The following is a 224,189-nucleotide window of genomic DNA, read 5'->3' on the forward strand; positions in this document are numbered from 1 at the left end:
ACATGGAAGGTCAGTAATTTGGTCCACCTTGAGTACTCGACCACTCGCGGGGGTTAAAACAAAAGAGCAGTCTTGCAATAAAAGAAGACTCATTGGCGCAGAGGCTTGAAAAATTTGATCAATGCTGGCGGATAGCATAGTAACCCTAATGCCAAAATGACCCACAATGTCTTTGACCGCACAGAGCGCAACTACTTCACCCATTGAAAACTTGGCAGCTTTGCCTTTTTTCGCTTCAAAGTAAGACAGATTTTTTCGCCAATGACGCCAAGCCTCTGGAGAGACGCCCGCAACGGAACGGGCTTGCTGGGTGGTGAAGCGAATGGCGGGATGAACAGGCATTTTTGTTGTATACAACATTTTTAACTGACTTGCTACAGCTTTTTCACCAATATTCTTCCCTTCGAACAACCTCAAAGGTCTACGGTACGCAGTTTTAGAAAATTTAGTGCATGTGTGAAGCGTTTTTCAAATGAAGCTGAACTGACTGTAGAAAAATACGACAAAATGGAAGCTCTCGGTTATGCTATATATAGTTCACTCAAACCTTTTAATAAAAAGAATTTTCCATGCCACCACCAAAAACGTATAATGAAAAATCTAAGGAAACCGCGCGAAAATTTGCCATTAATAGTGCTGTTGATTGCCTGACCAAGAATCGCAGGACCGCCACATTGTGTCGGCGATCATACGTGAGGGAGGTTCGTGATTATCTCGCCACCAGCGAAAATGGATATGATGCACTTGAAGCTAAGAAATTACAAAATACTACAATCGACCGATGGGAGGCATTTTATGATTCAGTTAGCCAATCGAAAGAACCAAAAAACCTCAAAGTAGCTTATCTTTGCGGACCTAACCCTGAGAATGATTTACGCGTATTGACAGCAGCGGGTATTCTTCCTGAAAATATCTGGGCCTTCGAAACAGACACCACAACTTACGGCCAAGCGATAGCCGCAGCTCTCGCGTCAGAATTCCCGTTCGTAAAAATTATTCACGGAGGAATAGATGTATTCTTGGAGGCATCTCCGCAGAAATTTGACATCATATACTTAGATTTTTGCGGATCGCTGCCTAGTCGAAATAAGAAGCAAAAGACACTTCTTGCAATTTCAAGAATCTTGGCTCGCCACGCACTTAATTCCCCAGGAATTATTGTCACAAATGTTTCATTACCAACCGAAAATGGTGATAGCCATGGGCGTTCTTTGTTGGCTAAACTGGTCGCTTGCTATTTGTACCCAAAGGAATTTCTCGAGTGTGAAGCGACAGATTCAGGTTTTACCGAAGGAGCAATTGCCGAAGGGTATAGTTTTGACAAATGGTTAGAGATGGTTTCCGAAAATTTAGATAACTACTATGGCCAGTTTGTTACGCGCTTAATGATGGATCACGCAAGCTTTGTTTCACCGTATAGCAGATTTCCTGCGCAAAGCTCAGTGTACAAAAAGTTCTTCTCTAATCTTGGCAAAGCTGACCATCAGTCAGCTCTTAATAGTTCCTTCCACTTTGATGACGACAGCTCTGGCGGGGATGTGATCGTTGACGCGGGACAATACCCTATACTGTGGGCGTTTGCTGCGCTGGATAAGGCCCTAAACGCTGGTGATGAAAATTACCCTCAGATTGTCATGCAAGATGAAGACTTCAGACTTTTCGCAGACTTGTTTTTGTCACAACTTCATAATGAAAATAGAAAAGACGATCTCATCAGGAATATCTCGAATTTAACATTTACCTTGCTTGCTTCTAGTCATGCTATCGAGAATCTGTCACCCAAATTGCAAAATATAGTGGCGAACCATTCCTTCCGAGAATATCACCAATTTTGCGATCTACTTTTGCCGCACCAGATAATAGAGCTACTCTTTCGCCAAGTTGCCGTGCCCTACCATGTGAATGTCGAAAAAACACTTCGTTGGAAGTATCAGGCAAAAGAAACTCCCATGTATATGGATATGATTGTTCTAGACGAATGCCGCTATCTTTATGATTGGATGCCAACCACTGACATGATTGCTAACGGTTTTTCCAACATAGAACGACAACTAACATTTAGGTTCGCACTGGACGGTGTATCTAAGCACCGAAGATGGTATAATCCAGAGTATTTCTTTGGAACAGCAGTTGTAGATCAATTCACTGATTTATTCGAAGCGAAGGTGCTTCAGCCAAGGTGCGTGATAGAATGATACGAGCAAGGGGTAAACAAAGGTGATTTCAGATAGATTTGAAGATTTTTCGCAATCCCTCCGCATATTTATCGAACAAAAATGTCGATATCGCGAACTTTTTTTAGTTGATGCCGATGAGGCAATTGGAAACGTAGAGCTGGCATGCAAGAGCATGCTTGATACGTTTGCCAGCCTATATGATGCAACCCGCGCCCAAGATGGCGTGAATTTTGATTTCTACGGAAATCCTCTTTGCTGTGCCGTACTGGCTTACCGAAACGCAAAACACCATAATAAAGCGAACGGCATACGTAGCGCCCATAGGCATGCACGGCAGAACGGTCGACAGGACTACCTCCTTGTCGACTTTCCTGCTGGAGAAGGAGAGGAAGGCGGCGGATTTATTGATCATTATATTTCATGGTCTGATTTCTGCATATTGCTTGATATGCCCAGCCGCGATAGCAGGCTGCGTGCAGGATCAAGAGAATTGATACGAGATCGTATAAGCGCTGACGTATTCGAAGGTTTCGCAGCACAGGAGGGCGTGGAACACTCTCGGGTTTTTATCAACATGATACCAATTATCATTGGGTCAGGTTCGGAATTTATCGAGGAGCTAAAACCTCATATTCAGGCCCAAACTATCGAAGCTAAGCACTTCGTTTTTCACTTTGAAAAAGTTGAAACGGCAAATTTTGCGCAACCACAATTTACCGAGTTAACCAGTTCCATTTTTGGGTAAAATGGACAATTGGACATCTGACAATTTTAGTCAGATGACCGTTTTTGGTCACTTAGCTTAAAAGGAACATTCTAACTGGTGCAGTACTAAGACATGCTGCGAGTTGTGTGTCAGATGACACCATGCGCTGCGATCCCTGCGGCCATCTTACAGCATAAGTGATGCTGCAAGTTGTGTGTGGTAGTACCACACGACTTGACAAGGGGGTTGCTGCGCTCCCCCGTTGTATCCCCCAAAGCTGATGGCCGCGATTGGCATTGAGCCAGTCACGACCATGCAAACATATCTGTGTTTGATCCCTCGTCAGGGAGAATTCATCTCTCCCCAACACCCCATAGATCAACCCTGCGCGGATTGAATGCCGTCAACGCATCGGCGCTGAACCCGTCCAAAGGGCGTATCGTCGCCCCTTGTGACCCACTCGCAGGATTTGGAGATTTGACCTCTCCACCTCGCAACCAAGCCTTGCGCAATCCTTATGGTCGATTGATCCCCAATCAGGGGAGATTGTCTTCTCCCCCAATACCCCCATGACAACTAGGGCGGCTGCCCCCGCGCTGATCAAAGGGTGGGTTCTCGCCATGCTCGGTTCGCTGTGCTGCACCTGCGCGTGGCTCTGGTCCTGCCTGCGGCACCTTTGATCCTTGCACCCCCGCTCCTCGGCGGAAGCCAGACGGTTGCATGCGCAACCCGTCAGAACAAAGAAGAGGAGTAAGACAATGCCGCAACTACACGCTCAACCGTATGATATTTCCGCCAATGGGTTCTATTTTGAGAGCCTTGAAGAGTATTCGACAAAGGCGATCAGCAACCGCAACGACTACGGCGGTCCCGTTGAGGAATACGAAATCCAGTTCATTGATGGGGATCATATCGACTGTGATCTGGCCAAAGCATGGGGGATCAACCAAGCCAACATCGGGCAGTATTTTGAGGCCTGCGAAAGCTGGGACGATCACGAGAAAACTGTATTTGTCATCGCCGTTGGCGAGGCAGGATACAGCTTTGATCCTGATAGCGTTTCACCATCAGATTTTGACGTTGAAATCTATCATGTGGACAGCATGAAAGAGCTGGCGGAGCAATTTGCCGACGAAGGGTTGTTCGGCGAAATCCCTGATCATCTGGCCAACTACATCGACATGGACGCCATCGCCTATGATTTGGCTATGGACTACACAGAGGTAGAAATTGCAGGGGAACGGCTGATCTATCGGGCGGCGTAAGCGCCGTTCGATAGACGGATCAAAACTCAGATTTCTTGGTTTCTTCGGTTCTGACAAGTTGCTTGTCGCATGACGTGCACAGATAGGTCACTTCATGTTCTTGACGAAGAACTGGAACGTGCTGGGTCTGCGTTTTTGTTGATGTCGCCAACCGCCCATTGATTACACCTGTACTGGTCGAAGTAACATCACGCCGTTCTTGTCCCATGCGTTCAGAAAGCAATCGTCTGGAAATTTCCCGTTTCCACTTTCTTGATCGGCAATGTGGACATGAGACGCCAAAGAAAAAATAGGCCAGAACACCAAACGCTAGACATGCTGATACTGCGATGGCGATATACAAATCAGTTTGGTGCATGGCGTGGTCCTTTTCTGGTCTGGCTATCCCAGAACTTGAAAAGGGTTCCCTTTTGATAGGGATGCCATAATTCACCCGCGAAGTCATCCGTCCGTTGTTTTCCACAGGAAATTTCAGGCTCTCTGACCGCCCAAATCGTTGTCCTGAGTGCCTTTGAAAAGGGAACCCTTTTGGCAACGGAGAAACGGCCATGAAACCCAATTGTGAGAATGGTTTTGCCTGCTACGATCAAGGCATGAATGATGATAAAAAGCCAACGGGACGAAAGGTTGGATACGTCCGCGTATCCGACAAGGACCAAAGCGAAAATTTGCAAATCGATGCCCTCAGAGCAGTGGGCTGTGATGTGATTTATGGCGACCACGGCGTCTCAGGTGCGATTACAAAACGGCGTGGGCTGGATGACGTACTGAATTGTCTTAAAGACGGAGATACGCTGGTGGTTTGGAAGTTGGATCGGCTGGGGCGTTCAACCATACACCTTCTGCAACTTCTCAGCGATTTGAGAGATCGCGGCGTGGATTTTCAGGCCATCACCCAAGGCATCGACACGACCACCGCTGTTGGGCGCATGCTGTATGGCCAATTGGCGGTTTTCGCAGAATATGAACGGTCATTGATATCAGAACGCACGAAGGCTGGTATGGCAGCAGCAAAGGCGCGTGGCGTTCATGTTGGACGACCTAGGAAAAACTCAAGGGTGCTGGACAAGGCATTGAGTGACCTTGAAGCGTTTCGCGTTCTCACAGGAAATCCTAGCCTAGTTAAGGAACATTAAAAATGAGTCGCCAATCATGGTCTGGATCAAAGACATCGGGATTGTCTTCATCCGCACACCAAGCTCCAAAATAGTCTTCAACGTGACCTTCGGTCATTACATGCATGATATTTGGAGGCAGAGGATACTTCCGCCGCAAATAGCCCAGCCTGTTGTGGTCCTCTCGGTCAAAGAAGTTGCGATCCTCGATAGTAACCTCTGACAACTGCGCTGCATACTGAGGAAGAAAAACGTAGTCTTCTTCCCTCGCTTTTTTGAGAATCGAACGCTCCAGTAATTCTGAGTTCATCTGTGCAAGTTCTGCAAGCAGCGTAGCTGTCGGTATGATGTCATCATGCTCAACAAGATCACCATCTCCAGATGAAGGTGATCTGTAGGAAATCAGCTCTCTATTTGCCTTCAAATCCAGTGTTAATCGTTTGAGGTTTTGAGATTTTCCTTGATCGTATTTTGCCAACTCATCGAAGGCTATGTTTATTGCCTTCGAATGTGAAATCGCAACAAGCTTGCCATCGTCCCACTCCACCTCTGGCAGCGTGTAGACGACGGCTCGAACAAGAGCCAGAAACGTATAGTACTCCAGATAAGGCGCAACGACACGTAAGTTTTGCTGTTTTGCGTGGAGCAATGCCTCTAACTGCAAGGTCGCGCTGAGGATCATTTTGGCAGATAGGTAAATCCGGCAAATCCATTCCGAGTTTCGCTCGGAACTCCAGTCTTTTGTAATTTTGGAGTACCGCTGGGAAAGGCCGTTTATGTTTGTTTTGATTTTACCTTCTTCGAACTCATCGAAGAGTTCTCGAAAGTCATAGTACCAGGTGCGATCCGCAAAGGTATGTGTGTGAGACAGAATTTTGGTTGTAATTATTGAATTCATGGGAAACTTACCTGAGTGTACAAGTGGGATTTTTGCATATTTTCAAATGCTTTAGGGTAGTTTGGAACTTGGAAACCTCTTAGGCGACCGTCAGTTTTCCTAATTCAAAGTTGGTTCGACGTACTCGGTTTCTGTTGTGTCTAGGCCGCTTTCATCCAACATCTCAAGATATTCGTCGTAATCCCTTGGAGCGGAGTTGTTGGGGCATTTCTGTCCTGTCCTGTATCGATGACACCATTCGACCCAAACACGCTCAAGAAGATATTCGCCATAGGTTTTCTCTGGCTCTCGATTGGTGTCAATCTTGCGCACCCATTTGGTGACGTCGTAGCCTTCAGAGTGCAACCAATCCAAGTAATCCCATGCCCCTTTGGGCATAACCACGGTCTCTCTTATGTTGAATTGATTGGGTATCTTACGACCGATTAATTTGTCACCATCTCGTTCGGGGCCTAGGGGGTCTTTCATTTGAAAATTATGTCATAAATACTGACATAATTCAATAATTATCGATCCCGATCTGGGTCTCTATCGGGGTCGGATGCAATCGAATAAAACTTGCGGTCAGTATCGGTGAAAGTCTTCTTTACTTTTTCCAACTCATCCCAATCCTGAACTGTTTCGGGAATCTTTTCCCATCCGTTGTTAAATTCAGCGACTTTCACACCATCCTTCCGTAGCCTAATGTGATCAATATCGCTGTCATCTAACGCCATTTCTGTTTCATCGTTTTTGAGTGTGAGTTCAAAGGAGTACCCATCCTTCGAAGGCCCATTGCTATCTATCTTGCGCGACCACTCCATTGGCACCTCATCTGGATCGAGTATGACGGTAAGCTCCTCGGTCGGCGTCTTTTTACCAGAGCTAATGCTCTTCTTCCCACCTCCAAGAGCCAAATCAGGTGCAGCGGGTTTGTTTTTTGATGGTGTGTGTTGTTGCCAATCTAAGTTCTTTTTGTCGTCCTCTTGACTCTGATTTGCGTCCTTCTTCGAAGCCTGAGTGTTTTTAGCGTTAAACGTGAACGGCCCTTTGGCATCTTTGGAATAATCAATCATTTTTGACATCCTGATCTGTTGCTTCAATCTCGTCGGATTGGTGTAGGTTCACGCCCAGATGCTTCAACACATCATCGTCAAACCAGTTCTCTTTGTAGGCTTTCATCGGGTGCATATTTTCGACGAACACAAGCTGGGAATCTGGATGCAGGCGCATCAGTTCATCAGGAAACGCAAGCTTGCGCTGAGTGGCGCTTGTATTGGACGTAAAGGTTGTTGTTTCAGTTCTTGAACGCTTGCCATTGGCATCTGTAGCCATTGCAAACGCATCCGCCACAGATGATCCAAAATTCCAGACAGTTTTCTCACCACAGAGGGCAGAGAAATATTCAGCGGTCTTTTGATCAGAGGACCCGAAATAGTTCACCATGCCAGCGTTGGCGATGAAGGATTGCCAGCCCTTATCATAGACGCGTTCAAGCTGGCTAAGGTCTTGGACAATGGCCCAAAGCTGCATTCCAAATCCAGCCATCAGCCCGTAAGCCTGTTCAACCATCGTCAAACGCCCAAGAGCTGCGAACTCATCCAAGACAAACAAAACGGGTTTCTTCGGCTTGATCTGGATGTTGCGGGCATTGACGGTAATGGCCTGCTGGATCAAAAGGCGCAGCCAACGGCTGAAGGTGTTGAGGCGGTCCGCAGGAAGAACCAGATAGATCGTGATTGGCTTTGTTTTGAGGTCTTCGAACTTGAAACTAGATGAAATCAAGCTGCTCCGCAGGCGTTCACTATCCAGAAAGTGGGTATGGGCTTGCGCCGAGGCAAAAACGTTGGCCAGCAATTTCTCTTCTTTTTGCAGACAACGCGCCCCCGTGCTCTGCACAATGTGATGCCTTGAAGTCAGCATGTGTTCGAAGAATTTCCTGAGCGTTTTGCCGTCCATCAGCAACAACTCACGAACGCGCCCTAAGTGCCGCCGACCATCTTCGGCAGGGTCGGTTGCAACATACAGAATGATGCCGTGCAGGAGTGCTTTGGCTTCTTCATCCCAGAACGCATCACTGCTTGTATTAGGCAAGATCAACGCATCGGCGAGGATCATCGCGTTTTCAGTTATGTCGGGATCGCCGTCTTGCAGCCAATCCAAGGGGTTGAACGCGGATGCATCATCTGTTGAACGCACATCCCCTTGCGAGCTAACAACAAAAACATCATCCGTTTCAGCGTCTTCTTTCACCAAATCCAAATCAACGATCCCCCAAGGATCAACGATATGAACCTCATGGCCCATTTTCATGCGCTGCTTGGCGGTGATCATGGCGTTTTCGCCTTTGGGATCGATCACCAGCATTGACCCCTCATAGGTCAGCAGATTGGGAATGATCTGCGTGGTGCCTTTGCCCGAACGTGTCGGCGCAATGGTCAGAAGATGACGATCCCCCTTATAGGAAATCCACTCAAAATTCTCTTTTCCAAGGCACTGACCAAAACGGATACCGTCGTCATTAAGCACTTTGTGCTTTGCAAGATCATCCATGGTTGCCCAGCGACTTGATCCAAATGTGTCGGGCGGGTTGAACCATGATTGCGTCGCGCGTTTAAGCCAATGGCCGAGGGCAACAAAGAAACCAATAATGGCAACGACACTGGTGGCGCTCCAACCAAGTGAGCCATTCAGCATTAGGGCCGCAGCCAATAAAACGGCCCCCGCGCACCACAACAAAATGTGTCGTACACCCTTTGCACTAGGTGAGAAAAACCACCCCAAAACAAACCCACACGCGGAAGCCAGCAAAATCATAATTATCTTGGACAGAGTGAGGGCGAGGGACAGGTTTTGACTGCCCAGCACTGAGATTCCAACCATCGGGAAGATGACAAACAGGCACAAAAACAGCCCACCCAGTGCCACCGCAGGCAGTGCGTATGGGGTCTTTTTCCAATCCATGAAAGATATTCCTTATTGCTATAGCGACAGGTCAGGGCCGCGTGTGCGGGAGCGTTCCCGATGGGGAGAATGTGAGTGCTTAGTCTTGAGCGTTTGCCTGATCTTCTGGGCCATCAAGTTGCGTTCTTTGATGTGTTTGCGTCGGAGTTTTTGAAACTCTCGCTGCAAGGTGCGACGTTCCTTGATTTGTTCGACGACCATGAAATCGCGCTGATCCTGATCCCGTTTTGCAGCCTTGCGGGCATCCATCTCGTTTTGCTGGCGAATGGATTTGCCCTTGCCTGTGAGGCGGTCAAACAGGCCGCGCAGGCCCTTATTCAGGCGGTCAGAACGAACCTTGGTTTCTTCCGCCCAACGCGCTTTTTGCCCAGTTTTGAGCTTCTGGCGCTCGTCGCGGTGTGCCGTGTTCATATCGCGCAGATTGTCGCGCAGTGGATCAAGATCGTTGTTCTGGCGGTCTTTGATCTGCCCGATATAGCCACGCATTTGATCCGATACTTTGGATCGAAGTTCGGATTGTGTTTCATCGACAGAGGGTAGCTTTTCGGGCGAACCAAGCTTGGCATTCACATCTTTGGTTTTAAGGCCCGTCCATTTGGCAATCGAATGAACGTTGCCATCAACATCCAAAGCCACGAAACCACGACGATCACCACGGGCGAGAAAATAGCCGCGATCTTCAAGCGCATTCTTAAAGCCGATCTGGCTGTCGCAGCGTTCCCATGCTTGCTGAAACGTCTGTTTGACTTCACGCGGATCAAGCCCTTGGCGCTTGGCCTGTTGCCATTCTTCCAGTGTGAAGTTCAGTGGTGATTTGTTGCCATAGGTCGCCAATCCATCAGGCAGTACCCAACCATGATCGAGAAACAGATCACGCGACAAATCCCGCAATTTGTTTTTGAAATGCGGAAGGTTGATGGCCTTCATTTCATCCACGTCGATGCGCGACCACACCACATGGGCGTGGCGACGACCTTCTTTTTCATGCACGACAATCGCGCGGGGCTGATCACTCAGTCCCAACTGTTGCTCTGCACGGTCTGCTGCCTCAAGGAAGTCCTGTTCGGTGGCGATATAATCCTGTGGTGGGTTTAAACTGAGAGAAAACATGAATTGCTTACATTGGGTTGCCTTGGAAATTGCGTGCATCTCTTTGAGCGCACCATGAAGTTGATCAGATGAAAAATCACGCAACTCTAAGCATGACACATGATCATTGTCACGATCATTCAGCAGATGATCTGCCAATGCCTTTGCACCACTACGTTGTGAGCCTTTGAGGATCATTACTTCACCCCCAAGGCTTCCATCAATGTCGCCCGCATCCATGCCACTTCGGCCACGGCGCGTTTGAGGTCTTCTTCCAGTTCAGGATCGACGATCAACGTACCCTGATTGAGATGCTTGGCGATCTGGTTGAGGTTGTTGGCTTGACGTGTTTGCCCCAAACGCGCCAGCACTTCAGCCAATAACTGTTGCTCCGCAACAGGTGGTTTCTGTCGCTTCCGATATTTCGGAGCTTCAGCGGCAAAAACCACTGATTTGATATAAGACGCTAGCGGCATGGCCCCAGCTTGGGCTTCAAGCTGAGACCGTTCCTCTGGGGTCAGCCTTAACGAAAACGGTGCGAGGCGGCTCATGGGCGTGGCCCTCGCAACTTAGGACGCTTGGTGGTGTTATGCGCCTCATCAGATGTGCCCCGATCCAAAGATCGTAACTTGTGGGCAACTTCAGGATCGGACTGTAAATAACGTTCCCAATCCTCTAGATTTTCAAGCAAGGCATTTGGGTCAATGGGTTCTACGAATTCTTCCGCAAGTGCACCATAAACCCCCAAAACGATCGCCGTCGCAAACCACTGGTATTCCTTTCGGGCCTTCTCCGTCGCAATTGCCGCTTTTGAGCCTTTTCTGCTCGCATGTGTGTTGTTAAGCTTTGCGAACGCTAGCAAGAAATCAAACGGGTGGAACGATCAATGCCGCATTCTCTGGAAATCGACAGCACTGAAGTCCATCTCAATATGTTCGCAGGCCATGACAATGGCCGCATCCGTCGGTTAGAAAACGGTCGTTACATGGCCGAAGTTCTGTATCCGGTTTTCAAGCCGAAAACTGTTATCGATCTTGGGTGTGGGCTTGGGTTTTTTCTAAAAGCAATGGCCAACGAGGGCTCAACGGTAACTGCAGTCGACAACGATTGGGTCAAAGATCTGCAAACAGAAGTCCCGAAAGACTCCTACGTTTTTCATGATCTAAATGAGCCATTCAAAAGTCGGAAACGCTACGCTTTAGCCACCTCGTTTGAAGTTGCAGAGCACCTTAAACCGGAACGCAGCGAAAGCTTTGTGGACGACTTGTGTGAGCTATCAAATACCGTCGCGTTTTCTGCTGCGATCCCCGGTCAAGGTGGTAGCGGTCACATCAATCTGCGCTGGCAATCAGATTGGGTAGAGATGTTCGCCGACCGTGGCTACCGCTGCTATGATGCAATCCGGCCAGAGATTTCGAACAAAGAACACTCGTACTTCTGGTTCCGACAAAACGCATTTCTGTTCATCAAAGATGGAACACGTGTCCCCGCGAGCGTCGCTGGCCGTGAAATCACCGCGGATGCGGCCAACCAAGTCTGCCGAAATCTTTACAATCGGCAAGTCAAACGGATGAGGGCACGCATACTTAAACTTCAAGAGCGGATCAAAGAGCTAGAAGCATAACCTGCGGCGCCCGCCGCTACGTTTGCTTCAGCCAACCTTTGTAGTGCACCAGCGTCGCACCGGTTGGGGCCTTCAGCAGCACGTCAAAGTGAAATACCCCTTCGATATCAACCTCAGAAGCGATGCTTTGGGGTAGCATGAACCGCGGGATCGGGATGAAACCCAACCGACCTCGTTTTACTGGGAAATGCAATGCGCCGTTTCGGACATTGAGGTCTAGTTCAAACGTCAAGGCGCCGAAACGCTCGGTCATCACATGATCATTAGGGCAAAGGTAGGATTTAAAAACCCGCGTCCCAAATCGCCGCAGCCATCTTTCTCCACGACCATCAGGGATTTTCTTGACCTCGACTTCAATGCTTTGTTGAGTTGGTGGAAACCCGAACAAGAGTGCGGCGACACGCGCGAGAACACCTGTGCCGCGTGTCACACTCGCCATCCCTTTAAAGGCGCGCGGCGTTACGGCGTTGTGCGTGGCTTTGATCGGGTCAGGCAAAATGTCAAATGATGCACCAAGAACCTGCCTGAAGATGGGAACGTCTGCGGCTTGTGTTCGTTCGGTTTCGATATCGAGGCCTTCAAAGCACGCCTCAACTTGCGCTAACGGGATTAACGAAAGCGCCGGGCCCGCGCCCGCATTTAAGGCGGACATATTACGGCACGCCGCGCGGATCGCGATGGTGGGTGTGTAAGGGCCATCACCGTTTTCAGCCCGCATAACCCATTTCTTACGAATGAACCCATCACCTTGTGGCACTGTCACTTCGACAATCATACCGCCGCGATCCGTTCCAAACGGTTCGAGGGCCTTCGCACCAGCCATCATTAACGAGACGAACCAATTCGGGATGCCAAACCCCAGTTTGCTGCGAAGAAATGACAACACACCAAGCCCATACCGCATAACGCCAAGCTCTAGCCCCGCGCGAAAGCTGACGTTTGGACAGTCGAAATGATCGGGGAACAATCGCTGATCAGGCACTTCGATGCGCCAACCTTGGCGTTTGTACTCGCCCATATTGTAGGATTTAGGTTCTGACCACGAACGCACGGATTGTTTCTGCCCGCTTTGCACTTCGCTATAGTTCATCCCTGTTTGATTGAGGATGCTCTCCACGACAGCCCGCCCGCGCGGGGCCTTGTTGCCGGGAAGAATTGCAGTTTCGATCATCAGTGGAGTTTGCCCAGCGCAGAGCGCCTCGACAGCTGACGAAGACACTGCCGGTACCGAAGACATGCCCGATGCGACGGTTACACCAGCGGCCTTTGCGGCCTCATCAAGCGCACCTATACCCTGACAAAACTCGGCATTGTCGCAGAGATCAAAGTAATGCACCCCTGCACCGATAGCAGCCTCGGCAATCCGGTACGGATCATCTCCATATGCATGAAACGGGCCCGCGGCATCAGCGATCACATCGTAGCGTTCAAAACCCGAAAGAGGTCCATCGCGATCAAATTCCTGATGGGTAAACTCGATCATTTCAGTTGCGAATTGGGGGTTCGGCTTTCGCCTGCTGGCGATTGTCACCTCATGCCCATCGCGCGCCAGTAGCTCGCACAGGCGCGAGCCGAACATTCCTGTACCGCCAATCACAAGTACCTTCATGGCAGCAACCTCGCCTTTAGGCCTTCGTCGGGGATGTCGCACATTTCGGCACGGCCAAACATGGTATACCGATTGCGCGCGACGCGGGCATACATCCAGTCGCGTGCAGATTTCGGAAAAATCTTGAGCCAAACCAGAAACCATCCAATCCCACCGGTGCGACGACCCAGCCGAATAACTGCCTCAAGATCACGGGTAACGCTTCCGTCTTCCTCAATGAACAACCACGAATCCGGATCAAGCGGGTCGAGCCCGTGTTCCATCATCAACGCAGTTCCGGTTTCACCTTGAATAGGAGCAATTTTGATCGTCCCGCTCTTGTCCAATCGATGAACCATCTTCGCGCCAAATGCACAAAGCGCACATGTGCCATCCATCACAGCAATCGCATGGGTCGCTTGGTTCATCATGATCCCTTCATGTTGCTTGATATATAAACGAAAAACGCCGCCCTGACAGGGCGGCGCTTCGTCTCGCGTATTGAGATTTCCTTATGCCACCCAAACCCAAGGGCGCGTGAACGAACCGAGTGCAGCAGTGACCTGCTCATCGGTGGCATCACCTGTTTTGGCGATATGCGCAACGAGGCCAAGTTTCTTGTCCTCAACGACAGAAGTAACCTGCGCCGCAACACCCGCCTTGTCCAACGTGGCGTTGTAGATCCGTGTAATAGAAGACTTACGCAGGTCAGGTTTGAAGATTTTCCCCACGGCTGTTTTGGGCAGCTCGTCCATGATTTCGAGGTATTTGGGGTAAGCCGCGCGTTCATGGATATGCTTCTTTGCGTATTCCATCAGCTCGTCCACGGTAACTGTCGCGCCGTCGGTCAATTCAACGAACGCAGCAGGGACTTCGCCGGCATGGGCATCGGGCTGACCGATTGCACCCGCAAAGGCCACTTGCGCATGTCCGGCAAGCGCTTCTTCGATTTCCGCAGGATCAATATTGTGCCCACCACGAATGATCAGATCTTTCGCGCGCCCCGTGATCCAAAGGTAGCCGTCCGCATCAATGCGCCCCAGATCACCCGTACGCAGATAGCGGCGGGTCTGAACGTTTGCACCCGGATAAAACAGATCCGCGTTCTTGGCTTCTTCGGTATATGTGTGCCCCTCGTAAACACCTGGCGAGTTCACACAAATTTCGCCGATCTCGTCCGTGCCGACATCGAGATGCGTGTGCGGATCAATGATGCGCACTTTTGTATACGGGAATGGAATACCGATTGAACCGACCTTCTTTTCACCTTCGGGCGGGTTGATGGACACCAGACACGTAGCCTCTGTCAGGCCATAGCCTTCGCAAATGGTCACACCAGCGGCGGCTTCGAACTTTTTATACAGCTCAAGTGGCAGAGGGGCGGAGCCACAGAATGCCAAGCGAAGCGTAGAGATGTCTGCATTCACTGGGCGTTGCATCAGTGCCGACATCGCTGTCGGAACTGTAATCATGAACGTCACCTTGTGGCGCTCTACCAGCTTCCAGAAATTATCGAACACCCCGTCCCCGCGATAACCTTGCGGTGTCGGGAACACAATATGCGCACCCGAGCCAAGCGACGCACCAAGCGAAACGATGGTCGCAAACACGTGGAACAATGGCAGCGGACAGATCAGAATGTCTTCGGGCTCAAACAGCAGATGATCGCCAAGCCATGAATTGTAGATGATGCCGGAATTGCGGTGCTGCGCGACCTTAGGCATGCCCGTCGTACCACCCGTGTGGAAATAGGCCGCGACGCGGTCTTCTTTTGGGTCCTCAAACGTCAGCGTCGTGGGCTGACTGGCGATTGATTTGTTGAAATCGATAACGCGCGCGCCATGGTTGACCTGCACCTTCGGGCGGATCAGCGGCACGATCAGTTTCTTGATGCCACCGATGTATTTCAACAGATCGACCTCTACGACGGTCTTAACGTTTGGCGCGTGGTCCACGGCTTCAGCGGCCTTTTGCGCGACATCCGTTTTCGGGAATGCCTTTAGCGTCACGAGGACTTTAGCCCCTGTTTCTTTCAGGATCGCACCAATCTGGTCTGCATCTAAAAGCGGGTTAATCGGGTTTACGATACCGGCCACCGTACCGCCTAGATAGGTCAGCACCGTTTCCATCGAATTTGGCAGAAGAAACGCGACAACATCATCTGATCCGACACCAAGTTCACGGAAAAGGTTCGCAGTCTGCGCCACTTTGCCCTGAAGGTCAGACCAGCTCAGCGTTTCAGACGGATCCTTTTCGCCAGAAAACATTTGGAATGTCACTGCGTCGCGATTTGGAAATTTCTCCGCATTGCGGCCTAACTGTGCCCAGACAGAATGTGCGGCGCCGCGATCATCCCAGGTCATCTCATCTTCAATCGCATTGCGATCAGCCATAGATGCAAACGTCATCGCTCGCTCCTCCCGATATAATTGTTCCGCCCCTGCGGGCAGTTTCCCTGTTTAGTAGGATGTGGTGGATTGCCGCGCCGCGCAAGACTAACGCTACGAAAAAGGGCCGCTCCAGAACTGTCTGGAGCGACCCTCATGCAAACAGAGAACTCGTAACTAACCTTAGTCTTCCTGCGGAATCCGCAATACTTGACCCGGATAAATCTTGTCCGGGTGGCTCAGCATTGGTTTGTTCGCTTCGAAAATCTTCATGTAGTCATTGGCGCTACCAAGGGTTTTCTTCGCGATTGCGGACAGGTTGTCGCCTTTTTCCACAGTGTGGAAAACCGCGCCGTCGTCGCTGTCATCTTCGACTTCAGCAACACCTTCAACGTTACCAACAGCAAGAATGATCTTTTCACGGGCTTCCTTGGAAACCGCTTTGCCTTTGATTTTGACTTTGTCGCCTTCAACAGAAATGTCGAGACCTTCGGCGTCCAAACCAAGGTCCGCGACTTCTTTGTTCAGTGCTTCAGCAGTTGGTTCACCAGCAACATCTTTGCCAGATTTTTTCCAAAAATTAAACAGACCCATCTTTGTTCTCCCCTAAGAATGGTGTTCGTATTGGGGTGAACTTGGCGTTCTCGTCAGCATTCCTCAAGGGGAATTAATCCGTTTGTGCGCCATCCGTGAACTGTAGCTTTGCAAGCCGGGCATATAGTCCGCCTTGCGCTACCAAGTCATCATGGGTGCCAATCGCGGCAATTTTACCCTCTTCGAACACGATAATACGGTCTGCTTTCTTAACCGTCGCCAAACGGTGTGCCACGATCAAAGTTGTGCGGTCTTTGGAGAGCGTATCAACCGCGCTTTGCACCGCGCGCTCGGATTCAGCATCCAACGCACTTGTCGCTTCATCAAGCAACAACACCGGTGCGTCGCGCAAAATGGCGCGCGCAATGGCGACACGTTGTTTTTGCCCACCTGAAAGCATCACGCCACGCTCGCCGACGTAACTATCGTATCCTTCTGGCAGAGCTGTCAGGAAATCATGCGCTGCTGCGGCTTTTGCAGCGGCTTCAACCTCGGCGTCAGTCGCATCAGGGCGACCAAAGCGAATGTTCTCGCGCGCGGAGGCCGCGAAAATGACAGGGTCTTGGGGCACAAGCGCCATGTGGCGACGGAAGTCCGCACGATCCAGATCACGCAGATCATCGCCATCAATTGTAATACGCCCCGCGCTTGGGTCATAGAACCGCAACAGCAGTTGAATGATCGTTGTCTTACCAGCACCTGACGGCCCGACGAGAGCAACGGTCTCTCCCGGTTCGACAGTAAATGTCACCCCGTCTAGCGCCTGCACACCTGGGCGTGCTGGATACGTGAATACAACATCTTCAAATTCGATCTCGCCGCGACGGGTTGCAGGCGCAGGAAGCGCTTTGGCAGGATCGCTCACTGCGTCTTGGGTGTTTAGCAATTCGACCAAACGTTCCGTCGCACCAGCTGCGCGCTGAAGTTCCGACCAGATCTCGGTCAACGCACCAACTGCGCCAGCGACCATGATTGTATAGATCATGAACTGTACCAGTTCACCGACAGTAATGTTGCCCGCGCGAACGTCCGCAGCCCCCATCCAAAGGAACCCGACAATCGCGCTAAACGCCAAGAAGATGACGATCGCCGTCAGAATCGCGCGGGTCGTGATACGTTTGCGTGCCACTTGGAAGCTTTGCTCGGTGACGCGGTGAAAATTCTCACGGCTATGGCTTTCGTGTGTAAAGGCCTGCACCGTTTGCGCACTTAGCAGCTGTTCGGAAGCATCCCCGGAACTCTGTGCGATCCAGTCTTGGTTTTCCTTGCTCAAGCGACGCACTTTGCGCCCCAAAATGATGATCGGAAACACGATCAGCGGAATCGGCCAAAGCACCATCAATGACATCTTAACAGAGGTGAACAGCATCAACGCGATGCCACCCAATAAGATCAAAACATTGCGCAGCGCAACGGAGACCGAGCTGCCGATCACTGAAAGGATAACGGTGGTATCCGTTGTAATCCGACTCAGGACTTCTCCGGTCAATATCCGTTCAAAAAACGCAGGGCTCATAGAAATCATACGGTCAAAAACCGACACGCGAATATCAGCAACCACCCGTTCGCCTAATCGGGTAACGAAATAGTAGCGCAGCGCCGTACCGACTGCCAAAAGGGCCGCTAAACCAAGCGCCGCCGCGAAATACCCGTCCAACAGGCTTGGGTCGGCGATATCAAAATTGTCGACGACGCGGCGAACGGCAAGCGGCAACACCAATGACATCATCGCCGTGGTCACCAACGCGACACCCGCCAATGCGATCAACAAACCATACGGCTTCATGAACGGCCACAATGCGCCCAGCGCACCGATCTCCTTTGAACGTTCGCGTTCCATTTCAGCTTTTCTTGGGGCGTCGGCCATAACATATCCTTTGTTAAGGACACGACTTAATGGCGCGCGCAGGAGCACACAACCGCCCAGAACCAAGCATCTGTTCGGATGCGTCGTAATATCTCAATTTATCGGAAAGCCTTCTGGCTCCGAACCGCCTATTTCCACGCAGTTATCGGGCCAGAGCGCAGGAATGTACTTTCTGATGGAGGTTGGAGCGGGTGGGGGGAATCGAACCCCCATCTCCAGTTTGGAAAACTGGGGTCTTAACCATTACACAACACCCGCGACCAAGCACTTCCTATTTCAGGGAAATTGGGGCGTCAAGACATCGTCGGTCATGTTTCGACAATACCTGCGGAGGCCGACAAGAAACAGCAAAAGCGATCTTCAAAACTTTAGCTTCAATTGGCGGTCGATCTTGAGGTGAGATAACGCCGTACCGACGATTTCTTCCGCCTTCAATACAACCGTTGCCGCTGCACGTGCATCCTCACCCGCGTCATGATGGTGAAATTCGAGGCCAAGATGCTTTTTGAGATTCGCAAGCCCGTGCCCCCCTGCCCCCTTCAACTCAGGCCAAGCTTGACGGGCAACCGTCACACTGTTGGTCCAATGTGAAGTGATCATCGGCACACCGTAACGCACACAAGCCGACGTGAGCGCCTTTTCATCAAACGTGCTGTGTTGCACGAGGGAATGGGTGTTCAATAGATCAAATAAGCGAGCAAAGACTGTTGGAAACGTTTCCGCGCCCGCCACAGTTTCGGCTGAAATCCCATGCAGATCAGTATTGAATGGTTCAAACGGTTCTTCTGGGTCAATCAAAACAGAATAGGCCTGCACATCGCCCGTTTCACCAACAAAACAAAGCCCAATCTGACATATCCCACCGATCATTTTACCAGCTGTTTCTACATCTAGCGCGATGAAACGAAACGGGCCGGTCGGTAACGTCGTGAGATGTCCAAACTTGTTCAACATGTTCCTTGCTAGCTACCCGGCACTTTTCCATTCAACCGGGGTGACATAGACGATGTCGTCATCAACGCTGACCATTACATCCCCGTCCTGAATATTCACCTGCATCTGCATGGACCGATTTGCCAATGCGCTCAGTTCTCGGGTGGCGGTTTCGGCAAAGTTCATGACCTGAAGATTATCAAATCGCGTGGTGCTGTTCTTGATTTTCTCCCACCACATTTCTGCGGTCCTGCCACCGTAGCTACAAACGATAACCTTGTCGGATTTTCCGCAAGACTGGCGGACAACCTTTTCGCTAGGCAAACCTAGCGACACCCATAATTCCAACTCACCGCTCAGGCTTTTCTGCCAGATGTCCGGCTCATCGTCCGTTGAAATACCTTTTGTCATCTCCAAATGCTCATCCGCATTCAAAGCAAAGGCGAGGACGCGCACCATTAATCGTTCATCCGTCTCAGACGGATGCTTTGCCACAGTTAGTTTGTGGGTCTCGTAATAGTGGCGGTCCATGTCACAGACGGACAATTCAACTTTGTAGATCGTAGCTTTTTGCGCCATGTCATGCCCCAGACAATCGAAGATAGTGATGCCTAATGCTTATGCCCGTTTTCTGAAAGGATTTTCAAAGCCTGAGTATTATGTATGCCAAGAAAGCGTCCCGAAGCTTCTGCAACCGAGACGAACGGGTAGGACCTAAAACAAGTCGTTGGCCCCCGACGCCGTAGCCAGTAGGGTTCCGGCTATTCGAAATATCCGCTCGTCATTGAGGAAGCACTACAATGAAAACCTTGCAACACGCTTTCACACTCATCGCATCCTTCGCGCTTTGCTCTTCCGCGCAGGCCCAATCAGAGCACGAAACCCTGCTTTGCGAAGCCGCTGAGACTGGCCGCGTTGTCGAGGTTGTTTACGACGGAGACGAAGACAAAGACAAAGACTGCCTACCACGACTGGTTGACGTGCACCAAGTCGGGATCGGCAACAACGGGCAACTCTATATGCATGGTTGGCAGACGCGGGGCTGCACCAATGGGCGGGACTATGAATCCAAGCGGATTTTTCGCTTCGATCGGATCCAGTCGGTGGAAATTGTAGAAGGCGACTTCGGCGAGCGGTCCCGAGAGATCAAAGCCGAAGGCTGGGATGGGTGCATAGGTTCGAACTGTTTCATGGCCGAGAACATCTGCGAATAGATTTGCCGTTTCTCAGCCACTACTGACAGATCGGTAAAGGGCTGTAGTTCGGTGTTGGAAGCGAGGCCCGCCAATCTCGAATGATCGGCTCTAGCTGGCGTTTTGGCCAGAACTGCGGTGCACCGATTTGGCTCAAGCAGGAACTATTCCAATACAGACCTTCCGCAGCCGGTGAACGCCCATTGCTTACCGCTGACGCAACCGCACTGATATCACGCGACTCTGGGTAAATATAAAGTGACGTCCGGTTTCCATCGACCATTGAGATTATCTGCTGTGACACGTCTTCGGACCAAGTCGTGCATCCGTTGCTTCGCCCGCTGGTGTAATCAATCAATCGCCCGAAGCGCACGAAACCATCGTCGTCCGCGTGGGGACTGTTCGGTGCGCTCATCCGACATTGTGAACGTACAAACGCCGCCATATGCCCGCCAATCGCTCGATCCCTTGCGTTGGATGTCTCTCTCATTCCATCAAACACAAGGAACGTCCGGTTGAACGGCACCGTCTGGCCGCCTTGCCGAATATATCCCTTATGGGACGTGCGCGCCTCAGCCGTTAGGTACGACCCGCCCATTGTCAGGTTTGAGCCCAAGGCATTGCTGAAATGGCGTGCGCATTCGCGACCATTTGAGAAATCCGCCCCCGGAATGCTGCGTCCGTTTCCGTATCCGGACGACACAGCCCGGAACGTACCCTGTGCTTCGCAAATAATGTAATATCGTTGCGCAGGCGTTCCACGCGACGACGTGCTCGGCCGCGTCGCATCCATCGCCATATAGCATGGGTTTCGAACGCCAGCTCGCCGCACTTGCTGTCGATAAAGATCGCGTGCGCGCTCAAGAACTACAGGCGCAATCTGCCCTTCACCGGTCCCAACATGCCGTTGCAACCACGCGGGCACCTCCCGCGACAACGGCTGCGCAAAAGCGGGCGATTGTGCCGTACCTGCCAAAACCAGCACAAGCCAAAGGCTTTTAACAAACCGCTTCACCAGTAAACCACCCATGAGTGCCTCCAACCATGTCCACACGACAACACTAACAAAACCAAAATAGAACGGGAGTAATTTTTCCTGCCCTTTGTCAAAAAACGACGAACGACCGTATTGGTAACGCGGAAACTCAGAGCAACGCTATTGATAGCACACATCTACAGACCGGAAGTGTGAAGCAGGCTGGAATCGTGGATAATGCAGTCGGGTCGGCGAATATTATCGACGGGTCTGTTCAGGAAGCTGATCTTGCGGACGGGTCCGTTTCCGCGCGAACAATTCTCGCAGGAGCTGTGGACCAATCCCACCTTGCGGATAGCGTTTAGTTCATGTGGCCCCGGAAGGCTTGTGGCGACAGGTGTAATATGTTCGCCAGTTAACGTACGGGCGCATTCCGTGATGTAAAGTAATTTAAACAAGCCGAGGCTTGCTGACATCAGAGTTCCGGGTTCCGCCGGACTCATCACAAGGTTCAATTGTCCGTTGGCGCGTGCAATTTCCATCTAGCACGGTCCGATCAGTGGTTTGAAATCGGACAGTCGCTCCAGGCCCAACGAAAGGGTTTCAGCACATGAAAAGGCAAAATAGGTGGAAGGAACGGGCCGTGCGCGTAGGCCATTGCCAGTTCCATTTCCACGCCAGGACGATCCGCTTCGGCATACATTGCGTCCCAGATCCGAAAATAGGTTTCCGCACGGACACTGATCTCTTCTTCACCTACCAAGGACGCTGAAAGACCTACGCGACGCAGTACTTTCTCAGGCGTGATACCAAGTATCGCGCTCATTTGTTTTAGGTAGCCACCTATTGGATACCGCGTTGCCATCCTGTTTCTCCGGTCTAATACCCTGTCATTTATGACCTTAGCCGATGCACGACTTCCATACTTCTAGATGATTTTGGCACGATGCAGTACCTGTTTGGCACCTATCGACAATTCCCTTTCTTGCGTGTCTCGTTACATTGGACCCAACAACGGCCAGGAGGCGGCGCAATGCGACTTACCGTAAATGGAACTGAGCACGAGGTGGACGTCACATCAGACATGCCGTTGCTTTGGGTGCTTCGTGACGAGTTGAACATCACTGGCCCCAAGTATGGATGCGGAATTGCCCAATGCGGTGCATGTACTGTGCATGTCGACGGGTTTGCTGTTCGGTCCTGCCAACTTGCAGTAGGTGACCTCGCAGGGGGGCATGTCACGACGATCGAAGGTCTCGCATCACCCGAAGGCCTACACGCCGTTCAAGAGGCGTGGATAGAGCATCAAGTTGCGCAATGCGGGTACTGTCAATCAGGCCAGATCATGCAGGCCGCATCGTTTCTTGAAACCAATCCTGAGCCGACGGATGAAGACATCGATGCTGCCATGTCAGCAAACCTGTGTCGCTGTGGAACATACCCCCGCATTCGCGCAGCGGTACATGCTGCCGCGAAGAAACTGCAGGAGGCCTAGGTCATGGCAAGTGTCGGAAAAATCGCTAGGCGTACGTTCCTGATCGGCTCCGCTGCGATCGCAGGGGGCGTCGCCTTTGGAACCTATATGGTCAAACGCCCGATCCCCAATCCATTGCTGGACGATCTTGCTGATGGCGAAGCTGCCATTACGCCGTTCGTGAAAATCGCGGCGGAAGGTGTCACATTGATCACGCCACGCGCCGACAAGGGACAGGGTGCGTACTCGATCCAAGCGTATCTGATCGCAGAAGAACTCGACATTGACCCAAAGGACACGATCCGCACACCAGGGCTGCCTGGCCCTGCATATTACAATGCGGCTGTCATGACAGAAGGGTCTCCGCTGCCCGCCTATGACGAAAGCGCCACCGCAGAAACTATTCGCTCTGTGCTGCGCGTTATACCAAAGCTCTTTGCGCTTCAGATGACCGGCGGCTCATCTACCGTGCCAGACATGTACGACAAACTACGCCACGCTGGCGCTGTTGCGCGTGAGACGTTGAAAGAAGCCGCTGCCATACGCACCGGTTTCGCGCGCGCGCAATTAACGACTGAAAACGGACATGTGGTTACACCGGATGGTGACAAAATCGCCTATACGGACCTCGCGGTTGAGGCCGCAGAGATTGATCCCATCACAGATGTTGAATTGCGCGACCCAAAAGACTGGCGCTACCTTGGCAAGCCCGGCCTGACACGCATCGACATGGAACCGAAATGTACGGGCGCCGAGAAATACGGCATTGATCTAAACTTCGATGGGATGCTCTTTGCATCAATCTGTGCAAACCCCGGTATCGGGGGCGCACTTGAAAGCTTTGATGCGTCCGCCGCTGAAAGCATGCCGGGTGTTCAAAGCATCATCGAGGTCAAAGCGGGCAACGCAGGCGTCGCTGTTATCGCCAGCAACACATGGTACGCATTTCAGGCTGTTAACGCGATTGAATGTGAATGGGGGGCGCCGGCATATCCGGCGACCAGCGCCGAAATATTTGCGAACCTCGAAGCGGCAGTGAACAAAGAAGATAACTTCGACCATCGGCAACGTGATGAAGGCGACGTGGACGCCGCGCTAGCCGAAGGTGAGGTTTTTGAGGCGCAGTATCGCATTCCATTTTTGGCCCATGCGCCGATGGAACCGATGAATGCGATTGTTAAGGTCACTGACGAAAAGGTCGAAATATGGACTGGGACGCAAATTCCACTCTTCATCAAAAACCGCGTCGCACAGAACCTCGGGATCGAGGCAGAGAACGTCTTTGTCTATGTGCAACCCATGGGGGGGAGTTTTGGCCATAAGCTAGAAATGACCCACGTCGAACAGGCCGCGGAAGTGGCGGCTTCGGTGAAAGGTACGCCTGTAAAATTCACATGGTCACGCGAAGAAGACATGACCCACGATTACCCGCGGCCAGCATCCGTGATGCATGCGCGCGGTAAGATCAAAGATGGCAAGGTTGATACGTTTGACGTTTCGGTCTCCCAATCGGCGATGGCACCAGGTTGGTTCGGCCGGCTAACCGGAATAGGAATTCCAGGACCGGACGCAACAATCACGACAGGATCATGGGATCAGCCCTTTGCAATTCCTAACTACCGCGTCACGGGCTACCGCGCCCCTGATATGGTGCCGGTATCGTCTTGGCGCTCAGTTGGTGCATCCGGCAATGGTTTCTATCATGACACGTTCCTTGATGAGCTGATCCACAAAGCGGGCGCCGACCCTATGGAAGAACGGCTGCGTCTCTGTTTGCACGAGCAATCGCGCAAAGTCCTAGAAGAAGTTGCTGAACTTTCTGGATGGGACGGGCCATCCATGGGCGAAGACAAAGGCCGCGGCGTTGCCTTTTGTCTTTCCTTTGGCGTGCCAACTGCGCAGGTGATCGAAGTGACGAACACGGATCGCGGCATCAGAATAGACAAAGCATTTATCGTCGCGGATGTCGGTCGCGTTTTGGACCCGATGAACGCAGAGGCCCAACTAACCGGCGGCATGATCTATGCCCTCAGCCACGCGATCAATTCCGAACTAACCTACGAGAATTATGGACCGGTCCAGAACAATTACCATGCGTACGAAGGCCTTCGGCTTTATCAGACACCCCAAATTGAGGTTAGGATTCTCGAAAACATGTCAGGCATTCGTGGTGTCGGTGAACCGGGTGTACCACCTGCGGCTCCAGCACTCGGCAACGCGATTTTCGCGGCCACGGGCCAGCGCATTCGTGAGATGCCGTTCAACAAGCATATTGATTTCATCTGAGGAATGTCGCGATGACCACCAGACTTATAGTAGCCTCGCTGACAATCGCGGCGTCAGTTGTTTTCGCCGAAGTTGAAATCTCGCCGCCAGAAAGTGCAACCCAGGCCGAAGGATTGGACGCGTGGTCTCGTATCTTTGATGTCGCAAGCCATCCCCGTTGCGCGAACTGCCACACAGGACCGTCTGATCGACCAATGTGGTCAGGCCCGACGTACGGCACGACACGCCCGCACGGGATGAACATTCAGGCCGGCGACAGCCGTATGGGTGTTGAGTATCTACAATGCTCGACGTGCCATACGACAAAGGACACGGATTGGGACAATGCGAACCTGATGCCACACGCCGCCCCTCGCGTTGCTATGGGCTGGGCTCTAGCCCCTGTTGAGGCCGACTGGTTCGGAAAGACAAGCGATGAAATCTGCGCCCAGCTTCGAGATCCGGACTTGAACGGCGGTCGCGACATGTTGGAAATTGCAGAACATCTGAACCATGATCTGATCCTTCATTGGGCATGGAATCCGGGCGGGGGCCGCGAACCTGCGCCCTACAGCCTGCAGGAACATGTCGATGACATCCTAATCTGGGGCGTAGCTGGAATGCCCTGCCCGGAAAGCTAAGGAGAACGACATGTACGTAGGTATAGCTGGTGGCTTGCTTGTCTTCACGGGAATTTGGCATGCAACTGAATGGATCATGGACGGCCGTCGTCGCGACACTTGGGCGCTTGTTCCCTTTGGACTTCTCTACTTGGTCTTTGGGTATCTGTTGGTCACTCTCTTCGGAGGCACGACTATTCAAGTCCTCGCGCTGATTGCTGCTGCGATTGGCGGCGGTATTGCGTTTATGCGCCGGACTCACATCGAAGTGCGCAAATGGGTCATTTGGAGCATCATTGCGATCGATTTAATGATCGTCGTTGCGCTGGTGTTTGCGCTATTGGGTTAACTTAATCCGCAGTTCCATTCGCAAAAATACCTCCCTACAATCTGTTCCTTTGAAGGCGGGAAATGTACGGCGGTTCTCGCCCCGGGGTATTCTGGAAGGAAACACGATGAGCATTTTCGCGTCCGATCCGCGTGGTCTTCTAACCAAGCTGTTCGGCGAAGCAGTTTCCGCTGCCGACCCTATGCGGATTGTCGCCGCCCATTTGCCGGAGCGCCCAAAGGGGCGATTGCTGATCATCGGCGCGGGCAAGGCCAGTGCGCGAATGGCAGAGGCCGTAGAAGAGCATTATGGTCCATGTGAAGGGCTTGTGGTCACGCGCTACGGATATGAGCGACCGACGCAAGGCATTGAAATTGTTCAGGCGTCACACCCCGTACCAGACGCCGCGGGTGAGGCCGCGACACGTCGCATGTTCGATTTGGTTTCGGGTTTAGGCCCTGACGATCACGTCATCGCCCTGATTTCTGGCGGCGGCTCTGCACTGCTTTGCGCCCCCGCGGAAGGCCTAACGCTTGAAGATAAAATGGCGGTGAATACTGCGCTGCTCGCATCGGGCGCGCCGATCGGGGAAATGAATGTCGTTCGAAAACACCTTAGTCGTGTGAAGGGCGGGCAACTCGCCGCTGCGTGCGACCCCGCACGACTTTTAACCTTGCTGATTTCTGATGTTCCTGGCGATGACCCAAGCGAAATTGCATCTGGGCCCACGGTTGGGAACACCACCACAGCACAAGACGCGCTCGCGATTATAAAGCAGCGTGGCATTGATTTACCTGCTCGTGTTGCTAACGTCCTTGCTGGCCAAAACCATGTTGTTCCCCCTGATGATCCGCGCCTAAAAAGAGCCGAAACAAAAATTATCGCCGCGCCGTCGCTTTCACTTGGGGTGGCTGCTGCCATCGCTGAGAAAGCTGGCCTAGATGTGCGGCTACTCGGAGACGCTATCGAAGGAGAAGCGCGCGACCTTGGCCAAACCCAGGCCCGGCTTGCGATGACGCTGCAATCGGAAATGACGACGAACGACAAGCCGATCCTGCTGTTGTCCGGTGGGGAATGCACCGTCACGCGGCGTGGCGACGGCGTTGGTGGCCCGAATGCTGAGTTCGTGTTGTCGGCGGCATTGGCCCTCAATGGAAAAGCAGGCATCCATGTTCTCGCCTGCGATACCGATGGTGTCGACGGCGCCGCCGAAGTCGCAGGCGCATATGCTGGGCCGGACACCATCGCGAAGGCAGAGCTCGCTGGTGTTTCGCTTCAGGTTTCCCTCAACCGCAACGACGCGCACTCATTCTTTGCCGCGATTGAAGGGCAAATCGTGACGGGCCCAACGCTGACGAACGTGAACGATTTCAGGGCGATTTTGGTGTTCCCTAGAAGCTAGACCACTGACCTATTTCGCATATCTAAAACCGCTTAGCGGTCACCTAATCGTTCATCATGGGAGCGCTAGAATTTCCGCAAGGACCGAAACCGCGAGAACGCTGCTATCGCGCACGGAGGGGATCAGCCCTATAGGGCCGCGTATCTTTTCGATATTTTCGGCGGCCACACCCAGTTGGCTCAACTCGGCGCGCCTCGTTTCACTGGCCTGCAAGCTACCCTGACACCCGACGTAGAATGTCTGCTGATCGAGGAGTTCGCTCAGGATCGGGGCTTCCCATTCGTGGTCGTGAAAGAAGAACAACACGGCTGTTCTATCGTCCAGTGACACATATTCCGGACAGATCGAGCTTCGGATTTCATGCATGTCCCAGCCCTGAACGGGGGGTATGCCAAGTGTTTCCGCGTCGGGCGAGATCAATGCGCCATGATAGCCGAGCGATTGGACCAGCCGCGTGAATGTCGTCGCTTCAGGACCTTTCCCGAACACCACGAACCGCAGGGGCGGCGTAAGGTGCAATGTAAAGTTATCGCCAGCGATGCCTGTTTGGGAAAGCTGGTCCTGTGAGATGCGGCCGCTGTCCATCGCGATGGACAGATCAATTGGCTGCCGGTCTGTCACCACCTTGGCGATTAAGGACAGTTCGCTGGGCTGCGGCTGGGGCAACAGCAAAATCTCAAGCCCACCGCCGCAGGGCAATTGAATATCAACATAGGGCGATCCCCGTCCATATAGAATGCGGCGCGGGGTGCTGTCGGCCCGCGTCTGTTCTGCATGCAGGGCAAGGTCAGACTCGATACAACCCGATGACAGGCTGCCGATCCGGTTGCCATCATCCGCGAAAACCATCGACGCCCCGACCGATCGATAAGACGGCCCCTCGGTTCGAATAACTAAGGCCAACACGCCCAAGACCTCACCCACGGCCAACGCGAGTAGCGGGTCACGTGTGTCAGGTTGAGCAGAGTTGATTGCGGTCATGTGCATTAGCGCTGCTTTCGCTGGGATATGAAAGCGGTGTGAACGCATGTCTTCCAGCGTTCACACCCGTTTTCTTCGGCCTAAGAACAAGCCTGTACAGCGCGCCGTGTTAACACGCCAACGAGATGCGCACGGTACTCTGCTGACCCATGTAGGTCCGAGATAAGATCACCTGCATCGACCGCCAGCCCCTCAAGAGCATCGGCTGAAAAATTGGCGTTTAGGGCGGCTTCCGCCTCGCTCCAGCGGAACACGCCACCATTGGACGCCCCCGTGACGGCCACGCGCACTGTGTCGCCGAACTTGGCGACAAAGACACCGACCAATGCGAAGCGGGAAGCAGGCTGATCGAACTTCTGATAGTTCGCCGCATCGGGGATAGGGAAGTTCACGCCGGTTACGATCTCGCCTTCCTCCAGCGCGGTTTCGAATAGATCAACGAAGTAGTCATCCGCCGAAATCTCACGCGTGTTGGTGACGACTGTCGCACCTGACCCAAGCACGCCCGCCGGGTAGCAAGCCGCCGGATCATTGTTGGCGATCGAGCCGCCAATGGTACCACGGTTACGCACCGCTGGATCGCCGATGTTGCCAGCCAATGCGGCCAGTGCGGGATAGGCAGAAGCCTCATCAGCAACTTGCCCGTGGGTCGTCGCGCCGCCAATGCTAAGCGTGCCAGAGGCGGCGTTGACGCCGACCAACTCACTTAACCCGCTGAGTTTCACCAAGGTTTCCGGTGCCGCCAGCCGTTGTTTCATTGTCGGCAATAGCGTTTGCCCGCCGCCCAGCGCCTGCGCTCCATCCGCTTTCATTGCGGTGGATGCTTCATCGACTGACGTTGGGATTACCAAATCAAAATCATACATAATTTATGTCCTTATTCTGCGGCGAAAGAACGGGTGTTCCCTGTTCTTTCGCCAACGAGAGATCATTTGTTCATAGCCGCCCAAACGCGCGACGGAGAGACAGGCATGTCGATGTGATCGACATCATGCCCCCCACGCACCAGCGCATCGACAACGGCATTCACAATGGTCGGAGGAGAGCCAATCGCACCCGCTTCACCGCAGCCTTTTGACCCGATTGGGTTGTGGGTGCAGCGCGTTGCGTGGCTGTGATCGACCACCAGATTTGGCAGATCGTCGGCCCGTGGCATCGCATAATCCATAAGCGAACCGGACAGAAGCTGGCCGTTCTTGTCATAAACGCTGTTTTCCAACAGCGCCTGCCCGATACCTTGCGCCAATCCGCCTTGCACTTGGCCCGTCACGATCATCGGGTTCACGACAACCCCGAAGTCATCCAGCGCGACCATAGAACAGATGGTCACCTTTCCAGTTTCAGGATCAACCTCGACCTCGCTGGCATAGGCGCCAGACGGATAGGTGAAGTTGGCCGGATCGTAAAAGGCGGTTTCTTCTAGCCCCGGTTCAAGTTCCTCGATCGGGTAGTCGTGCGGGATGTAGGCCTTTAGCGCCACATCGCCGAAGCCAACGTTCTTGTTGGTGCCTTTGATCGAAAAGACGCCGTCGTTGAACTCGATGTTCTCCGGTTTGTCTTCGAGCATATGCGCCGCAATCGCCGTCGCTTTGACGATGATCTTTTCCGTGGCGCGGAACACCGCCGAGCCACAGACCGCAAGGCTACGAGACCCATAGGTACCCATCCCGAAGGGGATTTTCGACGTATCACCATGCACGATATCAACCGACAGTGCATCGACACCCAACATGTCCGCAACGATCTGCGGGAAGGCAGTTTCATGACCTTGGCCGTGGCTGTGCGCCCCCACCATCACGGAGATATTGCCCGTCGGGTTCACCCGAACCGTCGCCGCGTCATAAAGGCCAACGCGCGCGCCAAGGATACCAACAAGGTTGGACGGCGCGATGCCGCAAGCCTCGATATAGGCATTAATGCCCAAGCCCCGAAGTTTGCCGTTCTTGGCGCTTTCTGCGCGGCGCGCTTCGAACCCAGCAAGGTCGGCAGTCTTTTCCAGCCCATCCATCAACGCGTCGTAATCGCCGCTATCGTATTCAAGACCCGCCGCCGAGGCGTAGGGGTATTGATCCTTCTTTATGAAGTTCTTGCGGCGGATTTCGACAGGGTCCATCCCGAGTTCACGGGCGCATTTGTCGATGACCCGTTCGAGAGAATAGGTCGCCTCTGGCCGCCCTGCGCCGCGATAGGCATCGACGGGGGCGGTGTTGGTGAACACGGCCTTCACGTTCACATAGACGTTGGGAACCGTATAGTTCCCCGCCATCAACGTGCCATGCAAGAAGGTCGGCGTAACTGTCGCAAAGTTCGACAGATAGGCACCGACATTGGCCATGGTTTCTGTACGGAAGGCGATGAAGGTGCCGTCCTTTTCGGTGGCCAGTTCGATCTTGGTGACGTGATCGCGCCCATGGGCATCGGCAAGAAAAGATTCCGTGCGCGTTGCTGTCCACTTCACCGGACGACCCAGTTTCTTAGCCGCGGCAAGAACCAACGCCTCTTCGCTGTAGTGATAGATTTTCGAGCCAAACCCGCCGCCCACATCAGGGGCGAGCACGGTCAGTTTGTTTTCGGGAATACCAAGGACAAAGGCCGCGATCAGAAGCCGCGACAGGTGCGGGTTTTGCGAGGTGGTTGTCAGTTTATAATCACCCGTGCCCGGATCGTATTCGCCAATGGACGCGCGTGGCTCCAAGGCATTTGGCACAAGACGGTTGTTGACCAATTCCAACGTAGTCACGTGTGGCGCGGCTTTAATAGCCTCGTCCGTGGCAGCGCGGTTGTCTTCGATCCAACCCCAATCAAAACAGGTGTTGGTTTCGATCTCGTCGTGAACCAGCGAACCAGAACCAGCGACAGCCGACGCCATGTCGATCACCGCATCGAGTTCTTCGATATCCGCCTCAATCGCCTCAACAGCATCCAAAGCCTGTTCCAGCGTTTCGGCCACAACAGCCGCGTAAGCATCGCCCACATGACGCACTTTGCCGTGGGCCAAGACGGGCCGCTTGGGTTCCTTCATCGGCTCGCCGTCGCGGCTCACGATGGCCCAACCGGCGGGGTTGCCGCCGACTTCGACGAAATCCTCGCCCGTGAAGGTCGCCAAAACGCCGGGCATCTCAGCGGCGGCGCTCATGTCGACACTATTGATCTTGCCGTTCGCCACTTGGCTGCGGGCGAAGGCGCAATAGGATGTGTTTTGGGGCGTGAAATCGTCTGTGTATTTCCCGCGACCCGTCAGAAACCGCGTGTCTTCGCGGCGTTTGGTTGGTGCACCAATTCCTCCGTCTGGCATTTGGTATCCTCCCTATTCTGCGGCAATCGAGGGGACGTCTTGTCCGCTCGCTGCCATGATTGCGTTCACGATGCCCTGGTATCCGGTGCATCGGCAGATGTTCCCTTCAAGGTAGTCGCGAATTTCGGCCTCAGATGGCTTTGGGTTCACCTTGAGCAGTTCCGCCGCGCTCATCACCATGCCGGGCGTGCAAAAGCCGCACTGCAATCCGTGGTGATCCTGAAACGCTTGCTGGATCACGTTTAGCGATCCATCCGCGTTTGCCTGCCCTTCGATGGTGTCGACTGTGGCCCCGTCCAGCTCTGCCGCGAAGACAGAACAGGATTTCACCGCCTTGCCGTTCACATGCACTACGCAGGCGCCGCACTGGCTGGTGTCGCAGCCGATGTGCGTGCCCGTCAGATACAAGTTTTCACGCAGCGCTGTCGATAGCAGAGTGCGGTTTTCCACCTCTGTCGACGTCTCGCGCCCGTTAATGTTCATGGTAATCTTTGGCATCTTTTCCTCCCTAGAAAATGGCTAAGATAGCAGCGCTATGATTTGAACATGCGCCCGATCCATCCCTTTTTTGTCTCTTTCTGATCTGCGACTTCGGCGACTTCTTCGAGTTCTGGTTCCAGTCCCTCTTGAAATCTCTCAAAGAATTGGCCCGCCAATTTCTTGGCAAACCCGTCGATGATCCGACTGCCAAGTTGGGCGAGCTTGCCGCCAACCTTCGCATCGACATCGTATTCCAGCAGTGTGCCGCCATCTATATCGCTAAGCCGAACGTCCGCCGAACCAGAGGCGAAACCAGCCGGCCCGCCTTTGCCTTGCCCCGACAATCTCAGGCTCTCGCCCTCAACAACATCAGAGATCGTTACCTCGCCTTTGAACTTTGCTTTAACAGGGCCGACTTTTTGTACGACAACGGCTTCGAACCCGTCTTCGGGCGACCCGGTCAATTCTTCACAACCCGGAATGCAGGCCTTCAGAACTTCAGGTTTCAAGATCGCATCCCAAACGGTCTGACGTTCAGCTGCGATCTCTCGTTGGTCGGATAAATTCATTGCGGTCCTCCCAGTCCATCAATGGCACCTCGAAGTAGGCAGAGCAGCAAATCTGAAGAGGTTTGGGAAGTGGCCGGCCCATTATCCTTGCCGGTAAGTGTCGCACATCTGAGACAGGCGGCGTGCTATTCGCTCAATCCCAGCCGTTTCATGCGTCGATAGAGCGTCGCACGCGACACCGCGAGATCGCGCGCTGCGACGCTAACGTTGTTGTTTGCGCGCACCAACGCACGGACAACCGCAGCGCGTTCCGCCTTTTCAAACCCAACCGGACCGTCGCCGCGCCCGAACAAATCGCTGGCAGGCATTGGCGTGAATTTGCCCTGCACCTCAAGCCCGTAGGTCTTGCGTGCGCCGCGGGTGGCACCAACAACCACGTCGTCGGCATCGACTGCCAATAGCATGGAACTAGACGCGTCTTCGTGGTCGGCAACCACGATGCGGGCCTTTGCATAGCTGGCGCGGAAATTGTCGGCCTCAACTGCGCGCGCGATCTGTCCTACCATTTCTGCAATAAGGCCATTGATCGTCTGGGTTTGGTCCGCCCTTGCTGACGAAACATCAAGGGCAGCAATCAATTGCCCGTCCGAGCCAAAGATCGGAGCATCGATACAGCTCATTGCGGTATTGCGTGCCATGAAGTGTTCGTTGCGATGGATCGTAATCGCGCGTTCTTCGGTGATACAGGTGCCAATTCCATTGGTGCCTTCGGCCGCTTCGCTCCATACCGCGCCAAGCCCAAGACCCCAACCTTCAAAGACTGTTTTGTCCGCGTCTGAAAACCGATGATCCACGACGACACCATCGCAGTCCGTCAAAACAACGCCGCAGCCCGAACTTCCTACCAGCTCGAAAAGGCGGTCTAACTTCGGGGCTGCGATATCCATAACACGGCCCAAAGCTTCGCGGCGCTGAGCGACATCATGACTTGAAAGGCAGTCCTGCGAAGCATCATGGGACGGGTCCAACCCATGCGAGAGCATCGAGCGGCGCCAAGACGCCGCCAGCCGGGACCGCGCGGCGGCCGACTTCGATTGTATCGATGCGATAACAGCATCAACATGAGTTGTAGGCAATGCGGCCAAGGTGTGGATCTCCCACTGCAATCATTCGCAATTTGAGACAAGAGTCAAATTCAGCCAACGAGGACCCGCTATGGATTAACGGGCCAAAGCTTCAAATCTGCGTTCAAACCTCCCTCAACGTCACTTCGAAACGAAGCCAAAGGAATCCCCCAACATCATTGCCGCATATCGCAAGAAGCGTGGTCGTGAACTGGATCGGAAGGAATAGCGTTGAGGGCGCCGTGAACGTGATGGAGTATCCCGATTTTGGCAAACTCCACCACTTAGGCTGGTGGTAAATACTCGGTTCCTGCGATCCCAGCCATGCGAGCGAGTACGTCATCGCCCAGCTGCATCAACCAGTAAAGCAAGTCGATGAAAACCCAGTTCTCAGCCAGTTTCTCACCCTCGCGGCGGTAGATATCAATCACACGGAATTCACATGCCTTATCTGTTCCGGGCATCCCCATGAACCCGCCATGTAGTTTGGCCGTGAAGTTCGGCCAGCCAAAGAACCCGCCGTAGTGTCCCTCAGCCAGACGTGCCACATGGCCCGTGGACGAGCGATCGTAGAACGCCGCACGAAACGGACCCGAATGTTGTTTGGCGTAGCGTTCGATCGTGTAGGCCGCTCCAATCCCTGTCGGGCCCCACCAAATCATGTCGTCGTGCCATGTGCGCGCCAGTTCTTCCTCTAAGGGAAGACCCAACTGCCATGTTCCCAAATCACCAATCATCGCATTGATCGCGGCCAAGGTTGCCTCGCCCTCTGCCACGGGCTGCGCGCCGTGCAAAAGCCCACCATGCGTCATCGGGCCGGGTTGAACCAATTGCGCCGCCGTTTGTGGTGGAAACGGGTTTTGGCCCGCCTGCACCATCAGATGGGGGATATCGACGTGCAGCATTGTCTCAGCGATCTTGCCATTCTCAATCCGGTTAAACTCGCAATAGCGCAGCATGGTGATCTTGTTGCTTGGCCGGATGCCCAGCCAGACCGCATCAAACAGCCCCATCAGATGCCCCATGGACACGACCCAAACCCCTTCGCCCACGGTGTTTTCACCCGCAAAGAAGATATCCTCGCGCCGCTGCAACCGCGTCAAGGATCCTAACAACGGACCCCAAAACACCCGCGCTACATCGCAAGCACCATGTTGCTCATAAAACGGATGCATACCGCGCCAGTGCCAATCGGGGGTCGTATGGGCGGCCAGCACGTCCTCTATCGTTTCTGGGGTCGCACCTTTCATGTCCGCGTAAAGCGCGCGCACAACTGCCTTTTGGTCCTGAAACATCTCTTATCCCTTAACAGCGCCTGCTGTCAGACCTGACACGATCTGACGCTGGAAGAACAGGATCAACACAAACAACGGCGCCGTGGCCGACACAACGGCCGCGACCGCAAACATGACGTTGCCTTTGGTTTGCGTGGTGCCAAGGAAGGACGCAATCTTAGGGATCATGGTCTGGTTTTCCTGATCCAGCAGCATCGCCGCCACAGGAAAATCGTTGTACGCCAACAAAAAGCTGAACAGCCCCGTCGTGATGACACCGGGCCACATCACCGGCAGAATAACATGACGGAACGCCTGAAACCGGTTACACCCGTCCACCATTGCGCTTTCATCAAGATCTTTTGGAATATTGCGGAAAAAGGACGTCATCATCCACAGGCTGAAAGGCTGGTTGATTGCGACAAGCACAACGATTGTGGTCCCTAAACGACCCCAAAGGTTCCATTCATAAAACGGCAGAAGATAGCCGGACACCAGCGTGATCTGCGGCATGGCGCGGAACATCAACGCAGCGATCAATATCCAAAACGCATAATTATACGTGGACCGTGACAGCGCGTAGCCCGCAAGGGTGCTCAACGTTAACGAAATCGTCACCACACAAAAGCAAACGATCGACGTGTTCATCACGGCGCGTCCGAATTCTTCGGTTACCCAGGCGCCGTAATATCCGTCGCCCGTAAAGGACCCTCCGGTCTCGACCCTCGTCGACTCACCCGTCAGGGCAAAAGCCCAGTTCGCCTTTGAAAAGAAATCACCCTCTACCTTGAATGACCCCCAAAGGGTCCACAGGAATGGGAAGGCCGCCATAATCACCCAAAGGACCAAAAACCCTGTCAGGATGATCCGAAGTGACGTCGGCTGTTTGCGGGGGTTGGCTGTGCTCATCGGTCAGGCTCTCTTGAAATCGCGCCACGTGCGCACAAGGACGGGGAAAAGAAGAATTCCGACGCACACCACCGTCAAAAGCGAGGTCGTCGCGGCAGAGTTCAGCAACCGCGTCTCCCCACCAAGATCCGAGAAAATATAGGTCGAAAGAGATTGCGCATGCGCTTCTGCACTGAACGAAATCAACGGCTCAAAGACGCGAAAATTATCCATCAGCTGGATCAGCGCCACAAACGTCACAAGCGGCATGATGTGCGGGATCGTCACAAACCGCACGCGCTGCCAGCGGTTCGCACCATCAATCATCGCCGCTTCGTCAGCGTCTTGACTGACCGATTGCAAACCGGCGTAAAACACCACAAAGGCAAAAGGCGCCGCATGCCAAATTCCGTAAACCATCAGCATGATCCACATCATTGGCGTTGATGCTTTGACACTCAATTCGGGGTTGCCTGCTAACGCCTGGATTGCATGCCCCAAAACACCGCGTGCATCGACCATCCAGAACAATACCAGCGACCCGACCAGCGGGGTGATAATGAATGGTAGCAGCGACACAAAAATCAATGGCCCTCTAATTGCGCGAGAGGCGGCGTTCACCGCAATCGCGATCGAAAATCCAAGAACAATCGTCAGTGGCGTTACAATGAAGGTAAAGGTCAGTGTGAAAACAATGGCGCTGTAGAATGGTAGGTTCATCACCTTACTCCACCAGTCGCCCCATCCAGTTGATGTGCGCCAGGCTTCTCCCATTTCTGAAAATGCCAGATGTCCACGGTTCGTGTAATTCTCAAAGCCCACGAAACGGCCCAGCGGTTGTGCTTCACGTAGGGCAAGGGTCTGTTCTTGGTTGACGGATGTCGTCTCGGTACACCCGAACGGCCCGCAGGTCTCTACGACCTCCATGACCTGCTCATGTTGTGCGTGAAAAGACTGCAAAACAACTGAAACGACAGGAAAAACGATTAAAAGCAGCATGGCCAAAAGCGACGGTGCGACGAATGTTAGGAATGTTCGATGGTTCACGTCTTGCCCTCGGTTATCTCGCACGCAATCGTGCTGGCGTTAGTACGTTTCGCGTGGTGTGAGCGGCGCACAACCTGTACGCCGCTCTTTCTTTTTAGGTCGCTTACTGGGTTACAAACCCAGCTTCGACAGCCGCAGCTGTGTAGGCAGCTTCAACATCGGCCAGTGCCTGCTCAGCAGACTCGTTGCCTTGCATAAAGTCAGCCAGTTCGGCCCCCAATGCAGAGTGTAGCAAGCCTTGGAATGGAACCATCGGGTATGGCTTGGAACCAGCAGACACCGCGGCAAGAACGCCTTCGTTGATCGGCTGTGGTTCAAACCCGTCGATCAGCCAAACGGCCTGACCCATGGTTTCGTCGTTCAGCAATGCAGGGGATACACCGTATGCCATAGCTTGGAACGTCGCGGCCGCATCTTCGTCGCTGATGTTCTTGGCCACGGTCCAACCGTCCCACCACAATGTTGTCGCTGGCACGCCGCTGTCACCAACCATCAATGGGCCAGCCACTTTGGTGTTGGAATAGACTTCTTCGGCAGATCCTTCGTCGTCCATCAATACGCCCGTACGCGAGCCCCACATGTTCATCAACGCCACGTTGCCTGCTTCCCATTCCGCAGATGTCGCGTTGGAATCGTGGGTAAGGAAGTCAGGGTTCATGTATTCAGACAGCGCCTTCATCATCTCCAACGTGGCAACACCTGCTTCGTTGTTGATGGAAACATTTGCTGTGCCCGGCTCGAAGAATTCACCGCCGTGGCCGATGTACATGTTGTTGAATTCCTGCGCGAGGTTCCAACCCGAAGCATAGGCACCGCCCAGTGGGCTATCCATGATGCCCGCTTCGCGGATCGCCGCGGCTGCCGTCAGCATCTCTTCGTATGACGTTGGGATTTCCAGACCGACCTGCTCTAGCACGTCTTCGCGGTACACAAGCGTCTGCGCGTTCGCCATGAACGCAATCGCCATCACATTGCCATCGACGGAAATCTGCATGTGGGTTGGGATATCCGCGCCGTATTCAGCAACCAGATCATCAAGCGAACGCACAACATCTTCGTTAATCAGCGCAACAATGGACGAGTTCGCAACAATCGCAGTTGTATACTCAGCCGGGTCGCCCTGCATACCCGGCAGGTTCAAAGTCTGGTGATCAGCTGTAAGGTTTGCCTCTGCGTCCAGACCTTCACATGTTTGGGCCAAAGCAGCCACAGACTGGATGGCAGGAAATTCGTTACCGATGATGCTTAACCGGCCTTCCGCGGTGCATCCATGGCCCTCCGCAAACGCTGCCGCGCCCATTGTCAGGGCGGCAGCTGTGGCCCCCATCAGTTTGGTAAATTTGGTCATTATAGTCTCCCTAATGGTTCAGATCGTATTTAGCTTTTCGTTGGGCGCACTGATTCTAGCGAATCAAGAAACGCCATGCATACGTTTGCAATCAAATGACCATCTTAACCACAAAGCAAGGGAAAAATAGGGCGAGCCAAAAAAAGCCGGTAATGCTGCAACTGCAAAATATGCTTAATGAAATAAGGGCGCAGAAAGAACTTGCGCAGACAGCAGAATCGGAACTACATCTATTGCATACGTTTGCAAGAAAGGCATCCACATGGCCGAAATTCAGCTCAAGAATATTCATAAACGCTGGGGCAGCTTTGTCGGCGTCGAGAACTTCGATCTTACCATTGCGGACCAAGAGTTCCTCGTCCTTCTTGGCCCGTCAGGTTGCGGCAAGACAACGACTATGCGGATGATCGCAGGGCTGGAAGACCCTACTGAAGGCGACATCCTCGTGGATGGGAAGCGTATCAACGACCTTGAACCCAAAGACCGCGATTGTGCTATGGTGTTCCAGTCGTACGCGCTCTACCCCAACCTCGACGTCTATGAAAACATCCGCTTCCCGCTGCGAATGCGCAAGGTTCCCTCGTCCGAGCATAAGGAGCGCGTCATGCGTGCCTCGGCGATGGTCGAGCTTGACGATTTCCTGCACCGTAAACCCGCAGAACTCTCCGGTGGTCAGCGCCAACGCGTGGCCTTGGCCCGCGCCATCGTGCGTCAGCCCAACGTCTTCCTGATGGACGAACCGCTGTCCAATCTCGACGCCAAGTTGCGGGTCTCTACCCGTGCCCAAATCAAGAACCTGAGCCACGAATTAAAGGTCACCACGATCTATGTGACCCACGACCAGATCGAAGCCATGACACTGGCGGATCGTGTTGTCGTCATGTCAGCAGGTGTCGTTCAACAAGTCGGCTCTCCGACGGAAATATACGACAATCCAGCCAACACCTTCGTGGCCAGCTTCATCGGCTCCCCTGCCATGAACCTGCTTGAAGGCACGATTGAGGGCGGCACCTTCACCGGTAAAGACGTCACAATCACCGGCCTCGACAGCACCCACTCCGGCCCAATCACGCTGGGCTATCGCGCTGAAGATGCCGCTATTGGTGGCGATGCTCCGTCCGTGAACGCACCGGTCTATTCGATGGAGTTGCTGGGCGATGCCACAATGGTCACATTCCGTATCGGTGGCACCATCGCGACCGTGAAGGCCGACAAAGAGTTTCGTGCCGCGATCGGCGAAACTGTCGCCGCGACAATTCCCGCTGCGACCTGCCATCTCTTTGACGCCACAACAGGTGAGCGGTTGTAACCCGCTCGACCCGACAAACCTGTAACTGCCACGCCCGAGGAAACCCGCACATGACGATCCGCCATTTGAAAACCGCCCGCTCAGCCGCCGCCCGCGCCGAAGATGATGCCAAAACCCGTGCAATCGTCGAAGCCGGCCTGAAAGAGATCGAAACCAAAGGCGACGCCGCTGTACGCGAGATGTCGGTGAAGTTCGACAATTACGACCGCGAGAGCTACCGCCTAACGCAAGCCGAAATCGAGGCCCTTATCGCCAAGGTCACCCCGCGCGAAATGGCCGATATCAAGTTCGCCCAAGAACAGGTGCGCGTCTTCGCGCAACACCAACGCGACTCCATGCTGGATATCGAAGTTGAAACCATGCCTGGCGTGATCTTGGGGCATAAAAACATTCCTGTTCAATCTGTCGGCTGCTACGTTCCCGGCGGCAAGTTCCCCATGGTCGCTTCTGCCCACATGTCCGTTGCCACTGCATCGGTCGCCAAAGTTCCACGTATCATCGCCGCGACACCCCCCTTCAAAGGCGAACCCAATCCGGCAGTTATTGCGGCTATGCACCTTGGCGGGGCGCATGAAATCTACGTCATGGGCGGCATCCAAGCGATCGGTGCCATGGCCATCGGCACAGAAACAATTGACCCCGTCCACATGCTCGTCGGTCCCGGAAACGCCTTTGTCGCCGAAGCCAAACGCCAGCTTTTCGGGCGCGTCGGTATTGACCTATTTGCTGGCCCGACTGAAACCATGGTCATCGCGGATGAGACCGCCGCCGATGGCGAACTCTGTGCGACCGACCTGTTGGGCCAAGCTGAACACGGCTACAACTCCCCCGCCGTTTTGCTCACCAACTCCGAAAAACTCGCAAACGACACGCTGGCCGAAATCGACCGCCTCCTTGCAATCATCCCAACCGCCGACACCGCTGGCAAAAGCTGGGAAGACTACGGTGAGGTCATCGTCTGCGACACCTATGACGAAATGCTGCACGTTGCCGACGACATCGCGTCCGAACACGTGCAAGTCATGACAGATCGCGACGACTGGTTCCTCGAAAAGATGACCTGCTACGGCGCCCTGTTCCTTGGCCCGCGCACCAACGTGTCCAACGGAGACAAAGTCATCGGCACCAACCACACACTGCCCACCAAGAAAGCGGGCCGGTACACGGGCGGCCTCTGGGTTGGTAAGTTTTTGAAAACGCACAGCTATCAGAAAATCACCACGGACGAAGCGGCCACATTAGTTGGCGAATATGGCTCACGCCTTTGCATGCTCGAAGGCTTCGTGGGGCACGCTGAACAGTGCAACATCCGTGTACGTCGTTACGGCGGAATCAACGTTCCCTACGGCACTGGCGCGCCTTATCGCGAGGCCGCCGAGTGACAACCCATCCAATCCTCCAACCCTTCCAGAGCGCCCTGACAAACGTCACAAAAGAGTCTCGCACAACCATCACAAAGGTGGTCGCACCTGACGCGCGAATTGACCTTTGCTACCCCTTCGGCGAGATCAAAGGCGCGGACCTTTATGACACCCTCTATGCCCCTCTCCTAAACGCGATACCTGATCTCGAACGTCGCGACATGATCGTTCTGTCTGGCACGACCCCTGAAGGTCAGGACTGGGTCGGTTGCATGGGCAACTACATGGGTACGATGACAAAGGCATGGGCGATCAACGGCCACCACATCCCACCAACCGGCCACCTGACCCACATGCGCTACCACGAGTTCTACCGGATTGAAGACGGGTACGTAACCGAGGCGCAAATCATCTGGGACATTCCCGAATTGATGATGCAGACGAATGCATGGCCAATGGCCCCGCAATTGGGCAAGTTCCTGTGCACCCCTGCCCCGATGACCCAAGACGGGCTTACTGCGACGGGCGATGGCCAAGCCACTATGGACCACGTCATCACGATGCTCACAGACCTGTGCAAACATCCGGCCCAAGGCGGCCCCGAGGTAATGAACCTTGAAACGTACTGGCACCCGCGTTTCAACTGGTATGGACCCGCCGGTATCGGCACCGGACGCGGCATCGCGGGCTTTCGCAACTGGCACCAGATTCCATTTTTGCGCGCCATGCCGGATCGCAAACTCGACGCCATGGGTGATCTTATGTCCCACTGGTTCGCCCAAGGGGATTATGTCTGTGAAACAGGCTGGCCTAATATGCGCCTGACCATCACAGATGACGGCTGGATGGGCATCGCGCCCGCCAACACCGAAGTCCTACTACGCTCGCTCGATTTCTGGCGCATGGAAGATGGCAAAATTCGCGAAAACTGGGTTTTGGTGGACCTGCTGGACCTCTACACGCAATGTGGCATTGATGTCTTGGCTCGCATGTCCGAGTTCAACAAGGCAAAGTCCCTCGGACCGATCTCACTACCAGAAAGCCAGTTCTCATGACGCTTCCTCGCACGCCTTCCTTCCGTCTCATCGGCAAACGCGCGCTCGTCACCGGCGCCACCTCTGGCATCGGCGAAGGCTGCGCCGTAGCACTGGCCGAGGCCGGCGCCCATGTCACACTGGTGGCCCGCACTGCGGCTGCGGTCGAGAAACAGGCAGCGGCGTTCCAGTCGAACGGTTGGGATGCAGCGGCGCTGCCGCTCGATATCTCGGACATCGCCGCGAGCGAGGCCGCAATTGCAACCCACGGTCCATTCGACATTCTCGTCAACTCTGCTGGCCTCGCCCGCCACAGTCCCGCAGTGGACACAACCCAACCCGACTACGACGCCGTCACCGACCTAAACGTCAAGGCTGCGTATTTCCTAACCCGCGCCGTGGCCAAAGGCCTGATCGACGCGGGAAAACCTGGCTCCCTCATCAACATCTCGTCCCAAATGGGCCACGTCGGTGGCATCGACCGCGCTGTTTACTGCGCCACCAAACACGCACTGGAAGGTATGACAAAGAGCATGGCCATCGAATGGGCCCCGCACCAAATCCGCGTCAACACCATCTGCCCCACCTTCATCCGCACACCCCTTGGCGAGCAAACCCTTGCTATCCCGGAGCGCCGTGCTTGGATCGAAGAAAAGATCAAACTTGGGCGTGTCGGCGAAGTGGCCGACATCATGGGCGCGACCACCTTTCTTGCCTCTGACGCCGCCGCGCTGATCACGGGAACGCATCTTATCATCGATGGAGGTTGGACAGCAGACTGATGGGCGCGAAGATCACCTCTCTCCAAGTTGCTAAACTGGCTGGTGTCAGCCAATCCGCTGTGAGTCGCGTTTTTTCGGGCGCTTCGGCCAGCCCCGAAACTGCCAAAAAAGTAAAGAAAGCCGCCAAACAGCTCGGTTACCGCCCCAACGTTCTGGCCCGTGCCATGATAACCGGCAAGTCGCGCATCATCGGGCTGATCGTCGCCTACCTCGACAACCAATTCTACCCAGAAGCTCTTGAACGCCTCTCAAATGCGCTTCAGGCGCAGGGCTATCACATCCTGATATTCACCGTCCCCAACTCCAGCGACGGCATCGAAAGCGTCGTGCAAGACCTGCTCGATTATCAGGTCGACGGCATCATCGCCGCCTCGGTCTCGATGTCCTCGAGCCTCACTGATCTCTGTGTCAAAGCCGGTATTCCTGTGGTCTTGTTCAACCGTGGACAGCCCGGTAGCGGTCTTTCGGCGGTCACTTCGGCCAACATGAAGGGCGCGGCAATGGCGACGCAGGCCCTCATTGACGCAGGCCACCAACGCATCGCCCATATTGCAGGCTGGGAAGGCTCTCTTACGGGGCGCGACCGCCAGCAAGGGTTCGAAGAGGCCATGGCCAATGCCAACCTCACCCCTTTCGCAATCATCGACGGCATGTACAAGCGCGACGTTGCCGCCGCCACCGCGCGCGAGCTGATGACAGGCGAAACCCGCCCCGACGCGATCTTCGTTGGCAACGACCATATGGCCTTCGCCGTTATGGATGAAATCCGCCAAATGGGCTTTTCCATCCCTGACGACGTCGCGATCATCGGCTACGACGATGTGCCGCTCGCCTCTTGGCCCGCCTATGACCTCACAACTGTGCGTCAGCCCGTCAACCGCATGGTTGAGGCCACGATCGAAACACTTCTGTCTTCGATCAACGGCCAGGAAACCTATGCCCAAACTATTGAAATAGAAGGACCTCTGATCCAAAGAGGTTCCTCAATACCACCCAAAGGATCATCGCTATGAAGGGGTTTTCGAGCCGCTGGAAAGACTTTCCCGACTACATCATTGGCATCACCAAAGAGATTTGGGAAGACCGTGGTGTTGGTACGCTGCATAAGTATTACGCCAAAGATATCGTCATCCGGACACCCATGGGTATATCACAGGGGAACGACGGTGTGATGGCCGCCACCATGGCCACGATCAACGAATTCCCCGACCGCGAACTCTTCGGCGATGACGTGATCTTCTCTGACGATCCAGAATATGGACTTCTGTCCTCACATCGTATCATTACGCGCGCGACCCACACCCAAAACGGTCAATTCGGCCCCGCAACTGGCAAGCCGTGGACCGTGCGCGTTATCGCGGATTGTGCCGCCAAAGATGACTGCATTTACGACGAATGGTTGGTGCGCGACTACGGTGGGATCGTGCGCCAACTGGGGATGGACCCACGCACCTACGCGGCCCAACTCATCGAGGCTGAAGGCGGGCCCGACGCGGCGTCCAAACCGTTTACGCCAGACCAAGACATCGACGGCGGCTACAACGCACGCGGCAACGACAACGCATGGGGCCAACGCTACGCCGACACCCTGACACGTATCATGAACCTCGACTTTCACACGATACCAAAGGACTACGACCGCGCTGTGAACTGTGAATATGCTGGCGCACAAACCGTTCTGTCCCATGACAGCGTTACCAAATTCTGGCTCGGCCTGCGCTCCTCTTTCCCCGATGCCAAATTCACCATTCACCACCAGATCGGCATGGACGGCGACATGCTGCCACCCCGCGCCGCGATCCGTTGGTCGCTCGATGGCACCCATTCCGGTTGGGGCACTTTCGGCAAACCGACGGGCGCCAAAGTTCACGTGATGGGCATGTGCCACGCCGAATACGGCCCCTTCGCCAACGCAGACGGCCCACAAGACGCAACCATCCGCCGCGAATGCGCCCTCTACGACGAAATCGCGATCTGGAAACAAATACTGATGCAAGGAGCACACCAATGACCCCGTCTGAAATGGAATCCCGCATCGTTCGCTACGGCGACCTGCAACCCTGCAAAACCGCCTTCATCGATGCCCACACCCCCGGCAGCGACCAGAAGGAAAACTTCACGATTATTGGCGGTGGCGTATCTGAGTCCCCTGACCAACACGTCCACATCTCAATCCCCCACGGCTTTAACATCGGTGCTGCCGGCCAGCCGCCGCGTGTGACCAACTCTCTGCACGACCACCACACAGCCGAGGCCTTCTTCGTGCTGTCGGGCAAATGGCGCTTCTTTTGGGGCCGTTGGGGCGACGCCGGTGAGGTGACGCTGGAAGAGGGCGACATTTTCAACATCCCCACAGGTATCTTTCGTGGGTTTGAAAACATCGGCACGGACTACGGGATGATCATGGCCATTCTTGGTGGCGACGATGCAGGTGGCGGCGTTATGTGGGCGCCACAAGTTATTGAAAACGCCGCCGATCACGGCTTGATCCTTGGCGAGAACGGGAAGCTCTACGACACCAAGCGTCAGCAAAAACTCCCCGAAGGCGTCGCGCCCATGCCGTCTATGTCTGACGAGGAACTCGCCAAACGCCCCGAACCGACCACGGCTGAAGTACTTCCCAATCACGTCGCGCGCTACTGGGATCTCATGGCGCTGGCCGACAAGAAACCAGCCAAAGTCCTCGGCGAAAACGGCATCCTGCGCGACAAGCCGGGCTTCGAGGTCGATTTTATCACGCGCGCCTCAGCGTCCGAGGCCAAAGCAGCGGCCAAATATCCCACCGTCCTAATGCCTATGCGCGGCCATTGGCGCGTAACTTGGGACGGCGGAACTGCAACTTTGGCTCCCGGCGATACCATGTCGGTTCCCGAAAACCTCGCCCACTCCGTCGTACCGTCCATGACCGGCGAGGCCAGCCTTTACCGCATTGTTGCCACCGGCGACCCTGCGGGCCTCACGTGGCAGGGCTGATTTTCTAATCCGGCGTAAATCCTCTAACCTCAACAGGTTAGGGGAATAACGCCGAAATTAACCCTACCCGCCCCATACCAGAACCATACCGAAACCAAACCCGACCCATACGCCCCGAAAGGACCGAAATGCCCAAAATCCTAACGTCCCACGTCGGCTCCCTTCCACGCACCCAAGAAGTCGTGGACTTCATCTTCGCCCGCGAAAATCGCGAAGACTACGACCAAGCCGCATTTGATGCCGCGATGACCAAAGCCGTGTCAGAAACCGTTGCCAAACAAGCGGCTGCGGGTATCGATATCGTCAGCGATGGCGAGACCTCCAAGATTAGCTATGCCACATACGTCAAAGACCGCTACACAGGTTTTGACGGCGATAGCCCCCGCAATGCGCCTGCTGACCTGAAAAAATTCCCCACTTTTCTCAAACGCTTGGCGGATGATGGCGGCACCCCGCAATACGCCCGCCCCATGTGTGTCGGTGAAGTGAAATCCAAAGGTCAGGGCGAGTTGGAAAAGGACATCGCCAACCTGAAGGCAGGCATGGCCGAACACGGCATTGAACGCGGCTTCATGAACGCCGCCAGCCCCGGTGTTATCTCTCTGTTTTTGCAGAATGATTTTTATGCGACACGCGAAGAATATCTCTCGGCCCTCGCCGACGCGATGCGTGAGGAATACCGCACGATTGTAGACAGCGGCCTTGATTTGCAACTGGACTGTCCCGACCTCGCGCTGTCCCGTCACATGCTGTTTAACGACCTCTCTGACGACGAATTCCTCAAGATCGCGGGCTCCCACGTTGAGGCCCTCAATCACGCCTTGGAAGGCATCGATCCATCCCGCGTAAGGGTCCATATTTGTTGGGGGAATTACGAAGGGCCGCACGTTTGCGATATCCCCATGTCCAAGATGTTCGACACGCTGATGTCGGTGGGGGCGAACAAGCTGCTCTTTGAAACGAGCAACCCCCGTCACGGTCACGAATGGGCCGTCTTCCGCGACCGAAAGGCGGACATTCCCGCAGACAAAATTCTGGTTCCCGGCGTCGTCGACACTACAACCAATTTCGTTGAACATCCTGACCTTGTTCAGCAGCGCCTAGAACGTTTCGTTGACATCGTTGGCCATGACCGCGTGATCGCTGGATCGGATTGTGGTTTTGGAACCTTCGCCGGATTTGGGGCCGTCGACCCTGAAATTGCCTATGCGAAGCTTGCCGCGCTGTCCGCAGGAGCCGCACAAGTCAAATGACCCTTGTTCTCTTGCCCGGAATGATGTGTGACGGACGGCTGTTCCAACACATGCCGCCCCACCAATGCACCGCCATTTCGCAACATGAAACTGTTCAGGCACTGGCTGCTGATGTTCTCCAGAATACCCCCGAGTTTTTCGCCTTGGGTGGGTTGTCGATGGGCGGCATCGTCGCAATGGAGGTCATACGGCAGGCACCTGATCGCGTCACGCGCTTGTGCCTGATGGACACCAATTGTGAGGCGGAAACTGACGCTGTAAAAGCGATGCGTCAGCCCCAAATTGACAAAGCTTTGGCTGGGCAGCTGGACAGCGTCATGCGAGACGAAATGAAACCAAACTACCTCGCCGACGGCCTGCGCCATGCAGATGTTTTGGACCTATGCATGGAGATGGCTCTAGACCTTGGGCCCGAGGTTTTTGCGCGCCAATCTGCGGCATTGCGTGACCGTCCAGATCAGAAGAAAACTCTTGAAAACTGGGACAAACCCACGCTGATCCTTACCGGAGCACAAGATCGACTTTGCCCCCTGCATCGCCACGAATTGATGGCCGAACTGATGCCTCAAGCAACGTTAACAATCATTCAAGACGCCGGGCACCTTCCCACACTGGAACGCCCCAATGAAACCCGTGCCGCGCTAGAACGTTGGCTAGAGGAGTAATTCACATGCAAGCCTCACTACATAAGCTGCTGACCTCGGTAGACACCCCAACGGTCTGCAATGCGATCGAAGTGGCGCAAGGCAAGCGTGGCTTTAACGATTTCACACGTGGTACGATGCTGATCAACGAGCCGACCGGAGTGGTCGTCGGATATGCCAGCACCGCTAAAATCGCCGCTGTCGCCCCGCCATCAGAACCACCCGAAACCGTGCGCGCGCGCCGCATGGCCTATTACAAGCAAATGTCCGAGGCCCGACAGCCCGCAGTCTGCGTGATCGAGGACGAGGATTTTCCAAATGCGATCGGTGCGTACTGGGGCGAAGTAAACACGACGATCCATAAAGGATTTGGCGTGGCAGGTACGCTGACCAATGGTGCCATGCGCGACTTGGGCGATATGGCACCCGACTATCCGGTGGTAGCAGGGTCAATTGGCCCAAGCCACGGCTTTGTTCATGTGACCGAGCTGAATACTCCGGTCCAGATTTTCGGGCTAACAGTCAACTCCGGCGATCTGGTGCACGCAGATCGACACGGCGCTATTGTGATCCCACCAGAGGTTATCCCCGATCTGGAATCCGCTATCTACAAGATGCAGGAAACCGAACGATTGGTCCTTGATCCCGCACGCGAGCCCGGCTTCGATTTCGCCGCCTTTGAGGCTGCTTGGGACGCGTTTGAAAAGGCGCGGACTTGAAGGTTGATAGAGACTTGTCAGCGCTACCCGCCCTCTGAGTGCAACGATCAATAAAAACATAGTGGGCCAAAGTGTTCCGACCCATGCAAAGTCAGATCTGTGGGCCTCTTGGGTTGACGGGCACGGCCGTAATGCAGGGAGCTGACGTCGGGCTACCGTTTTATCACGAAGGCATGGGTCTGAACGTACCGCAAATCCTAGCCAGCATGGGACCGGATGGTGGCATCGTCTCAACACTGGATGAAGTGCTGATCTTCCTGCGCGCCTTCACCGAAGGGCAGCTTTTTGACCTCAGGAACATCCCCCTCATGCAGCAGTGGAACAGGCTCTTTTATCCGCTTGAGTATGGATACATCTCGGGCAAGCATTGGGACCTTTTATCGGCCTTTCTTGGGCTGCGCTCACGCCCGTTCCAATTTAGACGTATAGGGACCAATATGGGGACGGAAGGTACTCTCTCAAAACACAGACCACTCAATACGCCTGATTAACTAGGCGCAAATGATTCATTCTGGGTGAATTGTGGAACATCACGAATCTTTGACTCTTATGCGGGCAAAAACTTCAGGAAAGCTGGAGTTCGCATCATACAATTCTGACCCAAACGTCAAGCATTTCTGACATAAAAAGGAAAGTAACCCTTCGTCGAAGCTGCGGCGAATGCCAGAAACGAGCCCAATGTACCGGATGCTGCGTAACGTTCGAATGACCGCTATTGATGGAAAATCCTATCATGGTTGCATGTGGAAAAACTCATGCTGGAACGCGAGGGACTGCTATGTGCTAACTAGAAATGCGGCGCTTCCGGCATTTCCGCACGCGGTCTCGAGCTGAATTTACGGAATGCGCCAGCCAACCAGAAAACTATAATCAACTTTCTTACGCAAATATATGAATCCTGTTGAACAGGGTGCTGAAGCAGGAATTTGTAGGCGCCCATCAAGCGCACTTGAACGCAGCACAACAAGAGCAATCAAGGTTGTTCATACATTTGTTAACATTGCAGTGCCCGATCTCAATCATGAATCGGTTCTAATACCATGAAACAAAGGCGAGACTTCCCCAATGATTGAGCGAGCCATGGTCGCAAAATTCAAACCGATGGCAAATTCATCATCTTGATCAAAAAATGCTTTTGGTAACGGTGTTCGGCCAATACCTTCCTTGGTGGGTTGCCAACCAAGGTGTAGGTCCTGTGCGATGGTGAGCATCTTGGCTCCATCTTCTGGCCGATCGAAAAGATCGGTTGTCGCACGTCCCGCGCGCAGAGCCAGTTCGAAATCGACCTCAGACACGCAAGAGGTTAACGCCCGACCGAGACTGCCAGGCCGCAGGCAACGTGCCTGCAGACCCAATTGCTTCCAGATAAGCTGGGCTAGATAGTTTCCTGTGCCCGTTGATAGGGAATACATCGTGCGCCCGAGGCTGTCTGTCGGGCCATCCTGCACGTTTTGGCCAAGAACCGTTCCGTCAGGAGCGGTCAGCACTTCATTCGTGACAATGAAAACCCGCCCCAGATCACGGTGCAATTCGGAAACACGTTTGAGCAAAGCAGCTTCGTCCACCGGGCGTTCCGGGATCAATACGATATGGGGCGCATCCGCGTCAGCCTCTTTCAACAACACAGAGGCCGCAGCAAGCCAGCCAGTGTCGCGCCCCATAGTTTCAAGGATCGTGACATCATCAAAAGTTTGCATGGCGCGAAAATCGAAATCGAAATCGCGTGTCGCTAGTGCCACAAACCGGGCCGCACTTCCGTATCCGGGCGCAAAGGCGGCACCGGGCAGATCGTTATCAACGGTCTTGGGTGCGCCGACAATGTTCAGATCAACAGAGCGGGAGGCTGCAAACTCCGCTAGTTGGTTCAAGGCATGCATAGTGCCATTGCCGCCGATGCCGAGAATATGGCGTGCGCCCTCGGCCTGCATGACGTCTAGCACGGCCGACAAATGCGCCTCGGTCACCTTCGTCCGGCTGGACCCAAGCAGAGCGCCGGGCGTCCGAGCCAGTCGGGCACGGTCGTCAGCGGCAGATGGTGCGGTCAGATCGGTAAGATTGATTGGCGGGGTTGTGGCGACATGCTCCAAACTGTGTCTGAGGCCGAAGACATTGGAAAAGCAGGGGTGCGCTGCATCCAGCACGCCAGACAACGTAGCGTTAATTACTGCAGTCGGCCCACCGCCCTGAAACACAAATAGTTTTTCCATCTCAACACTCAAATCGGTTTGATCAGGATTTTTGCGGTCTCGGTTCCTCGTTCCACATCGACGATTGAGGCGGCCAATTCGGAAAGCGGTCGAATGGAGGAGATCAGGCCTTCGAGGTCCACATCGCCACGCTCTTGCATGGTCGTCAGCATATCAAGCGTGTCACGAAACTCTGAACGCGTGCAGACTCGGCTCCCGATCAGGGACAGCTCTTTGATAATGCAGCGGGTGATGTGGATTTGGCTGTGCCCTTCACTGGGAAAGCCCAACGTAACAATCCGGCCCTGAACCGAAGCGGCTTGCGTTGCGGTCTCAAACCCACCTGTCGTTCCTGATGTCTCGACGACCAGATCGAACCCCTCGCCATTACTGGCTTTGGCCAATTGGTCGAGTGCGCCTATTTGACTTGGATCAATCGCGGAGATTCCCAAGGCGTCTGCCACAGCGCGACGCTTGGGGTTCGGCTCTGATATTTGCACCGACCGCGCGCCCATATAATGGGCCGTCAGCGCACAATAGAGTCCAATGGGTCCGGCACCGATGATCAAAACACGATCAGATTGGGTGATTAGCCCGCGATTGAGTGAGTGCGTGGCGATGGAAAACGGCTCTGCCAAGGCAGCGGTTTCGTCCGACAATGTGTCAGGGATAGGAAAGACACACTCGGCGGGTACCACGACGTGTTCGGCAAAACCGCCATCTTGATTGACACCGATCACGATCAAACGTTCGCAGACATGCGACGCGGCCCGTTTGCAGGCGGTGCAGGTGCCACAAAATTTCAACGGTTGGATTGCGGCACGAATGCCGTGCTCGATCCCACTCACCCCCTCGCCAAGCGCTGCGACTCGTCCTGAGAATTCATGCCCGGGGATAACTGGCGTACGGGCAATGGGATTGGTTCCGTTGAAGATGTGCACGTCCGAGCCGCAGATACCGGTGAAGGAAACCTTGATCAGAACCTCCCCTGGACCGGGGATCGGAGCGTCCGTTTCCTCTATATCAATGACTTTCCATGATTTGAGAACTGCAGCTTTCATCAAGTCCCCCAATTAATCGGCCAGATCACGGATTAGGGCTTCGTCGCCACTGCGTTCTTTGGTGACGTCGGCCCCGCACCACGCCGCTGGTGCATGGGCAATTGTGTCGGCAACAAGTATTTTGGTGTCAGCGATGTTAAGCGCCGTGAAATAGGCAGCGGCCCTGTTGCGAACGTCTGCGCGAATATCGGCGTGAACCGCCGTCGCATCCCACCAGTCGCGTTTGAACGGTCCGATAGGATAGCGCCGCGCATGATGTAGGAATTGCGCTTCGCTCCAGTCAGGTTTCCACTCATCGGCAAAGTTTTCTTTCAACCAGTCATCCGCTTGTGTCACCAGCTCCTGTGGCAGATGCGCATAGACCGCATTCAGAAAGGCGGCAGCCAGGTGCACTTCGATGCAGTCCGCATCGGGCAATTGCGCTATCTTTTCCATCGACAGCATTGAGGCCCCGTGCTGCACACATCCGGCCAAGCCACCATTGGCACGGCATGCGCCAGTCAGGTCCCCGATCAGCGCGAAATCAACATTCATGTCCCCGAAACTACCGTCTGCCAGCACATTGCCGCCATGGCGGGTTCCCGACTGGATCGACAGTTTGGACAACCCCGCGATATCAGGACCCAGCATCGCAGTGACCCCACTCAGATAGGCATCGACCTCTGCCACGGTTGAGTTTTCGTCGCCGACTTCTCCGATCTCGCCCCCGAGCGAGATAGTCACACCTTCCGGTTCCAACGCGCGGGTATGGCGGGCCAGTTCGGCAGTCAGTTCGATGTTCAGTCGCTGTTGTTCCGCCTCGGTCGGCCAAGACAGGTCCACAAGGGTCGAGCAATCAATGTCAATATTGTAAAAACCAGCACCGATGGCTTCGGTGATGAGGTCTTTGACCGCACCAACTTCGGCTTGCGGGTCTTTGGCGTAGCGCGAAGCCGAAATCTGAAAGTGGTCGCCCTGTAAAAACAGGGGCCCTGTATGGTTTTCGGCGATGGCCGCGCAAAGAATGGCTGTGGCGTATTCCCGTGGCCGCTGACCAGTGAAGCCAATTTCACCGCGCGACAGCTCAAAGATTGCAGCGCCGACATTTTGGGTCTGCATCGCCTGAAACACCCCACGTGCGGACTCAAAGGCAACCGCACGCATATTCATAGCGGGAACGGTCATGGCCGTGACGTCGTTTCGCCCTATCCCCCGATATAGATCCTCGATTGAAGCTGGAAATATGCCAAGCGACGATGCGATCTGCCACGCCAGCCGATGTGCGGCAAGTGCTGCGTCTGGCGTCCCAAACGCCGCAATCTCTGACAGGGCCCCTATATTGACGCGCAAAGCAGCAGGAGACGTCACCTTGATGCCAGCATCACCAAATTCAATCGCGCTCGCCAAAGCCGCAGCACCTTTGGTTGCCTGCCCGCTGACATGTGGTCCGAATGACTTGGGAAAATCGGGAAAAATCATTTGAGGGGCAGCTCCAGCCAATTGAGTTTTCAGCACCTTGATATAAAAAGTATACCAAAAGCAAGGGAAAATCATTTAGCCTGGCAGGCGCTTTGGGTTCTGAACTAGGCCCCGACTGAAAAAGACGCCCTTATCCGCTCTTCGACCGAGATCAAATGGGTCGCCATCGCTTGGTCTGCCGCATCCGGCTGACGAGCTGAAATAGCGTTGTAGATGGTTTGATGGTGTTTCATCGCACGTTCAGCACTGCCCGGCATCGCCAAAGTCACCTTACGATTGTCGATCAGCCACTTGAGGATCGCTTCGACGATGGTGGGCAGCAAAGGATTGCCGCTCATTCGGGCAATAGTTTTGTGGAATTCGGAATCCGTGCGCCAGAATCTTTGCAGGTCCCCGAGCGCGGCTACATTTTCATCAAGCCTTTCTTTTAATTCAGAAATTTGTTCTGGCGTTGCCTCTAACGCGAGCTTTCTAACGAGGGCGCATTCCAATATCCGCCGCAACTCCATCAGGTGGAAAAGGTTATCTTCCTTGCGCAATGCCAGACGCGCTAGGACGTCAATTTCTCCCAGAACAATGTCGAAGTTCGGTTCAACGACCCGCGGTCGTCGCCCGCTCCCAAGTTCAATGAGGCCACGCTTTGACAGTGAGAATAGCGCCTCACGGATCGACGGGCGACCGACACCGAATCGTTCCATCAGATCCCGTTCGGGCGGCAATGCTTCGCCCGGTTTGTGAATACCTTCCGCGATTTCCTCGGATAGGGCCTGTTCGACTTGTTGGTATAATTTTTGTGGTTTCATTCCTCAAAAGTGCAATGTTTTCCGCCTATGATCAAGTCAGCATTACAGTCAGAGTCTCGTGCAGCGCTACAGGTCGGTGGTTCAGTGCGAGGCAAATCGGGGATTTATGTTGACAGATGTCATTTTGGTATAAAAGGTATACGGAAATACAATCGATTCATGGGAGGATCACAATGAACAAGTTTACCACTCTAGTGGTGTCTGCGGGGGTCAGTGTCGTTGCGACGACCGCCACTTTTGCCGACACGCTGAAACTTTCGCTTTCGTACGAGCCGAGCTCTGCACATCACCAATGGGCTGATTGGGCTGCTGAAGAAATTGCAACGCGCACCGATGGCCGTCACACGGTTGATGTTTTTGGGTCCGGTCAGCTGGGTTCCGAACGGGACGTTGAAGAAAGCCTGACCCTTGGCACAGTGGATATTGGTTTTGTCGGCGCGGGCCATATGGCACAGCGTTACGAGCCAATCTCGATCCACTTGGCCGCGTTCCTGTGGCGCGATCTGGATCATTTCCTCGCGTATCCAACCAGCGAAACCTACCGCGAAGTGACCTCAGGCTATGAAGAGGCTTCGGGCAACACAGTTGTCGCAATGACCTATTTCGGCCAGCGCCACGTCTCTGCGAACGAGCCCCTTTTGACGCCGGCCGACTTCGAAGGTCTGAAGATGCGCGTGCCACCGGTTCCGATCTACATGGTGTTCCCCGATGCAGTGGGTGCCAATTCGACACCGGTTAACTTCTCTGAACTCTATCTCGCCCTGCAACAAGGCGTGGTCGTGGCGCAGGAAAACCCTCTACCAACAATCCAAGCCAAGCAGTTTCATGAGGTTCAGTCGGACATCATGCTGACTGGCCATATGACAGACGGTTACTACACTTTGGTTGGCGGACCGACTTGGGCACGTCTGTCGGAAGAGGATCAGGGCATCATTTCCGCAGTCTTGCAAGAGGCCGCTGCTGGTGCATCCGCCGACATTATCCAGTCTGAAAAGGACCTTGTTGATTGGTTCCATGAACAGGGCACTAACGTGCATGAAGTCGACCGCCAGGCGTTTTCTGACATCGTAAAGCCTGTCATTCTGGAAGGTGACTGGCCGTGGGAAGCCCGCCAGATCGAAGAACTTCTTGCCCTTGGGCAATAAGTTGGCCCATTCATAAAACACCAAAGGCCCGCGCAAGTTTATATTGGGCGGGCCTTTTTTAGCTACAACGGGGGTGCAAAATGAAGCGGTTTGCCAAAATCGATGAGCTGGCCATGTGCCTTGTGTTGTGGGCGCTGTTTCTGGTTGTCGGGCTCCAGTTTTTCACACGGTATGTGTTGAACGATTCACTTGGCTGGACGGAAGAAATCGCACGCATGTTGTTGATCGTGCTAACTTATGTGGGCGCTGTGGTCTGTGCGCGCAAACGCAGCCACATCCGGGTTGATTTGATTATTGAAATGCTCCCTGAAAAAATACTCAAGACCGTCGTGCGTGGGATTGATCTGCTGAGCGCCGTGTTCTTTCTGTTCCTCAGCTGGACGGCGATGCAATTCGCGCTCGTCACTCGGCTGCGGATGAGCAGCATCGAAATCCCAAAGAGCATTATCTTCTGGATTTGCGCAGTCTCTCTGCTTTTCATGGCCTTTTACTACTTCGTTCACGCCGTGAAGGGCGATGAAGGCAAATCCGCTATCAGCAAGGGTATTTGAAATGGCCGCAGGTTTACTAATAGTTGCCGTCACTATGATGATCGTTTTGGGTATTCCTGTCGCTGTGTCTATGGCGCTGGGGTCGGTCGTCTTCGTTCTGCTGAACGGCACACCATCGGTCGTTATTATGCACCAGATGGTCAGCGGCATCGACAGCTTCCCGCTGCTGGCTATTCCGTTCTTCATTCTGGCCGGAAACCTGATGAATTCGTCGGCGATCACCGACCGAATTTTTGACTTTGCATCCAAGTTGTTCGCTTGGGCGCGCGGAGGCATTTGCTACGTCAATATCGTGGCCAGCGTAATCTTCGCTGGCATGAGCGGCGCCGCAGTGGCCGACGCAGGCGGCTTGGGTGCAATCGAGATCAAGGCGATGCGCGATCGTGGCTATGGTGACCGTGTGTCTGTGGGTCTGACGGCAGCCAGTTCCATCATCGGACCGTTGATCCCGCCTTCTTTGCCAATGATTATTTTCGGGTTTGTCGGCGATGTTTCGATAGGTCGGTTGTTCGTGGCCGGATTCATTCCCGGCATCGTCATGGCGCTGTGTCTTGCCGCTATGGTGCGCTGGATCGCCCACAAACATGATCTGCCACGCGACGGGGATTTCGCATGGTCCACGGTCGGCACCTCGTTCAACAAAGCTTTCTTGTCGCTCCTGACACCGATTATCATCGTCGGCGGCATTCTGGGCGGCATTTTCACCCCGACCGAGGCCGCGATTGCGGCGGCGGCTTACGCTCTGGTTCTCGGCGTGGTGGTTTACCGCACGCTCAGTTTCAAAGATATCTGGGATGTGTCGCGAGCCTCTGCTGAGATGACCGCGTCGATCCTTTTCATTGTCAGCGCCGCCAGTCTCTTTGCTTGGATCATCAAGACGGAGCGCGTCGCCTATGATTTTTCCGCAGCGCTTTTCGGGTTCACCGATAATGTTATCGTGATCCTCCTCTTGATCAATTTGCTGCTGCTAATCGTCGGGTGTTTTCTGGATGCGATTGCCGCGATCACCATTCTGACGCCGATCCTGTTGCCTGTGGCCGTGGCCGCTGGCGTTGATCCGGCGCAATTCGGCGTGATCATGGTGTTGAACCTCATGATCGGTCTGTTGTCGCCGCCGTTAGGTATCGTTCTTTATGTTCTCAGTTCGGTCAGTGGCGTTTCAATGCGCGACACGATCTTAGGCACATTGCCCTTTATGATACCGCTTCTGGCGACGTTGTTTATTGTCACATTCGTTCCGGCTGTGTCACTTTGGCTGCCCAATCTATTGGGTTTTTAAGGGATTGCGCAAATGACTAAACCTTTGGGAAAGGTTGGCTTCATCGGGCTTGGATTGATGGGACTGCCGATGGCGCAGAACCTACTGGGCGCGGGCGCTGATCTGGTCGTGTTCAACCGCACTGCTGCCAAAGCGGAGCCGCTTATTGCAACTGGTGCCACCGCGTCCGACGACGTGCGCCAGTTGGCCGAACAAACGCGCGGCGGTATTGTGGTTATCTGTGTCAGCGACACCCCGGCGATGACCCAAACCGTAGAGGCCCTGACCTGTCAATATCTTGGTGGAACGCTGGTGATCGACATGGGCACCACTACGGTCGACGCAACGCGTTCGGCTGCGGCGCGTGTTGTTGCCGCCGGAGGCACGTTTGTTGACGCGCCAGTGTCGGGTGGTGCCGTGGGGGCCACCGAAGGCACGCTGAGCATCATGGCGGGGGGCGAAATGACCGACATAAAACGCGCGGCGGCAGTGTTCACCGTGCTCGGAAAATCTACCACCCATATTGGGCCAGTGGCGGCAGGACAGATCGCGAAAGCCGCAAATCAGGCGATCGTAGGGGCAACGCTTGGTATCGTTGGCGAAACCATGGTGTTGGCTAAAGCCGCAGGGGCCGACCCTGCAAAAATGCGTGAAGCATTGCTGGGCGGTTTTGCCAGCAGCCGCATTCTCGACCTGCACGGTCAGCGTATGATCGACCGCAACTTTGTGCCGGGTGGGCGCGCACGAACACAAGCCAAAGACCTCGTGCAGGCCGCTGATCTGGCGCAATCTCTGGGCCTCGATCTGCCGATCCTTTCGCAATGTCGCGACCTATGGCTGGAAATGGTCAACAATGGCATGGCCGATCTTGACCAGTCCGGCTATCTCGCTTTTGTTGAGTCAAAACAGGAGCAATGAGGTGCTGAATTTCGCAGCCAACCTGAGCTTTCTGTTTCCAACGCAAGCCTTTCCTGATCGCTTTGCCGCGGCTTCCGGCGTGGGGTTCAAGGCCTGCGAGTATCTGTTTCCATACGACTATGAACCGGATGAAATCCAAGGCCTGTTGGAAAAATCCGGATTGAAGCAAGCGCTATTCAACTTGCCCCCCGGCGATTGGAACGCGGGCGAGCGCGGCTTGGCCGCCATACCGACGCGCGTCCAAGACTTCGCAGCTTCAGTTGAAACCGCACTGCGTTATGCCGAGGCCACAGGATGTCAAAACTTGCACATTATGGCTGGCAACGCCGATCCGCAAAGCACCGCAATGCAAGACACCTTTCTGTCAAATCTCAGCCACGCCGCAGTGCGGTTGCATGACGCGGGCATCACTGCGTTGATCGAACCGATAAACCCCACAGACATGCCCGGTTATTTCCTGACCGAAGTCGATCAGGCTCTTGGGATCATCGACGCCGTCGCCGCGCCAAACCTGAAACTACAATATGATTGCTATCATCGGGCGATGGTCGGCAAGGATGTGATTGCGGGGTTGGAGCTGGCGGGCGACAGAATTGGCCACATCCAGATCGCGGGCGCACCGGGCCGGAATGAGCCGGGAACGGGCACGCTGGACTACGCTCCGATATTTATGAGGCTACAAGCGATGGGATATGATGGCTGGATTGGCTGTGAATATCGGCCCGCCGGAAAGACAGTCGACGGGCTGAATTGGCAGGCGGGCTGGGTCTGATCATCAGGGTGTTCGTGCGATACCAGCTTTGACACGCCTTAGTGGGATCGAGCTTTCAATGCCAGCGACGGGTGCAAGGCGGGTTAGCTTGGTGGTCAGGAATTGTTCGAATTCGCCCATGTCCCGCGTCACCACGCGCAGTAGGTAGTCGCGGTTTCCGGTCATAAGCCAGCAGTCAACGACCTCGGGCATCCGGCCGATGGCGTCCTCGAATTTGGCGAGCGCGTCGTCTACCTGCCGGTCGAGCTTAACCGACACAAAAACCGAAACGCCAAAGCCGAGACGTACCTCGTCGATCAGCGCAGCATACCCCCTGATGAAACCATGATCTTCCAGCCGCGCCAAACGCCGCGCGACGGGTGACGGACTTAGCCCTACGGCCTCGCTTAAGCCCTGCACTGTCAGGCGACCGTCACGGGCAAGGCAGCGAAGGATTCGTAGATCAAATTCATCCGTGACACCGGTTTCCATTAATATTCCCCATCTTGCACCGAATTCCACTACAAACCCGCAAACATCTGCTGATTTTGCCAAGAAACCCCTCGGATTTCAATCTAAACTACTAGAAGAATTGAATTTTCGCGGAAAAATCGCTATGAGCCAGCTAAAAACCATCGAGCAACTTTTGTTGTGGCATTCCCATTGGATGATCCACCACGCAAACCATATACGGCCCAAAATGGACGGGATTAAGGTCGGCGGGCACCAAGCTAGCTCGGCCTCGATGGTGTCAATCATGACCGCGCTCTATTTTTCGGCGTTGCGGCCCGAGGATCGGGTGGCAGTCAAACCGCATGCCTCGCCGATTTTCCACGCTGCGCATTACCTAATGGGCACCCAGACCCGTGAAAAGATGGAGAATTTTCGCGGATTTGGCGGAGTTCAAAGTTATCCATCCCGCACCAAGGATATCGATGATGTGGATTTCTCAACTGGGTCTGTCGGGCTAGGTGTCGCGATCACATCTTTTGCCTCAATTGTTCAGGATTACATTGCCGCCAAAGACTGGGGCAAAGGTGCGCCGATGGGCCGGATGGTGGCGCTAGTGGGTGACGCCGAACTGGACGAAGGCAACATCTATGAGGCTTTGCAGGAAGGTTGGAAGAACGATCTGCGAAACACCTGGTGGGTAATCGACTACAACCGCCAGTCGCTCGACGGGATCGTGCGCGAGGGCCTGTTTGAACGGATCGAAAAGACTTTCGATGCTTTCGGTTGGGATGTAGTGCGGGTCAAACATGGTGCGCTACAACGCGCCGCGTTCGACGAACCGGCCGGCAGCAGATTGCACGATTGGATCGATGCCTGTCCAAATCAGGAATATTCCGCGCTGACGTTCATGGGGGGTGCCGTCTGGCGCAAGCGCCTGATGGAGGATCTGGGCGATCAAGGTGATGTCACGGCGTTGCTGGATCGACGCAATGATGAGGAACTCGCTGCGCTGATGGAGAACCTCGGCGGCAACTGCGTTGAGACCATGGCAGCAACATTTGACGCCATCGACCACGACCGACCCACTTGCTTTCTAGCCTATACCATCAAAGGCTGGGGCACACCCATCGCGGGTCATAAAGACAATCACGGCGGCTTGATGAACAAGACCCAGTTTGCCGCATGGCAAGACCATATGGGGATTGTGGAAGGGCAAGAATGGGAGCCTTACACCGGTGTCGACGATGTTCCCGCGCTCAAACGCTTTTTGGCCGAAGTGGCGTTTTTTGCTGATGGTGCGCGCCGCTTTTCGGATGCTAAACTGGATGTGCCTGAGATTGATATCAGCACGGATCGCGAAATTTCGACTCAGATGGCTTTTGGCAAGGTTCTCGATGAATTATCCAAAGGGGACAGTGATCTGGCCGCGCGGATCGTCACCACCTCACCGGATGTGACGGGCACCACAAATCTTGGCCCTTGGGTCAATCGCCGCAAGTTGTTTGCCCGCGCAGAAAAGGCAGATGCCTTCATCGAACACCGCATTCCGTCGACCGCGAAATGGACATTCATCCCAGAAGGTCAACACATCGAACTGGGCATCGCCGAAATGAACCTGTTTTTGTTGCTTGGTGCGGCGGGCCTTTCCCACTCGCTGTTTGGAAAGCGGTTGATCCCGATCGGCACGTTGTATGATCCCTTTGTGTGTCGCGGGCTCGATGCCTTGAATTATGCCTGCTATCAGGATGCGCGCTTTATGGTGGTCGGAACGCCTTCGGGCGTGACGCTGGCCCCCGAGGGCGGCGCGCACCAATCCATCGGGACGCCGCTGATTGGAATGAGCCAAGACGGGTTGGCTGCGTTTGAGCCCGCCTTTGCCGACGAGCTGGCGGTGATTATGGAATGGGCGTTTGACTACCTGCAACGGGACGGCGATGGCGACCCGGACGAGCGCACGTGGCTGCGCGATGAAACCGGCGGCAGCGTTTATCTGCGCCTGACAACAAACCCAATTGAACAGCCCGGAAAACGCAACGACGACGACTTTCGTCAGGGGGCCATCGACGGCGGCTACTGGTTGCGCAAACCGGGACCAAACTGTGAGGTGGTGATTGCCTATCAGGGGGCGGTGGCATCAGAGGCGATCAAAGCCGCGGGGATCATCGGTGAAGGACGGCGCGACGTCGGTGTGCTGGCCGTGACCTCGGCGGATCGGTTGAACGCCGGCTGGACTGCGGCGCAACGGGCGCGGGCGCGTGGCGCCGCGCATGCCCAATCGCATGTCGAAACTCTCACCAGTGAACTGCCACCGCACTGCAAGATGATCACCGTTATCGACGGCCACCCAGCGACGTTGGCATGGCTAGGCGGTGTACAAGGTCACCAGACGATCCCGCTTGGCGTAGAACACTTCGGTCAAACCGGCACCATTGGCGATCTGTATGAGCACCACGGCATAAGTGCTGGCGCAATTGCCCGAAAAGTTCAGGAGTTAACAGTTGGTCAGAGGGTCCTAGCGCCCTTGCCAAAATAGGGGTACGGCGTCAATCAGAGTGATGCGCGGCATTCTTCAAAGGCGTTTGCTCCCAAAGAGATCATCTCCGCCGGAGTTGTTCCGCGGCGATTAACCAATACATCAAAAGAACTACAGGATCCGCTACTTACTTTGACGGGAACCCCGGCAATGTTCGTCATTTTTGAATGCTTCCTATGTTTCTTGAGCGGTCAGTAATAAACCAGAGTGTGACTAAGACCGTCTATCGGCGATTCTCAAGAGGCTGTTTCAGACTGAGAAGTCGACCAACACCCAATCAGTGGACGTCAACCTCCATCCGAAAACAGACTCTTTAACTTGGGGTGATAAGGCATCATTAATTTCTTTTGCCAATGGACCTAAATGGCCTCTCAGACACGCATCACAGAGCGTGTCTAGTGCTGGGTTTGTGCTTTGAAAACTCACCCTGTCTCGCAGCAAGTCGGTGCATTCACGATAAAAACCGTGCGCCAGAAGCTCGTCTGCCGTCTGAAGCAATCTGAAAAAGTCCCAGTCATCAGCATCATCAAGAGATGCCATTAGGTTCTCTTGTTCCTGAGAAGTCTCGGAACTTTCTACGGGCAGGTTTTCGAAATCCGCTGGATTGGTTTGGATTACAAAGGCGCGCTCGTAGGCTGACTTCATCAGCACCAACTCCGTCGGCTCCGGGGAAATTGCGGTCAATTCATCAAGTGCTTCGTCTGCAGTATCTCGGTCTAGCGAATTGATGCCTATTCTGGCTTTCGTCGCGAGGGCATGCGTTTTCAACCCGTCGACAGGTCCAGCAGACAAGACTGCTTCTATGCGCGCCAATGCCTCGGAAATCGCTCCGTTCTTGGCTTCAATTTCCGATGTTGCCTGATGCTTGGGCACTTCGCCGGAAAGACAAGGACTACGGCGTAGATTTGGAGATCGAATTTTTCGACGACGAAGGAAAGTCTACAGGGCTCATGTTCTTCGTCCAACTTAAGGCCACTGACGACATTGCCAAAGCGCAGTCGGTTCCAATGAAGGTCGACCGCTAGAGTACTTGGCGTCACTAGATGCGCCTTCCATGGTAGTCCGTTATTGCGAACCCAGTAAGACGTTCCATTGGCTATGGCTTTCGGAAATCTATGCACGCAATCCCCCACCAAAGACAGAGACCATCACTATCAGGTTCGAGCCTACGGACGTATGGAGTGATGACACATCGGACAGAATCCCCACTACCCTACAAACCTATCGTACTTTGCGAACAGGCTCCTGTAGCATACCTTTCGGATTGGAAATTCACTGCAATCAATCTGAACCAAACGCCGCTTTTGCTATGAACGTCGCTGTGAGCGAAATTGTAGGGGTCTCCTCGCGATTTACGACTAATTGTAACCCCGAAACCTGCCTGACGCTGCTCATCTTGTTAAAGGGTGAAACGCTGCGGGTTTCGATAGACTCCATCGCATCGATCTCCATCGCAATTGATCCCACCGATCAAGATGAGACTCTCCAGATCCTCAGCTATGTGATCGCTTGCATGGCCCTTCGTTCGGATTTCAAAGATCACTTGCATGATTTGGCTGGTTACTTTGTGCGTGAGAATATTTCTTGTGAATGCAGGGAGCTTGCCTCTGTTGTTACGTCCGGTGTTGTCGACAATTGTGAAATGGCGGCGATCATCGCAAGCATCAACGGGATTCATGAAAGGCAAGACGACAACTATTCGCGATACATCCACGCCCAGCTTAGTTGCCCCGCGCCACACGAAGAGAAACTATCGGCGCTGCAACGTTTCTACAAGGATGCCATTGATGCACACGCCACTCGTTCAATGCGCGAACAGGCAGTCATACACTACTCTTTTGGAAATTCACTGCGGGTTGCATTCGAATACAAGGCCGCGTTCAAGCAATTTAACTTAGCGCGACGCAAGTATCCCAGATATCTCGAAAAGGGTTACTTTCTTGCGGAATTGGGGGCCACGCTCTATTTTTTGAAGCGGTATCGACTGTCATCAAAGGTCTATGAAGCAGCACATGCGATTAAAGCCAGCGCGCAAACTGCAATCTGTGCGGGGGACGCATACTTGTTCAGTGGCCAACCCGACAAGGCAAAGAAACTCTATGATGAAGCTTCAAAGTCCAACGACCAATTCGAAGCCACCGAGGGGAATGTCAAGGCTCATGCGGCAAGTTGGCTTGTCGAGTTCCTCAAGCAAAACAATCTCGACCAAAATACATTACTATCCAAATCAGAATTCTGGTCCGATGTAATGCAGAACGCCATTGACGGTGAGCATTACGAGCATGCCTTTTGTGCGTCGATTATTCTGAGCTACCTATTGGAGAATGATCCAGCAGCATGGACGAATGCAATCCAAATTTCGTTTCGGTTAATGTTGGAAGGCGGCGAACCTTCCATAATGATATCGACGCTGTCATGTGCTGTGCAACGATGCGGGTACCACGCATATTCTTACTTCAGACGCATTCTTGTCAGCAATGGATGCCCACCAGACGTTGTTCCGATGCTTGATCAGATCGCAAAAACCTTACAAGACGAACGAGCTTCCGTTGAACAGCCCTCGACGATCCTGCGCCTCGTCGAGCCGCCATCATTTGATACAGTATTGCGATACGAACATAGCGAGAGATAGTGTCGACTTAGGCTGCGATGCAGTCATACAGCATGTCAAATGCTGCGCAAAAGATCAACGTCCGCTTCGGGGAAGCTGCGGCGCAGCGGCCGAACGCATGGGCAATGGCCGGTTTGGGCCGTTCGTGTCGTGTGATCTCGGTTGATAACCTATGATGCCGCGATGCGGCTAATGGCAGGAATAAGCCCATCTTGACCGATGCTGCACGATACATGAATGTTCGCTTGTTGTTTCCGGCGTTTTGCAAGGGTGTTTCTAAACATGAGAAGTCTATCAGCAACCTTAGTTGCCATTAATGTTGTGTGCGCATCGCAAGTTTTGGCTCAGGAGGAGGACTGGACTATTCGCTGCGGAGGCGATTTTGACCTGTGCGGTTTCTATGACCGAGAGACTGGCGACCAAAAAGTACCACGTATTTATGAACGTATCATGCCATTTAGCGAGGGGCTTTCTGCTGTAAGATTTGAAGGGAAGTTTGGTTTCATAGATGCTCAAGGAGAGATGGTGATCGAGCCGCAGTTTGATCTCGCAGGGCGGTTTCGGTTTGGATTGGCCGAGGTGCTAGTCGGCGAGTTCGTTGGTATTGTGAACCGGGCAGGAGAGTTCATGATGGAACCTGCGTATGCACGTGCCGTTCCTATAGGGCCTCGAGCGATATTGGTTGAAGCAGGAAGCTGGAGCTCATCCTATTATGCGGGTCACGAACGATTAGACTATGATTTCATAGGAATGAGGCGGGCCGACGGATTGTGGATCAATTTTAGGTATTGGTCAGTTGTACCGGGGTCTCGGCTAAGATTTAAAATCTTCGACCCTAAGGGGGGTGAGCTTATTTGGGCGGGTATTCAATTGCGACACGCTTCCGATATTCGATACGGCCTGTTTTCAATGCAACGCGGGGATTGGTGGACGCTTCCTCAATACACTAGAATTGGGCAACTTTCCGAAGGCTTGGTGGTTGCTCGAACGGATGACGGAAACACACACGTTTTAGATGAAAAAGGCGTACTGCAGTTCGAATCTGCTTTTTCGAACGTCGGGGTCTTTGAGAACGGATTTGCGAGAGTTATTGTCCGCAGTGAGGATGGGAACCTTCAATACGGTGTTTTGAGCGCAACCGGGGATTTGGTCGGCGGTCAGCTTTATGACGAAGTTCGCATACCGAGCGAGCGGAATACATGGCAAATTCTAGTTGAAGGTAAGTGGTTCGAGGTAAATGCCGATGGTAGTTTAACGGAGGCCTTACCGTTACCGGAGCGAGTGCGTCCACAAGTTATAGGTCGTGAAAGGGAAGAGTTGGGACCATTGGATTGCAATAATGGTGTAACTATTTTTGAGGGTATGGATGCTTCGGGCCAAAGTTACGGTATGATGTCCGCTGATGGCACGATCCTGATTGATCCTGAATATGATGCCCTAACCTGCTTCCGGTCTGGAGTGGCTTGGGCTGCAGACTTTGGTGACGGCGCTTGGTGTCCGGTTGGTCCAGATGGTCTGCAGCGAGAAATCCCAGCGTGCCGGACAAGCCATTATCCTATAACCTGGTCACACCATGGCGCGGAGATACTTGATCCAGATCCGTTTACGAGCAGCGTGAAATGGGTTCGCGCATATCTTGCGTTCGAGTGCGGCGGGGCGAATGAAGCGCCAATGTTTGTCGGCGATGGAGTTCAAGGGCATGGAATAATGCCTGCAGTTAGGTGCGATTGAAGACCGCCTTGAGATGAAGTCATTTGTGAAAGTTGTAACCGCAAAGCCGACATTCACGTATTCAAGGCGAAAGCCTACTTAGTCCCGCGTAGTCGTCATCCAGCATACGGAAATGCTGCGCTCATGGGGCAACGTACGCTATGCGGGCTGCAACCGCAGCATCTTGACTGGTCGTGAAAAGTAGATTTGGGCCGTCACCTTTCCAATCTAACAACCTTGCGGTGGACATTACACTCATTCTCATTAACCCATTTAATAAGCCGTTCGACCTCAAGAGGTATCCGATCAGTCGCCGCTGTGATCATCACAAAATCCGTGATACCTTCGTCGTTTTCTTCCCAGATTGGATCGATTTGGCCGTTGGGCATTTGCGGCAATCGGTTGATACCAGCTCGGATCGAGGTGCTTGCTGTTTCGTGGTCACCTAATCCGACAACGTTCCACTGATCACCACGCCCTTGAAAAGCGATGGTGTGTCCGTCTGTGGAGCTGTTCAGTTCAAGGCTAAACCGTTGGCCAAATCTGATGACTTGATCGACTTTTTCAAGCTGGCTTTCTCTCTGAACCACGCCAAGTGACGATGGCACCAATGCAAGGTTAAGGCCTGTTTCATTGGCTTGAAGGAGAGTTCGCAGGGCTGATCAAAGACCTGCAACCAACAGAAGGCTTGTTCGCCGTGACCAAGCGCATGTTCAAAGATGCGTGGGGGCAACGACAGCAACAGGCGGATGCCAATCAAGATGTTCTGCGAACACAACGTCGGACGGTTGAGAAACAAATCGAGGGTTTTTTGGACCGCATTGTCGCGTCTAACAGTGGAACCGTCATCGCAGCCTATGAGAAACGCATCGACACATTGGAAAAACAAAAACTGATTTTGGACGAAAAGCTCTCAAACCGAGCCCCAAAACAAGGCACCTTCGAGCAATTGTTCGAACACGCTTTGGTATTTTTAGCAAACCCTTGGAAACTCTGGGAAAGTGATAACCTCGCCCTGCGCAGAACGCTCCTAAAACTCGCCTTTGTGGACCGCATAGCATACTCGCGACAGACAGGACTTCGAACACCAAAAACCACCTTACCGTTCAAGGTGTTAGGGCAATCCTACATGAATGAATGTAAAATGGCGGACCGAGGAGGATTCGAACCCCCGACCCCCTGATTCGTAGTCAGGTACTCTATCCAGCTGAGCTATCGGTCCACTGCGGGCGATGTAGCCGCCACGCGAGACCATTGCAAGGGGCAAACTACGCAATCTGCGGGGAAAGTGTCAGGTCGGATTTTGGAAGGTTAATAACAAAGCGCGTTCCGGTCTCGTCTGTACGTTCAAGTTCGAGGCGCCCACCATGTCCGCGTACCAGTTCCGCAGCGATAGCAAGGCCAAGGCCAGAACCGCCACGCGTTGTGCCACCCTGGAATGCCTCAAACAGATGTTCACGCGCCTTAGGGGGCAACCCTGGACCGGTGTCGGTCAAGGCAATCGTCCAGACATCATCATCTTCATCGCCAGAAATCGCGATCTCTCCGGCTTTTCCTGTCGCAATGATGGCTTGTCTGGCGTTGCGCACGAGGTTGCCAATCACGCGGTAAAGCTGCTCACCATCGGCACGCACACTCATTCCGGCGGGGATGTTTTCAGCGAATGACACATCATGATCCCCGACGGCCAGCCGTTCACCGGCAACAACATCATCCACAATTTCGGAAAGCGAAACGCGTTCAAGGCGGGGTGCAGGTTCATCGACACGGCCAAACGCCAAAGTGCTTTCGCAAAGATTGACCGCACGGGTAATCGAATTCACAAGCTTAGGCGCAAGACGTCGCACGGACGGGTCCTCCGAGGACTCGATGCGATCGGTGAACAGCACCGCTGAGGTCAGGATATTACGCAGATCATGGCTGATCTTGCTGACGGCCCCGCCAAGCTGGGCAAGGCGTTCTTTCTGTTTCAATGCCCCTGTTAGCTGCGTCTGCATGGATGCAAGCGCGTCCTCCGCTTCGCGAAGTTCTGTAATTCCGGCCGTAGGCATAATGATGCGGCGCGCGTCTTCGGGGGCCTTTGCATAGGCCTGCATGTGATCGACAACGCCGCGCATTGGTTTCACGATGAAACGGCGCACTGCGAGGAACAGCAAGCTGGCAGTGATGATCGAAATGACTGCGGACAAAATCAAGATGTTGATGCCGTACTCGATAAGGGCAGCGCGCAACGGTTTCGTCGGCAGGGTGATTTCAATCAGCAAACCGCCGTCCTGAACGGGATTGCCGATCACACGGATCACGCGTTCTTCAGTATCACCAAGGCGCATCATCGTGTCTTTGATCAGCATCCATGCCGGCGGGTCACGCATATCAAATGTCTTGTGGATCGGCGTGGGAATGGGTGACGAAAGGATCAATTGGCGCACTTCGTCGCGGCGTAAAACCACGTTATACACGCCTGCGTTTTCCAGAAGTTCGGCCTCTAGCTCAGGCGAAATCATATCTTCTGCAAGCAACGTCAGTGATGCAATTTGCGCACGTTCCAAATGGTTAAGGAAGTAGTCTTCGCGAAAACGCGCCACGGACGGCACGAAGATCAACAGTTCAGCAATCAACACGAACACCGTCGTGAGGATTAAGAAGCGCCCTGATAGGGAGTTGAGCATTATACCGTCCGTTCTACGAGTTACGCCGCTTTATGGCAGCCAGCGCTGTACAAAGCCAACGATCGTCTTGACCTTGCTGCTTTCAAATAGCTTCGGGCTAAAATAGGCACCCGCAGCGCGTTTGTTAATCTCAGATACGGTTGGATAGGGTAAAACAGTTGCAGCGATCTGCGACATTTTCATTTTATTCGCGATTGCCATCGCCCACATGCTGATCAATTCGCCCGCCATTGCGCCCGCGATTGAGGCACCGACGGGTTTGCCTTTAACGATCATCACCTTGATAAGGCCCGTTGTTTTGCCTTCTGCGATGGCGCGGTCGTTCTCGTGGTAAGGGAAGCGCACGACTTCCAGACGCGCCCCAAACTTTTCTTTCGCCTGCGCCTCCGTCAGGCCAACCTGCGCGAGTTCTGGATCAGTATAAGTCGCCCAAGGAATGTGATCCGTGCGCTGTTTTGACGGCAGCCCGAACAGCATGGACTTGATCACAACGCCCGCGTGATAGCCCGCAACATGGGTGAACTGCAGCCCACCAGCCGCATCACCAACGGCATAGACCTTTTTGTTGGTGACAGAACGCAGGTTGTCACCCACCTCAACACCACCACGGCCCCATTTAACGTTCGCCTTATCGAGGTCGAGCTTTTCGACATTCACCTTGCGACCAACAGCCATCAGCAAATGCGAGCCTGTGAAATCACCCTTGGGTGTATGGACAGTCACGTTACCTTCAGATCCGCTTATCTTAGTAGCCTGTGCTTCCTCAATAATCTCAACGCCTTCAGCGCGAAGTTTATCGAGCACGACAGCCGCCATCTCAGGGTCATCCTTACCCATCGCTTTTGCGCCTTCAATGACGGTCACTTTTGACCCAAGACGCACATGCGCCTGCGCCATTTCCATACCGATTGGCCCGCCGCCAACGACGATCAGATGCTCGGGGCGTTCGCGCAATTCAAAGATGTTTTCGTTTGTGTAAACATCTACATCTTCCAAGCCCGGGATTGGCGGCACAAAAGGGCCGGAACCCGTGGCGACAATAAAACGGCGTGCCTCAATGATGGTATCGCCAGCCTGCACTTCGGTCGGGCTGATGAATGCGCCAAACTCAAGAATGACGTTCACGCCGAAACCCTCAAACCGCTCTTGGCTATCGACGGGCTCAATCGTCTCAATCACTTTGCGCACATGGTCTTTGGCGGCCGCGTAATCGACTTTGGGTTTCACGGCCGTGACACCAAGGTCGCCGGTATTGGCCATCGCATAGGCCTGCTTGCCCGCCGCAATGAGCGCCTTGGACGGAACGCAGCCGTAATTCAGACAATCCCCTCCCATTTTGTGACCCTCAAGCAGAACCACTGAGGCCCCCATTTGCGACGCACCAGCGGCGATAGACAACCCGCCAGAACCGGCCCCGATAATACAAACGTCAGTCTTGATACGGTTCATGATTACAGACCCTTTTTGCCGCGCACGGCCTTGATGAGAATTGGAAGAACAGCCAGCACACACAGCCCGATGATCGGCAGCAGGATGTGTGGCTCAAAAATAATGCCGAGGTTCGGCGTCTCGCCCTTGGCAAAAACCTCACCCAGCCCAGCGCCAACCGATGTATAGACAATCGATCCCGGAATAATGCCAAAGAACGTCGAAATCACAAATCGACGCAATGGAACCTCAAGGAAAGACGGAATCAGGTTGGCAAGGAAGAACGGAACAGCAGGCACAAGGCGGATCAGGAACAACATAGACCATTGGTTTTCATCGATACCGTCTTTGATCTTTTTGACGATTCCGTCCGACCCTTCGAGTTTCGCACCCAACTGCTTACCGAATCCCCAACGCGCTGCCAAAAAGATCGCGGTCGCGCCGATTGTTGCCCCTGTAACGTTGAAAATAAAACCGGGGAACGTCGAGAACAGGAAACCACCAGAAAGCGTCAAGATTAGTGCACCGGGAAGGCTGAATGCGACGGCCACAGTATAGATCGCGATGAAGACAAGTACGGTTAGAACGTAATTGGCGTCTCGAAACGCGATCAATGCCTCCCGATTCTCTGCCAGCGCGTCAAACGTCAGGTAGTCCCGCAGGAAATAGGCGCCAAGTATGGCAACAACGCCGATCACAATGATCGGCAGGCGCTTTAACAACGCATTAGGTTGGGATGCTTCAGTCATATCGGTCACGTCTCTGATCCTTAGGAATGTCTTGTTGAACACTAGATGGACGAGCGAGGCTAATCTGGGTAGGTCTGTGCGGGTTGCATCACGGCCCATTGATGGCAAAAGCCATTTTCGTGTGGTTTTGTTGCAAAAGTCGTGAAGACTGTAACATTTGGATTGCAGGAATCTGGATTTGTTGCAGAAATTCCGCCCCACGCACGCCAGATCACGTTGACACACGCCCAGACCCCTCCTATTAGCTGAGCTTCGAGATTAAACGGGGTTCGAATCCATTCACGGATTTGCCCATAGACCGGAGAGACGCAATGAAGCGTACATTTCAGCCTTCCAACCGCGTTCGCAAGAACCGCCACGGTTTCCGCGCACGTATGGCCACCAAAGCTGGCCGTAAGATCCTGAACGCACGTCGTGCGAAGGGTCGCGCAGAACTCAGCGCATAATCGCGTACGAAGTCTATGACTTCGGGTGATGAAAAGTTTGAAACCGCCACAGCACAGCCTGCGGCGGTTTTTGCTCGTTTGACTGTCATGAAAAAGCGGTCCGACTTTGTTGCTGCGTCCAAGGCGCGTTATCAAACATCGCCAAGTCTGACCGTTCAGATGCGCAACCGTGGTGACGATGACCCCACGGTACGTGTCGGTTTCACCTGTTCCAAGAAAGTCGGCAACGCCGTCGCCCGCAACCGTGCCAAACGCCGCCTGCGTGAAATTGCACGGCTCGACCTGCCCGCCTTGGCCAAAGCTGGCCATGACTACGTTCTGATCGGCAAAAAAGAAGCCACCGCAACGCGCGACTTTGAAGCCCTGCGTGCGGACTTCGCCAAAGCGCTCGGGAAATTGTCATGACCCCCCTCGCCTTCGTGCTGTCCCTACCGATCCGGTTCTACCGCCTCGTATTTTCGCCATGGGTCGGCCACGGCTGCCGATACCACCCAACCTGCAGCGCCTACATCATGGAAGCCCTGTGCAAACACGGCGGCATCAAAGGAACCATCCTATCCGTCCGCCGCGTCGCACGCTGCCACCCTTGGGGCGGCTCAGGCGTCGACAACGTTCCGGATTAGTTGGACGTCCACAATGCCGACGAAACTGTCGTTGGTCAAATTTGATCCAAACTCTGCCTTCGGATTGGTACATTCCCAATAAGGTCGTTTTTAAACGCCAAGTTCTAATGCAACGGACGTAAAGTTAAGCTTGTAATAACTTTTTAAAATCGGCAGCAGATTCCGGCGGGTAACATTCGATCCCGACCAAAAAATTGGAGTCGAAGTTTTGCCGGAAAAGTTGCTGCGCTTCATCTACGTCGTGTTCTTCCGCAGAGGCACCACCAAAAATACTCCCGTCTTTTGCAAAGGAGACAAATAGGTGGCGCGCTAGCCCCTTTGCCCTCAAATTCCGAAGATAAATGGCACCAAACGCTGTGGGAAAACTAGTCAAAAATACAATTGCATCCAGATATGTATCAAATAGTTCCGGCTCTGGGCTTTTGTCAAAGTAGCAGGCGAAGTCGTCAGCGGAGGGAACAAACTCTCCTGAAAACAAACTCAGAAAACGATCAACCTCTTCGCCAGAGCGTTGGGGAAGTTGCGCCACTAGATCAATTAGCATTTGGGCTCCTCACCAGATTACTACCTCCATTTTAGACCCAACAAAGGCCTCAAAGGCAGGTTTCTCTTTTTGGCATAAGAAACCGCTCTTATACAAATCCGCCTTCCTGATCTTCCATAAACGTCATCGCGATCTATGATGTCTTTCGGTGAACCGACGTCATACAAATGTACATACGGGATGTGTACAGGTTGTGTACGCATTGTGTACGTGGATTTCGCCCACTTGTGGGCCGAACCTTGCGCCTGTAATTCATCCCCATGCTTGATGAACCAGATGACATTCACCCGCTGTTTTACGGCGCACCAAAAACCACTGAGTTCAAGAAACTCCGCAAGCGGCTTGTGCAAAACACACGCGAGGCGATTGAGGCCTACGGCATGGTCGATGCGAATGGTGAGCGTGCGAAATGGCTTGTTTGCATGTCGGGCGGCAAGGACAGCTATACGCTGCTCGCGGTCCTGCACGAATTGCAGTGGCGCGGCCTTTTGCCCGTTGATTTATTGGCCTGTAACCTTGATCAGGGTCAGCCCAATTTCCCTGCGACGGTGCTGCCAAAGTTTCTGAGTGATATGCAAGTTCCGCACCGGATTGAATATCAAGACACCTATTCGATTGTCGTCGATAAAGTGCCTGCTGGTCGCACGATGTGTGCTTTGTGTTCTCGTCTACGGCGCGGGAACCTTTATCGGATTGCCCGTGAAGAAGGCTGTAGCGCGGTTGTGTTGGGGCACCACCGCGATGATATCCTTGAGACCTTCATGATGAACATGTTTCACGGATCCCGCCTCGCGACGATGCCACCAAAACTGCTGAACGAAGAGGGCGACTTGTTCGTCTATCGTCCTCTCGCCCATGTCGCCGAAGCCGATTGCGAGAAATTCGCCAGTGCGATGGGTTACCCGATTATTCCATGTGACCTTTGCGGGTCGCAAGACGGGCTGCAGCGCCAACAGATCAAAGCCATGTTGGATCAGTGGGAAGCCAACACGCCGGGGCGTCGCCAACAGATGTTCGGGGCGCTTACAAACACCCGCCCGTCGCACCTATTGGATCCGTCAATTTTCGACTTTAAGGGATTGCAGCGCCGAATAGGCCCGAACGAGAACAACGTCTAAGCCCCCTACCCCGTGACAAAGCAGCCGATAGTCCACGAAAACAAGGCGAAAGCGCTTGACCTTTGGTGCTCTGACCTGTTGAACCTGCCTGATATTTCAACAGCAGTTTCAGGCGGCTTCCATGGACGACCAGAACAAGAACCTCATCCTCGCAACAGCCCTCAGCTTCCTCGTGATTCTGGTATGGTTTGTCTTATTTCCGCCACCAGAACCGACCGAGCCTGCACCGAACGCGGAAGTTGCTGCGACAGAAACCGGCACGCTTGGCGTTGACGCCGAGGTACCTGTTCAAGTCGGTGAAGCCACTGTTGTTGCGCCACTTGCTCCTGAAGAAGCGATCGCAAACGCGCCTCGCGTAGCGATCGATAGCGAAAGCTTGATCGGCTCTTTGACTTTGACAGGTGGTCGTCTTGATGACCTATCCCTTAAGGCGTACCGCGATACGCTTGAAGAAGGATCAGACCTTGTTCGCCTTCTCGCACCGATTGGCACCGATCATCCTTATTATGCATCCCATGGCTGGGTCGCAGCCGTTGGCGCGACTGCGGATCAGGTTCCGACAGCATCTACTGAATGGCAGATCGAAAGCGGTGAAACGCTTTCCGAAGGTAACGAGGTAACCCTCGTTTGGGACAACGGCGCCGGCTTGATCTTCCGCAAGACATTCTCAGTAGACGAGCACTTCTTGTTTACGGTTACACAGTCCGTCGAAAACACAACGGGTTCTGAAATCGCACTGCGCCCTTACGGGCTGGTCGCGCGCCACGGTGAGCCTGAGCAAATCGGCTTCTTCATTCAGCACGAGGGTGTCGTGCGGATGTCTGACGGGTCGATGGAAGAAATCAACTACGATGATATGCCCGACCTCACGACAGATGAGGGCCGTATCGAGGTTGAGGAAAACGGTTGGATCGGCTTTTCAGACCAGTACTGGATGACAGCGCTGATCCCAACTCCAGGTCGGGATTTCCGCTCAACAGCCAAGCACGCAAATGACATCTACCAGATCGAAACCGTTTACCCGATGGTTACCGTTGCCGCAGGCGCTTCTGCTAGCGCTGAGACCCAGTTCTTTGCCGGTGCGCAGGAATGGGAAGTCATTCGCGGGTACCAGAATGACCTTGGCATTGATCGCTTCCTCGACAGTATCGATTGGGGTTGGTTCTTCTTCCTGACGAAACCTATTTTTGCTGTTCTACATTGGCTCAACGGGCTGATCGGCAACATGGGTTGGTCCATCATTGGCCTGACTCTGATCATCAAGGCGCTGCTACTTCCACTTGCGTACAAATCATACGTTTCAATGGCGAAGATGCGTGAGTTGCAGCCTGAAATGGCAAAGCTGAAAGAAGCAGCAGGCGATGACCGTGAGAAACTCCAGAAGGGCATGATGGCGCTCTATAAGGAGAACAAGGTGAACCCTGCATCCGGTTGTTTGCCTATCTTGATGCAAATTCCGATCTTCTTCTCGCTCTACAAGGTTATCTTTGTCACCATCGAACTGCGCCACGCGCCTTGGATCGGCTGGGTCAACGACCTAAGTGCGCCTGACTCCTCATCCTTGTTCAACTTGTTTGGGATACTCCCGTGGGATGCACCTGCGCCAGAATCCATCTTGTCGCTGATCTTTATCGGAATCATGCCGATCGTGCTGGGTATCTCCATGTGGCTCCAGCAAAAGCTGAACCCAGCCCCCACAGAACCGACGCAAAAGATGATCCTTGCGTGGATGCCTTGGGTTTTCATGTTCATGCTCGGCAGCTTTGCCAGTGGCCTTGTTCTGTACTGGATCGCGAACAACACGATCACCTTTATCCAGCAGTACGCCATTATGCGCAGTCAGGGCTTTAAGCCTGATGTCTTTGGCAACATTTTGGGTCGCAACAAAACGGACACTGAGTAATGGGAACGGTCGCTGAACTTTGGCGGCACCCGATAAAAAGTCACGGCCGCGAAACGCTCGCGGCTGTGGACCTGCAAACGGGCAAGTGCCTGCCTTGGGACCGTCACTGGGCGGTAACCCATGATCTGACCAAATTCGATGGGTCCGGTTGGGTAATGTGCCGAAACTTCATGATTGGTAGCCGGACGCCAAACCTTGCGGGTATTTGGGCGGAACTAGACGAGGCAACGGGCCAAATCACACTGCGCCATCAAGATCTCGGTGCGATTACATTCAATCCAAATGAAGACGCCCCAGCGTTTCTGGACTGGGTCGCGCCACTCTGCCCGACTGGCCGTGCGGTGCCCACAGGAATCGTATCCGTTGAGGGGCGCGGAATGACTGACTCGGATTATCCGTCTGTGTCCATCATGACCCGCTCTAGCCATGCCGCCGTAGAAGACGCGATCGGGCAACCGCTCGAACATGAGCGTTGGCGTGGCAACATCTGGCTCAATGGCACCCAGCCTTTCGAGGAGTTCGATTGGATCGGCAAGACGATCCGCATCGGCACTGCCGAGCTCGAAATCCGCGAGCCAATCGAGCGCTGCATGCACACGGCATCCAACCCTGTGACAGGTGAACGCGACGCGGATACACTTGGCACATTGAACTCAAAATTCGGCCACCAAAACTTCGGCGTCTACGCCGTCGTTACCAAAGATGGCCATGTCGCACTCAGCGACCAAGCAGAGGTGCTATAATGCAGCTTCCATTCCCAGCCGCCGAAGAACCGGATGATGAAACACGCGAAACGGGCCGCAAGATGTTTGCGGGCGAAACCGACTTCGTTAAAGGCGTTGTCGCGATGGATGGCCTGCCCGAAGCAGACCGTCCAGAAGTCTGCTTTGCTGGCCGTTCCAACGTGGGCAAATCCAGCCTGATCAACGCATTGACGGGCCGCAAAGGGTTGGCACGTGCATCAAACACGCCGGGCCGCACGCAAGAGATCAACTATTTCACCGTTGGCGAAACCCACTACCTCGTCGACCTTCCGGGCTATGGCTATGCCAACGCGCCTGTTGCTGTCGTCGAGAAGTGGCAACGCCTGCTTAAGAACTATCTGCGTGGTCGTGTGACCTTGCGCCGTGCGTTCGTTCTGGTTGATGCACGCCACGGAATCAAGTCCGTTGATGAGGAAATCATGGCACTGCTGGCCAGCGCCGCAGTGACGTTCCAATGCGTCATGACCAAGACCGACAAGCTTAAGAAAGGCGAGTTGGACAAGGTGTTGGTTCAGGTACGTGAGAAACTGCAAAAGTTCCCCTCTGCCTACCCTGAACTCATCATCACTTCCTCTGAAAAGGGTGAAGGTATTGAAACGTTGCGCGCCATCATCGCTGGGTTAGACTGACCCCAAGACGACGCCCATAGGACAGCCATGAGAAAGCAAGATATGAACCGCGATTGGATCGCCACAGCCGCCACGCTCAGCGCGGCGCTGCCTTATCTGCAACGCTACAATGATGCGATTGTTGTCATCAAACTGGGTGGCCACGCGATGTCGTCGGATGAGGCGATGGAAAACTTCGCGCGTGACGTCGTGCTGATGCAGCAGGTTGGCGTGAACCCTGTGATCGTCCATGGCGGTGGCCCGATGATCAACGAGATGCTCGAGAAACTCGACATAAAATCGGACTTCGTGAACGGCAAACGTGTAACGGACAGAGCAACTGTTGAAGTTGTTGAGATGGTTTTGTCCGGTCGTGTAAACAAGTGGATCGTGAATGCGATCAACCGTCAGGGTGGGCGTGCAGTCGGGCTGTCCGGCAAGGACGCGAACCTGATGACCTGTGATCAGGATGCGCCGGAGTTGGGTCTGGTCGGCACGCCAGCCGAGATCGACACCAAGGTCCTCAAGACTTTGTTTGAGGCCAACACTATTCCTGTTATCGCCCCACTTGGCGCTGGTCGCGATGGTGAAACGTTAAACGTAAACGGCGACACGGCGGCAGGTGCCTATGCATCCGCGTTGAACGCTGACCGCCTATTGTTACTGACCGATGTGTCTGGTGTGAAAGACGGTGGCGGCAATGTTCTGACCGAACTGACGCCAGAACAGATCGCCGACTTGACCGCATCTGGTGTTATCGCAGGTGGTATGATCCCCAAAACGCAGACCTGTCTTGATGCTATTTCAGATGGCGTTCGTGCGGCGGTCATCCTAGACGGCCGCGCACCCAATGCCTGCCTGCTTGAGCTGTTCACCGAGCACGGTGCGGGGTCCATCATTCGGGCCGCGAAGTGACGCTGGACGAGGTGAACGCAGCAGCATCGGCGCTGCACCTCACCGCGCTTGGCGGTTTTCATGAAGACGGAAAAACAACGATCCTGCTTGGCCCGCTTGAGCCCGGATTTTGGCCGTTCGTGACCGACCATCCAGATTTCAAAGGCGATGATCCGCTCGACAATTGGTCGAGCGCGGTGATTTCCACGTTGGCGGATAACCTGAACGCACAGGCCGTGTTTCCCTTCGGTGGGCCGCCCTTTCACCCATTCATTGCGTGGGCGCTGCGCAGTGGCGAAGTTTGGACAAGCCCTGTCGGTTTGCTCGTCCACAAGGACGCGGGGCTTTTGGTGTCCTATCGCGGGGCGCTAGTGTTTGACTGTGAAATCCCACTACCTGCCCCTGCGACAAGTCCCTGCGACAGCTGCACAGACAAGCCCTGCCTTACTGCCTGCCCCGTCTCAGCCCTTAGTCCTAGCGGTTACGATGTAGTTAGCTGTAAGGCCCACATGGACGTTGATGAGACATGCCGCGTAGCCTGCCGCGTGCGCATGTCCTGCCCAGTCAGCCAATCCTACCACCGCGACCCCGCACAAACCGCATTCCACATGGAGGCCTTCCACCCGTCATGACAAAACGCTTGATCCTGATCCGCCACGCCAAGTCGAGCTGGGACGCCCCATTCGATGACCATGCACGCACACTTAACGACCGCGGGCGCGAAGCCGCAATCACCATTGGCGGTTGGTTGCGCGAAAAAGGCTATCTGCCGGATACGATCTACAGCAGTGATGCGGCGCGCACGCAGGAGACAACGGAACGGCTTGTTGCCGCACTGGGCACGACGCCACCGGTCTCCTTCAAAGACAACATGTATCACGCGCCGCCAGCCACCCTGATGCGTGTGCTTCAAAAGGCTGAAGGCGACACGGTTGCGCTTGTCGCTCATAACCCCGGCATTGCATACTTCGCGGAAGAGATTGTCGCGCAAAAGCCCGATCATCGTCGTTTCCTAGACTACCCAACTTGCGCAACACTGGTTTGTGACTTCCCAATAACGACTTGGGCCGACGCGGTCTCCCGGTCGGCCCAAGTGGTGGATTTCGTCGTCCCGAAAGACCTAGTTTAGTGACCTAGGATCTGGCTAAGGAACAATTGTGTGCGTTCTGATTGTGGGTTGTTGAAGAACTCTTCCGGCTCGTTCTGCTCAACGATTTGGCCGGCATCCATAAAGATAACGCGGTTTGCAACCTGACGGGCAAAGCCCATTTCGTGCGTTACGCAGATCATTGTCATGCCTTCTTCAGCGAGCTCAATCATCGTGTCGAGAACTTCCTTGATCATCTCAGGGTCAAGCGCGGAGGTTGGTTCATCAAACAACATGATACGCGGCTTCATGCAAAGCGAACGGGCAATCGCAACACGCTGCTGCTGACCACCGGACAATTGACCCGGATACTTCAAAGCCTGATCAGGGATTTTCACCTTCTCAAGGAAGTGCATCGCGATTTCTTCGGCTTCTTTCTTTGGTGTTTTACGAACCCAGATAGGCGCCAACGTACAGTTTTCCAAAATCGTCAGATGCGGGAACAGGTTGAAGTGCTGGAAGCACATACCGACTTCTGAGCGGATCTTGTCGATGTTCTTGAGGTCAGAGGACAGCTCGGTGCCATCCACCATGATCGTGCCCGCTTGGTGTTCTTCCAGACGGTTGATGCAACGGATCAGCGTGGATTTACCGGACCCTGACGGGCCACAAACCACGATACGTTCGCCTTGGTTCACGGTCAGGTTGATGTCGCGCAGCACGTGGAATGTGCCGTACCACTTGTTCATATCGGTGATCTGGATTGCGACCTCGTCAGAGACCTTCATCGCTTCGCGATTGATCGCGCGTTCTGTTGTTGTGTCAGACATTGATGGTCTCCTTAACGGTGCTCACGTTGAAGCTTTTTCTCGAGGTGTAGGGAATAACGGCCCATGCTGAAGCAGAAGATGAAGAACAGCACGCCGATAAAGACGAAGAGTTCCCAATAGATGCCGTTCCAGTCCGTATCCGCACGGATGGCGCCAGCAAGGCCAATTGGGTCAAACAGACCGATGAAGACCACCAGAACGGTGTCTTTAAACAGGCCGATAAAGGTGTTCACGATGCCCGGTATTGAGATTTTCATCGCTTGGGGCAGCACGATCAGCTGCATGGACTGCCAGTAAGACAGACCCAGCGAGTCCGCGCCTTCATACTGACCCGTCGGCAGCGCCGCGAGGCCACCGCGGATAACTTCCGCGATATAGGCAGCAGCAAACAGTGTCACCATGATGATAACCCGCAACAACAAGTCAAAGTTTGACCCCGGTGGCAGGAAGTAGTTGAGCAGCAAGGACGCTGTGATCAACCAAACGATCAATGGTACGCCACGAATGACTTCGATGAAGGCCACACAAATCTTATTGACGAAGAACAAGTGTGACTGTCTGCCAAGCGCCAGCAAGATACCCAATGGCAAGGACAGCACAATGCCCGCCACGCCAACGATCAGCGCCAGCATAAAGCCACCGATTTCGCGGCTATCAATGGGAGCAAGGCCAACGCGACCCAATTCAGCGTAGGTATCACGAACAGAAGCTTCGATGCTGAGTTCCTGATTCCGCGCATTGAGGTAGATCGACAACAAGCCGCGTTCTTCGTTTGTGGCATCTTCCGGCAGTTGATTGACGTTGATCATGTTGCGTTCTGGACATGGCTCCAGAAACGCTGGCAACCACCTCAATAACCAATGGGGCTTGCACACGATCTGTTCACGGGCCGTTGCTGTAAGTTCACGCAATTGAGGCAAAGATGCCTCGCGCTCGTTCAACGACGCCAAAGCACTCATAAAGCCATTCGCTTCCGTCGCCTCCGACGAAACGCGGAACACTTCCTGAGACAAACTAGATTCTTCGTTGCGAAGGGCCGTGAGACCCGCCATTTGGCTCACCAGCTTTGCTTGAGGCGCCTCCAGATCATCTGCATTCGTCGCGACGATCTTTGCACGGATGGTTTCCAACGAAGATATGTTTGTGGAAAGCGCTGCCATCGCGGTTTCAACGTCTGCACGCAAAGCCGCCAAATCTGCCGCTGTCGTGGCCGTTGTTATGCTTCCTGCACGTTCAATCAAACCGGCAAGCGGATCGATAAGCTCGGCTTTGTCGACCATCGCGGAAACATCTTCCAGAATGGACGCGTCCTCTTGGGCCGCACTTGCGACCATTATTTCGGAAACTTCCGTCAGGTCAGCCGTATCCTCTTCAAGATCAGACAGAGCGCCAGACAGCAGAGACCCAATGTTGCCAATCAATGTATCAGCTGACGCAGCCGCGCGCTCAGCCTCAGCAATTGCCGCTTCACTGTCGGATGTCGCTGCTGGTGCGCGCCCCCATTCGGTCAGAATGTCCGAAAGGTCTTCGATACTTTCTTGCGCTGCATCCAGTTGTTCAAACGCAGCGGTTTTGGGTTCGATCTGTTGCTCAATCGCAAATTCACCAACGCGGATGCCCGCCATCTCGATGACCGTTGCATTTTTCTCTTCGAGCGCGGCGGCGATGTCCGCCGCTTTGTCTTCTCCCGCAGCTTCTAGTGCAGCGATTTCAGCGGGAAGTTCCGCTGTGCGTGCTTCTATTGCTGCAAGAGTTGTGTCGAAACGTCCAGCGCCGATGGACTTGTGCAAAGCATCACTGAGCGGCGACATTACGGCCCCCCACCAAAACAATGCAGCCGCCAACGCAAGAAGGTTTGCAACGATTGGTCCAGTAACTTTGCTGAGAATCTTGAGTACAATAAAGCCTGCGACAAAACCAAAAGCGGCGAAAATGGGTGTCCAAAATGATCCACCCCAAATCAACCAAACTGCAAGGAATGGGAAAGCGAGCGAAAACCACATCATTTTGCTTGGCACTTTGTCTGCAAAAAGTATCGGAGCGAGTGCAACGAACAGCAGAACGAAGGCCAATATTGGACGCCAGTACGCTTCTGGCGGGTAGAACCCGAACAAAAGTTGCAGCCAGCGATCCTCGATCACGGCCCAACACGCACCGTCATGACTTGTTTTGTAGAACGAAAACAGGACTTCGCGGCATTCCGTCAGCGAGCCCGCGTTCCAGACCCCGCCGAACGCCCAAGGCAAGATCGACGCGAGGACAATATAGATAACGTATATGGAAATCGCGGTAAGGAAGATGTTCAACTTACTGGAAAACAGGTTCTCACGCATCCACTTGATTGCGCCTTTTTCACCTATCGGGGGTGACTTTTCTGGCAGCATTTTGTCGCGAACGTAGCCGACGCCGTGTGTGTTTGTATCGGTCATATCAACGCTCCTGCAGCTGAGTGCGGTTGTTGTAGACGTTCATCACGCCCGAAATCGCAAGGCTAAGCGCCAAGTAGAAAGCCGCCATCAACAGAATGCCTTCCAACTCTCGCCCTGTTTGGTTGATCGTGATGCCACCCAATGTCGCGCGGACGTCCATGTAGCCGACCGCAATCGCCAGCGAGGAGTTCTTTGTCAGGTTCAGGTACTGCGAAATCAGCGGGGGAATGATCACTCGCATCGCCTGCGGCAGAATAACCAGGTTCATCGTGCGATTAGGACGCAGGCCCAGCGCTGCTGCAGCTTCGGACTGACCTTTGGAAATCGCCAGAATACCTGAACGAACGATCTCGGCGATGAATGCACCTGTATAAAGCGACAGAGCGATCCAGAGCGCGATCAGCGAGTTGCGAAGATGAATTCCGTCCGTGAAATTGAAGCCCTTGATATAAGGGATCTGCAATTGCACGCCCATCAGGAACATCAAAACGCCAACTGGAACGACAAAAAGCCCAAGCTGCTGGTACCAGGTTGTGGGACGAATACCTGTGCTTTCCTGTATCGCATCTGCGCGTCGACGAACGAAGCGGATGGCAAAAATACTCGAGATTAGGACCGCAATAATGAGAAGCCAGTTCAGCAATGGGGATCCAAGGAGACCATTTTCAAACACGACGCCAGGCACATATACGCCGCGGTTCGTCACCGCGACGCTGTCACCCAAAAGCATGGAAGCATCGCCACCAACCTTGAAGTCGCGCGGTTGCGGCATGCTTTCGGTCATGATCGCGAAGATTGCGATAATCCAAAGCAACAATGGAACGTTACGGAAGCCCTCGACATAGACGGCCATCAGACGGCTCACGACCCAGTTCTTGGAGAGACGTAGAACACCAACGAATACGCCGATGATTGTAGCCAAGATGCATCCGAGGAACGCAATTAGAAGCGTATTCAAGATGCCGACGATAGCGGCACGCAGGTGTGTAGACTGAGAGGTATACTCGATCAGTCGCTGGTTAATATCATAGCCCGCTGGCTGTGTCAGAAACCCGAAATTGAAATCTTTGCCCAAGGCGGACAGGTTTTGGATGGTATTGTTCACGAGCCAATACAGCCCCAATACGACCAAGATCATCGCTATGACTTGAATGGTGATCGAGCGGTACCGCGTATCATAGATAAGCTGGCTAAGCCGAAAGCTGGCCTTCGGAGGATCCGTAAGCGTCGTCATCCCTATACTCCCTGGTCCTAATCATCTCTACGCCGGTTGATCCGACTGCACGTGAAATAGGAATTTTTTGGTATCGTTTTTGTATGCAAAAAGCATACGCGAAAGGGCGCGATCCGAAGATCGCGCCCTTTGCAGTGTAGTATTTAGCGGAATGGTGGGGAGTAGATCAGACCACCTTCAGTCCACATAGCGTTCAAGCCACGTGCAAGACCGATTGGCGTGTTCTCACCAATGTTCTTTTCGAACAGCTCACCGTAGTTGCCGCCCGCCATGATAGCGTTCTTAGCCCAGTCAGCTTCGAGGCCGAGCATCGCGCCCAGTTCACCTTCAGTACCCAAGAGACGGTTGATCTCTGGGTTGTCGGTGCCAGCGGACAGTTCTGCAATGTTCGCAGATGTCACGCCGAGCTCTTCAGCTGTGATCAGAGCGTTCAAAGACCAACGCGCAACGTCAGCCCATTCGTTGTCGCCGTGGCGAACAAGTGGACCGAGTGGCTCTTTGGAGATGATTTCTGGCAGCAGAACGTGGTCGCCAGGTGCTTCGAATGTCGCACGTGTCGCAGCAAGGCCGGACGCGTCAGTTGTGTAAACGTCACATGCGCCAGCAAGGTACTGCTGCTGAGCTTCTGCGTTTGTTTCGATTGGCACTGGCTCATAGGAGATGTTGTTGGAACGGAAGAAGTCCGCCAAGTTCAGCTCTGTTGTTGTACCAGTCTGGATGCAGACTGTCGCGCCGTCGAGATCCTTAGCGGAAGAAACGCCGAGGTCACGTGGAACCATGAAGCCTTGGCCGTCATAGTAGTTAACGCCAACAAATTCGAACTTCAGGTCGACGTCACGGGAGAATGTCCACGTTGTGTTACGTGCGAGGAAGTCGATTTCGCCAGATGCGAGCGCTGTGAAGCGAGTCTGACCTGTTGTTGGAACGAATTCCACAGCGTTTGGATCGCCGAGAACAGCAGCGGCAACAGCGCGACATACGCCTACGTCGAAACCTTCCCATACGCCGTTGGCGTCTGGGGCTGCGAAACCTACGAGTCCAGTTGTCACACCGCAGTTCAGGGTGCCGCGCGCCTTGACGTCGTCAAGTGTGCCAGCAGCAGCTGCACCAGCAGCAAGACCTGCAACGGTCAGTGCGCCGAGGAGTACTGAATTTTTCATTTATATACCTTCCTGAGTTTCCCTGCGTGAGCCACAGGGTTTTTAGTTCTGTCCAATTGGACAGTGGCGATACGCGTGGGCGAGCCTACGCAATGGGGAGAGAGTGGAGGGATTCCTGCAAAGACGTCAAGGGGCCGACAGATATAAACGAACGAAATCGTCAGAACATTTGGATAGCCAGTACTCGTTTTGAAGTCGATTTGCCTGCGGAGGCCTTAGCTCGCCATTTGGTGGAAACGAGCTGCATGCATAAACGCGTTCTGTTTAATTTCAGCAACTTGTGCATCGTCATCGTCAACGCCCCACTGTTCGGCCTGCCAGTTCTCATCTAGGCGCGACAACTCCCAAGCATCTGACGCCGACAAACGACGTTGCGTAACTGTGAGCGCCAACACCAATGATCCCGACATAGCGACGAGGTCATGCAATGCAGCGAGTTCAAACGATGTTGCAGCAAAAAGAGGCGAAGAGATCGCATTTAGAGCGGTTTCATCCTGTGTGACCGGCATTACCCCCTTCGTCGAAATCAATCGGGCTCCAAAAGCTTCATGCGCCCAATCCAAAAGCGGATCCCACATTTCAATTTGTCGTTCGACGAGTTCCGCGGGGGAATCGGCGCGATAGCAAAGCAAATCACTACCGCCGTACGCGGCGAGCATTGTCGCGACCTCTTCAAACTGAACCGAAACTTTGTCGATCGCGGCGTTCGCTGAACGCGTGAATGGCATAACATTCGGATCAATCTTTTCGTCAACCGCACGCCATTCCGCAGCGATAGCATCACCCATGTCGCGGCTTGGCACGACAAGAGGTGCTTTCGCAGGAGTTTTAACTGCTCGCGTATCAAGCTGAACGGCAAATCCGCCATCCTGCTCGACAACGTTCACATCGGTCCAAAACCGCTTTGCAACCCATTCGCTCATTTCATGACCTCACAACAAACCAGCGAAGGGATCATCGGGCGCATGGGATTCGGCCCAACCAAAGAAACCCCAAGATTTTTCCATGTGCGGCGGAAGCGATGCTTTGATCCACAACTCTTTGCCGGTTTCAGGGTGCTCAATCCGCAAGGACCGCGCGTGCAGATGCAGCTTTCGGCCGATTTCTTCGCCCATACCTGCGCCCCAGCCGTCACCAGGGTTATCCTGCACGTTGGCGGTGCCGTACTTGCCATCGCCAATGATCGGGTGCCCGATTTCAGCCATATGCGCCCGTAACTGGTGCGTGCGCCCTGTAACGGGTGTCATTGCAACCCATGCTGTGCGGTCCGCCAAAGATGTCAGCACGGTGTAATCCGTATGCGCCCGTTTCGCGCCCGGCACCTTATCGACATCGCGTGGATGCACGCACTTCATACGTTCGTTGTCACCCTTAGCGCCGTGGCCGCCCTGCTTCACCAGTCCGTATTTGATCGAACCCAGCTTCGGAATCGGTACGCCAGCGACCAATGCCCAATAGATTTTCTCGGTGTTGCGGTGGCGGAAGGCTTCGGTCAGCGCCTTAGCGGCCATGCGTGTACGCGCAAGGATCAGAACGCCGGATGTGTCTTTGTCCAAACGGTGCACAAGACGTGGCTTTTCATCATAGCCGAACTTCAACGCCTCAGCGAAACCGTCAACGTGGCGTGTCTGCTTGCTACCGCCCTGCGTTGGCAAGCCAGCGGGCTTGTTCAACGCGATAACGTGGTCGTCTTTGTAGATCACGCAGCCTTGGATCAGTTCGATATCCGCCTTTTTCATATCACGCGGGCGGTTCTCGACCTGATCTGCATCAGGCAGCGGTGGAATGCGGATTTTCTGACCGACTTCAACGCGAGTGCTGGACTTTACGCGCCCGCCATCGACTCGGATCTCACCTTTCCGGCACATCTTTTCGATGCCGCCCTGCTGAAGGTGCGGAAAGCGGCGCTTCATCCAGCGATCAAGGCGCTGATCGCCTTCATCAGGGCCGATAGTCAAGTTTTGAACGCGGCTCATGCCAGCACTCCTCGCATGATTAGAATTCCCGCGACGAGTGCCGCGATAGATAGAACAACAGATAAAATAACATAGGTCGCTGCTTGGCCAATTTCGCCACGTTCAAACAAAGTGTACGCCTCAAGTGAGAACGCCGAGAATGTCGTGAAGCCACCCAAGATTCCCGTCATCAGGAACGGGTTCATATGGCTCAGCATTTTTTGTCCGAGATAGACAACCGCCAGTCCCATCAAGAACGACCCGATTATGTTCACAGCCAAAACGCCAATCGGAAAGCCACCTTGCGAACGGAACAGGGCGACTCCCACGCCATAGCGGGCTGCAGCGCCGATGGCACCGCCAAGAGCGACTTGGAACACAGTTGGTATCATGGGCGCGTCATATGCTTTCACTGCAAAGAGTCAACCGTTGCGCTTGTTCCGCAGCTTGGCGAAGTAATCCACACGCTTCTTGAGATCACGTTCAAACCCGCGATCTACAGGCAGGTAATAGACACCGCGTTTCATCCCATCGGGGAAGTAGTTGGCACCGCTAAACCCGTCTTCTGCGTCATGGTCATAGGCGTACCCATCACCATACCCGATATCCTTCATTAAGGACGTTGGCGCGTTTAGGATATGCTTAGGCGGCGGTTCTGATCCTGTCTGCGTTGCAGCGTTCATCGCCGCTTTGTACGCGACATAGACTGCATTAGATTTCGGCGCGAGCGCGAGGTAGGTCAGCGCCTGAGCGAGGGCCAGTTCGCCTTCAGGGCTGCCAAGACGTTCGTAGGTTTGCCACGCCTGCAGGCAAACGTGTTGCGCCTGCGGGTCGGCCAAACCGATGTCCTCAACAGCCATGCGCGTAATCCGACGTGCGAGGAACCTTGGGTCCTCTCCCCCTTTCAACATACGCGCAAACCAATAAAGCGCTGCATCAGGATCGGATCCGCGCACCGACTTATGAAGGGCTGAGATGAGGTTGTAGTGCTCGTCACCGGATTTATCGTAGCGTGCAGCGCGTTTCATCAAACGGGTCGTCAAGGCGTCTGTGTCGAGCTTGGTGTCCACCTTCCACGCTGCGACTTGTTCGATCAGGTTCAACAGCGCGCGCCCGTCTCCGTCTGCCATTTCCAACAGGTTCTCACGTGCGGGGCCATCCAATGGCAATTTACGCTCAAGTTCGGCCTCAGCGCGTTGCGCCATACGCTCAAGGTCTGCGAGGGACAGGCGTTCAAGAACCAACACCTGCGAGCGGGAAAGGACCGCGGCATTCAACTCAAAGCTCGGGTTTTCGGTAGTTGCGCCGACAAGCAAGATAGTACCGTCTTCCATATGCGGCAGGAACCCGTCTTGCTGCGCTCTGTTGAAACGGTGGATTTCGTCGACGAACAACAAGGTGCCCTTGCCGTTCTGGCGGCGCATCTTGGCGGCCTCGAACACTTTGCGAAGCTCAGGAACGCCCGTAAATATCGCGCTGATCTGGATGAAATGCAGATCGGTTTCATCCGCCAGCAGCCGCGCGATTGTCGTTTTGCCTACTCCGGGTGGACCCCAGAAGATCAAGGATGACAATGACCCGGAGGCGAGCATCACCCCAAGCGGCGCCTCTGGCCCAAGGACCTGATCCTGTCCGATGACTTCGCCCAAGTTGCGCGGGCGCAATCGGTCCGCCAATGGGCGGGGCGCTGTGTCGGGCGTTGCCACCCCAGAGTCGAAAAGATCAGCCATAGGTCAAACTAGTGCGCGGATGCTGATGCCACAATGCAAAAGGCCCGCCTGAAACAGACGGGCCTTCGCTAATTCAATTTGGGTCGCTTACGCTTCTGCTGCTTCTTCAGCTGCAACGCGGGCTTTGTCGCCTGCGCCTTTCGCGTCAACGTCACGGTCAACAAATTCGATGATCGCCATTGGCGCCATGTCACCGTAGCGGAAGCCGGCCTTCATTACGCGCACGTAACCACCTTGGCGGTCTTTATAGCGTGGGCCCAAGATGTCGAACAATTTCGCGACATACTTGTCTTGCTTAAGTTGTGCGTTTGCCTGACGACGTGCGTGCAGGTCGCCGCGTTTCGCCAATGTGATCATCTTTTCGATGATCGGACGCAGTTCTTTTGCTTTTGGCAATGTTGTTTTGATTTGCTCATGTTCGATGAGCGAGCCAGCCATGTTAGCCCACAAAGCCTTACGGTGTTCGTGGGTACGGTTTAGGCGGCGGTAACCTCGTGCGTGACGCATGTGTCTTCTCCAATAATGTGCCCTCTACGGGCTGTTTTGCTTTGTCTGGCACTCGATGCGTGTCGAGTACTCTCATTGGGTCATATGACCAGGGTCGTTAGCGGGGGGCCATGTAGCCCCCCAGCCGTATTCTTTAGAAAGAGTCTTCGAATTTCTTCGCAAGATCTTCGATGTTGTCTGGTGGCCAGTCCTCAACGTCCATGCCGAGGTGCAGACCCATGCCTGACAGTACTTCTTTGATTTCGTTCAAAGACTTACGGCCAAAGTTCGGTGTACGCAGCATCTCTGCTTCGGTCTTCTGAATGAGATCGCCGATATAAACTATATTGTCGTTCTTCAGGCAGTTCGCGGAACGAACAGACAGCTCAAGCTCATCAACCTTCTTCAGCAGAAGTGGGTTGAATTCGAGGCCATCATCGTCGTTCGCAGCTTGTGCGGACTCAGGCTCATCGAAGTTCACGAAGATGGACAGTTGGTCCTGCAGGATGCGTGCAGCGAATGCCACAGCGTCGTCCGGCGTGATGGAACCGTCTGTTTCGACCTTCATTGTCAGCTTGTCATAGTCCAGAACCTGACCTTCACGAGTCGGCTGAACGTCATATGAGACTTTCTTGACAGGTGAGTAGATCGCGTCGATGGCCATCATGCCGATTGGCGCATCTTCTGGCTTGTTCTTGTCTGCTGCAACATATCCGTTACCGGTGTTCACAGTCAGTTCCATGTACAAGTCAGCGCCATCGTCGAGGTGACAAATGACGTGGTCTTTGTTCAGGATTTCGATGCCAGCGGATTCGGAAATATCACCCGCGGTAACAACGCCAGGACCCTTGGCTTGCACTTGCAAACGCTTAGGACCTTCAACTTCCATACGGATCGCAACGCCTTTGAGGTTCAGAACAACGTCAGTGACGTCTTCGCGAACACCAGAGATGCTGGAGAATTCGTGCAGCACGTTATCGATCTGAACCGCAGTGATGGCAGCACCCTGAAGGGAGCTCATCAAAATGCGGCGCAATGCGTTACCGAGTGTCAGACCAAAGCCACGCTCAAGCGGTTCGGCAATCACTGTTGCCTGACGCGCAGGATCGTTGCCCGGTTTAACTTCCAATTGAGTTGGCTTAATCAACTCAGCCCAGTTCTTGTGGATCATGTGTCCCTCCATTCTTGTCTGCCCTTCATGTCCAAAAAAGGCAAACGCCCGAGGTTAAAATGACGGATTGGGGCCGCAGACGAACTGCGAACCCCAAGGCGTTAGGATAGTTTAGACGCGGCGACGCTTTGGTGGGCGGCAGCCGTTGTGCGCCATTGGTGTCACGTCACGGATAGATGTGATGTTGAGACCAACAGCCGCCAATGCGCGCAATGCGGATTCACGACCGGAACCAGGGCCCTGCACTTCGACTTCCAGCGTCTTAACGCCGTGTTCTTGTGCTTTCTTAGCCGCATCTTCAGCAGCCATCTGTGCTGCGTAAGGTGTGGACTTACGTGAGCCCTTGAAGCCCATTGTACCAGCAGAGGACCAAGAGATCGCATTGCCCTGTACGTCGGAAATCAGGATTTTTGTGTTGTTGAAAGAAGAATTCACGTGAGCAACGCCAGCGGCGATGTTCTTGGAGACCTTCTTTTTGGTGCGTTTAGGTTCGCGTGCCATTGTTAAAGCCCTCCCTTATTTCTTCTTACCAGCAATGGCCTTTGCAGGGCCTTTGCGAGTACGTGCGTTTGTGGATGTACGCTGACCGCGAACGGGCAGGTTACGGCGGTGACGCAGGCCACGGTATGAACCAAGGTCCATTGCGCGCTTAACGTTCATCTGAACTTCGCGGCGCAGGTCGCCTTCTACGGTGTAGTTTGCGTCGATGTGCTCGCGGATGGCGAGAATTTCGGCGTCGGACAGTTCGTTAACACGACGTGTGAGGTCAATGTTAACCGCTTCGCAAATAGCTTTTGCGGAGGTGTTACCGATTCCGGTGATGTAGGTTAAGGCAATAACAGCCCGCTTTGCAGTCGGGATGTTTACGCCGGCAATACGTGCCACGTGTGCAATTCCTTTTCGTTGCGGGTCCGTCATTCCAGACCCTTTTTTCACAACGTAAGGCCGGAGCGTATTGCTGCCGACCTTAAGTCATATCGAGGTGTTTGGTGCGAGAGCGACTCACACCGATCCCTATTGGGAACGGCGCTGTTTAGGAGGGATTGAGGAGTGGGTCAAGAGGGGCAAGAAACTTGTGCAAAACTTAGAGCCTTTAGCGCCCTGATGTCGATCCAAAAGACTTCAAGATTGCAATGGTCACTCCGATCAAGAAGCCCATCGATAAAGCAAACACCAAATCCTCAACTGTTCGGGCGAACTCGATGCTCGGTGCAAATTCACCCAGCCTATTAACAAGCAGTGTAACGCTTGGAATTAGGATCGTGCTCGCACCCACAAAAATGCCAATTCGTGTTGACCAGCTATTGCGATTCTGCAGCACACTATTCGACAGCTTGTAGGATGAGAAGACGCCCACAAATAGCGTCAAAGCTAAACTAGCCCAATACACCAGCAATCTCAGCCGCGACTTCATCCATCGTGCCTAGACCATCGACGCTGCTCAAATCACCCTTGGCGTGGTAGTAACCGATCAGTGGCGAGGTCTGCTTGTAGTAGGCCATGAGGCGAACTTTCAGGCTTTCTTCGTTATCGTCTGCGCGGGCTTCACCACCTGCCGCAACAGCATCGGCGGCGCGGCCAAGGATACGCTCAACAAGAACCTCGTCATTGACGGCCAGCTCGATCACATGATCCAGTTTCTGACCAAGTTCGGCCATGAGGGCACCCAATGCATCGGCCTGTGCCAACGTGCGCGGGAAACCGTCAAAGATAAAGCCACCGTGGTCACCGCCCGCTTCGAGCTGTTCGCGGATCAAACCGATGACGATCTCATCAGTAACCAATTCTCCTCGGTCCATAACACCGGCAACCATGTTGCCCATTTCAGTGCCGGAAGTCCGTGCTGCACGCAGCATGTCACCAGTGGAAAGCTGCACCATGTTACGCTCATCAACGAGCTTTTGTGCTTGTGTGCCTTTACCGGCACCTGGTGGTCCAAGAAGAATAATATTGATCATTTGCGCTGCGGACTCCGCTTCTTGCCGCCGCGCTTACCGCGCAGCTGGGATTTTTCGATGAGGCCTTCGTACTGGTGTGCCAGCAGATGGCTTTGGATCTGTTGGATTGTGTCCATGCCGACACTCACAATAATCAGCACTGAGGTGCCACCAAAGTAGAACGGGATGGAAAACTGGCTGCGCAGGATTTCAGGCAGCAAGCATACGAGCGCAAGGTAGGCAGACCCCAGAACCAAGATACGTGTCACAACGTAATCGAGATATTCCTGAGTGCGCTTACCAGGGCGAATACCGGGAACGAAACCGTTCTGGTTTTTCAGGTTGTCGGCAACTTCGTCCGTCTTGAACGCAACTTCACGGGTGTAGAAGAACGTGAAGAATACGATCATCGCCGTGAAGAACACGAAGTACAGCGGCTGACCGGGGCCAAAATACGCAAGGATCGTGGACATGATCGGGCCAGACGCCTCGCCGCCGGAGAATGTGGATAGCGTCGTTGGCAACAGCAGCAACGCGGATGCGAAAATCGCTGGAATAACACCGGCTGGGTTAACCTTGATCGGCAGGTGAGAAGACCCACCATCAAACACCTTCATACCGACCTGACGGCGCGGGTACTGAATGTGGATTTTACGCAGTGAACGTTCCATGAAGACCACGAACGCAAGGATCGCGATGACCATCGCAAACACCCCGAGGATCAGACCCCAGTTGTTGGTTTCCTGACCTTGGGCAAGGAAGCCCGCCAGTGCGGCTGGAACTTCAGCGATAATGCCGACGAAGATGATCAACGAAATACCGTTACCGATGCCGCGTGCGGTGATCTGCTCACCCAGCCACATCAGGAACATTGTGCCACCAACAAGCGTAATCACACAGGCGACTTGGAAATAAAGGCCCGGATCAGTGACAAGCCCGCCTGCTTCCAACGATTTCGCCATGCCGAATGCTTGGAACGTTGCGAGCACCACGGTGCCGTAACGAGTGTACTGGTTCAACTTCTTGCGGCCCTGTTCGCCCTCTTTCTTGAGGTTCTTCAGCGGCTCCCACATCGCGCCAAGCAGCTGCACGATAATAGACGCAGAGATGTAAGGCATGATGCCGAGTGCGAAAATGCCCATTCGGGACAATGCACCCCCCGTAAACATCGACAGGATGCCACCGATACCAGCAGCGGCGTCATCCATGAACGCACGCAATTGGTCAGCGTCGATGCCCGGAACCGGAATATACGTCCCGATGCGGTAAACAATAAGGAGACCAAGCGTGAAAAAGATGCGCTGGCGCAATTCTTTGGCTTGGCCAAAGGCGCTCCAGCTTGTGTTCGCGGCCATTTGCTCTGCTGCTGATGCCATTGAGTCGGTGCCTATCTATACAGGTGAACCACGTGGGCTCGATCTAATTATGAAAACGCCGCCAGCGAGGGTGACCAAGCGGCGGCGTCTAAGTCGATTAACGATGTAGTGGGCGTTGCCGCCCCTCACAAGGTGTTATTCTGTCGCTGCCGCAGCTGTGACTGTCAGTTTACCGCCAGCTTTTTCGACTGCAGCAACCGCACCAGCTGATGCGCCAGTAACTTCGATGCTTACTTTCGCAGTGATATCGCCCTTTGCGAGAACGCGAATGCCGTCGAGCTTACGACGAACAAGACCGGACTCAACAAGTGAATCTTCGGTGATTGCTTTACCGTCGAGTTTCTTTTCATCGATGAACTTTTGGATCAGGCCAAGGTTGATAACTGCAAATTTCTTGCGGTTCGGCTTGTTGAAGCCGCGCTTTGGCAGGCGTTGGTACAATGGCATTTGACCACCTTCGTAGCCGCCAATAGCAACACCGGAACGGGATTTTTGACCTTTGATACCGCGGCCACCCATTTTACCGGTGCCGGAACCCGGGCCACGACCAACGCGCTTGCGTGGTTTCGTTGCACCTGGATTGTCGTGAAGTTCGTTTAGCTTAACCATGTCGCTGTCTCCTTGCCGGAAGACCTATCCCAGCGACGGAACAGGCACGCGGCGTTAAAATGAATCAGTGGTCACACATGTGGCCACCACCGGCATATAGACGCGCAGGGTTTTCCGGTCAAGCATTGCCGCCCAGAAACCAACTGGCAAAGGGGTATGTTCTCTGACACAGTGCATCCATTCTTTTCTTAGTTTCCGTTCGTGACGTTCTTGATGCCCTTTAACAAATCCCAAGATCCCGCGATCCCCACCTATTTCGGGTGGATTGACGCATTGCGTGGCCTTGCCGCGATTTGTATCGCCGTTTTCCACTACACACGTTTCTACATGCCGAGTGCTGATGTTCCGGTCATTCCTGTCGCGGTTGAGGACGTTCCTTACACGGCATTCCTTTGGCCGGTCTATCTGTACGGAGAAGAGGCGGTTCGGCTGTTCTGGGTTATTTCTGGGTTCGTGTTCGCCCATGTCTATTGGTCACGGAACACCGATTTCAGGCAGTTTGCCGTGGCGCGATTTGCACGGCTGTATCCGCTGCATTTCGTGACCCTGATAATTGTCGCAGCCCTTCAAATCATCAGCCTAACGGGCACTGGGCATTGGCAAATTGTGGGTAACAACGATCTGAAACACTTCTTTCTTCAGGTTTTCATGTTGGACACCAGTTTGAGCCTATCGGACGGCAATAGCTTCAACGCCCCGATCTGGTCCGTATCTGCCGAAGTTTTCGTCTATATCCTGTTTTTCGCTACGCTACCGCTAACGAAACGCAATCCAGTAATAATGAGCCTACTGTTATCTGCAATTGCCTACGCAGCCCTAACAGTTCGCCCCGATGCGTTTATTATCGGGCAGTGGGTGTTTGTGTGTACGGTCTTCTTTTTTGCGGGCTCCGCATGTTTTGCTGCCTTTCGTGCATTCGGTGGGCGATCATCAAGGGTCGGACTTCTCTTAGCGGGACTTCTTGTCCTCGGATGGCTGGGATTTGAAAACCAGCAGCACAATGTCTTGCTAATTACGATTTGTTGCAGTGTGGTTCTGGCAATGGCTTTGCTAGAAAGCCACTTTACAAAGACCGCCAACGTCATGCGGTTTCTGGGCGACATTAGCTATAGTCTCTACCTGGTTCACATACCGATCCAGATATTTGTGTTGCTTGTCGCGGACATGGTATTTGATGGGGATCGCAGTTTTGCAGCGACCTATTGGGCGCTGCCCGTGTTTTTGGCTGCCAGTATTGGCACGGCGTATCTAACGAACCGATATTTTGAAAAGCCCGCAGCGCGATGGCTTCGACGCCGGTTCGCTAAGCGTTAAACCCCACTGTCCGTCCTCACGTTGAAACCCTGCCCGCGTAAAGTTCCTACGATCGCCTCAATGTGGCCAATGTCACGCGCTTCGATAACCACGTCCAACTCCGCCTGTTTCAGCGATACGGATTGCATCATGCGCTGGTGAATGACTTCGACAACGTTGGCACCCGTTTCCCCGATAATACGCGAAATGTCCGCGAGCTGCCCCGGAGTATCATCGATTTCGAATGTCAGCCGCGTAATGCGGCCATCACGAACCAACCCGCGCAGGATGAGCGTGGACAGCAAGCGGCTGTCGATGTTGCCGCCACAAATCACGAGGCCAATTTTTTTACCCTCATAGGGCGCAATATTCTTCTTTATCACGGCCAGGCCCGCGCCTGGCGCGCCCTCGGCAACCAACTTCTCAGCGGACAGCAGATCAAACACTGCATCTTCGATTTCTGCTTCCCCGGCGACGTCGACGCGATCTACCAACGTCTTAATGATGTCTACGTTGGTTACCGAAGGGGCTTTTACGGCGATGCCTTCGGCGAGTGTGGCGCCGGCGAAGTTAGTACCTGCCCCGTCGAACTGCGCTTTAACGGCGTCAAAAATCTCAGCCTGTGCGCCGATGATCTGAACGTCCGGCTTCACGGACTTCGCAGCAACAGCCATCCCCGCGATCAGCCCACCACCGCCAACAGGAACGACGATGACATCAAGGTCAGGCATGTCCTCTAACATTTCGAGGGCAACAGTTCCCTGCCCAGCCGCCACCACCGGATCATCGAACGGGTGAATGAACGTCAGCCCATCCTTTTCCGCTAGATCGAGCGTGAATTGCACCGAATCGTCAAACCCCCTGCCATGTTGGATGACAGCCGCGCCGAAATCTTCGGTGCGTTTGACTTTGTTGAACGGCGTGCCCTCGGGCATGACAATGGTGCTGGCAATACCAAGACGCGTTGCGTGATAGGCCACCCCTTGCGCGTGGTTACCCGCACTACAGGCGATGACGCCAGCCTGTTTTTGCGCATCGGTCAGGGTCAACAATTTCGCCAACGCGCCACGTGCTTTGAACGCATTGGTGTGCTGCAGGTTCTCTAGCTTGAGATAGAGGTCGATCCCGAGCTGCATCGACAAACGGGTTGCGTGGATAGTCGGCGTGCGAATGGTCGCATCACGGATCGCGCTATAGGTTTGCTGGATCAGCTCAGGGGTCAGGGTCACACGGGCCATTGGGCGCATCCTTTCGCGAAACGGTCCGTGGACTTTCGGTCGTCACCCTGCCCCTGTCAACGCGCGTTAAGCGCGCTTCTGGTCTGGGTGCAAAGATGTCGCCAGAATGTGGTCTGTCTGGTGTAAGACATGACTGGCCTGCCCGACGATTTTGTTGTCCGGTTGGCCAACAATCTTGGTGTCCTTTTCCGGGTATTCCAAACTCGCCAAGAAGTGGCGCATACACGCAAGGCGCGCGCGCTTCTTGTCGTCGGACTTGATCACAGTCCAAGGCGCATCGGCGGTGTCTGTGTAAAAGAACATCGCCTCTTTGGCTTCGGTGTAGTCTTCCCACTTATCGAGGCTGGCTTTGTCGATTGGGCTAAGCTTCCAACGCTTGAGCGGATCAGTTTCACGGGACTTAAACCGCTTGGCCTGCTCTTCCTGAGTAACCGAGAACCAGTACTTATAGAGCTTTACACCGGACCGTGTGAGCATGCGTTCAAACTCTGGTGTTTGGCGCATGAACTCGAGGTACTCGTGTGGCTCACAGAACCCCATGACCCGCTCAACGCCCGCACGGTTGTACCATGAACGGTCATAGAGCACGATTTCACCAGAACTGGGGAGATGCTTGATGTAGCGTTGGAAAAACCACTGGCCGCGTTCTTCGTCAGTCGGTTTGTTCAGCGCCACGACGCGGGCGCTCCGCGGGTTCATATGTTCTGTGAACCGCTTGATCGCGCCACCCTTACCGGCCGCATCACGACCTTCAAAGAGCATGACGAACCGCTGGCCCGTCTCGGCCGCCCAATGCTGCACTTTCAGGAGTTCAGCCTGAAGGTCGGCCTTTTGTTTCTCATACTCGCCGCGCTTCATGCGATCAGAGTATGGGTATTTGCCTTTTTCGAAACCGATGAGCGTCGCGCCGTTCGTTGTATCCGTCATGTGAAGCCTCTTTTTGTTCACATACCGTTAAACACAAAGGCGAAAATCCGTCTCTGACTCAGATCAAACTAGACCTTTAAACAGCAAAACGCCCCACTCGTTAAAGCAGGGCGTTTCAAAAACTGGTACCGAAAGAAGGGTTAGCCCTTCTCTTCGATGATCTCCACCATGTGTGGGATCTTTGCGACCATGCCGCGAACGGAAGGTGTGTCTTCCAGTTCACGTGTTTTGTGCATTTTGTTCAGGCCAAGACCGATCAGCGTTTGCTTTTGGTCTGCAGCACGGCGGATCGGGGAGCCGATCTGTTTTACAACGATAGTTTTAGCCATGATTAGGCCTCCTCAACTTCAGCTGCTGGCGCGTCGTCGCGCTTAGGCAGGATGTCAGCAACTTTTTTGCCGCGACGCTGTGCAACAGAACGAGGGGATGCCTCTTTCTTCAGACCGTCGATTGTGGCGCGGATCATGTTGTATGGGTTCTGGGAACCGATGGATTTCGCAACAACGTCCTGAATGCCGAGCATTTCGAATACAGCACGCATTGGACCACCAGCGATGATACCAGTACCTTGTGGCGCTGTACGCATAACGACTTTACCAGCGCCGTGGCGACCGTTCATGTCGTGGTGCAATGTGCGGCCTTCTTTAAGCTGAACGCGGATCATCTGGCGCTTAGCTTGTTCAGTGGCTTTACGGATCGCTTCAGGAACTTCCTTCGCTTTACCTTTGCCGAAACCGACGCGGCCTTTTTGGTCGCCGACAACTACGAGTGCGGCGAAACCAAAGCGCTTACCACCCTTAACGGTCTTGGACACACGGTTGATCGCGACAAGGCGATCCTGGAATTCTGGTGTTTCTTCGCGACGGTTGCCGCCACGGTTATTCTGTTCACGAGCCATGTGGCCCTCCTTGATTTGGGTGGCGCAGCAGCGCCGTTCATATCAATCCTAGTGAGCGCGATGCCCCTGGATCATCGGAAGGGCCACACGTTGCCGTGCAGCCCTTCTCAAGTCGTTTAGATCTTCAAGCCACCTTCACGCGCAGCTTCGGCCAAGGCCTTCACTTTGCCGTGGAACAAGAAACCGCCACGGTCGAATTGGGCTTCGGTAACACCGGCCTTTTTCGCACGTTCTGCGATTGCTGCGCCAATTTTGGCAGCTGCTTCGAGGTTGTTCTTGCCAACCACACCCAAGGACTTCTCGAGAGAAGACGCAGAAGCGAGTGTCACGCCGTTTGCATCGTCGATCAGCTGAGCGCTGATGTTCTTGCTTGAGCGGTGTACGGACAGACGCGGCTGACCGTTGTTGACCTTGCGGAGTTTGTTCCGAACGCGCAGACGGCGTTTGATGAACAATTGACGTTTTGAATTTGCCATCGTTCTTACCTCTTGCCTTCTTTGCGGAAGATATACTCGTCCACATATTTGATGCCTTTGCCTTTGTAAGGCTCAGGCTTACGCCATTCGCGGATGTTTGCGGCAACCTGACCAACTTGCTGTTGGTCGGAACCTTCCACGATGATGATCGTTGGCTTTGGAGCTGTGACAGTAACGCCAGCAGGTACTTCAAAGTCCACGTCGTGGGAATAACCGAGGTTCAGCTTCAGGACATTGCCCTGCATCTGAGCACGGTAACCAACGCCGTTGATCTCAAGCTCTTTTTTGAAGCCTTCAGTCACACCGGTCACAAGGTTCTGAACCTGTGTACGGGACATGCCCCACTGCTGACGCGCACGCTTGGACTTGCCACGCGGCGTTACAGAAACGGCACCGTCTTCAACGGACAATGTAACGTCGTCTGTTGCTGTGAAGGAACGGGTGCCCTTAGGCCCCTTAACTTCGACTGTTTGGCCGGACACAGAAGCAGTTACGCCATCTGGAAGACCGACTGGTTTTTTACCAATACGAGACATCGTTTTCTCCTTAGAATACGGTGCAGAGCACTTCGCCGCCAACATTGGCCGCACGTGCGTTTGCATCCGACATCACACCCTTAGGGGTGGAGACAATCGACACGCCGAGGCCCTGACGGACCTGTGGGATGTCATTAGCGCCCATGTATACGCGACGGCCAGGTGTAGAAACCCGCTTCACTTCACGAATAACAGGAGTGCCCTCGTAGTACTTCAGGCTGATTTCAAATGCCGGGTGGCCGTTGGCACCAGTCGTGGCTTCAAAGCCGCGAATGTAACCTTCGTCCGCCAGGACTTCGAGCACCCAACCACGCAGCTTGGAAGCGGGTGTTGCCACCACAGACTTACCGCGCATTTGGCCGTTACGGATGCGTGTCAGCATATCACCGATAGGATCGTTCATAATATGTGCTCCTTACCAGCTAGACTTGACCATACCGGGAATTTCGCCATTGGAACCAAGGTCCCGCAGTGCGATCCGGCTGATCTTAAGCTTACGGTAGTACGCGTGCGGACGACCTGTGAGCTGGCAACGGTTGTGCAAACGAACTGGCGCGGAGTTGCGCGGCAGCTTGGCAAGCTTCAGACGAGCAGTGAACCGCTCTTCCATTGTCTTGCTGTCATCGTTTGCGATTGCTTTGAGTTCTGCGCGCTTAGCTGCGTACTTTTTGACGAGCTTTTCACGCTTAACTTCGCGGGCGATCATGGATTTCTTAGCCATATTGTCTATCCCTTAGCTGTTGAACGGCATGTTGAAATGCTTCAACAGCGCTTTTGCTTCTGCATCGTTGGCTGCAGTTGTGCAGATCACGATATCCATACCCCAAGCAACGTCGACTTTATCGAAGTTGATTTCAGGGAAGACGATGTGTTCCTTCATGCCCATAGCGTAGTTGCCACGGCCATCGAACGACTTGCCAGAAATGCCGCGGAAGTCGCGGATACGTGGCATGGCGATCGTGGTAAGACGGTCAAGGAATTCAAACATACGGTCGCCACGAAGTGTAACCTTCGCGCCAAGTGGCATGTCTTCACGAACGCGGAAACCAGCGATGGATTTCTTTGCTTTAGTGATGACGGCCAACTGACCAGCGATCGCAGACAGATCTTCCTGTGCGGACTTAGCTTTCTTGGTGTCGTTCACAGCTTCGGAACCGCAGCCGATGTTCAGAACAATTTTGTCCAAACGTGGGGTCTGCATTGCGTTCTTGTACTTGAACTCTTCCATCATGGCAGCACGGATGCTGTCATTGTACAGAGCTTTCAGACGGGGTGTGTAGTTTGCGTTATCAAGCATTAGATCACATCCCCTGTTGTCTTGGCATAGCGCACTTTCTTGTCGCCATCCATTTTGAAACCAACGCGTGTTGCTTTGCCGTTCTTGTCAGCGAACGCGAGGTTGCTGAGTTCGATTGGCATCGCCTTAGGTGTACGACCACCCTGCGTTGTCTGGGATTGCTTCACGTGGCGAACAGCGATGTTCACACCGTCTACAACTGCTTTGCCAGCCTTAGGGTCAACAGACGAAATCTCGCCAGTTTTGCCTTTGTCTTTGCCAGCAAGCACGATGACCTTGTCACCTTTGCGGAGTTTAGCAGCCATTTTACAGCACCTCCGGAGCAAGCGAGATGATCTTCATGAAGTTCTTCGCGCGAAGCTCACGAACCACTGGCCCGAAGATACGGGTGCCAACAGGCTCGTTGCTTGTGTTTAGGATAACAGCAGCGTTGCTGTCAAAACGAATTGCCGTACCGTCATCACGACGGACTTCCTTACGTGTGCGTACGACGACGGCCTTACGGACGTCACCTTTCTTTACGCGACCACGTGGAATGGCCTCTTTCACCGATACGACGATGATATCGCCGACCGATGCGTAACGACGGTGGGAACCGCCGAGGACCTTAATGCACTGAACACGGCGAGCGCCGCTGTTGTCAGCCACATCAAGATTGGTCTGCATCTGGATCATTTAGACTTCTCCCGACCTATAGGGTTTTCCCCGATTCTGACCGGGCCCCTAGGGTTTCGTTAAGTAGGTTGTGGCTGCTTACGCAGTGATCACTTCCCAGCGTTTGGTTTTAGACTTTGGTGCACATTCTTGAATGCGAACTGTGTCGCCTACGTTGAATGTGTTGGCCTCATCGTGCGCCCGGTATTTTTTGGACTTACGAATTGTCTTCTTGAGAACTGGGTGTGTGAAACGACGTTCCACGGACACAGTTACGGTTTGTTCGTTCTGGTTGCTTGTGACAACACCGGACAGGATACGCTTAGGCATCTATTAAGCCTCCGTCTTGGCAGCATCAGCCGCTTTTTCGTTCAGAATGGTCAGTACACGGGCTGCATCACGCTTAACTGTGCGCATACGTGCTGTGTTTTCCATTGCACCTGTCGCCTGCTGAAAACGCAGGTTGAAGGACTCTTTTTTCAGGTTGGACAGCTCTTCACGAAGCTGGTCCGGGGTTTTATCCCGCAGTTCTTTCGCGTCCATTGGACGACTCCTTTTGCAACATCATCGGCGAGCGGTTCATACAGAGCGCACAAACGTAACCCGAATCTCCGATGGAGTGGGTAGATTGGGGGCGTATAGGGGGTGTTGGGTGGTGTGGCAAGGGGGTTATTCGACGACGATAAATGCCAAACAACGATCTTGCAAAGCTAACAATCAACCCTCTCGGAACCATCTATGACCTCCGCCAGCATCGACATAATCACTAGTGCGTGCACAGCATTCCTGTGAGATGCTGCTATCTGGCCATGTGCGTAAGTATTTCGGTAGAAAGCTCGTACACCTTGTAGCAACAGCATTGTGCCACGCTGGAAGTTCTTGTTGGTTTCCGTTTCCAAATTCGACATTACCTTGATCGTGGGTTGATCTATTCTCAGCGCCTTCCCGATCTCATCATTCTTATCATCTGTCGCGCCAGTCTTTTCTTTGAAAGTATCGCCAAGAATGATCGCGGCCTTAAGTACAAGCGCATGATAATCGGGCTCAGACATCGCCATCTCTCTATCCAATCGAGCTCGGAAATTTGTATGTAGATAATTTCCAATCTCACCAGAGATTTCACGTGGAGCCTGCGCCAAGACATATTGCTCCGCTTTTGCCATTATGTCTGGCAGATCGAATCCTGCCATGTCCAAGCAGTCGTGCATATGACAATAGCCTATATGCCGACTTAGATCCCCTAAACGGCTTTTAGGAAAATCCTCTGGTAATAGCTCTTTCAATGCAGCTAAGTCGCGCCTAAGTACCGTTTGGGCAGCTTCAAGCGTCCCCTTCGGCTCAGGTTCTTCGTATTGAGCGTCACGGAATGCAACAACAGCTTGTTCGGTCATTTGGCGACAAAGCTTTGATACCGCTACGAGCCACTCAGTTGGGTTACCTATATTCATTTCTTACCGTCACTATTAAAGTTTGTTATCGGAACTGTAGTGTAAACGTCAAAATTGGAACTCGCCTTAAAGTGGAAAGCGCCGCTGCTGGCAAGACCCTCAAGTCCGCTGATAGCGCTTCTACTAAACGCACAATCATCCATCAAATTCGTGACGCTCTCGCCGCTTTTGTTCCAAAAGCAACTGCCGCGCACTGGTTGAATACCGCGAAGTGCGATATTCAACCGACATGACAAACATCCGCTCCCTCTTCGCCACCCGCCTGTACCAATCCACGCTTGGCCCCTTTGACGCCGCTGAGCTGCGCGCCTCCTGCTATTCCATTGCCGAGGATGACGATGCGGGCAATGAGTGGTGTGAGGCCAATGATTTCCCCGGCTACACGTCCTATGCCTCGCTCACCGATCTACCGTGGCGGTTTCCGATCTTTCAGGCGGTTGTTGATCAGCTCGACAAACATGTCGCGGCCTTTGCCGAGGATTTGGAATTTGATCTCGATGACCGCAAGCTGGTGCTTGAGGATATCTGGATCAACATTCTGCCCGAGGGCGGCATTCATACGTCCCACATCCACCCGCATTCAGTGATTTCCGGCACGACCTACGTGAAGATGCCCGAGGGCGCCTCTGCGCTAAAGCTAGAAGACCCGCGTGCGCAGATGATGATGGCCTCCCCGTCCCGCAAGAAAGACGCGCGTGAGGAGCTAAAGCAGTTCGTCTACGTCAAGCCCTCCGTTGGCGATGTGCTGCTCTGGGAAAGCTGGCTGCGCCATGAGGTCCCGATGAACATGTCCGAGGACGACCGCATTTCCGTAAGCTTTAATTACAAATGGGAATAGTTTTCCCGCGCCGTTGAAACCAACCGTCAACGATTAACCATCATACCCGCCCCTAACTCAGAAGGGGTGCGGTTTTATGGTTCGGATATGGTTGGTGATTGTGATGGTTTGCTCGGCGCAGGCCGCCAGCGCGGAATTGAACTCCCTCTTCCCACGCACAGCTTCGGCCCCCGAAATCGCTACCCGCGCCAGCCTGTTCGTTGCCAATACTCAAACGGGTTTCTTTGCGCCCTCGCCCGAACCGACACTACCTACGCCGACAATGCAGGGGACAGGGGACGCCCCCGTCGACCATCTCCTAAGCCTGATCGCCCGCGCTGAGGCTGGTTCGGCGGGCTACAACGCTGTTCAACATGGCGCCCGCGTAAAGCCCTCGCAGCTGCCGACCGCGATGACATTGGGTGAGATTTATCAATGGATCGCGGAAACCCCGGGCCAACCCCATGCAATTGGGCGTTACCAGTTTATTCCGTCCACCCTGCGCCGCGTCGCCGCCGAACGCGGGTTTGGGCCGGAAACCCAATTTACCCCCGGCGTTCAGGATGCCTTGGCCGTTGTACTGCTCGAAGACGCAGGGCTGTCACGCTTCCAAGCTGGCGAGCTAGATCGACGCGGGTTTATGAACAACCTCGCGCGCATCTGGGCAGGCCTGCCCCTGCCAAACGGACGGTCCTATTATGAAGGTCATGCAGGGAACTCCGCGACGATGACTTGGGCGGCGTTTGATGGCGGAATGGCGCGAATTTGGGGAGGATGAGGAAATCACGCCTTTCACGTGACTGTTCATTCGAAACTGCATCCGAAACATTGGAGAGTTATTTCACGGCTCCGCAACTCTCACCATCTAGCTCGAATGCTTCAAAGATATAGCTCCCGACGACGCCACCGCTCTTTACGCGAACACCAATAAAGTCTGGGTCCAATTGCGGTCTTTGCTGAAGGACTGCCGGTACGACGTTAGACGAGAATTGATCGCATAGCTCTTTCAGCAATTCGTCAGAGACATCGCGAATTCGCGTTCCACGGATTTCAAACTGCATTTCAATGCCTGTACCATGCGTTGAATGCACGGCAACGACCACATCAGAGAGCCTAACCTGAATTTCTTGTGCGATAACGGGTGTCGCAGCGAACCACAGTAATGCAGCGCGCGCATAACTCTTAAACATTTGCAGGCTTTCAATACGCCGAATTTCAAAACTAGTTAGACTAATACCCAAAAAGTAAAAAGCCCCCGCCGATCTCTCAGCAGGGGCTTTCAAGTTTTGGTCCGGTGTGGGCCCGCAAATTCGCTTAGCGAATGTCGCGGTTTACCAGTCTTCGCGAAGAACTGTGCGTGTTTTCACAGGCAGTTTCATTGCAGCGAGGCGCAGGGCTTCGCGGGCGATGTCTTCGGAGACACCATCGATTTCGAACATGATGCGGCCTGGCTTGACCTTACATGCCCAATAATCAACGGAACCTTTACCTTTACCCATACGAACTTCGACGGGCTTAGATGTGACAGGTACGTCCGGGAAGATGCGGATCCAAACACGACCTTGACGTTTCATGTGACGTGTCATCGCGCGGCGTGCAGCCTCGATCTGACGTGCAGTCACACGTTCCGGTGTAGTCGCCTTAAGCCCAAATGTGCCGAAGTTCAGGTCAGAGCCACCTTTGGCTTCGCCCTTGATGCGGCCTTTGTGCATCTTGCGGAATTTAGTGCGTTTTGGCTGAAGCATTGTTCAATCCTCCTAGCGATCACGGCCACCAGGACGTGCGCCGCGCGGGGGCGGACCATCCTGAAGCTCTTGAAGTTTACGATCGTGCGCAGACGGATCGTGCTCCATGATTTCACCTTTGAAGATCCAAGTCTTGATCCCGATGATACCATAGGCAGTCTGTGCTTCGACGTGTGCGTAATCGATGTCAGCACGAAGGGTGTGGAGTGGCACACGGCCCTCACGATACCATTCAGTACGCGCAATCTCTGCACCGCCAAGACGGCCAGCGAGGTTAACGCGGATACCGAGGGCACCCATACGCATTGCGTTCTGTACCGCACGCTTCATAGCGCGACGGAAAGAAACACGACGCTCGAGCTGCTGAGAAATGCTCTCACCAACCAAGACAGCGTCCAGCTCTGGCTTGCGAACTTCAACGATGTTGAGGTGCAATTCAGATTCTGTCAGCGCGGCAAGCTTTTGGCGAAGCGTTTCGATGTCCGCGCCTTTCTTACCGATGATGACGCCAGGACGTGCAGTGTGAATAGTCACGCGGCACTTCTTGTGCGGACGCTCGATGATGACGCGGCTAACGCCGGCTTGCTTACATTCTGTCTTGATGAAGTCCTTGATCTTAAGGTCTTCGAGCAGAAGGTTACCGTAGTCTTTCGTGTCAGCGTACCAGCGGCTGTCCCAGGTACGGTTGACCTGAAGACGCATGCCGATCGGGTTTACTTTGTTACCCATTATGCTTGCTCCTCAACTTGGCGTACCAGGATTGTGATTTCAGCGAACGGCTTGACGATTTTACCGAAACGGCCACGCGCACGAGGGCGTCCACGCTTCATTGTCAAGTTTTTGCCCACATAGGCCTCAGCAACGATGAGTTCATCAACGTCGAGGTTGTGGTTGTTCTCTGCGTTAGCAATTGCGGACTGAAGGCATTTCTTCACGTCCAGCGCGATGCGCTTCTTGGAGAACGTCAGGTCCGTCAGGGCCTTGTCCACCTTTTTGCCGCGGATCATACCGGCCAACAGGTTAAGTTTCTGCGGGGACGTCTTCAGCATGCGCAGTTTTGCACGTGCTTCATTGTCTGCCACGCGGCGGGGATTTTTATCCTTGCTCATGACTTATTTCCGCTTCGCTTTTTTATCAGCCGCATGGCCATAATAGGTCCGCGTTGGTGAGTACTCACCAAACTTCTGACCGATCATGTCTTCGGTGATCGTGATTGGGATATGCTTACGGCCGTTGTAGACACCGAATGTCAAACCAACAAACTGTGGCAAGATTGTAGAACGACGGGACCAAATCTTGATAACGTCATTGCGGCCGGATTCCTTGGCAACTTCGGCTTTTTTAAGCACGTAGCTGTCAACGAATGGACCTTTCCATACTGAACGAGCCATTCTTAACGACCCTTCTTCTTGGCGTGGCGCGACCGGATAATCAGGCGGCTAGACGCTTTGTTCTTGTTGCGAGTTTTCGCACCCTTCGTTGGCTTACCCCAAGGAGTAACCGGGTGACGACCACCAGATGTGCGACCTTCACCACCACCGTGTGGGTGATCGATCGGGTTCATAACAACACCACGAACAGATGGGCGCTTGCCATAGTGGCGCATACGGCCGGCTTTACCCATGTTCTGGTTGGAGTTGTCAGGGTTGGACACGGCACCAACGGTGGCCATGCATTCCTGACGCACGAGGCGCAATTCACCAGAGCTCAGACGGATCTGAGCGTAACCACCGTCACGACCTACGAACTGTGCGTAAGTACCAGCAGCACGGGCGATCTGGCCGCCTTTGCCTGGCTTCATTTCGATGTTGTGAATGATTGTACCGATTGGCATGCCAGAGAACGGCATTGCGTTGCCCGGCTTGATGTCTGCCTTAGCAGAAGCAATGACCTTATCGCCAACAGCCAGACGCTGTGGTGCGATGATGTAGGCTTGCTCGCCATCTGTGTACTGAACGAGCGCGATGAACGCGGTGCGGTTCGGGTCATATTCGATCCGAGCAACAACAGCTTCCATGTCGAGCTTGTTACGTTTGAAATCTACGATGCGGTAAAGGCGTTTTGCCCCACCACCACGACGACGTGATGTGATCCGTCCGGTGTTGTTCCGTCCGCCCGATTTCGTCAGACCCTCTGTGAGGGCCTTAACTGGGCGACCTTTCCAAAGCTCCGAACGGTCAATCAGCACCAACCCACGTTGGCCAGGCGTCGTCGGTTTATACGACTTGAGTGCCATGTTTGCTACTTCCGTTTGCTTGGCGGACCGCAGATGCGGCCCTGATGTATTAAGGCCCCCGTAGGTGCCCGACTAGGTTTTTGCCCGCTTCACGCGAACAACAACAAAGCCCCAGACGAATCTGGGGCTGTGCCGATGGGGTCTGATAGGGGGGATGGGGGGATGGGTCAAGGGACTTGGTCGATTCCTAAGCTTGTTGCCGAAACCAATCTCGAAGCGATAGATGTAACCGCAGTTCTTCATCTTCCGCCAAAGGTGTACAATGAGCAATTGCAGCCCTCAGTGTGTTCAAGTTGTTAATTATGCGCTCAACAGCTTTGACATCTGTAAAGATGTCCGCAAAGTCGTCCCAATTGGACATGATGATTTGTCCCAGTTCGCCGAAGTTGGTGTAGTCTAACATCTCGCTGGAACGTGGGGTTACTCCTGTAGCTCGTTCTTTCTTTCGATTGCTCTTGGCATTGTCCATGACTGGCTTCGGGACAATGCCCGCAACGTTCCACCAATCGTTGCCGTGTTTTTTCATGACGTCAGAGATCAACTCTCGGATCGAATTTTCTAAACTATAAAAAATCGTGTAATTCTTAGCCATGCGCTCAGCTTCGCTTCTAATTCTCAAAGAGAACTGTGGGTAAAAGCTGGTTTCAATATCTTTGTGGTCTTGATGGCTCGGACCTAGGTCGATTTCTAAGTTTTTCGAAACCTGCCTAATTCCGCTCTCAATGCTAAGATTATTGAGCATGAAATATCGGACGCTATGTTCATCCATCTTATTGCTTCAGGATATTTGCATTAAGAGATTGGAATATAGCATCAAATACTTTGATGTCGTCGGTTTCTGGCAAATGGAGGTTGATAGAGTATGCCAAGGAGAGCGGCTGACCCGCAACTTGGTCAGCTTCCACACGGCCAGTTGGTGTTTCGATTCTGACCGGTGATTCAGGGATTTTTTGGTCGTCTTTAACGTCTTCAGTAACTGCTGCTTCATCAGGCAGTGCTTCGAAGTCAGCGTATTCCTTTAAGTTAAAGAATGTGAGTACTGTGTAGTTATCAGCGGAATTTCCCTTTTCCTTCCCAGAAATTTCGTTAACCATCTCAGCAATCTTAGGTTTGGGCAGGTCATAAGCATATTCATTTCTATCAAAAATTTCTTTGTACCCGTGCCTAATGGCGCTAGCCATCGCTGTACCCATCGTGTCGTTATTTCTAAACTTTCGGTAGATTTCGGTCGGACTACCGTCCTGCTCTATCATTCCAATCCTTTTTAGAAGCGGAATGACAGCCCTTGCACTACCGCCTTTCGCTCCAAGTTTAGTCTCTAGAAAGTCTTGAGTGAAACGTTCGGGTGTCCTAGCTTCGATGATCTTGTCTAAGACTGTTTTCACAGTCCCAGGTGAAGCGATATACGGTAACTTTGTAGACAAACTAGCACTCCTCAAATCAATATATTCAAGAATAACAAGCTCACAAGCGATCTGCAATCTTCGGTTGTACGCAAGCAAAAAGGCCCCGCAGTTTTCACTGCGGGGCCTTCCAAATTCTCAACTGTGAACTCTAACCCTTACAGGCCAGAGGATACGTCGATTGTGTTGCCCCCTTCGAGCGTCACGTAGGCATTCTTTACGTCTTTACGTCTTTACGCGTACCGAGCTGGCCGCTCAACACTTGCGATACCCCGCACCTTTGCTTAAGACGCGTGAAGTTTAGTTCTCAACTCGGATATCGGGGGATACGCCATGCCTATGACGCAAGACGACCTACTCGCAGCACGCACCGCTTGGGGCGAAGAATTGCTCGCCATCGCAAAAGCCTTTGAGGACGGGGGCATTGATGCCGCGCGGGCCGTGGCAAACGGTGTTTTAGATGAAGCCTATGGATATGACCTTGGCCCCGTGTTGTTCAAACCCACGCTCAGCGGTGGGCCGCAGACGTTCCGCACCACCAAGGCGGGCGCGTTGTCCTATTTCGTGGCACATGACGACACCTACCCCAACGACACGGGCTTTGCGATACGACCGTGGCGCGATGTTCAGTATAAGGAAGCGGCCAGTTTCATTGAAGGCAACGTCGGCATGTGGATGGGCTCGGCGTTTTTCACCGATAAGGATGGCAACGTCACGCAGGCGGACAAGACGTTCGGCTACAAAAAGGACGTGGACGGCAATGTGAAGGTCGTGCTGCACCACTCGTCCCTGCCCTACACGGCCTAATACGCCGCACCAAACCGCAACGCAAAAGGCCCCCGCATTGCTGCGAGGGCCTTTCTAATTCCAACGATGTCCTAAACCTTACAGGCCAGTGGATACGTCGATTGTGTTGCCTTCTTCGAGCGTCACATAGGCTTTCTTGACGTCTTTACGCGTACCAAGCTGGCCGCGGAAACGCTTTACTTTACCTTTAGTGATCGTCGTGTTGACCGCTTTGACCTTAACACCAAAGAGAGCTTCAACAGCTTCTTTGATCATTGGCTTGTTGCTGTCGATTGCCACTTCGAAAACGACGGCGTTGTTTTCAGACGCCATTGTTGCTTTCTCGGTGATGATCGGCTTGCGGATCACATCGTAGTGTTCTGCTTTGGTGGTCATGCTAAACGAGCCTCCAGTGCTTCGACGCCAGCCTTGGTCAACACGAGTGTGTCGGACTTCAGGATGTCGTAGACGTTGGCACCCATGGATGGGAGCACGTCAATGGATGTGATGTTGCGCGCGGCAACAGCGAAGTTTTCGTTCACGGCGGCGTCGATCACGAGTGTACGCTTCCAACCCAATGCGCCGACCTGTTTGGCCAGTGCAGAAGTTTTCGCGTCCTTCATATCAACGGAGTCCACGATAACCAGTTCACCTGCTGCTGCTTTAGCAGACAGCGCGTGACGAAGACCGAGTTTACGGAACTTCTTGGTCAGCTCGTGGCCGTGGCTGCGTGGTGTTGGACCTTTGTAGATACCACCACCGCGGAAGATAGGCGCAGAACGTGCACCGTGACGTGCGCCGCCGGTACCTTTCTGACGATAGATCTTCTTGGTAGAGTACTTAACTTCGGACCGTGTTTTCACCTTGTGTGTGCCAGCCTGCGCGTTGTTGCGCTGCCAACGGACCACACGGTGGAGAATGTCCACGCGCGGCTCAAGACCAAAGATTGCGTCGTTAAGATCGACGGAACCAGCGGCTTTGCCATCAAGTTTGATTGCTTCAGCTTTCATCGGAGGAACCCCCATCTGCTTCTGCTGCGTCCACAGCTGCCTGTTCGGCTTCTGCGGCTGCTGCTGCTTCTTCTGCGGCTGCAGCTTCGACTGCTGCGGCTTCTGCCAATTTCTCGGCTTCTTTCGCGGCGGATGCCAATGCTGCTGGGTAGATCACGTTGTCAGACGCTGGCTTCTTAACCGCATCCTTGATTGTGACCCAGTTGCCTTTGGAGCCAGGTACGGCACCTTTAACCATGATCAAACCACGATCCGCGTCTGTCTTAACGACAACGAGGTTCTGAGTTGTGATCTTGGCGGCACCCATGTGACCAGCCATTTTCTTGCCTTTGAAAACCTTACCGGGATCCTGACACTGACCAGTGGAACCGTGCGAGCGGTGAGAGATCGACACACCGTGTGTCGCCCGCAAACCACCAAAGTTCCAACGCTTCATCGCACCGGCAAAACCTTTACCGATAGATGTGCCGGACACGTCAACGAATTGGCCTTCGAAGTAATGCGAAGCGATGATCTCTTCCCCAACAGGGATGAGGTTCTCTTCAGCAACGCGGAATTCTGCAACCTTACGCTTCGGTTCTACCTTTGCAGCTGCAAAGTGACCGCGCATGGCAGCAGATGTCCGCTTGGCTTTGGCTGTACCAGCACCGAGTTGAACAGCTGTGTAGCCATCCTTTTCAGCGGTACGCTGTGCCACAACCTGCAGGCTTTCGAGTTGTAGAACGGTGACAGGGATCTGACGGCCGTCCTCTTGAAAAAGGCGGGTCATGCCAACCTTTTTAGCGATTACACCAGAGCGCAACATATCATTCGCTCCTTATACTTTGATCTCGACGTCAACGCCGGCAGCGAGGTCGAGCTTCATCAGCGCGTCCACAGTCTGTGGTGTTGGGTCGACGATATCCAGCAGACGTTTGTGCGTGCGGATTTCGAATTGATCGCGGGATTTCTTATCGATGTGCGGTCCACGAAGAACTGTGAACTTTTCGATTTTGTTTGGAAGCGGGATTGGACCCCGGACCGATGCACCTGTCCGCTTGGCTGTGTTGACGATTTCCTGTGTGGACGCATCCAGCACACGGTAGTCAAACGCCTTGAGACGGATGCGAATATTCTGGCTAGCTGCCATGTTCATCACCCATACTTTGGGGCTTAGATCGGAGAGGACGACCCACGCTCATCGCAGGCCCTCATCGCGTCTTTTAGTCCAACGGAAAAGGCGCGACCGAGTCGCGCCTGTTGGATGTGGGGCTTTTAGGGGAGAACCGTGATCCGGACAAGCTTTAATTTAATGCTGTTTCCGGTTGCCGACAACTCCCGCATCGTCCTTCAAATCAATGGCAACAGCAACTGGAACGACAAAAGGGCAATCACGGCCCCAGCAAGGATTTCAGCGCCTATCAGTAACAGCGCCGTACTACGGGCGGATGCCGCCTGCGCAAGGGTACTTTCGCGGGCTCCAACTGCGGCGGCAGCAACAATTGCTGTGAGGCCAGCAGTGCCCAGCCCCATAACGATCACGCCGACGATGCCGACCCAGTACAGCCCCAGCGCATAGGTCAGGATCAACAAGAACACGGCTCCGGTACAGGGGCGGATCGCGATGACCGCGACGACTGCAACAACATCGCGCCAAGACCGAACATTCGCGGCTTGTTCAACAGTTGGGGCGTGAGCGTGGCCGCAGGTATTGCATACGCCGTCGTCACCGTGGTCGTGGTCATGCGTTGTCGCGGCGCGGCGCAATCGAACTGCTTTGCGAAGGCCACGAGAGACCAGCCAGATACCAACACCTGCTATCATCGCATAGCTAAGCGGCGCCATTGTGCGATCCGCAAGCGCCGTTAATTGCTCACGCCCCCACCCCAGCAGCGCCAATGCAATAGAGACCAGCACAATCGCAAACAACGCCTGCGCGATGGAGGATAGGGCGGCCAACCCCGCCAAACGCGCGGCGGTTACACGTACGCCAAACCCGTAGCCTCCGATGACAAGTTTACCGTGGCCTGGCCCTGCGGCGTGGACAAACCCATACGCCAGACACATCCCCCATAAACCAGCCAGCGCACCCCATTCGCCTGCCCGCAACGCACGCAGACTTCGCGCCATTGCATTCTGGGCATCCCGTTGTGTTTCTGCGGCCCACCGTCCGACGACGTCGGTGCCACCGTACATCCACAGCCAAATCGCAAGCGCCACGACCAGTGCCAGAAATGCAACCGCTATCCAGCGCATGTTATTGTAATTGTTTCTGCAAAACTGATTCCAACTTCAGGGAAATCTTCCTCTGGTCCGACATCAGACGCAGGGCGACCATACAGTAGCTCATCCACCAGCGAATATGCGGCGTTCAAATCTGGTTCTACCACGGATGCAGTGCAATCGTCGCGGCCTTCAATTTTGACCGGACCGTTTAAAGAATAGGACACATAATAGAACGGATCATACACCTGCACCGTTAGAGGCGCACTCGGGTCGGGCAATGCTGCAATCGGGCGCGTGTGGGTTTCGCGGATGATGCCACTTTCCATTACCACGCCATGTTGCGTCCGGCCCGACAACGTCGCAGCACGCCCGTTCTGGCTCACTTCTAAGTCACCATTGTAATCTTCAGGCCACGCTGCGATCGCCTCCACAAGGATCGCTTGTTCCTCTGCGCTCAACACCAGGTCGCCGTCTGCATCGATGCCAAGGTCTGTGGTCAATAGCAGGGAAAAATATTCGTCGTATTCCCAATCCAGTCGCACAGCGACCGGTGTGTCGGTGTCGTAAACGACTGTTACACCGACGCTGACAAAGATATGCGGGTGCGCCGTTGCCGTGGCGGCGAAGAAAACTAGTGACGTGAACAGCAGTCTAATCATGTCAGAGGGATACGGTATCCATCGGGGCATCGCAATGAACACACGCATCTGGCGCCAGCCGATTGGCAGGCGTTGGCCGATATTCGCTGAAAGTGCAGCGCGCGTCGTCGATCACCGCCTATTGCTCACATGTGGAACAGGTTGCCGACGCTATAGGCTAACCCTGCAGCTGCACCACCGATCAACATTGTGTCACCAGCGGATCCCCTTCAGGTTTAGTTAAACTCATCACCAAAGGGGCCGCATTGAGGTGGATCAAGCATGAGCGGAAACACAAAAAGGCCCTCGCATTTCTGCGAGGGCCTTCTTTGTTTGTGGACCGTTAGCGTTCATCCGCTCTCGCGACCTTTCTTACAGAAAGGCGCTGTCGCGGCTGCGCGCTGGTTTCAAAAATTAAGCGATAATTTTTGAAACGACACCAGCGCCGACTGTGCGGCCGCCTTCGCGGATCGCAAAGCGCAGGCCGTCTTCCATCGCGATGGGTGCGATCAGCTCAACCTCGAACTTCAGGTTGTCGCCTGGCATAACCATTTCAGTGCCTTCTGGCAGCTGAACTGTGCCCGTAACGTCTGTTGTACGGAAGTAGAACTGTGGACGGTAGTTCGCGAAGAATGGTGTGTGACGACCGCCTTCTTCTTTCGTGAGGATATAGGCCTCAGCTTCGAACTTCGTGTGTGGCGTAACAGAACCTGGCTTACACAGGATCTGACCACGCTCAACGCCGTCACGGTCAACACCACGCAAAAGCGCACCGATGTTGTCGCCAGCTTCACCGGAATCCAGCAGCTTGCGGAACATTTCAACACCAGTACATGTTGTTTTTGTGGTGTCGCGGATACCAACGATTTCGATTTCGTCGCCAACGTTGATCACGCCACGCTCAACACGGCCAGTTACAACTGTACCACGACCAGAGATCGAGAACACGTCCTCAACTGGCATCAGGAACGGCTGGTCAACAGCACGTGCAGGTGTCGGGATGTATGTGTCGACAGCTTCCATCAGCTTAACGATGGAGTCTTTACCGATCGCGTCATCACGCTCTTCCATAGCTGCAAGCGCGGAACCTGGGATCACTGGAATGTCGTCGCCTGGGTACTCGTAAGAGGACAGAAGCTCACGGATTTCCATTTCAACCAGTTCGAGCAACTCTTCGTCGTCAACCTGGTCAACTTTGTTCATGTAAACAACCATATACGGAATACCAACCTGACGGCCGAGCAGGATGTGCTCGCGTGTCTGTGGCATTGGGCCGTCTGCTGCGTTCACAACCAGGATCGCGCCGTCCATTTGGGCAGCACCCGTGATCATGTTTTTCACGTAGTCAGCGTGACCTGGGCAGTCAACATGTGCGTAGTGACGTGCTTCAGTCTCGTACTCAACGTGCGCAGTGGAGATCGTGATACCACGTGCTTTTTCTTCCGGCGCGCCGTCAATCTGGTCGTACGCTTGGAAATCACCGAAATACTTCGTGATCGCCGCTGTCAATGTCGTCTTGCCGTGGTCAACGTGGCCAATTGTGCCGATGTTAACGTGCGGTTTATTACGTTCAAACTTTTCCTTAGCCATGATGGCCTCCTTAATAAGAGCGGGTGGGCTGACGCCCACCCTAAGATTTGTGTTGATTTAGGCGAATTTCGCCTGAATTTCTTCAGAGATGTTGCTTGGTACCGGATCGTAATGGTCGAACTGCATCGAGAATTGCGCGCGGCCCGAAGACATGGAACGCAATGTGTTGATATAGCCGAACATGTTCGCCAGTGGCACCATTGCTTCGATTGCAATAGCGTGGCCACGTGTATCTTGACCCTGAACCTGACCCCGACGGGATGTCAGGTCACCGATGATACCACCTGTGTATTCGTCAGGCGTGATCACTTCGACCTTCATGATAGGCTCGAGCAATTTCGCCCCAGCTTTACGCATACCTTCACGCATACACATACGTGCAGCGATTTCGAATGCCATGATGGATGAGTCAACGTCGTGGAACTTACCGTCAAGCAGCTGAACCTTGAAGTCGATCACAGGGAATCCAGCCAAAGGACCGTTGTCCATAACGGACAAGATGCCTTTTTCGACGCCTGGGATGTATTCCTTTGGAACAGCACCACCAACAATCTTGGATTCGAAGGAGTACCCTTCGCCAGCTTCGGTCGGAGAAATGAGCATTTTCACTTCGCCGTACTGACCGGAACCACCAGACTGTTTCTTGTGCGTGTAAGTGTGCTCAACTTCGTGACCAATGGTCTCGCGGTAAGCAACTTGTGGTGCACCGATGTTCGCTTCGACTTTGAACTCACGCTTCATGCGGTCAACAAGGATGTCGAGGTGAAGTTCGCCCATACCCTTCATGATGGTCTGACCTGATTCCAGATCAGTTTCCACGCGGAAGGATGGATCCTCGGCTGAGAGACGCTGGAGCGCGATGCCCATTTTCTCTTGGTCGCCTTTTGTTTTCGGCTCAACGGCGATCTCGATCACAGGATCAGGGAACGTCATTGTTTCGAGAACAACAGGTTCATTTGGAGCACAAAGTGTATCACCAGTTGTGGTGCCCTTGAGACCACCCAACGCGATGATGTCACCAGCGAATGCTTCTTCGATTTCTTCACGGTCGTTGGAGTGCATCATCATCATACGGCCAACGCGCTCTTTGTTACCCTTGGTAGAGTTGAGCAGGTTGTCACCCTTGTTCAGGGTACCAGAGTAGATACGTGTGAAGGTCAGCGAGCCAACAAACGGGTCGTTCATGATTTTGAACGCAAGACCAGAGAACGCCATTGAATCGTCAGCACGACGGGCAATGTCACGAACTTCGTCTTCATCGCCCGGCTTAAAGCCCATGTAGTCAACCACGTCGAGCGGGCTCGGCAGGTAGTCTACAACAGCGTTAAGAAGTGGCTGAACGCCTTTGTTCTTGAACGCAGAGCCGCCAAGGACAGGAACGAAAGACAAAGACAAACATGCCTTACGGATCAGAACGCGCAAAGCAGCTACGTCTGGCTCAGTGCCTTCGAGGTAGGCTTCCATTGCGTCGTCGTCCTGCTCAACAGCAGCTTCAACGAGCTTTTCACGCCATTCAGCGGCCACATCAGCAAGATCAGCGCGAATAGGCGCTTTGATCCATGATGCACCAAGGTCTTCACCCTGCCACAGCCATTCTTCCATCGTCACGAGGTCAACAAGACCTTCAAGCTCTGTTTCCGCACCAATCGGGAACGCAACTGGCAGCGCGCGCGCACCAGTACGGTCTTCGATCTGACGAACACAGTTGAAGAAGTCAGCGCCGATTTTGTCCATCTTGTTGACGAAAACCATGCGTGGAACTTTGTAGCGGTCAGCCTGACGCCAAACAGTTTCAGTCTGTGGTTCAACACCAGCGTTGGCGTCGAGAACACAAACAGCGCCATCGAGAACAGCCAAGGAACGTTCAACTTCGATTGTGAAGTCAACGTGGCCTGGTGTGTCGATGATGTTCATGCGGTGCTTAGGAGAGTCGGCTTCTGTGCCGTTCTCAGTGCGCTCCCAGAATGTCGTCGTCGCAGCGGAAGTAATTGTAATACCCCGTTCCTGCTCTTGCTCCATCCAGTCCATAGTCGCAGCGCCATCGTGCACTTCGCCAATGTTGTGGGATTTACCTGTGTAGTACAGGATGCGCTCGGAACATGTGGTTTTGCCCGCATCAATGTGAGCAATAATACCAAAGTTCCGGTACAGTTCGAGGGGATAATCGCGTGCCATGTTAGGTGCTTCCTCTTACCAGCGGTAGTGGCTGAATGCTTTGTTAGCATCGGCCATCTTGTGTGTGTCTTCGCGTTTCTTAACGGCTGTGCCGCGGCCTTGAACCGCATCCACGAGCTCGCCTGCAAGACGCTCTTCCATTGTCTTTTCGTTGCGCTTTTTCGCAGCAGCGATCAACCAACGAATAGCCAATGCCTCACGGCGCTCAGGGCGAACTTCGACAGGTACCTGGTAGGTAGCACCACCGACACGGCGCGAGCGTACTTCGAGGTTTGGTTTGATGTTTTCAAGTGACTCATGGAAGACCTCGAGTGGGGACTTCTTGAGTTTGTCTTCAATGCGGTCAAAGGCATTGTAGACGATGCGTTCAGCGACGGATTTTTTACCATCGATCATCAAGTTGTTCATAAACTTGGAAAGAACCTTATCACCGAACTTTGCATCGGGAAGGATCTGGCGCTTTTCAGCGGCGTGACGACGTGACATATGCTGTTTCCCTTACTTCGGCTTCTTGGCGCCGTATTTCGAACGACGCTGCTTACGGTCTTTAACGCCTTGGGTATCCAGAACACCGCGCAGGATGTGGTAACGGACACCCGGAAGGTCTTTTACACGACCGCCGCGGATCAGAACCACAGAGTGTTCCTGAAGGTTGTGGCTTTCACCGCCGATGTACGAAATAACTTCGAACCCGTTTGTCAGGCGCACTTTGGCAACCTTACGCATCGCGGAGTTCGGCTTTTTCGGTGTCGTTGTATAAACCCGAGTGCAAACGCCGCGCTTTTGCGGGTTGCCTTCAAGGTGGAGTGATTTTGACACTCGACGTTTTGGCTGCCGGGGTTTCCGGATCAACTGCTGAATTGTTGGCATTAGGTTTTGTCCTACTTCCTACACATGTGTAGCGAACCGTGTGGCCCGCCGATTTAAATTCTCAAGCGCCTCTTGCGTCCAAAAAGCGCAAAAAACCCGCTGGCGTAGCCTTACCGGAGCTACGGAGCGGTTGGGTTACAGAGGATCGGACCAATAGTAGGTCGGATCTTGACCACGACGATTATGATACCGAGCAGCAGACATAGCTGTGCCAAGTCCGCGCTCTATAGGATGACTCGTTTTTAGTGTCAACAGCGCCTATCGGACGCGTAAACCCATGGTCGGTTTGCTTGCTGTCGCGCGTTCTCTGTAAATTGTGAAAAGGCCCGTCGCCACAACGATGGCGGCCCCAACCATTGTCCAGAAATCGGGCCATTCATCAAAGAGCACAAACCCGAGGATCAGCGCCACAATGAGGGATGTATAGCGGAACGGTGCAACGAACCCAATCTCGCCCAAACGCATGCCTGCGACCGCTGAAATGTACCCTGCCATAAGACACAAAGCAGCCCCAAGGAGAAGCAGCGTTTCCCCCAGATTTGGCATGACCCATGTCTCACGTTCGATATAGGACCCAGCGCCTGCCATCAGTGTCACACCAATGGCCGCCGCAAGCGCCACACGGCTAGACGGGATCGCCTTGGACAGTTTTCGCGCAGCTAGGTCTCGAAACGTCACCGCGATGACTGCCGCGACCCCGTAAAGAGCGTAAATGCTAAACCCTTCGGCTTCGGGACGGATAATGATCGCAACGCCAACGAAGCCAATCAAGATCGCAACAATCCGACGCCACCCAACGGGCTCACCCAGAAATACGGCGGCGGCCAAAGTCACGGTTAGCGGCAAGGCTTGCAAAATGGCGGATAGGTTTGCGATTGGAATGCTAAACAGTGCGGTAAGGAAGAAAACCGTCCCAACTGCTTCGGCCAATGTACGCAACGCAGTCAGCAGCCGATCTTTCGGGTCAGGCTTATAGTGCAAATGACCCCAGATCGCCGCTAGGATAAATAGCCCGATCGTGATCAGCACACCGCGCATGAAAATTTGCTGAAAGAACGGCAGGTTCGGCGCGGCAAGCTTCATCAGCGCATCGTTCACCGTGAACGCCGCCATCGAAACCATAATAAGAAGCGCTGCGCGCATGTTGTCGGAAAGGACCATGAAGCGGGTGTGGCACAGCTTGCTTGCCTTCACCAGAGGTCACCGGTTTCAGCGCTTCAATTCCTCTAACGAAAAAGGCCCCGCTGTTTCCAGCGAGGCCCTTCCCAATTTCTAAACGTCGATCTTACTCGTCGCGGCTTTCGATGTCGCTCTCGATGATAGTATCGAATGCATCACCGCCAACCACATCGCTCGCCATTGCTTCAGGTGCGGCAAGCGCAGCTGCGGCTTCGGCTTCTTCACGACGGGCCTGAATGACGACGTTGTCACGCTCGTTTGCGATACGTGTGACGCGCTGTGTTGCGCCACCTGTACCAGCAGGGATCAATCGACCAACGATGACGTTCTCTTTGAGGCCAACCAGTTTGTCCCGCTTGCCCTGTACGGATGCTTCCGTAAGAACGCGCGTTGTTTCCTGGAAGGACGCCGCAGAGATGAAGGAACGTGTCTGCAAGGACGCCTTCGTGATACCAAGCAAGATCGGCTCACCCTGAGCAGGACGACCACCACGGGCAACCGCCTTGGCGTTGGCTTCGTCAAACTCGGCCTTGTCGACATTTTCGCCCTTGAGCAGTGTTGTTTCACCGCTGTCGGAAACTTCCCACTTCTGGAGCATCTGACGAACGATAACTTCGATGTGCTTATCGTTAATCTTAACACCCTGAAGACGGTAAACGTCCTGAACTTCGTCGATCATGTAATCGGCCAAGGCTTCGACACCCATAATGGCGAGAATGTCATGCGGCGCTGGGTTGCCGTCCATGATGTAATCGCCCTTCTGCACGAAGTCGCCTTCTTGCACTGGGATGTGTTTACCTTTTGGAACCATGTACTCGACCTTGGTATCCGGATCGTCCGCGTTCTCGATCGCGATGCGACGCTTGTTCTTGTAGTCTTTGCCGAAGCGAACATAGCCGTCGTTTTCCGCGATGATTGCGTGGTCTTTAGGGCGACGTGCCTCAAAGAGTTCAGCAACACGTGGCAGACCACCGGTAATATCCTTGGTCTTGGCGCCTTCACGCGGGATACGCGCAACGACGTCACCAGCTGCGATCTGCTGACCATCTTCGATGGACAGAACCGCATCAACGGACATTGGGTAAGTAACTGGGTTACCAGCATCGTTACGGACAGGTTCGCCATCTTCACCGATGATCAGGATTTCCGGCTTCAGTTCGTTACCCTTAGGCGCAGAACGCCAGTCGGTTACGATCTTCTGCGTCATGCCTGTCGCGTCATCGGTGTCTTCGCGGATTGCGATACCGTTGACGAGGTCAACAAACTTAACCGTACCGGCCTTTTCAGCGATGATCGGCAATGTGTACGGATCCCATTCGAACATCTTGTCGCCACGGGCAATTTTTGCGCCGTCTTTGACGAAGACTTTGGAACCGTAACCAACCTTGTGGTTCGCACGTTCTTCACCGTTCTCATCCATGATCGCGAGGACCATGTTACGGCCCATGACAACCTGCTCGCCGTTTTCGTTCTCGAGGATTTGCGCATTGCGCAATTCGACAACACCGTCGACGGAGGATTCAAGGAAGGACTGCTGGCCACCCTGCGCAACACCACCAATGTGGAACGTACGCATTGTCAGCTGTGTACCTGGTTCACCGATGGACTGCGCCGCGATAATGCCGACAGCTTCACCGATGTTCACGCGTGTACCGCGTGACAAGTCACGACCGTAACACATTGCGCAAACGCCATCTTCAGCTTCACAGGTCAGCGGGCTGCGGATACGCATTTTCGCAACGCCAGCTGCTTCAATCACATCGGCTGTACGTTCGTCGATCAGATCGCCAGCTTTCACGAGAACCTCTTCGGTTCCCGGCTTGAGAACGTCATCAGCAGAGACACGGCCAAGCACACGTTCGGACAGGGAAGCAATAACTTCACCATCGTTGACCGCAGCTTCTGCAGTGATCGCCATTTCGGTTCCGCAGTCGACTTCACGCACGATGCAATCTTGTGCAACGTCCACTAGACGACGTGTCAGGTAACCAGAGTTCGCAGTTTTCAACGCCGTATCCGACAGACCCTTACGGGCACCGTGGGTAGAGTTGAAGTATTCGAGAACCGTCAGGCCTTCTTTAAAGTTCGAGATGATCGGCGTTTCGATGATTTCGCCGTTCGGCTTCGCCATCAGACCGCGCATACCGCCCAGCTGTTTCATCTGTGTCACGGAACCACGCGCACCAGAGTGGGCCATCATGTAAACGGAGTTTGGTTCATTTTCAGAACCGTCTTCCGCACGACCTGTTTCAGAGATCGTGGACATCATGGCTTCGGTGACTTTGTCGTTCGACTTTGACCAGGCATCGACAACTTTGTTGTACTTTTCACCCTGAGTGATCAGGCCGTCCATGTACTGTTGCTCAAAATCTTTGACCTGATCGCGTGTATCATTGACGAGATCCCACTTGGTGTCAGGGATAACCATGTCGTCCTTACCGAACGAGATGCCAGCCTTGAACGCTTCGCGGAAGCCCATGGTCATGATCTGGTCACAGAAAATGACAGACTCTTTCTGACCACAGTAACGGTAGACCGTATCGATGACCTGCTGAACTTCTTTCTTACGCAGAAGGCGGTTCACCAGCTCAAACGGAGCCTTGTTGTTCAGCGGCAGAAGCGCGCCCAAACGGATACGACCCGGAGTGGTCTCGAACCGTTGCATAACCTCGTTGCCTTCCTCGTCGATCTGAGGAATGCGGGCTTGGATCTTAGCGTGCAGGTGCACTTCACCAGCGGCCAAGGCGTGCTCGACTTCTTCGATGTCGCCGAAGACCATGCCTTCGCCCTTCATGCCTTCGCGTTCGATGGTCGTGTAGTACAGACCCAAAATCATATCCTGCGATGGAACAATGATCGGCGCGCCGTTTGCAGGCGACAGAACGTTGTTGGTGGACATCATCAACACGCGGGCTTCCAGCTGTGCCTCAAGGGACAGTGGAACGTGAACAGCCATTTGGTCACCGTCGAAGTCAGCGTTAAACGCAGAACACACGAGCGGGTGCAGCTGAATCGCTTTACCTTCGATCAAGACAGGTTCGAACGCCTGAATACCAAGACGGTGCAATGTAGGCGCACGGTTAAGCATGACAGGGTGTTCGCGGATCACTTCGTCCAAGATGTCCCAAACTTCAGGACGTTCTTTTTCCACCAGTTTCTTGGCTTGCTTCACTGTGGAAGACAGACCTTTGGCTTCAAGGCGCGAATAGATGAACGGCTTGAACAGCTCCAACGCCATCTTCTTGGGAAGACCACATTGATGCAGTTTCAATTCCGGACCGGTCACAATGACCGAACGGCCAGAGAAGTCGACGCGCTTACCCAAAAGGTTTTGACGGAAACGACCTTGCTTACCTTTCAGCATGTCAGACAGCGATTTCAGCGGACGCTTGTTGGCGCCAGTAATCACACGGCCACGACGGCCGTTGTCGAACAATGCATCGACAGATTCCTGCAACATCCGCTTTTCGTTGCGGACGATGATGTCAGGTGCGCGCAATTCGATCAGACGCTTCAGACGGTTGTTCCGGTTGATCACACGACGATAAAGATCGTTCAGGTCGGACGTCGCAAAACGGCCACCATCCAGCGGCACCAGCGGGCGCAGCTCTGGCGGGATCACCGGCACAACGGTCAGGATCATCCATTCAGGACGGTTGCCAGACTCGATGAAGCTTTCAACGATCTTCAGACGCTTAATGATCTTCTTTGGCTTCAATTCGCCAGTCGCGACTTTCAGCTCTTCGCGCAGCTGCTCAGCCTCGCCTTCAAGATCAATCGCAGCCAGCATTTCGCGGATCGCTTCAGCACCGATGTTCGCTGTGAACGCATCCATGCCGTAGGCGTCCTGCGCGTCGAGGTATTCTTCCTCGGTCATCAGGGCGCCGTATGTCAGGTCTGTAAGACCCGGTTCGATCACAACGTAGTTTTCGAAGTACAGGATGCGTTCCAGATCGCGCAACGTCATGTCCAGCATCAGACCGATGCGGGATGGCAGGGATTTCAGGAACCAGATGTGCGCAACGGGTGCGGCCAGTTCGATGTGGCCCATGCGCTCACGGCGGACCTTTTGCAACGTAACTTCAACACCACATTTTTCGCAGACAACGCCGCGATACTTCATGCGCTTATATTTGCCGCAGAGACATTCGTAGTCTTTGATTGGGCCAAAGATACGTGCGCAGAAAAGGCCATCACGCTCTGGCTTGAACGTGCGGTAGTTGATGGTTTCTGGCTTCTTGATCTCACCGAAGGACCACGAAAGGATCCGTTCTGGAGAGGCCAATGAGACCTTGATTTCGTCGAACGTTTTCGCCGGTGTGAGCGGGTTAAACGGGTTGTTTGTCAGTTCCTGGTTCATATCGATACCTTTTCAGTATGGCGGGAGGGGGGGAGGCACAGACTTTCATCGAAAGTCTGTGTTCAAAGTCTCGGGGAGACTTTGTTATTCCTCATCCTCCGCATCCAGGAGTTCCATGTTGAGGCCGAGGCCCCGTACTTCTTTCACGAGAACGTTGAATGATTCTGGCACGCCAGCCTCAAAATTGTCTTCGCCCTTAACGATGCTCTCATAGACCTTTGTGCGGCCAGCAACGTCATCAGACTTAACTGTCAACATTTCCTGCAAGGTGTAGGCGGCGCCGTAGGCTTCGAGCGCCCAGACTTCCATCTCACCAAAGCGCTGACCACCGAACTGCGCCTTACCACCCAGCGGCTGCTGAGTGACGAGGGAGTACGGACCCGTGGAACGGGCATGGATCTTGTCATCGACAAGGTGGTGCAGCTTAAGCAGGTACTTCACGCCAACAGTGACCTTACGGCTGAACTGTTCGCCTGTGCGACCGTCAAACAAGACTGACTGACCAGACGTGTCGAACCCTGCGCGTGTCAGTGCATCGTTCACGTCAGCTTCTTTCGCGCCGTCAAAAACAGGCGTCGCAATTGGAACACCGCGTGTGACGTTGCCTGCGGCTTCGATCAGCTCATCATCGGTCATGTCAGCCACGCCCTCAGAGTAAACTTCGTCGCCGTAGGCAATCTTCATGGCCTCTTTCACAGGTGTCAGATCGCCGTTGCGACGGTATTCACCGAGCGCTTCGTCGATCTCAAGGCCAAGACCGCGTGCGGCCCAACCCATGTGCGTTTCCAGAATCTGACCAACGTTCATACGTGATGGAACGCCGAGCGGGTTCAGACAGAAGTCAACAGGTGTACCGTCAGCGAGGAACGGCATGTCTTCCATCGGCACAACCTTGGAAATAACACCTTTGTTCCCGTGACGACCCGCCATCTTATCACCAGGCTGAAGCTTACGCTTCACCGCGACGAAGACTTTAACCATCTTCATCACGCCCGGTGGCAGATCATCGCCGCGACGTACTTTTTCGACCTTGTCTTCGAACCGTGCGTCGAGCAATTTCTTCTGCGCTTCGTACTGTTCGTTCAAGGCTTCAACGATCTGTGCGTCACCCTCTTCCTTAAGGGCGATCTGCCACCAGTGGCTGCGTGGCAGATCTTCGAGCATAACTGCGTCGATTGTCGCGCCAGTCTTGATGCCCTTTGGACCTTTAGCAACAGTCTTACCTTCGATCATGGAACGCAGACGGGCGTAGATGTTGCGATCAAGGATCGTCATCTCATCGTCGCGGTCACGTGCAAGGCGTTCGACCTCTTCACGTTCGATCTGAAGCGCACGTTCGTCTTTTTCAACGCCGTGGCGGTTGAACACACGAACTTCAACGACAGTCCCGAAATCGCCCGGCTTAACGCGCAGGGATGTGTCGCGGACGTCAGACGCTTTTTCACCAAAGATGGCGCGCAGAAGCTTTTCTTCCGGCGTCATCGGGCTTTCGCCTTTTGGTGTGATTTTACCAACGAGGATGTCACCCGGCTCAACTTCGGCGCCGATGTAAACGATACCCGCTTCGTCAAGGTTGCGCAGGGCTTCCTCGCCGACGTTTGGAATATCGCGTGTGATTTCCTCTGGCCCAAGCTTCGTATCACGTGCAGCGACTTCGAATTCTTCGATGTGGATCGAAGTGAACACGTCGTCACGAACGATACGTTCGGAGATCAGAATGGAGTCTTCGTAGTTGTAGCCGTTCCAAGGCATAAACGCGACGACCACGTTTTTACCAAGTGCGAGTTCACCGATGTCCGTGGATGGACCGTCAGCAATAACTTCGCCCTTCAGAACCGTATCACCAACCTTTACCAATGGGCGCTGGTTGATACATGTGTTCTGGTTGGAACGCTGGAACTTGCGCATGCGGTAGATGTCAACGCCAGGGTCACCGACCTCAAGGTCGGACGTGGCGCGAACAACGATACGCGTCGCATCGACTTGGTCGATGATACCAGCGCGTTTCGCCATGATCGCAGCGCCGGAATCCCGTGCCACAACTTCTTCGATACCCGTACCAACGAGCGGAGCCTCAGCCTGAAGCAATGGAACCGCCTGACGCATCATGTTCGAACCCATCAGGGCCCGGTTAGCATCGTCGTTTTCTAGGAATGGGATCAAGGACGCAGCAACGGAGACCAACTGCTTTGGTGAAACGTCAATCAGGTTAACATTCTCGCTAGGTGCGAGCGTGTATTCACCGTTCTGACGTGTCGACACGAGGTCGTTCACGAAAGACATGTCTTCGTTCAGGTTCGCGTTGGCCTGCGCAACAGTGTGGCGCATTTCTTCAGTCGCGGACATGTAGTGTACTTCGTCCGTGACCTTGCCGTCTGTGACAACGCGGTACGGTGTTTCGATGAAGCCATACTTGTTGACGCGAGCGAAGGTTGCCAGCGAGTTGATCAGACCAATGTTTGGGCCTTCCGGTGTCTCAATCGGACACATGCGGCCGTAGTGTGTTGGGTGAACGTCACGTACTTCAAAACCGGCACGTTCACGTGTCAGACCACCTGGCCCAAGCGCGGACAAGCGACGCTTGTGCGTAACTTCCGAAAGCGGGTTCGTTTGGTCCATGAACTGCGACAGCTGTGATGAGCCGAAGAATTCACGCACCGCAGCAGCCGCTGGCTTCGCGTTGATAAGGTCTTGCGGCATAACTGTGTCGATCTCAACGGAAGACATACGTTCCTTGATGGCGCGCTCCATGCGGAGCAGACCAACGCGGTACTGGTTTTCCATAAGTTCGCCAACGGAGCGCACACGACGGTTACCAAGGTGGTCAATATCGTCGATATCGCCTTTGCCGTCGCGAAGTTCCACGAGGGCCTTGATGCAGGATACGATGTCTTCCTTACGCAATGTGCGCATGGTGTCTTCGGCATCCAGAGCAAGACGCATGTTCATCTTCACGCGACCAACAGCGGAGAGGTCGTAACGCTCAGAGTCAAAGAACAGGCTGTCGAACAATGTGGACGCTGCATCAACGGTGGGTGGCTCACCCGGGCGCATAACGCGGTAGATGTCCATGAGCGCTGTTTCGCGACCCATATTCTTATCTGCCGCCATTGTGTTGCGCATGTATGGGCCAACATTAACGTTATCGATGTCGAGGACTGGGATTGTCTTCACACCTGCATCGATGAGTTCTTTCAGCGTACCGCCGATCAGCTCGTCTGCTTTGTCGTACTCCAGCGTCAACTCGTCACCAGCTTCGACGTAGATCGCGCCAGTTTCTTCGTTGATGATGTCGTTTGCTGCGAACTTACCAACGATCTGCTCGTATGGGACGAGCAATTCAGTAACTTCACCAGCGTCGATCAACGCTTTAACTGCGCGCGGAGTGACCTTCTTGCCAGCTTCGGCAATCACTTCGCCCGTTTTGGCGTCGACCAGATCGAACAATGGGCGAGTGCCGCGCACGCGCTCTGGGAAGAACTTGGTTTTCCAAGCCTTCGCCTTCTTGTCGAATGTGTAATCAACGTGGTCATAGTACGCATTCATGATCGTTTCTTGATCAAGGCCCAGCGCATAGAGCAATGTTGTTACAGGCAGCTTGCGACGACGGTCGATGCGGCAGAACACGAGGTCTTTTGCGTCGAATTCGAAGTCCAACCAGCTACCGCGGTATGGGATGATGCGGCAAGCGAACAACAATTTGCCCGAGCTGTGCGACTTACCTTTGTCGTGGTCAAAGAACACACCAGGGGAACGGTGCATCTGGGATACGATCACGCGCTCGGTGCCGTTCACAACGAACGTACCGTTTGGTGTCATCAAAGGCATATCGCCCATGAATACGTCTTGTTCTTTGATGTCCTTAACAGACTTCGCGCCTGTATCTTCATCGATATCAAACACGATAAGACGGAGTGTGACCTTAAGCGGAGCGGCATATGTCATGTCGCGCTGCTGGCACTCTTCAACGTCGTACTTTGGCTTCTCAAGCTCGTATTTCACGAACTCCAGAACGGAGGATTCATTGAAATCTTTAATCGGGAACACCGATTGAAAGACGCCCTTGATGCCTTCGCCGTCAAGCGGCGTGTCGCTGTCGCCGGAGCGCAGGAACAGATCATAAGATGACTTTTGAACCTCAATGAGGTTCGGCATGTCGAGGACTTCGCGGATTTTTCCGTAGTATTTACGGAGACGTTTCTGACCGAGGAACGTTTGCGCCATTTGGTTGGACACCTTTCAAATTCTCACCGGCGCACGAACAGTTGGGCGACTGCACGGGCGACCATACGAGACGACAAAATGAGGTCCATTCTCGCCACGCGACCCACTGCGCAGCTCTCGACCCCGTATCCTGCCTTGGAAAACACCCCGATAAATCGGGAGGTTTTCCAAGAAAGGCCTGCTCACAACGTTTTGCCTTCCCCCTGAAAACAAACGATTTTTCGGGGGTGTGATAGGCTCCATGCTACAAGACAGAAAGAGCGGCCCCGAATCAATCGAAGCCGCGTGAAACTGCTAAATAGGATGTGAACACACGAATGACAAGGGGGCGCAACACCACCCTTGATCGGAAAATGCAGGACCTTCCGGAACCCCAACCTTCCGCGAAAGCGCCGCTAGGGTCAAGGAAAACCGCGTATGGGGCGGATATGGGTCCAGTATGGGTCTGATATGGTTACAATCCGGTTACGACCCCGCACGGCGGGTTTGAACGTCCTTAATCCATTGAGAACACGCTGCTTTCACCGAATTAGGAGGTGAAAATGCGTGAAGCGGACCCAGAACAGATGAGCAAGGCTGACCTCAAACATTGGGGGTTCGGCGTCGATGCGATCAAGATGATCGAATACGAATTGATGGGATACCTCCATGAAACCAGAGCCCTGCCCCGCGACTGGGACAACATCTGGGAGGATCAGGACAAACGCGACCCGAAGCGGGTGAAGGTGACGATCTCTTTGGATGATGACGTGGTGAAATTCTTCAAAGGGTTGGGACCGGGCTATCAGCCCCGCATCAATCGTGTGTTGCGGGCGTTCATGCATTTTCGGTTGGCGAAGATCATCGAAGGGCCGGACACGATGGATTACATCTTGCGGCCCAACGAGGTGCTAGAGAAAGCGCGAACGCGGCCTGAGTGGGGCGATACGGACCGCAAGATGGAGGACGCGGCTGTGCCAAAAAAGGCGGGTAAGCCGCGCAAACGGGTACTGAAAGGGACGGAACGTCCGTGGGTGGATGATCCTTTGAGGCCGAAGGGGCGGTGAGAGAACCTTGGCACGGGACGCAGGCGTTCTCATGTTTGAATCTGGTCCAGATCGCAGCCGCGTATCTTCTGACCTATTATCTGCCCCTTGCTCCCAGCGCTTCGTTTCGGGGTTACTGTGGGTAGTTGGACTATTGGCCCCCTCCATGCCCAAACATCAGCTCTGCGCTATCGAAGACGACATAGCATTCGGTCAATTGGACAATCTGAAAAGGAACCAGCAAGCATTCTTGTTTCAAGTGCGTCAGGCCGCTTAGCGCCTGCGTCAGAGCACCACGGTCGCTTAACAACTTTGTTGCACACTATCAGCCGCAAGTCTTTGCGAACCCGTAGAGGTAAAACGCTGCGTAAGAAAAGTCGGTCACTACAGGGAAATGGATCGCACAGCGTGCTCTACAGCGGCTTTCGTTTGTTCCAGATCTTCTGCGGCAATCGCAAGTGACAAATAAAGCTTACCCGGCGACTTGAATATCCTGTGCTGGCGCAGCGTTGCATTGTAGGTCGCATTCCGTGCGGGAACATCATGCTTGGCGGAGCGATAATCACGACACTGGCTGGACGTGAAAAAGATATCGAACAAGGTCTCATCTCCGCAGAGATGGTGGCGAATACCGGCGGCATCGAGAGCGCTGCTTTGCAAGTCCTGTATGGGAGCGAAAAAGGCCGTGAGGCTTTGTGGAATTATGTGTAGACGAAAAACGTCGCCATCAAACTGAAAGGTTAAGACATGAGTGCATTTGACGAAGATCTTTTTCTGAAAGGCTTGGAACAACGCAAAGCCACGCTAGGCGCTGAGTACGTTGAAAAAAACCTTGCCGCCGCCGATGATTTCACCCGCCCCTTTCAGGAAGCAATGACTGCATGGTGTTGGGGCTTTGGCTGGGGCGATGGTGTGATCGACGCCAAGACGCGTTCGATGATGAACCTTTCGATGATCGGCGCATTGGGCAAAATGCACGAGTGGGAAATCCATTGCCGTGGCGCGATTAACAATGGTGTCACCCAAGAGGAAATTCGCGCAATTATTCATATCATCGGCATTTATTGCGGCGTTCCCCAAGCGCTGGAGTGCTTTCGTGTTGCACGAAAAGTGCTCGAAGAGGCCTGACGCTAAGGCATCGGATCAATTCTGCGTCTCCAAATCGAATTCACAGAATAGGTTCACAGCCTCCGTTCGCTGCAGGGTGGGGCAAGGTCCAGTTGGTCCGGACACCCTTTCCAAACAAAAACGGCGGCCCCTAAGGAGCCGCCGTTTCCGTAATCAAAAGATTGAAGTGGCTTAAGCCAGTTCAACTTCTGCGCCAGCTGCTTCCAGCTTCGCTTTAACGTCTTCAGCTTCAGCTTTATCAACGCCTTCTTTGATTTTGCCGCCAGCTTCAACGAGGTCTTTAGCTTCTTTCAGGCCAAGACCTGTGATGCCGCGAACTTCTTTGATCACGTTGATTTTGGATGCGCCAGCGTTCTTGAGAACGACGTCGAATTCAGTCTTCTCAGCAACGTCGCCGCCTGCGTCGCCAGCTGCGCCAGCAACCATTACTGCGCCACCGGCAGCTGGTTCGATGCCATACTCGTCTTTGAGGATGGTTTTCAGTTCTTGTGCTTCGAGAAGGGTAAGACCTACGATCTCTTCAGCAAGTTTTTTCAGATCAGCCATTTGCTTTTCCATTTCTAAGTTTGTGTTCCAACGACAGGGGAATTCCCTACGTCAGCCATTCAAGTTGCTTCAGGCAGCTTTCTCTTCAATTGTTGAGAGAACGCTTGCGATGTTGGAAGCAGGCGCGCCAATTGCGCCGGCGATGTTGGAGGCAGGTGCACCGATGCAGCCCACGATGGAAGCAATAAGCTCCTCACGGGATGGCATTTCGGACACTGCTTTAACACCAGCGACGTCAAGTGCCGTCTCACCCATAGCACCACCAAGGATAACGAGCTTTTCGTTATCTTTAGCGAAACCCTGAGCAACCTTGGCCGCAGCCACAGGATCCTCAGAAAAGGTCAGAACGGTCATGCCTGTCAGGTGATCAGCGATGCTTTCGCATGGCTTACCTTCGAGGGCAATTTTGGCGAGCTTGTTTTTGGCAACGCGTACAGATGCGTCGACTTCACGTGCACGGGCACGCAGGTCTTGCATCTCAGCAACTGTCAGGCCTTCGTAGTGGGCAACCACAACGACGCCAGAGCTTTCGAAAATTTGGCCGAGATCCTCGACCAATTGTTCTTTCTGGGCTCTATCCACAGTTTCACTCCAAATATGGGGCTTGGGAAGTATTCCGGCCCCGGCTCAAGTTTGCCTGACCCTTGCGAGCCAGACGTAGAAGTCCTCGAATAACGGGGGTGAGCCGAGTGCAACTGAGGAGATCCTCAGGTAAATTCGGTCGATCCCGCCTCAGGCAGGAATTATGGCTAGGCCACCCACCGTCTCGGACGAAACAAATTGCGCACGACGAATCGCACGCTGGTTTGCAAGGGATCATCTAGAGAGGTTCGGCGGTTTTGTGAAGGGGGGAGTTCAGCGAAGTGCCGTTTCCCACATAGAACTGTGGGAAGCCAGCGACGTGGCCCTTCTATTGGGCTTCTTTCACCGCGATCTGTGCCATTTCCATGATCGCGTCCCGTGAATCGGCGACAGCGATGAAACGTGCGTTATGGCAGAACTTCGCGCCCTTAACGCCGCAGGCTGCTTCGAGTGCTTCATCGGTTAGGCCAGCCCATGACGCTGGCAGATCAGCGCGTTGATCAAAGGTATCACCAGAAAGCTTGATGCCGCCCAAGGTCCAGTCTTCACCACGTGGAACCACGACGAAAAGGATGTGATCCGCTTCCGCGTCATCGAGCGCTGAACGGAACGGCATGCCCATCGGAAGTTCGAGGATGGGTGACGTGCCTGCATCCGCGATTGCCTTGTCCACGATCTGACGTGACCGGAACTTCGCGGCGAGATTGCGGATTTGGGCCTCGACAAAGCTGCGCGCGATCGGCAATGCGGACATAAAGGCGTCATCGTCTGCCGTGGGCGATGCATCATCAAAGACGGGTTTCAAGCTGCCCAAAAGCGACGGCAAGGTCAGCACCGACAATGGCCCGGCAACAGAAGGTTCCATCGCGCCGTTATCGAGCAGGTCAATCGGCAGGACGAACTTGGTATCAAACTTGTGGTGGATGGCCTCGATATCGTCCGCGGGGACATCCATCGATTCCAGATAAGCACGCCCATAATGCGCCCAGATTAGGCCGAACGAGCTGTACGGCTGATCATCGCTGCGCATGGGACCGGGGCGTTGATGGTGGTCGAAAATCTGTGCCTCGGCATCATAGGCACCGCCAACGTCGTAGATGATTTTTTCACCCGCCGGCGCGATCATCGTTTTGTCCCGTGTACGGACAATCTCCGCATCGGGGAACAGCCGTGTGAGAACCACGGAGGACAACAGCTCGTCAGCGTGAAAGCCACCGGAATGGGTGACAAGGTGGGTGATCGTCATAGGGGGCTCCGAGGAATGAAAGACGAAAGGCGCCCCATCAGGAGCGCCTTTGTATTTGTTTGCTTGGTAGAGAAGCGCGTTCTCTTAGTTACCAGTCGCGTTGTCGACGTTCAGTGTAACGCTTGGGCCCATTGTAGAAGTCAAAGAGATCTTCTTCATGTATGTGCCTTTGGAGCCAGCAGGCTTTGCCTTTTGAACTGCGCCAACGAATGCCAGAACGTTTTCTTCCAGCTTTGCCGCTGTGAAGGACGCTTTGCCAAGACCAGCGTGAACCACACCAGCTTTTTCGACTTTGAACTGAACTTCGCCGCCTTTAGCAGCTTCAACAGCGTCTTTGACGTCCATTGTCACTGTGCCGATTTTCGGGTTCGGCATCAGGTTGCGTGGGCCAAGGACCTTACCAAGACGACCAACGATTGGCATCATGTCAGGTGTCGCGATGCAGCGATCGAATTCGATCTTGCCGGACTGAACTGTTTCCATCAGGTCTTCTGCGCCAACGATGTCCGCACCAGCGGCTTTGGCTTCGTCAGCCTTGTCGCCACGTGCGAAGACTGCGACGCGCATTGTTTTGCCTGTGCCGTTTGGCAGGGCAACTTTGCCGCGAACCATTTGGTCGGCGTGACGTGGGTCTACACCCAGAACAACAGCGATTTCGATTGTCTCGTCGAACTTCGCCTTAGCGTTGTCCTTAACGAGAGCCACGGCCTCAGCCACTGTGACGTCTGCTTTGCCAGCGAATGCTTCGCGAGCGGCGGTTGTGCGTTTTCCGAGCTTTGCCATGTTACTTAACCTCGATGCCCATAGAGCGTGCAGAGCCCATGATGATTTTCATTGCGCCTTCGATGTCGTTTGCGTTGAGGTCCTTCATTTTGGCCTCAGCGATCTCACGAACCTGCTTGGACGTCACAGTGCCGACAACTTCGCGGGAAGGAGTCTTGGCGCCGGACTTAACCTTGGCGGCCTTCTTTAGGAAATAGGACGCTGGTGGCGTCTTGATGTCCATGGAGAAGGATTTGTCTTGGTAATATGTAATCACGGTCGGGCAAGGCGCACCTGGCTCGAGGTCTGCTGTCTTAGCGTTGAACGCCTTACAGAATTCCATGATGTTGATACCGCGTTGACCCAGTGCAGGGCCGACAGGTGGGGATGGGTTGGCTTGACCTGCAGGAACCTGCAGCTTCATTGTGCCAGCGACTTTTTTAGCCATTTGGCTTCTCCTTTTGTCCGGTCACAAGACGCGTTCTTGTAACCTATGTGGATGTGGTCTGGTTTGGCGCACGCGTGCGCTTTGCCTCCCACATGGAATGTCGGGTGTCCGACAAGCCGCTCCTTTAGCTGGGGTTGGCGATTCTTGCAAGAGTGGAGACCGGTTGAAAGACGCTGGCCTGCTGTATGACGCCAATTAGTTAACGCGAAAATCCGTGGCGTCGCCCACACAAGCGCGAATCGAAGGCTAGCGCCCGTGTTTGCAGGATTTTGAATCGTATGGAAACCATATGGAATGCACTCGGAAACCGTATGGATCTGGTAAGATAAATTGTAGGGTTCACACAGCGTGCGGTGGAGGTCTGTTAAGGTTTAGAAGATATTAGCGATTGGAGTTTCGCGAATGTCTGCACTGTGTCCCGATTATTGATTACATGGGCTAAGCACCGCCAACTCATCGGCCGCCGCGCCTTACCGCCAACCAAAACGCCAGCCCCAAGACTGCCATTAAGCTCGTTCCAACAATTTGAAATAGATTGGGACCGGAGTATGCTGATCCGGTCGTAAACGGCTCCATCGCAGGTAAGAAAAACAGCGCGCTTCCGATTGCAATGTAAAGGCCTAGTCGTCCTAGTTTCAAAGGCAGTGTGCCCACAAACACTAACGCAGTCATGTAGCTGTAACACCAGCTAAGAGGACTTAATATTGCGAACAAGATGGCCACAACGGGTATCACAAGTGCTTCATCTTTGTGCCGTGCCGCTAACCAGAACGCAGCGCCCAATGCTGCTAGTTGTGCGAAACCAGACATGACGAGCCATAGCGGTGTTTTGGCAATTGCACCCCAAAATTCAGATCCGTCGACAGAGCGTGGCTGCCGCACTTCTGTCAAATACTCGAGCAGGAATATCCGCGCGAAAACGCTGTCAAAAGAGAAGGTGAAATTATTCACGATAACGGATTTGGAAACGACGCTGACTAATTTAAGGTATTCTACATGAATGTCCCAGCCCACGAGCAAGATGGACAATCCTCCAAGTAAAGCACCCGCAACCACAAAGGTCGCAAGGGCTCCCCACTGTTTGCGGGCAAGCAAAATAACAATAAACAACAGCGGGTAGAGTTTGATCGCCGCGGCAAGGGCGAGAATGCCTCCCGCTGATTTGAAGTGGCCGAAATGTGCGCGTTCAAATGCCCAGACGACTAAGAAACTCACGATGATCTGCGGCTGGTTCTCTTCGATGGCGATACCGACGGGGAACGTAAAGGCAAGTGCCGCGTAGGTCAGCGCGATGAATCCAAACAGAACGGTTCCTTTGAGATCACACATCTTTGCGGCGAGGTAGATTGAGCCAATGATCAATCCCTGATGGACTATTGTCATTACGGCATCGAAGGTTTCAAAGTTTGTGACCTGAGTCAGCCAAGACGCGAGTTTTGCCCAGATTGGCGGGTAGAGGTATGGAAATATACGCGCTGATGGGTCGGTTTCTGACACATAGCCCCACCAATCTGACGGGGTGGTCATGTCAAACATTTCGGCGTTGGCGGGGTATATCTGGTCAAGCCGTTCCATCGACAAGAACTCGCCGGCAAGCCAGAAAGCGTATAGATCTGCGGACTGGGCGCCGAGCGCCCGATGAATCACCGAAAAGGTTAGAAACGCGATAGCTGTCACGCAAATAATATTAAGAAGTGCAGGTCTCGTCATTGCGTGCTCCGTTAAGATTCATGTTGTATAGGCAACAATTCTGGCAACTATAAGGAGAGCCCGTGGAGTTGGGTTAACCATCTATCGCCACCAACCTTGAAGGCCGCAAAGCTGCCCGTGGTGTTGACTAAGCCAATGTCTGCTTTGTCCAGCATTGCGGACTTTGCGTCGGATGCAGACTACGGCCCTCTCAACGAAAAACGCCGCACTGAATAGAGCGGCGCTTTGGTATTCTGACAGGCAGCGTTTAGCTCTGCTTGGTGACCTGTGTGAACTCAAGCTCGACAGGTGTTTCGCGACCAAAGATTGACACGGTAACCTTGAGGCGCTGGTTCTCGTCGTCGACTTCTTCGACCAAGCCGTCGAAGTCTTCGAACGGGCCGTCGTTGACCTTGATCTTCTCGCCGATCTCGAAGTGGATGAGCGTACGTGGCGCTTCTTGGCCTTCTTCAACGCGGCCGAGGATCTGTTGAACTTCGGCGTCGCGCATTGGCATTGGGCGCCCCTGTGGGCCCAAGAAACCAGTGACGCGGTTGATGGAGTTGATCAGGTGGTAACCTTCATCGGACATTTCCATGTGCACGAGAACGTAGCCCGGCATAAAGCGGCGTTCGGCAGTTACTTTCTTGCCGCGGCGTATTTCAATGACTTCTTCGGTCGGAACCAAGACTTCGGTGATCTGGTCTGCCAAGCCCTGCTCTTCGGCAGTTGTGCGAATGGTTTCTGCAATCTTCTTTTCGAAGTTCGACAACACGGAAACCGAATACCAACGCTGTGCCATTTTATCTGTCCTTCTCGATCGAATTGGGCCCGTTGAAGAGTCCCGGAAATAAAAGCGGCGTGCAACTCATCCGTTGCACGCCATCTAAACTTGGAGATTCTTTACCGCGCACGGCGCAACACTTCAAGGGGTTGCGGTGCGTATCGCTTAGAATGCGTTCAACACACCATCAAGGCCGAGGCGGATGATCATATCCACCAGCGTAAAGAACAGCGCCATCACAGCCGCCATGATGAGAACCATGATCGTGGTCAGCGTGACCTCGCGGCGGGACGGCCAGACAACTTTGCCCACTTCGGAGCGGACCTGCTGGAGAAACTGCACTGGGTTGGTTCTGGCCATGATCTGTCCTTTGGTGAAAATGCCATACGTATAACTGGATTGGCAGGTAACTGTGTTAGCGCCGTATTTCAACCCTGCTTTGGATGGTTGGGGCGTTGCAGGAGCGTTACGCCCTCCATCGCTTCGATCTGCGCCATTTGTGCATCGTAGACCGCTTCGGATTCCGCCAATGTAGAAGCTGCGTAAAGCTTGAAGGGCTTGTTGGTCTCGTTAATCGGGAAAAGATCCCGTGCGGTTCCGGCGAGTTTTTCGGTGCGCCCCTCTTGCGCCCAAGCCAAAGTTTGGCGCACCGCAGCGGCAGATAGACCTTGGTGAACGCGGCCATCCTTAATCTTCTCGATTTTGCCACCCATTTTCCAACGCAGCATCTTGCGCATAATCAATCGCAGCGTCGCGTCGTAGTCCTCTTGTCGCCAGACATAGATTTCCCCCACTCCCGGAATCGCGCGAAGGCGGATGACATAGTCTGCCCAGTCAACTTGGCGCCAATCGTTACGGGCGCGAAAGGTGCGCGGGCCGATGTAGGCGCCGCCAAACAGCGTCTGACTATACGCCGAGGCCATGAATGCGGCCGGATTTCGAACAGCAAGGAACAGTTCGACCTTGACTGGGGCCACGGCCTCTACGAACTCTTCAATCTTTTCGGAAGCCGTTGAATACAAAGGAAAGCTGACGCGACCCTCAGGGCCACGTAAAACGCCCACAAAATTTTCTTCCGAAAAAACAAGCCGCGAGGCGCCTTTGGCAAGAAACGCCAACTGATCCTGTGCATTGCGCCGTGGAATTGCACTGCCTGAACCTTTCAGGCCAAACATCGAATGCAAACTGCGACCCTTCAGTCGTAGATACCACGGCCCATAGGCGGCAAAACCCTCGTCGATCAGCAGCTTTCGATTATGTTTCAGCACCTTTTGTAGGTGTGTAGATGCCGTCTTATGCGCACCGATATGCAAGGCGATGGATTTCGGTAAAGATGGCAACTTCGTCTCCCGTTTAGTCACGTAGCAAACGCTTGGCTACGTCGGGTGGCTTGGCAGGGGCTGAGGGGCTCGAACCCACGACCTACGGTTTTGGAGACCGTCGCTCTACCAACTGAGCTAAACCCCTAAGCCGAGCGATGATGTAGCGAGGGCAGCACTGCTTGGCAAGGCAGAAACCGCTCTATTCCTCACGCTTTGATGTCTCGCTTGATTTCAAACCGCTGCGCACGCCGAAAGATTGTTTAATAATTTCGTCGGCCGTTTTGAAACGGAATGCAGAACCGCCCCCGGGGAATACGCTTTTGTATTCGGGTTCGGCAGGCTTGGCGTCGTCCTTTTCACGCTTTGACTTCCCTCTACCCGCCATCTCATGTGCCGGTGTTTGTGGCTTTACCATTCGGCTTGCCTTGCCTGACGCATCTGTGTTGCGGGGCTGCGGCTGAAATGTCCCCCACGGCGACGCAGCGGGTGCTTCATCTGGCAGCCCGATGTTTTGGTTCGCTTGGGCGGCCTGCTTTTCGGCCTGCACCTCGCGACCAGACTTTTGCGACTGGTGTTCGGACGCTTTACTTTTGGCGCTGCGGGATATGAGAAGCTTCGAAACACCTAAGATCGCAAGAACCCCCGCCAATCCCCCCAGAACCGAAACCATTCCAAACGTCTTTTCGGCGGCGTCATGAAGCGCGTCGGCGCGATTGCCCAAGAAAGGTTTAATCACAACCAGTTCCGGCGACCCTGGCAGGTTCATCACGGACAATTCCGCCTCGATCGCGCTTAACCAGTCGCGGCTACGGCTCAGCGTTCCGTTCACGTTCACCGCGATGCGGTCACCGTTGCCTTGGGCCTCAAGCTGGCTTTGCAGGCGTGGTAGCTCGCTCGGTCTGACAGCAAGCACGGCCTTAACTTCGCGGCCTTGATCGTCGGCCAGTAGGATAAACCCACGCTCCAAGCCGATTGGGTCGAATTCCCCTTGCGGCAGAGCGCTGAAGTACAGGCCGCTGACATGCACTTCGTCGTTACTATAAACGTCGGTATCTCTGTTCCATTTTGACAGCGGTGTGGGGTCAGGCACGCTTTCGCTGGCTTGATACTCTGCCTCAATAACATTGAAGCGATAGTTTTCGTATTCTTGGTAGGCGAGATATCCAACCCACGCCGCCAAACCGATATACACGATCCACGGCAAGCGGAATATCCATCGGATGTACCACGGGTACAGAAAGAGTTTTACGATCCCGAAGACAATTCGAAACGGCAGGGTAAGAATACTGGAAGTCATAGATGCGGTCCTGCGGCCTTTCGCAAAGCGTTCAAATCTGCACCGCAAATCGCGGCTTCTGAAGACACTACCGCGTCAATTGGCCAATGCCACCATTGGATTTCGAGAAGGGCCGCGATTGTTGCGTCATCAAAACGGCGGCGCACAGGTTTGGCAGGGTTCCCTGCAAGGATTGTGTAGGGGGGATGCTTGCCCGAAACGACGGCTTTTGCCCCGACAATGCAACCCGTCCCGATGTTCACCCCCGGCAGAATGGTCGCGCCCTGCCCGATCCAGACATCGTGACCAATGATCGTATCTGGCCCCGCGTCAGGCATCGACGGGCGGTTGCGATCCATGTCGAGGAACACCGAGAACGGAAAGCTGCTAAAGCCATCGTATCGGTGGTTGGCTGACGATGTAATGAAGGTCACTCCGTCGGCGATCTGGCAAAATTTCCCGATCGTCAGGGTCTCGGGGCTTTGGGGGAACAAGTAGGGAGCAAGATGGAAGGCCCAGTTTTCTGGTGGGGAGTGGGCGCTGGCGTAGGTGTATTCGCCCACGTTCATATTGGGATGAACTACGGCTGATTTCAGAAAAACCGTGCCTTTGTGAACGGTTCCGTCCGGCAGGATCACAGGGTGCAGAGTGTCAAATGATGGGAAGTCGCGTGGGGGAAGTGGGGGCATAATGGGCCTCCTTTGGTCTCATGTTGGAAGGGAACAGGGATCAAAGGTGGGTAATCATCGAAGCCTCCATTGGTTGAGAGGAAGGTTACGAGGGAAGTTCAAAAAAGAAAAGGCCCTCGCATTTCGGCGAGGGCCTTCTTTGTTTGTGGACCGTTAGCGTTCATCCGCTCTCGCGACCTTTCTTACAGAAAGGCGCTGTCGCGGCTGCGCGCTGGTCTCAAAAATTAAGCGATAATTTTTGAAACCACACCAGCGCCGACTGTGCGGCCGCCTTCGCGGATCGCAAAGCGCAGGCCGTCTTCCATCGCGATGGGTGCGATCAGTTCAACTTCGAACTTCAGGTTGTCGCCTGGCATAACCATTTCAGTGCCTTCTGGCAGCTGAACTGTGCCCGTAACGTCTGTTGTACGGAAGTAGAACTGTGGACGGTAGTTCGCGAAGAATGGTGTGTGACGACCGCCTTCTTCTTTCGTCAGAATGTAGGCCTCGGCTTCGAACTTCGTGTGTGGCGTAACAGACCCTGGCTTACACAGGATCTGACCACGCTCAACGCCGTCACGGTCAACACCACGCAAAAGCGCACCGATGTTGTCGCCAGCTTCACCGGAATCCAGCAGCTTGCGGAACATTTCAACACCAGTACATGTTGTTTTTGTGGTGTCGCGGATACCAACGATTTCGATTTCGTCGCCAACGTTGATCACGCCACGCTCAACACGGCCAGTTACAACTGTACCACGACCAGAGATCGAGAACACGTCCTCAACTGGCATCAGGAACGGCTGGTCAACAGCACGTGCAGGTGTCGGGATGTATGTGTCGACAGCTTCCATCAGCTTAACGATGGAGTCTTTACCGATCGCGTCATCACGCTCTTCCATAGCTGCAAGCGCGGAACCTGGGATCACTGGAATGTCGTCGCCTGGGTACTCGTAAGAGGACAGAAGCTCACGGATTTCCATTTCAACCAGTTCGAGCAACTCTTCGTCGTCAACCTGGTCAACTTTGTTCATGTAAACAACCATATATGGGATGCCAACCTGACGACCGAGCAGGATGTGCTCGCGTGTCTGTGGCATTGGGCCGTCTGCTGCGTTCACAACCAGGATCGCGCCGTCCATTTGGGCAGCACCCGTGATCATGTTTTTCACGTAGTCAGCGTGACCTGGGCAGTCAACATGTGCGTAGTGACGTGCTTCAGTCTCGTACTCAACGTGCGCAGTGGAGATCGTGATACCACGTGCTTTTTCTTCCGGCGCGCCGTCAATCTGGTCGTACGCTTGGAAATCACCGAAATACTTCGTGATCGCCGCTGTCAATGTCGTCTTGCCGTGGTCAACGTGGCCAATTGTGCCGATGTTAACGTGCGGTTTATTACGTTCAAACTTTTCCTTAGCCATGATCGAGGCGCCTTGTCATTCGGGGGCTGTTATTAGCCCTGTTCAACATCGCGGGCGATGTATTGCGGAATGGCGCAAAGATCAAGAGAAATTAAGGCAAGCCGATCGTGCCTTGTGGATTGGTGCTCGCAAGTGAATCCGCTGGTGGTACCTGTTCTGGCGCCACAAGTTCAGGGTTGTCTTCAAGTACGTTACCGATGCGGATCGTGTCATCCGCTTCTAACACTTCAGGCGTGCCGCCGAACCAGTCGGCGTTTTCGCGCATTGTACGCTCAATTGCGCGCGCCGCGTTGAAGGATAGACCCTCCATTTGTTCGTCCGCGGAACGGGTGAAGCCAGACCCAAGGAGCGGAATTGTGCAGCAAGGTTCGAACACGGTGATTTGGATGGCTTCATCGTTGAGCTTTGTCTGGGTTGAATCCTCAAAGAAATTCACGCTGAAAATCAGCACGGATTTCGGGGAATAGATCAGCGGCACACCTGGGTAGGCCAGAACATAGCCTTCAACCGCGATGCCGACGTGGTAGTATTTGTCGCCAAAAAAACGCGCCTCGCCGAGGCGGTCGGCAACAGCGGTGGTCATCGTTGCCTGCCATTCGTCATCCGTAACTGTACGTGAGAACGGGCCTTGGGCCGGTTCATTTACAACGGCGATGTTGTGACCAAGGCGGAACGCGCCAATTGCTTCGGGTGTTTCGGTCAGATCATCGCGGACACCGCCACAGGCGGTCAGCAGCGCCAAGCCCAATAAAGCCACAAGAATTCGCATGTCGTTCCCCCATTTGATCCCCAAACCTAGCGCAGCGGATGCAGGGCTGCAATCTGTCGCTCTTGGTGCAAGTTTAAACGGCAGAACAATGTCTTGTCGACTTAGGTGAATGTATTATCCCGCGGGAAACCGCGCGGCGCCATGCGCCCAGCGCCTGCACGTTTTGCTGTCCATTCGCCGAGCTCGGTTTCCGTACGCGTCCGCCCTGCGGGGTCAAGCCAGCTGAGGCCTTCCTCAAGGGTGAATGTCGTTGCATCGGACAAGCCGCCGTCTTTGTACTTCTGCAAACGCACGCCTTTGCCGCGACCCATTTCGGGGAGTTCGTCCAACGGGAACAGCAGCACTTTGCGGTTCTCGCCGACGCAGGCGATATGATCGCCTTTGACGTCAGAGCAGACCTGCGCACGTACGTCGCCTTTGACGTTGAGCACCTGTTTGCCTGCACGGGTTTGCGCGATGACATCGTCTTCGGGCACGACGAAACCGTCCCCCGCAGAGGATGCGACCAGCAGTTTGTTGCCTGGTTTATGGATAAATAACGCGACGATCTCGGCCTCATTGGGGAGGTCCACCATCAAGCGCAAGGGTTCGCCCATGCCGCGCCCGCCCGGAAGGGTCGATGCCCCGACGGTGTAAAAGCGCCCGTTGCTGCCGAACACCAAGAGACGGTCGGTCGTTTGGGCGTGGAAAATGAACCGCCCTTCGTCCCCGTCTTTGAATTTCAGCTCGCGCGCGAGGTCGATATGGCCCGTCATTGCGCGGATCCAGCCCATTTTGGAGCAGACCACGGTGACAGGTTCTTTGTCGATCATCGCTTCGAGTGGGACGTCTTCGATTACGCCTGCTTCGGCGAAGGTCGTGCGACGTGCGCCGCCTTCATAGGAGGCGCCGAATTGTTTGCGGGTTTCACGCAGCTGTTCAGCGATGGTTTTCCATTGCAGATCATCGCTGTCGAGCAGGTCTTCTAGCCCTGCGCGTTCCAGCATCAATGCATCACGTTCTTTGACGAGTTCGATTTCTTCCAAGCGGCGCAAGGAGCGCAGGCGCATGTTCAGAATCGCTTCGGCTTGGTTCTCGGTCAGGCCCATTTCGCCACCCGCAACGGGGGACACGTAATCATCCTCGTCCATGGCGCGAACGTGAGTTTTGCCCCAGTCTTCGGCCATCAACGCGGTTTTCGGGCTGTCGTCGTAGCGGATAATGTCGATCACGCGATCAAGGTTCAGGAAGGCGATGATAAAGCCTTCGAGGACCTCTAGGCGGTGGTCGATCTTTTCCATGCGGTGTTGTGAGCGACGGATCAACACATCGCGACGGTGATTAAGGAAGGCGCGCAGCACTTCTTTGAGGCTACAGACCTTTGGCGTCAGCCCGTCGATCAACACGTTCATATTCAGGCTAAAGCGTGTCTCAAGATCGGTGTTGCGGTAGAGCATCCCCATGAGGACTTCGACATCTACGTTCTTGGACTTTGGCTCAAGAATAATGCGGATGTCGTCAGCGGATTCATCGCGCACGTCCGCGAGGATTGGCACCTTTTTGGCCTCGATCACTTCGGCGAGTTTCTCAATCAGGCGGGACTTTGGCACCTGATAGGGAATTTCGGTGATGACGACCTGCCATTGGCCACGGCCAAGGTCTTCGACTTCGTATTTACAACGCAGACGGAAGCCGCCTTTGCCGGTGCGGTAGGCCTCGGCGATGTTTTCCTTTGGCTCAACGATCACGCCGCCTGTCGGGAAGTCCGGACCGGGGATGTATTCCAGAAGCGTTTCGTCACGGGCGTTGGGCGCTTTGATCAGATGCAAGCACGCGCCGATCAATTCTTCGAGGTTATGGGGCGGGATGTTGGTCGCCATACCAACGGCAATACCGCTGGACCCATTGGCGAGAAGGTTCGGGAAGGCGGCGGGAAGAACGACGGGTTCTTCCAGCGTGCCGTCGTAGTTTTCACGGTAATCAACGGCGTTCTCGTTCAGGCCCTCAAGCAGGGCCTCAGCCGCGGCAGTCATCCGTGCTTCTGTGTATCGCGCCGCCGCAGGGTTATCGCCGTCGATGTTGCCGAAGTTACCTTGGCCATCCACCAGCGGGTAGCGCACGTTGAAGTCCTGCGCGAGACGCGCCATCGCATCGTAAATCGCGGCGTCACCGTGGGGGTGATAGTTACCCATCACATCACCGGAGATTTTCGCGGACTTACGGAAGCCGCCCTTAGACGCCAATTTCAATTCGCGCATGGCATAAAGGATGCGGCGGTGAACAGGCTTTAGCCCGTCGCGGGCATCTGGCAATGCGCGGTGCATAATCGTCGACAGCGCATAGGTCAGGTAGCGATCCCCAAGCGCGCGGCGCAGGGTTTCTGTCGGGTTCATCTTGGGGTCGAGCGTTTCATCCGTCATAGATCGTGTGTAACGGGGCCGGAATCGCTCGACAACGGGGAAATCGGATGCATCTGCTGAAAATTTCCCCGCAACTTAACCGAGAAACCCCCTCCCTAAATCATCACGGATTTGTTAACGTGTTCTTAGTGATTGAGTAAAAACAGAATCTCTGGGGGGTTCTAACAATGAAAAGCTATGTTTGGCTGACCTTCGCCTTTATGGGGTGGGGCTATTACGAAATGTCAGGTGGCGCGGATTTTGTTCCGGTTGAGCGTGTTACGGCAGAAGTTGAAGCCGAAGCACCCGAAATCGTTGCGCGTGCTGATACGACAACGCTGTTGTCTGTTTCTTCGTCCAACATCATCGCACAGCCGACAACAACAGATGTTGAAGTCGAGAACGCCGTTGCTGATGCATTGGCGCTGGATGCTGTTGAGGTTGTTGAAGCGGTTGCGCCTGTGGTGGAGCCGGTTCTGGATATACGCCGCGTCGGTGGATCGCGCGTGAATATGCGCATGGGTCCGGGGACTGATTTTGACGTGATCACCACGCTTAACAGCGGCACGGAGCTGGAAATTCTATCGGTGAACGCGGATGGCTGGGCGAATGTCAGCACGGTTGATCGTGGCATCGAAGGCTGGATGGCTGAGCGTTTGCTGAGCGACCCAAGCAACTAATGTAGTCTTGCCGCCCCGCGACATGCGGGGCATGAAGTCTGCATGAAAAAATCAATTCTTATCACCGGCTGTTCGTCCGGTATCGGCTATGATGCGGCGCACGGGATGCGTGCTGCGGGGTGGCGCGTGTTTGCATCGTGCCGCCAAGCTGCTGATTGCGAACGTTTGATCGCTGAGGGGTTTGAAAGCCCCCTACTTGATTACAATGACACAAACACCTTGGAGGCCGGCCTTGCCGAAGTGTTGGCGGCCACTGGCGGAACGTTAGATGCCCTATTCAACAACGGCGGCTTTGGCACACCGGGTGCGGCTGAGGATCTGCCGCGAGAGGCTTTGCGGGCGAATTTCGAAACCAATGTGTTTGGCGTCCATGATCTGACAACGCGGGTCATTCCTGTGATGCGCGCGCAAGGGCACGGGCGAATCGTCAACCATTCCTCGGTGCTGGGGCTTGTCGCGATGCGCTGGCGGTCTGCCTATAACGCAACGAAGTTCGCGCTTGAGGGTTTGACCGATACGCTGCGCCTTGAGATGGCCGACACAGACATCAAGATCGTGACGATGAATACTGGCCCCGTGACATCGGACATTCGCAAGAAGTCGATCCCACATTTCGAGAAGTGGATTGATTGGGAAAACTCGCCCCGTCGTGAGCAATACGAGTCCACCTTGCGCAAACGGCTGTATGAGGACTCGGGACCGGACAAGTTTGAATTGCCAGCGTCGGCTGTGACGGCAAAACTGCTGAAGGCTGTTACACACCCAAACCCTAAGCCGCGTTATTACGTCACAACCCCGACCTATCTGATGGGTTTTCTTAAGAGAATCCTGACGTCGCGGGGATTGGACCGCGTGTTACGCAAGGGCTGAGGCTTTTAATTCCAGCTGCGCCTGTTAGCTGTCTTTCGAACTTACAAGGATAAGACATCATGGAAAAAGACCCATTCTTCTATGTCATCATTGTTGCCTGCGTTATTGTGGCTGTCATTCTTGCATGGGGCCTGTCGACGTTTCAGTCCGGCGGAGACGGTAAGAAGTCCAACAAGATCATGCAGCTGCGCATCGTTGCACAGTTTGTTGCCGTGGTTTTGATTGTGGCCTTCGCCTACTTCAAAACCCAAGGGGGCAACTAAATGGTCGTCCTCAACAAGATTTACACACGTACGGGTGATGCTGGTGAAACGGCATTGGGCAACGGAGTCCGCGTTGCGAAGCACTCCCAACGGGTGAATGCCTATGGCACGGTTGATGAAACCAACGCCACGGTTGGCCTTGCGCGTTTGCACGCGACGGGTGCGATGGATGAGCAGCTGGCGATGATCCAGAACGATTTGTTCGATCTTGGCGCGGACCTGTGCCGCCCCGACATGGAAAAAGATGCGGATGCGGAATACCCACCGCTGCGGGTCACGGATGCGCAAGTTACGCGGCTGGAAAACGAGATCGACGCGATGAATGATGTGCTGTCACCGTTGCGGAGTTTCATTCTGCCTGGTGGATCTGCACTGGCCGCACATTTGCACCTGTGCCGCACGGTGTCGCGCCGTGCCGAGCGCCTGTCGGTTGAGCTGGCGAGCGTAGAATCGGTGAACCCAGCGGGAATCAAATACTTGAATCGCCTGTCTGACTGGTTCTTTAACGCGTCTCGCATCGCCAATACCAACGGTGAGGACGACGTTTTGTGGGTGCCAGGTGCCAACCGGTAAGCAGTGATAGCGCGAACATCATTGACATAGTGAAATTTTTGAGCGTTTTTTCACAAACGCGACGTTAGGATACCGTTCCACGTCGATTAAGGTCTGTTTTCCCCGCACTTGCTGCGGTATTCGGAACTGGAAATTTAAGCAGGTGCATTCCGCACCAAACTAGGGAGAAACGCCGATGAAGGTCCTCGTACCCGTCAAACGCGTGATCGATTATAACGTGAAAGTTCGTGTTAAAGCGGACGGAAGCGGTGTTGATCTTGCGAACGTCAAAATGTCCATGAACCCATTTGATGAGATTGCTGTTGAAGAAGCAATCCGTCTGAAGGAAGCTGGCAAGGCTGAAGAAGTTATTGCCGTGTCCATCGGCGTAAAGCAGTCGCAAGAAACGCTGCGTACTGCGCTGGCGATGGGTGCTGACCGCGCGATCTTGGTTGTCGCGACTGATGATGTGCACAACGACATTGAGCCGCTGGCCGTTGCGAAGATCCTGAAGGGTATCATCGACGAAGAGCAGCCGGGTCTGGTTCTTGCGGGTAAGCAAGCGATCGACAACGACATGAACGCGACAGGCCAGATGTTGGCTGCGTTGACAGGTTGGGCACAGGGCACATTCGCATCCGAGCTGGATGTAGACGGTGACACTGCGACAGTCACACGTGAAGTCGACGGCGGCTTGCAGACCATCAAGGTTAAGATGCCAGCCATCGTGACTGTTGACCTGCGTTTGAACGAGCCACGCTATGCGTCGCTTCCAAACATCATGAAGGCGAAGAAGAAGCCGATGGATGAGAAGACACCAGCGGATTACGGCGTCGATACGGCCCCTCGTTTGGCTGTTGTTGGCACGGCTGAGCCTGAAACACGCGCGGCGGGTATCATCGTTGGTTCTGTCGACGAACTTGTCGAGAAACTCAAAGAAGCGGGGGCTGTATAATGGCTGTTCTTCTGATTGCTGAAGTTGTGAATGGTGAGCTGTCTGTAGACGCCACTGCAAAAGCCCTTACTGCGGCGAAAGCACTGGGCGATGTGACTGTTCTTTGTGCGGGTTCCGGTTGCCAAGGTGCTGCTGCTGAGGCTGCAAAGCTTGACGGTGTATCCAAGGTTCTGTGCGCATCTGATGATGCATACGGCCACGATCTCGCTGAACCAATGACAGACCTGATTGTTGGTCTGGCTGGCGACTATTCCCACATTGCGGCCCCGTCCACGGCGGCGTCCAAGAACATTCTGCCACGCGTGGCGGCAATGTTGGATGTGATGGTCATTTCCGAAGTGGTTGCTGTGGTTGACGCAGACACGTTCACGCGCCCGATCTATGCGGGTAACGCGTTGCAGACTGTTAAGTCATCTGACGCAACTAAGGTCATGACGATCCGTACCGCGACGTTTGACGCCGCTGGTGAAGGTGGTTCCGCATCCGTTGAAGAAATCGCATCGGCTGGCAACCCTGGTCTGTCCGAGTGGGTTGAAGACAAGGTGGCAACATCTGATCGCCCTGAACTGACGTCTGCGGGTGTTGTTGTTTCCGGTGGTCGTGGCGTTGGTTCTGAGGATGATTTCAAACTCATCGAAGGTCTGGCTGACAAATTGGGTGCGGCTGTTGGCGCGTCCCGTGCTGCGGTTGATTCCGGTTACGCACCGAACGATTGGCAAGTTGGCCAAACGGGTAAAGTTGTGGCCCCTGACCTTTATGTTGCAGTCGGTATTTCCGGCGCGATCCAGCACCTTGCTGGTATGAAGGACTCCAAGGTCATCGTTGCGATCAACAAAGACGAAGAAGCACCGATCTTTCAGGTTGCCGACTTCGGACTTGTCGCTGACCTGTTTGATGCCGTGCCTGAATTGACTGAAAAGCTCGGCTAAAGCCGGAACTGAATTATTTGAAAGGCCCGCCTAATCGGTGGGCCTTTCTTGTTTGTGCGTACTTAGTTTCCCAACGCGTACAGCAGTGGCGTCCGCAGCGCCTTAGCCGCCGCTTTGTGGGCATCAAGGCCGAGCATGTCTTGTGCGGCCAGCGCTTCGAGGGGGGGGAACTGCATGCCGGTTGTGTCCCCGCGTTTGGCGACCACTTCGATAAGATCACTCACGTAAGGGCGCAGTGCCTCAACCATTGGGCGGGTCACGAACACCGGATGGTTGGAGGGATGAATGCCCGCGCTGGTGTCCTGTGGGGCGCGAGCGGCAAGCCACAACAGGAAGGTCGGACCGGTACATTTCCCGATGAGCGTTATCATGCGACGCACCCAAGTTTTGCAAAGCTGTTCAAGCACAATGGTGAAACGCTGATCGTCAATTGCACGCAGCCGCGTGATCAAATGCCCTGTAAACGCGACCTCGGCGAAATCTTGTTCAGGGAACAGCGCGACGAGCTTTTCCGTGGGCGCAATAAAACGGTCGTTGCGCCTCGGGTGCACTTTGTAAAACGGGTTGCTTAGATTGGTTGCCGCCGGAATTTGGATAACTGTTGCGGCCGCGTCATGGCACAAGGATTGGATCGCCGTGTCATGCAAGAAAACGTCCGGCCCTGCGGATTGGTTCCCGAGGTTGACGCAGATTTCCCCAATTGCGGTTTCGATCAGGTCGGGGAACGGTTTTGGGATATACCTGCCGAATGTTTCTGACCCGCCAAGGAAGGCGATATAACGGCCATCGGTTGGGCGGCGTGGCCCTCGGAATGATAGTTTTGACAGCCCATAGCTGCACGGTGCAGGGCGCATTACGCCCCCTGGAATCGCTTCGGTCTTCATGGGTCCCACCCTTCTTAAATTTCACTCACCACGGCCCACTTTCTGCCCATTGTGTTGCGAAATCCCTAAATCGCGCATTCGTCTAAACTTGTGTTGAATTGCAGCGCTTGAGAGTGCCCATGCAGGGGCCTATGGTGGCGCTAACCAACAAAGGGCGGATGCGCATGAGCATTGAACGGATTGGCATCGTAGGTGCGGGGCAAATGGGCAATGGAATTGCCCATGTCTGCGCCTTGGCTGGGTATGACGTGTTGCTGACGGATATTAGCGAGGACGCCCTGACGGCTGCCCTTAAGGGCGTCGACAAGAACATGGACCGTCAGGTGTCCAAGGGTTTGATTACCGAGACGGAAAAGGATGAAGGCCTGCGCCGCATCAATACGACGCTGACGCTGACGGATCTTGGGCCGACGGATTTGATTATCGAGGCGGCGACCGAGCGTGAGACGATCAAGCAGGCGATTTTCGAAGACCTGCTGCCGCATCTGACACCGGATACGATCCTGACGTCGAACACATCGTCTATTTCCATCACGCGCCTTGCGTCGCGTACGGACCGTCCTGAAAAGTTTATGGGTTTCCACTTCATGAACCCTGTGCCGATCATGCAGTTGGTCGAACTGATCCGTGGGATTGCGACGGATGTGCCGACCTATGATGCGTGTAAGGGTGTTGTTGATCGTCTTGGCAAAACATCTGCGACGGCGGAAGATTTCCCGGCCTTTATCGTTAATCGCATCCTGATGCCGATGATCAATGAGGCGGTTTATGCGTTGTATGAGGGTGTCGGGAACGTTGAATCGATCGATACGTCACTGAAGCTTGGGGCGAACCATCCGATGGGGCCGCTTGAGCTGGCGGACTTCATTGGCTTGGACACCTGCCTTGCGATTATGAACGTGCTGCACGATGGGCTGGCGGATACCAAATACCGTCCCTGCCCGCTTTTGACGAAGTATGTGGAAGCCGGATGGTTGGGCCGTAAGTCGAAACGTGGGTTCTACGACTATCGCGGCGAAACACCGGTTCCAACCCGCTAAGCTTATTCCTTTAGCGAAAGGGTGTGTTCACGCAGCCATGCCATGAATGCGCGTGGGTCTTTGCTGCGTTCTGCAACTTCTTCCGGTGGAATTGGTCTCCCGATGACAGGCTTTTGCGGCTTGTCGAATGCATGGGCAACTTCGTGGATCAACAGACCTTGGCGCAAGGTCGCGCTGATCTGGTTGGCGATTTGGTAGGCGCGCGAATTACTGCCCGGGAAGAAACATGGCACAACGGTCGCGCCTGAACGACGGATCATTTTGGCGGTAAAGACGTTCCATTCTTCTTCGATCGCTGGTCCCCACATGGTTTCAGACGAAGCGACCACGCCAGACGGGAACAGCGCAATCAAACCGCCATTTCCAAGATGCTCCATAGATTTGGCGCGCATCTCGATCATCTTTTCCTGCGCGTCATCTTGGTGGAGGAACGGCACGGGAATCATATAGCTTGATGCAGCTTCATCGATGCCGGTGAGCAATGAGCGCGTTAGAATGCGGTAGTCATTCCGGCGGCGTCCGATCAGGTCGGCAAGGACCATGCCGTCGACCAACCCGTGCGGGTGGTTGGCGACAAACATCACTGGGCCTGTTTCTGGAATGTTATCCAACTGGTCTTGTGGGGTTTGGATCTCAATCCCCATGACCTTCATCGTTGCGGGCCAAAACGCCTGCCCTTTTGGCTGGCCCATTTTTTCAAACGCACGGATGCGGCGTACGACGGTGATCTTACCCGTCATCCATTCCATCGCCTTGATGAACCAGCGTTTGGCATTGCTATCAAAGGTCTCTGAATACGTCAGCGTTGCGCGATCATAGACGCGAGGCGCGTCGGCCTCGTCTTTGGACGTATTTGATCTTGTCGACATGTCGGTCAAACGCTGTTTCCTAGCCTATCGGGAAAAGGGGGTTAGTCCCCTTCTCCGAACTTATCGGCCACCAACGCGTCCAGCGCATCCATGAGCTGATCGGCCTGAGGGCCTTTAGTTTCAACTTCAATAGAGGTTCCGTTGGAAGCTGCCAACATCAAAAGCCCCATGATGCTATCACCATCGGCAGACATTCCGTCCTTGGAAACCTCAGCTTGGGCATCAAATTGCTCGCTCGTTTCGACGAACTTTGCCGATGCCCGTGCGTGCAAGCCTTTGATGTTGATAATATTCAATGTGCGTTTCGCCATATCCGCCCCTACTAGTCCAACTCGACAGTGTGGCTGTCGATATATTTGCGTCCGGCATCCATTGCCGATGAAACTGCATCTACAACGGATTTGCGGCGCGATTTCGCGAGCTTCACGAGCATCGGAAGATTCGCACCATAAAGAATTCGGCGATTCTGCGGGCTACATGCACGCAGAGACAGGTTGGACGGCGATCCGCCAAACAGGTCGGTCACGATAACCACGCCGCTACCTGTATCAACAGAATCTGCGGCGTCACAAATTTCATCTTGTTTGGTTGCGCGGTCATCATCGGGGGCTATTGCGATAGCCTTCATCCCGGGCTGTTCGCCCACGACATGTTGAACCGCCGACAGATACTCTGTCGCCAGGCCGCCATGCGCCACGATCACGATTCCGATCAAATCTGCTATTTTATGATCCGCCTTGCTGGACCGAGCCTGAGTAAACCCGATCAATTTCCCGATGTCGTTTAGACACCTGCCAACCCTGTTCTGCAAGGGCCAACGCGATCTGTTCCGTCACGTAGACAGACCTGTGTTGCCCTCCGGTACACCCAAACCCGATGCTCAGGTGCGATTTTCCCTCATCGCGGAACGCGGGGAGCAGCATGAGAAGCAATTCTTTGACCTTGGTGGTAAAATCTTCAAACCGTGGGTCCGTTTGGATGTAGGTGCCAACGGCGCTGTCCAACCCTGACATTTTTCGCAGCGGCGGCTCCCAATACGGGTTTTTCAGGAACCGGCAATCAAATGTCATATCAACGCCCTTCGGCGCGCCGCGTTTGTAGGAAAACGATTGAACGCTGACCCCGAATAAGGACCCGCCGTCTTCCCCGAACCATTCCGTCAAACTGGCTTTGAGGTCGTGGGGCGACAGATCGGAGGTGTCTAACAGGAACTCAGCCTTCTCACGCAAGGGCAGCAGCAATTCTGCTTCTTTACGGATGCCTTGAATGGCAGGTTCGTCTGGCGCCAAAGGATGACGGCGGCGGGTTTCGGAGTAGCGGCGCACGAGGGTGTCTTCATTGGCCTCCAAAAACAACAGCTGCGCTTCGATATCGTCGCGCACCCGCAATTGCGCCAACAGGTCAGTCACACCGTTGATAGAAAAGTCCCGATTGCGGACATCCAATCCGATCGCCAATGGGCATGTCAGTTCATCCCGCGTCAGTCGGGGGAGCAGCGAAAGGGGGACGTTATCAATCGCCTCAAATCCGAGATCTTCGAGCACATTGATTGCCGTTGAACGCCCAGCGCCAGACGGGCCGCTTACGACGATCAGCTTTTGCGGCTTCGGCATCTCAGTACTCATGGGGCTCTCCCGTTGCTCGAATTAGGTCGCTCGACCATGCATCATATAGTGGGCGATGGCTTGTGCAAAATGTCGGCTCGCGGGGGTGTGAAGCAACGCGACTTTGTGGTCAAGCAAGGTGATGGTCTTTGGCTTGGGAAGGCGATCCGGTTCTGGCGTGCCAAGATCGACGACCAAGTGCAAAGGGGTTGGATCTGCGGGGGTGGCGCTCAGAATACCGACTCCTCGGGCCTCGATCTGGCCAGATATGGAGGGTGGGCAGGTTGCGAGTAGCCCGCTCGTTGTGGCGTTCAGCCATGTGATGTCATCAGCCAGAAGCGTCGCCCCAAGCGAGAGAAGTTCTAGGGCAAGCGCGGACTTGCCGGAACCGGACGGGCCACAGATTGCGACAGCTTTGTTGCCTATGACTACGGTGCTTGCGTGGAGCTGCAATTGGCCATCGGGCCCATTTTTGGGCGGCTCGGACAGCATTTAAACGGGCAGACCAACCACGAAGCGCGCGCCGAGTGGTTCTGACCCGATGTCGGCGTCTGTCGGGCGAATGTTCTCCGCCCAGATTACGCCGCCGTGCGCTTCGACGATCTGCTTTGAAATCGCGAGGCCAAGGCCGGAATTGTCACCGAACTGCGTTTCAGGGCGCTCGGAGTAGAACCGTTGGAAAACCTTCTGAAGTGCGCCATCTGGAATTCCGGGGCCGGTGTCTTCGACTACGACGAGCACACGATTTTCTCGTTTGCGGACCCAAACACGGATCGCGTCGCCATCTTCACAGAACGAAATCGCGTTGGAAATAAGGTTGACGAAAACCTGCGCCAAACGCCCTTCGAGACCCATGATTTGAATTGGGCCTTTGGGGAGGTCGGAAATAAAATCGACCTTCTTTTCTTTGGCTTGGGTGCCAAGAAATTCGGTTAGATGGCTGAGGGTTTTGATAAGATCGAAGGATTCTTCTTCCTCTTTGACCAGTTCAGTATCTAGGCGGGAGGCATTCGAAATGTCGCTGACCAAGCGGTCTAACCGCTGCACATCGTGTTCGATGACTTCCAGCATCCGTTGACGATGGTCTTCACGTTTGACATTGCGCAACGTGCCAACGGCGGATCGCAAGGATGCCAGCGGATTCTTGATCTCATGCGCCACATCTGCGGCGAATTGTTCATTGCCTTCAATACGTTCGAACAAGGCAGATACCATACCGCGAATAGCGCCGGACAGGCGGCCAATTTCATCGGGGCGACCGGTGAGATCTGGAACATGAATGCTATGGGGTGACATTTTCCGCGCATTCCGGTCACGGCCCAATTCAACTGCCTTCGCGAGATCCGACAGCGGGTGGGCGATGGTTGATGCCAGCGCGAGGCTTAAGGCGATCGAGACAAACATGCCGATAATGAACATCTGCATCAGTTGTTCGCGGTCACGGCTTACGAGCTCATCCAACTCGCCCGGTGCGGACACGAGTGCGATCACGCCAACCGGGGTTCCCCCTTGCTGCACGACGGGTGTTAGGACCTTGAAGAAAGATCGACCTTGCGGGTCGGTTTGGGTTTCAATCCATGTGCCGATCTCGAGGGTTTGTGGAACCGCGTTTTGGAGTTCAGCGGTGAGGTCAAGTTTGGTTTCCGCCTCAGACTGTCGGCCAAAAAGCTCTGACATTTTGGCGAGAAAGTTGCTTAAAGCCGTGGTGAGGAAAATGCCCCGGCTTTCGAGTTCAAGCCCGGGAACGGGTGCATCGTCTGGTGTAGGGTCCGACCATTTTTCAACGAGCGATCCGCTGCGATCCAGAAGGTAAACGTCTACCCCGCCCCGAAGATCAAGGTTCTGGAGGGTGATTTGCGCGTCCGTTCCGTCACCACTCATCAGGTTGACGGGGGCGTTGACGGGAAGTTGTGCTTCGAACACGTCGGCGATCAGCTCAACCTCATTCACAAGCGCGCTGCCGCGTTGGTACGCGAGGTTGTCGCGTGCTGAATTGAGGTAAAGCACTCCAGCAACCAACACGATCAGCCCAAGCAAGTTGAACGTGATGATCTTTCGGGCAAGCGGGGATTTCCGTAGATGAAAAATACCACGGCGCTTGCGTCGATGGGTCATAAAGTCTTCGGATCGCGGCGCAACGAAATCATCGCCCAAGACAACGCCACCAGTCCCGTGCGCAGCATCGCGCACGGATTTTAAATCACGAACATCAATCTTGGGGGCAACCGTCATTTAGGTTTCACCTGTTTAAGATCGGGCCTTCTTCACTCTTCGTTGTACCGGTACCCAATACCATAAAGTGTTTCGATTGCCGAAAACTCATCATCAGCAGTACGCATCTTTTTGCGCAGACGCTTGATGTGGCTGTCGATTGTACGGTCATCTACATAGACTTGGTCGTCATAAGCAACGTCCATCAATTGATCGCGAGACTTTACGAAACCCGGACGCTGAGCCAATGCCTGCAAAAGCAGGAACTCGGTGACGGTCAAGGAAACGTCGTTGCCCTTCCACTTCACCGCGTGACGCAAAGGATCCATCGTCAGCTCTCCACGTTCGAGGATCTTCGTTTCTTCTGTGTCTTCGATCACTTCGCCGGAAATGGCATCCTGACGGCGCAGAAGCGCGCGGATACGTTCCACCAGAAGGCGCTGGCTAAATGGTTTCTTAACGTAATCGTCCGCGCCCATGCGCAGGCCAAGGACTTCGTCGATTTCATCGTCTTTGGAGGTTAGGAAAATGACCGGCATCGTCGTCTTCTGACGAAGGCGCTGCAACAAATCCATGCCATCCATACGCGGCATCTTGATGTCCAGAACGGCGAGTTCCGGCATACGTTTGTTGAACGCGTCCAGTGCTTGTTGGCCATCTGCATAAGTTTCCACATCAAAGCCTTCAGCTTCTAATGTGATCTGTACTGATGTCAGAATATTCCGATCATCATCGACAAGTGCGATTCGTGACATGTTACTGCCCCTCTACTGCTCGTGTTTTTATTGCCTGCTTTTTCCATAGTTTTGCCCCACTTAGCCCTAGCGAATCAATCCAAAACTGGAAAAGGCCTGCAAAGTTCGCCCCTTTGTGGCCTTAAAAAAGGTAACCAATGACTAAAATGTCTCACTTATTGCGTTTAGAGCCCTTTGGCGTCGGCGACGAACCGCGATGATGGCGCTAACTACGCTTTGATTGCGCTAACTGTGACAATGGCGTCTGTTCACGCCTGAAACGGTCATGTTAGGTCGGGCTTGTAAGGCGATTTGCCTCAACCATCTTAGGAGAGAGACTATGGACCACGGCACGGTCAACCCATCCATGAAGCTGCCTGATCAAGGCATCACAGGATTGGGCCAGGTCTATTATAACTACTCCGAAGACGACCTCATTGCCGAAGCGTTGAAGCGCGAAGAAGGCCAGCTTGGTAAAGGCGGCGCTTTCCTCGTCACGACGGGTAAGTTCACTGGTCGTTCGCCAAAGGACAAACATGTTGTGCGCAGCGAGACCACCAAAGACACGATCTGGTGGGAAAACAACGCCGCGATGGAACCAGCAGCGTTTGACCAGCTTTATGACGACATGATCGCGCACATGGGTGGCAAAGACTACTTCGTGCAAGACCTGTTTGGTGGCGCAGACCCTGCACACCGTCTGGACGTTCGTTTCGTCACTGAAATGGCGTGGCACGGTCTGTTCATTCGCCACCTGATGCGTCGCCCTGAAGCGTCCGAGCTTCCGGGGTTCACACCTGATTGGACAGTCATCAACTGCCCAAGCTTCCTTGCAGACCCAGTGCGTCACGGCTGCCGTTCTGAAACTGTCATTAGCATGAACTTTGATCGTAAGATTATCCTGATCGCCGGCACGGAGTATGCAGGAGAAAACAAGAAATCGATTTTCACGCTGCTCAACTACTTGCTGCCTGAAAAAGACATCATGCCGATGCACTGTTCTGCCAACCACGCCAAAGACAATCCTGTCGATAGCGCTGTATTCTTTGGCCTGTCAGGCACTGGTAAGACAACGCTGTCCGCTGACCCGAACCGCACACTTATTGGCGACGATGAGCACGGTTGGTCTGATCGCGGTATCTTTAACTTCGAGGGTGGCTGTTATGCCAAGACCATCGGTCTGAATCCTGAAGCAGAGCCTGAAATCTACGCCACAACCCAGATGCCAGGCACCGTGATCGAGAACATGGTGTTTGACCCTGAAACACTGGAACTTGACTTTGAAGACGACAGCCTGACAGCGAACATGCGCTGTGCGTACCCGCTGAACTATATCTCCAATGCGTCTGAAACAGCGCTTGGTGGTCACCCAAAGAACATCATCATGCTGACGTGTGATGCGTTTGGTGTGTTGCCTCCGATTGCGCGCCTCAGCCCTGCGCAGGCTATGTATCACTTCTTGAGCGGCTTTACGTCCAAGGTTGCAGGCACAGAGCGCGGTGTGACCGAGCCAGAGCCAACGTTTTCCACCTGCTTCGGTGCGCCATTCATGCCGCGTCGCCCAGAAGTGTACGGCAACCTGCTGCGCTCCAAGATCGCGACACATGGGGCAACATGCTGGCTGGTGAACACCGGGTGGACTGGTGGTGCTTACGGTACGGGCAACCGTATGCCGATCAAAGCGACCCGTGCGTTGCTGACGTCTGCGCTGAACGGTACTTTGGTCGAAGGCCAATTCCGCAAAGACCCTAACTTTGGGTTTGACGTGCCAGTGGCATGTGACGGTGTGGATGACGTTCTGCTGAACCCACGCGACACATGGGCCGATGGCGCGAACTACGATGCGCAAGCTGCTAAGCTCGTTGAAATGTTCGCAAACAACTTTGAGCAGTATCTCCCGTTCATCGACGAGGATGTAAAAGCCGCCGCAATCGGCTAAACTGCCTGCATGAAATTGCATTCAACAATATTCGTGAGCGCCCTGAGCATTGCTTGGGGCGTTTGCGTATTTGCCGCTGAGGACGACTTTGTCTCGCCGTTGCTAGGTTTTTATGAGGCCGGTGTGATGTGTGCCCATGAAGGTGGCGCCGTTCGCATGGCGCCCGATACATTGGCTGGCTCGACCCATGTCGTTGAAGAAGCGCCCGCGTTTGTCAGCACTGGCCGCCTTGTTCCTGCGGTTTTGGGGATTGGGTTTGGCGTGCGCTCCGGCCTAGATGCGGATGTGGGGCAAGAAGGCGTGCTGATGACCGTTACCCACCCACCGCTTGAAGGTGGTGCAACGCAGCAAAGTTTTACGACAGTTGTTGGCTCTCGCGACTTTCCGGGCGTCACGTTCTACCAATTCGATTACCCGTATGAGCTGGCGCTGGGTGAATGGACCATGTCAGCCACTTATGGCGCGGTTACGCTTTATGAAACCACATTCACTGTTGTTCCACCCGCCGCGTTGCCGGAATTGGCAGGCGTGTGCGGCTACCTTGATCTAATCGGTTAACCCAACACCGCACGGCGCAGCAGATTGAGGCCAGCGATGGTCAGTACCACAAGCGTTGCACGGCGGAAGACCACCTGCGGAATGCGGTCCTGAACGCGAAAGCCTAGCCATAGCCCGAGCAAGGCACATGGCAGAATTACCAGTGTCAGAGGCAGGGTTTCAGCACGTAGAACGCCCGTCTGAAGGTGCGCGCCCGCTAGTGCGACGGCACCTAGCCCGTAGATCACGCCTTGTGCGCGCATTTGGTCCTGCTTGGGGATATTGGTTGCCGTTAGATAGGCCACGGTCGGTGGGCCCCAAACGCCAGATAGGCCGCCAATGAAACCAGCAAAGCTGCCGATGGCGGTATCAAGGCGCACTGTTCTGGCCCCAAGCTTTGGTTTCCATCCTGCAAGCTGCATGATTGAGAAAAGCGCGACGGGGCCGCCGATCAAACCATATAGAACACGTGGATCCAGAACGCGGACGAGTTGTGCACTTAAGACCAGCAAAACCAACCCGCTGAGCAAGAACCAGCGGAATTCAACAACTGAGCGCACCGCGCTTTTGATGCCTTGGCGAAAGGCCTGCCACGTATTGGTGAGCAAGGTCGGAAGGATCAACGCGGCCAAGGCTTGTTCTGGGGGAATTACAAGGGTCAGACCCGAAATCAGAATCATCGGCATCGCGAATCCGACGACACCCTTTACCAACCCCGCAAAAACAGCGACGATCAGTACAAATACCAGTGAAAGAAGGCTTCCTAAGCCCAAAAGCTGTTCCATAGGCCTGAAGTACACTGCCTTTTAGCGGCCCGCACGACAATTCCGCTTGGTCATTTTCGTTCGCAAATCAAGTTTCTTGTGAATTATTATTGCGCTGCACTTGCGAAGGCGGTATTTCTGCGGCTGCACACTCAAGGAGTCGACTATGCCCCGCGACGGACAAGACCAAAACGCGTCACCGATCTTAAACGACCTTCTTTCAACGACCGGCGAAGCCATCGCACCGCTTCGTGCGCTGCTTGAAACCGCGAAAGACTGTGTTCGTGAAAAAGTGATGGTTGATGGCCGCGCGTCAGGCGCATTGGTCGAGGCAGAGCAAACTGCCGCACACGGGCTGGCATGGCTTGCGACATACGTCGAAGCACTTGCGCAGATGCAAAACTGGGCTGAGAAGCTGCAGGCGGACGGCAAGTTTGACGAGGTTGACCAGCTGATTCACCAGATCGCGTTTGGCGAATACCTCTGGCAGATCTACGGTGGCATCCCGATGAACCAAGGCGAGATTTTGCGCATGCAAGACATCGGCCTGACACAAGACCAGATGCGTGAGATGATGGTGCCTGCGGTTCAAACGCTGACACAAGGGGGCAATACCCAAGCGGCACGTTTGCGCCTTGTTGCGTTGATGCAAGAACGCAGCGCTGAGGTGTCTGTCGGCACAACCGGCCTCGATGAAGAACTTGAGATGATCCGCGACCAGTTCCGCCGCTATGCGGTTGAGAAAGTCGAGCCGTTTGCCCACGAATGGCACCTAAAGGACGAATTAATCCCGATGGAGGTGATCGACGAGCTGGCCGAAATGGGCGTGTTCGGCCTGACGATTCCTGAAGAGTACGGCGGTTTTGGCCTGTCCAAGGCATCCATGTGTGTCGTGTCCGAAGAATTGTCGCGCGGCTATATCGGTGTTGGTTCCCTTGGCACACGTTCCGAGATTGCGGCTGAGCTAATCATCGCGGGTGGCACCGAAGAGCAGAAGCAAAAGTGGCTGCCTGCTTTGGCGAGCGCTGAAAAGCTACCGACGGCTGTGTTCACCGAACCAAATACTGGGTCCGACCTTGGCAGCCTGCGCACACGCGCCGTTAAGGATGGCGATGACTATACCGTCACCGGCAACAAAACGTGGATCACGCATGCAAGCCGTACCCACGTCATGACCCTACTGGCCCGCACGGACCCAAACACGTCTGATTACAAAGGCTTGTCGATGTTTTTGGCCGAAAAGACACCGGGTGATGACGCCAACCCATTCCCGACTGAGGGGATGACCGGTGGCGAGATCGAGGTCCTCGGTTATCGCGGCATGAAGGAATACGAGCTTGGATTTGATGGCTTCAAGGTGAAGGGTGAGAACCTGCTTGGTGGTGAAGAGGGCAAGGGCTTTAAACAGTTGATGGAGACGTTTGAGTCGGCCCGTATCCAGACCGCTGCCCGCGCGATTGGTGTAGCCTGTTCTGCGCTCGACGTTGGGATGCAGTACGCCCAAGACCGCAAACAATTCGGCAAGTCGTTGATCGAATTCCCGCGTGTTGCCAACAAGCTGGCGATGATGGCGGTTGAGATCATGGTTGCACGTCAACTGACATACTTCAGCGCTTTTGAGAAGGATGAAGGCCGTCGCTGTGACGTAGAAGCTGGCATGGCGAAGTTGCTAGGTGCGCGTGTTGCTTGGGCGGCTGCGGACAACGCCTTACAGATCCATGGCGGCAACGGGTTTGCCCTAGAATACAAGGTCAGCCGTATCTTGTGCGACGCCCGTATCCTGAACATCTTTGAAGGTGCTGGCGAGATTCAGGCACAGGTTATTGCGCGCCGGATTCTGTAATTTGGCGGGGCCAAGATCGCGACGCGCTTGGCCCTACCCTCCCTATTTGAACGGGATCAAAACGCAGGGCATGTCTCTCAGGTTTGGGAGATCATTGATCCTGTAGCCTGTGCAATCGCTCATCGCGGCATCTGATGCTTCGCGCGGTGAGGCGTAGTTCCAAACAACCGAATAAGCTCCGTCTTCGCTGATCGCCATTGCGCGGTAGTTGCCCCAGCTTGCGTCAGGATTGTTGAAGTGATCAGCCGCTTCTGCGGCGAGGCTGGCTTGCCCTTGGGCGAGCGGGACGTACCCAATTGGCAGAAGTTCGGCATAGATCATGCATACTGGTCCGTGCTTGAGGCATTCTTGCATGGCGACATCTCTCGCCGCTTCGATTGAGTTTGAACCGGTCACATAGCCATATCCGAAGTCTTTGGTGATGGCGAAGGCGCCAAAATACATGTCCTCGGCGAGGAACCTGTTTTCGAACACTTGCATCGTCTCATCGGGAAGCGGCACCCCTGATATCTGATTTAGAACAGCCTCTGGTGGATAGGTGAGGATCTGCTGAATAGGCTCAACAAATTCGACGGGCGTCACCGTTGGGCCAGCGTTCGGAAGTGTAAGGGAAAGGCTTAATGCGAATTCAACAATCATTTTGATCTCCTAATATGGGGCTAGAAAACCACGACTTGGTGCATCCGTAAAGTTTCTCCCCTTTTTGTCGCCGTTGGGTCCGCGTAGGCTGTTGGCATGTTGAAACTTATAACCGCATTGCTACCGCTTCTGTTCGCCTCCGCCTGTTTTCCTGATGAGAGCATTTCGGGGTTTGTTGAGCCAACGGCGGAGTATCATTTGGTCGAGATCGACGGAGCGCCCTTCGATGGCACTGCTACAATTGCCTTCCCCGAACCTGGAAGAGTCGCGGGGCAAGCGCCGTGCAATCGGTATTTCGCTGCGCAGACGGCAGACTACCCTTGGTTCGCGTTAGACGGCATCGGGGCATCGCGTATGGCCTGCCCTGACCTCAACCTTGAAAGTGCTTTTTTCACGGCGCTTGAGGACATGACATTGGCCGAAGTATCCGGCGACACGTTAATCCTGTCCAATACCGGTGGCCGCCAGATGGTGTTCGTCGCGCGTTAAGCGTGGCGCTTCATCGTGTCGATGAGGCGCTGGCGTGCTTCGGGGATTTGGCGATCCCCCAGCGATTTCGCGAGGTGGTTGTTCAGGAAATGGCCTGTGGTGCGTAGTGCCCTGACGATCTCATCGATGTCAGCGTCGCCCTTGCCCAACAGCACATGCGGAAGCGGAAGCAGTCTGTCTGCCCAATCGCCCGCCGCCAGTCGTGAAACGGCGCGGCCTGTGCGTGGGGATACATAGAACAGGTCGTCGTTCAGGCCTGAAACAGCGCAGGCAGACAGGTCCATCCCGAAGCCCAATTCTTCCAGCAGCGCGACCTCCCATTGAAGGTAGGCAAGCGGCCAGATTTCGTTTTGGCCGAGCAGGTCAAGCAGTGCGATTGTTCGGGCGTAAAGCGGCGCGTGCTTCTCGCGGTCCGGCAACACGAAGGACAAAATTCCTGTCACCGCGTTCAGCCCTGCCAGCGCGAGGCGGTCTTGCATCACCTGCGCGGTGCGGCTGCGTACGGGTTCAACGGTGAAGCTGCCTAAATGATCTTCAAGCCGCGCTTTCCACGTCACCGAAAGCTGCGCACCGGGTTGCAGCATGGGTGCGATTTTACGGCTGGTGCCACCGCGCACGATGCCCGCGGTTAAGCCACGCTCAGGTGTGAACACCTCAATAATTGCGGAGTTTTCGCCGTGTTTGCGGACCTTTAACAAAGCCCCTTCATCGCGCCATTCAATCATGGCGCTACCCTATGCCAAGGACGGATCATCAAGCAAATGGCGGCCCTGTTTGTCCTCAACCTCAAGCACCCAAAGATCAGGATCAAAGCTGGCTTGTTTGGTGAGCGAGGCATCTACGTCTTCCTCGGACCCTTCGGCCAGAACCACCCATTCGCGTTCACCTGACATCAGATCAAACTGGCGCTGGAACGCCTTTGCGTTGCCGTCCAATGTGTTGAGTTTCACAAGAACCGAGCCAGCAGTCGCGTCGCCCTTTCGGGTCACGAACACAGGGATTTCCACAAGCCGAAGCCGTGTCAGATAGGCCGACACCCAGACGTCCGTTGTGAGGCGTGTGTTCATTCGTTTCCGTCTTTGAAGTTCAGGCCCATTTCGGAATAGCGCTCGGAATCCTCAAGCCAGTTGGGGCGTACTTTAACCTGAATGAACAGGTGCACTTTGCGGCCTAGGAACTCGACCAATTCTTCGCGGGCGGCTTTGCCCACTGCCTTGATCGTCTCACCGCGCGAACCAAGCACGATCCCTTTGTGACCGTCACGCATGACGTAAACCAACTGATCGACCTTGCAGGAGCCATCTTTGCGTTCTTCCCAGTTCTCGGTCTCAACAGTCAGCTGATAGGGGAGTTCTTGGTGCAGCCGCAGGGTCAGTTTTTCACGGGTGATTTCTGCAGCGATCATGCGCATGGGCAGGTCCGCGATTTGATCTTCTGGATAAAGCCAAGGTTCAACAGGCATCAAGCCCGCAAGCCATTCGCGCAGGGCCTTGGTGCCGTGACCTTTTTCTGCGGAGATCATGAAGGTTTCTGCGAATTCGAAACGCTCGTTCAGCTCTTTTGCCAGCCCAAGCAGAACCTCTGTGTCAACACGGTCGATTTTGTTGATCGCCAGCGCCACTGTACGCCCTTTGCCGACGTCGTTCAGGCGCTCAACAATCGCTTCGACGCCTTTGGTGATACCGCGGTGCGCTTCGATCATCAGGACCACAACGTCGGCGTCGGAAACGCCGCTCCATGCAGCGGCAACCATTGCGCGGTCAAGGCGGCGTTTGGGTGAAAACAGGCCGGGAGTGTCGACGAACACGATCTGGCTATCGCCCTCAATCGCGACGCCGCGAATACGGGCGCGGGTCGTTTGCACCTTATGGGTCACGATGGACACTTTCGCGCCGACCATGCGGTTCAGTAGGGTAGATTTACCTGCGTTGGGTTCACCAATGAGGGCGACAAAACCGGCGCGTTGTTCAGTTGTTTCGCTCACTTGGGTTCTCCTTGCACGCGGGCCAAAAGGGCTTTGGCTGCGGCTTGTTCTGCTTGGCGCTTGCTGGGCGCTTGGGCTTGTTCGGTTGCGCCTGATTGCAGGCGCACTTCGATGGTAAAGATCGGCGCGTGATCAGGGCCGCTGCGGGCAATTTCAACGTAGGACGGTGGCGTTTCGCCCTGCCCTTGTGCAAATTCTTGTAGCGCGGTTTTCGGGTCGCGCGCATCTTTTTCGACGTTGGTAATGCGGTCACCCCACATCGCGACGACGCGCTCGCGGGCTATTTCAAAGCCAGCATCGACGTAGATGGCGGCGATCACCGCTTCCATTGCGTCGGCAAGCAATGCTTCCTTACGGCGCCCCCCTGTCAGCATCTCTGAGCGGCCAAGCTTCAGCACAGCACCAAGGTCAATCTGGCGCGCAACATCTGCGCAGGTTTCTTTGCGCACAAGCGCGTTGAAACGTGGGGCAAGCAGGCCTTCGGCTGCGTTTACATCAGCGTTCAACAATGCCTCGGACATAACCAAGCCAAGCACGCGATCCCCAAGGAATTCGAGGCGCTGGTTGTCGTCGCGGTGGGGCGAGGACATGGACGAATGGGTCACGGCGCGGATCAAGTGGTCAGGCGTGGCAAAGACGTGGCCTAGCCTGTCTTGGAATTCGCGAAGTGGACCGGAGAGTTTCACTCGATTGCCTTAAAGTAGCGATCAGAACGCCACGTCCAGAACGCCAGAAGCGAGCGACCGGCGGAGGAGAACATAATGCGGTCGGCGCGACCTACGATGTCTTCATATGGAACGAAGCCAACCCCACGTGAAATCTGTGGCACGCGGCTGTCAGACGAGTTATCGCGGTTGTCACCCATGAAGAAATACTGGCCATCGGGGACGGTGAAGATACCTGTGTTGTCGAGGTCACGATCGCCGATGTTCAGCACCGAGTACTGGCGACCCTCGGGCAGGGTTTCAGTGAACCGCTGCTTGAGGCATTCCGCACCGAGACCAACCGCGCCATTGGCACAACGCGGTAGGTTTCCGGCGCTGCCTTGGTGCTCCATCGTTTCCGTGAATAGGCCCGCTTCGGTTTGTGGAATTTCAGTGCCGTTCAGGATGATCACGCCGTCTTGGACTTGAACCGTGTCACCCGGTAGGCCGATCACGCGTTTGATGAAATCGCGACCCGTGACTGGGTGACGGAACACAACAACATCGCCACGCTCAGGCTCGGAGCCCATAAGGCGATCGTTGCCGCCTTTGAAGACGCCACAGAAGTCTTCGGCGTCTACATCGATGCCAAAACGCGGGATGATGATCGACGGGCAAGAGGCGTAGGAATAGCCATAGGCCATCTTGTTCACGAACAAGAAATCGCCGATCAGCAGCGTTTCTTTCATTGATCCCGACGGAATCCAGAACGGTTGAAACAGGAACGTGCGGAAGACGCCTGCGATGAGCAGTGCGTAAACTACTGTTTTTACTGTCTCTTTAATGGATGCCCACACAGCGAAACCTAACATTATTGCGTCATTGAAAGTGGGGGTTATGTGAGGGTCCGCGCGGCGTTAGTCAACCCGCAGTATCCTTGTTTGTAAGGGGTCTGGCCTCAATCACGACGAAGGCCTGCGCCCAAGGGTGATCATCGGTCAGGGTGACGTGGATAATCGCCTCGTGGCCCTCCGGCGTCATCGTCTCAAGGCGCTCTTTTGCCCATCCGGTCACAGCCATAACGGGCTGGCCCGTTCGCATGTTCGTCACCGCCATGTCTTTCCAAGAAATCCCCATGCGCAAGCCCGTGCCCAGCGCCTTTGAACAGGCTTCTTTGGCGGCCCAACGTTTGGCGTATGTGCCTGCAACGTCTTTGCGGTTTTCCGCCTTGCGTTGTTCGATGTCTGTGAATACGCGATTGCGGAAACGGTCACCGAAGCGGTCCAGCGTTCCTTGAATGCGTTCGATGTTTGCGAGGTCGGTGCCGATGCCAAGGATCATGGAGTGTGCTTTGTTGTAAGAAGTTTCAGCGATGCCGCGCCGAATAGCACACCAAAGGTCAGGTCGAACAGTCGTTTTAGGCGGACGTAGCCGCGTGCGATTGGGGCCGAAGAAAACAGAACCGCGTAACCGAGGAATACAAAGGCCGATGTCGCGATTAAAGCGCAAAATAGAAGCGCGACGGACTGCGGTTGCGCGTCCGGCGTCATAGCCACCGCGTAAATCGCACCCCATCCCAGCACTGCCTTGGGGTTGGTCAAATGCAAAGTCAGGCCTTTTGTAAAGGCGCCAATGCGGGCCGGTTTTGCAGGCTTCACGGAGGTTCCAACCCACGCAGAACGCAGCGATTTCAGCGCAAGATACAAAAGGTACGCTGCGCCAATGTAGCGGACAGTTTCAAACAACCAAACGTTGGACATCATGAGGGCAGAAAACCCTAACGCGGCTGCAATGCCCCAAATGGCGGACCCCAACACAACACCTGACGCCAACTGCAGCCCGCGTGTTCTGCCTTCGGCCATTGAGGTGCCCGATATGGCGAGTGTCGCGGGCCCCGGGCTGCCGCCACCAGCGGCCCAGCCAAGTAGAATGAACGGCAAAGGAAAAAGAAGATCGCTCACTCTGCGAGTTCCTGTGAAACGGTGACATCGCCCGTGGATTGGTTGATTGCGATACTTAAAAGGACCGCGTTTTGAAAGCTTTGTTCAGGCAGATAGATGACCGCCGGAATTTGTAGGGTCAGGCCGGTTGCAGGATCATAGCTCGCGTCCAATTCACTGAAGAACATACCCGCATAGCCTAGCCCATCGTCTAGACCGACAGTTGTGCAGCTTCGCCCTGCCATCTCATCCAATGGGGGATGTAGGACAAGTAGATAATAGGCCGCTGCAGCAGGCTCGATCGTATCCAACAACGCAACACGTACGGCACCATTGGCGAAGGTTGCGATGTTGTCTTCCCACGGCTCAACGATATTGTCTGCACGCGCCTGCCAATTACATGGAAACGCAGTTTGCGCCGCAAGCGGCGACGCCAAAAATGTCGCGGCGATTAAGGAAACTAGGCGCATTAGGCTTCTCCGGCAGTCTCAATATCATAGACTTTGATCCCATCCACTCCGCCACACAAGGTCACAAGCCGGCCTCCAAGTGCTTGGTGGCGTAAATCAGAAGCGTAAGAGGCAAGCGCTGCGCTATCCGTGTAGGACCCGTGGAACCCGTAATTCACCTCGGGTGAGCTGTTTTCAACATCGATATTTGCACCGTGCCAAAACGCAGTGAAACCGTCAATTTTGCCGACCAGATCTTTCAATCCAGCCATGATATCAGCTAATTCCTTATGATCCGCATCATCAGGCAGCGACAGATATACCGCATGCAGAATCATACCTCGCGTGCTTCATCCATCAGGCGGCGCATTTCAGCCATCGCGGGTTGAAGGCCGCGGAAAATGGATTCACCGATCAGGAAGTGTCCGATATTGAGCTCCATCACCTCTGGAAAGGCGGCGACGGGTTTCACGGTATCGTAGGTCAAACCGTGGCCTGCGTGGACTTCAAGACCCAGCGAATGGGCAAATGTCGACATTTCGCGCATTTTCTCGAGTTCGGCGTCGCGGGTCGCAAAATCGCCTTCAGCGTGGGCGTCGCAATAGGCACCGGTGTGCAGTTCGATCACCTGCGCACCTATGCGGTGCGCGGCTTCGATTTGGCGTTGATCAGCAGCGATGAAGATGGATACGCGGCAACCAGCATCACGCAATGGCGCGATGAAATGAGCCAGTTGGTTTTCCTCGCGCGCAACTTCTAGTCCGCCTTCGGTGGTCCGTTCTTCACGCTTTTCAGGAACGATGCAGACAGCATGGGGTTTGTGACGCAGGGCGATCTTTTGCATTTCGTCCGTTGCAGCCATTTCAAAGTTCAGCGGCACTGTCAGCGCGTCCATCAGGGCATCAATGTCTGCATCCCCGATATGGCGGCGATCTTCGCGCAGGTGTGCCGTGATTCCATCGGCGCCAGCATCCTCTGCCAGCTTCGCGGCGCGAACAGGATCAGGCGTGTTTCCACCGCGCGCATTACGCACAGTCGCCACGTGGTCAATGTTCACACCTAAACGCAATTTGGACATATGTACCCCCTTCTACTGGCCTGACTGTAGCGGGGGAATTATTCGCCGTCAGCCGGAATCTTTAGCTGGTTGAGTTTTGCGCGCAAAGCCTTGCGACGGCTGTTCTGATAGGCGCGGATCAGCGGCACACACAAGTAGTAAGCGATTGTCGCTGCGATAATTCCGGGAAGGATACCGCCCACCAAATAAGGGTAAAAAACTTCTGATCCAAATTCGGAAAGACCGCGCCAATCCGCTTTGTCATCTGTGAAAATTGCCTTGAAATTCCGCCAAAGGTCGCGGCCCGCGCGTCCGAACTGGCATCCGATTCCGCAGAAGTCTTTTCCACCTGGGGATTCCAACAATGAGCGATCAAGCCGCGTCCCAAGCAGCCAATGCCCCGTCGTCAGCGATGCATATGCAATCGGAATATATGTCAGCGGATTACCAAAGAACGTCGCCATAAGTGAGGCAAGGATGTTGCCCCTCATGATCATGGCGATCATCGCCGCAATGAAAAAATGAAATCCGTAGAAAGGGCAAAAGGTGGTGAACACGCCGGCCCAAATACCACGCGCGATTTTCTCTGGTGTATCGGGGAGTCGACGCACGCGATGTTTGACGTATGTTGCCGCGCGTCCCCAGCCGCCACGCGGCCAGAAAAACTCGTACACAACGCGCCAAAGGGGTCGTCTGTCTCTGCGTCTGAAGACCACCTGATCCCCTTTGGCTTTCGCCCGTTATTGTTGTCGTTGTACCTGCCCTGAACGGTCAAGGTCGCGGTGCCGTGCAATTTTGGCGACGTTGGAATCGGCCTCAAGTGAGGTCATTACAACGTGCATATGCTCTACATCGCGCAGGTCGACCTCGATCAGCAACCGGAAATAGTCCGGCTTGCGATCAATGAACACCAGATCAGATATGTTTGCATCATTTTCGCCGATAAGCGTGCAGATTCTCCCCAAAACACCGGCATCATTGGTGATCGTCATTTCCAGCGTAATGGTGTTGGTCGCGGAGTGTTTGCCTTCTTGCCAATGCAGATCGATCCAACGTTCTGGTTGATCTTCAAAGTCGGCAAGGACATCGCAATCGATGGCATGGACGACAACGCCTTGGCCGCGCGATGTGATGCCAACGATGCGTTCGCCCGGAATAGGCTGGCAGCATTGCGCAAGACGATGCGACTGCCCCACATCGAGACCGATAACCGCGCGCCGCGATTCAATTTCGACACCTTCGGAAATTGCGAGTTCGGGGTAGATCGCGGACACGACCTCGCGCGAGGTAATCTCGGCGGAACCGACCAAATCCAAAAGGTCATCTACGGAGCCAATTCCTAGTGCCTTCGCTGCGGTTTGAAGGGCCTTGTCAGTGGCTTTCTTCTGGACGTTCTCAAACCCAACACGAACGAGTTCGCGGCCCAGCACAATAAAACGCGCGCGGTCTTCTTCGCGCAGCGCGCGGCGAATCGCGGTCTTTGCGCGGCCCGTTACAGCGATGTCGATCCATGTTGCCTGCGGCGTTTGCCCATCGGCGGTGATGACCTCGACCGACTGGCCATTCTTAACCCGCGTCCAAAGCGGCACGCGCAGCCCGTCGATTTTGGCACCGACACAAGCATGACCAATGCGGGTGTGGATGGCGTAGGCAAAGTCGATTGGCGTGGCACCGCGGGGCAGTTTGATAACGTCGCCTTTGGGTGTGAAGCAGAACACTTGGTCCTGATACATTTCCAGTTTCACCAGATCGAGGAATTCGGAATGGTCGTGGTCCTCATCAAGACGTTCAGTGAGTTGCGCAATCCAGCGGGCCGGATCAACCGCGAACCGGTTTTCAACGCGCTCGCCCTCGCGGTAGGACCAGTGCGCAGCTACGCCTGCTTCGGCGACTTCGTGCATTTCAAGTGTTCGAATTTGCACTTCGACACGCTTACCGTCACGGCCGGAAACGGTCGTGTGAATTGAGCGGTAGCCGTTGGATTTCGGCTGGCTGATATAGTCTTTGAAACGGCCAGGTACTGCGCGCCAGCGTTGGTGAATAGCGCCAAGGGCTGCGTAACATTCGGCTTCGGACTTCGTGATGATACGAAAGCCATAGATGTCGGAAAGACGGGAAAAACCCTGCTCTTTTTCCTGCATCTTGCGCCAGATCGAATAGGGTTTTTTCGCGCGTCCGTAGATGTCTGCGGCGATGCCCGCCTTATCCAGTTCAAATTCCATATCCGTCTGGATCTTTGCGACAACGTCGCCCGTTTCCTTTTGCAGCGTTATGAAACGCCGGATGATGGAATTGCGCCCTTCAGGATTGAGGACACGAAACGCGAGGTCTTCGAGTTCTTCGCGCATCCACTGCATACCCATGCGACCTGCAAGCGGCGCATAGATGTCCATGGTCTCACGGGCTTTCTGGGCCTGCTTGTCATCGCGCATAGATTTGATCGTGCGCATATTGTGCAAACGGTCCGCGAGCTTCACCAGCGTCACCCGCAAGTCCCGTGATGTGGCCATGAACAGCTTGCGGAAGTTTTCCGCCTGTTTGGTTTCGTGCGAATTGACCTGAATGTTCGTAAGTTTTGTTACCCCATCGACGAGATCAGCGATTTCGCGACCGAAGCGTTCTTCTACAACGGCAAAGGTCGCGCCTGTGTCTTCGATCGTATCGTGAAGGAGCGCGGTGATAATCGTCGCGTCATCCATCTGCTGTTCAGCAAGAATACAGGCAACGGCTATCGGGTGGGTAAAATATGCTTCGCCGGAGTGGCGAAACTGGCCTTCGTGGGCCTCAGCCCCAAAAACAAATGCATCAGCAATCAGCGTTGCGTTCGTTTTAGGGTTATAGGCGCGGACCAGCGCGATCAAATCTTCAGAGGTGATGATCAGATCATCGGAATTGATCATGCTGGTCGAGCAACCTTATTCATGCAGGGATTACTTTTGACCCTGAGCTTCCATCAGTGCGCGAAGAAGCTTTTCTTCAGACAGATCGTCTTCTGCTGGCTTGTCAGCCTCAGGGGAGCCGCCGCCCATAAGAAGCGCCATGCTGTCTTCTTCTGGTTCATCGACTTCGATCTGTGTCTGGTTCGCTTCGATCATGCGCTCGCGCAGGTCGTCAGCAGTCTGTGTTTCTTCAGCGATCTCACGCAGGGACACGACAGGGTTTTTGTCGTTGTCACGGCTGACGGTCAAAGCACCACCAGCGGAAATTTCACGCGCACGGTGCGCCGCGAGCATTACCAGTTCAAAGCGGTTCGGAACCTTGTCAACGCAGTCTTCAACGGTCACGCGGGCCATAGGGCACTCCAATCAGTCGGAAAATAGGTGTTCAGAAAGGGCTATCTAGACGCTTGACAGCTATAATACAACCCGATTCCCGCCTTAAAGCGCTCGGATTTCATCCCGTTCTGATGCGGGCAGCTGGTCGAGCATTTCAGTGGTGGATTGCCCCAACACCGGATGCACCCATTCTGGCGCGATATCGGCCATTGGCACCAACACGAAAGCGCGGTCCTGAACCCGCGGATGCGGAAGGATCAAGGTGTCTGGCGTTAGCACCTTTTGGTCCTCGATTGGCAGGTTTTTCCAGCGATTAAATGTTTCCAGATCGGGCAAAACATGCGCGCCCATGGCGATTAAGTCCAAATCCAGCGTCCTTTGCCCCCAACGGACCACCCGTTCACGGCCAAAGTCCGCTTCTATCGCGTGCAGCGTGTTCAAGACCTCATCTGCGGGCAATTCCGTACGGAAAGAACACGCCGCGTTGATGAAATCAGGCCCTGAATTGGCTGGAAAAGCTGGGGTTTGGTACAGCTTGCTTACGTGTACGTCACCAAAGGTACGGCCAAGAGCGTCAATAGCGGCAAGCACAGTCAAACGTGCATCACCGGCATGCGACGGCGCATTGGCGCCTAAAGCAATTATCACTTTTTTGCCGAGTCTTAGCGGTAACACTTGCGGCAATTCACAATTTCCTTACATTTGAACAAGCTTTGCCGGAACAAAACCACTCACATAGTTCCCACCGGTCTGGCGGATTTGAAAGGACTAATTGTCATGTTTTATCGTGATGAGCGCCTCGCGCTCTTCATTGATGGATCTAATTTGTATGCGGCAGCGAAATCATTAGGCTTCGACATCGACTACAAATTGCTCCGTCAGGAATTCATGCGCCGCGGCAAAATGCTGCGCGCATTCTATTACACAGCACTTCTCGAGAACGACGAGTATTCGCCAATTCGCCCGCTTGTGGATTGGTTGAATTACAACGGGTTCACAATGGTGACCAAGCCCGCCAAAGAATTCACAGATTCAATGGGCCGTCGTAAGATCAAGGGCAACATGGACATCGAATTGGCCGTGGATGCGATGGAGTTAGCGCCACATGTAGATCATATTGTGATCTTTTCAGGCGATGGCGACTTCCGCCCATTGATTGAATCACTCCAACGCAGTGGCGTGCGGGTTTCGGTTGTTTCGACAATCCGCAGCCAACCGCCAATGATTGCGGATGAGTTGCGCAGACAATGCGACAACTTCATTGAATTGGATGAGTTGCGTGACGTCATTGGCCGCCCTACCCGGGAGGTCAAAGAAGCGCCCGAGCCTGAAACGGTCGCTGAAGAATAGAAAATGCGGGCGTCCTTCGGGGCGCCCGTTTTCGTTTGATGCTACTGCGCGGCAGCGGCGTTGATTGCGTTGTGACGTTCGATAATATCTTCTGGCCAAGTGCTTTTGATAAAAGCCATGACCGCCAAGATCTGCGCGTCTGACAGAATGCCGCTATAACCCGCCATATCGCTTTCATAGCCGTTACCAACAAGGGCAGCGGTTCCGACCTTCACGATTTGAAACAGCTGTTCATCAGGATGGTGCCATGTATGGCCCGTTTCATCGTGAGGCGGAGCAAGCGCGCGGCCGTTCGGCCCCAAATTTCGCCAATTGTCCTGCCCTTCAAGATTTGCGCCGTGACACGACGCACAAAGATCTACGTATAACGCTTCCCCCTCAGCGACGACCTCCGCATTGGAGTACTCGAACAACCCAACTTGCGCAGGTGGCTCGTTTTGCGCCCAGACAGCTGCAGCTAACACGATAGCAGTTACGCCAAAAACGCAGGCGATTAGTCTCGTTTTCATCATGCTCTCCGATTTTATAACATCGTTCCTACAAGATTCCCCCCACTGGAAGGCAAGGGTTTTTATGGAATGAACTGCACAGGCAGGAACTAGACGACGGGCACGGAAAGGCTTACCTGATATCTAAATCAGGAGACGCCGATGCCCAAGCCGCCACTTACGCTTTATCTTGCTGCCCCGCGCGGGTTTTGTGCGGGCGTGGACCGTGCGATTAAGATTGTTGAGTTAGCGCTCGAGAAATGGGGCGCACCGGTCTATGTGCGCCATGAGATCGTACACAACAAATTCGTTGTGGATGACCTGAAAGAAAAGGGTGCGATCTTTGTTGAGGAGCTGGAAGATTGTCCTGACGATCGGCCAGTCATTTTCAGTGCCCATGGCGTGCCGAAATCCGTGCCAGCCGCCGCGAGTGCGCGTGAAATGGTTTATGTCGATGCGACATGTCCACTGGTTTCCAAGGTGCATATCGAAGCCCAGCGTCATGCGGACAATGGTTTGCAGATGATTATGATCGGGCATGCTGGCCATCCCGAAACGGTGGGGACAATGGGGCAATTGCCGGATGGTGAAGTGCTACTCGTTGAGACCGTCGAGGATGTTGCAGGCGTTCAGGTGCGGGACCCAGAGCAGTTGGCCTTTGTGACCCAGACAACATTGTCGGTGGATGACACGGCTGACATCGTGGACGCGTTAAACGCGCGGTTCCCTGCGATAGTCGGCCCGCACAAAGAAGACATCTGTTACGCAACCACCAACCGCCAAGAGGCTGTTAAGGCGATGGCGCCATTGGCGGATGCGATGTTGGTTGTGGGCGCTCCAAACTCGTCCAACTCACAACGTCTGGTCGAGGTTGGCCGCAAGGCGGGCTGCGATTATTCGCAATTGGTTATGCGCGGCAAAGACATTGATTGGCGCGCGCTGGACGGCATCAAGAGCATCGGCATCACGGCAGGGGCATCCGCGCCTGAGGTTTTGATTAATGAAGTGATCGACGCCTTCAAAACGCGGTATGATGTGACCGTTGAGCAGGTCGAAACCGCCGTCGAGAACGTGGAATTCAAGGTGCCGCGCGTGCTGCGGGAACCTGTAGCATGACTGACCCTAAAACCATCGCATTCTATGACAATTCGGCGTCACAGTACGACAGCTGTCTAGACAGCGGCGCGGCAAATACCGCGCTGACGGACTTCTTGGCGTTGCTTCCGAGCGGTGCTGATGTGCTGGACCTTGGTTGCGGCCCAGCCCGCGCGTCGGTTCAAATGCGCACCTTGGGCTTTCGGCCGGACCCAGTTGATGCATCTCAAGGTATGATCGATCTGGCGAATGAAAACCATGATATTGGCGCACGGCTGCTCAGCTTTGCGGAGCTGGACATGGTTGGTGCTTATGACGGGGTTTGGGCAAATTTTTCATTGCTTCACGCGCCCAGACCAGACCTACCCCGCCACTTTACGTCAATCGCGACCGCCTTGCGAGATGGCGGTGTTTTTCACGTCGCAATGAAAACCGGAACAGGCGAAACGCGCGACCGCATCGAGCGGTTTTATTCCTTTGTGACAGTTGAGGAATTGCAAAGTTTGCTGCGAGACGCAGGCTTCGAGGTTATCGCGATCCAAGAAGGAAAAGAAGTCGGAATGGCTGGAACCAACGATCCGTTCGTTACCATGAGAGCGCGAAAAATTGCCTGATCTATATGCCTACACAGACGGTGCCTGTAGCGGAAATCCCGGCCCTGGTGGATGGGGTGCCGTGCTGATTGCGCGGGACGGTGACACCGTCGTGAAAGAGCGCGAATTGAAGGGTGGCGAAGCCCATACGACCAACAATCGGATGGAATTGCTTGCCGCGATTAATGCGCTTGAGACGTTGTCATCCGCCAGCACGCTGACCGTTGTGACGGACAGTTCCTACGTCAAGGACGGGATCACAAAGTGGATTTACGGTTGGAAGGCAAAGGGCTGGAAGAAGAAGGGTGGCGAGATCAAGAACATTGATCTTTGGCAACGTCTGGATGAAGCGCGCCTGCGTCATGATGTGACGTGGGAATGGGTCAAGGGTCACGCAGGCCATCCTGAGAATGAACGTGCCGATGAGCTTGCCCGCGCAGGTATGGAACCATTTAAAAGTTAGCGAATTGCGCTTGCAGCGAGCGGGGGCGCACCTGCGGTGCGCAAGAATGAGTATTTAAGAGCCAAAGAAAGTCAGGACAGGTGCGTGGGCGGTGTCCAGCCTTGCAGCACCTCGCTGGCGGATGCAGCTTTTTTTCCTGCCCTTTGAAGGGTGTAGATTTGGACCGCGCTGTCTGACGTTCCGATGTAGAGGCCGTCCGTTGTGCTGACTTCGCCGGAGGTTAGGCGCTGTGCAGATTGGCTGGCGTGCAGGAACTTTATGCGTTCGCCGTTTGCTTCGGACCAAGCGCCGGGGAACGGGGAAAGGCCGTTGATTTGACGGGTGATTTGCTCTGATGTTTGGGTCCAGTCAACGCGCGCTTCGGCTTTATCGATTTTTGCGGCGTAGGTGACGCCTTCTTCGGATTGGATTTGAGGCGTCAGGTTTGGCAGTGCATCCAGCGCATCAATAATCGCCGTAGCGCCCAGCACGCTTAGGCGGTCATGCAATGCGCCTGTTGTTTCGTTTTCTTCGATGCCGATTTCGCGGCGCAGTAGGACGGGGCCGGTATCAAGGCCTGCTTCCATTTGCATGATGCAGACGCCGGTATTCGCGTCCCCTGCCATGATCGCGCGGTGGATCGGGGCTGCGCCGCGCCAGCGTGGGAGCAAGGAGGCGTGGATGTTCAGGCAGCCCTTGGTCGGGGCGTCCAGAATGGTTTGTGGAAGGATCAAGCCATAGGCGACCACGACGGCAATATCAGCGTTCAGTGCGGCGAAATCGGCCAGCGCTTCATCGGATTTGAGGGACACGGGGTGGCGCACAGTAAGCCCGAGTGCTTCGGCGCGGGATTGAACCGGACTTGGGCGGTCTTTCTTACCGCGCCCTGCGGGGCGAGGGGGTTGGGAGTAGACAGCACAAACATCATTCCCCGCATCAACCAAAGCGTCTAAAATTGGCACCGAAAAGTCGGGCGTTCCCATGAAGACAATGCGCATGACGTTCTTCCCCTTAGCGCAGCTTTTGCGCCTTTTTGATCAACATTTCGCGTTTGGTGCGGCTTAGGTTGTCAAAGTACATCTTCCCGTTCAGATGGTCGATCTGATGCTGCACGCTGGTCGCCCAAAGGCCGACGAAATCTTGGCGGTCATAAACGCCAGCTTCGTTCAGGAAGCGCACCGTCACAGCGCGTGGGCGTTCAAAAGACGCGGCAACGCCGGGCAGGTTCGGCGAGGCTTCTTCGTGAAGGCGCATCTCGGCGCTGGCATGCAGGATCGTCGGGTTGGCCATGCGCACCGCTTGGCCGCGTTTGTCGGAGGCATCAACAACGGCGAGGCGCAAAGACACGCCGATTTGGGGCGCTGCGAGTCCGACGCCCGGCATTGCGTTCATTGCCTCGATCATTTCCTCCCAAAGGGCGCGGATGTCGTCGGTAATTTCGGGAACCTCTGCGGCGGCGGTGCGCAGAACCTTGGCGGGCCACGGAATGAAGGGTCTATGTGACATGTGTAGCCTTTGATTTTGGTGGGCGCGTTACGCGTTGCCCCGTGCGATCTCACGCTTTAGCTTTTGCATTTTGCGCGTGATCATCTGGCGTTTCAGCGGCTTGAGATAGTCGATGAACAGCTTACCGTTAAGGTGGTCGATTTCGTGCTGAACGCAGGTCGCCCAAAGCCCATCAAAATCCTGCTGCACGGTCTTACCGTCAAGGTCCGTCCATTCCACCTTCACAGACGCGGGGCGTTCGACTTCGGCGTATTGATCGGGGATGGACAGGCAGCCTTCGTCGTAGACGTTTGTTTCTTCAGACGAGGACAGCACGCGCGGGTTGATGAGCACCATCGGTTCGGGCGTCGCCATTTCGTCCTTCACGCAATCCATCACGAGCATCCGTTGCAGGATACCGATCTGCGGCGCGGCAAGGCCGATACCGGGTGCGTCATACATGGTTTCCAACATATCGTCGGCCAATGCACGGGCGGCTTTGTCCACCTCGGCAACTGGGTCAGCTGTGGATTTCAGGCGCGGGTCGGGGTGGATCAAGATTGGGCGTAAGGTCATGGCGCCCATGTAAGGTGAACGGGGGCCGCTTGCAATATGGCGCAACGTGGGAGAAGGGCTTGCGTCCGCCGAGCATAAAGCTAGCTTGCTAAAAAAGGAGTACCTTCATGAGTTTTGACACCCCCATCAACCGTCGCGGCACCCATAGCGTTAAATGGGACATGATGGAGCAGATTTACGGTGTGGATGCCGACGATGGCATTGCGATGTGGGTTGCGGACATGGAATTCCAGCCGCCGACCTGTGTGCAAAACGCGGTGCAGAAAATGCATGATCACGGGGTGTACGGGTATTACGGTGACGAGCGGTCCTACCTTGCGGCGATCCAGTGGTGGATGGACACGCGCCATGGCTGGAAAATCGATCCGTCATGGATATTCACGACACATGGACTTGTGAACGGGACCGGCATGTGTGTGGATGCGTTTACTGCGCCGGGTGACGGTGTTGTATTGTTCACGCCAGTCTACCATGCCTTTGCCAAGGTGATTAACGCGGCGGGGCGCGAGGTTGTAGAATGCCTACTGACCAACGACAACGGCCGCTACGAATTCGACTTTGGCGCCTATGACGCACAGATGACTGGCAACGAGCGCATGGTTATTCTGTGTTCGCCCCATAACCCAGGTGGCCGCGTCTGGACCCGAGGCGAGTTGCAGGCGGTTGCCGCCTTTGCGAAACGTCATAGCCTGATTTTGGTTTCTGATGAGATCCACCATGACCTGACCTTCCCCGGCCACAAGCATATCCCGATGGCCCATATCGAGGGGATCGAAGACCGTCTTGTGACGATGACGGCGACCACCAAGACATTCAACATTGCCGGATCGCACAGCGGCAATGTCATCATCGAAGACCCAGACCTTCGCGGCGCATTTGGTGCGCGCATGGCAGCGCTGGGCATGTCGCCCAACAGCTTTGGCCTGTTCATGGCCGAGGCTGCCTATTCGTCGGAAGGTGCTGCGTGGGTTGATGAATTGCTCGTCTATCTGGACGGAAACCGAAAGCTGTTTGATGCAGGCGTGAATGCCATTCCGGGGCTGTCATCTATGCCGCTTGAGGCAACTTACCTAGCGTGGGTCGATTTCAGTGGCACAGGCATGTCGCGGGAAGAATTCACCGACCGCGTACAATCGGATGCGAAGATCGCCGTGAACCACGGGCCGACGTTTGGCTCGGGAGGAGATAACTTCCTGCGGTTCAACATCGCCGCACCACGCGCGCAAGTGCAAGAAGCCGTTGACCGACTGGCAAAAGCGTTCGGCGATTTACAGTAGTTTAGCGGCCCAACAATGCGATGGGCGCATCCTTGATACGTTCAAAATCAAGCGGTGCGCCGTCGCTCGCGGCGGTGTTGCGCTTGAATTCATAGACCATGTGGTCGCCCTCTTCGGCGGCGGCAACGATCAGGCATTGGCTGACGTGGTGCCCGCCATCATAGATGTCCACAAGGCCGCGCAGTTTCGGTGCATCTTCGAGCCCGAGCGCAAACCCCGTGCTTGTCATGCGTTCGATTTTGTAGCTTTCGCCATTCACCTCAACCCGCAGGCGAGTCTTTTTCTTAGCGGCTTTGGACTGGGCTGCGTGCAGCTCATTCCAGATCGATTGTGGCAGTGATTCCAACATAGTATTCCCCATCCAATGACAAATAGCATGGCGGAATAATGGTTTCGGTCAAGTTAACCTTTTGGGTTAGTTGGGAATTCACCGCTTAGACCGCGGCTTTGGGCCTTAAAACATGGGGTTTGGCGGCATCGTACAATGCAGAGTCCGGAAAGCCGTGGTCGTCTGACAGGGCTGGTCCCAATAGAATCAGTGCTGTACGGGTGATTTTTGCATCCCGCGCCTTCGCGCGAATATCCGACAACGTTCCGCGAATGATGAGCTGGTCCGGCCAGCCGACACGGTAAATCACAGCAGCGGGGCAATCGGCGCCATAATGCGGGATCAACTGGCGTTCGATTTCACGCAACGCACGGATGCCAAGGTGGATCGCAAGGGTCGTTCCTGTGCGTCCAAAATTGTCGAGGGTTTCACCCGCTGGCATGCCCGTTGATTTCATCGACATACGCGTCAGCACGATGGATTGCGCAACTTCAGGCACAGTCAGTTCCTGACCAAGTGCTGCCGCAGCGGCGGTATAGGCTGGCACGCCGGGGATGATTTCATAGTCGATCCCGTCGGCCTTGAGGCGACGAATTTGTTCTGCGATGGCGCCGTAAAGCGACGGATCACCGGAATGCACACGCGCGACGTCTTGGCCTTTTTCGTGGGCTTTGACGATTTCGGCGTGGGTTTCATCCAAGTGCATTGGGGCCGTATCCATGACCAATGCGCCCTCCGGTGCGATGGAAACCACCTCTTCGGGAACAAGACTACCAGCGAAAAGGCACACGGGGCAGGCTTTGATCAGGCGGGCGGCTTTGAGGGTCAGGAGTTCAGGATCACCCGGCCCTGCGCCGATGAAATAGACGGTCATTGTGTGGCCTCTTCTGGGATATAGGGATCGTCGCGTTTTGCGGTTAGGTCGCCGTCGATCTTGCGGGCATAGCCGCGTGGCGTGAACATGCGTGGGCCTTCGCCCAACTGCGCGAGGCGAGAATTGGAGGACCCGATAAGAACGACGGTGAGCATATCAACTTCGTCCACCTCAAGTTTATCAAGACGGCGGTAGCGGACCAGTTCCGTCGGGCGACCAAGGTTGGACGCCAGCATAACGGGCGTGTCGGCCGGACGGTGCTGCAAAAGGATATCACGCGCCTCAGCCAACAACGTGCGGCGGGTTTTGGACACTGGGTTATAGAAGGCGATGACGAAATCGCCCTGTGCAGCGGCGTTCAGACGGCGGATAATGTCATCGCGCGGTGTCAGAAGGTCTGACAGGCTAATCGTGCAGAAATCATGGCCCAGAGGCGCGCCAGCGCGGGCAGCAGCGCCTTGTAGCGCAGACACACCGGGGGAGCAGATAACCTCAACGCGGCGGGCGGCATCGCTGACGCCTTCTTCATCTTCGGCGCGGTCCAGAAGTTCAAACACCAGTGCGCCCATCGCGTAGATGCCCGCATCACCAGAACATACAAGCGCGACGTTCTTGCCAAGCGCGGCTTGTTCCAGCGCATAACGGCAACGCGCTTCTTCGCCGCCAAGCGGGAAATCGGAGCGTGTTTTACCAGCAGCGAGAGGGCCTAGGAGGTCAATGTATAGACCATAGCCAACCAGTTCTTCGGCATCCGCAACGAGGCGGGAAACCTCAGGCGTGCGCCACGCGGCCTGACCCGGCCCGATGCCAACAACGGACAAGCGGCCACGGGAACGACCAGCGAAATCGATGATCGGTTCAGGGGCGCGTGCGATGGCGCAGGTGGCGGTGGCAGTCTTGGATTTCTCAACGGTCAGGGTTGCGTCCGTACCAGCGGCGGCGAGGGCTGCGCCTTCTGACACGCCGTGGCAGCCGACCTCAGCGAAGACGACGTCGGATGGATTGGCAAGGCGCGGTGCTTCGCTTTCCAGTTCAGCGGCTGTGAAAACACGCAAAGGAACGCCAAGGCGTTGAGCCGCTTGAATGATCGCCGGTTCGTCTGCTTTGAGGTCGATAGAGGCGACACAGGCGATAGCGCCTTTGGCGATATTATTCGTTTGGAGGGTGTCCTCGACAAGCTGCCAGAGGTCTTCGGGGCTGGCGTTGCGGGCACAGCCCAGACCCAGCGCGAAGGACTGTGGATGGTAGACGAGGCGCGTTTCGTTGCCTGTTTCATCGGCCTCGGTCACGCAAAGTTCGATGTCTTTGCCGTTTGGAAGGTCGGCGTCAAAGACCGGCGTGCCGTTCCATGTAACGCCGCCACCGGACAGCAGGTTTGCCATTGCAGGCTTGGCGTCCTGCGGGTTTTGCAGGCGGTAGCCGAGTGGGGGTTCATCGAGCGCGACACCGAGCGCGACATCGCCGGCGGTGGTGACTGCGGCAGTCGCGTCGAGCGCATCAGCGATCTGTTTCGCCAGACGGTTCGCCCCGCGGTGCCCGCCAAGGAGCGGGACGACGACTTTGCCGTCATCGGACACCGAAACGACCGGCGGTTCGGTGGTCTTGTCGTTGAGTAGCGACGCCACGCCACGGATCAGAATGCCGGATGCACAAACACCGATGATCGGGGTGCCCGCAGCGAACAAGTCGCGGGTGTGATCCAGTGCATTGGTGAAGAATGCGTCAGCGCTTTGCACCCTACCCTCGCGGCCATGAACGGCGCAATTTAGCGCCTTTGCGATAGCGTGCGCGGTTGGCTCTCCGGATTTGGAGAGCGCTAGAATTACAGGTTTTACAGCCACGGGTCAGCCCCTTTGGTGAGCAAGATCATTGAGAAATACGGCGCCTTTTCAGGCGCTTGTGAAAGGGGAACGACAACCTGTTCGGGCAGGGTTGCGCGTTCGATATAGGTGGCGCTGTCGGTGAGACCGAGGTCATCAAGGACGGCGCGAATTTTCGGCAGATGCCGCCCGACCTTCATGATGGCCACGGCTTCGGCACCTGCGATGCGGTCTCGCAGGGTAGCTTCGTCCATCGGGCCCGGCAGGACGGTTAGGCGTTCGTTGCGGGCCACGAGAGGGCGGCCGGATTCGGCGGCGCAGGCGGTGATGGATGTGACGCCGGGGATAACTTTGACGGTGAATTTGCCCGTTAACCGCGCGTTAAGATACATGAACGATCCGTAAAAGAACGGATCGCCTTCGCATAAAGCAACGACATTTTCGCCTGTTTCCAGAACCTTAGCGATTTCAGCGGCGCCTTTGTCGTAGGCGGCTTGCGCGGGTTCGCGGGCGGTTGTCATTGGCACGTCCATGCGGATTTCACGCACGTTCGGGCCAATTAGGTCCGCCGCGATTGCGCGGGCGAAGCTGTCGCCGCCAGCAAGCGTCGGGTAGGCGATTGTGGTCGCGCCTTCTATAAGCCGTGCGGCTTTCAAAGTGATTAATTCGGGGTCACCGGGGCCGAGGCCGACGCCGTACAGTGTGCCATTCATCGCTTGATCAAACTCCATTGCGTCACGGGCATCGCGGGGCGCCAGCCGGTCAAATTGCCGATGGGGTCGGCGCGATGTGTCTGGATTTTCACGAGGTCACCGCCGTGGGTTTTGTGCAGCTCAATCAGGGTCGCTTCGGACTCGAGTGTTACCGCGTTCGCCACCAGACGACCGAGGGGGCGCAGGGCGGACCATGCGGCCTCATACGTGTCGTGCGACAGCCCGCCGCCGATGAAAACCGCGTCAGGGGCATCAAGCCCGCCTAGCGCGTAAGGCACTGTTCCGTCTACCAATTCCAGTTTCGGCGCACCGAGCGCGAGGGCGTTTTGGGCCGCCATATCACGGCGATCTGCGCGGGGTTCGATGCCGATAGCGCGGGCGTAACGGGCGGCGCGCATCCATTCGATTGCAACGCTGCCACAGCCTGTTCCAATGTCCCACAACAGGGCACCGCGCATGGGCATGAGCTTGGCGACGGTGGCGGCGCGGACCTCTTGTTTGGTCATGGTGCCGTCGGACACGAACAGGCTATCTGCGAGGCCGGGGACGCGCGGCAACAGGGCGGCGTCGGGGGCGGCAACGCAATCAATGCACAGCGTATTGAAGGCAGGAACTTCGTGGTTCCAATCGGCGGCGGCGCCGTCAAAACGTTCTTCGCGGTCCCCGCCCATTGCGGCGAGAACGGTCATCTGTGACTGCCCGAACCCGCGATCTGTGAGGAATTTCGCGATCTGTGCTGGGGTTTCTGCGCCTGTCGTTAAAACGATAAGCTTTTGATCTGGTTGAATAAAGGCGATCATTTGCTCAACGGGGCGGCCATGTACGGTGAGGGTTTCAACATCGGCCAAAGACCAGCCCATGCGGGCGGCGGCGAGCTGGAACGCGCTGAGTTGCGGGTGGTACACAAGTTGATCGGCTGGGATCGTGCGGCCAATGCGGGCACCGACAGAGAACCAGAGCGGATCGCCTGTTACCAGCACCACGGCGCGACGATTTTTCAACGATTCCAAGGTGGTAATCATTGCATCAAAGGGGGACGGCCACGCGATGCGTTCCGCTGTTGGGTTGACCGACAGCGTATGGTGACGGTCCCCGCCGACGATCACCTCTGCGGCTTCGACAACGGCACGGGTTGCGGGTGTGAGGCCATCCATTCCGTCCTCGCCGATGCCGACAATATGGAGCCAAGGTGCTGCGTTAACCATTGATCTGTTCCCCCGAATCCGACGTATGGAAACCGTATGGTTTCGGTATGGGTTTCATATGGGTCATTCTATGGGCTGCAACATTAACCATTTGAAATCTCCGGCAATCCAGCGGCGATCGCGTTGACGGCGGCGGAGGCCATCGCGGAGCCGCCTTTGCGGCCACGAAGTGTGATGAAATCAACGTTGCGCGGATTGGCGGCGAGTTCGGCTTTGGATTCGGCGGCACCGACGAAGCCCACAGGGAAGCCGAGGATCGCGGCAGGCTTTGGGAAGCCTTGGTCAATGAGGTCGAGCAAGTGAAACAGTGCGGTGGGCGCGTTGCCAATTGCGACGACCGCGCCTTCGATATGAGGTTCCCAGAATTCCACGGCGGCAGCAGAGCGCGTGTTTTCGATTTTCTTGGCGTGATCCGGTGTGCGCGGATCGTTGAGGGTGACGATGACTTCGTTATTGTTGGGCAAGTAGCGGCGGATGATACCCGCGCCGACCATTTCGCAATCACACAGAATTGGCGCGCCGGATTGAAGCGCATGGTGGCCTGCGAAAACAACCTCGGGCGTGAAGGCGAGGCGATCTGCGATTTCAACCATACCGCAGGAATGGATCAGGCGGGTGATGATCGGGTGCAGAGCCGTTGGGAACCGCTCAAGGCGCGCCTCTGCCTGCACCACTCCGAAGGACTGTGCGTAGATCGCTGAGGGGTTGGTTTCGTAAGGGCGCATGGATGTTCTTTTGGTCAGCGGAGGAGCCTCCGGCGGGGATATTTAGAAAACAAAGGCAAACAGGGTTTTAGGCTTTGGCTTTGCGGGCGGATTCCGGACCGTGCGGGTGGTCGGCGTGTGGGTAGACGGCGTGGTGGTGATCATGGTCGTGATCGTGATGATGGTGGTCATGATCATGGTGGTGATGATGGTGATCATGCGTTGCTGTCAGGCGGCACATGCCGGTGCAGAAGGTGTCGCATTGTTTGCAATCGGAAACGTTAGAACCGGGCGCGGAGGCGCCTTGGCCTTCGACGTGGTGATGGTGGGATTCCTGGATTGCGCCGACTTCAGTTTCAAAGCCGAGGACTTGGGTGCGGTATTTGCACAGCACACAGGTTGGTGGCGGTGTGTCGGAGAAGGCAGGATGGCTGCGCTGTTCCGGTTTGATATGGCGGTGTTCGCCGTTATCAAAAGCCAGCACCTGTTCGCGATAGCCGCAGATGCCGCAGTTGGGGGGCGGGTTTTCTGCGGTCTGTTCAATAATGCGTTCGGCGAAGGTTTCGAGGACCGATGCGTGATCGCCCAAGTAGTCGGCTTTGACGAACTGAATGTCGGGGTTCTGCGCTGCGACTTGGTCGGTGAAACCATAGATGCGATCGATCAGGATACCAGAGAACAGGAAATACGGGGCGACGATGATGCGTTTGTAACCGAGCTTGGCCGCGTGGGTCAGGCTGGGTTCGACAAGGGGGAATGTCACGCCGGAGTAGCCGACTTCGAGCCAGCCGAAACCGATGCCTTCTTGCAGCATACGGGCGATTTTGGCGACGTTGCCGTTGGCGTCCGGATCAGACGCGCCACGACCGATAACGACGAGGCAGGTGTCGTGAAGGTCGACGTGTTGTACTTTGTTGGCGGCGTCTACGGCGTCTTGGATGCGGCCCGCAGCGGCAGCGATCATTTTCGGATCAACACCGAGTTCGCGGCCGTAGGAAATTTCGATGCCGTGTTTGGCAGCGTAAGTGTTCAACACGGTTGGGATGTCATTCTTGGAATGCATCGCGGCGAACAGCATGCCGGGGACGGCGAGGATACGAGTGCAGCCGCTTTCGCGCAGTTTATCCAAACCATCGCGGATCACGGGGTTGGCGAATTCAAGGTAGCCGTATTCGGTTTGCCAATCGTCAGGCAGGTAGGCCGGAAGTTTATCCGCAAGGGTTGCAAATTCGTCGACTGCGGATTGCGAGCGCGAGCCGTGGCCGCAGATCATGACGCCGGTTTTTGGGGAAGTGCTCATGCTGGGACCTCTTCTTCGTCGTGATCCTCGGACGCGTCTTCGACCTGCGCGTCATTCGCCTTTTTACGACCACCCAGCAGAGCGATTGCACCTGCGATTGCGATGCCACCCAGAGCGATCCAATGGCCGTGGCCGCCGACGTCAGCCAAGTGACCGATGTGGGCAAACGCAGGCGACGCCGCGAAGGTGATGAAAAGAGCAAGGGTTAGGCGCATGTCGGTCTCCGTCTATTGATCCCATAGATCAGAGAGCCGCGTAAGCGGAGCGGACGATTTGCACATCGGGTCCCCGTTTTGGGTCGACCTTGGGCGCAACAACCTCTCTGACCCTTTCGGGTGTCGTCTGGGGCGTTGGTATCGCGCCAAGCGCCGCGCCGCAATCAAGTTTGCGTCGGGCAGCGGAGCGAAACCGACCTGTGCAACGGCGCACCATCATTGCGCCGTGGTACTGGTTGGTGAATGGCTGCAATGGCGCTAGGTGTGTCGCAACAGTTAGAGGAGAGACCGATGGGCCAGCTTGTTGACGGTAAGTGGCATGACGTTTGGTATGACACGAAATCCACCGGCGGCGCGTTCAAGCGCACCACGGCAGCGTTTCGCAATTGGATCACGGTAGATGGATCTGCGGGGCCATCTGGCGAAGGTGGGTTTGAGGCCGCATCGGGGCGCTATCATTTGTATGTGTCCTACGCCTGCCCTTGGGCGCATCGCACGTTGGTTTTCAGGACCTTAAAGGGATTGGAGCCGCATATTTCGGTAAGCGCTGTGCATCCTGATATGCTGTCGGATGGCTGGACATTTGAGACGGATGATCACGGCGCGACGGGGGATACGCTCTATGGTTTGCCGTTTGCCCGCGACATTTACTTGAAGGCGGATCCACAGGTTTCGGGGCGTGTTACGGTTCCGGTCCTGTGGGACAAGGAACGCGAAACGATTGTCAGCAACGAGAGTTCCGAGATCATCCGCATGTTCAATTCTGCCTTTGACGGGATCACAGGCAACACGGACGATTATTGGCCCGAAGACATGCGCGGCGACATCGAGGAAGTGAATGCGCGCGTTTATGACACAGTGAACAACGGGGTCTATAAGTCCGGTTTCGCGACTACACAGGCCGCATATGACGCCGCCGTTGGCCCATTATTCGAATCGCTTGAGTGGTTGGAGGAACGTTTGGGCCAAGGGCGATACCTAATGGGCGACACGTTGACGGAGGCGGATTGGCGGCTTTGGACGACGTTGGTGCGGTTCGATCCGGTCTACCATTTGCACTTCAAATGTAACCGCAAACGCATCGTGGACTACCCGAACCTTTGGGGTTTTACACGCGAGTTGTATCAGATTGCGGGCGTGGCTGAGACCGTAAACATGGACCACATCGTGCGTCATTATCATTACAGCCATGAAACGATTAATCCGAGCCGGATTATTCCGGTGAACCCTGATCTGGATTTTATGGCGCCGCACGGGCGGGGATAAGGGTTGCGGCAGTTCGTCGTTTGAGGTTCAAGTTTGCTGAACTCAAACCGCGAGGCCGCCATGACAACTTGGATCACCATTTGCGACACCTGTAAGCGCACAGGCTGGGAAGAAACCGGCATGGAAAAGACCGACGGTGAGGCGTTGGCCGAGATGGTTGAGGCCGCCGCCGCTGGAGCGGGCGATGTCAAAACGCGCCGTGTGTCCTGCACGATGGGGTGCGATCGCGCCTGCAACATTACGGTGCAATCAAAGGACAAGATCAACTACTCGCTCGGGACGTTTGAAGCGACAGTCGAGGATGCTGAGGCGATTGTTGAATATGCCGAGAAGCATGCGGCGAGTGAGACCGGACAAGTGCCGTACCGCGAGTGGCCGCAGGGTGTGAAGGGGCATTTTGTGTCCCGTCACCAACCGCTACCGGAATGAGCGATAAGCGCGATCATGGTGGCGGCCTTGATGCCGCTGTTGCCGAGTATGGTGGCACTCGGGGTGACTGGCTGGACCTGAGCACAGGGATCAATCCGGTGCCTTATCCGGTGGGTGAGATCGACCCCGAAGCGTGGACCGCCCTCCCCGATCAAGGCGCGATGGACCGTTTGCTGGCCGCAGCCCGCAAGTTTTGGAATGTGCCTGAGGGTGCGGAGATTGTAGCGGCGAATGGGGCGTCGGCGATTATTGCGAAGGTGCCGTACCTGACGGATCATGGCAGCAAAGCTTACATCCCGGGTCCGACTTACAACGAACACGCTGCCGCCATTGAAGCGACAGGGACATGGACGCAAACCGATAAGCTCAACGAAGCGACGTTGAGTGTATTCGTTCACCCCAACAATCCAACCGGACGCTTTTGGGAAGCCGAACGTATTGGCGCGACTGGGTTGTGTGTTGTGGATGAGAGCTTTTGCGATGTTTACCCACACAATAGCCATGTCGAACAGTCCAAGCACGACAGCATTTTGATCCTAAAGAGCTTTGGGAAATTCTGGGGGTTGGCGGGCCTAAGACTCGGTTTCGCAATTGGCACGGCCTTCACCATGAGCCCAATTCATCGGCCAAAGAAGGACGGTGTAGTTGAAAAAGCGGTTCCTATGGCCACCCTTCAAGAACACCTTGGCCCTTGGGCGGTCGCTGGTCCTGCGTTGGAAATCGGGGCACGGGCGTTGGAGGATGTGGCGTGGGCCGAGGCAACGCGGGCGCGTTTGGCGGCGGATGCGGCACGACTGGATGGGCTGATGACCCGCGCTGGGGCAAAGGTTGTGGGCGGAACGGATTTGTTCCGGTTGTATGAGTTTGCGGATGCAGAGGCGGTGCAAGCGCATCTGGCGAAAGGCCATGTCTGGAGCCGGATTTTCCCTTATTCAAAGACGTGGTTGCGGCTGGGATTGCCGCACCCTGATCGTTGGGGCCAGCTTGAGGCGGCGGTTGAGGGATTGGCCTAATGGCATTGGTTTTGGCCATGTTGTTGGATGCTGCTTTCGGGGAACCGAAGTGGCTTTGGGATCGTGTTGCGCACCCAGCTGTGCTGATGGGGCGCGCGGTGGGTTGGCTGGATCAACGGCTGAACAACCGGACGCGACGGGCGGGTGTGATTACGGTTGCCATTCTTACGATTGGGGCCTTGGTGCTGGGTTTGATCCTTTGGGCCATTCCCGGAATTTGGGTTGAGGTTATTGTTGGGGCAATGCTGCTCGCGCAGCGGTCTTTGGTGCAACATGTCCAAGCGGTGGCAGATGCGCTGCGTTTGTCGGTGAGCGATGGACGCCACGCGGTGGCGATGATTGTTGGCCGCGATGTGCGCGATATGGATGGGCCTGCGGTGGCGCGTGGCGCGATTGAAAGCGGCGCGGAGAACCTGAGCGACGGGGTGATCGCGCCTGTGTTTTGGTTTGCCTTGGCGGGGCTGCCCGGACTGTTGGTGTACAAAGTGGTGAACACGGCTGACAGCATGATCGGCTATCGGACCGAAAAGCACGAGGCGTTTGGCTGGGCTGCGGCAAAGCTAGATGATGTTTTAAATTGGCTTCCGGCGCGATTAACGGCGCTTTTGATATGGTGTGTTGCGCTGCGACGGGCACCGCTTGCAAGCATCCGGCGCGATGCAGCACTGCATCGTTCCCCGAATGCGGGTTGGCCAGAGGCGGCGATGGCGCCTGCGCTTGGCGTGTCCCTATCAGGGCCGCGCAGCTATGAAGGTGTGATGCAGGATTTCGCGTGGGTCCATGCGGACGGGCGCAAGGATGCAGGGCCGAACGATATTGACGCAGCCGTTGGTATCCTTTGGAAAACGTGGGGTTTGGCGTTATTACTGGCCTTAGTTATCACCCAATTCAAGGGTTTAGCATGGTGGGTCGTGGCTGTCGTTTATGTGATCGCCAACGGGTTTTAATCCCCTTGTGGCCTGACTTCGCTCAGCTACGGTGGGCGCGACAAATTTGGAGTGACTATGTTTAAACCCTTTTCGTTTGCCATGTTTATGTTGGCATCCCCCGTCGCGGCCCAGCAATGCGGTGGTTCCTTTAGCAGTTTTCTGAATGGCTTGGTCGATGAGGCATCGACGCACGGGATTGATCGCGCGACGGCGCAAGGATTTCTTGCGGGGGCGCAGCAGGATCAAGCGGTGCTGAATGCGGACCGTTCGCAGGGGGTTTTCCAACGGGACTTCATCGACTTTTCGCGTCGCCTGATCTCAAACAACAGGATTCAGAATGGGCAAAATCAGGCGCAACGACAAGATGCCATATTTGACCGCATTGAGGCCGAGTTCGGGATTCCGCGCGGGGTGCTGCTGGCATTTTGGGCGTTCGAGACGGATTACGGCGCGATTCAGGGGGATTTCAACACCCGCAATGCCTTGGTGACTTTGGCGCATGACTGTCGCCGCCCCGAGCTGTTCCGCCCACAAGTTTTCGCGGCGATGGAGCTGTTTGCACGTGGTGATTTTGACCCTGCGCGCACGACCGGTGCTTGGGCGGGTGAGATCGGCATGGTTCAGATGTTGCCCGGTGACATCATTGAAAATGGCCGCGATGGCGATGGCGACGGGCAGGTGAGCCTGAAGACATCCGCGCCGGATGCGTTGTATTCGGGTGCGTCGGTTCTGGCGTCACTTGGGTGGCAGCCAAACCAGCCGTGGTTGCAAGAGGTGACGGTGCCAAGCGAGTTGGATTGGGCACTGTCGGGGATTGAGACCAAACGCCCCGCCTCAGATTGGGCCGCAATGGGGGTTTCTGCACGTGAAGGGACATTAGCAAACTTACCTGCGTCACTGATTTTGCCGATGGGCCGCAAGGGGCCGGCGTTCCTCGCCTATCCGAATTTCGATGTCTATTTCGAGTGGAACCAGTCGTTTGTTTACGTGCTGACAGCGGCCTATTTCGGCACGCGTTTGCAGGGAGCGCCTATTTATAATGCCGGCAATCCTGATGCGGGGCTTTCGGGTGACCAGATCAGGGTGTTGCAACAAAAATTGCAGACACGCGGGCATAATGTAGGCGGGGCTGACGGCATTCTTGGGGCACGTACGCGGATTGCGATTCAGGCAGAACAAACGCGGCTAGGAATGCCTGCGGATGCGTGGCCGACTGCGCAATTGCTCAACGCGCTTTAGCGGATTTCGCGCACAGGAAAGCGCATGCCGTCAGACGTGAGCATCACGAGTCGATCACCGGAGGTTACGAACATATCGCAGCGCTCAATACCGGTGACAAAGACCACGCAGAGCGTGGCGTTCTCAGCGAATTCATGCGTGCCTTCCCAGACGCCGCCGCCGTTTTCCGCTGCATAAGTCCATGCATACGAACCGTCGGTGGCGTAGCGGCTGACTCCGCCGTCAAAATACTCAACGTCACGATCAAGGATCATGTCTGACAGGGCAGCGCTGGTCGGCACGGTGTCGCTGTCGCGAAGTGCAAAGTCTTGCGCGGTGGCGGGCGTGGCAAAGGCCACGAGGAGAGCGGCAAATTTCATAAGAGTATGGTGGCACAGCAGGTGTCGGTTGTCGTGTCACGTGTGCGTTATGCCACCAGTGTTGTCGCCGCCTTGAGGTCAACGGACACCAGCTGGCTAACGCCCTGCTCGCCCATTGTCACACCGAACAGACGGTCCATACGTGACATGGTGACAGCGTGGTGCGTGATGATTAGGAAACGCGTGTTGGTGCGGCGTGTCATTTCATCAAGCAGGTCACAGAAACGCGTGACGTTGGCGTCATCTAGCGGCGCGTCGACCTCGTCCAACACACAGATTGGCGCGGGGTTGGCGAGGAACACGGCAAAGATCAGCGCCATTGCGGTCAGGGTTTGTTCTCCACCGGACAGCAGGGACAGGGTGCTGAGTTTCTTGCCGGGGGGTTGGCACATGATCTCGAGGCCCGCTTCGAGCGGGTCATCGGATTCGACCAAAACGAGCTTGGCCTCGCCACCGCCGAACAGGTGTTTGAACAGGGTGCCGAAGCTCTCGTTGACTTGCTCAAACGCGGTCAGCAGGCGTTCGCGGCCTTCTTTGTTCAGGGATGCGATGCCTGTACGTAGGGCGCGGATCGCGTCCTCGAGGTCGGTCTTTTCTTTGACCAGCAGGTCATGCTCTTCCTGCACTTCTTTGGCGTCTTCTTCGGCGCGCAGGTTCACTGCGCCCAGCGCGTCTCGCTGGCGTTTGAGGCGGTTCACGTCGTTTTCAATATTGTCCGAGGACGGCATTTTGTCGGGGTCGACATCAAGCTGTTCGAGAAGGTTTTCAGGCGTGGTTTCCAGCGCCTCTTGGATACGTTCAACGGCGTATTGCGTGGTTTCTTTGGCCGCATCAGCGCGCGCTTCGGATCGGGCGCGGGCTTCGCGGGCCTCAGACGCTGTGCGTTCTGCATCGCGCTCGGCCATCGTCGCATCGCGCAGGGCTGTTTCCGCAAGGGCGAGCTTATCAGAGGACTCTTTGCGGCGCTCTTCTGCCTCTCCGATCGCATCGGCAAGTTCATCCCGCTTGGCGGCGATTTCGTCCGGCGCGGTCATCGCCTCTTTCAGCTCGTCTTCGGACGTTTCCTTGCGCTCTTGCAGTTCGGCGGACCGTTTGTTGGCGGTTTCAAGGCGGTGCTTCCAGCCGCTGATTTCTTTGGTGATTTCCTGACCGCGCTTGGTGCGGGCTTCGCCTTCGCGGCGGACTTCGTCGTAGCTGGATCGCTTTGACATCATTGTCATACGCGCCGCTTCGACGGTCATTTTGATGTCTTCGACTTCACCGCGGGCTTCGTCGAGATTGCCGAGGGATTTATAGGTGGCTTCCGCCTCGCTCAGCGCTTTGCGAGCGCTCATGGCTTCTTCTTCGTGGCGCGCCACGGCGAGGCCGCTGGATTCCAGTTTACCATCCGCCAAATTGCGGTCTGCTTCGGCGCGGGATAGGGCGCGATTGGCATCCGCTACGGCGCCATCGGCGGCACGGCGGGCTTCGCGGGCGGCCTTGTCAGCCTGCGCCAGTTCAGCAAGGCGCGTGGTTAACATTTCATGGGCTTGGCGCATGCCGTCGGCCTTGGCCGTTGCATCGTTGAGGTCCTTTTTCAGCCCCTCAAGACGGTTGATTTGCTCAAGCCGCAGCGCGGCGGCGGATGGTGCGTCTTCGGCAGCGGCACGGAAACCATCCCAGCGCCATAAGTCGCCCTCGATAGACACAAGGCGCTGCCCGGGAGCGAGGTCTTTTTGCAGACGCGCGCCATCGGTGGCATCTACAAGACCGACCTGCCCCATGCGGCGCACGAGAACTTCGGGCACCGACACATAATTGGTCAGCGCCTTCACCCCAGACGGCAGGCTTTGCGGTTGCGGATAGCTTGGCAACGGAACCCAGCCGGACCCCATGTCGGGCGTAACAGCGGGTGCCTTAAGGTCATCGGACAGCGCAGCGCCAAGGGCCTTTTCATAGCCGGAATCAACGCGCAGCTGGTCGAGGATTTGCGAACCTTCAGAACTGTCGCGATCGACAAGCTTGGACAGCGCACCGGTTTCAGCCCGTAGCGCGTTGGCTTCGCCTTCTGCCTCGGAGCGCAAGGCGCGGGCGTCGGCTTCGCGGGCTTGCGTATCGGCACGGGCGGCTTCGGCTTCGGCCAGCACGGTTTCCGCTTTGTCTGCAGTAGCGCGGGCTTGGCTTTCAGCGGCTTTCGCAGCATCAAAATCAAGTGCTGCTTTTTCCAGCGCGGCGGTGGCCTCGGTGCGGGCCAGAATTGCGCGTTGCGCTTCGGCTTCGTTCTTTTCCAGCGTCTTGCGGTGGTCTTCGATCAGGCGTTGGGCGGACTGGTGCCGCGCGGCAAGTCGCGCGACATCTTCGGTCAGCTGCGCAAGGTCCGCTTCGCGATCTGCCAGAATTTGCGCACCATCGGTTGAAGCAACGCGTGCCTCCTCAAGGCGTTCATCATGGCCGACGCTGGCCTTGGCGATCTCGCGGCCTTCCCATTCAAGACGTTCAATCGTTTCACCGGCATCTTTGTTCAGGCCTGCTTCACGCTCCATATCAAGGGCGAGCTGTTCGATCCGATTGGTGAGGGTTTCGATGGTTTGTTTGGCGCGGGCTTCTTGGTCGGCAAGGGTGTCGCGCTGCACATGAAGGCGTTGCAATACGGCCGCGGCAATCGCTTCTTCTTCGCGCAGGGGCGGCAGGGCGTCTTCGCTGGTTTGGCGGGCCTTGGCCGATTGGCGGGCGGCGGTTTCTGCGCTGGCGGCTTCGTTGGTACGGGTGCGCAACTGGTCTGCGGCGACAGCACGGGCTTCATCCGCTTCTTTCCAACGCCGATACAGCAACAGGCCTTCGGACTGGCGCAATTCATCCCCGATGGAACGGTACCGTGCCGCTTGGCGGGCTTGGCGGGCCAATGCCCCGAGCTGCCCTGCGAGCTGTTCGATCACATCATCCACGCGGGCAAGGTTTTGTTCGGACCCTTTGAGTTTCAGCTCAGCCTCATGGCGGCGCTGGTAGAGGCCGGAAATGCCGGCGGCCTCTTCAAGAATGCGACGGCGCGCTTTGGGTTTGGAGTTGATGAGTTCCGCGATCTGACCTTGGCGCACAAGGGCAGGTGAATGCGAGCCAGTGGAGGCATCCGCAAACAGCATCTGCACATCCCGCGCGCGGACGTCTTTTGTGCCAACCTTGTAGGCGGAGCCCACGTCGCGGGTGATGCGGCGCACGATCTCAAGGTTGTCACTGTCGTTGAACGCGGCGGGCGCGAGGCGTTCTGCGTTATCGATGTGAAGCGATACTTCGGCGAAGTTGCGGGCCGGACGGGTGGCGGCGCCCGCAAAGATAACGTCTTCCATACCGCCGCCGCGCATCGCGGTCGGGCGATTCTCGCCCATGACCCAGCGCAGAGCCTCAAGCAGGTTCGATTTTCCGCAGCCGTTTGGGCCGACAACACCTGTCAGCCCGTCCTGAATGATCAGGTCGGTCGGGTCGACGAAGCTTTTGAAGCCGTTAAGGCGAAGGCGGGAAAACCGCATGTGGGCTGCTCGTGTTGATTCTTGTGCGGTACAGTGTCGCCGCCAGATAAGCTGCGAGTCAACGACGGGACACTGAATGTGGATGGGTTTAGGCAGTTATCCACAAGATATTGCGGCATTTCGCTTGCTTTTGTTTCATAAATATCCCCGCCGGAGGCTCCTGCAAGCACCAAGACCACGTCGGTTTCTGGCGGATCACGCCGGAATCAGCCTTGACCCAATCCGTTTCAATGCCCACAACGAAGGTGCATGGTTCAATGCGGTCCGGCCAAGCTGGACTGTGGATCAAATGGGAATGTGGTGCAGGTCGATCCATCTAGGAGACCAAATGCCACAGCCGCCCCCGCGACTGTAAGCGGTGAGTGTTCGTCCAAGCCACTGAGGGAAACCTTGGGAAGGTGGGCGGAAATCACGATGACCCGCGAGCCAGGAGACCTGCCATGCGTGATTGAAACCGACCGTCGGGGATGACGGGACAAAGGAGACGACCCATGAACGCTCAAAATAACACAGCGGCTCAGACTAAAGCCATTGCACGCACGGATCTGTCCGTTCTGCCAATCGCATTTGCGGTTCTTGGCGGCTTGATGCTGCTTTTCGCATCTGGTTACGCACAAGCATCTGTTCTGCACGACGCAGCACACGATCAGCGTCACGCGATGGCATTTCCCTGCCACTAAGGCAGTCGATTTACTGACATGACCAAGAATTTGTTGACCAGCGCGGTGTTCGCTGGCGTTGCAGCGGGGCTGATTGCCGCCTTGCTGCAATTCGTATTCGTCATTCCGGCTTTGCTGGAAGGTGAACTATTTGAAACTGGCGCGCGGGTTCATTTCGGCGCGAACGGATCGCCAGAAAGCGACCGTGGCTCACCAGGCTTGGGCACGGAATGGGCCCGTCATGCGATGACCATGGGTTTTAACGTCGTGACCTATGTGGGCTTTGGCTTTTTGCTGCTTGCGGCAATGGCTTTCGCCGAGATGCGCGGGTTGACGACGATCACGCCGAAACAAGGGATCATCTGGGGTCTAGCAGGGTTCATCGCAATCCAGCTTGCGCCTGCGATTGGCTTGCCGCCTGAATTGCCTGGCACGCCTGCGGCTGAAATCGGGCCCCGTCAGATGTGGTGGCTTGGTACTTTGGTTGCATCCTCGCTTGGGCTTTGGATTATTGCGTTTGGGCGTGGCTTCACGGCCCTTGGTGGTATCGTTCTGTTGCTGATCCCCCATATCATTGGCGCGCCGCATTTGGACGCGTTTTGGGGTGTGGCACCGCCTGAGTTGTCGGCAGAATTCGTCACGCTCAGCCTTGGGGCGGCGGCGGCGGGGTGGTCGACGCTTGGTTTCCTATGCGCGTGGTTCTGGACGAAAGAGCTCTAGGCAGGGATGCGCCCGACGAGACAGAACCGCAGGTTCCCTGCGGGTCGGGCATCCATGATCTGGCCGTCGCTACTGTCGGCATAAAGTTTGGCAAAGGCCTCGATGTCTTCCGGGGCGTCGGGGTCAACGCCGGTAAATAGATACGCGGCTTTCCCTTCGGCGCGCACCGCAAGGCTGATGGGTTTGTCGCACACATTCATACAGTCGGTGGTTTCCACCGGCACACGGCCCTGCAACGCGCGGGCAAGGTCGGCACCACCTGAACAACCCGTGCAAACGATGAAACGATCGCCTTTTGACGTTATGTCTGCGGTCATACGACTTTCCTTTCGCCCATAATCGGGTCACACATATCTGCTGCTAAACAGAAGGACTACATCAATGTCTGCGAAGATCCCCGCCACGGTTGTAACTGGTTTCTTGGGTGCTGGTAAAACCACACTGATCCGGCACATGCTGGAGAACGCCAAAGGTAAGCGTATTGCGCTGATCATCAACGAGTTTGGCGATTTGGGTGTCGATGGTGACATTCTGAAGGGGTGCGGGATTGAGACCTGCACTGAGGAGGATGTGGTTGAACTGTCCAACGGGTGCATTTGTTGCACGGTGGCGGATGATTTTATCCCGACGATGGAAATGCTGTTGGGCCGCGATAACCCGCCGGACCACATCGTGATTGAAACATCCGGTCTGGCGCTTCCGCAGCCGTTGGTGCGGGCGTTCAACTGGCCGGGTATTTCAACCAAGGTGACCGTGGATAGCGTGGTTACTGTTGTGGATGGCAAGGCGGTTTCCGCTGGCCAGTTTGCCCATAACGTTGCTGCCGTGGATGCGCAGCGAAAGCTGGACGACAACCTTGACCACGAAACGCCACTGGCAGAGCTGTTCGAAGACCAGATCGCCTGTGCGGATATGATTGTGGTCAACAAGACCGACCTGTTGGCAGAAGGCGAAGCAGACCATCTGCGCGCCGTGTTGAAGGCCGAGGCCCGCAAGGGCGTGCAGGTTGTGACCTCCACGATGGGTGCATTGCCCGTAAGTGTTTTGCTGGGTCAGCGCATTGGCGCCGAGAACGATCTGGATGCCCGTCATGAAGTACATCACCACCACCATGACCACGACGATGATCACCATCACGACGACCACGATCACGAACATTCCCATGGGCATGATGAGTTTGAGAGCTTTGTGGTTGAACTGGGCGAGATCGAAGACGCCAATGCATTCGCTGAAAAGGTCGCAGACGTGATCCGCGCCCACGATATTCTGCGCCTTAAGGGGTTTGCTGCGATCCAAGGCAAGCCAATGCGCCTAACGTTGCAGGCGGTTGGCCCACGCGTTGATACGTATTTTGACCGTCCGTTTGGGACTGCGCCGCGACTGACCCGCCTTGTCGTGATTGGTCAGGCCGGATTGAAGCACGCGGAGATTGATGCCGCGTTGCGTGCATGATCGTCGTTGAAGCGGGTGATCCGTTTCATCCGCAGGCCAAGGCCTTGCTTGAGGCGAGCCATGCGCTGATGGGGGAGTTGTTCGCCGCCGAGGCGAACCATTACCTGAGCCTTGATGCGCTGACGGCTGATAATGTGCATTTCTTCACGGCGCGACGTGGTGAAGTAATTGTCGGAGTTGGCGCGCTGGCCGTTAAGGACGACTATGGCGAGCTGAAATCGATGTTTGTTGAGGAAGCATCGCGCGGTCAGGGCATAATCGACGCGATCATGCGCCAACTTGAGGACCATGCACGCGAGCTGGAACTGCCGATGCTGCGTTTGGAAACAGGGTCATTGTTGCACGCGGCGCACAAGGTTTATGCGCGACATGGCTTCATTGTTTGCGGCCCGTTCGGGGATTATGAAAACGGCGAATTTTCAGTCTTCATGGAAAAGCCGCTAGAGGGCGACGCGTGAATTTACTTCTTCGCCTTCTCAGCGTTCGCCTTCATTTTCGCGAGCAAGTCTGCCTTGGACGGGCGCGAGTTGAACGGCGTTTTCTTGGACCCGTAGGCGTTGTGCTCGGAATGGCGGGGCTGGCCCTTTGCCGGTTTCGGCGCGCCTGCAGCTTTGTAGTCCATGATAATTCTCCTGTGTTGAAAGGCGTCTAACGGATGCACCTGCTTGCCGCCACCCCTGGATCGATTGACGACGGGAAAGAGCCCGTTGATCTGGGACAGACCCCAGCCGATGTCGTGGTGATTTCTGCGGCGGATACCGAGCTTGCGGCGCTATCGGGCGCACGTGGTGAGATGGATGCCCCGCCGACGTTGCGTTTGGCGAGCATGATGCATTTGATCCACCCGCTGTCGGTAGATTTGCATCTGGACCAATGCGCGACCAAGTCCCGTCTGGTGATCGCGCGGTGTTTGGGGGGGGCTGGTTACTGGAAGTACGGTGTTGAACAGTATGCAGCGCGGTTGCGGGCGGCCGGTGTTCAACTGGCGCTGCTTCCGGGTGACGACAAACCGGACGAGGAACTGCGGGCGCTGTCGACTGTGGCGGATGCAGACTACGATGCGCTTTGGTCGTATTTGGTTGAAGGTGGCCCTGAGAATTCGACGAACTTTCTGGCCTTTGCCAAGGCGATGCTTGAGGGAACTGAGGCACCGGAAACCGCGCGTCCGTTGATGAAGGCTGGCATTTACTGGCCCGGTGCAGGCGTTTCTGATTTGGCGACCGCGCAGGCGGAATGGACGGATGGTGCGCCTGTGGTGCCGATCGTGTTTTACCGCGCCTTGGTGCAGGGCGCGGGCCTGAACCCGATCAACCGTTTGGTGAAATCGCTGATCCGCGCAGGGTTGAACCCCCTGCCGGTTTTTGTAGCCTCGCTAAAGGACCCGCTATCGCAGGCGGTTTTAGAACAGCTGTTTGTTGCCGCCAAACCAGCCGTAATTTTGAACTGCACCAGCTTCGCGGTTGGGTCGCCCCATGCGGGCGATGCGGCCACGATGAACCCGCTCGCAGCACCAAGCGCGAACAAGGCTGTGGTGTTTCAGGTGGTGCTGGCAGCGTCATCGGAAGAGGCATGGGCTGAGGGCCTCACGGGATTGAGCGCTCGCGACATAGCGATGAACGTTGCGTTGCCGGAGGTTGATGGCCGCGTTCTGTCCCGCGCGATCAGTTTTAAGGGTGAAGCATATTTTGATGAGGCTACCGAGTGCCCCATTGCTACTTATCGCGCCGTAGGCGATCGCGTGGCGTTTGTAGCAGAACTGGCCGCAAAGTGGGCCACGTTGCGGGCGACACCCGAAGCCGACAAGAAGATCGCGCTGGTGCTGGCGAACTACCCGAATAAAGACGGGCGTTTGGCGAATGGCGTGGGCCTCGATACGCCCGCTGCGACGGTGCATGTTTTGGAGCTTCTGGCCGCGCAAGGGTATTCAGCTACGCCGCCCGCAGATGCAAAGGTTTTGATGGACACCATGATGGCCGGTCCCACCAATTGGCTAACGGATCGCGCGGACCGGGATGGGGGCGAAGTGTTGCCACTGGAGGTCTACAAACAACATTTCGACGGACTGCCTTATGATGTCAGACAACAGATAGCCGACCGTTGGGGTGAGCCGAGCGCTGATCCATTTTTGCGCGAGGATGGCTTCGCGCTGTCGATCCATCGCTATGGCAATGCAGTTGTCGCGTTGCAGCCCGCGCGGGGCTATAACATTGACCCGACGGACACCTACCATTCGCCAGATCTGGTTCCCCCACACAATTACTTGGCGTTCTATTTCTGGCTGCGTCATCATTGGGGTGCGGATGCGGTGGTGCATATGGGCAAACACGGGAACCTTGAATGGTTGCCCGGAAAAGCGACAGCATTGAGCGAGACATGCTGGCCGGAAGTTGTGCTCGGCGCGACCCCGCATGTGTATCCGTTTATTGTGAACGATCCCGGCGAAGGCACGCAGGCGAAGCGCCGCGCGGCAGCCGTGATCATCGACCATTTAACGCCCCCGTTGACCCGCGCTGAAAGCTACGGACCGCTGCGGGATTTGGAAGCTTTGGTTGACGAGTACTATGAAGCGGCAGGCGTTGATCCGCGCCGCATTGATCTGTTGCGCCGTGAAATCCTGTCTTTGTCTGACGTAAGTGGCCTTGCGAAAGATGCAGGATTCAGTGGCGATGAAGACGGGGATTTGGCGAAGTTGGATGCCTACTTGTGTGAGCTGAAAGAAGCGCAAATTCGCGATGGATTGCATGTGTTCGGTCAGTCCCCTGTTGGAACGCTTGAACGCGATTTAGCGATCGCTTTGGCGCGGGTTCCGCGGGGCAATGGCGCAGCGCGCGAGGCGTCTTTGTTGCGTGCGTTGGCAGAGGATTTGGGGCTGTCGTTTGATCCATTGGATTGTGAATTGTCGGCGGAAGCAGAACAGAAGCCCGATGCGTTAGCCCGCGTAAGTGACGATATTTGGCGCACGCTTGGGGACACTGTGGAACGGTTAGAGCTGATTTCGCAGGATATTTTGGACGGTAAGTGCGAGGCACTGGGTGAGAGGTCGCGAGAGGTCGTGGAAGAAATTTCCGAGTCCATTTTGCCAATTGTGCGGACCTGTGGGCCAAACGAAGGGGCGGGGCTCCTCAGCGCCCTCAAGGGGCAGTTCGTCGCCCCGGCGCCATCCGGCGCGCCGACCCGTGGACGGTTGGATGTGTTGCCGACGGGTGGGAATTTTTACTCAGTTGATGCCCGTGCGGTTCCGACGCCCACAGCGTGGACGTTGGGCTGGAAGTCGGCGAACCTGTTGATCGAGAAACACCTGCAAGACCACGGTGATTGGCCGCGTGCGATGCTTGTGACCGCGTGGGGCACGGCCAATATGCGCACGGGTGGCGATGATATTGCACAAGCGATGGCATTGATGGGTGTGAAGCCGAAGTGGGATGCAGCGAACCGCCGTGTGACAGGGTTTGAGGTGTTGCCGGAGGGTGTGTTGGGGCGGCCCCGTGTTGATGTGACTTTACGGATTAGCGGGTTTTTCCGGGATGCGTTCCCGCAGTTGATTGCCTTGTTTGATAGCGCGGCTAAGGCCGTGCAAGCGCTGGATGAGAGCGCGAATCAGAACCCTGCAGCGGCACGGGCGCGGGCCGGTGAGACTGGCGCGCGGGTTTATGGGAGCAAGCCGGGCGCATATGGTGCGGGTCTTCAAGCGATGATTGACGAAAAGCTCTGGGGTAATCGCGATGATCTTGCCGATGCTTACCTTGAGTGGGGCGGTTACGCCTATGAGGCGGGTGTTGAAGGCGCGCGCGATAGAGAGGGTTTTGAGGCGCGGCTTGGGCAAGTTGAGGCGATCGTTCAAAACCAAGACAACCGCGAGCACGACATTCTGGACAGTGACGATTACTACCAGTTCGAGGGCGGCGCGGCAGCAGCTGTGGCCCATCTTCAGGGGCAGGATCGCCCTATCTATCACAACGATCATTCCCGCCCTGAGCGCCCTGTCATCCGGACGTTAGAGGATGAAATTGGCCGTGTTGTGCGTTCGCGTGTGGTGAACCCCAAGTGGATCGATGGTGTGAAGCGCCACGGCTACAAGGGGGCCTTCGAGATGGCCGCGACTGTGGATTACCTGTTTGCGTTCGCTGCGACGACGGGGGCGGTGCGAAATCACCATTTTGACCTCGTGGAAGAAGCGTATCTGGCGGATGATGAAACGCGGGAATTTATCGAGGAGCATAACGCCCCTGCCCTGCTTGAGATCGCGCAAAGGCTGCAAGAAGCCATCGATCGTGGTATGTGGACCCCTAGGAGTAATTCCGCACGGGCGCGGATCGCGGGGCTATTGGAATGAAAACCGGCAGATGTTTGTGCGGCGGCATTCGTTTTGAATACGTAGGCGAGGAGCTGTTTGCGGGGCATTGTCATTGCGACAGTTGCCGCCACCAGACGGCCAGCGCGTTTACCACATTCATGGGTATCGCGAATGGGACTTGGCGTTGGACGGGTGAGACGCCAAAGGTTTACGAAAGCTCGCCCGGGCAAAAGCGGTTCTTTTGCGGGACTTGCGGCGCGCCGGTTGCGTATTCTTCATCGCGTTGGCCTGACGATATCCATTTTTACGCCGCGCTTTTAGATGATGCCCAATCATTTACGCCCAAAGAGCACTACCATTGGGAAGAACGCCTGCATTGGGCGGCGCCAACGGATGACCTGCCGAAAAACGAGGGCACGATTGCCGAATTGGACGGCGAAGGACACGACCAACAAGTTCCGTGAGTGCCACAAACCTAGTTACACAAAAATGAACTGATTAAACGAGCGTTGATCGGCCCTTCTAGGACTAAGAGTGTCTGTTTACGTCGCGGAAGTTTAGGGGGAAAAATAAGTGATTTCAAACACTAGGCTAGCAATCAGCGCGTGTGGTGGGCCGTTGAATCTCGCGTTAGTTATGCTGCACTTCTAGTGATCGGCGGCACGCCCTCTTCCATGAAAATTCCGTTGGCATAGGCCTTTGGAAAATCGAGCGCGAAGGCGAGCTGGTGCATTTCAACGACCTCGGTATCGTCGATATGTCCATCTGCCTTCGCAACCGCAATCGCGGAACGCAACACAAGTTCTTTGCCAGTATCGTTCAAACCAGCGGCCACCCCGCGCAGGTATTCGGCTACAGGGCGCGTGTCGGACTTAGCTGCTTCGAGTTCGGCGGCGATGTCTGCGGGATCGATCTCTCGCTTGGTGATGTTGGCGAAGGCCTGTGTGATGGTGTCGATTTCGGATTGGTCGATTTCGCCGTCGGCCAAGGCCATTTTGAACATGACGCGCTTGGCCGCGATTGAGAACGCTGCCTCGAACTTTTCGGAGGCTGCTTTTGGGTCCATTTCAAGGACGCGTTCGTTGAAAGTTGATTTACAGGAACCGCATTCAACGTATTCACCTACGGGTTTGCCCATGGGAAAGAGCGGGATCCAGTAGAGGGTGAACCAGCGCGTTACGGCGATCTTTTTGTAGGCGCGGTAGTCGCCGCAATCCGGGCAATAAAACTTGCCAGCGCTGATTTCTTTGTTCCGCCCGCGTGAGCCCCAAACGATGAAAAACATAAACGCCCCCTAACAATACGCTTTGTCTATCGTCGCAGTGCACGTGACGTAAGGGAGCCCCTGTTTGGCATCAAATAACATATTCAAGTTTTGATATATATCAAAGTAATGCCCCCCAAATCTGATACAGATGAGCCTATGAGAAATAAAAGGATCAATCCAATGACACCGCTTTCGAGACCTGCGGACACTTATTCTCCGCTCTATTTTCTTGCATCCCTTGGCGCGGGCGGCCTGTCCGTCACGTTCTTTATGTACCTAATGTTCTGGGTCCCGCACCCAAACGCGCCTGTTCCTGTATTTGAGGACATCATGGCAACGTTCGCGAGTGGTTCACTGGCGATGAAGGCGGCAATTGCCATCGCCATGACGGGTATTGCTGGCATGGCATTCCTGAACATTAAGTCACTGCTCTGGAACTTCTCGGCGCTCTCGAAGTTTTCCAAGACACCTGCCTACGAAAAGCTGGTCAATTCGAACGGTGAAACGCAATTGCTAGCTATGCCGTTGGCAACTGCAATGACGGTGAACGGGTTGTTCATCGTTGGGCTTGTTTTCGTCCCGGGCTTGTGGGGCATTGTTGAGTATCTGTTCCCAGCCGCACTGGTAGCGTTTGCAATCATCGGCTTCATTGCATTCTGCCGTATTGGTGATTTCTTGGGTCGTGTTCTGTCTGAAGGTGGCGTGTTTGACGTGACGGCGAATAACTCGTTCGCGCAGCTTATGCCTGCTTTCGCACTGGCAATGGTTGCAGTCGGCCTCTCTGCGCCTGCCGCGATGAGCACGGTTCCGTTGACTGTTGGTATCTCGCTTGTTCTGTCGATCTTTGTTGGCACGATTGCCGGCCTTTATGCGCTGGTTGCTGCAGTTGTCGCTTTCAACTCAATGTTGCACCACGGTACTGCCAAGGAAAGTGCGCCGACATTGATGATGGTTGTGCCAATCCTCACAGTCCTTGGCATTATGATGATGCGCCAGGACCACGGTTTGCACACCACATTTGACGGCCATTCCGATAAGGCTGCTAATCTGCTGCTGTCCACAACCATTCTGTCGATCCAACTTGCGTTCTCGGCACTTGGCGTACTGGTTCTACGTCGTCAGAAATATGTGGATGCGTTTCTGCGTGGCGGCAAGAACTCACCCGGTGCGTATGCCTTGATTTGCCCCGGTGTCGCGTTGTCCGTGATGACCCAGTTCTGGATCAACAAAGGCTTGGTCGCGGCTGGCATCATCGCCAAATTCGGCATCGCATATTGGGCGCTGACGGCTGTGGCAATCGGTTTCCAAGTCGCAATGATCCTGCTGGTTCTGCACCTGAACCGCCGTCACTTTGGCAAGCCTGCGACGGGGCACGCTATTCCGGCGGAATAACCCTCGCCATTTAGATGGAAGGATGGAAGGGCTACCCTCATTGGGTGGCCCTTTTTGCTTGGCAAGAAGGCTTGGTTATCGCACTCTGACATTCGCACAGATGGGAGCCATGAGATGACTGAAGATGCAGACCGCCACGCGATGAAAATGGCCAAGAAGAAGGCCGCGCGCGATAAAATCATGGCGACAAAGACCGATAAGAAGGGTCTGATCATGGTTCACACGGGTAAGGGCAAGGGTAAGTCCTCTGCCGCGTTCGGGATGATTTTCCGCCATATCGCCCATGGGATGCCCTGCGCGGTTGTGCAGTTCATCAAAGGCGGGATGAGCACGGGCGAGCGTGATTTGATCCTGTCCAAGTTCAAGGATGAATGCGCCTTCCACACGATGGGCGAAGGGTTCACATGGGAAACCCAAGACAAAACCCGCGACACCGAGATGGCAATGGCCGCATGGGAAAAGGCCAAAGAGCTGATCCGCGACCCGAAAAATTCGATGGTGCTGTTGGATGAGATCAACATCGCGATCCGGTATGATTATGTGCCGATTGCAGACGTGGTTGAGTTCCTTGTGGAAGAAAAACCTGAGATGACCCATGTGGTGCTGACAGGGCGCAATGCCCATGCGGATCTGATTGAAATTGCTGATTTGGTGACTGAGATGGAACTGGTGAAGCACCCGTTCCGGTCTGGTATCAAGGCACAGATTGGCGTTGAGTTCTAATGGAGTTAGGCCAACATCATCGCGATGCGTTGTCGGATGTGTTGGCCTGGCGACGCGATGTCCGGCATTTCAAGACGGACCCGATTGCGCCTGAAATCTTGACGCGATTGCAAAGCGCAATGGATTTTGCACCTGCCGTTGGAAACGCACGTCCGTGGTGCGTGTTGCAAGTTGAGGACGTCGATTTGCGAAACAAAATGATCGCGAATTTCGAAAGTGCAAATGAGGCGGCTAGCGCGATCTACGACGACGCAAAAGCCGCCAAATACCGCGCGATGAAACTGTCCGGCATGATCGAGGCGCCCGTGCATTTGGCGGTGTGGACGGACTGCGATCCACAAGAAGGCGCAGGCTTGGGTCGCCAAACGATGCCCGAAATGCTGGCCTACTCAACCGTTACAGCGATCCATACATTTTGGCTGGCGGCGCGGGCCGAAAATATCGGCGTGGGCTGGGTTTCGATCCTTGACCCCATTGCGGCGAAAGCGGCCTTTGATGTACCCGACAGCTGGCAGCTTACGGCGTATCTTTGTGTGGGCTATCCCGCTGAAACGTCTGACACGCCATTATTGCATCGCAATGGATGGCAAGAAAACACTGCAACCCACTGGGAGATCGTTTGATGGCAACGCGTCTTTTGACAGAATTTGGCATGGGAACATCCCTGCGTCGTCAAGACTACACACAAGCTGCGCGGCGCGCGTTGCAGGACGCGCTTTGGCATAACTCCATTAATCTGGCGGAGCTTTATGGCAAAGAGAAAGAGGACATGCAGATCACGGTTGAGATTGGCGTGCAACAACCGGATGCAGTCGATACCGACGCCCTGCGCGATATTTTTCCGTACGGGCAGCTGACGTTCAGCGTGGTTGAGGGCGGATTAGATGTGCCGCGCCCAGACGGGTTGCCGACGGTGATCGCGAATGTCGCCTTGTCGGTAGCATTGGAGTTGGGCGCATGACGGATCAGCGGTTCATCATTGAAATGGGCATGGGCAATGACCTGTATGGTCAGGACTATACCAAGGCCGCCGCGCGTGCGATTGAAGATGCATTGCGCCATTCCTCGATCCCACTGTTCGAGGCCACGGGGCTAAACCATGACGCCATGCGCGTGCAGGTGACGATTGGGGTGCAAGACCCTGATGCGGTGGATTGTGACGCTTTGGTTAGCAACCTCCCACGGGGGCGTGCGAGCGTTAAGGCGGTAAAAGGTGGGCTGAATGTAGCCAACCCTGACAACGGCAATGTCATCGTAGTTGCGTCTGCTTCGGTTGAGGCATTTTTGCCGCCGCAGGGATAGGCAATCACAACTCTTGGCAGGCGCAAATTGGTGTGACAGGGTTCCTTCAAAGGAGTCCATTCATGCCAGACACAGCCCGCGAAAACCCGACTGTTCCTAACGACCTTGATAGCTTTTGGATGCCTTTTACGCCGTCCGAGGCGTTCAAGGATAGCCCGCGCCTGATTTCAAAGGCGGAAGGTGTGCGTTACACAACAATTGACGGACATGAGCTGCTGGATGGGACTGGCGGGCTGTGGTGCTGCAATGCGGGGCACAATCATCCGACCATCACCAAGGCTATTCAGGACCAAGCTGCGACGCTGGATTTCGTGCATAACTTCAACCAAGGGCATCCTTTGGCATTCGAGGCGGCGGCGCGTGTTACAGCACTGGCCCCTGGGTTTGATCATGTGTTTTTCACCAACTCCGGTTCCGAAGCGGTAGATACCGCGCTGAAGATCGCACTGGCCTATCACACTGCGCGTGGTGACGGGCAGCGGCGGATTTTGGTGGGGCGTGAAAAGGCCTATCATGGGATTAACTTCGGCGGCTTGTCAGTTGGTGGTTTGGGACTGAACAAAGGACAGTTTGGCACGCTTTATCCATCCACCGCGCATATGCGTCACACGTGGTTGCCCGAGAACACCAATTCACGCGGGTTGCCTGAACACGGCGCGGAACTGGCAGATGATCTGCAGCGCCTGTGCGAGCTTCATGGCGGTCACACGATTGCGGCTGTGATTGTTGAGCCCGTGTCGGGGGCTGGCGGTGTGTTCCCGCCCCCAGTTGGTTACTTGAAACGCCTGCGTGAGATTTGCGATGAGCATGGCATCCTGTTGATCTTCGATGAGGTCATCACAGGGTTCGGACGCCTTGGTACGCCGTTCGCGTTTGAAGCGTTTGGTGTGCAGCCAGACCTTGTGACCTGTGCCAAGGGCATGACAAACGCGACCGTTCCGATGGGTGGTGTTTTGGCGACGGCGGCGGTGCGTGATGCGTTCCGCAACGGGCCAAAGACGATGCCGGATCTGTTCCACGGGTACACCTATTCCGGTCACCCCTTGGCGTCAGCGGCGTGCATCGCGACGCTTGATGCTTACCGCGACGAGCAGATTTTCGAGAACGCGGCGGCGATGGCGCAGCCATGGGAAGATATGCTGCATTCCTTGACCGACCTTCCTGCCGTGATGGATGTTCGTAACTGCGGCATCATTGGCGCTGTTCATTTGCACCAAGATGGCGCCGTCGGTGACGCGGGCCGTGCCGCCTATGCCGGACTATGGGACGCCGGATTGATTGCGCGGCCTGTTGGCGATACTCTGTGCATGTCACCGCCGCTGACGCTTACACAGGCGCATATTGACGAGATCGGTGAGAAACTACGGACGCAATTGACCGCCTAGGATTTCGCCAACCCGCTGAGTGTTAGGTTCGTTGAAAGTGCATCTTCGCTAACGATGAGTTCAATTACCGCGAAAGTACCGCTTTCCTTTGCACGTTCAAAGGCGGGAGCGAAGTCGGCAGTCTTCGTAACGGTTTCACCGTGGCCACCGTAGGCCTGCGCAAGCGCTGAGAAATCCGGATTGGCGAGCATCGTGCCGGACACGCGGCCGGGGTAGTGTTTTTCCTGATGCATGCGGATGGTCCCGTAGCGTCCATTGTTGGCGACAACGACGATCGGGGTCGCGCCGTGTTGGGCCGCTGTCGAAAGCTCGTTCAAGGTCATCTGAAAGCACCCATCGCCTGCTAAGCACACAACCGTTTTGTCTGGGTTTTCGAGGGATGCAGAGACCGCAGCGGGAAAGCCGTACCCCATTGACCCCGACGTCGGGGCGAGTTGGGTTCCGTAGCCTTTATAGACGAAATAACGGTGCAGGAAGGCGGCGTAGTTGCCTGCGCCATTTGTCAGGATCGCATCTTCTGGCAAAGTGTCGGACAGCCACTCGATCACAGATTCGAGTTTCACATCGCCCGGCGTTTCTTGCGGGGTCTTCCACGCGTCATAATCCGCCCGCGCGCTCTTGGTCCAATCCGACCAATCCGTAGCGCATGCCGGCAAGCGCGACAGCGCACGGGTGAATGAAACGGCATCGGATGTGACGGCGATGTCGGGGCGATAGACATGGCCCGGTTCGTTCGGGTCCACGTGAACGTGCAGGATCGCGCAGTGCGGGTTGGCAGGATCGACCAAGGAATAGCCTTGGGTTTCAATGTCACCCAATCGGGAGCCGATCACGAGGAGGGCATCGGCGTCGCGAACACGCTGCGCGAGCTTTGGGTTTACGCCAACGTTCAGATCACCGGCGTAATTCGGATGGCGGTTGTCGAGGTAGTCTTGCCGGCGAAAGCCCAGCGCGACGGGAAGGTTTTGCGTGGTTGCGAACGTAGCAAGGTCTTCAACGGCTTCAGCGGACCAATGCGGGCCACCAACGACGACAAGGGGGCGCTCAAACCCTGATATCCATGTGATCGCGTCTTCGGCAACTGACTGTAGTGTTGGTGCCAGTTCGACCACAGGACCTGCACTGTCTGGCGTATCTGCCATTGCCGAAAGCATGTCTTCGGGCAAAGCGAGAACCACCGGACCCGGGCGGCCTGCCGTCGCGATGGTAAAGGCGCGGGCGATGTATTCAGGCAGGCGTTCGGTTTGGTTTACCTCGGCGACCCACTTGCACAGCCCACCAAACATGGACTTATAGTCGACCTCTTGAAACGCTTCGCGGTCATGATCTTGCGCGCGAATTTGGCCGACGAACAGCACGAGGGGCGTGCTGTCTTGTTGCGCGATGTGAATGCCAGCGGACGCATTTGTCGCGCCAGGGCCACGAGTGACAAAGGCCACGCCAGGCTGTCCGGTTAGTTTCCCATAGGCTTCAGCCATCATCGCAACGCCGCCTTCTTGGCGGCAAACGATGTTATCAATTCCAACGTCATAGAGGCCATCCAATGCGGCCAGAAAGCTTTCACCAGGGACAGAAAAAACCCTTCGCACACCGAACTTTACGAGTTGATCGACGAGAATTTGGCCACCGTGACGTTGCATAGATTCCTCCGACATTAAATGCGCAGAATGCGATACCGTACAGGAAGTGCAAGGGCTTTGGCGGCAGTTTGTTTTCTTTTGGAGTTAGGCTTCAGCCGATCTTTTGCCGCAAGGATCGAATTTGAATGTGTGGTCCCGAATGTGATCCAGGTGATCGCGGGTTATTTGCGCGAAGACTTGGAGGCAACCTTGGGTATGACGGGCAATTGGGTTGCAGCGCAGGGAGAGGGTCCTGCGCTAGAGGCTTTTGATCGGGTCAAAGTCTGGTGGGATAGTATTTTCTCCACTCAGGATAAGATGCGTCAGTTTTTCAGCCGCGAGCGGAGCCATACCGAAGCCGATCTTGAAGCCACCGTTCGCGATGAATTCACCTTTCCGGAAGGGGTGTGCGCCGAGCATGGGTGCGCGGGTGCGGGCACGTGGACGCAGGCCTGCCCAGCGCCTGATTTCAGCGGCATCTTGCAGCGCAGGAACGGCGGTGCGGGCCTTCGCCAAGAGCGCGTCGCATTGGGTGTCTGTTGTGAATGGTTCGTCGTAGTCGCGTTCTGTCGTGGCGCCGATTGCCGTTGTGCCGTCGAAATGCGGGATGATGTGCAGGCCGTCGATGAACAGTTGCGGCGCGGTGCGTGCGTCGTAATCCAGCAAGATCGCTTGGCCTTTGATGCCCGCGCCGACCAAACGGGTGTGTTGTGCGGTGAGCTCTTCCAGCCCTTGCCAACCTGTAGCCCAGACGACGTGGCCTTCGTGCGGGGCGGCTTGCACGATCTCGCCACCGCCAGCTTGGATGGCTGCCGCGAGGGACAGGCAAGCCTGTTTCGGGTGAATGCGCCCAGTCAGGGTGTCGTGGATGAGCAGGCCCGTGTCAGACATAGGCGCAAAACCATCTTGCGCGGGGATCACCTCCCACACAGCGCGGCCTTGCCAGAGGGTTCGCGCGTTTACGCCGCGTTCTTGCGCGAGGTGGAGCATGTTTTCGGGCAAGGATTGCAGGCGTCCTGTTCGGGCGTAGCCGGAAGGTTCCCCGCCCTTCTTTTCAATTTCCGCCCACCAGCTTTCAGCCATCAGTAGGCTTTCCAGTTGGAATGCTTTTTTCGGGTTCCATTGTTCGGGCACATGAGGGGCCAAAGCGCCAACGATGCCACCCGATGCACCAGCAGCGACGCCGTTGGGATCGACCACGCGCACGGTCGCGCCCGCCTTTTGGCAGGCCCACGCGACACTTAGGCCGAATGCCCCTGCCCCGCGAATTGTTACATCTACCGTTGCTATCACTGCCGCCTGCTTTCATGGTCCCCTTGACCAGATAGGACACTACGACATGACAGACCAGCGGGCGAATTTGGAATGGCGCGATAGTGGCGTGCCGGTGTCGCTGCAATTTGATGACCCGTATTATTCGCTTGATAACGGGGTCGCCGAGACTGAGCATGTGTTTCTGGCGGGCAATGATCTGCCTGAACGGTTTACGGATGGGTTTCATGTGGGTGAGCTGGGGTTCGGCACGGGGCTGAATTTTCTGGTGACACTGGCGGCGTGGCGTAAGGCGGGTGTGCAGGGCAAGTTGCGGTTCACAAGCTTCGAGGCCTTTCCGATGCCGATTGCCGATATGATCCGCGCGCTGGATGCGTTTGACGGGTTGCCGATGGATTTCATCGAAGAAGACGCGGATATGAATATTCTGAGCCCACGGATTAGCGGGCCCGATTTCGAATTGCGTGTGGTGGTCGGGGATGCGCGGGAAACTTTGCCGGATTGGGATGGGCGCGCGGATGCGTGGTATCTGGACGGGTTTTCCCCCGCCAAGAACCCTGAACTTTGGGGCGCGGATTTGATGGCACAGGTCGCGGTGCATACGGCAGCGGGTGGCACGGTTGCCACCTATACAGCAGCCGGATTTGTGCGCCGCGGGTTGACCGACGCGGGGTTTACGATTGAACGCGTGCAAGGGTTCGGGCGTAAGCGACACATGGTGCGAGGGGCGCTATGACCACCCAGAACGTGCGCCTTGGCGTTGTGTTGATGATCGCCACGACGTTCGTGTTTGCGGTTCAGGACGGGATCAGCCGCCATTTGGCTGGCGAATACAACGTGCTGATGATCGTCACCATCCGCTACTGGTTCTTTGCGGCGTTTGTGATTGCGATTGCACGACGTCAGGCTGGGTCGGTACGGGCAGCGGCGCGAACACGACAGCCATTGTTGCAAGCCTTTCGCGGGCTTTTGCTGGCATCCGAAATCTGCGTCATGGTCACTGCGTTTATCTACCTTGGCTTGGTTGAGGCACATGCGATTTTCACCTGTTATCCGCTTTTGATCGCGGCGCTATCTGGCCCCATTTTGGGCGAAAACGTCGGCTGGCGGCGGTGGTCCGCGATTGGTGTGGGGTTCATTGGCGTGTTGATCATCCTGAAACCAGGGGTTGCGATGTTCAGCCCTGCGGCGGCTATTCCGCTGCTGGCGGCGTTCATGTTCGCGCTTTACGGATTGCTGACGCGGTATGCGGCGCGTCAGGACAGCACTGCAACGTCGTTCTTTTGGACGGGTGTTGTTGGGGCCGTCGCACTGACGCCATTGGGCTTATGGATGTGGGAACCGATGGCGGGAAGTGATTGGTGGTGGATGGGCGCGCTGTGCATCACAGGGGCCACGGGGCATTGGTTGTTGATCAAAACCTATGAAGTTGCCGAGGCAAGTGCTGTGCAGCCGTTTGCCTATTTGCAATTGGTTTTTGCGAGTGCCATCGGGATCAGCGTTTTCAATGAGACCATTGCGCCCAATGTGGCGGTTGGTGCGGCGTTGGTTGTTGCGGCGGGTATGTTTACGCTGTGGCGCGCGCAGCGCGTTGCCTGATCACTCGCCCGCCCGTGCAACGGGGCGGATGGATTGCGGACCTGTTGGTGCAGATGGAGAGAGTTCGCCGGCACGACGGACAGGCGGGCGATCGACAGCGTCTTGAACAGCGTCTTCGACTTCATCTGGCTGGAGCGGCGCGGCACGTTCAGGACGTGCGACAGGGCGAATGACAGGTGCAGCACCAATTAGGATATCAGTGAAAGCGACGGGGCCGATTTGCCCTGTAAGACGCGCACGGTAGACAGGAATACCTTCGGTCACGCGCATGACGTAGTTACGGGTTTCGCGAAACGGGATGTGTTCGATCCAGTCGATTACGTCCACCGGATCAGGGTTGAGGATGCTGCGGCGCGGATCACCCCGCTCACCCATCCATGACTTCGGGCGGCTGGGGCCAGCGTTGTAACCTGCCGCAATCATCACCGGAGAATCGCCGAATTCACGGGTGAGGAACGCGAGGTATTCGGACCCAAGTGTCGCGTTATAGGCCCAGTCGGTTGTCAGACGTCCGCGGCCATAAGGCAAGTCGAGCCAGCCTGCGACTTCCTGTGCGGTGGCGGGCATCAGTTGCATCAAGCCCAGCGCGCCGACACTGCTGCCTGCGTCCGTTCGAAACTCGGATTCCTGACGTGCAATCGCCAGCGCAAGGGCGGGTTCAACCGGAAGATCCATTTGCGCCATCGGGTGCACCGGAAAGTAAGCGTCTTGCACGATAAGGTCACCACGCACTACCGTTTTGGCGATGAGCACGGTGTAAAAAGGTTCTTCCATTTCCATGAACATCGCGCCGAGCTGCCCGATTTCTTGGCGTGACATTGTTTGTGCGGCGTCGCGGAAGAACAGCACGGCAAGGCCACGTTCGCCCGCGCCGAGAAGGGTTAAACCAGCTTGCACCAGTTCGTTATTCAGGACCTGACTTGTGCGCCAATCGCCGAAGTTCTCACCACCGACGAGATCAGGATTCATCGTGAGGCCAAGGCGTTCGGCAGACAGTAAGCCATAGAAGGATGTCTGATGTTGCGCACCCGCTTGGAAGGAAGCGATTGCGGCTTCGGCATTACCGAGACCTTCGTGTGCGCGGCCTAGCCAGTACCCTGCCCGCCCTTTGGAGATCGGCGATGCAACGGCCCCGTCAAAGCGGGTGAAATGGGTCAACGCGAGGTCGTAGTCCTTGAGGTATGTCAGGGCGATGTAGCCGGACAGCCATTCTAGGTCTGCATAATTGTTTTCTTCTGGCGCGATGAAATGGTCAGATGCGAAATCATACGCGAGGTCGATGTTGCCTTCGCGCATGTGCCAGCGGGCAAGCGTGCGCCGCCATGAGCCCCAGCGCCAAGGGATACCAAGGCGTTCTGCGCTGGTGGATTGTGCTGTGAGGATAATGCTGGCTTGGGTCCAATCGCCACGGTCCGCAAACCAGTTGAAGCGGTCGTAGTGCAGGCCGGGGCTGTCTTTTAGACGGTCTGGAATGAGCTCTTCACGGGCGTTGATGTCACCAGCGCGATTGATGATCGCAATACGTGCACGAGTAAGCGCCTGATGCCCCTCGTCCAGAAGCGGAAGGACGTTCGTGGCGTCCGTTGTACGCCAACGCCAAAGCAGCATGTCGGCGCGGTCTTCGTGATACGGGGCCACGACGTCGGGGTATGCGTTTATGATGGCTTGGTGGCTGGAATTTGTCAGCGCGTCGTTGCGCCAAACGTCGATTAGCATCGCTTCGGCTTCATCGCGGCGACCATCGGCGATCAGGGCATTCGCATAGGCGACCGCACCTTGTCCTGTTTCGATATCAGCGCCATCAAAGAACCGCAGAGCGTATAGCGTTGAAACGTTTTCGTCTATCGTGCGTTCGGCATTTGCGCGGATACGGCTGTTTCCAGGCCAGTGGGGGCGACGATCCAGAAAGTCCGCGAAACTGGCAAAGGGGGCGTCCGTGTCACTGTCGCGATAATACACCCATTCCAGCAGGTCCTGTTCGACTTGGGTGCCATTTACAAAGCTTGGGGTCGCGTCTGCACTTCCCTCCAAAGAGGCAAGAGCGTCCGAAAACGTTTCATCATCAGGCGATTCTTGCGCCCAAACGGGTGCCGCCATAAGCCATCCGGCCAGTGCTGAAACGACGATTGCCTTCATTGCAGTTCGTATCCTTTCCGCCCCAGTCTAGGCGTCTTCAAGTCACATAGGTAGTTTATCCGATGTGCCGCGCAACTCACAAACTTGGCAAAGGCGGAAAACCCCACTAAGGACGCGGATATTAACGGACCAATTCCGGTCCCCCTATAAAGGATGCGTATCATGATCAAAGGTTCTTTGCCTGCTCTTGTCACGCCGTTCACGAACGGCCAGCTGGATCTCGATACGTTGAAAAAACTTGTCGAGTGGCATGTCGATCAAGGGTCGCACGGGTTGGTGCCTGTGGGCACGACGGGCGAATCCCCGACGTTGAGCCATTCCGAGCACGACAAAGTTGTTGAAACTGTTGTTGAAGCGGCAGCTGGGCGTTTTCCGATTGTTGCGGGTGCCGGGTCTAACAACACCGCAGAAACCGTGCGTTTGGTGCAGGCTGCAAAAGCAGCGGGTGCGGATGCGGCTTTGGTCGTAACGCCATATTACAACAAGCCAACGCAGCGCGGGCTTGTTGCCCACTACACGGCAGCGGCCGACTGTGGTTTGCCGATTGTAATTTACAACATTCCGGGTCGTTCCGTTGTTGATATGACACCTGAAACGATGGGTGAGCTGGCCAAGCACGAGATGATCGTGGGCGTGAAAGACGCAACAGGTGATCTGGCTCGTGTTCCGAACCAGCGTTTGTCTTGCGGCACTGATTTCGTTCAGGTGTCCGGCGAAGATCCAACAGCGATCGGGTTTAACGCACAGGGCGGTGTTGGCTGCATTTCTGTGACCGCGAACGTCGCACCTGCCCTTTGTGCGCAAATGCAAAACGCGACGCTGAACGGTGACTACGATGCCGCATTGGCGATCAATGACCGTTTGATGCCGCTTCATAAGGCGATCTTTACCGAGCCTGGTTTGGTCGGTGCAAAGTACGGGATGTCATTGCTTGGGATGTGTTCTGAGGACGTTCGCTCGCCGCTGACGGGGTTGACCGATGAGACCAAAGAATTGATGCGTGCTGCGATGGTGCATGCAGGTTTGCTGAACTAGATTTGAGCTAACGTAAGAATCGAAACGGGCGGGGTATGATCCCCGCCCGTTTGCGTTTTAGGCTGCGATTTGTTCGGGGGCGTTTCGGCTTTCGAACTGATCGTTCAGGCGCCACAGGCCCCAAGCGAGCGGAATAGCCGCCAAACCACCAATGACGTAGGCGAGGGGTTCATCGTAAAACGTCTCGAACGCTTGCGTGTAGGCGTGGATCGCACCGAAGGTCATGGCCGCGTTAAAGATACCGCGACGGTTGGTGTGTGCTGACCAGAAGGCCGCAGCGATCAGCAGGATTGCCCAAACGATTGAATAGACATGTTCTGAGATCACGAGGGTGTTGGCCTCGAACGCATCAACCGCATCACGGTAGGTTTGGTAATCATCGCTGTAGTCGCGATAGCCCGGGCCCCAGATGTGGCTGCCCACAATGTCACCCCAAAGCGAGCCGACGAGGAAACACAGATTGGCGACAATGAAGGCCATGATGCCGAACATATGCGTGTGGCGGCGGTAGCGATCTGTCAGCAAACCTGCGACGGCGACACAGGCGGCCATTGCGACGGCAAGTTGCACAATGCTGAGCGTGGTTTCGGGACTGTAGAAGGCGTACATCGCGTGGAAGTAGAACGTGCCCGTGTCCAGCATTTGCGCGAAGGGGATAATCGCGAGCGCGGTTATGAAGCGCACGTCGATGAACATACCGACCGCGAAAATGGCGGCGGCGACGTAGAAGTGCAGCATCGGAACGACGATGCCAGAAACGTCTGCGGAACCTGCCCACAAATACAAACCACCTATGTGCATCGCACCTGTCATGAGGAGAATGCTAGCGGTTAAGAAGCCCATGTGCTCTGGTCCTTTGCGGTGAAAAAATGCAGCGATTGCCGCCCCGATGAGGCCGATAATCAAGAGCATGAGCCCGCCAGTTGTTTCCCCGAATATATCAAGAATTTCAATCGAGGCACCGCCCGTCAACATGCCCGCACCGATGAGTGCGGAGGCAGTACCGAACATGCGGTAAATGTCTGTGGCTTTTACAAGGATCGTGGCACCGATCCCGAGGAACAGGCCACCAACGACAGCAACAGCAAGCGCGTCAGCCAGCAGTCCGATAAACCCGGCGGCGGCGGCGATAATGCCGAAACACAGGACGGCGTTGATAACGAGGGAAACCATCACTTGCCGCGAACGGCGTGCAATGATGGCGCCTTGATCGGAAGTGATGACCCCCTCCTCCACAAGGGCTTCGGTTTGAATGACGTGGGCCATGTGGCACCTCCATAAGTATTTGAACGATGTTCATTATCTTAATTACATGTTTTTGAACGTCGTTCAAGTGTTTTCTTTCAGCCAATCAGCTTCCCAGTTTACGTCAGCGCTGCCCACAAATTTCGCGACGCGATCGATTTCGGCTTCGAGCGCCTTTATGCGGGCTTTGCCCATGCGCACGCCTTTTTCAGGCCAAAAGGCCGTGACCAAGGTCGTGTCGCCATCACGTTTGGTATCAATGCGGCCGATCATGCGGTCCCCCTGCATGACAGGGAACACGTAATATCCGTATTGGCGTTTGGGCGCAGGTACGAAGATTTCGATGCGGTAGTGGAAGTTGAACAGACGTTCTGCGCGTTTTCGGTCGCGCAGGGCGGGATCAAACGGGGAGAGCAACCGGACGCGATTGTTTGGCTCAGGCGTTGGCGCATTGAGTTTTTCGGCCAAGATGAAGGAGGAACGCAGCGATCCATCTGCGGCCTCGATCTGTGCCTCAAGGATGCGGTGATCGGCCAAGGCGGTGGCGCACCATGTTTTCGCCTGCGCTGGGGTGACGATTTCATAGAATGCTGCAATCTCACCTGATGTCGCAAAACCGAGCGCCTGCAAAGCCTGAACGCAGGCACAATCAATCATCCCATCCAACGGCATACGGGCTTTCAAGTATTCAGGCGGAATGACCCGTTCGGTCAGGTCGTAAACTTTGCGAAACCCTTTTCGGTGGCAAACCGACAGAGTACCGGAACGCCAAAGATATTCGAGTGCGGTCTTAGACGGGTGCCAGTCCCACCACCCGCCTGAGCCTTTCTTTTCATCTTTGCCAACATCCATTGAGGAACAACGGCCCTCGTCCGTGATTTGGCGCAGCACTGCGTCGAGCTGTTCGCGAAACCCTTCTCGTCGCCATGCGCCCCAGCGTTTGTCCATGAACGCCTTGTCTTTCGCGAACTTGTGACGCCACATCGGGAAGTTCTGCATGGAAATGACAGAGGCATCGTGGGTCCAATGTTCGAAAGCGCCGCGGGTTTTCATGTGTTTGGGCAAGTTCGGCGCGCGGTATTGCTGGCGGCGCGACCAAAGGATGAGGTCATGGGCGCGGGCCAGCGTGTTTACGCTGTCGACCTGAACGAACCCAAGATGGTCGATCACTGATTGCAAGTCATCGCCCTTGCCGGACCCCGACCGTGCGCCCAGCAGTAAGTGGTGGTCCAGAAACATGCGTCGCGCTGTTTGGTTGTCGATGATTGGTGTCATTCTACGCCTACGTTTCAGTTTCACCCACCGTACGGGTTGTCGCACGCCGCGCCATCCCCTATCTGCAAGGCGTTATGGCAAAGAAACCCGCAACCGACCCAAACTACAAAGTGATCGCCGAGAACCGGCGTGCGCGCTACGATTTCGCAATCGAGAGCGACGTTGAGTGTGGGATCATTCTAACGGGGTCTGAAGTGAAGTCGCTTCGCACGGGCCAATCCAACATCGCCGACAGTTATGCAGCCGTTGAGAACGGTGAACTTTGGCTCGTGAATTCTTATATCGCGCCTTACAAGCAAGCGATGTTTCCCCATGAAGAACGGGCGCGACGCAAATTGCTGGTCTCAAAACGCGAGCTGGTGCGGATGTGGAATGCGACCCAACGCGAAGGCATGACGCTTGTGCCGTTGGTTATGTATTTCAACCACAAAGGCCGCGTGAAAATCAAAATCGCGATCGCTAAGGGTAAGCAAAAGCAAGATAAACGTGCAACCGAGGCGAAACGCGATTGGGGTCGCCAGAAGGCCAGATTGCTGCGCCACGGCGACTGACCACAAATTAGCGCTTTGTTTTTAAGGGGGAAAACCCTCCTGACACTCCCACTATTGATCCATTAACCACTTCTGTTAACCTGCGCACAACACAACCTGTGGTGGGCTGGGTTGTGTGCACAACAATATACGCCGCCTGAATTGAAGGAACACGACTATGGAAATGATTCTTGGACTATTGATCCCAGCGCTCTCTGGTGCGGCTGGCGGTAACATCATCGGCAAGGTTGCGGGCGCTTTGAATGGCGGCGGCATGATGAACACAGTACTTGGCGCAGTTGGCGGTTTGGGTGCTGGTTCTATCCTTGGTTCGCTTGGCATGGACGCAACTGGCGGCGCGGAAGCAGCTGAAGCTGTGAGCAACTTTGACATTGGCACGCTTGTGTCTGGTATTGCTGGCGGTGGCGCTGGCGGCGCAGCACTTGGCGGCATCGGTGGCATCATCAAGAACATGATGTCCAAAGGCTAAATTGCCGAACAACTGATTGGGGGAGCGCCCGGCGATGCTGCGGCGCTCCCTTTTTGTTTGCGGAACCTTGCGAAAGAAGGGGCGCAGGGTTAGGGACGTATTGTTCCCGAAACGCCTGCAGACACGGGGGATGCTATGGCTTCCGATGACCCTAAAACACTCGTTTCAACCGATTGGTTGGCTGACCATCTGAAAGACCCTGACCTGCGGGTTTTGGACGCGTCTTGGTACATGCCCGACGACGAGCGGGATGCGAAAGCGGAATACACGGCGGCCCACATTCCAGGTGCGCGTTTCTTTGACATTGATGATGTGAGCGATCATCGCTCCGAGCTGCCGCACATGGTTCCTTCTGTTGAGAAGTTCATGTCACGCATGCGCAAATTGGGTGTGGGCGATGGCCATCAGGTTGTTGTTTATGACGGTTCTGGTTTGTTTAGTGCAGCACGTGTTTGGTGGCTGTTCCGTTTGATGGGCAAAACTGATGTGGCGGTGTTGGATGGTGGGTTTCCTAAATGGCAGGCGGAAGGCCGCGCGGTTGAGGACCTGCCGCCGATGGTGCGCGATCGCCATATGACAGTGTCCCGTCAGAACCATATGGTGAAGGACGTCACGCAGGTCGCATCTGCATCCAAGCTGGGAGATTACGTGATTGTGGACGCCCGCGCACCGGAACGCTTCACGGGCGAAGCTTCGGAACCACGTGAAGGAATGCGCTCGGGCCATATCCCGAATTCGCGCAACGTTTTTTACAAAGATTTACTGAACCCTGACGGCACCATGAAGTCCAACGAAGTCTTGGCTGAGGTGTTCCGAAAGGCGGGTGTTGATCTGGCCAAGCCCGCGATCTTGTCGTGTGGGTCAGGGGTAACAGCCTCGATCCTAGCACTTGCGATGGAACGCATCGGCAAGACCGACCACGCTGTTTATGATGGAAGCTGGTCCGAATGGGGCACTTTCGATGACTTACCAATTGCGACTGGAGACGCGTAATGTTTGAGAATCTTTCTGCACAACCCAAGGACAAAATCCTCGCGCTGATGGCAGCGTACCGCGAAGACGAGCGGGACAGCAAAGTCGACCTAGGTGTTGGCGTTTACAAAGACGCGAGCGGCAACACGCCTGTGATGCGGGCCGTGAAAGCAGCCGAAAAACGTCTGGTTAAAGAGCAAAGCACAAAGGCCTACACTGGTCTGGCTGGCGACCCCGCGTTTAGCGATGCGATGATCGGACTGGTTCTGGACGGAGCAGTTGAGCGTGACCGTATTGCAGCGGTTGCAACACCTGGTGGCACAGGTGCCATTCGCCAAGCGCTTGAGCTGATCAAGCTTGCAGCACCCGGCGCGACTGTCTGGTTGTCTGACCCAACGTGGCCAAACCACCCGTCCATCATCAAATATCTTGGTATGAAGTCGAAGACCTATCGTTACTTCGACACCGAAACACGCAATGTGGATTATGTCGGCATGTTGACAGACCTTGGTGCTGTGTTGCCGGGTGATGTGGTGCTGTTACACGGCTGTTGTCACAACCCAACAGGCGCGAACCTGACCAAGCCGCAGTGGAAGGGCGTGATCGATCTGCTGAAAGAAAAGTCCGCCGTGCCATTCGTCGACATTGCCTATCAGGGCTTTGGTGATGGCTTGGCCGAAGACGGCGCGGCGACGCGTTTGGTTGCATCCAGCTTTGACAACGTGCTGATCGCGGCGAGCTGTTCAAAGAACTTCGGTGTGTACCGCGAGCGTACTGGCATCTTGATGTCTGTCACCAAAGACACGGCGCAGCGTGACTTGGCGCAGCAGAACATGTCCTTTCTGAACCGCCAGAACTTTAGCTTCCCACCGGATCACGGTGCGCGCGTTGTTACGACGATCCTGAACGACCCAGAACTGCGCGCTGATTGGGAGGCTGAGCTGGAAGAGGTTCGCCTTGGCATGCTGGAATTGCGCAAGCAGCTTGCCGCTGAATTGCGTCGCCTGTCCAATTCTGACCGCTTTGATTTCCTGGCGGAGCATCGCGGTATGTTCTCGCAATTGGGAACCACACCCGAGCTGGTGGAAAAGCTGCGTGCGGATCACGGGATTTACATGGTTGGCGACAGCCGCATGAACATCGCAGGTCTGAACGAAAAGACTATACCAGTACTGGCGAAGGCGATTATCGACGCTGGAATCTAAGGAATCATTTCTTGAGTATGACGTGGCACGGCTAGGTAACTGGTCGCGCAATTTTCACGCCCAATGGATGCGTGCATCAGTTACAACAGAAATAAAAAGGGCTCCGCTAAACAAGCGGAGCCTTTCTTCGTTTCAGCTAACCGAGGAGGTATTAGCCGTTTGAGAACTCAGGGTATGCTTCCATTCCGAGTTCAGCTTTGTCGAGACCGTTGATCTCAGCTTCTTCACTGACACGAATGCCAACGACTGCCTTCAGTACAAACCAGAGAACCAAGGAAACTACGAAGGTGAATACACCGTAAGCAAGTACACCAGTCAGCTGTGTCACGATGCTTGTGCCTTCTGTGTAGAAGACAACCGCAACCGTACCCCAGATACCTGCCAGCAGGTGAACCGGAATGGCGCCGACCACGTCATCGATCTTGAACTTGTCGAGCATCGGTACTGCGAAGACGACGATCGCACCACCGACGGCACCGATCCAAAGCGCACCGAGCAAGGTTGGGTCAAGCGGGCCAGCCGTGATGGAAACCAGACCAGCGAGCGCGCCGTTCAGAACCATCGTAAGGTCGACCTTTTTGTACAACAGCTGTGTCAGGATAAGCGCTGCTACGGCACCGGCTGCAGCCGCCATGTTTGTGTTCGCAAAGATGCGGCCAATGTCTGTAATATCGCCAACAGTACCAGCAGCAAGCTGTGAGCCACCGTTGAAGCCGAACCAACCGAGCCACAGGATGAATGTACCCAATGTAGCGAGCGCAAGGTTGGAACCGGGCATTGGAATAGTTTTGCCGTCTTTGTACTTACCGATACGTGGACCAAGTACGATTGCACCGGCCAAAGCAGCCCAACCACCAACGGAGTGCACAACTGTAGAACCCGCGAAGTCAGAGAAACCACATGGAGCATCAGAACCTTCGACGCAGCCCAAAGTGGACAACCAGCCGCCCCCCCACTGCCAAGAACCTGAAATCGGGTACAAGATACCTGTCAGGATCGCGAGAAAGGCAAGGAAAGGCCAAAGTTTGATACGTTCAGCCAGTGCACCGGAAACGATAGAGGCTGTTGCCGCAACAAACATCAACTGGAAGAAGAAGTCGGATGCAACGGATGCATATTCCAGTGACGCATCAGCCGCGTCCAAGCCAACTGGCTCTAGCCATGTTGTCGTGCCGAAGATTGGGCCAAGGAATCCGTTGAATTCGCCAGGGTACATCAGGTTGAAGCCAACCAACCAGTACATGATGGATGCGATGCCGAACAAAGCGATGTTTTTGGTCAGCTGCATGGCAACGTTTTTGCCCCGCACAAGACCTGCTTCGAGCATGGCAAAACCAGCGGCCATGAAGAACACAAGGAAGCCTGCTACAAGGAATAGCAGAGTTGTCATGATATAAGGGCCGATTTCATCAAAGCCCGGTGCCGCGGTATCTTGCGCCAGTGCAAAGGTTGGAAGTGCCGCTAGGGCGCCCGCAACCGATAGTGTTTTTACGAATTTCATCTATTTGTTCTCCACAGGTCGCTTAGATTGCGTCGTCATTTGTTTCGCCGGTGCGAATGCGCAGCGTGCTTTGCACGTCCAACACAAAAATCTTGCCGTCACCGATTTTGTCGGTCTTGGCAGTGGCCGCGATCGTCTGAACGACCTCTTCGGCCATTGCCGCCGTCACGACGATTTCAAGTTTTACTTTGGGTACGAAGTTCACCGCGTACTCAGCGCCGCGGTAGATTTCAGTGTGGCCGGATTGCGCTCCGAAGCCTTTGATTTCTGTTACCATCATGCCCCGAACGCCGATGGCGGTTAGCGCTTCGCGCACTTCCTCCAGCTTGAACGGTTTGATTGTTGCGATAATGAGTTTCACGCGTGTCCCTTCCGGTTTGTTCGTTCACAAGCCGATCGGCCTGCTTTCAACAAAAAGGTCGCGTTGGACGTTGGTCCTCAAGTTTTCGGCGGTCAGTTTTCTTCGCAGCTGCAGCATTTCGCACAAAAAATGCACAATTTCATCGTTACGCTTAATTTTCATGCAGGCAGAAAAGTGCTCAAGAAGGGGACATCGTCCTCTACTTTTGGAATCGGGGGCGGTAATATGCGCACAACAGACGCCATAAGGCGCGCAGAATTTGAGTGGGTAAGTGGGCAGATATGACCGGTAGACGAGGATCAAAGCCGCCGTTGGTGGCCGAAAAGCGCAGCAGGCCTGCCCAGAACAAACGCAAACCAGCGACAAAAGCCCGTCGCCGTAAGGCAGCACCGAAACGCCGTGGATTGCTGGCTACGCTTCTATGGCCGTTTAAGTGGTTGCTGATCCTATTCTGGCGCATTGCGTGGCGTGGTACATTGGTCGTCAGCATTCTGGTCGGTATCGGCGTGTTCTATTACGCAGCCACTCTGCCCCCTATGAGTGAGATGGTGGATGCGCGTACACGCGGGTCTGTCACACTGCTGGACGCACGTGGCGAGACATTTGCATGGCGTGGCGACCAATTCGGCGGGATGATCAGAGCGAGCAGCATCAACGAAAACCTGCACAACGCTGTCGTCGCGACCGAGGACAAACGGTTCTATTGGCATTTCGGCGTGGATTTCTATGCGACGGGTGCCGCGATGGTGCGCAATTTCCGCAACGGGGGTAACCCGCTGTCTGGCGCGGGTGGTTCATCTATTACCCAGCAAACCGCAAAGCTGCTGTGTTTTGGTCGACCGTTCGATCCGAACACATGGGAAGACGAAACCGCGTATGAGGCTGACTGCCGACGCACGACGCTGTGGCGCAAAGTTCAAGAAGCGGTTTATGCCTTTGCGCTTGAGGCGCGCTACACCAAGGAAGAAATTCTGACGATCTATATCAACCGCGCGTATTTGGGTGCGGGTAGCCGTGGGTTTGAGGCGGCGTCTCAACGGTATTTTGGGATTTCAGCAGCGGAAGTTAATCCGGCACAGTCCGCGATGCTTGCGGGGCTTCTTAAGGCACCGACAACCTACGCGCCGACGCGTAACCTTCAGGTGTCACAGGACCGCGGGGCTACGATCATCCGCTTGATGGAAGAGCAAGGGTATCTGACGTCCGCGCAAGCGGCTGACGCACAGGCCAATCCGGCGACCTTATCTGAAGCGGCCCGTGCACGGGCTGGCGGGTATTTCGCCGATTGGGTGATGGACAGCGGGCCAAGCTTTTTCACCGATGGCACGACCGAGGATGTGATCATCCGCACAACGCTTGATCCGCGCATTCAAACAGCGGCAGAAGAAGCGTTGGTTTGGGTGTTCGAAAACAAAGTGCGCGCAGGATCCGAGGCGCAGGCGGCGATTGTTGTGATGTCAGCGGATGGTGCCGTGCGTGCAATGGTCGGCGGGCGCGATTTGACCGTGTCTGGTGCGTTTAACCGCGCGACGCAGGCGTTGCGCCAAACCGGATCGGCATTCAAACCTTTCATCTATGCCGCCGCGCTGGATATCGGCATGTCGCCCTTTGATATTTTGCTGGACGAAAGAACCTGTTGGGACGTCCCAGGCCCTGACGACTACTGCCCTGCGAACTACACAAACCGGTTCGAGGGTGA

At 54.9% G+C, this 224,189-nt stretch carries 240 protein-coding genes, 3 tRNA genes, 2 pseudogenes and 1 riboswitch (2 of these 246 cut by a window edge); of the genes and pseudogenes, 90 read left to right on the forward strand and 155 right to left on the reverse strand.

Annotated features, from left to right (window positions below):
• Nucleotides 1–411 carry the 5' portion of a hypothetical protein gene (locus tag OCA8868_RS09625; RefSeq protein ID WP_093996375.1) on the reverse strand. Its footprint begins 129 nt before the window's first position, so the window shows 411 of its 540 coding nt (coding positions 1–411); its start codon is at nt 409–411; its stop codon lies beyond the left edge, outside the window.
• 158 nt (nt 412–569) lie between these two features.
• On the opposite strand from OCA8868_RS09625, the gene OCA8868_RS16730 reads away from it, so the two are divergent.
• The 3 genes from OCA8868_RS16730 (at nt 570) to OCA8868_RS09640 (ending at nt 4,148) form a co-directional block, all read left to right on the forward strand.
• Complete coding sequence (locus tag OCA8868_RS16730; RefSeq protein WP_218822678.1) at nt 570–2,195, forward strand: SEN1985 family protein; 1,626 nt, start codon at nt 570–572, stop codon at nt 2,193–2,195.
• Nucleotides 2,196–2,217: 22 nt separating this feature from the next.
• Nucleotides 2,218–2,922, forward strand: a complete 705-nt coding sequence (locus tag OCA8868_RS09635) for a hypothetical protein (protein ID WP_143849597.1) — start codon at nt 2,218–2,220, stop codon at nt 2,920–2,922.
• Nucleotides 2,923–3,641: 719 nt separating this feature from the next.
• The gene (locus OCA8868_RS09640; RefSeq protein WP_093996377.1) at nt 3,642–4,148 is read left to right on the forward strand and encodes an antirestriction protein ArdA; all 507 of its coding nucleotides are present in this window, start codon (nt 3,642–3,644) and stop codon (nt 4,146–4,148) included.
• Nucleotides 4,149–4,167: 19 nt separating this feature from the next.
• On the opposite strand, the gene OCA8868_RS16510 is transcribed toward OCA8868_RS09640, so the two are convergent.
• The gene (locus OCA8868_RS16510; protein WP_143849599.1) at nt 4,168–4,506 is read right to left on the reverse strand and encodes a hypothetical protein; all 339 of its coding nucleotides are present in this window, start codon (nt 4,504–4,506) and stop codon (nt 4,168–4,170) included.
• A 190-nt stretch (nt 4,507–4,696) separates the two neighbouring features.
• On the opposite strand from OCA8868_RS16510, the gene OCA8868_RS09650 reads away from it, so the two are divergent.
• Entirely contained in the window at nt 4,697–5,284 is a 588-nt protein-coding gene (locus OCA8868_RS09650; protein WP_245848159.1) for a recombinase family protein, read from the forward strand.
• Here OCA8868_RS09650 and OCA8868_RS09655 read toward each other — a convergent pair.
• From OCA8868_RS09655 to mobC, 6 genes are all read right to left on the reverse strand, one after another.
• The gene (locus OCA8868_RS09655; RefSeq protein WP_093996379.1) at nt 5,271–6,161 is read right to left on the reverse strand and encodes a hypothetical protein; all 891 of its coding nucleotides are present in this window, start codon (nt 6,159–6,161) and stop codon (nt 5,271–5,273) included. The two genes, OCA8868_RS09650 and OCA8868_RS09655, sit on opposite strands and share 14 nt — an antisense overlap.
• Before the next feature lie 99 nt (nt 6,162–6,260).
• Nucleotides 6,261–6,629, reverse strand: a complete 369-nt coding sequence (locus tag OCA8868_RS09660; protein WP_093996380.1) for a hypothetical protein — start codon at nt 6,627–6,629, stop codon at nt 6,261–6,263.
• A 38-nt stretch (nt 6,630–6,667) separates the two neighbouring features.
• Complete coding sequence (locus tag OCA8868_RS09665; protein ID WP_093996381.1) at nt 6,668–7,216, reverse strand: hypothetical protein; 549 nt, start codon at nt 7,214–7,216, stop codon at nt 6,668–6,670.
• Nucleotides 7,209–9,104 carry a type IV secretory system conjugative DNA transfer family protein gene (locus OCA8868_RS09670; protein WP_093996382.1) on the reverse strand — a complete coding sequence of 632 codons (1,896 nt, stop codon included), beginning with the start codon at nt 9,102–9,104 and terminating at the stop codon, nt 7,209–7,211. Before OCA8868_RS09670 ends, OCA8868_RS09665 begins: the two co-directional genes overlap by 8 nt.
• 18 nt (nt 9,105–9,122) lie before the next feature.
• Nucleotides 9,123–10,391, reverse strand: a complete 1,269-nt coding sequence (locus OCA8868_RS09675) for a relaxase/mobilization nuclease domain-containing protein (RefSeq protein WP_093996383.1) — start codon at nt 10,389–10,391, stop codon at nt 9,123–9,125.
• Complete coding sequence (mobC, locus tag OCA8868_RS09680; protein WP_245848161.1) at nt 10,391–10,744, reverse strand: plasmid mobilization relaxosome protein MobC; 354 nt, start codon at nt 10,742–10,744, stop codon at nt 10,391–10,393. Before mobC ends, OCA8868_RS09675 begins: the two co-directional genes overlap by 1 nt.
• Before the next feature lie 335 nt (nt 10,745–11,079).
• Between mobC and OCA8868_RS09690 the strand changes: the two genes are divergently transcribed.
• Nucleotides 11,080–11,817 (forward strand): methyltransferase domain-containing protein, encoded by a 738-nt coding sequence (locus OCA8868_RS09690; protein ID WP_143849601.1) that lies wholly within the window; start codon nt 11,080–11,082, stop codon nt 11,815–11,817.
• Nucleotides 11,818–11,833: 16 nt separating this feature from the next.
• Here OCA8868_RS09690 and OCA8868_RS09695 read toward each other — a convergent pair whose 3' ends face one another.
• From OCA8868_RS09695 to OCA8868_RS09730, 8 genes are all read right to left on the reverse strand, one after another.
• On the reverse strand, nt 11,834–13,426 hold the full coding sequence (locus OCA8868_RS09695) for a saccharopine dehydrogenase family protein (protein ID WP_093996386.1): 1,593 nt from the start codon (nt 13,424–13,426) through the stop codon (nt 11,834–11,836).
• Nucleotides 13,423–13,836 carry a thiol-disulfide oxidoreductase DCC family protein gene (locus OCA8868_RS09700; RefSeq protein ID WP_245848163.1) on the reverse strand — a complete coding sequence of 138 codons (414 nt, stop codon included), beginning with the start codon at nt 13,834–13,836 and terminating at the stop codon, nt 13,423–13,425. The genes OCA8868_RS09695 and OCA8868_RS09700 overlap by 4 nt, the downstream gene beginning before the upstream one ends.
• Before the next feature lie 81 nt (nt 13,837–13,917).
• Entirely contained in the window at nt 13,918–15,813 is a 1,896-nt protein-coding gene (locus OCA8868_RS09705; RefSeq protein WP_093996387.1) for an acyl-CoA synthetase, read from the reverse strand.
• 162 nt (nt 15,814–15,975) lie between these two features.
• Complete coding sequence (gene lysM, locus OCA8868_RS09710) at nt 15,976–16,386, reverse strand: peptidoglycan-binding protein LysM (RefSeq protein WP_093996388.1); 411 nt, start codon at nt 16,384–16,386, stop codon at nt 15,976–15,978.
• Nucleotides 16,387–16,459: 73 nt separating this feature from the next.
• Complete coding sequence (locus OCA8868_RS09715) at nt 16,460–18,253, reverse strand: ABC transporter transmembrane domain-containing protein (RefSeq protein WP_093996389.1); 1,794 nt, start codon at nt 18,251–18,253, stop codon at nt 16,460–16,462.
• 183 nt (nt 18,254–18,436) lie between these two features.
• A tRNA-Gly gene (locus tag OCA8868_RS09720) sits at nt 18,437–18,511 on the reverse strand.
• A 102-nt stretch (nt 18,512–18,613) separates the two neighbouring features.
• A complete protein-coding gene (locus OCA8868_RS09725; RefSeq protein ID WP_093996390.1) occupies nt 18,614–19,207 on the reverse strand; it encodes an exonuclease domain-containing protein in 594 nt (197 codons plus the stop codon).
• Between the two features lie 12 nt (nt 19,208–19,219).
• Nucleotides 19,220–19,765, reverse strand: a complete 546-nt coding sequence (locus OCA8868_RS09730) for a YaeQ family protein (RefSeq protein WP_093996391.1) — start codon at nt 19,763–19,765, stop codon at nt 19,220–19,222.
• Nucleotides 19,766–19,986: 221 nt separating this feature from the next.
• On the opposite strand from OCA8868_RS09730, the gene OCA8868_RS09735 reads away from it, so the two are divergent.
• Entirely contained in the window at nt 19,987–20,400 is a 414-nt protein-coding gene (locus OCA8868_RS09735; RefSeq protein ID WP_093996392.1) for a WYL domain-containing protein, read from the forward strand.
• 19 nt (nt 20,401–20,419) lie between these two features.
• Here OCA8868_RS09735 and OCA8868_RS09740 read toward each other — a convergent pair whose 3' ends face one another.
• Entirely contained in the window at nt 20,420–21,409 is a 990-nt protein-coding gene (locus OCA8868_RS09740; RefSeq protein ID WP_093996393.1) for a murein L,D-transpeptidase catalytic domain-containing protein, read from the reverse strand.
• Nucleotides 21,410–21,585: 176 nt separating this feature from the next.
• On the opposite strand from OCA8868_RS09740, the gene OCA8868_RS16895 reads away from it, so the two are divergent.
• Entirely contained in the window at nt 21,586–21,720 is a 135-nt protein-coding gene (locus OCA8868_RS16895) for a hypothetical protein (protein WP_281253613.1), read from the forward strand.
• Between the two features lie 191 nt (nt 21,721–21,911).
• Here the strand turns inward: OCA8868_RS16895 and OCA8868_RS09745 are convergent, their stop codons facing one another.
• Nucleotides 21,912–22,181, reverse strand: a complete 270-nt coding sequence (locus tag OCA8868_RS09745; RefSeq protein ID WP_179214834.1) for a hypothetical protein — start codon at nt 22,179–22,181, stop codon at nt 21,912–21,914.
• A gap of 207 nt (nt 22,182–22,388) precedes the next feature.
• Here OCA8868_RS09745 and OCA8868_RS09750 point away from each other — a divergent pair, with 207 nt between their 5' ends.
• The 5 genes from OCA8868_RS09750 to OCA8868_RS09770 all read left to right on the forward strand — a co-directional run bounded on the left by OCA8868_RS09750 (nt 22,389) and on the right by OCA8868_RS09770 (nt 27,444).
• Nucleotides 22,389–22,850, forward strand: a complete 462-nt coding sequence (locus OCA8868_RS09750; RefSeq protein ID WP_093996395.1) for a (2Fe-2S)-binding protein — start codon at nt 22,389–22,391, stop codon at nt 22,848–22,850.
• A gap of 3 nt (nt 22,851–22,853) precedes the next feature.
• Entirely contained in the window at nt 22,854–25,115 is a 2,262-nt protein-coding gene (locus OCA8868_RS09755) for a xanthine dehydrogenase family protein molybdopterin-binding subunit (protein WP_093996396.1), read from the forward strand.
• Nucleotides 25,116–25,126: 11 nt separating this feature from the next.
• On the forward strand, nt 25,127–25,735 hold the full coding sequence (locus OCA8868_RS09760) for a hypothetical protein (protein ID WP_093996397.1): 609 nt from the start codon (nt 25,127–25,129) through the stop codon (nt 25,733–25,735).
• 10 nt (nt 25,736–25,745) lie between these two features.
• Nucleotides 25,746–26,063 carry a hypothetical protein gene (locus tag OCA8868_RS09765; RefSeq protein WP_093996398.1) on the forward strand — a complete coding sequence of 106 codons (318 nt, stop codon included), beginning with the start codon at nt 25,746–25,748 and terminating at the stop codon, nt 26,061–26,063.
• A 106-nt stretch (nt 26,064–26,169) separates the two neighbouring features.
• Nucleotides 26,170–27,444 carry a glycerate kinase type-2 family protein gene (locus OCA8868_RS09770; RefSeq protein WP_093996399.1) on the forward strand — a complete coding sequence of 425 codons (1,275 nt, stop codon included), beginning with the start codon at nt 26,170–26,172 and terminating at the stop codon, nt 27,442–27,444.
• Between the two features lie 54 nt (nt 27,445–27,498).
• On the opposite strand, the gene OCA8868_RS09775 is transcribed toward OCA8868_RS09770, so the two are convergent.
• The 10 genes from OCA8868_RS09775 to OCA8868_RS09820 form a co-directional block, all read right to left on the reverse strand.
• Nucleotides 27,499–28,425, reverse strand: coding sequence for an XdhC family protein (locus tag OCA8868_RS09775; RefSeq protein WP_179214835.1), 927 nt, complete (start codon nt 28,423–28,425; stop codon nt 27,499–27,501).
• An 80-nt stretch (nt 28,426–28,505) separates the two neighbouring features.
• Complete coding sequence (locus tag OCA8868_RS09780; protein ID WP_093996401.1) at nt 28,506–29,291, reverse strand: FAD binding domain-containing protein; 786 nt, start codon at nt 29,289–29,291, stop codon at nt 28,506–28,508.
• A 62-nt stretch (nt 29,292–29,353) separates the two neighbouring features.
• Nucleotides 29,354–31,720, reverse strand: coding sequence for a xanthine dehydrogenase family protein molybdopterin-binding subunit (locus tag OCA8868_RS09785; protein WP_093996402.1), 2,367 nt, complete (start codon nt 31,718–31,720; stop codon nt 29,354–29,356).
• A gap of 12 nt (nt 31,721–31,732) precedes the next feature.
• Nucleotides 31,733–32,218 (reverse strand): (2Fe-2S)-binding protein, encoded by a 486-nt coding sequence (locus OCA8868_RS09790; protein ID WP_093996403.1) that lies wholly within the window; start codon nt 32,216–32,218, stop codon nt 31,733–31,735.
• Between the two features lie 35 nt (nt 32,219–32,253).
• Entirely contained in the window at nt 32,254–32,769 is a 516-nt protein-coding gene (locus OCA8868_RS09795) for an SRPBCC family protein (protein ID WP_093996404.1), read from the reverse strand.
• 125 nt (nt 32,770–32,894) lie between these two features.
• On the reverse strand, nt 32,895–33,854 hold the full coding sequence (locus OCA8868_RS09800; RefSeq protein WP_245848165.1) for a GAF domain-containing protein: 960 nt from the start codon (nt 33,852–33,854) through the stop codon (nt 32,895–32,897).
• A gap of 263 nt (nt 33,855–34,117) precedes the next feature.
• Nucleotides 34,118–35,128, reverse strand: a complete 1,011-nt coding sequence (locus tag OCA8868_RS09805; RefSeq protein WP_093996405.1) for a nuclear transport factor 2 family protein — start codon at nt 35,126–35,128, stop codon at nt 34,118–34,120.
• A gap of 3 nt (nt 35,129–35,131) precedes the next feature.
• The gene (locus tag OCA8868_RS09810) at nt 35,132–36,016 is read right to left on the reverse strand and encodes a carbohydrate ABC transporter permease (protein WP_093996406.1); all 885 of its coding nucleotides are present in this window, start codon (nt 36,014–36,016) and stop codon (nt 35,132–35,134) included.
• A gap of 3 nt (nt 36,017–36,019) precedes the next feature.
• On the reverse strand, nt 36,020–37,042 hold the full coding sequence (locus OCA8868_RS09815) for a carbohydrate ABC transporter permease (protein ID WP_093996407.1): 1,023 nt from the start codon (nt 37,040–37,042) through the stop codon (nt 36,020–36,022).
• A gap of 103 nt (nt 37,043–37,145) precedes the next feature.
• Nucleotides 37,146–38,390, reverse strand: a complete 1,245-nt coding sequence (locus OCA8868_RS09820; RefSeq protein ID WP_093996408.1) for an ABC transporter substrate-binding protein — start codon at nt 38,388–38,390, stop codon at nt 37,146–37,148.
• Nucleotides 38,391–38,652: 262 nt separating this feature from the next.
• Between OCA8868_RS09820 and OCA8868_RS09825 the strand changes: the two genes are divergently transcribed.
• From OCA8868_RS09825 to OCA8868_RS09875, 11 genes are all read left to right on the forward strand, one after another.
• On the forward strand, nt 38,653–39,699 hold the full coding sequence (locus OCA8868_RS09825; RefSeq protein WP_093996409.1) for an ABC transporter ATP-binding protein: 1,047 nt from the start codon (nt 38,653–38,655) through the stop codon (nt 39,697–39,699).
• Between the two features lie 50 nt (nt 39,700–39,749).
• Nucleotides 39,750–41,081, forward strand: a complete 1,332-nt coding sequence (gene hisD, locus OCA8868_RS09830; RefSeq protein ID WP_093996410.1) for a histidinol dehydrogenase — start codon at nt 39,750–39,752, stop codon at nt 41,079–41,081.
• Nucleotides 41,078–42,115, forward strand: a complete 1,038-nt coding sequence (locus tag OCA8868_RS09835; protein WP_179214836.1) for an ester cyclase — start codon at nt 41,078–41,080, stop codon at nt 42,113–42,115. Before hisD ends, OCA8868_RS09835 begins: the two co-directional genes overlap by 4 nt.
• On the forward strand, nt 42,112–42,876 hold the full coding sequence (locus OCA8868_RS09840) for an SDR family NAD(P)-dependent oxidoreductase (protein WP_093996411.1): 765 nt from the start codon (nt 42,112–42,114) through the stop codon (nt 42,874–42,876). The genes OCA8868_RS09835 and OCA8868_RS09840 overlap by 4 nt, the downstream gene beginning before the upstream one ends.
• On the forward strand, nt 42,876–43,889 hold the full coding sequence (locus tag OCA8868_RS09845) for a LacI family DNA-binding transcriptional regulator (protein ID WP_179214837.1): 1,014 nt from the start codon (nt 42,876–42,878) through the stop codon (nt 43,887–43,889). The genes OCA8868_RS09840 and OCA8868_RS09845 overlap by 1 nt, the downstream gene beginning before the upstream one ends.
• Entirely contained in the window at nt 43,886–44,887 is a 1,002-nt protein-coding gene (locus OCA8868_RS09850) for a nuclear transport factor 2 family protein (protein WP_093996412.1), read from the forward strand. Before OCA8868_RS09845 ends, OCA8868_RS09850 begins: the two co-directional genes overlap by 4 nt.
• On the forward strand, nt 44,884–45,849 hold the full coding sequence (locus OCA8868_RS09855) for a cupin domain-containing protein (protein WP_093996413.1): 966 nt from the start codon (nt 44,884–44,886) through the stop codon (nt 45,847–45,849). Before OCA8868_RS09850 ends, OCA8868_RS09855 begins: the two co-directional genes overlap by 4 nt.
• A gap of 128 nt (nt 45,850–45,977) precedes the next feature.
• Complete coding sequence (locus tag OCA8868_RS09860; RefSeq protein ID WP_093996414.1) at nt 45,978–47,102, forward strand: cobalamin-independent methionine synthase II family protein; 1,125 nt, start codon at nt 45,978–45,980, stop codon at nt 47,100–47,102.
• The gene (locus OCA8868_RS09865) at nt 47,099–47,767 is read left to right on the forward strand and encodes an alpha/beta fold hydrolase (protein ID WP_093996415.1); all 669 of its coding nucleotides are present in this window, start codon (nt 47,099–47,101) and stop codon (nt 47,765–47,767) included. Before OCA8868_RS09860 ends, OCA8868_RS09865 begins: the two co-directional genes overlap by 4 nt.
• A gap of 5 nt (nt 47,768–47,772) precedes the next feature.
• The gene (locus OCA8868_RS09870; RefSeq protein WP_093996416.1) at nt 47,773–48,465 is read left to right on the forward strand and encodes an RraA family protein; all 693 of its coding nucleotides are present in this window, start codon (nt 47,773–47,775) and stop codon (nt 48,463–48,465) included.
• Between the two features lie 83 nt (nt 48,466–48,548).
• Nucleotides 48,549–48,956 (forward strand): serine hydrolase family protein, encoded by a 408-nt coding sequence (locus OCA8868_RS09875; RefSeq protein WP_143849603.1) that lies wholly within the window; start codon nt 48,549–48,551, stop codon nt 48,954–48,956.
• Nucleotides 48,957–49,484: 528 nt separating this feature from the next.
• Here the strand turns inward: OCA8868_RS09875 and OCA8868_RS09880 are convergent.
• The 4 genes from OCA8868_RS09880 to OCA8868_RS09895 all read right to left on the reverse strand — a co-directional run bounded on the left by OCA8868_RS09880 (nt 49,485) and on the right by OCA8868_RS09895 (nt 53,973).
• Nucleotides 49,485–50,672: a 6-phosphofructokinase gene (locus OCA8868_RS09880; protein WP_093996418.1), complete on the reverse strand. Its 1,188-nt coding sequence runs from the start codon at nt 50,670–50,672 to the stop codon at nt 49,485–49,487.
• An 8-nt stretch (nt 50,673–50,680) separates the two neighbouring features.
• On the reverse strand, nt 50,681–51,712 hold the full coding sequence (locus OCA8868_RS09885) for a zinc-dependent alcohol dehydrogenase (RefSeq protein WP_093996419.1): 1,032 nt from the start codon (nt 51,710–51,712) through the stop codon (nt 50,681–50,683).
• Nucleotides 51,713–51,724: 12 nt separating this feature from the next.
• Entirely contained in the window at nt 51,725–53,170 is a 1,446-nt protein-coding gene (locus OCA8868_RS09890) for a class II fructose-bisphosphate aldolase (RefSeq protein ID WP_179214838.1), read from the reverse strand.
• Between the two features lie 104 nt (nt 53,171–53,274).
• Nucleotides 53,275–53,973, reverse strand: coding sequence for an FCD domain-containing protein (locus OCA8868_RS09895; protein ID WP_093996421.1), 699 nt, complete (start codon nt 53,971–53,973; stop codon nt 53,275–53,277).
• Between the two features lie 173 nt (nt 53,974–54,146).
• Here OCA8868_RS09895 and OCA8868_RS09900 point away from each other — a divergent pair, with 173 nt between their 5' ends.
• From OCA8868_RS09900 to otnI, 5 genes are all read left to right on the forward strand, one after another.
• A complete protein-coding gene (locus OCA8868_RS09900) occupies nt 54,147–55,118 on the forward strand; it encodes a sialic acid TRAP transporter substrate-binding protein SiaP (protein ID WP_093996422.1) in 972 nt (323 codons plus the stop codon).
• Between the two features lie 80 nt (nt 55,119–55,198).
• On the forward strand, nt 55,199–55,669 hold the full coding sequence (locus tag OCA8868_RS09905) for a TRAP transporter small permease (RefSeq protein ID WP_093996423.1): 471 nt from the start codon (nt 55,199–55,201) through the stop codon (nt 55,667–55,669).
• 1 nt (nt 55,670) lies between these two features.
• Complete coding sequence (locus tag OCA8868_RS09910) at nt 55,671–56,948, forward strand: TRAP transporter large permease (RefSeq protein WP_093996424.1); 1,278 nt, start codon at nt 55,671–55,673, stop codon at nt 56,946–56,948.
• A 12-nt stretch (nt 56,949–56,960) separates the two neighbouring features.
• On the forward strand, nt 56,961–57,845 hold the full coding sequence (locus OCA8868_RS09915; RefSeq protein ID WP_093996425.1) for an NAD(P)-dependent oxidoreductase: 885 nt from the start codon (nt 56,961–56,963) through the stop codon (nt 57,843–57,845).
• Between the two features lies 1 nt (nt 57,846).
• On the forward strand, nt 57,847–58,617 hold the full coding sequence (otnI, locus tag OCA8868_RS09920; RefSeq protein WP_093996426.1) for a 2-oxo-tetronate isomerase: 771 nt from the start codon (nt 57,847–57,849) through the stop codon (nt 58,615–58,617).
• Nucleotides 58,618–58,620: 3 nt separating this feature from the next.
• Here the strand turns inward: otnI and OCA8868_RS09925 are convergent, their stop codons facing one another.
• Nucleotides 58,621–59,088, reverse strand: coding sequence for an Lrp/AsnC family transcriptional regulator (locus tag OCA8868_RS09925; protein ID WP_093996427.1), 468 nt, complete (start codon nt 59,086–59,088; stop codon nt 58,621–58,623).
• Between the two features lie 124 nt (nt 59,089–59,212).
• On the opposite strand from OCA8868_RS09925, the gene OCA8868_RS09930 reads away from it, so the two are divergent.
• Nucleotides 59,213–61,582, forward strand: coding sequence for a thiamine pyrophosphate-binding protein (locus tag OCA8868_RS09930; RefSeq protein ID WP_093996428.1), 2,370 nt, complete (start codon nt 59,213–59,215; stop codon nt 61,580–61,582).
• Nucleotides 61,583–61,831: 249 nt separating this feature from the next.
• Here the strand turns inward: OCA8868_RS09930 and OCA8868_RS09935 are convergent, their stop codons facing one another.
• Nucleotides 61,832–62,395 carry a hypothetical protein gene (locus OCA8868_RS09935; RefSeq protein WP_093996429.1) on the reverse strand — a complete coding sequence of 188 codons (564 nt, stop codon included), beginning with the start codon at nt 62,393–62,395 and terminating at the stop codon, nt 61,832–61,834.
• A gap of 38 nt (nt 62,396–62,433) precedes the next feature.
• Between OCA8868_RS09935 and OCA8868_RS09940 the strand changes: the two genes are divergently transcribed.
• The 3 genes from OCA8868_RS09940 (at nt 62,434) to OCA8868_RS09950 (ending at nt 65,924) form a co-directional block, all read left to right on the forward strand.
• A complete protein-coding gene (locus OCA8868_RS09940) occupies nt 62,434–62,607 on the forward strand; it encodes a DUF4365 domain-containing protein (RefSeq protein ID WP_218822679.1) in 174 nt (57 codons plus the stop codon).
• Nucleotides 62,608–62,903: 296 nt separating this feature from the next.
• Nucleotides 62,904–64,214 (forward strand): tetratricopeptide repeat protein, encoded by a 1,311-nt coding sequence (locus OCA8868_RS09945; RefSeq protein WP_143849607.1) that lies wholly within the window; start codon nt 62,904–62,906, stop codon nt 64,212–64,214.
• 261 nt (nt 64,215–64,475) lie between these two features.
• Complete coding sequence (locus OCA8868_RS09950; RefSeq protein WP_179214839.1) at nt 64,476–65,924, forward strand: WG repeat-containing protein; 1,449 nt, start codon at nt 64,476–64,478, stop codon at nt 65,922–65,924.
• Nucleotides 65,925–66,118: 194 nt separating this feature from the next.
• On the opposite strand, the gene OCA8868_RS09955 is transcribed toward OCA8868_RS09950, so the two are convergent.
• The gene (locus tag OCA8868_RS09955; RefSeq protein ID WP_093996433.1) at nt 66,119–66,493 is read right to left on the reverse strand and encodes a hypothetical protein; all 375 of its coding nucleotides are present in this window, start codon (nt 66,491–66,493) and stop codon (nt 66,119–66,121) included.
• A 107-nt stretch (nt 66,494–66,600) separates the two neighbouring features.
• On the opposite strand from OCA8868_RS09955, the gene OCA8868_RS09960 reads away from it, so the two are divergent.
• Nucleotides 66,601–67,086 (forward strand): hypothetical protein, encoded by a 486-nt coding sequence (locus OCA8868_RS09960; RefSeq protein ID WP_143849609.1) that lies wholly within the window; start codon nt 66,601–66,603, stop codon nt 67,084–67,086.
• Here OCA8868_RS09960 and OCA8868_RS09965 read toward each other — a convergent pair.
• The 4 genes from OCA8868_RS09965 to OCA8868_RS09980 form a co-directional block, all read right to left on the reverse strand.
• A tRNA-Arg gene (locus tag OCA8868_RS09965) sits at nt 67,049–67,125 on the reverse strand. The genes OCA8868_RS09960 and OCA8868_RS09965 overlap by 38 nt on opposite strands.
• Nucleotides 67,126–67,171: 46 nt before the next feature.
• Nucleotides 67,172–68,572 carry an ATP-binding protein gene (locus OCA8868_RS09970; RefSeq protein ID WP_093996435.1) on the reverse strand — a complete coding sequence of 467 codons (1,401 nt, stop codon included), beginning with the start codon at nt 68,570–68,572 and terminating at the stop codon, nt 67,172–67,174.
• A 30-nt stretch (nt 68,573–68,602) separates the two neighbouring features.
• Nucleotides 68,603–70,021, reverse strand: a complete 1,419-nt coding sequence (locus OCA8868_RS09975) for a dihydrolipoyl dehydrogenase family protein (protein WP_093996436.1) — start codon at nt 70,019–70,021, stop codon at nt 68,603–68,605.
• 2 nt (nt 70,022–70,023) lie between these two features.
• The gene (locus tag OCA8868_RS09980) at nt 70,024–70,749 is read right to left on the reverse strand and encodes a TVP38/TMEM64 family protein (protein WP_093996437.1); all 726 of its coding nucleotides are present in this window, start codon (nt 70,747–70,749) and stop codon (nt 70,024–70,026) included.
• 311 nt (nt 70,750–71,060) lie between these two features.
• On the opposite strand from OCA8868_RS09980, the gene rpmH reads away from it, so the two are divergent.
• The 3 genes from rpmH to yidD are packed head-to-tail and all read left to right on the forward strand — an operon-like array spanning nt 71,061 to nt 71,818.
• Nucleotides 71,061–71,195: a 50S ribosomal protein L34 gene (gene rpmH / locus OCA8868_RS09985; protein ID WP_049833338.1), complete on the forward strand. Its 135-nt coding sequence runs from the start codon at nt 71,061–71,063 to the stop codon at nt 71,193–71,195.
• Between the two features lie 15 nt (nt 71,196–71,210).
• Nucleotides 71,211–71,600, forward strand: a complete 390-nt coding sequence (gene rnpA / locus OCA8868_RS09990) for a ribonuclease P protein component (protein ID WP_093996438.1) — start codon at nt 71,211–71,213, stop codon at nt 71,598–71,600.
• Nucleotides 71,597–71,818: a membrane protein insertion efficiency factor YidD gene (yidD, locus tag OCA8868_RS09995; protein ID WP_093996439.1), complete on the forward strand. Its 222-nt coding sequence runs from the start codon at nt 71,597–71,599 to the stop codon at nt 71,816–71,818. Before rnpA ends, yidD begins: the two co-directional genes overlap by 4 nt.
• A gap of 124 nt (nt 71,819–71,942) precedes the next feature.
• Here the strand turns inward: yidD and OCA8868_RS10000 are convergent, their stop codons facing one another.
• Nucleotides 71,943–72,362 carry a hypothetical protein gene (locus OCA8868_RS10000; RefSeq protein ID WP_093996440.1) on the reverse strand — a complete coding sequence of 140 codons (420 nt, stop codon included), beginning with the start codon at nt 72,360–72,362 and terminating at the stop codon, nt 71,943–71,945.
• Nucleotides 72,363–72,622: 260 nt separating this feature from the next.
• Here OCA8868_RS10000 and ttcA point away from each other — a divergent pair, with 260 nt between their 5' ends.
• From ttcA to OCA8868_RS10035, 7 genes are all read left to right on the forward strand, one after another.
• Nucleotides 72,623–73,480, forward strand: coding sequence for a tRNA 2-thiocytidine(32) synthetase TtcA (gene ttcA / locus OCA8868_RS10005; protein ID WP_093996441.1), 858 nt, complete (start codon nt 72,623–72,625; stop codon nt 73,478–73,480).
• 121 nt (nt 73,481–73,601) lie between these two features.
• Entirely contained in the window at nt 73,602–75,383 is a 1,782-nt protein-coding gene (gene yidC / locus OCA8868_RS10010) for a membrane protein insertase YidC (RefSeq protein WP_093996442.1), read from the forward strand.
• On the forward strand, nt 75,383–76,126 hold the full coding sequence (locus OCA8868_RS10015) for an MOSC domain-containing protein (RefSeq protein ID WP_093996443.1): 744 nt from the start codon (nt 75,383–75,385) through the stop codon (nt 76,124–76,126). Before yidC ends, OCA8868_RS10015 begins: the two co-directional genes overlap by 1 nt.
• A complete protein-coding gene (yihA, locus tag OCA8868_RS10020) occupies nt 76,126–76,776 on the forward strand; it encodes a ribosome biogenesis GTP-binding protein YihA/YsxC (RefSeq protein WP_093996444.1) in 651 nt (216 codons plus the stop codon). The genes OCA8868_RS10015 and yihA overlap by 1 nt, the downstream gene beginning before the upstream one ends.
• Nucleotides 76,777–76,803: 27 nt before the next feature.
• A complete protein-coding gene (argB, locus tag OCA8868_RS10025) occupies nt 76,804–77,670 on the forward strand; it encodes an acetylglutamate kinase (RefSeq protein WP_093996445.1) in 867 nt (288 codons plus the stop codon).
• The gene (locus OCA8868_RS10030; protein ID WP_093996446.1) at nt 77,667–78,281 is read left to right on the forward strand and encodes a ferredoxin; all 615 of its coding nucleotides are present in this window, start codon (nt 77,667–77,669) and stop codon (nt 78,279–78,281) included. The genes argB and OCA8868_RS10030 overlap by 4 nt, the downstream gene beginning before the upstream one ends.
• A complete protein-coding gene (locus OCA8868_RS10035) occupies nt 78,278–78,778 on the forward strand; it encodes a SixA phosphatase family protein (protein WP_093996447.1) in 501 nt (166 codons plus the stop codon). Before OCA8868_RS10030 ends, OCA8868_RS10035 begins: the two co-directional genes overlap by 4 nt.
• On the opposite strand, the gene OCA8868_RS10040 is transcribed toward OCA8868_RS10035, so the two are convergent.
• From OCA8868_RS10040 to rplO, 15 genes and pseudogenes are all read right to left on the reverse strand, one after another.
• On the reverse strand, nt 78,775–79,566 hold the full coding sequence (locus OCA8868_RS10040) for an amino acid ABC transporter ATP-binding protein (protein WP_093996448.1): 792 nt from the start codon (nt 79,564–79,566) through the stop codon (nt 78,775–78,777). The genes OCA8868_RS10035 and OCA8868_RS10040 overlap by 4 nt on opposite strands.
• An 11-nt stretch (nt 79,567–79,577) precedes the next feature.
• Nucleotides 79,578–80,219 (reverse strand): annotated as a pseudogene (locus OCA8868_RS16805) (amino acid ABC transporter permease); the annotation flags it as partial.
• Nucleotides 80,220–81,996: 1,777 nt separating this feature from the next.
• Nucleotides 81,997–83,229 (reverse strand): amino acid ABC transporter permease, encoded by a 1,233-nt coding sequence (locus OCA8868_RS10050; RefSeq protein WP_093996450.1) that lies wholly within the window; start codon nt 83,227–83,229, stop codon nt 81,997–81,999.
• A gap of 143 nt (nt 83,230–83,372) precedes the next feature.
• Nucleotides 83,373–84,389: an amino acid ABC transporter substrate-binding protein gene (locus OCA8868_RS10055; protein ID WP_093996451.1), complete on the reverse strand. Its 1,017-nt coding sequence runs from the start codon at nt 84,387–84,389 to the stop codon at nt 83,373–83,375.
• A 215-nt stretch (nt 84,390–84,604) separates the two neighbouring features.
• Complete coding sequence (locus OCA8868_RS10060) at nt 84,605–85,312, reverse strand: ATP12 family chaperone protein (protein WP_093996452.1); 708 nt, start codon at nt 85,310–85,312, stop codon at nt 84,605–84,607.
• 9 nt (nt 85,313–85,321) lie between these two features.
• Nucleotides 85,322–86,365 (reverse strand): RluA family pseudouridine synthase, encoded by a 1,044-nt coding sequence (locus OCA8868_RS10065; protein WP_093996453.1) that lies wholly within the window; start codon nt 86,363–86,365, stop codon nt 85,322–85,324.
• Nucleotides 86,362–86,736, reverse strand: coding sequence for a fluoride efflux transporter CrcB (crcB, locus tag OCA8868_RS10070; RefSeq protein WP_093996454.1), 375 nt, complete (start codon nt 86,734–86,736; stop codon nt 86,362–86,364). The genes OCA8868_RS10065 and crcB overlap by 4 nt, the downstream gene beginning before the upstream one ends.
• A gap of 30 nt (nt 86,737–86,766) precedes the next feature.
• A complete protein-coding gene (locus tag OCA8868_RS10075; RefSeq protein WP_093996455.1) occupies nt 86,767–88,074 on the reverse strand; it encodes a replication-associated recombination protein A in 1,308 nt (435 codons plus the stop codon).
• 87 nt (nt 88,075–88,161) lie between these two features.
• Nucleotides 88,162–88,581 carry a 50S ribosomal protein L17 gene (gene rplQ, locus OCA8868_RS10080; RefSeq protein ID WP_093996456.1) on the reverse strand — a complete coding sequence of 140 codons (420 nt, stop codon included), beginning with the start codon at nt 88,579–88,581 and terminating at the stop codon, nt 88,162–88,164.
• 133 nt (nt 88,582–88,714) lie between these two features.
• Nucleotides 88,715–89,731, reverse strand: coding sequence for a DNA-directed RNA polymerase subunit alpha (locus OCA8868_RS10085; RefSeq protein ID WP_093996457.1), 1,017 nt, complete (start codon nt 89,729–89,731; stop codon nt 88,715–88,717).
• Nucleotides 89,732–89,842: 111 nt separating this feature from the next.
• Nucleotides 89,843–90,232, reverse strand: coding sequence for a 30S ribosomal protein S11 (gene rpsK / locus OCA8868_RS10090; RefSeq protein ID WP_049833315.1), 390 nt, complete (start codon nt 90,230–90,232; stop codon nt 89,843–89,845).
• A 15-nt stretch (nt 90,233–90,247) separates the two neighbouring features.
• A complete protein-coding gene (gene rpsM / locus OCA8868_RS10095; protein WP_093996774.1) occupies nt 90,248–90,616 on the reverse strand; it encodes a 30S ribosomal protein S13 in 369 nt (122 codons plus the stop codon).
• Between the two features lie 491 nt (nt 90,617–91,107).
• Nucleotides 91,108–91,686 (reverse strand): adenylate kinase, encoded by a 579-nt coding sequence (locus OCA8868_RS10105; protein WP_093996775.1) that lies wholly within the window; start codon nt 91,684–91,686, stop codon nt 91,108–91,110.
• Nucleotides 91,686–93,044, reverse strand: a complete 1,359-nt coding sequence (gene secY / locus OCA8868_RS10110; RefSeq protein WP_093996459.1) for a preprotein translocase subunit SecY — start codon at nt 93,042–93,044, stop codon at nt 91,686–91,688. Before secY ends, OCA8868_RS10105 begins: the two co-directional genes overlap by 1 nt.
• 135 nt (nt 93,045–93,179) lie before the next feature.
• A complete protein-coding gene (rplO, locus tag OCA8868_RS10115) occupies nt 93,180–93,653 on the reverse strand; it encodes a 50S ribosomal protein L15 (protein WP_093996460.1) in 474 nt (157 codons plus the stop codon).
• A 213-nt stretch (nt 93,654–93,866) separates the two neighbouring features.
• Between rplO and OCA8868_RS10120 the strand changes: the two genes are divergently transcribed.
• On the forward strand, nt 93,867–94,967 hold the full coding sequence (locus OCA8868_RS10120; RefSeq protein WP_093996461.1) for an acyltransferase family protein: 1,101 nt from the start codon (nt 93,867–93,869) through the stop codon (nt 94,965–94,967).
• On the opposite strand, the gene OCA8868_RS10125 is transcribed toward OCA8868_RS10120, so the two are convergent.
• The 14 genes from OCA8868_RS10125 to OCA8868_RS10190 all read right to left on the reverse strand — a co-directional run bounded on the left by OCA8868_RS10125 (nt 94,964) and on the right by OCA8868_RS10190 (nt 102,363).
• Entirely contained in the window at nt 94,964–96,184 is a 1,221-nt protein-coding gene (locus OCA8868_RS10125) for a threonine ammonia-lyase (RefSeq protein ID WP_245848167.1), read from the reverse strand. The two genes, OCA8868_RS10120 and OCA8868_RS10125, sit on opposite strands and share 4 nt — an antisense overlap.
• 66 nt (nt 96,185–96,250) lie before the next feature.
• A complete protein-coding gene (ppk2, locus tag OCA8868_RS10130) occupies nt 96,251–97,111 on the reverse strand; it encodes a polyphosphate kinase 2 (RefSeq protein WP_093996462.1) in 861 nt (286 codons plus the stop codon).
• A gap of 140 nt (nt 97,112–97,251) precedes the next feature.
• Nucleotides 97,252–97,440, reverse strand: a complete 189-nt coding sequence (gene rpmD / locus OCA8868_RS10135) for a 50S ribosomal protein L30 (RefSeq protein ID WP_093996463.1) — start codon at nt 97,438–97,440, stop codon at nt 97,252–97,254.
• A gap of 2 nt (nt 97,441–97,442) precedes the next feature.
• Nucleotides 97,443–98,009, reverse strand: coding sequence for a 30S ribosomal protein S5 (rpsE, locus tag OCA8868_RS10140; protein WP_093996464.1), 567 nt, complete (start codon nt 98,007–98,009; stop codon nt 97,443–97,445).
• 116 nt (nt 98,010–98,125) lie between these two features.
• The gene (gene rplR / locus OCA8868_RS10145; protein ID WP_093996465.1) at nt 98,126–98,485 is read right to left on the reverse strand and encodes a 50S ribosomal protein L18; all 360 of its coding nucleotides are present in this window, start codon (nt 98,483–98,485) and stop codon (nt 98,126–98,128) included.
• A gap of 5 nt (nt 98,486–98,490) precedes the next feature.
• Nucleotides 98,491–99,021: a 50S ribosomal protein L6 gene (rplF, locus tag OCA8868_RS10150; RefSeq protein ID WP_093996466.1), complete on the reverse strand. Its 531-nt coding sequence runs from the start codon at nt 99,019–99,021 to the stop codon at nt 98,491–98,493.
• Between the two features lie 10 nt (nt 99,022–99,031).
• Nucleotides 99,032–99,424: a 30S ribosomal protein S8 gene (gene rpsH / locus OCA8868_RS10155; protein WP_093996467.1), complete on the reverse strand. Its 393-nt coding sequence runs from the start codon at nt 99,422–99,424 to the stop codon at nt 99,032–99,034.
• Between the two features lie 12 nt (nt 99,425–99,436).
• A complete protein-coding gene (gene rpsN / locus OCA8868_RS10160; protein ID WP_049833305.1) occupies nt 99,437–99,742 on the reverse strand; it encodes a 30S ribosomal protein S14 in 306 nt (101 codons plus the stop codon).
• Nucleotides 99,743–99,754: 12 nt separating this feature from the next.
• Entirely contained in the window at nt 99,755–100,318 is a 564-nt protein-coding gene (rplE, locus tag OCA8868_RS10165; protein ID WP_093996468.1) for a 50S ribosomal protein L5, read from the reverse strand.
• Nucleotides 100,318–100,623 (reverse strand): 50S ribosomal protein L24, encoded by a 306-nt coding sequence (gene rplX / locus OCA8868_RS10170; protein WP_093996469.1) that lies wholly within the window; start codon nt 100,621–100,623, stop codon nt 100,318–100,320. Before rplX ends, rplE begins: the two co-directional genes overlap by 1 nt.
• Nucleotide 100,624: 1 nt before the next feature.
• Complete coding sequence (gene rplN, locus OCA8868_RS10175) at nt 100,625–100,993, reverse strand: 50S ribosomal protein L14 (protein WP_049833302.1); 369 nt, start codon at nt 100,991–100,993, stop codon at nt 100,625–100,627.
• A 78-nt stretch (nt 100,994–101,071) separates the two neighbouring features.
• Nucleotides 101,072–101,302: a 30S ribosomal protein S17 gene (rpsQ, locus tag OCA8868_RS10180; protein WP_093996470.1), complete on the reverse strand. Its 231-nt coding sequence runs from the start codon at nt 101,300–101,302 to the stop codon at nt 101,072–101,074.
• Between the two features lie 3 nt (nt 101,303–101,305).
• Nucleotides 101,306–101,515, reverse strand: coding sequence for a 50S ribosomal protein L29 (gene rpmC / locus OCA8868_RS10185; RefSeq protein ID WP_093996471.1), 210 nt, complete (start codon nt 101,513–101,515; stop codon nt 101,306–101,308).
• Nucleotides 101,516–101,682: 167 nt separating this feature from the next.
• Entirely contained in the window at nt 101,683–102,363 is a 681-nt protein-coding gene (locus OCA8868_RS10190) for a TIGR02391 family protein (protein WP_179214840.1), read from the reverse strand.
• Between the two features lie 286 nt (nt 102,364–102,649).
• On the opposite strand from OCA8868_RS10190, the gene OCA8868_RS10195 reads away from it, so the two are divergent.
• Together OCA8868_RS10195 and OCA8868_RS10200 are read left to right on the forward strand one after the other, a co-directional pair.
• The gene (locus OCA8868_RS10195) at nt 102,650–103,258 is read left to right on the forward strand and encodes a 2OG-Fe(II) oxygenase family protein (protein ID WP_093996473.1); all 609 of its coding nucleotides are present in this window, start codon (nt 102,650–102,652) and stop codon (nt 103,256–103,258) included.
• 76 nt (nt 103,259–103,334) lie between these two features.
• Nucleotides 103,335–104,015, forward strand: a complete 681-nt coding sequence (locus OCA8868_RS10200; RefSeq protein ID WP_093996474.1) for a lysozyme family protein — start codon at nt 103,335–103,337, stop codon at nt 104,013–104,015.
• Between the two features lie 58 nt (nt 104,016–104,073).
• Here the strand turns inward: OCA8868_RS10200 and OCA8868_RS10205 are convergent, their stop codons facing one another.
• From OCA8868_RS10205 to OCA8868_RS16515, 9 genes and pseudogenes are all read right to left on the reverse strand, one after another.
• Complete coding sequence (locus OCA8868_RS10205; protein ID WP_093996475.1) at nt 104,074–104,427, reverse strand: hypothetical protein; 354 nt, start codon at nt 104,425–104,427, stop codon at nt 104,074–104,076.
• A 141-nt stretch (nt 104,428–104,568) separates the two neighbouring features.
• The gene (rplP, locus tag OCA8868_RS10210) at nt 104,569–104,982 is read right to left on the reverse strand and encodes a 50S ribosomal protein L16 (RefSeq protein ID WP_049833295.1); all 414 of its coding nucleotides are present in this window, start codon (nt 104,980–104,982) and stop codon (nt 104,569–104,571) included.
• 12 nt (nt 104,983–104,994) lie between these two features.
• A complete protein-coding gene (gene rpsC, locus OCA8868_RS10215; protein ID WP_049833294.1) occupies nt 104,995–105,711 on the reverse strand; it encodes a 30S ribosomal protein S3 in 717 nt (238 codons plus the stop codon).
• Entirely contained in the window at nt 105,711–106,091 is a 381-nt protein-coding gene (gene rplV, locus OCA8868_RS10220; protein ID WP_049833293.1) for a 50S ribosomal protein L22, read from the reverse strand. Before rplV ends, rpsC begins: the two co-directional genes overlap by 1 nt.
• 3 nt (nt 106,092–106,094) lie before the next feature.
• Nucleotides 106,095–106,373, reverse strand: coding sequence for a 30S ribosomal protein S19 (rpsS, locus tag OCA8868_RS10225; protein WP_049833292.1), 279 nt, complete (start codon nt 106,371–106,373; stop codon nt 106,095–106,097).
• Nucleotides 106,374–106,375: 2 nt separating this feature from the next.
• Nucleotides 106,376–107,218: a 50S ribosomal protein L2 gene (gene rplB, locus OCA8868_RS10230; protein WP_093996476.1), complete on the reverse strand. Its 843-nt coding sequence runs from the start codon at nt 107,216–107,218 to the stop codon at nt 106,376–106,378.
• A gap of 187 nt (nt 107,219–107,405) precedes the next feature.
• Nucleotides 107,406–107,987, reverse strand: a complete 582-nt coding sequence (locus tag OCA8868_RS10235) for a Swt1 family HEPN domain-containing protein (RefSeq protein ID WP_093996477.1) — start codon at nt 107,985–107,987, stop codon at nt 107,406–107,408.
• Between the two features lies 1 nt (nt 107,988).
• Nucleotides 107,989–108,642 carry a DUF5343 domain-containing protein gene (locus tag OCA8868_RS10240; RefSeq protein WP_143849611.1) on the reverse strand — a complete coding sequence of 218 codons (654 nt, stop codon included), beginning with the start codon at nt 108,640–108,642 and terminating at the stop codon, nt 107,989–107,991.
• A 137-nt stretch (nt 108,643–108,779) separates the two neighbouring features.
• Nucleotides 108,780–108,854: pseudogene (locus OCA8868_RS16515) on the reverse strand (50S ribosomal protein L23); the annotation flags it as partial.
• 100 nt (nt 108,855–108,954) lie between these two features.
• Here OCA8868_RS16515 and OCA8868_RS10245 point away from each other — a divergent pair.
• Nucleotides 108,955–109,428, forward strand: coding sequence for a metal-independent carbonic anhydrase family protein (locus tag OCA8868_RS10245; RefSeq protein ID WP_093996479.1), 474 nt, complete (start codon nt 108,955–108,957; stop codon nt 109,426–109,428).
• Nucleotides 109,429–109,506: 78 nt separating this feature from the next.
• Here the strand turns inward: OCA8868_RS10245 and OCA8868_RS10250 are convergent, their stop codons facing one another.
• The 13 genes from OCA8868_RS10250 to rpoB form a co-directional block, all read right to left on the reverse strand.
• Nucleotides 109,507–109,803, reverse strand: coding sequence for a 50S ribosomal protein L23 (locus OCA8868_RS10250; protein WP_049833287.1), 297 nt, complete (start codon nt 109,801–109,803; stop codon nt 109,507–109,509).
• On the reverse strand, nt 109,800–110,417 hold the full coding sequence (gene rplD, locus OCA8868_RS10255) for a 50S ribosomal protein L4 (RefSeq protein ID WP_093996480.1): 618 nt from the start codon (nt 110,415–110,417) through the stop codon (nt 109,800–109,802). Before rplD ends, OCA8868_RS10250 begins: the two co-directional genes overlap by 4 nt.
• Nucleotides 110,407–111,222: a 50S ribosomal protein L3 gene (gene rplC / locus OCA8868_RS10260; RefSeq protein ID WP_093996481.1), complete on the reverse strand. Its 816-nt coding sequence runs from the start codon at nt 111,220–111,222 to the stop codon at nt 110,407–110,409. The genes rplD and rplC overlap by 11 nt, the downstream gene beginning before the upstream one ends.
• A gap of 12 nt (nt 111,223–111,234) precedes the next feature.
• Nucleotides 111,235–111,546 (reverse strand): 30S ribosomal protein S10, encoded by a 312-nt coding sequence (gene rpsJ, locus OCA8868_RS10265; protein WP_049833284.1) that lies wholly within the window; start codon nt 111,544–111,546, stop codon nt 111,235–111,237.
• A gap of 200 nt (nt 111,547–111,746) precedes the next feature.
• Complete coding sequence (locus OCA8868_RS10270; RefSeq protein ID WP_093996482.1) at nt 111,747–112,652, reverse strand: nickel/cobalt transporter; 906 nt, start codon at nt 112,650–112,652, stop codon at nt 111,747–111,749.
• On the reverse strand, nt 112,640–113,281 hold the full coding sequence (locus OCA8868_RS10275) for a DUF1007 family protein (RefSeq protein ID WP_093996483.1): 642 nt from the start codon (nt 113,279–113,281) through the stop codon (nt 112,640–112,642). The genes OCA8868_RS10270 and OCA8868_RS10275 overlap by 13 nt, the downstream gene beginning before the upstream one ends.
• A gap of 393 nt (nt 113,282–113,674) precedes the next feature.
• The gene (gene tuf, locus OCA8868_RS10280) at nt 113,675–114,850 is read right to left on the reverse strand and encodes an elongation factor Tu (protein WP_093996484.1); all 1,176 of its coding nucleotides are present in this window, start codon (nt 114,848–114,850) and stop codon (nt 113,675–113,677) included.
• 57 nt (nt 114,851–114,907) lie between these two features.
• Nucleotides 114,908–117,025 carry an elongation factor G gene (gene fusA, locus OCA8868_RS10285; protein ID WP_093996485.1) on the reverse strand — a complete coding sequence of 706 codons (2,118 nt, stop codon included), beginning with the start codon at nt 117,023–117,025 and terminating at the stop codon, nt 114,908–114,910.
• Between the two features lie 15 nt (nt 117,026–117,040).
• Entirely contained in the window at nt 117,041–117,511 is a 471-nt protein-coding gene (gene rpsG / locus OCA8868_RS10290; RefSeq protein ID WP_093996486.1) for a 30S ribosomal protein S7, read from the reverse strand.
• A 12-nt stretch (nt 117,512–117,523) separates the two neighbouring features.
• Nucleotides 117,524–117,895 carry a 30S ribosomal protein S12 gene (rpsL, locus tag OCA8868_RS10295; protein WP_093996487.1) on the reverse strand — a complete coding sequence of 124 codons (372 nt, stop codon included), beginning with the start codon at nt 117,893–117,895 and terminating at the stop codon, nt 117,524–117,526.
• A gap of 258 nt (nt 117,896–118,153) precedes the next feature.
• Nucleotides 118,154–119,089 carry a DMT family transporter gene (locus OCA8868_RS10300; protein WP_245848170.1) on the reverse strand — a complete coding sequence of 312 codons (936 nt, stop codon included), beginning with the start codon at nt 119,087–119,089 and terminating at the stop codon, nt 118,154–118,156.
• A gap of 91 nt (nt 119,090–119,180) precedes the next feature.
• A complete protein-coding gene (gene rpoC / locus OCA8868_RS10305) occupies nt 119,181–123,434 on the reverse strand; it encodes a DNA-directed RNA polymerase subunit beta' (RefSeq protein ID WP_093996488.1) in 4,254 nt (1,417 codons plus the stop codon).
• Between the two features lie 84 nt (nt 123,435–123,518).
• On the reverse strand, nt 123,519–127,658 hold the full coding sequence (gene rpoB, locus OCA8868_RS10310; RefSeq protein ID WP_093996489.1) for a DNA-directed RNA polymerase subunit beta: 4,140 nt from the start codon (nt 127,656–127,658) through the stop codon (nt 123,519–123,521).
• A gap of 542 nt (nt 127,659–128,200) precedes the next feature.
• On the opposite strand from rpoB, the gene OCA8868_RS10315 reads away from it, so the two are divergent.
• Nucleotides 128,201–128,704 carry a BrnA antitoxin family protein gene (locus OCA8868_RS10315; protein ID WP_093996490.1) on the forward strand — a complete coding sequence of 168 codons (504 nt, stop codon included), beginning with the start codon at nt 128,201–128,203 and terminating at the stop codon, nt 128,702–128,704.
• Nucleotides 128,705–129,067: 363 nt separating this feature from the next.
• On the opposite strand, the gene OCA8868_RS10320 is transcribed toward OCA8868_RS10315, so the two are convergent.
• The gene (locus OCA8868_RS10320) at nt 129,068–129,283 is read right to left on the reverse strand and encodes a hypothetical protein (RefSeq protein WP_179214841.1); all 216 of its coding nucleotides are present in this window, start codon (nt 129,281–129,283) and stop codon (nt 129,068–129,070) included.
• 147 nt (nt 129,284–129,430) lie between these two features.
• Between OCA8868_RS10320 and OCA8868_RS10325 the strand changes: the two genes are divergently transcribed.
• A complete protein-coding gene (locus OCA8868_RS10325) occupies nt 129,431–129,811 on the forward strand; it encodes a carboxymuconolactone decarboxylase family protein (protein WP_093996491.1) in 381 nt (126 codons plus the stop codon).
• 171 nt (nt 129,812–129,982) lie between these two features.
• Here OCA8868_RS10325 and rplL read toward each other — a convergent pair whose 3' ends face one another.
• From rplL to parC, 15 genes are all read right to left on the reverse strand, one after another.
• On the reverse strand, nt 129,983–130,357 hold the full coding sequence (gene rplL / locus OCA8868_RS10330) for a 50S ribosomal protein L7/L12 (protein ID WP_093996778.1): 375 nt from the start codon (nt 130,355–130,357) through the stop codon (nt 129,983–129,985).
• A 69-nt stretch (nt 130,358–130,426) separates the two neighbouring features.
• The gene (rplJ, locus tag OCA8868_RS10335) at nt 130,427–130,939 is read right to left on the reverse strand and encodes a 50S ribosomal protein L10 (RefSeq protein WP_093996492.1); all 513 of its coding nucleotides are present in this window, start codon (nt 130,937–130,939) and stop codon (nt 130,427–130,429) included.
• 328 nt (nt 130,940–131,267) lie between these two features.
• Nucleotides 131,268–132,185, reverse strand: a complete 918-nt coding sequence (locus OCA8868_RS10340) for an MYG1 family protein (protein WP_093996493.1) — start codon at nt 132,183–132,185, stop codon at nt 131,268–131,270.
• Nucleotides 132,186–132,269: 84 nt separating this feature from the next.
• Complete coding sequence (gene rplA / locus OCA8868_RS10345) at nt 132,270–132,968, reverse strand: 50S ribosomal protein L1 (RefSeq protein ID WP_093996494.1); 699 nt, start codon at nt 132,966–132,968, stop codon at nt 132,270–132,272.
• Between the two features lies 1 nt (nt 132,969).
• Nucleotides 132,970–133,395, reverse strand: a complete 426-nt coding sequence (gene rplK, locus OCA8868_RS10350) for a 50S ribosomal protein L11 (RefSeq protein ID WP_093996495.1) — start codon at nt 133,393–133,395, stop codon at nt 132,970–132,972.
• A 453-nt stretch (nt 133,396–133,848) separates the two neighbouring features.
• Complete coding sequence (locus tag OCA8868_RS10355; RefSeq protein WP_093996496.1) at nt 133,849–135,105, reverse strand: glycosyltransferase family 87 protein; 1,257 nt, start codon at nt 135,103–135,105, stop codon at nt 133,849–133,851.
• Nucleotides 135,106–135,352: 247 nt separating this feature from the next.
• Nucleotides 135,353–135,886, reverse strand: a complete 534-nt coding sequence (nusG, locus tag OCA8868_RS10360; RefSeq protein ID WP_093996497.1) for a transcription termination/antitermination protein NusG — start codon at nt 135,884–135,886, stop codon at nt 135,353–135,355.
• A gap of 147 nt (nt 135,887–136,033) precedes the next feature.
• The gene (gene secE / locus OCA8868_RS10365; RefSeq protein ID WP_093996498.1) at nt 136,034–136,228 is read right to left on the reverse strand and encodes a preprotein translocase subunit SecE; all 195 of its coding nucleotides are present in this window, start codon (nt 136,226–136,228) and stop codon (nt 136,034–136,036) included.
• A 68-nt stretch (nt 136,229–136,296) separates the two neighbouring features.
• Complete coding sequence (locus OCA8868_RS10370) at nt 136,297–137,208, reverse strand: hypothetical protein (protein ID WP_143849613.1); 912 nt, start codon at nt 137,206–137,208, stop codon at nt 136,297–136,299.
• Between the two features lie 51 nt (nt 137,209–137,259).
• Nucleotides 137,260–137,335 (reverse strand) — tRNA-Trp (locus OCA8868_RS10375).
• A gap of 54 nt (nt 137,336–137,389) precedes the next feature.
• The gene (locus OCA8868_RS10380) at nt 137,390–138,487 is read right to left on the reverse strand and encodes a hypothetical protein (protein ID WP_245848173.1); all 1,098 of its coding nucleotides are present in this window, start codon (nt 138,485–138,487) and stop codon (nt 137,390–137,392) included.
• On the reverse strand, nt 138,484–139,155 hold the full coding sequence (locus OCA8868_RS10385) for a CatB-related O-acetyltransferase (RefSeq protein WP_093996500.1): 672 nt from the start codon (nt 139,153–139,155) through the stop codon (nt 138,484–138,486). The genes OCA8868_RS10380 and OCA8868_RS10385 overlap by 4 nt, the downstream gene beginning before the upstream one ends.
• A 224-nt stretch (nt 139,156–139,379) precedes the next feature.
• Nucleotides 139,380–140,555, reverse strand: coding sequence for an elongation factor Tu (gene tuf, locus OCA8868_RS10390; RefSeq protein ID WP_093996484.1), 1,176 nt, complete (start codon nt 140,553–140,555; stop codon nt 139,380–139,382).
• 91 nt (nt 140,556–140,646) lie between these two features.
• Nucleotides 140,647–141,324 (reverse strand): hypothetical protein, encoded by a 678-nt coding sequence (locus tag OCA8868_RS10395; RefSeq protein ID WP_093996501.1) that lies wholly within the window; start codon nt 141,322–141,324, stop codon nt 140,647–140,649.
• 101 nt (nt 141,325–141,425) lie between these two features.
• Entirely contained in the window at nt 141,426–143,723 is a 2,298-nt protein-coding gene (gene parC, locus OCA8868_RS10400) for a DNA topoisomerase IV subunit A (RefSeq protein ID WP_093996502.1), read from the reverse strand.
• A gap of 167 nt (nt 143,724–143,890) precedes the next feature.
• Here parC and OCA8868_RS10405 point away from each other — a divergent pair, with 167 nt between their 5' ends.
• From OCA8868_RS10405 to OCA8868_RS10430, 6 genes are all read left to right on the forward strand, one after another.
• Nucleotides 143,891–144,382 carry an SH3 domain-containing protein gene (locus OCA8868_RS10405; RefSeq protein WP_093996503.1) on the forward strand — a complete coding sequence of 164 codons (492 nt, stop codon included), beginning with the start codon at nt 143,891–143,893 and terminating at the stop codon, nt 144,380–144,382.
• 42 nt (nt 144,383–144,424) lie between these two features.
• Entirely contained in the window at nt 144,425–145,252 is an 828-nt protein-coding gene (locus tag OCA8868_RS10410; RefSeq protein WP_093996504.1) for an SDR family NAD(P)-dependent oxidoreductase, read from the forward strand.
• A gap of 59 nt (nt 145,253–145,311) precedes the next feature.
• On the forward strand, nt 145,312–145,515 hold the full coding sequence (locus tag OCA8868_RS10415; RefSeq protein WP_093996505.1) for a twin transmembrane helix small protein: 204 nt from the start codon (nt 145,312–145,314) through the stop codon (nt 145,513–145,515).
• Nucleotides 145,516–146,088 carry a cob(I)yrinic acid a,c-diamide adenosyltransferase gene (locus tag OCA8868_RS10420; RefSeq protein ID WP_093996506.1) on the forward strand — a complete coding sequence of 191 codons (573 nt, stop codon included), beginning with the start codon at nt 145,516–145,518 and terminating at the stop codon, nt 146,086–146,088. It abuts the gene before it with no gap.
• Nucleotides 146,089–146,263: 175 nt separating this feature from the next.
• Nucleotides 146,264–147,022 carry an electron transfer flavoprotein subunit beta/FixA family protein gene (locus OCA8868_RS10425; protein WP_093996507.1) on the forward strand — a complete coding sequence of 253 codons (759 nt, stop codon included), beginning with the start codon at nt 146,264–146,266 and terminating at the stop codon, nt 147,020–147,022.
• Complete coding sequence (locus tag OCA8868_RS10430) at nt 147,022–147,951, forward strand: FAD-binding protein (protein ID WP_093996508.1); 930 nt, start codon at nt 147,022–147,024, stop codon at nt 147,949–147,951. Before OCA8868_RS10425 ends, OCA8868_RS10430 begins: the two co-directional genes overlap by 1 nt.
• A 62-nt stretch (nt 147,952–148,013) precedes the next feature.
• Here the strand turns inward: OCA8868_RS10430 and OCA8868_RS10435 are convergent, their stop codons facing one another.
• On the reverse strand, nt 148,014–148,835 hold the full coding sequence (locus OCA8868_RS10435) for a DUF6473 family protein (RefSeq protein WP_093996509.1): 822 nt from the start codon (nt 148,833–148,835) through the stop codon (nt 148,014–148,016).
• A 164-nt stretch (nt 148,836–148,999) separates the two neighbouring features.
• Between OCA8868_RS10435 and OCA8868_RS10440 the strand changes: the two genes are divergently transcribed.
• On the forward strand, nt 149,000–149,875 hold the full coding sequence (locus OCA8868_RS10440) for a 3-hydroxybutyryl-CoA dehydrogenase (protein ID WP_093996780.1): 876 nt from the start codon (nt 149,000–149,002) through the stop codon (nt 149,873–149,875).
• A 2-nt stretch (nt 149,876–149,877) separates the two neighbouring features.
• Here OCA8868_RS10440 and OCA8868_RS10445 read toward each other — a convergent pair whose 3' ends face one another.
• The 7 genes from OCA8868_RS10445 to OCA8868_RS10475 are packed head-to-tail and all read right to left on the reverse strand — an operon-like array spanning nt 149,878 to nt 155,314.
• Nucleotides 149,878–150,744 (reverse strand): lysophospholipid acyltransferase family protein, encoded by an 867-nt coding sequence (locus OCA8868_RS10445; protein ID WP_093996510.1) that lies wholly within the window; start codon nt 150,742–150,744, stop codon nt 149,878–149,880.
• 41 nt (nt 150,745–150,785) lie between these two features.
• A complete protein-coding gene (locus tag OCA8868_RS10450; RefSeq protein WP_093996511.1) occupies nt 150,786–151,055 on the reverse strand; it encodes an HPr family phosphocarrier protein in 270 nt (89 codons plus the stop codon).
• Between the two features lie 11 nt (nt 151,056–151,066).
• The gene (locus OCA8868_RS10455; protein WP_093996512.1) at nt 151,067–151,459 is read right to left on the reverse strand and encodes a PTS sugar transporter subunit IIA; all 393 of its coding nucleotides are present in this window, start codon (nt 151,457–151,459) and stop codon (nt 151,067–151,069) included.
• Nucleotides 151,460–151,469: 10 nt separating this feature from the next.
• Complete coding sequence (rapZ, locus tag OCA8868_RS10460) at nt 151,470–152,369, reverse strand: RNase adapter RapZ (protein WP_093996513.1); 900 nt, start codon at nt 152,367–152,369, stop codon at nt 151,470–151,472.
• A gap of 21 nt (nt 152,370–152,390) precedes the next feature.
• The gene (locus tag OCA8868_RS10465) at nt 152,391–152,840 is read right to left on the reverse strand and encodes an HPr kinase/phosphorylase (protein ID WP_093996514.1); all 450 of its coding nucleotides are present in this window, start codon (nt 152,838–152,840) and stop codon (nt 152,391–152,393) included.
• Entirely contained in the window at nt 152,841–154,580 is a 1,740-nt protein-coding gene (locus OCA8868_RS10470; RefSeq protein WP_093996515.1) for a sensor histidine kinase, read from the reverse strand.
• A gap of 32 nt (nt 154,581–154,612) precedes the next feature.
• Nucleotides 154,613–155,314, reverse strand: coding sequence for a response regulator transcription factor (locus OCA8868_RS10475; RefSeq protein WP_093996516.1), 702 nt, complete (start codon nt 155,312–155,314; stop codon nt 154,613–154,615).
• 319 nt (nt 155,315–155,633) lie between these two features.
• Between OCA8868_RS10475 and OCA8868_RS10480 the strand changes: the two genes are divergently transcribed.
• Together OCA8868_RS10480 and OCA8868_RS10485 are read left to right on the forward strand one after the other, a co-directional pair.
• On the forward strand, nt 155,634–157,232 hold the full coding sequence (locus tag OCA8868_RS10480; protein WP_093996517.1) for a phosphoenolpyruvate carboxykinase: 1,599 nt from the start codon (nt 155,634–155,636) through the stop codon (nt 157,230–157,232).
• A 9-nt stretch (nt 157,233–157,241) separates the two neighbouring features.
• The gene (locus OCA8868_RS10485; protein WP_093996518.1) at nt 157,242–157,790 is read left to right on the forward strand and encodes a DUF3859 domain-containing protein; all 549 of its coding nucleotides are present in this window, start codon (nt 157,242–157,244) and stop codon (nt 157,788–157,790) included.
• Here the strand turns inward: OCA8868_RS10485 and OCA8868_RS10490 are convergent.
• Nucleotides 157,787–158,554, reverse strand: coding sequence for a sulfite exporter TauE/SafE family protein (locus tag OCA8868_RS10490; RefSeq protein WP_093996519.1), 768 nt, complete (start codon nt 158,552–158,554; stop codon nt 157,787–157,789). The two genes, OCA8868_RS10485 and OCA8868_RS10490, sit on opposite strands and share 4 nt — an antisense overlap.
• A gap of 145 nt (nt 158,555–158,699) precedes the next feature.
• On the opposite strand from OCA8868_RS10490, the gene OCA8868_RS10495 reads away from it, so the two are divergent.
• Nucleotides 158,700–160,376: an acyl-CoA dehydrogenase family protein gene (locus tag OCA8868_RS10495; protein ID WP_093996520.1), complete on the forward strand. Its 1,677-nt coding sequence runs from the start codon at nt 158,700–158,702 to the stop codon at nt 160,374–160,376.
• Between the two features lie 42 nt (nt 160,377–160,418).
• On the opposite strand, the gene OCA8868_RS10500 is transcribed toward OCA8868_RS10495, so the two are convergent.
• Complete coding sequence (locus tag OCA8868_RS10500) at nt 160,419–161,015, reverse strand: hypothetical protein (protein ID WP_093996521.1); 597 nt, start codon at nt 161,013–161,015, stop codon at nt 160,419–160,421.
• 96 nt (nt 161,016–161,111) lie between these two features.
• On the opposite strand from OCA8868_RS10500, the gene OCA8868_RS10505 reads away from it, so the two are divergent.
• On the forward strand, nt 161,112–161,504 hold the full coding sequence (locus OCA8868_RS10505; protein ID WP_093996522.1) for an META domain-containing protein: 393 nt from the start codon (nt 161,112–161,114) through the stop codon (nt 161,502–161,504).
• Here the strand turns inward: OCA8868_RS10505 and recO are convergent.
• The 14 genes from recO to folK form a co-directional block, all read right to left on the reverse strand.
• The gene (gene recO / locus OCA8868_RS10510) at nt 161,501–162,229 is read right to left on the reverse strand and encodes a DNA repair protein RecO (RefSeq protein WP_093996523.1); all 729 of its coding nucleotides are present in this window, start codon (nt 162,227–162,229) and stop codon (nt 161,501–161,503) included. The two genes, OCA8868_RS10505 and recO, sit on opposite strands and share 4 nt — an antisense overlap.
• A 9-nt stretch (nt 162,230–162,238) precedes the next feature.
• The gene (locus OCA8868_RS10515) at nt 162,239–162,571 is read right to left on the reverse strand and encodes a DUF1491 family protein (RefSeq protein WP_093996524.1); all 333 of its coding nucleotides are present in this window, start codon (nt 162,569–162,571) and stop codon (nt 162,239–162,241) included.
• Nucleotides 162,568–163,488 (reverse strand): GTPase Era, encoded by a 921-nt coding sequence (gene era, locus OCA8868_RS10520; protein WP_093996525.1) that lies wholly within the window; start codon nt 163,486–163,488, stop codon nt 162,568–162,570. The genes OCA8868_RS10515 and era overlap by 4 nt, the downstream gene beginning before the upstream one ends.
• Entirely contained in the window at nt 163,485–164,174 is a 690-nt protein-coding gene (gene rnc / locus OCA8868_RS10525) for a ribonuclease III (protein ID WP_093996526.1), read from the reverse strand. The genes era and rnc overlap by 4 nt, the downstream gene beginning before the upstream one ends.
• Nucleotides 164,171–165,004: a signal peptidase I gene (gene lepB, locus OCA8868_RS10530; RefSeq protein ID WP_179214842.1), complete on the reverse strand. Its 834-nt coding sequence runs from the start codon at nt 165,002–165,004 to the stop codon at nt 164,171–164,173. Before lepB ends, rnc begins: the two co-directional genes overlap by 4 nt.
• A gap of 49 nt (nt 165,005–165,053) precedes the next feature.
• On the reverse strand, nt 165,054–165,473 hold the full coding sequence (gene acpS, locus OCA8868_RS10535; RefSeq protein ID WP_093996527.1) for a holo-ACP synthase: 420 nt from the start codon (nt 165,471–165,473) through the stop codon (nt 165,054–165,056).
• Complete coding sequence (locus OCA8868_RS10540; protein ID WP_093996528.1) at nt 165,470–166,093, reverse strand: LysE family translocator; 624 nt, start codon at nt 166,091–166,093, stop codon at nt 165,470–165,472. The genes acpS and OCA8868_RS10540 overlap by 4 nt, the downstream gene beginning before the upstream one ends.
• Nucleotides 166,090–166,542: a hypothetical protein gene (locus OCA8868_RS10545; RefSeq protein WP_093996529.1), complete on the reverse strand. Its 453-nt coding sequence runs from the start codon at nt 166,540–166,542 to the stop codon at nt 166,090–166,092. Before OCA8868_RS10545 ends, OCA8868_RS10540 begins: the two co-directional genes overlap by 4 nt.
• Nucleotides 166,542–166,859, reverse strand: a complete 318-nt coding sequence (locus OCA8868_RS10550; protein WP_093996530.1) for a Dabb family protein — start codon at nt 166,857–166,859, stop codon at nt 166,542–166,544. The genes OCA8868_RS10545 and OCA8868_RS10550 overlap by 1 nt, the downstream gene beginning before the upstream one ends.
• Nucleotides 166,856–167,599, reverse strand: coding sequence for a pyridoxine 5'-phosphate synthase (locus OCA8868_RS10555; protein ID WP_093996531.1), 744 nt, complete (start codon nt 167,597–167,599; stop codon nt 166,856–166,858). Before OCA8868_RS10555 ends, OCA8868_RS10550 begins: the two co-directional genes overlap by 4 nt.
• Before the next feature lie 38 nt (nt 167,600–167,637).
• Complete coding sequence (locus OCA8868_RS10560; protein WP_093996532.1) at nt 167,638–168,294, reverse strand: DUF2062 domain-containing protein; 657 nt, start codon at nt 168,292–168,294, stop codon at nt 167,638–167,640.
• A gap of 24 nt (nt 168,295–168,318) precedes the next feature.
• On the reverse strand, nt 168,319–170,478 hold the full coding sequence (locus OCA8868_RS10565; RefSeq protein WP_370737996.1) for a RelA/SpoT family protein: 2,160 nt from the start codon (nt 170,476–170,478) through the stop codon (nt 168,319–168,321).
• Nucleotides 170,479–170,508: 30 nt separating this feature from the next.
• Complete coding sequence (gene rpoZ / locus OCA8868_RS10570) at nt 170,509–170,871, reverse strand: DNA-directed RNA polymerase subunit omega (protein WP_049833230.1); 363 nt, start codon at nt 170,869–170,871, stop codon at nt 170,509–170,511.
• A gap of 84 nt (nt 170,872–170,955) precedes the next feature.
• On the reverse strand, nt 170,956–171,501 hold the full coding sequence (gene folK / locus OCA8868_RS10575) for a 2-amino-4-hydroxy-6-hydroxymethyldihydropteridine diphosphokinase (RefSeq protein ID WP_245848176.1): 546 nt from the start codon (nt 171,499–171,501) through the stop codon (nt 170,956–170,958).
• A 129-nt stretch (nt 171,502–171,630) separates the two neighbouring features.
• Here folK and OCA8868_RS10580 point away from each other — a divergent pair, with 129 nt between their 5' ends.
• Entirely contained in the window at nt 171,631–172,203 is a 573-nt protein-coding gene (locus OCA8868_RS10580; RefSeq protein WP_093996534.1) for a LabA-like NYN domain-containing protein, read from the forward strand.
• A gap of 41 nt (nt 172,204–172,244) precedes the next feature.
• Here the strand turns inward: OCA8868_RS10580 and OCA8868_RS10585 are convergent, their stop codons facing one another.
• On the reverse strand, nt 172,245–172,712 hold the full coding sequence (locus OCA8868_RS10585; protein ID WP_218822680.1) for a c-type cytochrome: 468 nt from the start codon (nt 172,710–172,712) through the stop codon (nt 172,245–172,247).
• 141 nt (nt 172,713–172,853) lie between these two features.
• Between OCA8868_RS10585 and ispH the strand changes: the two genes are divergently transcribed.
• The 3 genes from ispH to rnhA are packed head-to-tail and all read left to right on the forward strand — an operon-like array spanning nt 172,854 to nt 174,842.
• Nucleotides 172,854–173,807, forward strand: a complete 954-nt coding sequence (gene ispH, locus OCA8868_RS10590) for a 4-hydroxy-3-methylbut-2-enyl diphosphate reductase (protein ID WP_093996536.1) — start codon at nt 172,854–172,856, stop codon at nt 173,805–173,807.
• A complete protein-coding gene (locus OCA8868_RS10595; protein ID WP_093996537.1) occupies nt 173,804–174,400 on the forward strand; it encodes a class I SAM-dependent DNA methyltransferase in 597 nt (198 codons plus the stop codon). The genes ispH and OCA8868_RS10595 overlap by 4 nt, the downstream gene beginning before the upstream one ends.
• The gene (gene rnhA, locus OCA8868_RS10600) at nt 174,393–174,842 is read left to right on the forward strand and encodes a ribonuclease HI (protein ID WP_093996538.1); all 450 of its coding nucleotides are present in this window, start codon (nt 174,393–174,395) and stop codon (nt 174,840–174,842) included. The genes OCA8868_RS10595 and rnhA overlap by 8 nt, the downstream gene beginning before the upstream one ends.
• Nucleotides 174,843–174,913: 71 nt before the next feature.
• Here rnhA and fmt read toward each other — a convergent pair whose 3' ends face one another.
• The 3 genes from fmt to def (OCA8868_RS10615) are packed head-to-tail and all read right to left on the reverse strand — an operon-like array spanning nt 174,914 to nt 176,882.
• Nucleotides 174,914–175,819, reverse strand: a complete 906-nt coding sequence (gene fmt / locus OCA8868_RS10605) for a methionyl-tRNA formyltransferase (RefSeq protein ID WP_093996539.1) — start codon at nt 175,817–175,819, stop codon at nt 174,914–174,916.
• A gap of 13 nt (nt 175,820–175,832) precedes the next feature.
• Nucleotides 175,833–176,327: a peptide deformylase gene (gene def, locus OCA8868_RS10610; RefSeq protein WP_093996540.1), complete on the reverse strand. Its 495-nt coding sequence runs from the start codon at nt 176,325–176,327 to the stop codon at nt 175,833–175,835.
• 27 nt (nt 176,328–176,354) lie between these two features.
• Nucleotides 176,355–176,882 (reverse strand): peptide deformylase, encoded by a 528-nt coding sequence (gene def, locus OCA8868_RS10615; protein ID WP_093996783.1) that lies wholly within the window; start codon nt 176,880–176,882, stop codon nt 176,355–176,357.
• Between the two features lie 107 nt (nt 176,883–176,989).
• Here def (OCA8868_RS10615) and OCA8868_RS10620 point away from each other — a divergent pair, with 107 nt between their 5' ends.
• Entirely contained in the window at nt 176,990–178,159 is a 1,170-nt protein-coding gene (locus OCA8868_RS10620) for a MalY/PatB family protein (RefSeq protein WP_093996541.1), read from the forward strand.
• Nucleotide 178,160: 1 nt separating this feature from the next.
• On the opposite strand, the gene OCA8868_RS10625 is transcribed toward OCA8868_RS10620, so the two are convergent.
• The 8 genes from OCA8868_RS10625 to OCA8868_RS10660 all read right to left on the reverse strand — a co-directional run bounded on the left by OCA8868_RS10625 (nt 178,161) and on the right by OCA8868_RS10660 (nt 185,318).
• Nucleotides 178,161–178,508, reverse strand: coding sequence for a hypothetical protein (locus OCA8868_RS10625; RefSeq protein ID WP_093996542.1), 348 nt, complete (start codon nt 178,506–178,508; stop codon nt 178,161–178,163).
• A gap of 85 nt (nt 178,509–178,593) precedes the next feature.
• Nucleotides 178,594–179,361: a precorrin-4 C(11)-methyltransferase gene (cobM, locus tag OCA8868_RS10630; protein WP_093996543.1), complete on the reverse strand. Its 768-nt coding sequence runs from the start codon at nt 179,359–179,361 to the stop codon at nt 178,594–178,596.
• Complete coding sequence (gene cobJ, locus OCA8868_RS10635) at nt 179,358–181,202, reverse strand: precorrin-3B C(17)-methyltransferase (protein ID WP_093996544.1); 1,845 nt, start codon at nt 181,200–181,202, stop codon at nt 179,358–179,360. The genes cobM and cobJ overlap by 4 nt, the downstream gene beginning before the upstream one ends.
• Nucleotides 181,193–181,894 (reverse strand): precorrin-2 C(20)-methyltransferase, encoded by a 702-nt coding sequence (cobI, locus tag OCA8868_RS10640; protein ID WP_093996784.1) that lies wholly within the window; start codon nt 181,892–181,894, stop codon nt 181,193–181,195. The genes cobJ and cobI overlap by 10 nt, the downstream gene beginning before the upstream one ends.
• The gene (gene cbiE / locus OCA8868_RS10645; RefSeq protein ID WP_093996545.1) at nt 181,891–183,099 is read right to left on the reverse strand and encodes a precorrin-6y C5,15-methyltransferase (decarboxylating) subunit CbiE; all 1,209 of its coding nucleotides are present in this window, start codon (nt 183,097–183,099) and stop codon (nt 181,891–181,893) included. The genes cobI and cbiE overlap by 4 nt, the downstream gene beginning before the upstream one ends.
• Nucleotides 183,100–183,182: 83 nt before the next feature.
• Nucleotides 183,183–183,824 (reverse strand): precorrin-8X methylmutase, encoded by a 642-nt coding sequence (locus tag OCA8868_RS10650; protein WP_093996546.1) that lies wholly within the window; start codon nt 183,822–183,824, stop codon nt 183,183–183,185.
• A gap of 67 nt (nt 183,825–183,891) precedes the next feature.
• Nucleotides 183,892–185,103: a sirohydrochlorin chelatase gene (locus tag OCA8868_RS10655; protein WP_093996547.1), complete on the reverse strand. Its 1,212-nt coding sequence runs from the start codon at nt 185,101–185,103 to the stop codon at nt 183,892–183,894.
• Complete coding sequence (locus tag OCA8868_RS10660; protein WP_093996548.1) at nt 185,100–185,318, reverse strand: DUF6732 family protein; 219 nt, start codon at nt 185,316–185,318, stop codon at nt 185,100–185,102. The genes OCA8868_RS10655 and OCA8868_RS10660 overlap by 4 nt, the downstream gene beginning before the upstream one ends.
• Nucleotides 185,319–185,609: 291 nt before the next feature.
• Between OCA8868_RS10660 and OCA8868_RS10665 the strand changes: the two genes are divergently transcribed.
• Genes OCA8868_RS10665 through OCA8868_RS10685 form a run of 5 tightly spaced genes read left to right on the forward strand, consistent with a single transcriptional unit; the run spans nt 185,610 to nt 190,194 of the window.
• On the forward strand, nt 185,610–186,584 hold the full coding sequence (locus OCA8868_RS10665) for a glutathione S-transferase family protein (protein WP_093996549.1): 975 nt from the start codon (nt 185,610–185,612) through the stop codon (nt 186,582–186,584).
• A 60-nt stretch (nt 186,585–186,644) separates the two neighbouring features.
• Nucleotides 186,645–187,013, forward strand: coding sequence for a DUF1636 family protein (locus OCA8868_RS10670; RefSeq protein WP_093996550.1), 369 nt, complete (start codon nt 186,645–186,647; stop codon nt 187,011–187,013).
• A complete protein-coding gene (locus OCA8868_RS10675) occupies nt 187,010–188,026 on the forward strand; it encodes a threonine-phosphate decarboxylase (protein ID WP_093996551.1) in 1,017 nt (338 codons plus the stop codon). Before OCA8868_RS10670 ends, OCA8868_RS10675 begins: the two co-directional genes overlap by 4 nt.
• On the forward strand, nt 188,026–188,973 hold the full coding sequence (cbiB, locus tag OCA8868_RS10680; protein WP_093996552.1) for an adenosylcobinamide-phosphate synthase CbiB: 948 nt from the start codon (nt 188,026–188,028) through the stop codon (nt 188,971–188,973). The genes OCA8868_RS10675 and cbiB overlap by 1 nt, the downstream gene beginning before the upstream one ends.
• A gap of 57 nt (nt 188,974–189,030) precedes the next feature.
• A complete protein-coding gene (locus OCA8868_RS10685; RefSeq protein ID WP_093996553.1) occupies nt 189,031–190,194 on the forward strand; it encodes a lytic murein transglycosylase in 1,164 nt (387 codons plus the stop codon).
• Here OCA8868_RS10685 and OCA8868_RS10690 read toward each other — a convergent pair.
• Both OCA8868_RS10690 and smc read right to left on the reverse strand, forming a co-directional pair.
• A complete protein-coding gene (locus OCA8868_RS10690) occupies nt 190,191–190,553 on the reverse strand; it encodes a hypothetical protein (protein WP_143849615.1) in 363 nt (120 codons plus the stop codon). The genes OCA8868_RS10685 and OCA8868_RS10690 overlap by 4 nt on opposite strands.
• 47 nt (nt 190,554–190,600) lie before the next feature.
• Entirely contained in the window at nt 190,601–194,056 is a 3,456-nt protein-coding gene (gene smc, locus OCA8868_RS10695) for a chromosome segregation protein SMC (RefSeq protein ID WP_093996555.1), read from the reverse strand.
• 233 nt (nt 194,057–194,289) lie between these two features.
• Nucleotides 194,290–194,513: riboswitch (cobalamin riboswitch) on the forward strand.
• Nucleotides 194,514–194,547: 34 nt separating this feature from the next.
• Here smc and OCA8868_RS10700 point away from each other — a divergent pair.
• Both OCA8868_RS10700 and OCA8868_RS10705 read left to right on the forward strand, forming a co-directional pair.
• Nucleotides 194,548–194,736 (forward strand): CbtB domain-containing protein, encoded by a 189-nt coding sequence (locus OCA8868_RS10700; RefSeq protein ID WP_245848179.1) that lies wholly within the window; start codon nt 194,548–194,550, stop codon nt 194,734–194,736.
• 18 nt (nt 194,737–194,754) lie between these two features.
• Nucleotides 194,755–195,435, forward strand: a complete 681-nt coding sequence (locus tag OCA8868_RS10705) for a CbtA family protein (RefSeq protein ID WP_093996557.1) — start codon at nt 194,755–194,757, stop codon at nt 195,433–195,435.
• Here the strand turns inward: OCA8868_RS10705 and OCA8868_RS10710 are convergent.
• Nucleotides 195,432–195,752, reverse strand: coding sequence for a DUF1636 family protein (locus tag OCA8868_RS10710; protein ID WP_093996558.1), 321 nt, complete (start codon nt 195,750–195,752; stop codon nt 195,432–195,434). The two genes, OCA8868_RS10705 and OCA8868_RS10710, sit on opposite strands and share 4 nt — an antisense overlap.
• Before the next feature lie 64 nt (nt 195,753–195,816).
• Between OCA8868_RS10710 and cobW the strand changes: the two genes are divergently transcribed.
• Together cobW and OCA8868_RS10720 are read left to right on the forward strand one after the other, a co-directional pair.
• Nucleotides 195,817–196,887, forward strand: a complete 1,071-nt coding sequence (gene cobW, locus OCA8868_RS10715; RefSeq protein ID WP_093996559.1) for a cobalamin biosynthesis protein CobW — start codon at nt 195,817–195,819, stop codon at nt 196,885–196,887.
• Complete coding sequence (locus OCA8868_RS10720; RefSeq protein WP_093996560.1) at nt 196,884–197,345, forward strand: GNAT family N-acetyltransferase; 462 nt, start codon at nt 196,884–196,886, stop codon at nt 197,343–197,345. Before cobW ends, OCA8868_RS10720 begins: the two co-directional genes overlap by 4 nt.
• Nucleotides 197,346–197,347: 2 nt before the next feature.
• On the opposite strand, the gene OCA8868_RS16675 is transcribed toward OCA8868_RS10720, so the two are convergent.
• A complete protein-coding gene (locus OCA8868_RS16675) occupies nt 197,348–197,509 on the reverse strand; it encodes a hypothetical protein (RefSeq protein ID WP_093996561.1) in 162 nt (53 codons plus the stop codon).
• A 33-nt stretch (nt 197,510–197,542) separates the two neighbouring features.
• Here OCA8868_RS16675 and cobN point away from each other — a divergent pair, with 33 nt between their 5' ends.
• On the forward strand, nt 197,543–201,220 hold the full coding sequence (cobN, locus tag OCA8868_RS10730; protein WP_093996562.1) for a cobaltochelatase subunit CobN: 3,678 nt from the start codon (nt 197,543–197,545) through the stop codon (nt 201,218–201,220).
• Nucleotides 201,217–201,645 carry a GFA family protein gene (locus OCA8868_RS10735; protein WP_093996563.1) on the forward strand — a complete coding sequence of 143 codons (429 nt, stop codon included), beginning with the start codon at nt 201,217–201,219 and terminating at the stop codon, nt 201,643–201,645. Before cobN ends, OCA8868_RS10735 begins: the two co-directional genes overlap by 4 nt.
• Before the next feature lie 170 nt (nt 201,646–201,815).
• On the opposite strand, the gene OCA8868_RS10740 is transcribed toward OCA8868_RS10735, so the two are convergent.
• Nucleotides 201,816–202,466, reverse strand: a complete 651-nt coding sequence (locus tag OCA8868_RS10740) for a TerB family tellurite resistance protein (RefSeq protein ID WP_093996564.1) — start codon at nt 202,464–202,466, stop codon at nt 201,816–201,818.
• A 162-nt stretch (nt 202,467–202,628) separates the two neighbouring features.
• On the opposite strand from OCA8868_RS10740, the gene OCA8868_RS10745 reads away from it, so the two are divergent.
• The 6 genes from OCA8868_RS10745 to aptA all read left to right on the forward strand — a co-directional run bounded on the left by OCA8868_RS10745 (nt 202,629) and on the right by aptA (nt 207,250).
• Nucleotides 202,629–203,840, forward strand: coding sequence for a TsoY family (seleno)protein (locus OCA8868_RS10745; protein WP_093996565.1), 1,212 nt, complete (start codon nt 202,629–202,631; stop codon nt 203,838–203,840).
• Nucleotides 203,841–203,954: 114 nt separating this feature from the next.
• Nucleotides 203,955–204,563 carry a cob(I)yrinic acid a,c-diamide adenosyltransferase gene (cobO, locus tag OCA8868_RS10750; protein WP_093996566.1) on the forward strand — a complete coding sequence of 203 codons (609 nt, stop codon included), beginning with the start codon at nt 203,955–203,957 and terminating at the stop codon, nt 204,561–204,563.
• Complete coding sequence (bluB, locus tag OCA8868_RS10755) at nt 204,563–205,186, forward strand: 5,6-dimethylbenzimidazole synthase (protein ID WP_093996567.1); 624 nt, start codon at nt 204,563–204,565, stop codon at nt 205,184–205,186. The genes cobO and bluB overlap by 1 nt, the downstream gene beginning before the upstream one ends.
• Entirely contained in the window at nt 205,186–205,524 is a 339-nt protein-coding gene (locus tag OCA8868_RS10760; protein WP_093996568.1) for a Lin0512 family protein, read from the forward strand. Before bluB ends, OCA8868_RS10760 begins: the two co-directional genes overlap by 1 nt.
• A complete protein-coding gene (locus OCA8868_RS10765; RefSeq protein ID WP_093996569.1) occupies nt 205,521–205,865 on the forward strand; it encodes a Lin0512 family protein in 345 nt (114 codons plus the stop codon). Before OCA8868_RS10760 ends, OCA8868_RS10765 begins: the two co-directional genes overlap by 4 nt.
• A gap of 62 nt (nt 205,866–205,927) precedes the next feature.
• Entirely contained in the window at nt 205,928–207,250 is a 1,323-nt protein-coding gene (aptA, locus tag OCA8868_RS10770; protein WP_093996570.1) for an omega-aminotransferase AptA, read from the forward strand.
• On the opposite strand, the gene OCA8868_RS10775 is transcribed toward aptA, so the two are convergent.
• Both OCA8868_RS10775 and OCA8868_RS10780 read right to left on the reverse strand, forming a co-directional pair.
• Nucleotides 207,247–208,890 carry a thiamine pyrophosphate-binding protein gene (locus OCA8868_RS10775; RefSeq protein ID WP_093996571.1) on the reverse strand — a complete coding sequence of 548 codons (1,644 nt, stop codon included), beginning with the start codon at nt 208,888–208,890 and terminating at the stop codon, nt 207,247–207,249. The genes aptA and OCA8868_RS10775 overlap by 4 nt on opposite strands.
• A 237-nt stretch (nt 208,891–209,127) precedes the next feature.
• The gene (locus tag OCA8868_RS10780; protein ID WP_093996785.1) at nt 209,128–210,159 is read right to left on the reverse strand and encodes an NAD(P)/FAD-dependent oxidoreductase; all 1,032 of its coding nucleotides are present in this window, start codon (nt 210,157–210,159) and stop codon (nt 209,128–209,130) included.
• Between the two features lie 49 nt (nt 210,160–210,208).
• On the opposite strand from OCA8868_RS10780, the gene mnmC2 reads away from it, so the two are divergent.
• A complete protein-coding gene (mnmC2, locus tag OCA8868_RS10785; RefSeq protein ID WP_093996572.1) occupies nt 210,209–210,877 on the forward strand; it encodes a tRNA (5-methylaminomethyl-2-thiouridine)(34)-methyltransferase MnmC2 in 669 nt (222 codons plus the stop codon).
• A complete protein-coding gene (locus tag OCA8868_RS10790) occupies nt 210,874–211,740 on the forward strand; it encodes a DMT family transporter (RefSeq protein ID WP_093996573.1) in 867 nt (288 codons plus the stop codon). Before mnmC2 ends, OCA8868_RS10790 begins: the two co-directional genes overlap by 4 nt.
• Here the strand turns inward: OCA8868_RS10790 and OCA8868_RS10795 are convergent, their stop codons facing one another.
• Nucleotides 211,741–213,876 (reverse strand): lytic transglycosylase domain-containing protein, encoded by a 2,136-nt coding sequence (locus OCA8868_RS10795; protein WP_093996574.1) that lies wholly within the window; start codon nt 213,874–213,876, stop codon nt 211,741–211,743. It lies immediately after the preceding gene.
• A 162-nt stretch (nt 213,877–214,038) separates the two neighbouring features.
• Here OCA8868_RS10795 and dapA point away from each other — a divergent pair, with 162 nt between their 5' ends.
• Nucleotides 214,039–214,911: a 4-hydroxy-tetrahydrodipicolinate synthase gene (dapA, locus tag OCA8868_RS10800; RefSeq protein ID WP_093996786.1), complete on the forward strand. Its 873-nt coding sequence runs from the start codon at nt 214,039–214,041 to the stop codon at nt 214,909–214,911.
• Nucleotides 214,912–214,968: 57 nt separating this feature from the next.
• On the opposite strand, the gene OCA8868_RS10805 is transcribed toward dapA, so the two are convergent.
• Nucleotides 214,969–216,177 carry a hypothetical protein gene (locus tag OCA8868_RS10805; RefSeq protein WP_093996575.1) on the reverse strand — a complete coding sequence of 403 codons (1,209 nt, stop codon included), beginning with the start codon at nt 216,175–216,177 and terminating at the stop codon, nt 214,969–214,971.
• A 63-nt stretch (nt 216,178–216,240) separates the two neighbouring features.
• The gene (locus OCA8868_RS10810) at nt 216,241–217,431 is read right to left on the reverse strand and encodes a winged helix-turn-helix domain-containing protein (protein WP_093996576.1); all 1,191 of its coding nucleotides are present in this window, start codon (nt 217,429–217,431) and stop codon (nt 216,241–216,243) included.
• A 74-nt stretch (nt 217,432–217,505) separates the two neighbouring features.
• Here OCA8868_RS10810 and smpB point away from each other — a divergent pair, with 74 nt between their 5' ends.
• The 4 genes from smpB (at nt 217,506) to OCA8868_RS10830 (ending at nt 220,628) form a co-directional block, all read left to right on the forward strand.
• A complete protein-coding gene (smpB, locus tag OCA8868_RS10815; protein WP_093996577.1) occupies nt 217,506–217,982 on the forward strand; it encodes an SsrA-binding protein SmpB in 477 nt (158 codons plus the stop codon).
• A gap of 157 nt (nt 217,983–218,139) precedes the next feature.
• On the forward strand, nt 218,140–218,451 hold the full coding sequence (locus OCA8868_RS10820) for a hypothetical protein (RefSeq protein WP_093996578.1): 312 nt from the start codon (nt 218,140–218,142) through the stop codon (nt 218,449–218,451).
• A 135-nt stretch (nt 218,452–218,586) separates the two neighbouring features.
• Entirely contained in the window at nt 218,587–219,444 is an 858-nt protein-coding gene (sseA, locus tag OCA8868_RS10825; protein WP_093996579.1) for a 3-mercaptopyruvate sulfurtransferase, read from the forward strand.
• Entirely contained in the window at nt 219,444–220,628 is a 1,185-nt protein-coding gene (locus OCA8868_RS10830) for an amino acid aminotransferase (RefSeq protein ID WP_093996580.1), read from the forward strand. The genes sseA and OCA8868_RS10830 overlap by 1 nt, the downstream gene beginning before the upstream one ends.
• 151 nt (nt 220,629–220,779) lie before the next feature.
• Here the strand turns inward: OCA8868_RS10830 and amt are convergent, their stop codons facing one another.
• Together amt and OCA8868_RS10840 are read right to left on the reverse strand one after the other, a co-directional pair.
• Nucleotides 220,780–222,129 carry an ammonium transporter AmtB gene (gene amt / locus OCA8868_RS10835; protein WP_093996581.1) on the reverse strand — a complete coding sequence of 450 codons (1,350 nt, stop codon included), beginning with the start codon at nt 222,127–222,129 and terminating at the stop codon, nt 220,780–220,782.
• Between the two features lie 22 nt (nt 222,130–222,151).
• Entirely contained in the window at nt 222,152–222,490 is a 339-nt protein-coding gene (locus tag OCA8868_RS10840; RefSeq protein WP_093996582.1) for a P-II family nitrogen regulator, read from the reverse strand.
• A gap of 281 nt (nt 222,491–222,771) precedes the next feature.
• Between OCA8868_RS10840 and OCA8868_RS10845 the strand changes: the two genes are divergently transcribed.
• A protein-coding gene (locus tag OCA8868_RS10845; protein ID WP_093996583.1) for a transglycosylase domain-containing protein crosses the window boundary here: on the forward strand, nt 222,772–224,189 show its 5' portion. 736 nt of this gene lie beyond the right edge of the window; only the first 1,418 of its 2,154 coding nucleotides appear in the window; it begins with the start codon at nt 222,772–222,774; the stop codon falls past the right edge of the window.

It is taken from the genome of Octadecabacter ascidiaceicola (genome assembly GCF_900185015.1).
Taxonomy (GTDB): Bacteria; Pseudomonadota; Alphaproteobacteria; order Rhodobacterales; family Rhodobacteraceae; genus Octadecabacter; species Octadecabacter ascidiaceicola.

Bases quoted from the DNA above. Each gene is read 5' to 3' on its own strand.
- rplK (WP_093996495.1), bottom strand. From the start codon at position 133,395: ATGGCTAAAAAAGTCGCTGGCACAATGAAGCTGCAGGTTCCTGCAGGT.
- OCA8868_RS10000 (WP_093996440.1), bottom strand. From the start codon at position 72,362: ATGCTAATTGATCTAGTGGCGCAACTTCCCCAACGCTCTGGCGAAGAG.
- rplB (WP_093996476.1), bottom strand. From the start codon at position 107,218: ATGGCACTCAAGTCGTATAAACCGACGACGCCTGGCCAACGTGGGTTG.
- def (WP_093996540.1), bottom strand. From the start codon at position 176,327: ATGTCACATAGACCCTTCATTCCGTGGCCCGCCAAGGTTCTGCGCACC.
- OCA8868_RS10805 (WP_093996575.1), bottom strand. From the start codon at position 216,177: ATGGCCCACGTCATTCAAACCGAAGCCCTTGTGGAGGAGGGGGTCATC.
- smc (WP_093996555.1), bottom strand. From the start codon at position 194,056: ATGCGGTTTTCCCGCCTTCGCCTTAACGGCTTCAAAAGCTTCGTCGAC.
- OCA8868_RS09925 (WP_093996427.1), bottom strand. From the start codon at position 59,088: ATGGAAACCGGTGTCACGGATGAATTTGATCTACGAATCCTTCGCTGC.
- OCA8868_RS10065 (WP_093996453.1), bottom strand. From the start codon at position 86,365: ATGAGCCGCGTTCAAAACTTGACTATCGGCCCTGATGAAGGCGATCAG.
- OCA8868_RS10040 (WP_093996448.1), bottom strand. From the start codon at position 79,566: ATGTCTGACACAACAACAGAACGCGCGATCAATCGCGAAGCGATGAAG.
- rpsQ (WP_093996470.1), bottom strand. From the start codon at position 101,302: ATGCCTAAGCGTATCCTGTCCGGTGTTGTCACAAGCAACCAGAACGAA.
- rpsS (WP_049833292.1), bottom strand. From the start codon at position 106,373: ATGGCTCGTTCAGTATGGAAAGGTCCATTCGTTGACAGCTACGTGCTT.
- OCA8868_RS10120 (WP_093996461.1), top strand. From the start codon at position 93,867: ATGCCCTTTAACAAATCCCAAGATCCCGCGATCCCCACCTATTTCGGG.
- OCA8868_RS10665 (WP_093996549.1), top strand. From the start codon at position 185,610: ATGGGCCAGCTTGTTGACGGTAAGTGGCATGACGTTTGGTATGACACG.
- OCA8868_RS10580 (WP_093996534.1), top strand. From the start codon at position 171,631: ATGTTTTATCGTGATGAGCGCCTCGCGCTCTTCATTGATGGATCTAAT.
- OCA8868_RS10760 (WP_093996568.1), top strand. From the start codon at position 205,186: ATGGCAACGCGTCTTTTGACAGAATTTGGCATGGGAACATCCCTGCGT.
- rplL (WP_093996778.1), bottom strand. From the start codon at position 130,357: ATGGCTGATCTGAAAAAACTTGCTGAAGAGATCGTAGGTCTTACCCTT.
- OCA8868_RS09750 (WP_093996395.1), top strand. From the start codon at position 22,389: ATGCGACTTACCGTAAATGGAACTGAGCACGAGGTGGACGTCACATCA.
- OCA8868_RS09745 (WP_179214834.1), bottom strand. From the start codon at position 22,181: ATGAGCGCGATACTTGGTATCACGCCTGAGAAAGTACTGCGTCGCGTA.
- rplA (WP_093996494.1), bottom strand. From the start codon at position 132,968: ATGGCAAAGCTCGGAAAACGCACAACCGCCGCTCGCGAAGCATTCGCT.
- OCA8868_RS09775 (WP_179214835.1), bottom strand. From the start codon at position 28,425: ATGACCGCAATCAACTCTGCTCAACCTGACACACGTGACCCGCTACTC.
- rplQ (WP_093996456.1), bottom strand. From the start codon at position 88,581: ATGCGTCACGCACGAGGTTACCGCCGCCTAAACCGTACCCACGAACAC.
- OCA8868_RS10355 (WP_093996496.1), bottom strand. From the start codon at position 135,105: ATGACGAGACCTGCACTTCTTAATATTATTTGCGTGACAGCTATCGCG.
- OCA8868_RS09845 (WP_179214837.1), top strand. From the start codon at position 42,876: ATGGGCGCGAAGATCACCTCTCTCCAAGTTGCTAAACTGGCTGGTGTC.
- OCA8868_RS10075 (WP_093996455.1), bottom strand. From the start codon at position 88,074: ATGGCTGATCTTTTCGACTCTGGGGTGGCAACGCCCGACACAGCGCCC.
- OCA8868_RS10700 (WP_245848179.1), top strand. From the start codon at position 194,548: ATGAACGCTCAAAATAACACAGCGGCTCAGACTAAAGCCATTGCACGC.
- rnpA (WP_093996438.1), top strand. From the start codon at position 71,211: ATGACTTCGGGTGATGAAAAGTTTGAAACCGCCACAGCACAGCCTGCG.
- OCA8868_RS09940 (WP_218822679.1), top strand. From the start codon at position 62,434: ATGTTGCCTGATGCTTGGGCACTTCGCCGGAAAGACAAGGACTACGGC.
- OCA8868_RS10675 (WP_093996551.1), top strand. From the start codon at position 187,010: ATGAGCGATAAGCGCGATCATGGTGGCGGCCTTGATGCCGCTGTTGCC.
- OCA8868_RS10710 (WP_093996558.1), bottom strand. From the start codon at position 195,752: ATGACCGCAGACATAACGTCAAAAGGCGATCGTTTCATCGTTTGCACG.
- recO (WP_093996523.1), bottom strand. From the start codon at position 162,229: ATGATTGAATGGCGCGATGAAGGGGCTTTGTTAAAGGTCCGCAAACAC.
- OCA8868_RS10050 (WP_093996450.1), bottom strand. From the start codon at position 83,229: ATGACGACGCTTACGGATCCTCCGAAGGCCAGCTTTCGGCTTAGCCAG.
- OCA8868_RS10380 (WP_245848173.1), bottom strand. From the start codon at position 138,487: ATGACTTCCAGTATTCTTACCCTGCCGTTTCGAATTGTCTTCGGGATC.
- OCA8868_RS10405 (WP_093996503.1), top strand. From the start codon at position 143,891: ATGAAAAGCTATGTTTGGCTGACCTTCGCCTTTATGGGGTGGGGCTAT.
- OCA8868_RS10790 (WP_093996573.1), top strand. From the start codon at position 210,874: ATGACCACCCAGAACGTGCGCCTTGGCGTTGTGTTGATGATCGCCACG.
- OCA8868_RS09730 (WP_093996391.1), bottom strand. From the start codon at position 19,765: ATGGCGCAAAAAGCTACGATCTACAAAGTTGAATTGTCCGTCTGTGAC.
- cbiB (WP_093996552.1), top strand. From the start codon at position 188,026: ATGGCATTGGTTTTGGCCATGTTGTTGGATGCTGCTTTCGGGGAACCG.
- yihA (WP_093996444.1), top strand. From the start codon at position 76,126: ATGCAGCTTCCATTCCCAGCCGCCGAAGAACCGGATGATGAAACACGC.
- rpmC (WP_093996471.1), bottom strand. From the start codon at position 101,515: ATGGACGCGAAAGAACTGCGGGATAAAACCCCGGACCAGCTTCGTGAA.
- cobW (WP_093996559.1), top strand. From the start codon at position 195,817: ATGTCTGCGAAGATCCCCGCCACGGTTGTAACTGGTTTCTTGGGTGCT.
- rpmH (WP_049833338.1), top strand. From the start codon at position 71,061: ATGAAGCGTACATTTCAGCCTTCCAACCGCGTTCGCAAGAACCGCCAC.
- OCA8868_RS09785 (WP_093996402.1), bottom strand. From the start codon at position 31,720: ATGCCAGACGGAGGAATTGGTGCACCAACCAAACGCCGCGAAGACACG.
- OCA8868_RS10495 (WP_093996520.1), top strand. From the start codon at position 158,700: ATGCCCCGCGACGGACAAGACCAAAACGCGTCACCGATCTTAAACGAC.
- OCA8868_RS10475 (WP_093996516.1), bottom strand. From the start codon at position 155,314: ATGTCACGAATCGCACTTGTCGATGATGATCGGAATATTCTGACATCA.
- mnmC2 (WP_093996572.1), top strand. From the start codon at position 210,209: ATGACAGACCAGCGGGCGAATTTGGAATGGCGCGATAGTGGCGTGCCG.
- rpmD (WP_093996463.1), bottom strand. From the start codon at position 97,440: ATGGCTAAAACTATCGTTGTAAAACAGATCGGCTCCCCGATCCGCCGT.
- rpsH (WP_093996467.1), bottom strand. From the start codon at position 99,424: ATGAACGATCCTATCGGTGATATGCTGACACGCATCCGTAACGGCCAA.
- OCA8868_RS09665 (WP_093996381.1), bottom strand. From the start codon at position 7,216: ATGATTGATTATTCCAAAGATGCCAAAGGGCCGTTCACGTTTAACGCT.
- OCA8868_RS10830 (WP_093996580.1), top strand. From the start codon at position 219,444: ATGTTTGAGAATCTTTCTGCACAACCCAAGGACAAAATCCTCGCGCTG.
- OCA8868_RS10585 (WP_218822680.1), bottom strand. From the start codon at position 172,712: ATGAAAACGAGACTAATCGCCTGCGTTTTTGGCGTAACTGCTATCGTG.
- rpsK (WP_049833315.1), bottom strand. From the start codon at position 90,232: ATGGCACGCGAACCTAAACGCACCAAAAAGAAGGTCTCCAAGAACATC.
- OCA8868_RS10545 (WP_093996529.1), bottom strand. From the start codon at position 166,542: ATGCGCCTAGTTTCCTTAATCGCCGCGACATTTTTGGCGTCGCCGCTT.
- rplF (WP_093996466.1), bottom strand. From the start codon at position 99,021: ATGTCTCGTATTGGTAAAAAACCAGTCGGTCTTCCAGATGGCGTAACT.
- rplV (WP_049833293.1), bottom strand. From the start codon at position 106,091: ATGAGCAAGGATAAAAATCCCCGCCGCGTGGCAGACAATGAAGCACGT.
- OCA8868_RS09820 (WP_093996408.1), bottom strand. From the start codon at position 38,390: ATGACCAAATTTACCAAACTGATGGGGGCCACAGCTGCCGCCCTGACA.
- rplX (WP_093996469.1), bottom strand. From the start codon at position 100,623: ATGGCTGCTAAACTCCGCAAAGGTGACAAGGTCATCGTGCTTGCTGGC.
- OCA8868_RS10085 (WP_093996457.1), bottom strand. From the start codon at position 89,731: ATGATCCACAAGAACTGGGCTGAGTTGATTAAGCCAACTCAATTGGAA.
- OCA8868_RS10500 (WP_093996521.1), bottom strand. From the start codon at position 161,015: ATGATTGTTGAATTCGCATTAAGCCTTTCCCTTACACTTCCGAACGCT.
- OCA8868_RS10315 (WP_093996490.1), top strand. From the start codon at position 128,201: ATGCGTGAAGCGGACCCAGAACAGATGAGCAAGGCTGACCTCAAACAT.
- aptA (WP_093996570.1), top strand. From the start codon at position 205,928: ATGCCAGACACAGCCCGCGAAAACCCGACTGTTCCTAACGACCTTGAT.
- ttcA (WP_093996441.1), top strand. From the start codon at position 72,623: ATGCTTGATGAACCAGATGACATTCACCCGCTGTTTTACGGCGCACCA.
- OCA8868_RS09950 (WP_179214839.1), top strand. From the start codon at position 64,476: ATGAGAAGTCTATCAGCAACCTTAGTTGCCATTAATGTTGTGTGCGCA.
- OCA8868_RS09780 (WP_093996401.1), bottom strand. From the start codon at position 29,291: ATGTATGATTTTGATTTGGTAATCCCAACGTCAGTCGATGAAGCATCC.
- OCA8868_RS10565 (WP_370737996.1), bottom strand. From the start codon at position 170,478: ATGATCAATTCCGATGATCTGATCATCACCTCTGAAGATTTGATCGCG.
- lysM (WP_093996388.1), bottom strand. From the start codon at position 16,386: ATGGGTCTGTTTAATTTTTGGAAAAAATCTGGCAAAGATGTTGCTGGT.
- OCA8868_RS09810 (WP_093996406.1), bottom strand. From the start codon at position 36,016: ATGAGCACAGCCAACCCCCGCAAACAGCCGACGTCACTTCGGATCATC.
- rplC (WP_093996481.1), bottom strand. From the start codon at position 111,222: ATGTTGCGCTCTGGTGTAATCGCTAAAAAGGTTGGCATGACCCGCCTT.
- OCA8868_RS10470 (WP_093996515.1), bottom strand. From the start codon at position 154,580: ATGACGGTTGCCCCCAAGATTGATGTTCGTGATTTAAAATCCGTGCGC.
- tuf (WP_093996484.1), bottom strand. From the start codon at position 140,555: ATGGCTAAGGAAAAGTTTGAACGTAATAAACCGCACGTTAACATCGGC.
- tuf (WP_093996484.1), bottom strand. From the start codon at position 114,850: ATGGCTAAGGAAAAGTTTGAACGTAATAAACCGCACGTTAACATCGGC.
- OCA8868_RS10055 (WP_093996451.1), bottom strand. From the start codon at position 84,389: ATGAAAAATTCAGTACTCCTCGGCGCACTGACCGTTGCAGGTCTTGCT.
- OCA8868_RS10505 (WP_093996522.1), top strand. From the start codon at position 161,112: ATGTTGAAACTTATAACCGCATTGCTACCGCTTCTGTTCGCCTCCGCC.
- hisD (WP_093996410.1), top strand. From the start codon at position 39,750: ATGACGATCCGCCATTTGAAAACCGCCCGCTCAGCCGCCGCCCGCGCC.
- OCA8868_RS10795 (WP_093996574.1), bottom strand. From the start codon at position 213,876: ATGAAGGCAATCGTCGTTTCAGCACTGGCCGGATGGCTTATGGCGGCA.
- amt (WP_093996581.1), bottom strand. From the start codon at position 222,129: ATGAAATTCGTAAAAACACTATCGGTTGCGGGCGCCCTAGCGGCACTT.
- OCA8868_RS10820 (WP_093996578.1), top strand. From the start codon at position 218,140: ATGGAAATGATTCTTGGACTATTGATCCCAGCGCTCTCTGGTGCGGCT.
- OCA8868_RS10555 (WP_093996531.1), bottom strand. From the start codon at position 167,599: ATGTCCAAATTGCGTTTAGGTGTGAACATTGACCACGTGGCGACTGTG.
- OCA8868_RS10245 (WP_093996479.1), top strand. From the start codon at position 108,955: ATGCCTATGACGCAAGACGACCTACTCGCAGCACGCACCGCTTGGGGC.
- rpoC (WP_093996488.1), bottom strand. From the start codon at position 123,434: ATGAACCAGGAACTGACAAACAACCCGTTTAACCCGCTCACACCGGCG.
- OCA8868_RS10205 (WP_093996475.1), bottom strand. From the start codon at position 104,427: ATGTTTAAGAGTTATGCGCGCGCTGCATTACTGTGGTTCGCTGCGACA.
- OCA8868_RS10195 (WP_093996473.1), top strand. From the start codon at position 102,650: ATGACAAACATCCGCTCCCTCTTCGCCACCCGCCTGTACCAATCCACG.
- OCA8868_RS10620 (WP_093996541.1), top strand. From the start codon at position 176,990: ATGAGTTTTGACACCCCCATCAACCGTCGCGGCACCCATAGCGTTAAA.
- OCA8868_RS09980 (WP_093996437.1), bottom strand. From the start codon at position 70,749: ATGACTGAAGCATCCCAACCTAATGCGTTGTTAAAGCGCCTGCCGATC.
- OCA8868_RS10705 (WP_093996557.1), top strand. From the start codon at position 194,755: ATGACCAAGAATTTGTTGACCAGCGCGGTGTTCGCTGGCGTTGCAGCG.
- OCA8868_RS09850 (WP_093996412.1), top strand. From the start codon at position 43,886: ATGAAGGGGTTTTCGAGCCGCTGGAAAGACTTTCCCGACTACATCATT.
- OCA8868_RS10735 (WP_093996563.1), top strand. From the start codon at position 201,217: ATGAAAACCGGCAGATGTTTGTGCGGCGGCATTCGTTTTGAATACGTA.
- OCA8868_RS10015 (WP_093996443.1), top strand. From the start codon at position 75,383: ATGGGAACGGTCGCTGAACTTTGGCGGCACCCGATAAAAAGTCACGGC.
- OCA8868_RS09650 (WP_245848159.1), top strand. From the start codon at position 4,697: ATGAAACCCAATTGTGAGAATGGTTTTGCCTGCTACGATCAAGGCATG.
- rplD (WP_093996480.1), bottom strand. From the start codon at position 110,417: ATGAAAGCTGAAGCAATCAAACTTGATGGCAAAGCCGCTGGTTCCGTC.
- OCA8868_RS09865 (WP_093996415.1), top strand. From the start codon at position 47,099: ATGACCCTTGTTCTCTTGCCCGGAATGATGTGTGACGGACGGCTGTTC.
- rpsG (WP_093996486.1), bottom strand. From the start codon at position 117,511: ATGTCACGTCGTCACGCCGCTGAAAAGCGCCAGATCCTTCCCGATGCA.
- yidD (WP_093996439.1), top strand. From the start codon at position 71,597: ATGACCCCCCTCGCCTTCGTGCTGTCCCTACCGATCCGGTTCTACCGC.
- OCA8868_RS10650 (WP_093996546.1), bottom strand. From the start codon at position 183,824: ATGCGCCCTTACGAAACCAACCCCTCAGCGATCTACGCACAGTCCTTC.
- OCA8868_RS09840 (WP_093996411.1), top strand. From the start codon at position 42,112: ATGACGCTTCCTCGCACGCCTTCCTTCCGTCTCATCGGCAAACGCGCG.
- OCA8868_RS09900 (WP_093996422.1), top strand. From the start codon at position 54,147: ATGAACAAGTTTACCACTCTAGTGGTGTCTGCGGGGGTCAGTGTCGTT.
- OCA8868_RS10595 (WP_093996537.1), top strand. From the start codon at position 173,804: ATGACTGACCCTAAAACCATCGCATTCTATGACAATTCGGCGTCACAG.
- OCA8868_RS10810 (WP_093996576.1), bottom strand. From the start codon at position 217,431: ATGACACCAATCATCGACAACCAAACAGCGCGACGCATGTTTCTGGAC.
- OCA8868_RS09655 (WP_093996379.1), bottom strand. From the start codon at position 6,161: ATGAATTCAATAATTACAACCAAAATTCTGTCTCACACACATACCTTT.
- OCA8868_RS09790 (WP_093996403.1), bottom strand. From the start codon at position 32,218: ATGCCAAAGATTACCATGAACATTAACGGGCGCGAGACGTCGACAGAG.
- OCA8868_RS16730 (WP_218822678.1), top strand. From the start codon at position 570: ATGCCACCACCAAAAACGTATAATGAAAAATCTAAGGAAACCGCGCGA.
- crcB (WP_093996454.1), bottom strand. From the start codon at position 86,736: ATGATACCAACTGTGTTCCAAGTCGCTCTTGGCGGTGCCATCGGCGCT.
- rplN (WP_049833302.1), bottom strand. From the start codon at position 100,993: ATGATCCAGATGCAGACCAATCTTGATGTGGCTGACAACAGCGGCGCT.
- OCA8868_RS10275 (WP_093996483.1), bottom strand. From the start codon at position 113,281: ATGATTAGACTGCTGTTCACGTCACTAGTTTTCTTCGCCGCCACGGCA.
- OCA8868_RS10430 (WP_093996508.1), top strand. From the start codon at position 147,022: ATGGCTGTTCTTCTGATTGCTGAAGTTGTGAATGGTGAGCTGTCTGTA.
- OCA8868_RS10625 (WP_093996542.1), bottom strand. From the start codon at position 178,508: ATGTTGGAATCACTGCCACAATCGATCTGGAATGAGCTGCACGCAGCC.
- OCA8868_RS10660 (WP_093996548.1), bottom strand. From the start codon at position 185,318: ATGCGCCTAACCCTTGCTCTTTTCATCACCTTCGCGGCGTCGCCTGCG.
- OCA8868_RS16510 (WP_143849599.1), bottom strand. From the start codon at position 4,506: ATGCACCAAACTGATTTGTATATCGCCATCGCAGTATCAGCATGTCTA.
- cobN (WP_093996562.1), top strand. From the start codon at position 197,543: ATGCACCTGCTTGCCGCCACCCCTGGATCGATTGACGACGGGAAAGAG.
- OCA8868_RS09675 (WP_093996383.1), bottom strand. From the start codon at position 10,391: ATGATCCTCAAAGGCTCACAACGTAGTGGTGCAAAGGCATTGGCAGAT.
- rpsL (WP_093996487.1), bottom strand. From the start codon at position 117,895: ATGCCAACAATTCAGCAGTTGATCCGGAAACCCCGGCAGCCAAAACGT.
- ispH (WP_093996536.1), top strand. From the start codon at position 172,854: ATGCCCAAGCCGCCACTTACGCTTTATCTTGCTGCCCCGCGCGGGTTT.
- OCA8868_RS10125 (WP_245848167.1), bottom strand. From the start codon at position 96,184: ATGGCCCGTGTGACCCTGACCCCTGAGCTGATCCAGCAAACCTATAGC.
- OCA8868_RS09690 (WP_143849601.1), top strand. From the start codon at position 11,080: ATGCCGCATTCTCTGGAAATCGACAGCACTGAAGTCCATCTCAATATG.
- ppk2 (WP_093996462.1), bottom strand. From the start codon at position 97,111: ATGACGGATACAACGAACGGCGCGACGCTCATCGGTTTCGAAAAAGGC.
- OCA8868_RS09660 (WP_093996380.1), bottom strand. From the start codon at position 6,629: ATGAAAGACCCCCTAGGCCCCGAACGAGATGGTGACAAATTAATCGGT.
- OCA8868_RS09670 (WP_093996382.1), bottom strand. From the start codon at position 9,104: ATGGATTGGAAAAAGACCCCATACGCACTGCCTGCGGTGGCACTGGGT.
- OCA8868_RS09895 (WP_093996421.1), bottom strand. From the start codon at position 53,973: ATGAAACCACAAAAATTATACCAACAAGTCGAACAGGCCCTATCCGAG.
- OCA8868_RS10465 (WP_093996514.1), bottom strand. From the start codon at position 152,840: ATGCTGTCCGAGCCGCCCAAAAATGGGCCCGATGGCCAATTGCAGCTC.
- OCA8868_RS10385 (WP_093996500.1), bottom strand. From the start codon at position 139,155: ATGCCCCCACTTCCCCCACGCGACTTCCCATCATTTGACACTCTGCAC.
- OCA8868_RS10670 (WP_093996550.1), top strand. From the start codon at position 186,645: ATGACAACTTGGATCACCATTTGCGACACCTGTAAGCGCACAGGCTGG.
- OCA8868_RS10415 (WP_093996505.1), top strand. From the start codon at position 145,312: ATGGAAAAAGACCCATTCTTCTATGTCATCATTGTTGCCTGCGTTATT.
- OCA8868_RS10435 (WP_093996509.1), bottom strand. From the start codon at position 148,835: ATGAAGACCGAAGCGATTCCAGGGGGCGTAATGCGCCCTGCACCGTGC.
- mobC (WP_245848161.1), bottom strand. From the start codon at position 10,744: ATGAGCCGCCTCGCACCGTTTTCGTTAAGGCTGACCCCAGAGGAACGG.
- OCA8868_RS09825 (WP_093996409.1), top strand. From the start codon at position 38,653: ATGGCCGAAATTCAGCTCAAGAATATTCATAAACGCTGGGGCAGCTTT.
- cobI (WP_093996784.1), bottom strand. From the start codon at position 181,894: ATGAATGGCACACTGTACGGCGTCGGCCTCGGCCCCGGTGACCCCGAA.
- OCA8868_RS10440 (WP_093996780.1), top strand. From the start codon at position 149,000: ATGAGCATTGAACGGATTGGCATCGTAGGTGCGGGGCAAATGGGCAAT.
- rpsJ (WP_049833284.1), bottom strand. From the start codon at position 111,546: ATGGCAGCTAGCCAGAATATTCGCATCCGTCTCAAGGCGTTTGACTAC.
- OCA8868_RS10775 (WP_093996571.1), bottom strand. From the start codon at position 208,890: ATGCAACGTCACGGTGGCCAAATTCTCGTCGATCAACTCGTAAAGTTC.
- OCA8868_RS10480 (WP_093996517.1), top strand. From the start codon at position 155,634: ATGGACCACGGCACGGTCAACCCATCCATGAAGCTGCCTGATCAAGGC.
- rpsC (WP_049833294.1), bottom strand. From the start codon at position 105,711: ATGGGTAACAAAGTAAACCCGATCGGCATGCGTCTTCAGGTCAACCGT.
- secY (WP_093996459.1), bottom strand. From the start codon at position 93,044: ATGGCATCAGCAGCAGAGCAAATGGCCGCGAACACAAGCTGGAGCGCC.
- rpoZ (WP_049833230.1), bottom strand. From the start codon at position 170,871: ATGGCCCGCGTGACCGTTGAAGACTGCGTTGACAAGGTTCCGAACCGC.
- OCA8868_RS09885 (WP_093996419.1), bottom strand. From the start codon at position 51,712: ATGAAAGCTGCAGTTCTCAAATCATGGAAAGTCATTGATATAGAGGAA.
- OCA8868_RS10425 (WP_093996507.1), top strand. From the start codon at position 146,264: ATGAAGGTCCTCGTACCCGTCAAACGCGTGATCGATTATAACGTGAAA.
- OCA8868_RS10685 (WP_093996553.1), top strand. From the start codon at position 189,031: ATGTTTAAACCCTTTTCGTTTGCCATGTTTATGTTGGCATCCCCCGTC.
- OCA8868_RS09875 (WP_143849603.1), top strand. From the start codon at position 48,549: ATGCAAAGTCAGATCTGTGGGCCTCTTGGGTTGACGGGCACGGCCGTA.
- OCA8868_RS10655 (WP_093996547.1), bottom strand. From the start codon at position 185,103: ATGAGCACTTCCCCAAAAACCGGCGTCATGATCTGCGGCCACGGCTCG.
- cobM (WP_093996543.1), bottom strand. From the start codon at position 179,361: ATGACCGTCTATTTCATCGGCGCAGGGCCGGGTGATCCTGAACTCCTG.
- OCA8868_RS09805 (WP_093996405.1), bottom strand. From the start codon at position 35,128: ATGTTTCAGGACCAAAAGGCAGTTGTGCGCGCGCTTTACGCGGACATG.
- OCA8868_RS10395 (WP_093996501.1), bottom strand. From the start codon at position 141,324: ATGCGAATTCTTGTGGCTTTATTGGGCTTGGCGCTGCTGACCGCCTGT.
- OCA8868_RS09915 (WP_093996425.1), top strand. From the start codon at position 56,961: ATGACTAAACCTTTGGGAAAGGTTGGCTTCATCGGGCTTGGATTGATG.
- rpsE (WP_093996464.1), bottom strand. From the start codon at position 98,009: ATGGCTCGTGAACAGAATAACCGTGGCGGCAACCGTCGCGAAGAAACA.
- OCA8868_RS10450 (WP_093996511.1), bottom strand. From the start codon at position 151,055: ATGGCGAAACGCACATTGAATATTATCAACATCAAAGGCTTGCACGCA.
- smpB (WP_093996577.1), top strand. From the start codon at position 217,506: ATGGCAAAGAAACCCGCAACCGACCCAAACTACAAAGTGATCGCCGAG.
- OCA8868_RS09725 (WP_093996390.1), bottom strand. From the start codon at position 19,207: ATGTTGAACAAGTTTGGACATCTCACGACGTTACCGACCGGCCCGTTT.
- OCA8868_RS10720 (WP_093996560.1), top strand. From the start codon at position 196,884: ATGATCGTCGTTGAAGCGGGTGATCCGTTTCATCCGCAGGCCAAGGCC.
- OCA8868_RS10060 (WP_093996452.1), bottom strand. From the start codon at position 85,312: ATGAGCGAATGGGTTGCAAAGCGGTTTTGGACCGATGTGAACGTTGTC.
- OCA8868_RS10250 (WP_049833287.1), bottom strand. From the start codon at position 109,803: ATGACCACCAAAGCAGAACACTACGATGTGATCCGCAAGCCGATCATC.
- OCA8868_RS09640 (WP_093996377.1), top strand. From the start codon at position 3,642: ATGCCGCAACTACACGCTCAACCGTATGATATTTCCGCCAATGGGTTC.
- rplO (WP_093996460.1), bottom strand. From the start codon at position 93,653: ATGGTTAAGCTAAACGAACTTCACGACAATCCAGGTGCAACGAAACCA.
- OCA8868_RS10490 (WP_093996519.1), bottom strand. From the start codon at position 158,554: ATGGAACAGCTTTTGGGCTTAGGAAGCCTTCTTTCACTGGTATTTGTA.
- OCA8868_RS09770 (WP_093996399.1), top strand. From the start codon at position 26,170: ATGAGCATTTTCGCGTCCGATCCGCGTGGTCTTCTAACCAAGCTGTTC.
- bluB (WP_093996567.1), top strand. From the start codon at position 204,563: ATGGAGTTAGGCCAACATCATCGCGATGCGTTGTCGGATGTGTTGGCC.
- OCA8868_RS10420 (WP_093996506.1), top strand. From the start codon at position 145,516: ATGGTCGTCCTCAACAAGATTTACACACGTACGGGTGATGCTGGTGAA.
- OCA8868_RS10190 (WP_179214840.1), bottom strand. From the start codon at position 102,363: ATGACCGAACAAGCTGTTGTTGCATTCCGTGACGCTCAATACGAAGAA.
- lepB (WP_179214842.1), bottom strand. From the start codon at position 165,004: ATGTTAGGTTTCGCTGTGTGGGCATCCATTAAAGAGACAGTAAAAACA.
- OCA8868_RS10515 (WP_093996524.1), bottom strand. From the start codon at position 162,571: ATGAACACACGCCTCACAACGGACGTCTGGGTGTCGGCCTATCTGACA.
- OCA8868_RS09755 (WP_093996396.1), top strand. From the start codon at position 22,854: ATGGCAAGTGTCGGAAAAATCGCTAGGCGTACGTTCCTGATCGGCTCC.
- OCA8868_RS09700 (WP_245848163.1), bottom strand. From the start codon at position 13,836: ATGATGAACCAAGCGACCCATGCGATTGCTGTGATGGATGGCACATGT.
- sseA (WP_093996579.1), top strand. From the start codon at position 218,587: ATGGCTTCCGATGACCCTAAAACACTCGTTTCAACCGATTGGTTGGCT.
- OCA8868_RS09930 (WP_093996428.1), top strand. From the start codon at position 59,213: ATGAGCCAGCTAAAAACCATCGAGCAACTTTTGTTGTGGCATTCCCAT.
- OCA8868_RS09705 (WP_093996387.1), bottom strand. From the start codon at position 15,813: ATGACGTTTGCATCTATGGCTGATCGCAATGCGATTGAAGATGAGATG.
- rpsN (WP_049833305.1), bottom strand. From the start codon at position 99,742: ATGGCTAAGAAATCCATGATCGCCCGCGAAGTTAAGCGTGAAAAGCTC.
- fmt (WP_093996539.1), bottom strand. From the start codon at position 175,819: ATGCGCATTGTCTTCATGGGAACGCCCGACTTTTCGGTGCCAATTTTA.
- nusG (WP_093996497.1), bottom strand. From the start codon at position 135,886: ATGGCACAGCGTTGGTATTCGGTTTCCGTGTTGTCGAACTTCGAAAAG.
- dapA (WP_093996786.1), top strand. From the start codon at position 214,039: ATGATCAAAGGTTCTTTGCCTGCTCTTGTCACGCCGTTCACGAACGGC.
- OCA8868_RS10550 (WP_093996530.1), bottom strand. From the start codon at position 166,859: ATGATTCTGCATGCGGTATATCTGTCGCTGCCTGATGATGCGGATCAT.
- OCA8868_RS09740 (WP_093996393.1), bottom strand. From the start codon at position 21,409: ATGGGTGGTTTACTGGTGAAGCGGTTTGTTAAAAGCCTTTGGCTTGTG.
- OCA8868_RS10740 (WP_093996564.1), bottom strand. From the start codon at position 202,466: ATGTTTTTCATCGTTTGGGGCTCACGCGGGCGGAACAAAGAAATCAGC.
- rplE (WP_093996468.1), bottom strand. From the start codon at position 100,318: ATGCTTGATAACGCAAACTACACACCCCGTCTGAAAGCTCTGTACAAT.
- acpS (WP_093996527.1), bottom strand. From the start codon at position 165,473: ATGATCCTTGGCATCGGCACCGACCTCGCAAACATCGAACGCATTCAA.
- rapZ (WP_093996513.1), bottom strand. From the start codon at position 152,369: ATGAGTACTGAGATGCCGAAGCCGCAAAAGCTGATCGTCGTAAGCGGC.
- argB (WP_093996445.1), top strand. From the start codon at position 76,804: ATGAGAAAGCAAGATATGAACCGCGATTGGATCGCCACAGCCGCCACG.
- OCA8868_RS10485 (WP_093996518.1), top strand. From the start codon at position 157,242: ATGAAATTGCATTCAACAATATTCGTGAGCGCCCTGAGCATTGCTTGG.
- OCA8868_RS10200 (WP_093996474.1), top strand. From the start codon at position 103,335: ATGGTTCGGATATGGTTGGTGATTGTGATGGTTTGCTCGGCGCAGGCC.
- OCA8868_RS10035 (WP_093996447.1), top strand. From the start codon at position 78,278: ATGACAAAACGCTTGATCCTGATCCGCCACGCCAAGTCGAGCTGGGAC.
- OCA8868_RS10340 (WP_093996493.1), bottom strand. From the start codon at position 132,185: ATGACGATCACCCACCTTGTCACCCATTCCGGTGGCTTTCACGCTGAC.
- OCA8868_RS09890 (WP_179214838.1), bottom strand. From the start codon at position 53,170: ATGATTTTTCCCGATTTTCCCAAGTCATTCGGACCACATGTCAGCGGG.
- OCA8868_RS09735 (WP_093996392.1), top strand. From the start codon at position 19,987: ATGAAAACCTTGCAACACGCTTTCACACTCATCGCATCCTTCGCGCTT.
- OCA8868_RS10410 (WP_093996504.1), top strand. From the start codon at position 144,425: ATGAAAAAATCAATTCTTATCACCGGCTGTTCGTCCGGTATCGGCTAT.
- OCA8868_RS09855 (WP_093996413.1), top strand. From the start codon at position 44,884: ATGACCCCGTCTGAAATGGAATCCCGCATCGTTCGCTACGGCGACCTG.
- cbiE (WP_093996545.1), bottom strand. From the start codon at position 183,099: ATGGTTAACGCAGCACCTTGGCTCCATATTGTCGGCATCGGCGAGGAC.
- yidC (WP_093996442.1), top strand. From the start codon at position 73,602: ATGGACGACCAGAACAAGAACCTCATCCTCGCAACAGCCCTCAGCTTC.
- rpoB (WP_093996489.1), bottom strand. From the start codon at position 127,658: ATGGCGCAAACGTTCCTCGGTCAGAAACGTCTCCGTAAATACTACGGA.
- def (WP_093996783.1), bottom strand. From the start codon at position 176,882: ATGACCTTACGCCCAATCTTGATCCACCCCGACCCGCGCCTGAAATCC.
- OCA8868_RS09760 (WP_093996397.1), top strand. From the start codon at position 25,127: ATGACCACCAGACTTATAGTAGCCTCGCTGACAATCGCGGCGTCAGTT.
- secE (WP_093996498.1), bottom strand. From the start codon at position 136,228: ATGGCCAGAACCAACCCAGTGCAGTTTCTCCAGCAGGTCCGCTCCGAA.
- rplR (WP_093996465.1), bottom strand. From the start codon at position 98,485: ATGGCAAATTCAAAACGTCAATTGTTCATCAAACGCCGTCTGCGCGTT.
- fusA (WP_093996485.1), bottom strand. From the start codon at position 117,025: ATGGCACGCGATTATCCCCTCGAACTGTACCGGAACTTTGGTATTATT.
- OCA8868_RS10765 (WP_093996569.1), top strand. From the start codon at position 205,521: ATGACGGATCAGCGGTTCATCATTGAAATGGGCATGGGCAATGACCTG.
- OCA8868_RS10235 (WP_093996477.1), bottom strand. From the start codon at position 107,987: ATGGATGAACATAGCGTCCGATATTTCATGCTCAATAATCTTAGCATT.
- parC (WP_093996502.1), bottom strand. From the start codon at position 143,723: ATGACGGATGAAACGCTCGACCCCAAGATGAACCCGACAGAAACCCTG.
- OCA8868_RS10270 (WP_093996482.1), bottom strand. From the start codon at position 112,652: ATGCGCTGGATAGCGGTTGCATTTCTGGCACTGGTCGTGGCGCTTGCG.
- OCA8868_RS09970 (WP_093996435.1), bottom strand. From the start codon at position 68,572: ATGCTCAACTCCCTATCAGGGCGCTTCTTAATCCTCACGACGGTGTTC.
- OCA8868_RS09880 (WP_093996418.1), bottom strand. From the start codon at position 50,672: ATGGAAAAACTATTTGTGTTTCAGGGCGGTGGGCCGACTGCAGTAATT.
- OCA8868_RS09765 (WP_093996398.1), top strand. From the start codon at position 25,746: ATGTACGTAGGTATAGCTGGTGGCTTGCTTGTCTTCACGGGAATTTGG.
- OCA8868_RS09795 (WP_093996404.1), bottom strand. From the start codon at position 32,769: ATGAATTTATCCGACCAACGAGAGATCGCAGCTGAACGTCAGACCGTT.
- OCA8868_RS10745 (WP_093996565.1), top strand. From the start codon at position 202,629: ATGACACCGCTTTCGAGACCTGCGGACACTTATTCTCCGCTCTATTTT.
- cobO (WP_093996566.1), top strand. From the start codon at position 203,955: ATGACTGAAGATGCAGACCGCCACGCGATGAAAATGGCCAAGAAGAAG.
- OCA8868_RS09870 (WP_093996416.1), top strand. From the start codon at position 47,773: ATGCAAGCCTCACTACATAAGCTGCTGACCTCGGTAGACACCCCAACG.
- OCA8868_RS10325 (WP_093996491.1), top strand. From the start codon at position 129,431: ATGAGTGCATTTGACGAAGATCTTTTTCTGAAAGGCTTGGAACAACGC.
- OCA8868_RS09860 (WP_093996414.1), top strand. From the start codon at position 45,978: ATGCCCAAAATCCTAACGTCCCACGTCGGCTCCCTTCCACGCACCCAA.
- rplP (WP_049833295.1), bottom strand. From the start codon at position 104,982: ATGCTTCAGCCAAAACGCACTAAATTCCGCAAGATGCACAAAGGCCGC.
- OCA8868_RS09905 (WP_093996423.1), top strand. From the start codon at position 55,199: ATGAAGCGGTTTGCCAAAATCGATGAGCTGGCCATGTGCCTTGTGTTG.
- OCA8868_RS10445 (WP_093996510.1), bottom strand. From the start codon at position 150,744: ATGTCGACAAGATCAAATACGTCCAAAGACGAGGCCGACGCGCCTCGC.
- OCA8868_RS09975 (WP_093996436.1), bottom strand. From the start codon at position 70,021: ATGAACCGTATCAAGACTGACGTTTGTATTATCGGGGCCGGTTCTGGC.
- OCA8868_RS09695 (WP_093996386.1), bottom strand. From the start codon at position 13,426: ATGAAGGTACTTGTGATTGGCGGTACAGGAATGTTCGGCTCGCGCCTG.
- OCA8868_RS16675 (WP_093996561.1), bottom strand. From the start codon at position 197,509: ATGGACTACAAAGCTGCAGGCGCGCCGAAACCGGCAAAGGGCCAGCCC.
- OCA8868_RS09910 (WP_093996424.1), top strand. From the start codon at position 55,671: ATGGCCGCAGGTTTACTAATAGTTGCCGTCACTATGATGATCGTTTTG.
- OCA8868_RS10690 (WP_143849615.1), bottom strand. From the start codon at position 190,553: ATGAAATTTGCCGCTCTCCTCGTGGCCTTTGCCACGCCCGCCACCGCG.
- OCA8868_RS09715 (WP_093996389.1), bottom strand. From the start codon at position 18,253: ATGGCCGACGCCCCAAGAAAAGCTGAAATGGAACGCGAACGTTCAAAG.